Raw genomic sequence first — 230,686 nt, 5'->3', positions numbered from 1 at the left:
ATTTCCGGCCCGCAGAGACTCCAGTAGTCGTAGCCGGTCGTTTCCCGGAAGGTCTCGCGCTCGACGCCGCCGATCTTGCGCAGGCCCATGACCAGCAGCTCGCGGGCCCGGGCTTCGGGCCGGATCACATCGCTTTCGGCGACCGGCGCAGCCCCTTCCTCCAGCCTCCGGAGATAGGTTTCCAGGTCGCGCACGTTGGCGCGACGCTCGCCCTGCAGGAAGGAATGGGCCGCCGCTCCGCAGCCGGCATAGGCCTCCCCGTCCCAGTACAGGAGGTTGTGCCGGCTTTCGAACCCCGGGACGGCGAAGTTCGATATTTCGTAATGACGGTACCCGGTGCGGCGAAGCTTTCCGCGCACATAATCGAACCGCCGGACCTGTTCCTCCTCTTCGCATTCCGCGATCGCGCCCCGTTCCCGCAGCCGGTGAAACAGCGTGCCCTCCTCGAAGCTGAGCAGGTAGAAGGAGATATGCTCCGGCCGCAGGTCCAGCACCCTGTCGACCGTCTCGCGCAGGTCCCGCCTGCGGACGCCCGGCACGGCGCCGATGAGGTCGATGCTCATGTTGCCGAACCCCGCCGAGCGCGCCCGGCGGCAGGCTTCCCACGCCTGTTCCGCGCTGTGCACCCGCCCCAGTTTCTTGAGCGCGGCGTTGCAGAATGACTGCACTCCGACCGAGATCCGGTTGACCCCCGACTCGAGGAGCGCATCGAGCGTCTCGCGCTCCATCGTGCCGGGATTCGCCTCGCAGGTAACCTCCTCCGCATCGGCCGCCCCGGCGTGTTCGTGCAGCATCCGGAAGAGGCGGCGGAGCTGTTCGGGTTCGAGCGCGGTCGGCGTCCCTCCTCCGACGTAGACCGTCGCGGGCCTGAACTCCGCGGCCAGCAGGCGCAGTTCCCGCCCGAGCGCGTTGAGGTACCGATCCGCGATGCGTCCGTCCCGGAGCGGGATCGAATAGAAGTCGCAGTACGGGCACTTCCGCAGACAGAAGGGGATGTGAATGTAGAGTCCGGGCATGCTATGCTTCCGTCCGTTGCGTAATAGCGATTCAGTCTTTCGAACACGGCATGGTATGAAAAAACCGCGTCTTGATCAACTTCTCGTCGAACGGGGGCTGGCGCAGAGCCGGGAGCGGGCCCGGCGCCTCATCATCGCCGGCGAGGTCAGGGTCGGAGGCGTCCCGGTCACAAAACCGGGACGGCCCGTCATGCCGGACGCGGAGATCGAGGTCGCCGCGCGCGAGCGGTACGTCGGGCGCGGCGCCTACAAACTGGAACATGCGCTGCACGCGTTCGACCTCGAGGTCACGGACCGCACGGCGCTGGATGTCGGCGCCTCGACCGGCGGGTTCACCGACTGCCTGCTCCAGCACGGCGCACGGCGCGTGTACGCCGTGGATGTCGGCTACGGCCAGCTCGACTATCGGCTCCGGCAGGACCCGCGCGTGGTCGTCATGGAACGCGTCCACGCCCGCTACCTGCAACCGGACGCCCTCCCGGAACGGGTGGGGTTCATCTGCGTGGACGTCTCCTTTATCTCGCTGACCCTTATTCTGCCCGCGGTCATCCCCCTCGCCTCGCCCGGCACGTGGATGGTCACCCTGATCAAGCCGCAATTCGAGGCGCGTCGCGGTCAGGTCGCGCGCGGCGGCGTCGTGCGCGACGAGTCGGTCCGGAAGGATACCATTGAACGCGTCCGGCGTTTCGGTCAGGATCAGCCCGGTTGCCGCTGGATCGACTGCGTGCCTTCGCCGGTGCGCGGCCCCGCGGGGAATGTCGAATACCTGGCCCTGTGGACGCTGGAGGGCGACCACGCGCAGGACACGACCGCAAAGGGAGGGGGAGATGAAGCCTGAGAGCATCGGTATTGTAGCGAACCTGCAGCGCGCCGACGCGGAATCCGTGCTCGGCCGGCTCGAGACCCGTGCGGCAGAGCGCGGACTGGCCCTGCTGGCAGACCCCGATACGGCAGCATGCATGGCGGCGGCCGAATCCGTGCCGGCCGGGGACCTGGCCCGGCGCGCGGATGTCCTGTTCGCGATGGGCGGGGACGGCACGGTGCTCTACGCGGCACGCCTCCTGTGCGGTTCGGATACGCCGATCCTGGGACTCAACCTCGGCAGCCTCGGATTTCTGACCACGGTGGGCGAAGAGGCGGTGGAACAGGCCGTCGACGCCCTCTGCGAGGGGGCCTGCACAATCGAGGAACGCGCCGCCCTCGCCTGCGAACTTGAAGTGCCCGGCGACGACGAGCCCGCCCGCGCGCGCGCGCTGAACGACGTGGTGGTCGGCTGGGGCGCTTCGTCGAGCATCGTCTCGCTCGATCTCAGCGTGGACGGGGAACACATCGCCACGTTCATGTGCGACGGTCTGATCGTGTCGACGCCCACGGGAAGCACGGGGCATTCGCTCTCCGCGGGCGGACCGATCCTCTACCCCGGCTCGCCCGTGTTCGCGATCAACGTGATCTGCCCCCACACCCTGAGCAGCCGCCCGCTGGTCATCCCGGACCGGAGCACGATTTCAATCCGGGTGGGTGAGTCGGCCAAGCCCCTCGTGCTTTCAATCGACGGGCGCGATCACCCCGGAGACATCACCCCCGGCTGCACCCTGCATGTGCGCCGCGCGAAATGCGGCGTCCGTTTCGTCCACCTGGAAGAATACAGCTACTTCAAACTGCTCAGCCAGAAACTCCACTGGAGAGGATCGTCGATCTGAAACGCTGAGCGGAAACCCTGAGCAGCCCCAGAATTATTCGCGTGGATCTGCGTCCATTGGCGGTTCGCCCGTTAAATGTTTTCGGTGTGAAGCGAATAGACGCCCATGCCCGCGAATTCATCATGCTCATTCATAGTCATACTCGATCGCCTCAAGCCCCTCGAGCACGCGGAAACGGCCCTTGAACTCGTCGCTGATGTCGTCGAAGAACGCGGCCGTGCGCTGATCGCGCCGATCGAGGTCCTCGTCTTCGCCGCGGAAGAGAATGATATTCACGGACGGGATGCCCAGCCCCTCGCGCCGGAAGTTATAGATCACCGCCTCCTCGAGCGTCTCGAGCTGCTGCTCCTCGTCGTAGTGAGGCGGGATGGGGGGGCGCTCCATGTCCGGCCACCGCTCGCCTACAAACTCGTAGGTGTGCCGGATCACCTTGGGAGGAAGACCCTTTTTCTTCCTGTCTCGGTTGATCCGCTCCAGTTCATCCTGGACGCGCGGAACGATTACATCCTCCCAGTGCTGCTGCTCCTCCACCGACCAGCCGTGGTCCTCCCAGAAATCGACCAGTTCCTCCTCGGTGATCGGTTCACGCTTCGACCACCGGTCGGCGATGATCATGAAGACCGAGTCCGCCTGCTGCTCAAACGCCGCGAGCAGGGCTTTCGTCTGATGACAGATGTCCTCTCCTACGGGCTCGTAGGTGCGGCGCGGATAGAAGTTGTTTTCGCGCGCGCCTCGCTGACCGTATTCCGTATTGAACGGTTCGATCCAGTCCGAAACCCGGCGACGGTTGTCCTTTGTGGCCGGGACCATATCACGCGAGAACATATTGACCTTGTTGATGTCGAACATCGCCACGTTGAACACCGTGGCGGGGGACATACCGTTGATCAGGCGTACGATTTCCTCTTTGACCTTGGTGTAGGCCGGGATCCCGCCGCGATCGTCGACCATCATCCCGCTCCACGTGGAGACGAGGAACATCACCCGCTCGCCCTCGGATTTCACCCCGAAAAAATTGACCGACGAGATCCCGAAGCCGAGGCTCCCGCCTCCGGTGCCCAGTCCTTCGACGCCGCCGCCCCCGAGGTCGAGCCCGGAGAGCATGTCCCCCCCGAGTTCGCGCGCGGGCATGCTCACGTCCGGCATGGCCTGGTCCGCCATGGTCCGGGCCGCCAGGCGGGGATTGATCTGGACGGAGGGGCGCGCGCTGCGGCGCTGCATGTTCTTGACCGTGATGGGGATGCGGAGTTTGCGCAGCTCCAGCCGCGGACGCTCGCGGTCACCGCCCACAAAGGTGGTCTGCTGCTGCTTGTAGACCTTGACGGCGACGATCGATCCCGCGGCCAGCAGAAGCAGCGCGTGCACCGCCAAACTCACCAGCGCGGCATTGCGTGTCCAGTGAGGTCGGCCCTGGTTTTTAACGCCCTTTATGCGGTCCATCAAACCCATGTTCGTCTCCGGGGGGAACCTGTCCGTAACGCCTCAAAGATGTCGGCGAGTATGCCGGATGGAGGTGGGACCAGACCAGATAAAAGCGGCGGGCTACCCTCTTCAGACCCCTGTTCAGGAGCATCCCGGCCGCACGGCATAGCCGGCGGCTCAGTCGTCGGTCATCTCGTAATCGATCCCTTCCAGCCCTTCCAGGACGCGGAAGGTGCCGCGGTAATCCTGCGTGATCTCGTCGAAGAAATCCGCGTCGATCCGGGACTTACGGTCCATTTCCTCATCTTTCCCGCGGAAGAGGATAATATTGACGGAGGGCTTGTCGAGGCCTTCGCGCCGATAGTGACTGATCACGGCATTTTCGATCGTCTCTTCCTGATCGTCCTGGGAATAGTGAGGGAACGCAGGGGGCTGCTCTCTATTCGGCCAGCGTTCGTGGATAAAGTGGGGAAGATGACGGTAAACGGCGGGGGGAAGACCTTTCTTCTGCCGCTCTCTGTTGATCCGCTCCAGTTCCTTCCGGGCCCGCGGGATGAATACTTCACGCCACTGTTTCAGGCGCTCCTGGTCCCAGCCGCGGTCATCACGGTATTCAATGCGCTCCTCCTCGGTCATCTCCACGCGGAGGGACCAGCGCTCGGCCGCGATCATGAAGATCGAGTCCGCCTGCTGCTCGAAGGCCGACATCAGAGCGCGGGTCTGATGGACGATGTGTTCGCCGATCGGCTCGAAGGTGCGCGAGGGGCGGTAGTTATTTCCTCGGGTGCCGCGCTGGTCGTGGGACGTGTTGAACTGCGCAAACCAGGAGGCGACGCGGTCACGGTTGGGCTCGGTCGCCGGCACCATCTCCTGGGCGAACATGTTGACCCGGTGGCCTGAGAACACCGCGACGTTGAACACGGTCGCGGGCGACATGCCTCTGATCAGGCGCACGATCTCTTCCTTGACCTTCGTGTAGGCCGGGATCCCGCCGCGTTCATCGAGCATCATCGAATTGTGGGCCGAGATAAGGAACATCACTCGTTCCCCCTCGGATTTCACCCCGAAGAAATTGATCGATGAGATGCCGAATCCGAGGCTTCCGCCCGAGGTGCCGAGTCCTTCCACGCTCCCGCCCAGATCCATACCTCCGGCCAGGTCGCCGGATAGACCGCGGCTCGGGAGGCTGATATCGGGCATCTTCTGCTCCGCCACCGTGCGCGCCGCCAGGCGGGGCTGCACCTGAACCGCGGGGCGCCTGCTGCGCCGCTGCATATTTTTTACGGTGACCGGGATCTTGAGCTGGCGCAGCTCCATCTTCGGGCGTTCGCGATTCGAGCCCTCGAAGGTCGTCTCCGCCTGCTTGAACACCTTGACCGCCACGATCGATCCGGCGGTGAAGAGGAACAGCGCATGGATGATCATGCTGACGAGCGCGGCATTCCGGGTCCAGTGCGTCTTTTTATATTTTCTTCGGCGTATTTTGGCCATGGATTACTGAATACCGAATGTAAGGTTTTTGATCCCCGCCGCGGCGCAGGCGTTCATCACATCGACCACCCGCTGGTGGAGCGCCTCATCCGCCGCCTGGACCGTCACGAAAGCCTTGGTGTTGAGGGCCTCTGACGCCTGGCGGTAGCGGCCGAGCGTTGCCACCAGCTCGGGCATTTCGCGGGAGTCGACATTGCCGTATTCGCGATTGTTGAGCAGCACCTTGCCCGAGCCGTTGATCATGATCACCTGCTCGTCGGGCATCTCGACTTCTTCGGTCTGCTCGACCTTGCCGGGCAGGGTCACCCCGAGTTCGGCCTCCTGTTTGATGAGCGAGGCGCTGACCATGAAGTAGATGAGCAGCAGGAAGACCACATCGATCAGCGGCGCGATCTGCAGCTCCGGCTTCTCATCGAGCATTTCACGAATATCCATGCCGCGTTACTCCGATTGGTAGGTCGCGAAGATGAGGTCGGCCGCCCCGGCCTCGGCGCAGGTCTTCATCACTTTTTTCACTTCACCGTGGCGCACCTGTTCGTCGGCGCGGATGAAGAAGCGGACCTGCGGATTAATCTCCAGTTCCTGCTTCACGATTTCGGTAAGCCGTTCCAGCGACACCGGATTCAGTCCGGCGAAGACCTGTCCGGTCTCCTTGACCGAAATCAGCCGCCGCCCCGACTGGTCTTCCGGTATGGCCGAATCCTCGGCCACGGGCAGGTCGACGTCGATCTTGTTCATCTCGTTGAGCTGAGAGGCCACCATAAAGAAGATGAGCAGCAGAAACACCATATCGATCATCGGTGCCATCTGCACCTCGGCCTCTTCTCCTTTGGGCATCGTGAATTTCATAGCATCCTCTCCGCTGCTCCGGCCGGGGTTGTTCCGCCGTTACGCGGTCTCCGTTTCGCCCTCCGCGGCGGCTTCCTCGAGTCCCTCCTCTTCCGGAACGCGGCCGGTGCACAGCGCGTCGAGCATGCCGCCCACGGTGCGCCCCATCGTGGCCATATACTTGGTGAAGTTGTTGCGGAAAAAGAAATAGAACAGCATGGCGGGAATGGCGATGATCAGGCCCGTGGCCGTCGTGATGAGGGCCTCCCCGATATTGGCCGCCAGCATTTCGGGCCGGCCCATCCCCTGGGTGCCGATCGTCTGGAACGCCTTGACCATACCGATCACCGTACCGAGCAGTCCGAGCATCGGCGAGACCGCGCCGATGATCGAGAGGTAGTTGATCGGTTTCATGTAGGTGGCCATCTGTTCGGTTCCGGCCTCGTCAATAGCCTCTTTGACGTTTTCCATCTCGAGGTCGTCCGCTCCGCCGCACCGCTCAAGACCCGCCCCGAGCACATCGGTGAGCAGGGAACGTTCGCTGCTGCAGACTTCCTTCACGCCGGCGAGATCCTTGTCGGCCATTTTGCGCTTCAGGCCGGGCACGAGGTCCGGGCGCAGCATTTTCTTCTCGCTCAGCACGAGGGCGTTCTGGACGATGAACGTGACCGTGGCGAGCGAGCAGAGCAGCAGCGGGACCATCGCCCAGCCGCCGGCCTTGATCATGTCCCAGAGCGTCAGCATCTTTTCGGGATCTTCGGCCGCCGCGCCCTCCTCCTGCGCCCAGGCCGCTGCCGCCGCAAACAGGACCAGGGCCATCACGGCGAAGAACGCTTTCGTCATCCGTCGGGTATCTTTCGTCTTGTACATGGCACTCCTTCTCCGGGTTACTCCCTGAGACGTTGTCTCGTCACTCCGATTTCATGGCTTCACGTTCGAGTTCACGCAACCGGGTCTGGAGTGAATCCACCCGGTTGCTCCAGAATGTATGACCGAAGAACGTCCGCACTTCCGCGATGACGCGGTCGGCCGCGTTGAAGTCATCGGAAAGTCCGTACAACTCGGCCGAATGATGAAGGGCGGCCGGCATCCACTCGAAATCGCGCGGATGAAAGGCCACCACGTGCGCGACGGTTTCCTGAGAGGAAATCAGTTCGCCGCGCTGCTGCCTGTAGAGCGAGAGCAGATACCAGTCCATGGCACCCTGTCCCTCCGCATCCTCGCGGATGTCGAGCTTCTCGATAATGCGGCGGGCGTCGTTGGTCTCCTCGCGCTCCAGGTGCGTGAGGGCGCGGAATCCCTCCGCGGTCCTGCGCACGTCGTCGTCGAGCGACTCGCTCAACCGTTCCGCGGACTCCACGACTTCATCGTAATGCCCGTCCCAGTAGTTCGCCTTGAGCATGAGAATCGAGTACGGCGTAAGATTGTTGGGGATATCGAGATAGGGAAGTCGTTCCTCGATCAGACCGCCCACTTCCTGGCGAATGCGGTCGAATTCCCCTTTGCGATACCAGTCGCGGGCCTCTTCGAGGTCCACCTCGATGCGGAATTCCATTTCGCTGAAGGCGGAAGCGGGCATCTGGATCGCGTTCTGATCGCCTTTGCGGCGCATCTCGAGCACATCGCCCTTGCGCCCCTGGAGATAGACCACCCACTTCTTCCCGCTCTGCAGCGTCATGCGCGCCAGAGGCTCATCCTGCGCCGTCACCGCCGCAGCCGCCATCAGCACTCCACACCATACCATCCGCTTAAAACGCATAACTTACGATTCCTCCGACGCCTCTTCAGCCGTCGACTCCGGCAGCTCGGCCTGCAGCTCGTCCCGCAGCTCCAGCGCCTCCTCGTACTCAGGCAGTCCGGCGTAGACTTCACGCTTGTTCAGCATTTCCCTGTACGTGGCGAGGGCCTCGGATTGTTTGCCCATAATTTTGAGACAGCGCGCGCTCTTGAGGTAGGCCCGCGCCGCCCACTGGGGATAGGCTTCGTACAGCACGTACACGCGCTGGAAGAAGCCGAACGCCTTGCGCACGTCACCGTTTTCAAAGTGGCTGACACCCATCCAGTACAGGGCCTCGGGCTTCATCTCGCCACCCCAGGCCGGGACGGAGAAGATCTTCTTATAATTCTCGACGGCCTGTTCGTACTGGCCCTTCTCCCGGTAGACATCGGCCAGCATCTTCTGGGCCTCGCCGGTGTCGGCGACGTACCCGTAGCGGTCGAGGATGTCGTTCAGCAGCGGTTCCGCCTTGTCGAATTCCTCGTCCACCATGTGGACGCCCGCGCGGGCGAGCATGGCATCGAGGAAGAGATCCGAGGCCTCGTGCCGCTCCCTGAACTCGGTGTAGGCCTTCTGCACCAGGTCGTACTTCCCGCGCGCATAGGCGGCACGGCTCATGAGCGCGAGCGTGGACGGGGCGGCCTCGTCGATCAGCTCCGGCTGCAGGATCTGCTGCATATACTGTTCGCGTTTGTCGTCCGAGTCGGTGGTCTGAGCGAAAAGCGTCTGCAGCCGCAGTTTCAGCGTCCTCTTGTCCCCGCCCATGCGGCGGAGTTTGAATTCCAGTTCCCTGAGGAATTGCTCATAACCCTCGCTGCCCTCGAACTCGGATGTGCGGTTGACGATATCGTCGATGATCAGGTCCACGCCGTAATTGCTCTGATCGTCGCCGAAGCGCGTAATCGCGTCGAGATAGGCCTCCAGCGCCCCGGCCGGATTGCCCTGCTCACGGCGCGCCTTGCCGATCCAGTACGCCGCCTCGGCGACATCCGCTTCCTCGCCCCAGCGCTCCAGGTAGCCGTTCATGATCTCGATGATCTCTTCGTAGCGGCCTTCCATCTCGTACAGCTTCGCGCTGCGGAAGACGGCATAGCTGACCTGGTAGGCGTGTTTCGCGTTTTCGCGCGCCTTGACGTAATCCTCGTACGCGGCCTCGACCTCGCCGCGGGAGGCTTCGATATCGGCGCGCATGGCGTAGGCCTCGGAGAGCAGGTCGCTGAGCGGATACTTCTCGATGAACTGCGAGAAGGTTTCCTCCGCCTGTTCGATCTCGCCCTCGCCGTAATAACAGACGCCCAGGCGGTAGGTGGCGTCCTGCGCGAACCGGCTGTCGGGGTAGGTGTCGATGAACGAAGCGAATTGCGCACGCGCCTCCGGATATTTGCCGCGGTAGAGCAGACACATCCCGTGCCAGTACCCGGCGGGTTCGGCGAACGAGCTGCCGGGGTGATCTTCGCTGACCTCCGCGAACTGCCCGATCGCCTTCTCGTAATCGCCCTGCTTGAAATGGCTGAAGCCCGTCAGGTAGAGCAGCTCGTCGCGGTCGGAATGCCGCGGGCGTTCCTCCAGGGCGCGCCCCGCCATCGCCAAAGCCCGCTCGAAGTCGCCGTTCTTCATGTGCAGGCGCGTAAGATTGAGCGAAACCTGCTCCCAGTATTCGCCGCGCGGATGATCGTCCAGATAGGCGATGCCCTCCTCGACGGCGCGCTCTTCGAGCTTCAGGCCGAGCAGAGAGGAAAACGTCGCATAGCGCGCGGTCTCGGCGAGCTGGTGGTCGGGGTGGTTGCGGTAGATGGAACGGTAGAGCAGGTAGGCGGGCCAGTGACGCTTCATCCCGTCGTAGGTCTGGGCGATGCGCATGCGGATATCGATATCGTAATCGGGGATGTCCTGCAGCTCCCGGAGCTGCTCCTGCTGCGTTTCGAGTTCCCGTTCCGCGCGCCGCTTGCGCTCTTTGTACCGATCGTAATCCTTGCCCGCGCCGGCCCGGAACTTTTCCTCCACGATTTTTTTATTTGCGGCCATGTCGGCCTTGAGGCGATCGAGCAGTTCCGACTTGAGGAACACGAGCCGGTAGAGAAGCAGCGCCTCCATGTACTGCTCGGCGTCGTATTTGCGCGCCCCGCCTTCCATCAGGGCGATATTCAGCGCCACGTCGTAGCGGGCGTCGGACTGGTAAACCCTGGGCAGGAGGCGGCTGAGCTCGTCGAACCGGTCGAGACGCACGAGACAGGTGACCGCCATCACGGTGGCATTGCGCCGCACTTCATCGCGCTCGGCATGGTCCATCGCGTAGCGAAGCGCGGGATAGGCCTCGCCCCACTGCTCCAGCTTGAAATTCGCCTGGCCGATCAGCAGGCTCGCGAGTCGTCTGCGCTTTTCGGAAAGCTCCGCGGCTTCGGCCATGACGGGCTCGAGGGCATCGATAATCCCCTGCCAGTTCTGCCGCATGGCGTGGGCCTCGGCGGTGTAGATGCTGGCCGACTGCCGCCATTGACCCTTCGGCATCTCCTTGAGATACGTCTCAAAGGTGGTGACCGCCTTGTCGTACTGTTCGGTGAAGAAGTACGCCTCGCCGAGCCGGAAGCGTGCGAAGTCCAGCGTGCCGCGCGCATCCTCGCTCTCGATCTCGCTGAGACGGGTGATGATCTCATTCAGGTATTCGGGAAGCTGACCGTACCTTTTTTCCGCCAGCATCGACTCCGCCTGCGAGATGAGCTGGCTGGTCGACATGCTCGAAACCGACTGCGCTTCGGCGGAGACGGCGAGCGTGATGAACACCAGAGCGGCGGCAACGCCCCTCCATACGCGGCTTCCCTGACTGCCTGTTGCTGATTCCATGGGAACGGAGACCATATGTTAGCTTTTGATCAATGCCAAAGGAAAAAGTTCAAAAATGCTTATTCTGCCGCGGACTCGGCCTCCAGCGACCCCGGTACACGTAGACGGCGGGGCCGGTCAGCGTCACGCGCGGCCCGCATTCGTTTTCCTCACGGCGGTCCACCTCGAGGAGGTCGCCGCTTCCCGCGCGGACCGTGACGGGCAGGGACGTCAATCCGTGCCGCGCCGCGGTCAACCCGCAGGCCACGATGCCGGTGCCGCACGCGCCGGACTCGCCTTCGACGCCGCGCTCGTAGGTGCGTACGCACAGCGTGTTGCCGTCGCACCCCTGCATGAAGTTCACGTTGGTGCCCGCGGGGGCGAACTGCGGATGGTACCGTACGGCCGCCCCCGTGCCTTCCAGATCCACGTCGTCGAGATCCTCCACCGTCAGGACCACGTGCGGCACGCCGGTATTGACGAAATCATAGCGCAACTCCTCTCCCTCTACCTCGAGGCGCCCGTCGAGCACCCATCCGGAGGGTTCGGTCATGCGCAGCCGCACGCTCCCGTCTTCGAGCACTTCGGCGCCGAGCCGCCCGGCGACCGTTTCGAATTCCATCGCGCGCGGCGCCGCCCCCAGGTCGAAGGCAAGGCGCGCGAAACACCGCGCTCCATTGCCGCACATCTCCACCTCGCCCCCGTCGGGATTGAAAAAACGCATCCTGAGGTCGGCCTCACCGGAGCGCTGAATCAGGATCAGGCCCTCGCTGCCGATCCCCGTGCGGCGTCGGGCCATCTCCGCGATAAGCTGCGGATCGTCCGCAGGAAAACCTCCCTCCCGGTCGTCGATCAGGATGAAGTCATTACCCGCGCCGTGCATTTTCCAGAAGTCGATATTCATGCCTCACTCAGGTTTCAAGTCTCAGGTTTCTCACTCAACGCTCACTCTGTCTCTGTCTCTGTCTCTGATTCTGATTCTCACTCTTACTCTGATTCTGACTCTGATTCTGACTCTAATTCTGTCTCTGTCTCTCACTCTTACTCTGATTCTGTCTCAGATCCCGCTTCCAGCGCATGGTCTGCGATAAACGCCCGGACGGCCTGTTCGTCGGCGGGCATGCGTTCCGTCCGCGTCTCCGCGTTCAGGCAGCGGTCCAGAATCGCGTGCTGCGCCTCTTCGCCGGTCGCCTCCCGGATCGCGTCCGGAAATTTGGCCGGGTGCGCGGTCGCGAGGCATATCATGGGAGCCTCCGGATCGCAAAAATCTTCCGCCACGCCGATCCCCACCGCCGTGTGCGGGTCGGCCAGGTAGTCATAGTCTTCACGATAGCGGCGGATGACCGCCAGCGTAAGCTCCCGCGACCCGCGTCCCGCCGCGAAGACGGGATCGATCCGGCCCGAGGCGTCCGCGGCCACGCTGATCCCGCCCGTCCGGCGGAAGGTTTCCATCAGATGACGCACCTTGCGGGGGTCTTCGCCCGACCGGTAATAGAGATAGCGTTCGAAATTGCTCGCGACCTGGATATCCATCGAGGGGCTCAGTGTCGCGTGCACCTCGCCCCGGCGGTACACGCCGCGGGTGAAGAACTGCGCCAGGATGTCGTTCTCGTTGGTCGCCAGCACGAGGCGGTCCACCGGCAGCCCCATCTTCCACGCCAGATAGCCCGCAAGAATATCGCCGAAATTGCCCGTCGGCACCGAGAAACGGACGCGACCCGCGCCCGTGGAATCCATCACGCGGAAGGCCCCGTAAAAGTAGTAGACGATCTGCGCCATCACGCGGGCCCAGTTGACGGAATTGACCGCTCCCAGCGCATGCCGCTGCTTGAATTCCACGTCGCCGAAGATCGACTTCAGGATGTGCTGGCAGTCATCGAAACTGCCCTCCACGGCCAGATTGAAAACATTCCCGTCGAGGACGGAGGTCATCTGACGCTCCTGGACGGGGCTCACGCGGCCGCGCGGGTGCATGATAAAGATGCGGATGTCCTTCTTCCCGCGCACGCCGTAGATCGCCGCGCTTCCGGTGTCGCCGCTCGTGGCGCCGAGTATGTTGAGCCGTCCTCCGCGCTGCTCCAGCAGGTATTCGAAGAGGTGGCCGAGAAACTGGAGGGCGACGTCTTTGAAGGCGAGCGTCGGACCGTGGAAGAGTTCCATGATCCACAGCGGTCCGACCGGCTTCACCGGTGCCACTTCGGGATCCCGGAACACGGCATAGCTTCGATCCACCATCCGCCTGAGGTCGTCATCCGGCACGTCGGCGAACAGCCGCATCACTTCAAAGGCCAGCGAAGCGTAATCCAGCCCGCGCCACGCCTCGAGGCGGTCGCGTACCTCCGGGATCGCCTCGGGCAGCAGCAGCCCGCCGTCGGACGCCAGTCCCATCAGCACGGCGTCGCCGAACCCGACCGGTGCCATTCCCCCGCGTGTACTCAGGTAGTTCATATCGCGGCTCGCTGTTCTTCAGCCCGCCCCGTGGCATCCGCGGATGATGTATCCGCCCGATTTCTCGTCGTACTCCAGATCCAGGATGCCCTTCTGCTGGGCCTCTTCGAGGAGTTCATTGAACGAGCGAAAGCCGTAGAAGGATTCGTTGAACCCCGGCTTACGCCGCTTGAGGGTCTGCTTGATCATCGAACCCCAGATCTTGCTCCCTTCGCCGCGCTCCTCGACCATCGCCTCGTAGGTCTCCACGATCAAGTTCCACGCCTCCTCCTTGCGGTCGTCCGCGTCGCCTCCGGACTTCCCGCCTCTGGACTTCCCGGCCGAACGGGAGACGGCCGCCGCGCGCTTGCGGCCCGTTTCCTCCCGCCGGATGAGGTCGTCGTAGTAGATAAACTCGTCGCAGTTGGCGGTCAGCAGGTCCGACGTGGACTGTTTGACGCCGACGCCGATCACGGTCTTGTTGTTCTCGCGCAGCTTGCTGACCAGCGGTGAAAAGTCGGAATCGCCGGAGATGATCACGAACGTATCGACGTGCTCCTTGGTGTAGCAGAGGTCGAGCGCATCCACCACCATGCGGATATCCGCGGAATTCTTGCCCGACTGCCGCACATGGGGAATCTCGATCAGTTCGAAAGAGGCCTCGTGCATGGAGGGCTTGAATTCCTTGTAGCGCGCCCAGTCGCAGTACGCCTTGCGCACGACGATGTTTCCCTTGATCAGCAGGCGCTCCAGCACGCGCGCCATTTCAAAGCGGGCGTCCTTCGCCTCGCGCACCCCCAGCGCGATGTTCTCGAAATCGCAGAACACCGCCATGATCCTCGTCCCCGTATCCTGTACCGTCATAATCCCTCTCCTCTGTGAGCAGACGCGCCATCCTAGGGGACTCGCGCCGGGGATGAAACAGGTTTCTTTCCGATTTCGGGGCGGGATATGCTATACCGTCAGGTGCAACAGGAACGCGTCCATCGAGGAGGAGGAGAAGACATGAGCGGAGACATCCCCGTACTGCACGTGGAAGGCGAGACCCTGGCCGAGGGTTACGAGCGCGCGCTGCTGGCGCTGCATGAGAACGGGGCGCGCATGAGCACCCAGTACGACCGCGAAGGCGACCCGCCCAGCCTGGACGCGACGCTCAACCTGACCGTGCGCGAACCGCTGAAGGACCCGATGATCCACCGGGCGTTTCCGGGCGGAATCGAGGCGCTCCGCGAGTACGTCATGGAGCTTGCGGGGGCCAAGGATCACTGGGTCCGGAACCTCAACGATCCGGAAGATACGCGCTGGGAGTACACCTACCACCAGAGGCTCGCTTCCTACGGGACCTGGCGTGAATGCCGGGAGGGGCGCTCCGAGGAGGCGGGACCGTTCCGCGTCGACCAGATCGAACAGGTCGTCGCCAAGCTCGCGGCCGAGCCGCACACCCGCCAGGCACAGATGATTACATGGATGCCGCACATCGATGCGGACTGTTACGACCCCCCCTGCCTGCAGTCACTGTGGTACCGCCTGACCGGCGAAGGCGACCGGCGGCGCCTGAACTGCAACGTCCGGTTCAGGAGCAACGACGCGTGGGGCGCCAACTTCATGAACATGTTCGGATTCACCATGTTCAACCGCGATGTGATCGCCGCCGGCCTGACGGAACGCACCGGCTGGACGGTCGATCTCGGCCGGCTCAACTGGCAGGCGGACTCCTACCACATCTACGGCAAGGATGTCGCCGATGCGGAAGCGCGCCTTTTCCGGCGGATCGGGACGACCGAATTCGAGGACCGCGTGTACTCGCTGGCCGACGAAACGATCGCCGAACTCTACGACGAGGCCGAGACGGCTGTGCGGGAAAAGATCCGCCGGCACGATGAGGATCACTAATGCCCAGCGATTCTCATTATGGCTTCACCCTTTTCGGTCGGGGTGGCACCCGACCCTCCCAATGCCCGAAAATGCGTTCGAAATCGACTCGGGAGGGACGGCTGCCACGCCGTCCGCGGTCGGAATGCGGCCATAATGAGAACTGCTGACTGACGCCGGCTCATGGTTGCCGGAAGCGCCGGATTGTGATTAGATACAGGCGTGTGCGCCGGTGTATCGGACCGTGTGCCGTGTAAATCTTCGCTCGCAACCGGAACTGCCGACAAGGAGCCGTCTCCATGAGCAACCATATCGCGGGCCTGGTACATCGCCTGGTCGAAGACGAACGCGCCCGTTTCGAGGAACCGCCATCCGCGATCCCGCACGGCGATTCGGAATGGCACAAGCTGCAGGAGACCGGCACCCGTCTCTGGCTGGATACGGGGGACATCGATCAGGCCGCGGAACTCTGGACCTCGGAGTTCGAGGCCCTTACGACCAACAACACGCTGCTGAACCGGGAGGTTCAGAAAGGCGGATACGATGCGGCCATCCGGCGGATCGCCGGGGTTCTGAACCGGGAAGCGCCCGCGCTCTCCGGGGAGGAGCGGATTCGGGAGACGGGATTCGTCCTCAATGCCGTCCACGCGCTCAGACTCGTCGACCGCTTCGACGCGCATGTCAGCGTGGAGCTTCACACCGCGTTCGCCCGCAGGGTCGAGCTTACCGTGGAGTACGGCCGCCGCTATTACGCCCTCTGCCCCGAGCGGTTCTACGTCAAGGTGCCGCTGACGCCCGAGGGATTCCTCGCCGCACGCCGCCTCGGACGGGAAGGCATCCCGGTCAACTTCACCCTCGGCTTTTCCGCCCGCCAGAACTACCTGGCCGCGTGTCTGGCTCAACCCCTGTTCGCGAACGTCTTTATGGGCCGCCTGAACGCCTTTGTGGTCGACAGCGGACTCGGCAGCGGGGCCGGGATCGGAGAAAAGGCCACGCTCGCCTCACAGCGGGAACTGATCCAGCTGCGGGAAAACGGCGCGAGCCGTACGAAGCAGATCGGCGCCAGCATGCGCGACCCCGGGCAGGTGGCCGCCCTGGCCGGAGTCGATATCTTCACCCTTCCCGTCAAAGTGGCGCGCGCCTACCGCGAACAGCCGGCGAACGGAATCGGCTACCGGGTCGGCGAGGACCCGGCCGTGGACCTCGACGAAGACGCCTCGTTCGTCCACGAACTCTGGGACGTGCCGCGCGGATTCAAACAGGCCGTCGCGGCCCTGCTGGACCTAGACCCGGATTCGCTGCAGCCCCCCGACCTGCCCCGCCATTTCGCCGAAGCCGGGTTCCCGGGGTTCCTTCCGGAATGGAGCCCCGGCGACGAGGAGACCGTGCGCAGGGACGGCAAGATCCCCGTGCTGGAACACTGGCGGGACCGCCTTCGCGACGGCTCGGTCGGCCTCGACGCCCTGATGAATCTCAGCGGTCTGCACAGCTTCGCCACCGACCAGCAGGCGCTGGACGGGAGGATCCGGCGGTTCATCGACGCGGCCGAACGTTCGTAGTCGCGCCGCATGCGCCCGAAGGGCCAAGGCGCGTGAAAGATCACGGCCCTGGCCCTGCTTCGCAGGCCTGCGGGCCTACTACGAACTTTTTCCGCTGCGCGGATCTCTGCCTTTGCGAGAGTCATCCGACCGTTGACCACTTGACTTCCACCCTCCTGGGTTGCGGGCGAAGCCCGCGTCGGTCGGTTCGCCCCACTCGCCGGACCACACCTCGCGCAGCCGGTCACCATCGCGCAGCAGCAGCTGGCCGTCCGCGCCGAATCCCGCGAAGGTTCCCGTTTCCCCGGCCCCGGAATCGAGCCTGCAGAGACTCGCGCCGGGGGGCTGCCCCAGCCGCTCCCATGTCGCGCGTACGGCGTTGAAGCCTCTCTCACGCCAGCGATCAATCTCCGGACCCGCGGTCCGCAGCAGGTCGTCAAGCAGCGGCTCGACCGGAATTTCCCGGCCCAGTTCGATCCGCAGCGACGTGGCGGGCTGATCGATCGCCTCCGCCCCGGCGCGCGTCATGTTCACGTTGAGGCCCAGACCGATCACCGCCCCGCCGGCTGCGCCCCCGGCCGACACGGTCAGCAGTCCCGCCAGCTTGTGACCGCGCGCGAGGACATCGTTGGGCCACTTCAGTCCCGCCTCGACGCCGAGGTCTTCGACAAATCGCGCGACGCCGGCCGCGGCCGCCATGCCCAGCGAAGGCATCCGCGTTGGCGGGGCCTTCGTGCGCACGAACAGCGAGCAGGTCAGATCGCGGCCCGGCACCGCGTGCCACACGCGGTCATGACGCCCTCTCCCCGCCGTCTGTTCCCGGGCCGCCAGGACGGTGCGATCGCCCACGCCCCTGCCCCGCGCAACCCGCCGCCGCAGCTCGCGGTTGGTCGAATCCACCCGCGGAATCCACTCCACCGTCCACCCCATGATTAATTTTCTCCTTTTAAGCTGGTCAGCGCCGGGCACAGCCTTTATGAAGACCCTCATTTTATTCTGACGAGGCCGCGAAACCAAAGCACGGAATTCGAGCGGGGGTGGGTCGAATCATGGACGGAATCGCACAGGGATGGATGCTCTTACTGATCGGAATGGCCACGGTATTCGCCTTCCTCGCACTGCTCGTCGCGGCCATGAATCTCTCCGCCGCATTCTTCAGAAAATTCGGACACCTGTTCCCGGAACCGGAGAAGTCCGAAAGCCATCTCGAGGTGGCTAAAGAAGACCGTTCGGACATCGCCGTGGTTCTGGCCGCCGTCCGATCGCATACCGGAAATTAAGGCATCACCAAAACAAGAGGGTCGCGCTGTGGGCAAAAAGAAAATCGAGATCATGATCACCGCGTTCCGTGACGGCTTCCAGTCCATCTACGGGGCCCGGGTTTTCACCAAGGACTTCCTCCCCGCCGTGGAGGCTACGAGAGATGCGGGTATCCGGCACTTCGAGGCCGGGGGCGGCGCGCGTTTCCAGTCGCTGTTCTTCTACTGCAATGAAAACGCATTTGACATGATGGACGCCTTCCGCGAGACGGCGGGACCGGACGCGGACCTGCAGACCCTGGCTCGCGGCAACAACGTGGTGGGTCTCGAATCGCAGTCGAGCGACGTGATCGACCTGCACGCGCGCATGTTCAAGAAGCACGGGATCACGACGATCCGCAACTTCGACGCGCTCAACGATGTCAACAACCTTAAGTATTCCGGCCGCTGCATCCACGAGGCCGGTCTGAAACACGAGGTGGTCGTGAGCATGATGGAGCTGCCGCCGGGCTGCGAGGGCGCGCATACTCCCGATTTCTACATGCGCGTGCTGCGCGAGATCCTGGAAGCCGAAATCCCCTACGCCAGCGTGTGCTTCAAGGACGCCTCGGGCACGTCCACGCCCGCGAAGGTCTACGAGACGATCCGCCGCGCGCGGAAGGAACTGCCGGAGGGAACGAAGCTCGTCTTTCACACCCACGACACCGCCGGCACGGGCGTCATGTGCTACAAGGCCGCCCTCGACGGCGGGGCCGATCAGCTCGACCTCTCGATGGCGCCAGTCTCCGGCGGAACCGGACAGCCCGACGTGCTGAGCATGTGGCATGCGCTGCGGGGGTCCGAGTTCGAGTTCGATATCGATGTCGAGAAACTGCGCAAGGCCGAAGAGGTCTTCAAGGACTGCATGAAGGACTACTTCACGCCGCCCGAAGCCAAGTCGGTCGAGCCGACCATCCCCTTCTCGCCCATGCCGGGCGGGGCCCTGACCGCGAACACCCAGATGCTGCGCGACAACCATCTCATGGACCGCTATCCCGAGATCATCGCCGCCATGGGCGAGGTGGTCCGGCGCGGCGGCTTCGGTACCTCCGTAACCCCCGTCTCGCAGTTCTACTTCCAGCAGGCCTTCAACAACGTGATGATGGGGCCCTGGAAGAAGATCGCCGACGGCTACGGCAAGATGGTGCTCGGCTACTTCGGGCGCACGCCGGTCGACCCCGATCCCGAGATCGTGAAACTCGCCTCCGAACAGCTCGGGCTCGAGCCGACGGACAAGACCGTGATCGAGCTGAACGACGCGGATCCGGACAAGGGACTTGAGCCCGCCCGGGCGATGCTCAAGGCCGCCGGCCTGCCCGAGACGGAGGAGAATCTCTTTATCGCCGCCGCCTGCAAACAGAAAGGCATCGCCTACCTCAAGGGCGAAGCCAAAACCAACGTCCGCAAGCAGACCGCGCGCAGCGCGAAGAGCATGGACGATGCGGAGGGGTACACCGTGGACGTCGACGGCAGGACCTACTCGGTGGTGATCGAAGGTACGCAGGCCGTGGTCAACGGCAAGAGCTATAAATTCGACATCCGGGACGGAGTCCAGGTGGAAGGCACCGCGCCCGGCGGCAAAGAAAGCGCGGCGACCGGCGACGCGCAGCCCGTGAAGGCCCAGATGCCCGGGACCGTGAACAAGATCGCCGTACAGGTGGGCGACCCGGTCAGCGAGGGCGACCTGCTCGCCGTCCTGGAGGCCATGAAAATGGAGACCGAAGTCAAGTCTCCGGTCAAGGGCACCGTGTCCTCCATCGCCGTCAAAGCCGGCGATTCGGTGGCGGCGGGGAACGTGCTGCTCTGGGTAAACTGACCCGCGGCGCTGAACCCCCGGAGGACGACGGATACTTAAAGCACACGGGCAGGAGTCATCATGGACTGGGCATCTTCATTCAACGAACTCTGGCACTCGACCGGACTCTACGGCTTCCTCGACGGCGGCCTCGGCCGGGCGATCATGATCCTCGTCGGCCTCCTCCTGATCTGGCTGGCCGTCCGGAAGAAATTCGAACCGCTGCTCCTGCTCCCGATCGGGTTCGGCGGGATCCTGGCGAACATCCCCGTGGCCGGCATCGCGGAGCCGGGAGGCTTCCTCTACCACATCTACGAATTCGGCGTGGCTACCGGCGTGTTCCCGCTGCTGATCTTCATGGGCGTGGGGGCGATGACCGATTTCGGCCCGCTGCTGGCCAATCCGAAGACCGCCCTGCTGGGGGCCGCGGCGCAGTTCGGCATCTTCACGACGCTGATCGGCGCGCTGTGGATCTCGGACCTGCTGCCGGTGATTGATTTCAGTCTTCAGGACGCCGCGGCGATCGGGATCATCGGCGGCGCGGACGGACCGACGGCCATCTTCCTCTCCAGCAAGCTCGCCCCCGACCTGATGGGGTCGATCGCGGTGGCCGCCTATTCGTACATGGCGCTGGTGCCGATCATCCAGCCCCCGATCATGAAGGCGCTGGCTTCCGAGGACGAGATGCGCATCGAGATGAAGCAGCTGCGTCACGTCTCGAAGACCGAGAAGATCGTGTTTCCGCTGATGGTCCTGGGCATCTGTCTTCTGCTCATCCCGGACGCGACGCCGCTGATCGGCGCGCTCATGTTCGGCAATCTCGTCAAGGAATGCGGCGTGACGGACCGGCTCTCGAAGGCGGCCCAGAACGAACTGATCAACATCGTCACGATCCTGCTCGGCCTGACCGTCGGATCGAAACTCGCGGCGGACCAGTTTCTGACCTTCGAGACGCTGGGCATCCTCATTCTCGGCCTGGTGGCCTTCTCGATCGGCACGGCGACGGGCGTACTGCTCGCCCGGCTTATGAACCGGCTCTCGCGCGAAAAGATCAATCCGCTGATCGGCGCGGCGGGCGTCTCGGCCGTCCCGATGGCCGCGCGCGTGGTCAACAGGGTCGGGCTGGAGAAGAATCCGCACAACTTCCTGCTGATGCACGCGATGGGTCCGAACGTGGCGGGCGTGATCGGTTCCGCCGTCGCCGCCGGGGTGCTCCTCGCGATCTGCGGATGAGGCTATCTGAGCGGAAGACCTGAATAAGACGTACCGATAATCGCTATCGGGACCGCAATCGGGATCGAAACACATCCCCCCGCATCAGATCTACGGGCTGGTACGATTCCCCTCTCCCACATGCACAATTACGGGCTCAAAGCCGCGGGCGTCCTCCTCGTTGACGTGGGCGTAGGAGATGATGATGATCCGGTCGCCCACGGCGCCTTTGCGTGCGGCGGGACCGTTGAGTTCCACCTGGCCGGTCCCGCGCTCGCCCTCGATGATATAGGTGAACAGCCGTTCGCCGTTATTGAGATTGACGACCTGCACCTGCTCGCCGGCCAGCATGTCGGCGGCCTCCATCAGCTCGGGATCGAGCGTGATGCTGCCTTCGTAGTAAAGTTCCAGCCCCGTGATGGTCGGGGTGTGGAGCTTGGATTTCATCATAATCCGCTGCATCGGCTTATCCTTTTCTGCCGCTCGAGGCGGGTTTGCGGTAGAGCAGTACCGTACCCTCTTCGCGCCCGGTCGTCCGGGCGACGACCGGGCATTTCACCTTGAGCAGAAAGAATATCTCTTTCCGGTTTTCATTCAAGGTTTCGTAGTTCCCCTGCCCCTTGGAAATGATCAGGTCCGCCTCCTCGAAGCGCCGCCGGAACCCGGGCGCGCAGTCCTCCAGGATCGTTCCGGGAGCGTCGGACCCGTTTTCGACGATGTCCGCACATGCGTCGATCCCGGCCTCCACGGCCTCGCGCCGGGTCACGTCATTGATAATCGGGCTGCCGCGCACGGCGAAGGTCACCTTTCCCCGCGGGAGCCGTTCGATCAGCAGCCGGTCGAACACGACCTCGCCGCAGTTATCGCCCAGATACAGGATGCGCTCGGCGCCGCTCAACCGTTGCCTGAAGTACTCGAAACTCTCCATGCATATTTTCGTCTCCAGCGCATGTGCGATCACCGCGCGCAGATCGCCCGTCTTCGCCCAGTCCCCGGCGCCGAAATCGATGATGTTCCCCGCGATGGCGAGTCGGACGCCGTGTTCCAGCGGATCGGCCGCCTCGTCGAACGAAGCCTCCAGTTCCGGGATGAGTTCCAGCACCTGTTCGGTGGAGCGATGTTTTTCCTCCGCGTAGGGGTCCTGCACCCCGGTCTTTTCGCGCAGCATCCGGTACACGTCGCGTGCGATCGCCGGGGGCGACCTCCGGACATCACAGTGCGCGAGATACCCCAGCGCATCGGTCATCAGGCTGATCTGACGCGCCTCATCGCCCGGCGCGAAGGCGCGCGCCGCCGCCAGCGACTGGCGCGCGAAACAGGGTATGCATTCCACATATGTCTGCATGGTATACGGCTCCCGGCGCTGAAAAACCGCACATTATGAACGCACCCCGGCGCCCGCCGCAATAACGGACTGTATATTTCCCGGAAATTTAAACTTCCGGAAGCGGATTGTCTTCCCGGATCGCCGATGCATAATGGTGCGTTCAGCCAAACCGGCAAGGAGTGATGCATGACCTCGGTACTGATTGCGCTCGGGACGGCGATCCTCTACCTGATCGCCTATCACACCTACGGGAAGTTTCTCGCGCGAAGGATTTTCCGTCTGTCGGACATGAACGAGTGTCCGAGCCGGAGCCGGTATGACGGCGTGGATTTCGTGCCCACGGACAAGACCGTGCTGTTCGGGCACCATTTCACGTCGATCGCGGGGACCGGGCCGATCGTCGGACCCGCGATCGCGATTATCTGGGGCTGGCTCCCCGCGCTGCTCTGGATCCTGATCGGTTCCGTCTTCATGGGCGCGGTCCATGATTTCGGGGCGATGTGCCTGTCGCTGAAGAATCAGGGGCGGTCGATCGGCGATCTGGCGGGGAACGTCATCACGCCGCGGATCCGCGGACTTTTCCTCGTCATCATCTTCCTGACGCTTCTGATCGTGGTGGCCATCTTCGGGGTCGTGATCGCCTCCGTGTTCAGTACGTTTCCGGAAGCCGTGCTGCCCTGCTGGTTGCAGATCCCGATCGCGATGACCCTCGGATGGGTGGTCTACCGGCGAGGCCAACCGCATCTCGTCTGCGGCCTCGTCGCCACCGCCGCCATGTATCTGACCATCGTGCTCGGATCCTACCTGCCCGTGCACCTTCCCGGGGCGGGCGGGCTGAGCACGACCGGGACCTGGGTGGTGATCCTGCTGGCCTACGCCTACCTCGCCTCCACCCTGCCCGTTCAGGTACTGCTGCAGCCGCGCGACTACATCAACGCCTTCCAGCTCATGATCGCCATGGGTCTTCTCCTGCTCGGCATCCTGGTCAGCCGCCCCGAACTGGTCGCCCCGGCCGTCGACGCCTCGCCTGCAGGCGCACCGCCGCTGATCCCGATGCTTTTCATCAGCGTGGCCTGCGGCGCGGTCTCCGGCTTCCATTCGCTGGTCTCCTCCGGAACCTCCTCCAAGCAATGCGATCTCGAGAGCAGCGCCCTGCCGATCGCCTATGGCGGGATGCTCATGGAAGGGCTGCTCGCCGTGTTCGTGCTGATCGCCTGCGGCGCCGGACTCGGGCTCGGGCTGGAGATGGAGGGAGGACGGCTGACCGGCTCCGCCGCGTTCCAGCAGCATTATGCGAGCTGGACCGCGGCCCAGGGGCTGGGATCCAAGGTGCACGCCTTTATCAGCGGCGCGTCGAACATGGTGGCCTCGCTGGGCATCCCGCGAAGCGTGATCATTACCCTGATGGGCGTGTTCGTCGCCTCGTTCGCCGCCACCACGCTGGACACCGCCACGCGCATCCAGCGCTATATCGTCGGCGAGATGGCGCAGACCTGCCGGGTGCCCTTCCTGAGCCGCAAGCATCCCGCCACGGCCATCGCGGTGGGGACCGCCCTGCTGCTGGCCTTCGCCAACGGCGGCGGAGGCACCGGGGCCCTGATTCTCTGGCCGCTCTTCGGGGCGATGAACCAGCTGCTGGCGGGGCTGGCCCTGCTCGTCATGACCGTCTATCTCGCGCGCGAGCGGCGGACCATCTGGCTCACGGCGGTGCCGATGATCTTCATGCTGGTCATGACGGGCTGGTCGATGGGGATCAACCTGCAGCGATTTCTCGGCGACGCGAACTACCTGCTGTTCGCGATCAGCATCATCACCATGGCACTCGAGGCCTGGATGATCGTCGAGGCGCTGCGGGTGATCTTTGAGGTGCGGCGGGAAGAACGCCGGTAACGATGGACACGCTCGAGCGCACTTCGCGTGAATACATCGTACTCGTGCTCGAGTTTTTTGAATCGGGGAAATCGGGGGAATGGGATCGCGCCTTCGGCGCTTCGAGTACGCGTACGAGTAGGAGTACGAAAACGGTGGACGGCCTTCTGCTGTCCAGCAGAATCCCTACCTTCACGCACGGGCTCGGCTTGCCTCTCTTGGGTAGGGCGCGATCTTCGGGTTCTTTGTGGATTTTTGTGGAACCACTGAAATCGTAGCGGCTGGATTAGAAATCCGCTCGCGTCACAACGTACGCGTACTCGTACTCAGCGAAGCGGTACTCGTACTCGAATTCCTTGAACCGGGGGAATGGGATCGCGCCTTCGGCGCTTCGAGTACGCGTACGAGTAAGAGTACGAATACGGCGGACGGCCTTCTGCTGTCCAGCAGAATCCCTACCCTCACGCATTTGCGGACGGCCCGGGGATCGAGTGCGTTTTCGGGCAGTGTTGAAGTCAGGTGTGGTTCGATCCAGACAGCATCTTACTCAGGTCTCAAGTCTCAGGTTTCCCACTCCCTCTTACTCTCCCACTCCCCGCGCTAAATCCCCAGCCGCGGCGAGGTATCGCCGAATTCGAGCACCCAGAAGTAGGCGAAGATCTGGTGATCGTGCTGGCTCCTGCGGTATCCCATGCCCAGTCCGACGCAGTCGAACCGGCGGCGAACCGTGATCCCGTTCTCGTCCCACTCCTCTTCGTCGCGGTCGTAGCGTGTGACCAGTCCCAGCGACCACGTCTCGTTCGGGAACAGATTGAGTTCCGCCTCGAACAGGTCGTGCTCGTTCTCGCGGTAGCGGTATTCCATATCCAGCCGGCTGTCGTCGGTGGTCATCAATTCGGCGCGCGCATTAAAGGGCGAGTATTCGTGCGTGTACCAATCGTATTCGAAGTCCGATTCGAGGTGGATGCGTTCCACGGGGTCGAACTCGGCGTGGAAAAACAGGGTGTCGTAGTCCTCTTCGCCCGTCTCCGGTTCGATGCGGTACACCGTGCCGAAATCCACATCCAGCACGTCCTCGACCCGCCCGTTGCGCCGTGTCTGCAGCTTGTTGCGGATCCCGAATCGCAGGTCGTGCGCCTCATCGAGTTCGTCGATGTGGTCGAACTCGTAGATATCGGCGTCCTGCGGGAGGTCCAGGTCGCCCGGGCGCAGGTTCGGCGTGGGGCGCCAGACGTAGTCCGCATACGGCTCGGCGAGATGGCGCAGCCCGTCGCCGTAGAACCGCTCACGCTCCGAGAGCACCTTGTAGGCCTTGAACGAACTCAGCACACCCAGCTCGCCGAGGTGGCGGATATCGCCGTCGCCTCCCGCCGTATCCGAGTACACGGTCGCCCGGTAGCCCGCGCGGGGAATGACGTTGAGAAAGCCGTACAGTTTCTGCGGCGACTCCAGGAAGTGGGCGCTGTCGAGCCGCCACGAGTGGTAGTCGTCCGGAACCGGCGTCCGCAGCCCGCCCGGGTAGCGCCGGGCGAGGTAGGCCCCCTCGGTTTCCGAGCGGTACACGAGCGGGAGATCGGTCACCGGGCGGCGGTAGAGATCGAGGGCGATCTCCGGGAGCCGTTCCACGCGGTCCTCAAAATCGTTGAGCTGCGCATCGACCCGCGCGCCCAGCGTATGGGCGCGGCCGGACCAGGAGTACGCGAGATAATTCTCGGGGCGGGAATGCGACCGGAACTCGTCGTCGAAGAAATCATCGACCACATCCGGATCGCTCCAGTAATCGAGGCGCGCCGCCGCGTATTCGTAATCCGAGAGCCGCTCCAGGTGGCGCAGGTGGATCCGGTAGCGCTTCGATTCGTTGAGATATTCCTCGGTGGCGTGGTCGTCGTCCTGCGGCTCGGAGTCATTGATGTAGTACAGGCTCAGATTCCCCTCACCCCGTTCCCGCCCCCAGCGCAGGTCCTGGCCGAAGCCGAGGCCGCGCCGCGCGTAGGCGTCGGCGTGGGTCTTCGCGACCACGTTGCTGTGCGGGTTGTAGGTGAAGGTGTTCAGCGCGTAGGGCCCCCAGTCGCCGCTCTCCCCGGCGGAGAAGTTATAGACGCCGCCTTCCAGGTCGCGCTTAAGGTAAGGCAGGTACATCACGGGCATGTTGCGCACCCGGAAGGTTCCGTGACGGACCTTGATGAGGTGGCGGTCGATCAGTCTCGCCTCACGCGCGTGGACGGAGATCGTGGGCGGCGTCCCTTCGCAGGGCGTGAACATCACATCGCGCAGCAGCAGTTCCCGTTCGGAGACGCGTTCCGAGCCGCCGGCGGTGATGTGATACTTTCCCGCCTCCATCGAGAAACGGCCGAAATCGCCCGTTTTCTCCTTCAGGTTGTAGCGAATCTCCTCGCCCTGCCAGAGGAGATCGCCGCGCGTGAACTCCACGTTTCCACGGGCGTAAACCACCCCCGTTTCCGGGTGGAACGACGCGTAATCCGCCTTCAGCGTCATGGCGTCATGCCGGATCACGACATCGCCGCTGCCGATGAGCTGTTCTTTCACGTACTCGAGCCGGGCGGCTTCGATATCGATCGGGAGTTTCTCCCGCCCTTCCCCGTCGGCGTCCTGCGCGGCGGCGGCCGCACACCACCCCGTCGACACCCACATCAGAATGAACGCGGCACACATCCGGCGCTTCATGACTGTACGCCCTTTCCTTTCGCTGACCCCGCCCCCGGGCGGGAGACCGGAGACGGGCCGCCGGGGGGCGCCCGTCTCCCGTTTACGCAGCCGGCGGATCAGAACCGGCACATCCGTTCGAATCGCGCGAACCGCTCGTCGATCTCCGTCCGGCCGAGTGCGCTGAGGCGTTCCAGGCTGAACTCCTCCACCCCGAACGAGGCCGTCACGCTGCCGTAGGCCATCGCGCGGCGTATACTCAGCGGGCCGATCTCGCCCGATTCCGCGAGCGAGCCGATCAGCCCGCCGGCGAAGCTGTCGCCCGCCCCGGTGGGATCGCGGAACTGCTCCAGGGGATAGGCGTGCAGCAGGAACACCTCGTCGCCGTAGACCAGCAGACTGCCGCTCTCGCCGCGCTTGATCAGCACGTACTGCGGGCCCATCTGCAGCAGCCGCCGGGCCGCGCGCAGCAGCGAATGCTCATCGGTCCAGAGCCGCGCCTCGGATTCGTTGAGCGTGAGCATATGAACGCCGCCGACGACCTCTTCCAGTTCGTCGCGGGCGATATTGATCCACAGATCCATGGTATCGAGCAGCACGAACTTCGGCTGGTCGACCTGATCGAGCACGCTCTTCTGGAGCTGCGGCGAGATATTGCCGAGAAAGACGTACGGTGCGCGCCGGTACCGTTCCGGCAGGTCGGGCGCAAAGTCGGCGAATACGTTCAGATGCGTTTCCAGCGTCTCGCGGTCGTCCATGTTTTCGGCGTAGACGCCCGACCAGCGGAACGTTTCTCCCTCCGCCGTCTGCAGACCGTCCAGGTCGATGCCCATGCCGCGCCACTGTTCGCGATGTTTTTCGGGGAAATCCGTCCCCACCACGCCCACCATACCGGTCGGCGCAAAAAAAGAGGATGCGGCGCAGGCGTACGTGGCCGATCCTCCCAGCACATTTTCGCGTTTCTCCGCGGGGGTTTCGATCGTATCGATTCCGACCGAGCCCACAATAATCAGTTCGGGGTTATCTCCTTGATGTACCAAGATCGCTCCTTTCTTCGCTCATACGTTCTTCAATGATGCCCGCCAGGAGGTGGACGATCATCGCGTGCCCCTCCTGGATTCGGGCGGTCACGCGCGAACATTTCACAATCAGCGCCTGATCGCAATACTCCGCCAGGGTCCCGCCGTCCGCGCCGGTCAGCGCGATCGAAGTCAACCCCGCGCCGCGCGCCGCCTTTGCGGCGCGCACGACGGATTCGGAATGACCCCGGGTCGAGATCGCCAGCAACACGTCGCCCGGTCGTCCCAGGCCGCGGACCTGCTTCCCGAAGACCTCCGCGTAGTCGTAATCGTTCGCGATCGAGGTCAGTACCGAGCTGTCGGTGGTGAGGGCCAGCGCGGGCCACGGCTCATGATCGGTTTCGAACCGGTTCAGGATCTCGGCGGCGAAATGCTGGGCGTCCGCCGCGCTGCCGCCGTTGCCGCAGCACAGGATCTTGCCGCCGGCGCGCAGCGCGCACACCATCGTCTCCGCCGCCGTTTCGACGGCCGGACGCATCGGACCGAACACATGGTCCGCAACGCCGGCGTGGTCAGTCCTGATCGCGTTCCAGTTCATCGTTCATGTCCGGGGACCGTCCGGCTTCCGGACCCGGGGCCGGTTCGCCGACGATCTCCTGCACCGTCACTTTCATCTTATGGACGCGGTCCAGTCCGAGATCGCGGCTCAGGCTGCTGCGGACGCGGTCCTGAACCCTGCGGGACAGTTCGGGAATCTTCTCGCCGCTGCGCACCCGCATACGCAGATCGACCTCGATGCCGTGGCGATGTCCGCAGACCCACGGATCGAGTCTCAGGACCGCCGGGTATTCCGAGGCCACTTTGCGGATGAAGGACTGAACGGCATCGAGGCTTACCGAGACCGTACCCTCGCCCGTGTCGAACGACACGAACCGGCGGCTGCGCCGGCCCCGACCGCCCGCGTAGAGGTACCCGATCACCAGCAGGATCAGTACCGCCCCCAGCGCCCGCCAGCGAAACGGAGTCATCTCGATCCACTGCGCCGGCATGCAGGCGAGTTCCACGCCATAGCCGTGATAGAGGATCAGCCACACCCCGGTCGCCAGCAGGGCGGCGCACATCAGGAAGCTCGCCGCGGAACGACAGAAGGTTTTCATGGTTACTCCCCGGCTTCGCCGGACGACGGTTTTTCGCGGCCCGGAATCCGGATGCCCTGCACGATCACGTTCACGGCCTTGACCACTTTACCGGTCATCTCCTGCACCGCATCCCGTACGCTCTCCTGCAGTTCCCAGGACACCTGCGGAATTTTCACGCCGTGGGCCAGGATCACCGTGATATCGATCGTCACCGTTTCGCCTTCCACGGTCACCTGGATACCCCGGTCGGGGTTGCGGCGTCCGATCATGCCCGCGATCCCGTCGAGGATATCGCCGGGAAGTTCCTCCACGCCCTCGACGCGCGAGGCCGCCTCGCTCGCGATCACGGCGATGACGTCGTTATGGATACACACCGAGCCGAGCGAGGACGACTCATCGATGGTCTCCTCGCCGAGCATGGCGTATTCGTCGTTGTTCGGGCTTACCGCCCGCTGTTCTTCGTTCATCGTTACCTCCTCATTCCTCCGGTGGCAGACTGTCTTCGAGAAAACGTTCCAGAAACCCGGTGTGATATTCGCCGCGCTGGAATCTGGGATCGGCCATCAGGCGCAGACCGAGCGGCAGGGTCGTGGCCAGGCCGTCGACCGTGAATTCGTCCATCGCCCGGCGCATACGCGCGATCGCCTCCTCGCGGTCGCGGCCGTCCACGATCAGCTTGGCGATCATGCTGTCGTAGTACGGCGGAATATCCGCGCCGGCGTACGCCTGCGAATCGATGCGCACTCCGGGCCCTCCGGGGAAGTGGAGCCACTCGATTCTTCCGGGCGACGGGCTGAAGTTGCGCTGCGGATCTTCCGCGTTCACCCGGAACTCGATCGAATGGCCCTCGATGCGGACCTCCTCCTGTGAGAAGGAAAGCGGCTCGCCGGTGGCCACGCGGATCTGCTCCTTGATGATGTCCACGCCGGTCACCTGTTCGGTCACGGGATGTTCCACCTGGATGCGCGTGTTCATCTCCATAAAGTAGAATTCCTTCGCCGCCTCGTCGTAGAGGAATTCGAGCGTTCCCGCGCTGCTGTAGCCCGTGAACTGCGCGGCGCGCACCGCCGCCGCGCCCAGTTCGCGCCGCTGCTCGGGCGTCAGCGCGGGCGACGGCGCCTCCTCCACCAGTTTCTGGTGGCGGCGCTGGATGCTGCAGTCGCGCTCGCCGAGGTGCACCACGCCGCCGTGGCGGTCGCCGATCACCTGGACTTCGATATGGCGCGCGCGCTCGACGTACTTCTCCATGTACAGGTCGGGGTTGCCGAACGACCGCTCCGCCTCGCTGCCCGCCGTCAGGTATCCCTGGACGAGGCTCACGTCGTTGTGCGCCACCCGCATTCCTTTCCCGCCGCCGCCGGCGACCGCCTTGATCAGCACCGGGTAGCCCATCGCGCGCGCCAGCTCGAGTGCCTCGTCCTGATCGCGCAACACCCCGTCGCTGCCGGGCGTGACCGGCACGCCGGCCTCCTTCATGGTTTCACGCGCCGCGGCCTTGTCGCCCATACGCCGGATATTGTCCGCCGAGGGACCGATAAAACAGATGTTGCAGTTCTCGCAGATCTCCGCGAAGTGGGCATTTTCCGCGAGAAACCCGTAGCCGGGATGAATCGCGTCGACGTCCGCCACCTCGGCGGCACTGATCACATTGGCGATTTTCAGGTAGCTCTCCGACGCCGGCGGCGGCCCGATGCAGATCGCCTCGTCGGCCAGTTCGACATGCAGCGCATCCCGGTCGGCCTCGGAGAACACCGCCACCGAATGCATCCCCAGCTCGCGACAGGCGCGGATGATGCGGATCGCGATCTCGCCCCGGTTGGCCACCAGCACTTTCTCAAACATGCCCCGTTCCCTTTCGCTGAAGTCTTGCGGTTCCTCAGGCGCTCTCCACCAGGAACAGCGGCTGGCCGTACTGGACGGGACTGGCGTCGTCCACCAGCACCTTGCGAATCTTTCCGCGAACCTCGGCCTTGATCTCGTTCATGACCTTCATCGCTTCGACAATGCACACGACGCTGTCCTCCGCGACCTCGTCGCCGACCGTGACGTACGATTCGGCATCCGGCGACGGCGAGCGGTAGAAGGTCCCCACGATCGGAGACGTGATTTCCGCCAGACCCTCGTCCTGCCGGTCGCCGTCCGGCTCCCCGCCCTCCGCGGACGGCATCGGCGGCGGCGCAGGCGGCGGTGCGGACGCGACCGGTGCGTGCATCATCTGAGGCTGATATCCGGACCCGCGGCTGATCGAGAGCCGCTCGCCCTCCTGTTCGAGCTCGAACTCGGAGAGGTCGTGATCCTTCATCAGCTCCACGATCTTCTTGATCTCTCTGAATTGCATGGCCGCCCTTTCTGTTTCGCGTTGCGTATCGGAATGTTCGCGCACAACGGCACGACCTTATTCATTCTCGGGGCCGCGCGAAAGACTTTTCCTGCCCGACGCCCGCTCTGGATCGTAAAAAGGATCGCGCCCTCGACGCTTCGAGTACGAGCATGAATTATGTTCGCCTCCCTCAATCAAGCTTGATGCCCTTCATGTCCTTCATGGTTCATTCGATTCTCTCCCCGCGATCCCGATTTGCTGTCATGTTAATCATTTGCCGTGCAAGCGTTTACGCTTATTTCTAACGCTGTTTTAACCGGCTGCTCATGCGGATTTTACCTCTGAACTTCCTGATGGACGGCGACGCGCGGACGGGCGCTCTGCGTTTCTGAACCTTACCTTTCACTCAACCATGGAGGAACCCATGACTCATCGTATCATCGCGTTTATTCTGCCCGTGCTTGCGGCGGCCTCCGCCGCCCCGGGCGCCCTCATCGCCCGCACCGGATTCGAAGAACCCGTCGCCGTCGGCGGTTCGTACATCGACACCGGCGACCCCCTGACCGACCACGCCCTTGAGACTCACGCCGACGAGCCCGTCGTGAACAGTCCGGCGCTGGATCCCGAACTCGGCTTCACGTCCCGGTACCTGAATACGCGCGACAGCGTGGGGCTGACCGACGGCGACGAGGTCGGCGTGACGTCTTCGGGCCCCGGCGGCGGCTTCGCCGAGGGAGATCAGGGGTTTGTGATCAGCGACACCGACGGGACCATGGAGGTGACGCTCGACCCGGTCGACTTTTCGGGCTTTGTGACGGGCGGCGTGACCTGCCGCTTCTACGCGGCGTCCACCGGGTACGAGTCGGACGACCGCCTGCGGATCGACCTCACGGATGGTACCGCCAGCCTGGTGCTCGTGGACTGGGGCGAAGCGGAACTGGAGGCCAGAGGGGATGCGTGGCAGACGGCGACGACCGGGCTGAGCGCGGTCCGCGACGCCGGGCTCGATGATTCCGCGGTCTCGCTCCGGTTCGCCTTCGACTCGAACGCGGGCAGCGAACTCGCCTATTTCGACGACATACGCTTCACGGGCGCCGTGCCCGAACCGGCCTCGGCCGGCCTGTGCCTTACGGCAGCGACCGCGCTGCTGGCGCTGCGTCGATGTCGGCAACGACGCTGATTCCGCCCCCCCGCCCGTCCGCACGCCGCTTCTTCCGGAGCGGCGTTTTATTTTGGTTCTTCGTAGATTTTTGCGGGAAGTCGTTCGGGGAGCGGTGGGAGGCAAGAGTGGGATGCGGAAAGAGTTGTGGTAAGGGGTTTGTGGGGATCACCACAGAGAACATGATTCGTACGCGTACGCGTGCTTGGAGCGCCGAAGGCGCGATCCTTTTTCCCATTCAATAAATCGAGTACGTGTACCGCTTCGCTGAGTACGATTACGATATTTCTCTGGGTGTCCCAAGGTGGAACTCGGGGGCCTACGCACTTCCGCTCGCCGCTCCGAAAGCTATACCCGATTCCATGAGGATGCGGCCGGGTAGAGACCCACTTTGTGGATGACGGAGGGGATGAGTCCGAGCGTGACCAGCAGCAGGGTCATCATCACTCCGCTGGCGATGAGCATTGTGTCGTACGGACTCAGGCTTTGCCCCGCCAGCATCCAGCTTTCGCTCAGCACCTCCCAGTCCAAAAGCCGTGAGACCAGTATGCCCGGCAGGGCACAACCGGCGCTGATCAGGGTCATATTGAACGAACACGCCAGCGATTTGTTTTCGGAGGGGATCAGCGCAAGCAGTTCCGAGGAGGTCGCGATCCCCGCACTTCCTCCGACCACGCCATAACCGAGGGTTAGCGCCCCGATATACAACGTGAGCGGCAGTGCGAAAAATCCTCGTGCAGCGAACAGGAGGAAAAAAAGCGCATACGCGAAATGACAGAGCACAAAAACCGTGCGCGTGCCCAGGCGATCCACCATCCTTCCGCCGAGAAAGCAGCCGGCGGTTATGCCGATCATGAGCAGCGTACCCATCAGCGTGATCGTGGCCGGTTTAAACGCCAGCACGTCTTTTTCGAGAAGCGCGAAAATCAGAGGGCCGCCCGCGGTAAACAGCGCGACCAGAAAGGCATAACAGGTGAAGGGCAGGAACCCGGGAACGGCTATGACCTTGCGCAGCGCATCGAGAAAATGGCGCTCCCTGCGGCCCGCAGGCTCGACTTCGGGGATGCGGATATAGAAGAACAGTCGGCTCAGAACCGCGACCCAGGCGACGAGGATGATGCCGCAGAACATCCAGAGGTCGTCGTGGCGGTCCAGCAGCCAGGTCACGAGCATCGTGAACAGGATGGTGACCGTCTGAAACGTCACGCGCAGGCGTCCGAAGAAACGGCCGCGTATGTGTTCGGGGACCAGCGGACTGAGCAGCGCAAACCAGCTCGATCCGCCCAGTGCATTACCCAGGCTGAACACGACCACCCCGGAGAAAACGAGTCCTTTGGCATGGACTGCATCCCGTAGTCCCGGCACAAGCAGCGAGAGAAATCCGAACTGCATGAGAATGCCGCCGATGACGCCGAGGCGCTTTTTACCGTGCAGATCCGACATGTACGCGGACGGCAGCATCACGAGCATATTCACGAAAGGCGGGAGAGCGAGGACGAGCGCGATGTCTGCACTCGAAAGGCTTAGTTTGGAGAAGTAATTCAGCATGAAGCCGTTCTGGAAAAGCACCAGACCGAGCATGCCCATGCACTGTGCAATGATAATCGTCCGGTAAACCGCTTTACGTTCCGCGTCGTTCACTCCCGCCCCTCTTCCGCGGTCAGCCGCGACCGCAACAGAAGAGCGAGACGGTACAGCATTTCACAAAACGACCTCAAGACCGGAAGCTCACTCAGGGCCACCCAGCGGGCCCCCGTAGCCCGGCCCGCCTCGCGCACGGCGTCGAATCCGCGCCAGACTCGCCCCTGCGGCCCGACCGCATGAAGCACGGACTCCACATCGCGCTTCCGCAGCCCCCAGTCCGCCGCGTCGAAGACTTCGTCGCGTATGTTGATGTACGAGAGCGCCGCGTCATGGTCGCGGCGCTGCAGCCGCCGCACCGCGGCGCGGCAGATCGGGCATTGACCGTCGTACAGGATCGTCAGCATAAGTCCGAAACGCTCAGTTGCGCCGGCCGCCGTTGCGGTCGCGCCGCCGGCGCTGTTTTCCGGTAACCTCGGTGTATTCTTTCGCGATGCCCTGCAGTCCGGTCGGGTCGATCACGATGGCTTTGCCTTCCACGGGACATACGTTCTGGCAGGCCCCGCAGCCGCGGCACACGTCGGGGTCGACCACCGGCTTCGGCACGTCGTTCTTCCCTTTGCGGACGAGCACGGCGTTGTACGGACAGAACTCGTCGCACAGCATGCAGTGCTTCTGTTCCGCCCAGCCCAGGCACTGTTCCCGGATCACGCGGGCGGTTCCGATCTTGCGCATCCGTTTCTGTTCTTCCGTCAGCGGGCGCAGCGCGCCGGTGGGACAGACCTGCGTGCACTTGTTGCAGAACTCCTCGCAGTAGCTCGTATTGAAGTCCATCTCGGGCAGGTACCACTCCGCGATGCCCGCCGTCCGCTGCCGGATGCGGATCACGCGGGTCGGACAGATTTCCACGCAGGCATAACAGCGCTCACAGGTGGCGGCGAAATTATCCGTTCCCTTCGCGCCGGGGGGCATCACGGGCCGCTCGTTTCCGGTCGCCTTCGCGAAACGGCGCACGAGGAATGCCGCGGGAACGCCCAGCAGGAGCCCGCGCAGCACGTCGCGGCGTCCCTGCTGAAAGCGGCGGCGCGCGCCCCGCACACGAACGGTCTCCAGGAAATAACCGAGGGGACACAGGTGCGTGCACCACACCTGCGGCTGGATCAGTGCGAGCAGCATCACCGCCGGAATCAGCGCGCCGGCGATCCATCCCCACGGGTCCGTGTTACGCCCTGCAAGCACTCCCAGTCGGGTAAACGTCGAGAGCGGATCGAGGAAGAGCAGCAGCGGCAAACCGGCCGCGGAAGCGCCCACGATGAACCAGAAGAACGTGCCGTTGATCCTTTTTCTCAGCAGACGCCGGCGGAAGCTTACCTGCGAAGGGACCGAGATCACCGTGCCCAGCGGGCATATCCAGCGGCAGAACCAGCGTCCTTTCCACAGCGCCGACACCAGCACCAGCAGCGCAGGCGCCGTCCAGAGCAGGTTCGCGTACCAGCCGCGGTGGGCGATCGACGCCGAGAGCACGGCGAGCGGGCTGAGCGCAGGGACCGCCTTCGCCATCACGTCGGGAAGCGGGCCGCCCAGCACCAGCAACAGGGCCACGACCAGCAGCACGAGTCGAACCGCCCAACGGATCATACCGGACTTACTTATCGGCATCCTTCCCCCCGCCTGCACCTGTCACGTCGCGGATCACCGTCCTTGCACCTGTCGGCGCCGGCCTCAGGTCATGCCGCCCGGAGCGAGTGGACGTCGATCCGCTCCGGATCCATGACGCCCAGTCCGCGCTCCGCGGCCATCCGAAGATACCCGATCTCGCCGGGGTGTTTCACGAGAAAACGGGACGCCACGGCGTCCGCCGCCACCTGATCGCGGGATACGATCAACCGGCCGGGCCGTTTCATGTTCTGAGAAGGTCCCTGCGGGCCGTGCGCGAGCATGACCCGGGTGGCATCAATGATGGTCCAGTCCGCGCTCATCACGCCGGCGAAGTCGGCGATGCACTCGTGCAGGCCCTTGACGTGCCAGATGCGGCGCTGGCGGATCACACCCATCCAGTTTTTCAGCGCCGAAGACATGGTCGTCGCGCTGTGATTCTTCACCACCGGCATATTCACCACCATGTCGGCATCCAGGTATTCGCCGGCGATCTCCACGTCCTTGAGCACCTGCCCCCCGGGGACCTCGACCTGCCTGAAACTCTTCGTCCGCGTCTTGAGGTCGATCATCCGGAAATTGCGCTCCCGGACGGCGTCGCGGATCCCGCTGCGGTCGAAGGCCTGTTCCGCGCGGTTACAGGGGTGCTCGGGCACGGTCACCTCGCGCACACCGCGTTCGCGACAGCCGGCGAGAAAACGCGAGACCAGCGCGGGATGCGTGTTGGCGCCGACCTCGGGTTTACGGGCCCAGGCGGCGTTCACCTTCAGCGCCAGTGATCCGGTGCCCGGAGCAAAACCGTTCTGCTCGTCCATCACCTTCAGGCAGCGGGTCATCAGCGCATCGGGATCGCCCCCTTCGATCACCCAGACCTCGGCTTTCTGCGCCGCGCGCGCCCGGAGCGCGCCCAGAGTGACGGCGCCCATCGCTCCCGATCTCACAAAATCTCTGCGGTTGATTGAATTCATCAGGTGGCCCCTCCCCTCTTTTATAGAGACAGCTTCAAGCTAACTCTTTCACGCCGCGCATACAAGAGCTAAAGCCGAGCGATCCACTCACTATTTGCGAAGTACACGCGCCACCTCGTCGATCGGGCGATCGATCCGGTTCCGTTCCACGAAGAAACTGATCTTTACATACCCCGCTTCACGCAGGAGTTCCAGGGCACCGGGAAACCCGGAGCCCACCCGCGCCGGTTCATGCGCATCGGAACCGAGGAAGACGCGGATGCTCCGCTCGCGCATCATCCGAAGGATGAACGGCGAGGGGTTCATTTCAGGGTACGGTTTAAGCGTCCCGGAGGTGTTCAGCTCCAGCGCCACGTCCGTTGCCGCGATACGGTCGAGGGCGCGTCCGATCGTGTCGCGGATACGGTCCGGATTCCAGCGCTCCGGCCACATGAACTTGGGCACATCGGGGTGCGAAAGCGCATCGAACAGCCCCGTCTCCGCGGCCCGGGCGAGGTGATCGTAGTACAGGCGCGTGTAGGCTTCGGGGTCGAAGCGGTAGTAGAGCCGACGGTAACTGCGCATGTTGCAGTGGACGGAGCCGAGAATGAAGTCCCAGTCGCCCGAGCGGTTCAGCCGTTGCTGCCATCGCTCGAAGCCGGGGCGGTAATCGCACTCGAGCCCCGCGCGCACGTCCACCCGGCCCCGCCATGTCTCCTGCGCATGCGCGATCCACGCCCGGTAGAGCGGCAACTCCTCCGGTGTCATCCTGATCGCCGACTCGAATCCGCCCGGGACCGGGGCATGATCGGTGACCGTGATGCCGGGCACCCCGCGCCGCGCGGCTTCCGCGGCGTAGTCGTCGGGTTCGCCTTCGGCATGCCGGCAGAGACGGGTGTGCAGGTGGGCGTCGTAATAGAGCGCCGTCATGAATGCGGCGCCTTTGCCGGGCTCTTCAGGATGCGGATGGGAAAACGGATCATCATCGCCTCATCGAGCAGCACCTCCACCCAGTAGGTGCCGAATTCGCCGAACTCCAGGTCGGCGAACACCTCGACGTTGGTCGCGGTCGATTCGGGCGATTGCAGCCGCAGCGGTATGTTCCGTCCTTCGGCCAGCACCGCCTCCTGGTCCGGACACAGGATGCGCGAGCGCTGCTGAAAGCTCCCCTCGCCGCTGCACCAGCGGGTCACGATGCAGAGTCTCGAAAAGCGGAGCGGGAGCGACCGCGCGCGGACGGTGTCGAAGATCCCCAGCAGCATGAACTTCCCGTTCCGCTCCTGGCGAACCTCGTCGCACAACAGGCTGGATTGAAGGTCAGGATACAATTCCCTGCTCCCATACCGGGGTCCGCCGCCCGGCGTTTTCGCGGATATCGCGTTCCAGAAGCTCGCGAAGCCGGACGCTCAACGGACCGGGCACCCCGCCCCCGATCGCCCTGCCCTCGAACTCCACCACCGGCAGAATATCGGGGGTGGTACCCACAATCAACAGTTCCCGCGCGGTTTCGGCATCCCGGCGCGAAATCTCCGCATAGCCGGCTGTATTCAGCTCGCCGGCCTCCACCAGACGTCCGGCCAGCTCGAGCATCCTGCGCGCCGTCGTGCCCTCGAGAATCCGGTCCGGGGGCGGCACCCGAAGTTCCCCGTCGGCGGTGACGGCGGCGAGGTTCTCCGTGGGCCCCTCCGTCAGCATGCCGCGCGCATCCATCCCGACCACGAAATGCAGCCCGCGATCTCCGGCCTCTTTTTTCATGAGGACATTCGGCAGGTAATTGCAGGTCTTGACGGTGGCGAAGAACGGGTGTTTCACCGGCACCGCGCTGATGCCCACGCGGACGCCCCGGGCGGGATCGCCGGCCGAGGACGGGCCGAGCCGGTACGCGAGCACGTACAGTTCCGGGCGGCGGCAGCGGTGCGGATCGGCGCTCATCGTGCCGGTGCCACGCGACACGAGCAGACGGACCAGCGCGTCCCGCCGCCCCCCCGCGCGCAGCGTGGCGATAATGATCCGGGTCAAGGCTTCGCGGTCGAACGGCATCGCCAGCCCGATCCTCCCTGCGGAGCGCTCGAGGCGGTCGAGATGGGCGTCAAGGTTGTAGATCGCGCCGTCGACGCACTTGAACGATTCGAACACCCCGTCGCCGCGATGGACGAGGTGATCGTCGGCGGGTACGGCCATGCGGACGGGATCGGTGGTAATGCCGCCGGCCACGCTGGAGTAGAACGCGTATCGATCTCCGGCGGCCGCGCCGCAAAAGTCCCGCACCCGGCGGTCCCAAGCCTCCGCGGACAGGGTCTCGGGTCCGGGACTCACGAATCCTCCTCCGCGACCCTGCGGCTCATCCGCATCGAGCAGAACTGCTCGCCGCACATGGAGCAGTAGCGCACGTCGACCTCTTCTTCCTCCGCCGCGGAATCTCCGCCGTAACGGAATCTGCGGGCGCGTTCGGGGTCGAGGCACAGATTGATCACGTCGCGCCAGCGGAAATCATACCGCGCCGCGCTGATGGCGTTATCGCGCACCTGGGCGCCGGGGATGCCGCGTGCCAGGTCGGCGGCGTGCGCCGCCATGCGGTGCACGACCACCCCTTCGCGCACGTCGTCGCGGTCCGGCAGGCCGAGATGTTCTTTGGGCGTGACGTAGCAGAGCATCGCCGCCCCGTGCCAGGCCATGACCGATCCGCCGATCGCGCTGTTCACGTGGTCGTACCCCGCACCTATGTCGGTGACCAGCGGGCCGAGCGTGTAGAACGGGGCCTCGAAGCAGTCTTCAAGTTCGCGCTCCATATTCTCCGCGATCCTGTGGAGCGGGACGTGACCGGGCCCCTCGATCATCACCTGGCAGCCGCGATTCCACGCCGTGCGGGTCAGCTCCCCGAGCGTGCGCAGCTCCGCGAACTGCGCCTCGTCGTTGGCATCCGCCAGGCAGCCCGGACGCAGACCGTCGCCCAGCGAGAACGCGACGTCGTACTCGCGCATCAGCGCGCAGACCTCGTCGAAGTGCTCGTAGATGAAATTCTCTTTTCCGCGCAGTTGAATCCATCGGGCCAGGATCGAGCCGCCGCGGCTGACGATGCCCGTCCTGCGCCGCAGTGCGGACGGGAGGGTATCGCGCCGGACCCCGGCATGGAGCGTCATGTAGTCGACGCCCTGCTCCGCCTGTTCGCGCAGCACGTCGCGGAAGAGCGGCCAGTCGAGACCGGCGGGATCATCGCCGGCGCGCCGCAGCGCCTCATAGATCGGGACGGTGCCGACGGGCACGGGGCTGTTGCGCAGGATCGCCTCGCGGGTATCCGGTATGGCCTCGCCCGTGGAGAGGTCCATGACCGTGTCGGCGCCCCAGAGGGTCGACCAGCGCATTTTCTCGACCTCCTCCTCGAGCGAAGACCGGCCCGCGGAGTTGCCGAGGTTGGCGTTGATCTTGGTGCGGAACGCGCGTCCGATGACCATCGGCTCCGACTCGGGATGCCTCCGGCTGGCGGGGAGCACGGCGCGTCCGGCGGCGATTTCCCGGCGCACGAATTCCGCGCTCACGCGGGCCGGGATCCCGGCGCCGAAATCCTCGCCCGGATGCTGAACTTCCCGCCCTTCGGCGGCGCCCTCCCCGGCCTCGTTTTCGCGGATCGCGGCAAATTCCATTTCCGGGGTAATCACTCCGCGCAAGGCCCACTCACGCTGCGTGACCGCTCCCCCGGCCTCGCGCTCACGAATCCAGTCCGCCCGCAGTTCCGGGAGTCCTTCGCGCGGGTCCACCTCGACGGCCGGATCGCAGTGCGGTCCGCTCGTATCGTAGACCTCCACCGGCGGGTGGCGGCGGATCGTACCGTCCTGCCCGCGCATGTGACCGAGTTCAATACGCCGGAACGGCACACGCAGGTCCCGCCGTGCACCCTCCCGGTAGATCTTACGGGAGCCCGGGAAATAGGGACCGTAATCGCCGACACCTGGTGTTGCGCTCATGCTCACTCCCCGGCCGCTTGTCGGGATTTTGAACCGGGAGGGAGCCTGGCGCGCGTACGGGCCGTGAGCCCGGACGTCGCTTCCCTCCGCCGGCATAACCCGTACAGGTTCGAAGGGTCTCCCCGGAAGACTCCGGGGATCTCAGTCCCGACCGTCGGGACGCCCCCAGCGACCAAAACCCGCACATTATCCGGCCGCGACCCGGCTGTCAATTGATCCCAGCGATTCTCATTATGGCTTCACCCTTTTCGGTCGGGGTGGCACCCGACCCTCCCAGTGCCCGAAAATGTGTCGGATATCGACTCGGGAGGGACGGCTGCCACGCCGTCCGCGGTCGGAATGCGGCCATAATGAGAACTGCTGCAATTGATCCCCCCCCTTTTGGACTTACCCCAGTTTTCAGCCGAACCCCGGAAACCACGTTTGCGGGAAGCTTGAGACAGGAGGCGAACGGGGATGCGGGCTGCGCGATGCGCCGATGCGGGAGAGAAGAGCGGCGATGCCATCGGCGAGCGCGTAATAGTGGAACTCTGCGATACCGAAGAAGCGTTTTGAGGCCTTGATGGCATAGGCCGAGAGAACGGCCCGTTTTACCGAGCTGCCCAGCCAGACCGCCGAGAAGTAGATCGCGGCAAGCACGAGCGCCATCATGTTCTGGAGGCGCTGGTACGAGAGGACGCGGACGTCTTCGAGCTTGTAGCTCTGCTTGATAAAGCGGAGGGCGTCTTCTACGAGCCAGCGTGAAATATAGCCCTCAACGATGAACCATATCGACTTGCGGCTCTTCGTCACCTCTTCGGTGGTCAGCAGCATCATGGGCTTCCGGCCAAAGCCTTTGACCACGATCAGGTAAAGCCAGGGTTTCTTCCCCGGCATCCTGACTCGCCGGAAACCGTACTCGATCTGATAAGTCTTCTCGCCTTCGCGAGTCTCTTTGACGAGCTGATCGCGATAGAGCATGGGGCAACTCTCCGCCAGATCCAGGGCCCGGCTGTTCTTGCCGCGATAGCGCAGATGGCGGCTGCCCGTCAGCCTGATGATAAATCGCCAATGATTACGGAGAAGGTGGTTATAGATCTTGCAGCGGTCGCCGCCGCGGTCGATCACGTAGATGCCTCGTCTAGAGACCGCCCGGCTGATCATGTTGATGATCTCCCGCAACTGGTGGTTCTCACTGATAAAGTCCGGAGCTTCGGCCGACCACAGGCGATGATGCAGCGGCAGCATGCGGCGCTTGCCCACTTCACAGGCCACGGCCAGGCAGCTCCAGTACCCGTTGACGATCTGCCCCGTGCTGCCGTCACGCACCCGGCCAAGAAAGGGCATCGCTTCGGCGTAGTTCTTCCGGATATCACTCGGGTCCAGAATGATCAGCGTGTCTTTGTGTATCTTGCGCGAGGCGGAGGATGCGATCTCTTTGTTGATCGCCTGATCCATACCCGGGGCGTTCAGGTGGCGAGACAACCGCGCCTCGGTCTTCTTTAATTGGACCGGCTCATCAAGCTTACGCGATAGGGTGCTCAGCTTCACATCCTTGCCCGCCAGCAGCCCGAAGATCATTTGCTCTATGAACCGCTGTTTCGGTTTCGAAAAGTGGGGATAAAATATCCCCATAAATTTCCCGATCTGGTCTCGGATTTTCAGCGCGCTTCGGGTACGGTCCCTGACGGTCTCCTTGTGTTTGTTTTGTCACCTCCATCTTTTGATGGTGTCACTTGGAGACCACTCTATTCCACTTCTATTTTGCCTCTTTTGCCGTCCTGCAGGGGCGTTCCCTCAATTCCCTGCGAAAAACCGGGGATAGTCCTGGACATGCAAATTTATGTGACTACTCAGGTACCCCTCTCCCAGAGGACGGTTGACGATAACGGGCGACGAGAGCGGTCGACGATAGGCGCTTCCAACTCGTGAGCCGTTCTCGTCGCCCGTTATCGTTAGCCGATTCCAGATGGGCTATACGGGATCGAGACGATGGCGGCAAGTCGGGATGGCTCCGCCTGGATTTGCGAGGGGGCGAGTGCGAGTAGGATCGGCGAGGTCCGTTCATCCGCGGCAGAGGCTACGAGGTATTGAGCGCCGGAACGAAGGGGTTTCCGCTGAACAGGCGGGTCAGCGCATCCATAGCGCCGACGGCATTCTTGCGGGCGGTTGAGATGTAGCTTCGAATGCGGCAGAAGGCTTGGGCGCCATCCTCGGTTCGGAACATGCCCGAGATTTTCTGCTGCACCTTCATCATGCGTAGATCGCGCTCAGCCTGATTGTTGTCGAAGGGCACGTTGAAGTCGTACATGAACGCAAGCGCTTCATCGCGGTGCTCGTCGAGCCGTTCGAGCAGGTTACGGGCTTTGGTCTTCTTGCGGCGGCCCCGTCGTTTCTTCGCGTTGCGCGGCAACGGCGGCAGCGGATTCTGCGCGTAGCCTTCGTCGAGGACTTGCTGGTAGCGGGCTTCGAAGGTGTGTAGCTGCCGCCGGTCAAGATGATCGGTCGACTGTTTGGCGAGATCGACGGCCTCTTTGATGTCGAGCAGGCAGTCGATCATGTGGTCGGCCCAGTCCTGCTGGTGCTGCTCATGCGCAAAGATCAGTTCGCGCAAGTGATGGGCGTTGCAGAGGCCATGGAGGCAGTCGTAGCCGAAGTACGGTTTCCAGAAGTCGTGAACGGCGCGTCCGAGGAAGTCGGGCAGGATGCCGATCTCATCGATCGCTTCGCGGCCGCGTTTGCGATGGATGTCATAATAGGTTGCCTGTGCGGTCGAGGCCGAATGCAGCCACCACAGCTTGCCGTCTACCCGTGAGCCGGTCTCGTCGAAGTGTGCCACGGCGGCCTGCTCGATCAACTCCTTGATCTTCTCGACGGGGTCGGCGGCCAACGTGTGGGATTGGGCGATGATATTGCAGAGCGTGCCTTCGCTCATCGGGCAGCCGAAGAAGTCATTCAGCAGTTCGCAGGTTCGGTCATAGGGCAGGAACTGATAGTTCTTCAGGTACACGGCCGCAGCCTTGATCCCCTCGCCGTATTGCACGGGAGCGTTGACCCCTTCGGGGAACGCGGCTTTGTTCAGATGGCCGCAGGCGCAGGTTTTGGTTTCAGCCTGGTGCTCGGTGACGATCAGCCGCAGGGGTGGCAGGTCATGGACTTGACGCTTTTCGATGCCCTCGACGGATTGATCGGCTAGAGAGCGGCCGCAGTGTTCGCATTCCTTCACACGGTGCACTTCGGTGTGCTCGGGCTTGTCGGCCATCGCGAGCGTATGGCCGGTATGGCCGGGCTGGCCGCCGGACTTGCGCTTGCCCTTCTTGCGCAGGCTTTTGGGCGCAGGTTTCTTGAAGCCGTCGCTGGAGGGCGGTTTGCTGCTGTTGCGCGAGTTTTTGGCGAGTTGGTTCTCAAGAGACTGAACGCGTTCTTCCAGAGCACGGATGCGCGCATCCATCATCAACAGTACCCGCACGACGGTTTCCTTGCCGGCGTCGTAGATCGCTTCGGCCTCTTGGCGTGTCATCACCTGCCCGCCCTCCCTTCGGTTCGGGAGCAGGCGGGTGCGCACAACTCCCGCCGGAACTCCGGGATAAGCGGATACAGATACACGTCCTTGACCGGCGCCTGGATGCGGCGGTCTCGATCGTTGCGGGTCCGCCCCTGCGTTGCGCCCAGGCGCATCCAGTTCGCGGCCCGGTAGCAGGTGCCTTTGAATCGGGAACGGTCCACGAACGTTTCCAAGGCATGCACGGGATGAGCGTACTTGCCCTGCCAGTCATCCCGGATGCGCCGGGCAATGAGGCCGAGGACGTGGCTGGCCAGATGCGGGACTTCGACCCAGGGCAGGATCAGGAAACGCGTATTGTTGGTCAATGCCTGGAGATTGCGTTCACGGCAGGCCCGATCCCAGCCGAGGAAACGATCCCGATCCGCGCATTTCCATGCCGCCGAACCGAACAGCGCACAGGCCACGAGCCGACCGTGCCGGTCGCGGATCAGATAGCGCAGGTTCTCGCCCACCGTGTTGCGATGGCCCAAGTAGTGGTATCGGCCCAGCAGCCCTTTGAACAACTGCGAGTTATCCGAACGTGGGGCGACAAGGTCTGCCGACAGGGGCCGCAATGCGCTCAGGTCAGAGCGAATCGGTTCGGCGGCAGGTTCTACGGCAGGCACGCACCGGTTGCGGAAATGATTGGAAGACGGGCGTTGACGCGCCGGCAACTCGATGCATCCGCGTCGCTCCAGCTTCAACAGCAGGGAGCGCGCCGCCATGTCCTTGATACGGCCCTGCGCGTTGCGCCAGTTCCAGCAGCGGCACAGTTCTTCGCTCAGGCGGGTACGCCCCCAGTCCCGATGCTCTGCCATCAAATCCCGGATCAAGGCGATCTCGCCGTCCGTGATTCTCCGCCCCTGAATGACCATAGCCTGTGCCATGGTCAGCAGCGTAGAAGACCACGCGATCCGAGTCCAGCAGAAAATCGGGTTTTTTCTGTTGCGCTCGGGGGGGGTAGACTACGATTGTTTCAGTGGTAGCGCCATGGTGGGGCTACCTGAGTAGTTACATTCTGGTTTCTTATTCAGGTTTCAGGTCTCAGCCTTCCCACTCCCTCTTCTTACTCAGGTTTCAGGTCTCAGCCTTCCCACTCCCTCTTCTTACTCAGGTTTCAGGTCTCAGCCCTCCCACTCCCTCTTCTTACTCAGGTTTCAGGTCTCAGCCCTCCCACTCAATCCCTCCCCCTCCCCTTCCCGGAAGTCGCACACCTGGAGTTGCGGCGTGGTCCGGCCGCGAAAGGTGTTGTCGCGCAGGCGGCCGACGATATCGAAGCAGCCGCCGGGAATCTCGCGGTCGGCCATGCGGAAGGCGATCGCGTTCAGCCGGTTCCGGCCGTCGGTGATGCGAAACTTCCAGTGTCGATCGCCCACGACCCGGGGTTCGCCGTCGACCCGCACGCCGCGAATCATCCATACCGGTTCCGGATTGGCCTCGCCGAACGGTGCCAGACGCTGGAGTGCCCGCCGGAACTCGGGCGTGAAGTCCCCGAGCGACGCCTCCCGGTCGATTTCGAGCACGGGGCGCAGGTCGGCGTCCGCCAGGCATGTCGCCGCATGTTCGGCGAACGCGGCCCGGAACTCCTCGAGCCGGCCGGCCTTCACCGTGACCCCCGCCGCCAGGGCGTGACCGCCGAACCGCTCGAGCGGCCCGGCGCAGGCGGTCAGCGCCGCATGCAGGTCGAAGCCCTCGATGCTCCGTCCCGATCCGCGCCCCACGCCCTCTTCGTCGAGTCCGATCACCATGGCGGGACGGCGGTAGCGGGCGCAGAGGCGGGAGGCGACGATCCCCAGCACGCCGGGATGCCAGCCCTCCCCCGCGGCCAGCACTGCGTAGTCCCGGTCCGGGTCGAAGGCGGCATCGACCTGTTCGACGGCGCGTTCACGAATTCTTCGCTCCATATTCCGTCGCTCGGTATTGGCGCGCTCCAGCTCGCGCGCGCCCTCGGCACAGGCCTCGGGATCGCCGGAGAGCAACAGGTCCAGCGCCCGCGCGGCGGTGCCCACCCGTCCCGCCGCGTTGAGCCGCGGTCCCAGCACGAACCCGATGTGGTAACACGTCCACTCGCGCTCGCGGTGCAGGTCCGCCGCCTCGGCGAGCGCCCGTACGCCGGCCCACTTCGAGCGCGCGAGCCTCCGGAGCCCGGCGTGCACCAGTATCCTGTTCTCCCCGCGCAGCGGCACGAGATCCGCGACGGTGCCGAGGGCCACGTAGTCGAGCAGCTCGCGCAGATCGACCTCCGGCCGCCCGCCGTTGCGGTGTTTCAGCAGCGCATGACAGAGTTTGAAGGCCACGCCGACGCCGGCCGGCGGGGCATCGGAGGAGTCCGGTTCCCCGTGCTTCGGATTCACCACGGCCACCGCGGCGGCGATCCGCGTGTCCGGCTCGTGATGGTCGGTCACGATGACGTCGACACCCGCCGCCCGCGCGCGCTCGACGGCATCCACCGCGTTCGTCCCGCAGTCGACGGTGACGATCAATCCGGGGGCGTGTTCGGCGAGGCAGCGGTCGAGCGCCTCCGCGGTGAGTCCGTAGCCCTCCTCGATCCGGTGAGGAACGAAGGGCTCCACGCGACCGCCGAGTCTGCGCAGCACCCGCACCAGCAGTGCCGTGGCGGTCAGTCCGTCCACGTCGTAATCGCCGAACACCGCCACCTTCTCGCCGCTCCGCAGCGCCCGCTCGATACGCTCCACCGCGGAATGCATACCCTCATAGGCAAACGGGTCGGCGAGATCACGGAGGCGCGGGTGCAGAAACGACTGCGCCCACTCCGGCTCGCCACAGCCCCGCTGCGCCAGCACGGCGCCGAGCGGTTCAGGGATCCCGCAGGCCTGCGCCACGCGGCGCGCGGCCTCGGGATCGGGGTCTCGCATGACCCAGCGAGTGGAGTGCATATCCCTTCTTTACGCGCTCTTCTTGTCGTCGGGATGCCACAGCAGCACCGTGGGGGTGGCCACGAAGATCGACGAGTACGTACCCACGAGCACCCCGATCAGCAGCGTCAGCGCGAAGTCGTTGATCGCGCCGCCGCCGAAGAGCAGCAGCGCCAGCACGGCAATCAGGGTCGTGATCGACGTCAGCAACGTACGGCTCAGGGTCTGGTTGATACTCAGGTTCGCGATCTCGCTGTACGGCCTTCCCTTGATCAGGCCCAGATCCTCGCGGATGCGGTCGAACACCACGATCGTATCGTTGACCGAATAGCCCACGATCGTAAGCAGGGCCGCAATGACGGGCAGGCTGAGCTGACGGCCGAAGAGACAGTAGAGCCCGACGGTCATCAGCACATCGTGCGCCAGGGCGACGATCGCTCCGATCGCGAAGGCGAACTCGAAGCGGATCGAGATATAGATAATGATCCCGAGCAGGGCGGTCCCGATCGCGAGGACCCCTTTCCGCTGCAGCTCCGCTCCGATCTGCGGTCCGACCCGGTCGACCTTGATCGCCTCAAAGCCCGCCGATTCGAAACTGCCGGTGACCAGTTCGCGCACGTTTTCCCCTTTGCCATAGGGCACCTTCACCTGCAGGTACTCGGGCGTCTCGCCCGCGGCGTTGCGCGTCAGTTCCTGCTGATACTGGATCTGGGCGTCCTCGACCCCGGCCGCGTCGAGGGTCTCCCGCACATCCTGAACGGGCACGCGACGGTCGAAGCTGAACGTGATGGACGAACCGCCGGTGAAGTCCACGCCGAAATTGCCGGCGCCCTTCATGCCGAAGACCGCCCAGGTAATGATCAGCAGGACCAGCGAGGCAAAGCCGGCGATGCGGCGGCGGCCCAGGAAGTTGAAGTCGGCCTTCTTGACGATCGAGAGCATCCGCAAAGTCACGGCCTTCGTCCGCTGGGCCAGCACATTGAGGAACATACGGGTGGCGACCAGTGCGACGAACATACTGACGACGATCCCCGCGCTCAGGATGACGGCAAAGCCCCGGATCGGGCCGGAGCCCTGCCAGAACAGGATCAGGGCCGTGAGCAGGGTGGTGAGGTTGGCATCGAAGATCGTGCTGAACACCTTCTCGTACCCGGCCGAGATCGCGCCGCGTAGCGTCTTGCCTGCCTTGAGTTCCTCGCGTATGCGCTCGAAGATCAGCACGTTGGCGTCGACCGCCATCCCGATCGTCAGCACGATCGCGGCGATGCCGGGCAGGGTGAGCACGGGCAGGCCGGCGGCCCCTCCCCCCTCGAACGAACCGGCAAACATCCCGAGAAATCCGGAGACGAGCCACATGCCCAGCGGAAGCAGCAGCAGGTCGAGCACCAGCGCGGCGTCGGCGATCACGCCGGCCATGAAATAATAGGCGATGACGAAGATCAGCACGGCGATCCCGCCGAAGATGACGGCGCGCGTGCCGCTGCGGATCGAGTCGCGGCCCAGGGTCGGATCCACGCTGCGTTCTTCGATCAGCTCAACGGGTGCGGGGAGCGAGCCGGCGCGCAGGATGAGGGCGAGGTCCTGGGCCTCTTCGGGCTTGAAATTGCCGCGGATGACCGCGTTGCCGCCGTAGATCGGCTCATCGATTGTCGGCGCCGAGTAGAGCTTGTTATCCAGCACGATCGCGAGCTGACGCCTACCTTCCATCTCGGGGTTCTTCGAACCTCCCGGCGCGTAATCGGCCGTGACGCGGCCGAACCGCTTGGCACCGCGGGCGTCGAACGAGAGCGTGACGACCGCCTGCCCGAGCTGGCGGTAATCGACCGAGGCGTGCTTCAGATACTCCCCGGTCAGTTCGGGACGCACCTTCACATAGTACGGTTTATAGAGCGTCTCGTCGCGCCGGTCCACCTCCTCCAGCAGGAGTTCGTAGCCCGCCGGGGCGTGGAAGTCGCGGCGCGCGCGCCGGAGCGCCTCGATGCGGTCCTCGCCGAGTTCGGAAAACTTTTCGGTCCGGCGGAAGAGATACTCCTTCCAGCTCTGCCCCGAGGCGGCGTCGTAACGCTCCAGCTCGACCAGTTCGTGGCCGGGGGGCGTCCAGCCGTTCGCGAACAGCCGGTTGACGAGTTCGCGGTTTTCGTCGTGCACCATGCGGAATTCGAGGAAGGCTACGCTTTTGAGATTGTCGAGCGCGCGGTCACGGTCTTCAGGGGTCAATCCCGGGAGCTGGACGACGATCCGGTTCTGGCGGGGTTTGAGGTAGATATTGGGCTCCTCAATGCCCATGCTGTCCACACGGTTGCGGATCACCTCGAGGGCCCGCTGAGGGGCGTCCTTTTTCTCGTCCTCGCTCAGCTCCTCCATGTCGACCTGCAGCACGAAGCTCGTCCCGCCGCGCAGGTCGAGTCCCAGCTTGACCTTTTCCTCGAGAGGCGTAACCAGCACCAGCGACCACAGGGTCAGGCCGGCCAGCAGCACCCATTTCCAGATCGTATTCCGCTCCATCTCTTCCGCCTTTCCTTCGTGCGAAGGTCCGCAGCTCAGGGGATTGCCCTACATCACGCCGCGGGCGCCCGCCCGCGGCCGGGGATCAGCCGGGCGAACCTAGCCCGCATTCTCCGCGCCTTCAAGCGTATCGTCATCCGTCAGCACCCGGCTCACGGCGCTCTTCACGACATCGACTTTCACGTTTTCCGCGATCTTGACCGTGAAGATCCGGTCCTTGACGTTCGAGACCCTGCCGATCATCCCGCTGGTGAGCAGCACCTGGTCGCCGCTCTTCACCGAGGCGATGAGCTGCTGCCGCTGTTTCTCGCGTTTACGCTGGGGCCGGATCAGCAGAAAGTAGAAAATGGCGATCATGATGATCAGCCAGCCGAACATGAAGATCGGCGATTGTTCGCCCTGCTGCGGCTGCGCCGCCTGGGCCAGCATCGGTATCCATGGTTGCATCGGGGGTTCCTCCTGCGTTCAGGTTGCTCGTCCGTTCCGTCGAAACTCAGAGATCGTCGCGTACGCCGCGGTACTCCGCCGCAAACGAACGCGCGAACGACGCGTAGGTTCCGGCTTCGATATGCGTTCTCATTTCCTCCTGCAGCCGACCGTATACCTGCAGGTTATGCTCCGTCACCAGCCGCGGTCCCAGCATTTCGTTCGTATTGAACAGGTGCCGTATATACGCCCGGCTGAACCGCGCGCATACCTCGCATCCACATTCCTCCTCCAGCGGCGCCGGGTCGGTCCGGAAGCGTCCCGCCTTGACCGGGTAGCGCCCGCGCCGCGTCATCACCGTTCCGTTGCGCGCCAGCCGGGTCGGCATCACACAGTCGAACATATCGACTCCCCGGGCGACCGCGTCCACGATCTGCGCCGGATCGCCGACGCCCATCAGGTAGCGCGGCCGATGCGGCGGAAGGTGGCGGGCCGTATCCTCGACGCCCCGCGTAATCAATTCTTCGCCCTCCCCCACGCTCACGCCGCCGATCGCGTAGCCGTCGAACCCGAGGTCCGCCAGCCTGCCGGCGCACTCTTCCCGCAGATCGGAGAAAATCCCGCCCTGAACGATGCCGAAGACGATCTGTCCCTCCGCGCGCGGAGCGCGTGCGCAACGAACGGCCCAATCTAGGGTCCGCTGAACGGCTTTACAAGTGTAATCCCGATCGGAGGGATCGGGCGGGCACTCGTCGAACGCCATGGCGATATCCGATCCCAGCCGCCGCTGAATCTCCATGGCCTCGTCCGGGCCGAGAAACCGCTCTGCTCCGTCGACGTGCGAGCGGAACCGCACGCCGTCCTCCGTCACCTCCCGCAGGGAGGCGAGGCTGAACACCTGGTAGCCGCCGCTGTCGGTGAGGATCGCGCCGTTCCATCCCATGAAGGCATGCAGGCCGCCGAGCCGCTCGATCACTTCCGCACCGGGGCGCTCGGAGAGGTGGTAGGTGTTGCCGAGAATAATCTCGATCCGCAACTCCTCGAGTTCGCGGGGCGTCATCCCCTTGACGGTCGCCTGGGTGCCGACGGGCATGAACACCGGGGTGTGTACGGGGCCGTGCGCCGTCTGCAGCACGCCGCAGCGCGCGTCGGTTTCCGCGTCGCGCGCGCGCACCTCAAAACGCCCCGCCTGCGCCCTGCCCTCTCGCTGTTCCGCTTCCGCCGTCACTCAGACTCCCCGCCCGCACCTCGTCCCGCAGATTTCCACCCTGAACCCATCCGCCATTGTCCCCGCCCGCACTGCGAAATCAATTATGAAACGTCGGCGGTGAGGCGGCAGCCGGCGGGAACGCGGACACACGGTCCCGGACGGGGTGCCGGCTACTCCATGTAGATCTCGACTCTGTAGAAATAAGGTCCGCAGCCCGTCGCGCCCGTATCGGTGTAGCGGTTGGTTCGGGGGGTGGCGGGCAGATCGTCCGCCCGCACGCTGAAGGTGTGGGGAGGCTGCAGACCCTCCGTCCGCATCACGCGGTAGGTCCTGCCGGAGACCGACGCCCAGGTCAGCTCGGGCACGCCGGAATCCGCGGCACAGCGCCGTACCCTGAAATAACTGGACGACTCCTCAGGATCGGTGCCCGCGTAATATTCCTCGAGGTCCGTGTACCGGTCCTTATCCCCGTCGGCGGTCGCGACGCGGCCGGTGGCGGTGCCGGAATACGTAAGTTCCCAGCCGTTCGGCAACCCGTCCCCGTCCACATCGCCCGTCGCGCTCAAGGCCACCTCCACGCCCACCGGCGGGCTGCGCCGCTGCCAATTCGTCCCGTTATGAGCCTCCAGCGCATGGTAATACAGATCATCCTCCACGCAGGTGACCAACACATTGGTCTGCGACGACGGGATCGCATCGTCGAGCAGACGCCATTCCAGCCCCTCAAAGTCATTGATCTCGATTTGATCGAGCCATACTCCCCCGGACGTATAAAAGGAGTCGCCGCCCTCACGCACATACTGAAACCGCACCCATAGCTCCTTCCCGGCGTACATGCTCAGATCGAGGTCGCTGTGGAGCCAGTAGTCATCCCATCCCGTGCCGGAACGGTTCATGAGCGTATCCCATGACTGTCCGCGGTCGGAGGACACCTTCACGTAGAACGAGTCGTCGGACAGGATGGTTTTATAGTCGAACGACAGTTTCGTGGAGCCGGACGGGATGAGGGGGTCGGCGAGCGTGAGTGCGGCGCGGCCCGGGTCCGAAGGCCGGTGGAAACAGGACCCCGTTCCGTCAACGCCGGGTGTGTCGAGTTCCCATCCGCCCGACGTCTCCCAGCGCGAAAAATCGTCCGCCGCCTCAAACAGCGCGGAGGGAGCGTAGGCGGCCTGTTTCAGCCGGTATCCCGTCACGGCGGCGGCGGAACAGGCGGGAAACGACCACCGCAGTTCGACGTGACCCGTCGTATTCGTGCCTGCATCGGGAGAATCGAGCAGCGGCCGGAACTGGGGGCGCATTCCGTAATACGCGGTCTGAAAGCTGCTGCCGTTGATGTTGGAAGGCTCGTACCAGCCGTCGTTCGTTCCGCCCCATCCGTAGTTGATATGAAAATAATCGGCGCCGCTTTCCTCGCTGAGCCCGTCGACGACGAAAGCGTGGCCGGGGATGCTCGCGGGACAGGGACGGCCCGCGAGCATCTCGTCGCGCAACAAGCCGTCGAACCCCCCGGGGTCCTCATCGCGATCCATGGGGGTCGCCCGTTCGTAAAAGAAGTGGGATTCGGCGCGCCCGACCAGATCTCCCGAATAGGCGGCCGAGCCGTCATGTTCGTAATCCATTTCAACGGCCACGCCGAGTTCGTACATCAGCTCCGACACTGCTTCCACGGCCGCAGCGGCTTCAGAACTCCAGGGATCGTAGTCGTTCTGCATCGCGGACCACGCATAGACGTCCGAAAACACGGCGCTGAACACGCCGGTGATCGACCCCGCGCGGTCGGTATAGGTATGCGCTTCACGACCCCGGGACGGCCACTCGTAGAAGTTCATGATCTGGGCCCCGGCCACGGCCACGCACCCCGCGGGCGCTTTCCCGTCGTAATAGGCCGAGGCGGCCGGATCCTCGGGGCACCCTTCGTTGTAGTGGTTGCACTGGTCCCAGGTCGTGCTCAGCATGGCATCGACCAGAATTCCGGTCTGCTGGTACTCCGCGTCCAGGAGCATTCCATCATAGGCGGTTTCTTCGCTCAGCCATGCATCCCATCTCGCTCTGTTCTCCGACACGAAATCGGAGGCGCCTGCGATCCGGAGCTGATTCCCGCCGGCCCTGTCGAGTCCGTCCAGCGTCATGCGCGCCCTGGACAGATCGCGTTCAAGCATCGCGCGCAGGGCGTTGCGGGGGTCGTCCGCAAGATTCAGGTCGTTCTCCGCGCTGAAACAGAGAATCGGCGGCATGCGGTCATCCGCCCCCAGCACCAGGTATCCGCGGGGATCGAGGTCGGCGTGCCATGCGGTTGGTGTGCCCTGACCGCCCAGCGCGAGCGGTTCGACCGTCCGTATACTGAACAGTACGCCCGAAGGCATACGCGATTCCGCGCGGGCGAACACGAGGCTTTTCGCGAGCCACTGCGCCGCCGCCCGCGTCGCGTCCGTCCTGCTCACCGCGGCGGCCGGGGCCCGCGTGCCGCATGCCAGGAAGAGGGCCGCGGCGATGAGGCCGGGCACCATCGTGGCGGTGCGCATTCCGGAACCCCGTCGCGCCCTCCTCAGACTGTGTTCCCGAACCCTCTTCATCGTTCTTTCCCGGGGTCGATGACGAATCACCGAACACGGGACCCCCCTGCGGAACGCTGACACGCTCCGGGGCGCATGGCAAGGCGGGGCACTGAAATGGCGTACCCTACAGGAGTCGAACCTGTAACCTCCTGATCCGTAGTCAGGTGCTCTATCCAATTGAGCTAAGGGTACGCCGAAAGGCGGAGACCGTACCGCAGCCGTCGCTGCGGTACAACAGCAAAATATTATTTCGCCGCGGATTTCAGCGCGTCCACGCGATCCGTCTTCTCCCACGGGAACTGCGGCCGGCCGAAGTGTCCGTAGGCCGCGGTATCCCGGTACGACCAACCCTCGGGCTTCAGCAGTCCGAGTTCATCGACGATCGCCTTCGGGCGGAAGTCGAAGACCTTGCCGCTCTGGAGGATTTTTTCGAGTTCTTCGTCCTCCATCCGGCCGGTGCCGTAGGTATCCACATTGATACTGAGCGGTTCGGCCACCCCGATGGCATAGGCCACCTGGATCTCGCACTTGCCGGCCAGACCGGCCGCGACGATATTCTTCGCGGCGTAGCGCGAGTAGTACGCGGCCGAGCGGTCGACCTTGGAAGGGTCCTTGCCCGAGAACGCGCCGCCGCCGTGGCTGCCCACGCCGCCGTACGTATCGACGATGATCTTCCGGCCGGTCAGACCCGCGTCGCCGTGGGGGCCGCCGATCACGAACTTGCCGGTGGGGTTGATGAAGAAACGCGTGTCGTCGCGCAGCATCCCGGTCGGTTCGAGTACCCGCCGGCAGATCGGTACGATCTCTTCCTTGATCTGCTGCAGCGGGACGTCCGCAGTCTGCTGCGAGATCACCACCGAAGTGATATGTTCGGGATTGCCGTCCCGGTACTGGACGGAAACCTGCGACTTGGCGTCCGGGCGGAGATAGTCCAGCTCCTGCTCGTTGCGCGCCTTTTTGAGTTCCAGAAGCAGGCGGTGACTGAAGGCAATCGGCGCAGGCATCATTTCATCGGTCGCGTCCGTCGCGTAACCGAACATCATGCCCTGGTCGCCGGCCCCCTGCTCTTCCCCGGAGACGCCCTGACTGATGTCGGGCGACTGGCTGTGAATGCGGCACAGATATTCGAAGGTATCGGCGCAGAACATCAGTTCCTCGCGGTCGTAGCCAATGTCCCGGACGACCTCGCGGGCCAGCTTGTCGGGATCGATATCGTCCCATCCGGCGCAGGTGATCTCCCCGGCATTGACCACCAGATTCGTCGTCACCAGCGTCTCGCAGGCGACACGGCTCCGAGCGTCTTTTTTCAGGCATGCGTCGAGCACGGCGTCCGAAACCTGGTCGCAGACCTTGTCCGGATGACCTTCCGATACCGACTCCGACGTGAACACGTGATCCGTTCGAATTTTACTCATGGATAAATCCTTCCTCCACTTTACTTGGGTTCAACGGGGTCGCCGCCCCGCTATATCCGCATATTCGGATATAGTCATATACAGGACTTAATCGAGGAGTTCAAGCACTTCTCCCGCAATTTCGCGGGTCAGCTCGCGGCATCGGCGGCGGACGGTGACGGGGGAGCGGTACTGCATGCATTTCTGGGCCAGCTCGCGCGCGTCGCTGTATTTCAGTTTCCGGATGACGTCCTTGATCATCGGCGCGAGGATGGGGGTGACGCTGAGTTCATCGATGCCCAGGCCGATCAGCAGGGGGGCGAGCACGGGATCGCCGGCCATTTCCCCGCAGATGCTGACCCAGATATCGTTTTTATGGCCGGCTTCCACGACATACTGGAGGAGTTTCAGGATCGCCAGGTGGGTCGGTTCGTACAGATGGCTCACGTGGTCGTTTACGCGGTCGACGGCCAGGGTGTACTGGATCAGGTCGTTGGTGCCCAGGCTGAAGAAGTCGACATGGGGGGCGAACAGTTCGGCGCACAGGGCTGCCGAGGGGATCTCGATCATCACGCCGACCGGGATATTCTCGTCGAACTCCACGCCCTCGTCGCGCAGCTCGTCCTTGCATTTTTCGAGCATCCGGTTCGCGGCCTTGAGTTCCTTTGTGCAGCAGACCATGGGATACATGATCCGGACGTTGCCGTGGCGGCTCGCGCGCAGGATCGCCCGGAGCTGGGGCCTGAAAATATCGGGCCGGTCGAGGCAGAACCGGATGGCGCGCCAGCCGAGGAAGGGATTCAGCTCGTTCGAGGTCTGTTCGCTGGGGAGTATGCGGTCGCCGCCCACATCGAGCGTGCGGATCACGACCGGTTCCGGGGCCAGTTCCCGGGCGACGCTCCCGTAAACGTCCGCCTGGGAATCCTCCGAGGGCGGCTCGGCGCGGTTGAGAAACAGGTATTCGCTGCGGAAGAGCCCCACTCCGGAGGCGCCGTGCTTGCGCAGCAGGCGGAGTTCCTCCGCCCACTCGATATTGGCGCTGAGCCGCACCGCGTAGCCGTCGGCCGTCTTCGCCGGCTGTTCGCGGAGCTGCTCCAGTTCGTGCAGGATATGGCGTTGTTCTTCGGCCCGCTTCCCATACTCCTTCATCCGCTTGGCGGTGGGATTGATGATGAAGAGCCCTTTCCCGCCGTCGATCAGGACGCGGTCGCCGTGGGCCACGCGCCGGGTCACGTCGTGCAGGCCCACCACTGCGGGGATCTCCATGGTCTGGGCCATGATGGCCGTGTGCGAAGTGGAGCTTCCCAGGTTGGTGGCGAATCCCCGGACCACCTCGCGGTCGATGGTGGCCGTATCCGAGGGCGAGAGGTCGGGGGCTACCACGACACAGGGTTCTTTCAAATCCCGGAGCGAGGTCTCCGAAAGGTTCATGAGGTTGCGCAGGATGCGCTGGGTCACGTCTTTCACATCCGCCGCCCGCTCGCTCAGGTACTGGTCCTCGACCCCGGAGAGTACGTCCGCGTACTTGCCGGACACCTGAACGAGCACCGACTCCACGTTGCGCCGCTGCTCTTTGATCTCGCGGATCACTTCCTCGATGAACGACCGGTCGTCGGCGACCATCAGGTGCGCGTCGAAGATGCTGGCGTCCTCGCGTCCGAGCGCCTGGCTCAATTCGGACTGGATGCGGTGAAGCTGTTCGCGGGTCTGGCTGAGCGCCTCTTCGAAGCGTTCGATCTCCTTCGGGATCTCGGATTTGGCGAGGTTGCGCTCCGGCGGTTCGACTTTTTCCGGGCGGATCAGGCGCACTTCGCCGGACACCACGCCCGGCGCCACCCCGATGCCGCGCAGTACAGTTTCCCTGCGGCCCTGCTGTTTGCTCGATGTCATCTTTTAACGCGCTTCGTCCGCCTGGCTCAGTCCTCGTAGAAACCGTTTGCGAACAGCTCTTCGACGGCCGCCACCGCATCTTCCGCGTCCGGCCCCTCCACGACGAGCTGAAACCTTGCGCCCTGATATCCCTCCAGCGTGAGCACCCCCATGATACTCTTGGCCGAGACGCTGTTTTCGGCATGCGTGATCGTGATCTCGCTCTCATAGTTCGCGGCGGTCTTCACCAGCATCGCGGCGGGGCGCGCGTGGATGCCCAGCCGGTTGCGGACCTCAAGTTCCCTGGTGATTTTCCGGTTTCCGCCCATGGTCAGCGCACGCTCCTCCTCTGAAGCGCAGTGACCAGCTTCTCGTCCAGCTCCTTGGCGGCGTCATGCCCCATGAACTTGAGTTTCTGGTTCAGCGCGGTGGCCTCCACGATATTCGCCATGTCCCGTCCCGGCATCACCGGGAGTTCCACCCTGGGAACTCTTGCCTCGAGCAGTTCGATCTCGTCCGGGCCGTTCTCTTCGCCCCGGCCCGCTTTTTCGGAGCCGGGCTTGACGAGGTCGATGACGAGATCGAGCGGGCACTCGCCCCGGATCGAAGAGACGCCGTACAGGCTGGGGACATGAATGATGCCCAGCCCCCGGATTTCCATGTGATAGCGGGTGAGTTCGCTGGCGGAACCGACCAGGCGCCCCGAGGCGAGCCGGCGCAATTCCGTGACATCGTCCGAGACGAGACTGTATCCGCGCTCGATCAGCGTCAGGGCCGTCTCGCTCTTGCCGATGCCCGCCGCGCCGCGGATCATCACGCCGATGCCCATCATATCGAGCATCGTACCCTGCACCCGGCGGCGGGGTGCGGTCAGGTCCTCGATCAGCACCGTGCATTCATTGATGAAGAGGCTGGTGATCATCGGGGTGCGCATGACCGGGATCCTGAACTCGTCGGCGAGCGCCCGCAGCTCGTCGGGCGCGTGCCGGTTGCGGGCGAGCACAATGGCGGGTACGCGCCGCTGGCAGAACTGGCGCAGACGCCGGTTCCGCTCCGGCCCGCCGAGACTTTTCATGTAGGTGAACTCAGCCAGGCCGAACACCTGCAGGCGGCGGAACGCGAAGTACTGGAAGAAACCGGTGAGTGCGAGGCCGGGGCGGTTGATCGCGCGTTCGAGAATCTCGTTATCGAACCCCTCCCCGCCCGCTTCCAGCTCCAGCGAAAACGGCTCGCGGGCCTCTTCCCATAACTCTTTTACCTTCAGATTCATGGCGGCATTCTAGCAGTAACTCGGCGCGGGGAAAGGGAAAGCGTCCCTATTCGCCGTGCGCCTCCATCTCGCCCAGCCCTTCGGGATGCCGGCTTCTGCGCTTATCACGCAGCCGCCTGAGCTGTTTCTCCGCGCGCTCGATCGCCTCGTCGATCGACGTGTACATGTCGTCCGATTCCGCTTTGCCCTCGATCCGCGCATGCTGCGCGCCCTGAACCTGGATTTCAGCGAAATGGCGGTGTTTCTCCAGGTCGAGCACGACGTGGACGTTTTCCGTTTTCGGGAAATCGGCAAAGGCGTGCTGCACTTTCCCGTGGATATGATCACGAATCGCGTCCGTGATATCGACATGACGTCCGGTCACATTGATCTGCATCGGCGGTCCTCCTTCTGTTTGGATCTACATGCTGAAACGCGGGCCCAGGTAGAGCTCGCGGCTTTTTTCGTCGTTGATCAGAAATTCGCTGTCGCCCTCCCGGAGCACTTTCCCCTCGCACATCAGGTAGGCGCGATCCGTGATCGCCAGCGTCTCGCGCACGTTATGATCGGTGATGAGCACCCCGAGTCCGCGCTCCCGCAAGCCCTTCACGATCTCCTGCACGTCGTACACGGCCAGCGGATCGACGCCGCTGAAGGGCTCGTCGAGCAGAATGAGCGAGGGATTGGTCACCAGCGCGCGGGTGATTTCGAGCCGCCGCCGCTCACCGCCGCTCAGCGTGTAGGCCCGCTGTCCGGCGAGGTGCGTAAGGTTCAGTTCCTCCAGCAGGAAACGCAGGCGCTCCCTGCGGTCGCGCCTCGAGATGGGAAGCATCTCGAGCACGGCCATCAGGTTCTGGGCGACCGTGAGCCGCCGGAAGATCGAGGGTTCCTGGGCCAGGTACCCCATGCCCAGCCGCGCGCGGCGATACATCGGGGTTTTCGTGACCTTCGATCCGCGGAAGCGCACGTCCCCGCCGTTCGGATGAATCAGGCCCACGATCATGTAAAAGGTCGTCGTCTTGCCCGCGCCGTTCGGCCCCAAGAGTCCGACGATCTCACCCGGACGCACCGTCAGCGACACGTGATCGACCACGCGCTTTCGCCGGTAACTTTTTTCCAGATCATCCGTCTGGACGAGATAGTCGTTTCCGCTCATGACCTTCCGCAGTATAGCTTCCGCCGCCCTACCGGTCCAGATCGAACCCGGAATCGTCCCGGTCCAGGAACAGTTTCAGGCGGGCCCCCGACTCGCACACCATGCGGTTTTCGTCCCGCCAGAAACGAATCACTTCGCCCTCCAGCACGTCCTGATCCCGCATCACCTTCGGATCGTCACGCAGCACGAATTCGCCGCTTTCCGCATCATAGGTTACGCGTCCCGCCTCCGCCCTGCGGTTTTCCTGCACGATTTCGACCTCGCCCCGGGCCTCAATGGTCCTGACTCCGCCCCCGGGCGTGAAATGGACGGTAAGCGTGGAGCAGGTCATTTCCATTTCCGGGTCCACGACGCGGACGTTGTCCTGAAAGACGGCGCGGTGCTCCTCGTAATTGAAATCCAGCCGCTCGGCCGTGATCTCCGTCGAGGCCGCCCGCACTCCGCCCGCCAGCAGCGCCGCCAAAAACAATCCCGTGATCGTCTTTTTCATTCCGATGTCTTCCCTCCGTTCAATCCCAGGCGCTCCTGGTTCAGGGTCACGCGCGCGCCGTCCGTGATGCGGAAGCGGCGGGTCTCACGCTCAAACACGAACCGGGTGCCGCGGATCACCGCGTCCGGCAGTTCGATCCGCACCCGGCCGTCCGAAAAGGCGCGCTCGCGGTCGCGGTCATACCGGCAGTGGGGGGCCTCCACCACGGCGGCCGTGCCCCCGCCACGATAGAATTCGATGCGCAGACCCCGGATCTCGACCATGCCCTCGCCCAGCATCCTGGCGTGATCGCCAAAGATCTGAGAGAGCATCTCGCCGTCGTCACCATACTCCGGCGCGCGGAAGCCGCTGATCTCGAGCCCCGGCTCGACCGCGGGTTCGCCGTCCCCCTCCCCTTTCGCAGCCGAGCAGCACGCCGCGGGGATCAACAGCAGAGCTAAGAACCATGCGAGATTATCGTACCGCAGCGAGCGCATCGCGAATCACTTTCAGTTGTCGCCACAGCCTGCTCAACTCGTTCAGCGGAATACTGTTCGCCGCGTCCGAAAGCGCCTGTTCCGGCCTGCGGTGGGTCTCCATGAATACCGCATCGCAGAACCCGCCGGCCACGGCGCCGCGGGCCAGCACGGGGGCCCAGCGGCGGTCCCCGCCGGTCGCGCTCCCGGCTCCGCCCGGCGCCTGAACGCTGTGCGTGCAGTCGAACACCACCGGGCAGCCGGTCCGCCGCAGGATCGGCAGACTGCGCATGTCCGCGACCAGCGCATTGTAGCCGAAGCTGGCGCCGCGCTCGGTCAGCAGAATCCTGCGGTTGCCGCTCGAGCGCACTTTTTCGACCACATGCGCCATGTCCCACGGCGCCATGAACTGCCCCTTCTTGACGTTTACGGCGCATCCGCTCTCGCCCGCGGCCATCAGGAGGTCCGTCTGCCGGCAGAGAAATGCGGGGATCTGGATCATGTCGACCGCCCGCGCCGCCGCGGGGACCTCCTGCTCGCTGTGTACGTCCGTCACCACGGGCACGCCGACCCGCTCGCGGACCTCGGACAGAATCTCGAGCCCCTCCGCGAGCCCCGGCCCGCGATAGGACCGGAGGGACGTGCGATTGGCCTTGTCGTAAGAGGCCTTGAAGATGAAGGGGATATCCAGGCGCCGGGACAGACGCCGCAGCGCGCGGGCGAGATCGAGACACATCTCCCGGCTCTCGATCACGCAAGGCCCCGCCACCATGACCAGCGGATTCTTTCCGCCGATCCGGACCTCGCCGACCTTCACCGTCCGGCTCCGTCCTGCGTTCTGCTCCCTGTCATTCATAATTCGTGCGCGACATCCTGACGGCTCCGGCGCGGAATGAAAAGGGAAAAGGGGATGGGGTAAAGCGCGTGAGGGCAGGGATTCTGCTGTACAGCCGAAGGCCGTCCGGCGCGTCCGTACCCCTGTCTTACTCTGACTCTGACTCTGACTCTAACTCTGATTCTGATTCAGAACCCTCTCCACCCTCTCCACATCCTCCGGGGTGTCGACGCCGGTGCCGTAATCCTCCGTGCGCAGCACGCATATCGCGGCGCCCATGCGGAGCGCCCGGAGCTGCTCGAGTTTTTCGGCCCGCTCCAGTGCATCGGGCGCTTCCGCGACCATCCGGAGGAGAAACGGGCGGCGGTAGGCGTAAATGCCTATGTGCCGCCAGTAGAGAGGTTCCGGCAGGGACTCGTCGGCGTCCCTCACGTGAGGGATCGCCGCCCGGGAGAAATAGAGCGCCCGGCCGCGGGCGTCGCAGACGACTTTCACCACGGAAGGCTGCCGGATGCGTTCGTCCGCCGAGGACATCGGGGACGCCGCGGTCGCCATGTCCCAGCCCTGCTCTTCGGTGAGCACGGCGGCGAGACGATCGATCAGCGCCGGTTCGATCAGCGGTTCATCGCCCTGAATATTCACGATCACTTCGGCCTCTTCGGATCCGACGGCCTCCGCCACGCGGTCGGTGCCCGAGGGGTGGCCGGGACGGGTCATGACGGCCTGCACCGCCCCGTCCGCATAGGCCTCCACCGCCTCGCGCACCCGGTCGTCGTCCGTCGCCACCCGCACCCCCGCCAGCCGCCCGGCGGCGCGTACCCGGTCGAGCACGTGGTAGAGCAGCGGACGGCCCGCCACCGGAGCGAGCACCTTGCCGGGGAACCGGGTCGACGCCCAGCGGGCCGGGATGACTCCGATCGCCCGGGTCATGCCTGCTCCCTCTGCCACGAGCGCGCGTATTCGACCAGTTCTTCGGGTCCGCAGCGCGCGGTCCCGATTTTTCCGACCACCACCCCGGCCGCGAGGTTGGCGATTTCCGCGGTCTCTTCGGGCGTGGCGCCGGAGATCATCGCCAGCATGGCCGCCGCCATCACGGTGTCGCCGGCGCCGCTGACGTCGAACACCTCGCGCACCATCGTGGGAATGTGGCGCGGCGCCCCCTCGCGGGCGAACACCAGCATGCCGCCCGGCCCCAGCGTCACGAAGAGCTGATCGGTCCGCCATTGCTCACGCAGCTTTTCACCCGCCGCGCAGAGCGGCCCGTCCTCCAGCGGATTCTCCGCGGGGGGCGACCACGGGATCGCGGCGGCCGAAAAAGCCTCCGCGCGGTTCGGCGTGGCCAGGGCCAGACCCTCAACCCTCAGAGAATGCCCCTCCCTGGGATCGTACCCCGCGGGGAGTCCCCGCTCCGAAGCTTCCCGCAGCACAAAATCGACGACATCCTGCCCGAGCGTACCCTTGCCGTAGTCTTCGAGAATCACCGCCGAAACACGGTCCATCTCGAACCGCAGCCGTTCACAGAAGCGTTCGAAGCCCGCCCGGTCGAGTTCAAAAGGGCGCTCCCGGTCGACGCGGACCACCTGCTGCCGCTCGGCGACCACTCTCGATTTCACGGCGGTGCTCACCCCTTCCAGCCCCAGCAGTTCATCGGCGATATCCCACCGGCGGAACACCTCGCGCAGGTCGCGGGCCGCGGCGTCGCAGCCGACCAGACCGGCGACGACCGCGTCGCCGCCCAGCGAGGCGATATTGGCGCCGACGTTGCCGACCCCGCCCGGCATGTCGTGCTCTTCGCGGACGCGGACGACCGGCACCGGAGCTTCGGGCGATATGCGTTCCACGGACCCGTAGACAAAACGGTCGAGCATCGGGTCGCCCACGGCCAGCACACGCCGTCCGCGGAAGGCGGTTACCATTTCGCGCACACGATCAGGGGCCAGGTCCATGTTCGCTCCTCATTCTCAACCGAAGCCGCGGTTCAGGACGATGCGTAGACGTCCCGCCATCACGGCGTAGCGGGTGTGACAACGGCGGCACAGGTAGTGGCGGGTAAAGGGCAGCCATGTCCACGCACCGCGCCGTTTAAGCCGGGAACGCTCCGCGGCCGTACATTTCGGACATCCTTCCGACCGCGTCCCCGAGTACTTTCGGACTTGTCTCATCCCAGCCATCCCTCCGCAGCCGCGTTTATCGCACAGGAACACGGGCCGGACGAGGTGAAAAAAGTCAGGCTTTTGTTTGCGTCCTCCGGTATCGGCGGCACTGCACCCCCGCCTCCGCGAACAGTGAACGGGCCTGTTCGGTAAAATGATATTCCTCTTCGTACACCACCTCGACGATCCCCGCATTGATGATCATCTTGGTGCAGAGCAGGCAGGGATTGAGCATGGAGTACAGCGTTCCCCCCTTCACCGCGATACCGTGACAGGCCGCCTGAACGATGGCGTTCTCTTCGGCGTGCGCGCAGATGCACTCGCCCAGTCCACCGCCGGAGCCGACTTCGGAAGAACACCGCGGGCAGCCCCCCTCGAAACAGTTCCGGATCCCCCGCGGCGTGCCGTTATAGCCCGTCGATACGATGCGCCGGTCGCAGACGATAAGGGCGGCGACCTTGCGGCGCATGCAGTTCCCGCGGCTCGAAACCACGTGACAGATGTCCATGAAATACGTGTCCCAGTCCGGCCGCGCTGAGGATGAATGGCTCATGGCGGCGAGTGTAGGGACCCGCCGATGCGGGGTCAAGAGGGAGGGAGTAGAGTCGGAATCAGAATCAGAGTAAGAGAAAGAGAGAGTGTGAGACCTGAGACCTGAAACCTGAGTAAGAAACTCTTCTCTTACTCTGATTCTGACTCTGACCCGGACGGCGAAGAACGCTGGACATCGAGGCCGAAAGCCTGAAGGATGCCCGGCCTGTTTTCTGACGCAAGGCACCTCGATGAAGCGACCTGTACACGACATTCCGTTCCGCCCCGCGAAGTGCCCCGTATTTTACGGCTGGGTGGTGCTGGCCGCGGGCGCCCTGGGCGTACTGGCCAGCGTGCCCGGGCAGACCATCGGCGTTTCGGCGTTTACCGATCCGCTTCTGGACGCGCTGGAATTGAACCGCGTGGAGCTGAGCACGGCCTATTTTCTCGGCACGATGGGCAGCGCGCTGCTGATCGCCCGCGCCGGGAAGATCTACGACCGCTACGGGGCGCGTCCGGTCGGTTTCGCGACGGCAGTCGCCATGGGACTCGTGCTCTGGGCGCTGACCCTCGTCGACCAGGCCGCCGCCGCAGTCGGTGCGTTGTTCGGCGGACGGGGGCGCGTGCTGATTTCGATGACCCTGCTCACGCTTGGTTTCTTCGGTCTGCGATTCCTGGGCCAGGGCGTGCTGACGCTCGTATCGCGCAGCATGGTCATGAAATGGTTCGAGCGCCGGCGAGGTCTGGCGAACGGGCTGATCGGGGTCTGCGTCGCCCTCGGCTTTCCCGCCTCGCCGCCCGTCTTTAACGCCTGGATACAGCGGCTGGGCTGGCGCGGCGCGTGGGGCCTGCTGGGGGCCCTGATCGGGATCGGACTCTCGCTGCTCATCCTGCTGTTCTACCGCGACACACCGGAGCGGTGCGGACTGGAGCCGGACGGGGGATTGACCGGGCCGAAACGTTCGGACCTGCCCGATACGCATCCGGACCGCGACTGGACGCTGCCCGAGGCGCGGCGAACCTATGCCTTCTGGGTCTTCAACCTGACCATGGTCATGTTCGCCTTCTACATGACGGCCCTGTCGTTTCATATCGTCAATATCTTCGAACTCTCCGGCATGGACCGCGGGCGGGCGATGATGATTTTTCTCCCGGGGGCGGCCATCGGCCTGACCCTTGAACTCGTCGTCAACTGGCTGAGCGACTACACGAAACTGAAATACATCCTCTGGGCGGAGCTAGTCGGTCTGGGCCTCTCCACCGCGGCGCTGGCCATTCTCGAACCCGGGTGGCCCGTGATCATGCTGATCGTCGGCAACGGCATCATGGGCGGAGTCTTCGGGGTCCTGATCGGAGTCACCTGGCCGCGCCTCTTCGGCCGCACCCACCTCGGCGCCATCGCGGGCCTTAACATGGGCTGTGTCGTCGCCGGCAGCGCGCTGGGGCCGGTGCTGTTCAGCCTCTCCCAGCGCTGGAGCGGCAACTACACCATCGCCGCGCTCGTCTGCCTGTCCGTCTGCGTAACACTTTTCGCCGCCTCCCTCCGCGTCAAACCGCCGAAGCGGGAACCGAGCGAAGAAAGCTGATGCGCGAGGTGATCGTCCAAACCTCGGGCCTTCCCGGTCCTACCCGCCGGTCATCTCCTCGAGCGTCTTGCCTTTGGTCTCGCCGACAAACTTCCACGCGAAGAAGATCGACAGCAGGGCGAAGAAGGCATAGCAGCCGTAGGCCCCGCCCAGACCGATCCCCGCAAGCATCATCGGGAAGGTTATGGTCACGATAAAATTCGTCGCCCACTGCGAAAGACCGGCCAGCGAGAGCGCCGCGCCGCGCATCTGGTTGGGGAACATCTCGCCGAGCAGCACCCACATCACCGGCCCCCAGGTCACCGCGAAACATATGATGTAGCAATTCGCGGCCAGCAGCGCGAATACGCCGGAGGCGCCGGTCAGTTGAAGGTTGCCGGCGGAATCGACCTTCGCTCCGGCGAAAACCAGGGCCAGGAGCCCGAGAAAGACCGTCATGCCGACCGAACCCCAGAGCAGCATCGGTTTGCGGCCCACCTTATCGACCAGCAGGATGGCGACCACCGTGCTGCCGATGTTGATCGCGCCGCCGATGACATTGATCAGCAGGGCGTTTTCTTCGGTGAAGCCGGCCGCTTCCCAGAGCACCTCGCCATAGTAGAAAATGACATTGATGCCGACGAGCTGCTGGAAGGCGGCCAGCAGAATGCCGACCCAGACGACGGGATAGACGCGCTTCCCCGCCTGATTCCACACGTCGCGGAGACTCGGCCGGTGACCCCGATTCAGCGTCGCCCGGATCTGCCCGACCTTTTCGGGCGCGTCGTCCGGATGATCGACGCGCGCCAGGACCGACTCGGCCTTTTCATATTTTTCACGCGCCACCAGGAACCGCGGCGACTCCGGAATACACAGCAGCCCCAGAAAAAAGAGAGTCACCGGGATCAGTTCCATCCAGAACATCCACTGCCAGGTCTGAAAGCCCCACAAGGGGTCCGAGGCCCCCCCGCTGGCACTGGCCAGCAGGAAATTGCTCAGAAAAGCTACAAAAAGTCCCAGGACGATCGCCATCTGCTGAAGAGAAGCGAGGCGGCCGCGGTAAGCGGCCGGGGCGATCTCGCTGATGTAGGCCGGACTGATGATGCTCGCGCCTCCCACGGCCAGTCCGCCGATCAGACGGTACATCACGAACTCGAAAGATCCGTCCGCGACCCCGGAACCCCACGCACTGACGCCGAAGCAGACCGCGGCGGCGATCAGCGCAAAGCGGCGCCCGAGCCAGTCGGCGATCCGCCCGGCGAAAAACGCGCCCACCGCACAGCCGAGCAGCATCGAGGCCACATTGAAGCCCGAAGCGACTTCCGATGTTGCGAACGCCTCCTGCAGCGCCCCTACCGTTCCGTTGATCACGCCGCTGTCGAAACCGAACAGAAATCCCCCCAGGGCCGCCACACAGGAGAGAAGGATCACAAACGCATTCATCTGGACTCCCTTCGATTAACCGAACCTCAACAAAACGACACTATGCGCCGTTTGCCGCCTCCATTTCAAGGCCCTCCGTCCGTCAAACAGCAGTTCTCATTATGGCCGCATTCCGACCGCGGACGGCGTGGCAGCCGTCCCTCCCGAGTCGATATCCGACGCATTTTCGGGCATTGGGAGGGTCGGGTGCCACCCCGACCGAAAAGGGTGAAGCCATAATGAGAATCGCTGTCCGTCAAAACTCCACCTCGAATCCGTCCGGACGCGGGCCGGTCTCGATCACCGCCCGCCGGCGGGGTGCTTCGTAGCGTCGGTCGACCTTGAATGACTTACCCCCGGGTGTTCTCGCGGACACGGAGGAAAGGGGGTCTCCCAGGATTTCCAGTCGATAGCGCCGGCGTGCAGGCAGTTGATCGGAGTACGGGCCCTCGGGCGCGGAAACCGAAACGCGCGTGCGTCCCTCCCCTGCGGGTTCCACGCGTATGGGCGTCTTCGCGTACATTCCTTTCTGATGCGCGCGCGTTAGACCGTCGTCTTCGTACAGCTCGTACGTGCGTACGCCGGAACGGGGCGCGATGACCAGCGTCAACGGATCCAGCGCTTTCTCATCGACATAATCCATCTCGGGCTGCAGGGGCACGACCGCGCCTTCACGCACGAGCAGCACAAGCCGTTCGATCGGCACGGTCTCCGTCACGACGTCCGGTCCCTCGTACCGACGACCTGTAAACCAGTCCGTCCACCGTCCCGGCGGAACCCAGAAGGTGCGCTCCGCGGACAGGTCCCGGATCTTCTTATTGAACACACCGAGATTCATCCGAAACGGCGCGTCCGCCTCGCCGGCCATAAGCTGCTCCGCAGACACCTCTTCTCGGTCGTACTGCCAGATCGCATTGGCAAAGACTTTCTTCAGGCGCGCACTGCCGGCCAGTTTTTCCTCCCACTGCTCACCGCTCATGTCCTCGTGCGCGGGAGGACGTCCCGATGCGCACATGCGTATTTCGATCCAGCCGTCATCATCCCGGTCCCTTCCGGGAAAAGTGACGGCCACGGGGCGCCCCATGCCGGGATCGGCCACCGGTTCAACCGTCTTCACGGTCTCGCCCTCGACGATCACATCGGTCGGCGGCAGACCGCAGGCGCGATGAAGCCGCGGCTGGGCGCAGAAAGCCACCGTGAAGGTGCGACGGGGAATGTCGAGCGCGCGGACGCGATACACGAGCTCGTCTCCCACCTCCCACGTCTGCAGCGCTTCGTCGAACGGCTTCGTTTCCGGTTCGACGTAACTGGCAATGTACTTCCCCGGACCGGGTGTACGGTTTTCAAAATCTGGAGGCGACCAGTCCGAAGGCCGGATCACGGGCACGACGAGGAGGTCGTCGCCCAACAGGTACTGGGTGTGGATCAGCTGCGTCTTCCAGTCGCCCTTGACCTCTTCGGGCGCGTAGTGGTGGAAAAAGCCGAGCGACAGCGGACCGAGTTCGCGCCACATCGCTCCGGGGATCTCCGCATCCGGGAACGCCATATCCATCGGCATGACGATTGGAGAGCCGTCGGCGTAGTTCGCGGCCGCCAGCGTGTAAAGGTAGGGCATCAGCCGGTAGCGCAGCTTCGCGAAATCGCGGAACAGCTCCATGGCGTCCCGGCCGTAGAATCGCCACGGCTCATTCCCGTCGTGGGTCCATACCAGCGGCGAGAGCAGCGCCTGCTGGCTCCAGCGCACAAAGCCCTCGGGCGTCATGCGCGAATTGAATCCCCCGGCGTCGGCCATCACGTAGGGGACGTCGACCCGCGCCAGGGCGCCGAGGACTTCGATCTGCGAGGCGAATGTGCCCCAGGTGCCGGGGATATCGTCGGTCCAGATCGCGGGATAGGGGCGGCTCATCGTGCGCGCGGTAATGACCCCCCGCCCCTCGCCCCCATGGGTATACTGCTTCTGCGCCTCGAAGAACATCTTGTGATAGAGGTCCCACAGCCGGTCGTCGCGGTTTCTCCAGAGCGACCCCCATCCACAGGTTCCGTCGAGTTTGAAGGAACCGACCCCGTCCTCGTAGAGCGGTTTGAGATAGTGTTCCCTGTACCAGTCCCGGGCCTCCCGGTTGCGGAAGTCCAGCGCCACGCGGTCGCCGGGGCCGCGCTGCGAGGGATCGAGCCAGCCGCGCTCCTCAAGCAGGGCGGCGCGCGCGGGGTCGCTTTCGGCCGAAATGCCGTGGTGATCGATCAGACAGAGCCGGTAGCCTTTCTCTCCGATTTCGTCCATCAGCGCTTCCGCGTCCGCATAGCCCTCGCCCCACTTCATCGTGTCCCAGTGTCCGCCCCATGCGAAGTCGGGATGGATCCAGTCGCCGGGAATGCCGAGATCGCGCGTGATCCGCACGACCTCACGCACCTGCTCGCTGTTCTCGTAGTGATAGCGCGACCAGCCGATGCCGAAGATCCACTTCGGCGGCAGGCCGACACCCAGTTCAAATTTCTGTTCCGGCGACCACGCGCTCACGCGACCTTCGTCATCCCGAACCTGCACGGACCAGTAATACGGCTCGTACACCCGTGTGAGACGGCGGGCTTCGTCCGGCGGCCAGTACTCCCACGCCGCGCTCCCGGAAGAAACCCAGCCGCTGTCGAAAAAGACCTCCCGCTCTTCGAGCACCCCGGGCCGGGGGTCGAGGCGAATGCGGTACGCCTGCTGTGCGGTGTCCGCGGGAAGGTCCCAGGAAAACACCGGGGCCACATCGATCACGTGCGTCGGGTTTTCCCGCCGGTCGACACGCGGATTCCGCGGGCGCAGCGCATCGTGCAGTTTCAGATCCGGGGGCCGCACGGCCGGGGTTTCCCCGTGAATCTTCGTCGCGGCAAAATCAAACGGCTTGTTCAGCACCAGCACTTCGGCGATCCCCACATTGCGGTTGTCGGGGCCGGCTTCCGTCACCTCGATCGTGAGCGACCGCGTTGTGACCGGATCGAATCCGGCCCGCGCGGGGGTTGACGCGTCGTTGGCCGGTTCGATCAGTTCCACGTAGCGCCCGTCGTCGAACACCGCCTTGGCCCTCACGATGTGATCGATCGCCGTCGGCCGGTCGTACATCCGGATCTGGTTCAGGGTCACCGGTTCCGGCCACTCGAGCCTGAGCCAGGCTCCCTCTCCTTCGAAGCGGCTCGCCCACTCGTGTTCGGGGGCATCCGGGTAGCCGCCGACCCGTCCATCGATCGCCCGGTGCGGCCCCTGCCCTCGCGAGACCGAGCTGGCCGTCGCCTCCGCTTCCATGGCGATATTTTCGGGGACTGCAAAGGGGGCGCTGAAAACCTGGGCGGCACATAACAGCCCTCCCAGGATTACCGTGATAAGCCGTGTGTCCGAATGCATACGATCCCCCCTGTACGTGTGTGGCGTTTGCCGAATCCGCGTCATAATTGAATTACTCCGCACAGGAAAAGGGAAACACCTTCCGAAAAACCATACCGGGTTCAGATATCCGGCATTTCCGCAACGAGCGCGCCTCACCAAGTGAGGCGCGGATCCCCTTCATTGAGCGACGCGGCATTGCGGATGCCGGGACCGCGGTTCCTTCCGTCCCCCAGGTCCGCCCGGTACCGGTCGGCGGCCCGCGTCAAACGTTCAAAAATCTCCGGATAGCGGTCCTTCACATCGGTGGCCTCGCCGATATCATGATCGAGGTCGTACAGCGCGAGTTCGGCCCGCCCCTTCGCATAGGCCCGCGGCACCCCCCCGCGGCCGGCTTCGCGGCCTTCCATTAAGCTGTAGGTGTGCGGGAAGACCACCTTCCAGCGGTCTTCGCGAATCGCGTGAAGATGGCCGCGATAGTAGATCGGGAAAGCTTCGTGCGGCGACTCGGCGCCCGGCGTACCGAAAAGGAGCGGCGCGATGTCCTTCCCGTCGATCCGGTGTTCAGGAAGCTCCGCGCCGATCAGAGCGGCCACGGTCGGGAGCAGGTCGATCGTGGAAGCGAGTTCATCACACTCCGTGCCCGCCGGAATACGCCCCGGCCACCAGCACACCGTCGGTTCACGGATGCCGCCTTCGAAGGCGGTGAGCTTCCCTTCCCGCAGCGGCCCCGCGGACCCGGCGTGATCGCCGTAGGCGAGCCAGGGTCCGTTATCCGAGGTAAACACGACCAGCGTCTCCCGATCGAGTCCGTGCCGCTCAAGCGTATCCAGAATCCGCCCTACGGACCAGTCCAGCTCCATCACCACGTCACCGTAGAGCCCTGCGCCGCTGCGTCCCTCGAACGCCTCGCTCGCATAGAGCGGAACATGAACCATCGGGTGCGGAAGATAGATGAAAAACGGTTGCTCCCGATGCCGCTCGATAAAGGAAACCGCGCGTTGGGTGAACAGGCGCGTAAACTGCTGCTGGTCTTCGGGTCCGAGATCCGGGTCGACCACCTCGGTGCCTTCGATCAGCGGCAGCGGCGGGAAACGGCGGTGCTCGGGGAGTTTCTGATTCTTGGGATTAAGCGGCCACATGTCGTTCGAGTACGGGATGCCCAGGTATTCGTCGAACCCGTGGTTCGGAGGGAGGAATTTCGGATGATGACCGAGGTGCCATTTCCCATAGCAGGCGGTGGCGTATCCGCGCTGCCTGCAGATTTCCGCGAGGGTGGTCTCGGAGGGATTCAGCCCGTGGGTATGATTCGGGAACAGCGCGCCCTGAATCCCCACGCGGCGGTTGAAGCACCCGGTCATCAGCGCAGCGCGCGAGGCCGAGCAGACGGGGGAGCTGACGATGAAATCCGTAAAGACACGGCCTTCACGCGCCATCCGGTCCAGGTTCGGGGTGGAGTATTCTTCTACTCCGAATGGTCCAATGTCGGCATAGCCCATATCGTCGATGAAGAAGATGATGATATTCGGGAGAGGGCCGGATTCGGCGGGTCCGCGCAACCCCGCCGCGGAGGCGACGACGCCGGTGAACCAGGCCAGCACAAACATGGCTGCAGAACGGGCGTGCCTCCTCATTATTGGCCCCTTTCGCCCGGAGGCACCTCGCGGAAATCGATTTTGTTTTCCCAGAGTCGGCGCTGCTCGGCATATTCCGAGCGTTTCGGGATGTCCCAGGCGGGCGGGCTCATCGCCCCGCGCCAGGCCTGGAAGCGGGCCTCCATTTCCCGGGCGCGTTCGGGCCGGGAGTCCATGAGGTTCTGCGTCTCACCCATATCCTCTTCGAGATTGTAGAGCGCGACGGGCTTGTCGTCTTCCCGGATCAGCTTCCAGTTCCGGAAGCGCACACCGCCGCGGCCGAACCCGCCCCAGTAAAGCTGCTCGTGCGGCGCCTCATCCGTGGCTCCCGTCATGAAGGGCATAAGGTCGACGCCATCCGTCTTCTGCCGCAGCGGCACACCGGCGAGACGCGCAAAGGTGGGATAAAGATCGAACGTGCAGGCAGGGCCCTCGAGCGTGGAGCCCGCGGGAATGACGCCGGGCCACTGGGCGAGGAACGGAACGCGGACGCCGCCCTCCTCGACCCGCCCCTTGGCGCCGTTCAGCGGCGAGTCGGGACTCTTCAGGTTGCGGTGCGTTCCGTTGTCGCTGATGAAGAAAAGGAGCGTATTCCTCTCGATACCCAGCCGGCGGAGGGTATCGAGGATGCGCCCCACCCCCTCGTCGAGCCCGAACATCACTGCGGCGTATTCGCGGCGGGCGTCCTCGTCGAGTTTCGCGGCGCGGTCGAGATACTTCTGCGTCGCCTGGATGGGCCCGTGCGGCGCGTTGAACGCGAGGTAGAGGAAAAACGGTCCGTCGCGATGGCGCCGGATGAACTCGTCGCCCCGGCGGGCGAACTCGTCCGATAAATAATCCCAGGAATCGACCGGTTCCCCGTTCTCCTCGATTTCATTGCCCCAGTTATACCAGAAGTCGTGCTTCATGTAGTAGGAATGCATCCCGCCGGCGAAGCCGTAGAAGTAGTCGAAGCCGCGGTTGTTGGGGTGAAATCGCGGCCGGATTCCGAGGTGCCACTTGCCGACACAGCCCGTGGCGTACCCGGCCCGCTTGAGCATCTCCGGCATGATCTCGACATCGGTGGGCAGCCCGAGATCCTCGTCCCAGGCCACGTATCCCGGCGTCGGATTCGTCTCGAATCCGAAGCGCTGCTGGTAGCGCCCGGACATCAGAGCCGCCCGGCTTGGCCCGCAGATCGGGCAGGTGGAGTAGCCCTCGAAAAATTTCGCCCCGCGCCGCGCAATCGAGTCGATGTGCGGGGTCTGAAAGTCCCGGGCCGCATAGCAGCTCACATCACCCCAGCCGAGATCGTCGGCGTAGATCAGGACAATATTCGGTTTTGAGCCGGCACGCCGCTGCGCGGCCGCTTCGCTCCCCAGAGCCCAGAGCCCCGCCCCCGCGGCGCCGGTCCGTGTGATAAACTCCCGTCGGTTTATGGAATGCATGGTGTACCCCCCTGACTTTTCTAAGATAGCCGCACCCTTATTAGGGCACCTGATTTTCTTCATGAAACACAAGGCAAAACCGGGAAGCAATCTTTTATCCGTTTATTAGATCAGAGCCTTTCGTGCAACGACAAACAAACTTGACCCCTGCGGCGGGCCTTACTACGCTGGGTCGACCATGATTACTCGACATTTTCTTTTATCGCTGTGTTCGCTCGCCTGCCTTCTGTGCTTCTCCGGTGTCCCGGTTACCGCGGGCTCCCAGGGAGGTGGCGTGCTTGCATTCACCCTGCCGGGCATACCCTTCACCGGAGGGGGCCAAGAACCCGGCGAAGTCTGGGGACAGGCGCAGCAGGCCCGCGAGAACGGGCAGACCGGCCGGGCGCTGAAACTCTACTCCCTGATCGCGAAAAAATGGCCCGCGAGTCCTTATGCGGCCCGCGCGCAGCAGTTTCGCGCCGACCTTCTCCGCGAACAAGGCAAGAAACGCCGCGCCCGGGAGGAATACGTCGAACTGCTCAGGGAATATGGGAACCAGATTTCCACCGAGAACGCGCTCCAGTCGCTTTTCGAGCTGGCGACGGACGCCGGGAATCGCCGCCGATTCAACTGGGTCTTCGGCGGGTTCAAGACTCCGGAGGCGGCCCTCCCCGCACTGGAGGCGATTCTCAAGTACGGACCGAACTGGGACCGCGCGCCGGAGGCGCAGTTCATGATCGGAAAAATCCACGAGGGACAGAACAAGCCGGAAGAGGCGATCGCCGCCTACGCCAAAACGGAATACCGCTATCCCCGATCCGAGTACGCGGAGAAGGCGGCCTACCGACGGGTGCACACGCTCGTGAACCTGAGCCGTGAAACCCCTTACAGCAGCGGTCTGCGAGAAAAAGCGCTCACAGCCTGCCGGATGTTCGTCGAAACCTATCCGCAATCCGGTCACGCCGACGAAGTCCGCGAACTGCGCGCGGAATTGACGGAAGCCCGGGCCGAAGCACTGTATGAGCGGGCGGTGTTCTATGATAAGATCTCCCATCAGCCGGATTCCGCACTGATCTATTACCGCCGCCTGCTGGACGAGTTTCCCAACCTGGAACGGGCGGAAGACGCCCGGAAGCGGATCGCTGAACTGGAGGCCGATGATGACAAGCCCGAAACGCCCCAATAAGCACGTTATTGCAGGGATCGGCCTCGTCCTGCTGGCGGCCGCCTCCGCCCTGTTCAGCGGATGCGCGGGGTACCAGGTGGGAACCCGCCCCCCCGAAGGCGTCAAGACCGTCTACATAGCACCCCCGGTGAATCGCAGCGGGGAACCGATGATCGAGTCACGGATTATGCACGAAATCACCCGCGAACTGCAACAGGACGGGACCTTCGCGCTGGCCTCCGAGTCCGGCGCCGATGCTCGACTCGAAATCGTATTGCGGGACTACCGCCTGCAGCCTCTCGCCTACGAGGACGTCGAGGAGGCCCGGACGCGCGAGTACCGGATGAAGATCCGGGCGGATGTCACGCTGCGCCGTACGGAAAGCGGCGCCGTGATTGCCGAACGTGCCGGGGTGCTCGGCGAGAGCGATTTCTTTGTGAACGCCCCCCTAGGCGGGATCGATCTGCCCTCCTCCAAACGCATCGGACTGATACCGGCCGCGCAGGATCTTGCGGAGAACATCATCGACGCCGTCGTCGAACGGTGGTAATCCCACCGCGATCGGAACGATCGTCCGGGAGACTCTTCAAACGGGCCAAAGCCCGTATCGGATCCGCGGTTACGCGCCGACCCGCCGAATCCGTTCAGCCATGCGGCGCTTGCGCCTCGAAGCGGTGTTCTTCTTGATGACGCCCTTCTTGGCGGCCCGGTCGAGCGCGGAACAGTACGCGCGGTAAACCTCGTCACGCTTCTCATCCGTACCGGACTCAAGCGTCTCCATCGCCTCGCGGCGCAACGTCTTCACCTTGCTGCTCACGCCCTTGTTCTGCTCCCGCTTCCGCAGGGAAGAACGCATCCGCTTTTTGGCACCCTTCAAATTCGGCATAATGCAAATCGCTCCTGATTGCTTCGCGTCAAAAGCAGAGCATGGTGCGCAATCCGCGGCTTATGTCAACGGTTATTCGTGTATTTTTGGGGTGAGGGACCGGATGTTCTCTTTCCCGCAAATAGCTACAGACAACCTGACTGAGCCATTATTACCCTTTCCGGATATTTTGAACGCGCCCTTATGTCACTTTCATAAAAAAGATTTCGATTCGCATCTTATTCATTGTGAAACTTTTACGATATTATCACAACTGCTTTGAACATATGGCATGCCCGTTGCTTCTAAGGTGGGTACAACGGAACGATTTTATGGAGGAAGACGCGACATGGACATGAACAGGACCACGCAGAAGGTAAGGGAAGCGTTTCAGTTTGCGCAGGCGGAGGCGGCGCGCCGGGGACACACGGAACTCGACGGCGAGCATGTGCTGCATGCAATGCTCAAGCAGGAGGAAGGCCTGGCGCCGCGCATCATGGAGCGGATGGAGCTTTCCGTACCGACGCTGCTCGCGCGGCTCGAAGAAGATCTCGGCGGCAGGGCCTCCGCGTCGAACGCTTCGCAGGAGGCGGGCAAGGTCTACATCACGCAGCGGATGAACAGGCTGCTTGCCGCGGCTTCGGAGGAGGCGAAAAAGCTGAACGACGAGTATATCTCGGTGGAACACTTTCTTCTCGCGTTCGCGGACGAGGGTCGTGACACCGCGGCGGGGAAGCTGTTCGACGAACAGGGTATCACGCGCAACGGGCTGCTCGACGCGCTGCAGTCGATCCGCGGCCATCAGCGCGTGACCAGCGACAACCCCGAGGGCCAGTACGAGGCGCTGGAAAAGTACGGCACCGATCTCGTGGCCATGGCGCGTTCCGGGAAGCTCGATCCGGTCATCGGGCGCGATGCGGAGATCCGTTCGGTGATCCGCATCCTCTCGCGCAAGACGAAGAACAATCCCGTGCTGATCGGCGATCCCGGAGTCGGCAAGACGGCGATCGTCGAAGGGCTCGCGCACCGGATCGTGCGCGGCGACGTGCCCGAGGGGCTTCGCGAGAAGACGATCTTCGCGCTCGATCTCACCTCGCTCATGGCCGGGGCGAAGTACCGCGGCGAATTCGAGGAGCGGCTGAAAGCCGTACTGAACGAGATCAGGGAATCCGAGGGGAACATCATTCTCTTCATCGACGAGGTACACAACATCGTCGGAGCGGGCCGCACGGAGGGCTCCACCGACGCAGGCAACATCCTCAAGCCCATGCTCGCGCGCGGCGAACTGCACTGCATCGGCGCGACGACGCTCGACGAACACCGCCGCCATATCGAGAAGGACGCCGCGCTGGAGCGGCGGTTCCAGCCCGTGCTGGTCGACGCCCCTTCGGTCGACGATACACTGGCGATCCTGCGCGGTCTCCGCGAGCGGTTCGAGCTGCATCACGGCGTGCGCATTCAGGATGCCGCACTCGTCTCCGCCGCCACCCTGTCCGACCGCTATATCACCGACCGGTTTCTGCCGGACAAGGCGATTGACCTGATGGACGAGGCGTGCGCCTCGATACGTACCGAGATCGACTCGATGCCGGCCGAACTCGACGACATTACGCGGCAGGTAATGCGGCTGGAAATCGAGGAGACGGCGCTCAGGAAAGAGAGCGACCCGGCGTCGAAGGAACGCCTCGAAAAGCTGCAGCAGGAGCTGGCGGATCTGCGGGCAAAGGCCGACGAGATGCGGGCGCGCTGGGAGAACGAGAAACAGGAGCTCGACCGCGTCCGCGAGCTGCGCGAGGCGCTGGAAGCCGCACGCCACCGCGCCGAGGAGGCCGAGCGCGAGTACAACCTTGAGCGTGTCGCCGAGCTGCGCCACGGCACCCTTCCGGAACTCGAAAGACAGCTCGCCGAGTGTGAGGAGCGGATGAAAGACGGCCGGGATCAGCTCCCGCTGCTGCGCGAGGAGGTCACCGAGGAAGAGATCGCGGAGGTCGTCTCGCGCTGGAGCGGCATCCCGCTGACACGCCTGCTCGAAGGCGAGCGCGAGAAGCTGCTGAAGCTGGAGGACGTCCTTCACCACCGGGTCGTCGGGCAGGACGAGGCGGTCAAGGTCGTCTCCGACGCCGTCATCCGCGCCCGCGCGGGGGTCAAGGATCCCCGCCGTCCGATCGGCGCGTTCCTCTTCCTCGGTCCCACGGGCGTGGGCAAGACGGAACTCGCCCGCAGCCTCGCCGAGGCGCTCTTCGATTCCGAGGAGCAGATGGTGCGTCTCGACATGAGCGAGTACATGGAGCGGCACACCGTATCGAGACTGGTCGGCGCGCCGCCGGGCTACGTCGGATACGAGGAGGGAGGCCAGCTCACCGAGGCCGTCCGCCGCAAGCCCTACAGCGTGATCCTGCTCGACGAGATCGAGAAGGCACACCATGACGTCTTCAATATCCTGCTGCAGATCATGGATGAGGGCCGCCTGACCGACGCCCACGGACATACCGTCGACTTCAAGAACACGATCCTGATCATGACCAGCAACCTGGGATCGACGGCGATCCTCGAAGGACTCGAACGGGAAAGTGAAGGCGAAGCCGCACCGTCGCCCGTCACGGTACTCGACGAGAGCACCCGCGAGCAGGTGATGACGATGGTCCGGGGACACTTCAGGCCCGAATTCCTCAACCGTCTCGATGAGACCGTCCTGTTCACCCCGTTGAGCGAGCCGGAGATTGAGCGGATCGTGGATCTGCAGATCGACGAGCTTCTCGCTCGGCTCAGCGACCGCAAGATCGACCTGCAGGTGACCGGGGAGGCGCGTAAGCATCTGGCCCGCGAAGGCTATGATCCGGTATACGGGGCCCGGCCTCTCAAGCGGCTCATTCAGCGCGAATTCGAGACCAAACTCGCACGCAGCCTGATCGCCGGCGACATCCGGGAGGACTCGACTGTGTGCGCCGATATCGAACGGGATGTACTCACGTTCCGGAGCGGCGAAAGAGACGGTACTGAGAGAGACAGCTGAGACCTGAGTGTGAGACCTGAAAACTGACTGCGGGGACAGGCTTCATCTCCTGAGTTCAACATGGGGACACCCGGGGGAATATCGTACTCGTACTCAGCGAAGCGGTACTCGTACTCGAATTCCTTGAATCGATGGATGGGATCGCGCCTTCGGCGCTCCGAGTACGCGTACGAGTACGAGTATATGTCCCCCTCCTCAACCAACCTTCATGTTCTTCATGGTTCTCTCTCCCCTCCGATCTGCCGCATCCCACCTTTCCCGGGAACCCTTCCATAAAAATCCACGAATAACCCTTTTTCCGCCGGGACACCCTGATTCAAAACTCACTTCAATGTTCACAGGGGGATTCGAGCGCTTCTTCGGGCAATGTTGAAGTCAGGAAAACTGACTGCGGGGACAGGCTTCATCTCCTGCTCGGGTCTCTCACTCGATTTATTTACTTCCACTCCGCTTTTCGCCCGAGGCCCTTTTCGATCGCCTCACCGTAGGGGGTCACCTCGTACCGGTCTTCCCATGCCCGCTGTGCTCTGCGGAGCTGCTCAACGAGTTCGGGGCGCGAGGAAGCGAGGTTGCGCGTCTCGGCGGGATCCCGGTCGAGATCGTAGAGTTCGAGTACCGGCTCTTCGTTATCCTTGATGTGCACCCACCACCCGGGATTGATGAGCAGCTTCCAACGCCCCCGGTAGACCACGGCCTTCTGTCCGTAGAGGTCCCAGTGGAGGTATTCCGGCGCGTCCACGCTCCCGCCGCGGAACGCAGGCATGAGGCTGCGGCCCGGCGGCGTATCGAGCCGGTTCCCCCGGAAGGACGCCGGGTATGAAACCCCGGCCGCATCCAGAAAAGTGGGCATCAGGTCGAGCACCGACGCCGCGGTATGATTTGTCGTCCCCGCAGGAATGACCCCCGGCCAATGAGCGATCAGGGGGCTCCGTGATCCGCCCTCCCAGAGGAGGGCCTTCGAGCCCTGGAACGGCGTATTGCCCAAGTGCCCCATCTTGCCCGCGGCCCCGTTGTCCGAGCAGTAACAGATCAGGGTGTGTTCGAGTTCACCCATCTCGCGCAGGGTTTCGACCACCCTTCCGATCTCGCCATCCATCACTTCCTGCATCGCTGCATGAACGCATACCTGCTCGAGCCACTCCGTGCGCTTCTCTTCAGAAGGAAACCCGTTGCGGGGTCCCGCCAGCCGGGGCGTGTAGTCCGCATCCTCCGGCAGAATCCCCATGCGCTTCATCCGCTCCACGCGCCGTTCTTCAAGCTGATGCGGGTCGGTGTTGAAATAGAGAGCGCGGTACTTCTCCACCACCGCCTTCGGCGCTTCCAGGGGATGATGCGGCGCCTGGTAGGGAAGATAGAGGAAGAACGGCCGGTCATCCTGCCGCCTCGCCTCACGTAGATACTCGATAGCCTTGTCCGTACACCCGCGCGTCGAGTACCAGTGGGGCTCGTCGATGACGGCCAGCTCATTGCCCTCGTAATACTGTTTGTTGGGCGGGGGATTGACGAAGTAATGCCACTCGCCGCCCAGGAGCCCGAAGAAGCGATCGAAGCCGCGCTGTTTCGGCATCCCGTTGAAGTAGAACTCCCGAATTTCCGGCGTGAGTTCCCGGCCGGGATAGTACGCCTGCCAGCCGGCGCCCTGGGCTTTGATCTTCTGACCTCCGAGGTGCCATTTTCCGGCCATCATCGTGTGGTAGCCCGCGGGGCCGAGAATTTCAGGGATCATCGGCACGCTCTGATCGACGATCCCGCGGTAACACGATACACCCGCGTCAAACTTGAACCCCGCCAGATCGCCCATGCCGACCTCCTGCGGCCAGCGACCGGTCATAACGGCGGCGCGCGTCGGGCTGCAGCGCGCAGCGTTGTAGAACTGTGTCCACTTCATTCCGCCCCGCGCCAGCCGGTCGAGATTCGGCGTTTCGATCTCACCGCCGCAGAACCCCGGATCGGAATACCCCGAATCGTCGCTCATAATAAATACGATATTCGGGCGCTTTCTTCCGGCCGCCGCAGCACAACCCGGACTCGCCATCCATGCCGGAACACCGGCGGCGAGCCCCTGAATAAATACCCTGCGCGATCCTTCCATGCCGTCCTCCCGTGCCACACCTTTCTCTTTCTCTATACATTGCGAAACATCATGTCGAGTTTGAAATATGATTCGTCATCGCCGTGGCGGGATTCAACTACGGATTTCAAGGATGGCTCCGATGAGGAGGGTCCGTTCAGCGACGGCGCTTGACACCGGATCATTAGTTCGCTATACGAATTATTCGGATATGGGTTTATCAATCGACACCTTCGCGGAACGCATGATTGAGCTGATGCCGGAGATGCATCTGCTGATGATGCGGCGTACGCGCCACGCGGTCGCCCGCGGCGATCTCTCACTGCCGCAGTTCTGGGCCCTCTATCATCTCCACAAACAGGCCCCCTGCCCCGTGCACAGTCTGGCGGAGCATCTGAATCTCAGCTTCTCCTCGGCTTCCGAGCTGATCGACCGGCTCGTACACGCGAAGTATATCGTGCGCGAGCGCAGCCGCGAGGACCGGCGCGTAGTGCATCTGAAGCTCACGGCGAAGGGCCGTCGGACAGTGGAGAAGATCTTCGATGAGCAGCGCGAGAGCATCAAAGAGATCTTCCGTCCGCTCAATGCCGAGGAGCGCGAAACCTACACCCGGCTCATGGCCCGCACCCTGGAGGACCAGTGAAGCGCCTGGGGGTCATCGCGGTCCTCCTGGCCACAGCGTACACCGCCCGCGCGGCAGACACTCATGCGCCGGTCTACACGCTCGAGGAGTGCATCGACCTCGGGCTGGAACAGGCGATCCGGATGCGCAACGCACGGCGCGATGTCGAAATCGCCGAGGCGGGGATCACCGAGGCGCGGGCCGCCGCCCTGCCGCAGGCCTCGCTCTCCGCACAGTATGAACGCCTGGACGAGGCCACCCTCGCCGGCCGGGAAAACCGGACGGTCAGCGGCCGGCTGGAACAGCTCCTGTTCGCCGGCGGGCGGGTCCGCTCCGCCGTGCGCGCGGCCCGGGCCTACCGCGGACTGGTTTCCGACGGCGTCGACCTCTCCCGCGCCTCGCTGATCCGCGACATCCGGCTCGGGTTCCACGGCGTGCTGCTCGCCCGCGAACAGGTGGAGGTCCGGGAACAGTCCGTCGCCACGCTGCGCGATTTTGTCGAAGACGCCACCGCCGCCTATCGCGCGGGCGCCGCCTCGGAATTCGATCAGCTCAGCGCCGAAGTACGGCTGGCCAACGAACGCCCGGCGCTGATCGATGCGCGCAACCGGCTCGAGACGGCGAAGCGGCGGTTCCGCGATCTCGTGTATCTGGAACCCGAAACGTTCCGGCTCCGGGGCGAACTCGCCTACCGGCCGTTCCCCTACGAGTATCACGAACTGCTCTCCGGAATCGACGCTCGGCGGCCCGAGCTGCGGCGTCAGGAGGACACGATCCGCCTGCGCGAGGCCGATGTGGCCCACGCCCGCAGCGAGTACTTCCCGGAGATCACGGCCGGCGGAAACTACCTGTTCCAGAAGCCCGATCCCTATTCTTTCTTCCTGTCCGACCGCGGGGGATGGGAGGACAGCTGGACGCTGACGCTTTCGGCCGAGTGGCCGATCTTCACGGGGTTGAGCCGTCGCGCGCGGATCGCGCAGCGCAGACTCGAAGTCACCAAAGCCGAAGATACCCTGCGCGACCTGCGCCGGCAGGTCGAACTCGAGGTGCGGACCCAGTGGCTCGAACTCAAGCGCGCCGAGTCGCTCATCGACAGCACCGCAAAGAACGTCACCCGCGCCGAACGCGCCCTCGAGATCGCCCGTACGCGCTACCGCGCCGGCCGCGGCACCCAGCTCGAATACACGCAGGCGAATCTCGACCTCAGCACCGCCCGGCTCCAGCATGTCGAGGCGCTGCGCGATTACGCCGATGCCGAAGCGCGGCTCCGCTACGCCGCAGGACTTACCCGCAAGGAGCGTTCCGATGAATCCGAAGAATAAACAGCGGCTGCTCTGGGGCGTGCCCGTCGCGATTGCAGTGCTCATCGCCCTGCTTTCCATCTTCCAGCCCGAGGAAGCGGCCCCGCCGCCCGTGAAACCCGACCCGGCGAGCGTGGCCGTCATGCCGGTACGGCTGCAGGAGGCCCCCGACCGCGCCCCGCTCCCGGGCGTGGTCATGCCCGACGCCGACGCCGTGCTGGCGGCCGAGCAGGCGGGTACGATCACGAAACTCAGGGTCGATCGCGGGGACCGGGTGAAGCGCGGGGACCTGCTGCTGCAGATCGACGACCGTATTCAGCGCGCGGCGCTGATGCGCGCGGAAGCCGCGGAGCGCGAGACGGGCCGCACCCTGGAACGCACCCGCGAGCTGCGCACAACCGGCGCCGTCTCGGAAGAGCAGCTCGACCGCGCGGAACGCGCGCACGATGAAGCGGCCGCCGCGCTGCAGGAAGCGAAAACGCGCGTCGACCAGTGCCGGGTCGCCGCCCCCTTCGACGGCTTCGTCAATGACCGGATGGTGGAGAAAGGCGAATACGTCTCGCCGGGCACCCCGCTCTTCCGGGTGCTCGACAACCGGCCGATGAAGCTCGTGTTCGATGTCCCCGAACGCGATGTGCCCGCGGTGCGGAATGGCGAACCCGTGACCTTCCGCATCTCCTCTCTCGGAGACACGGTCTACACGGCGCGTGTGGATTTCGTCGCCGAACAGATGAGTGATGACCACCACGCGTATAGGGTGGAGTGCACCATCCGTGAACCGACCGAAACCCTGCGCGGCGGAATGATCGCCGAAATCGGCTTCGTGCGCGGAACGCTCCCGGACACCGCGCTCCTGCCGCTGACCGCGGTCATCCCCTCCCAGGGGGAACACATCGTCTATCTGATCGAAGATGAGATCGCGCGGCGGAGCCGCGTGCGGGTCGAGGCCACCTCGGACCGCTACGCACTGATCACCACCGGCATACCCGACGGCGCGCTCGTCGCCGTCGAGGGCCACCGCACCCTGTCCGACGGCCAGCCCGTCCGCGTCACCCGGACCAACGCACCGCCGTCCACGGAAAAGGTCCCATGATCCTCTCCAATTACGCCATCAAGTTCCGGACGGCGGTGTTCGTCTTCATCGTCGTGCTCGTCGCGCTCGGAGCGGTCAGTTACGTGACCCTCCCCCGCGAGGGCTATCCGGATATCACCATCTCGCAGGTCTTCGTCACCGCCGTCTACGAAGGTACGGCCCCGGCCGACATGGAGGACCTGATCACCATCCCGGTCGAAAAGAAGCTCGACGAGCTGGGCAACGTGAAGGAGATCCAGTCCGTCTCCGCCGACAGCGTCTCGACGATCGTGATCGAGTTCCTGCCCGACGTGGATATCGACACCGCGATCCAGCGGGTGAAGGACAAGATCGACCTCGCCCGGCCGGATCTTCCCGACGATCTGGACGAACCGGTCGTGGAGGGGTTCAATCTCAGTACGGATGTGCCGGTGATGCGTTTCGCGCTCTCGGGCGACGACGATCTCGCGCGTCTGAAGAGCGTGGCGGAACACCTGCAGGAGGAACTGGAGCGCATTCCCGCGCTGCACGAGGCGCGGATCACCGGCGCGCGGGAGCGCGAGATCCGCGTCGAGTTCGATCCGGCCCGGATGGCGGTTTTGGGGGTCGGCATCGGTACGGTCTTCGAGCGCATCGAAGGCGAGAACGTCACCATCTCCGCCGGCAACCTGGAGGTCGCCGGTCACAAGTTCCAGGTCCGCGTCCCGGGAGAGTTCGAGCTGCCTTCACGGATCGAAGAACTCATCTTGAAGACCGTGCGCGGGCGGCCCGTCTTTCTGCACGACATCGCGGAGGTCCGCGATACCTACAAGGACCGCACCTCCATCGCACGGCTCAACGGGAAGCCCGCGGTCTCGATCGAGATCACCAAGCGCGCCGGCGAGAATACCGTCGGGCTTATCGAAGAAGTCCAGCACGTACTGGAGACCTACACGCTGCCCCCCGACCTCGAGGTCACGGTGGTGCAGGACGACTCCGAGCACATCCACGACATGCTCAGCGAACTGGAGAACAATATCGGCTCCGGCTTTCTGCTGGTGATCATCGTGCTGTGCCTGTTCATGGGCGGGCGCAACAGCGTCTTCGTCGGCGCGGCCATCCCCATGTCGATGCTGCTCACGTTCATGATCATGGCGCTGCTCGGGCTGACGCTCAACATGGTGGTGCTCTTTGCGCTGATCCTCGCCGTGGGCATGCTGGTCGACAACGGCATCGTCATCGTCGAAAACATCTACCGCCTGCACTGCGAGGGCCTCTCGCGGCTCGAGGCCGCACGGCGGGGCGCGTCGGAGGTGGCCTGGCCGGTGGCGACGTCGACCCTGACCACGCTGGCGGCGTTCTCCCCCCTGCTCTTCTGGCCGGACATCATCGGCGAGTTCATGAAGTTCATGCCGCAGACGCTGATCATCACCCTGGCGTCCTCGCTGTTCGTGGCGCTGATCATCAATCCCGCCGTCTGCTCGGTGTTCATCAAGGCCGACGGGCGGCGCGACCCGCATCAGGAGGCCCGGCGACATCCGTTCGTGCTGGGCTACGAACATCTGCTCCGCAAGGCGCTGCGCTGCCGTGCGCCGGTGGTCGTGACGGGGCTGCTCTTCCTCGTGCTCAGCGTCCAGCTCTACGAACGCTACGGCCGCGGGATCATCCTCTTCCCGGATGTCGAGCCGCGCTTCGCGCAGGTGGAGGTCAAGTACCCCGAGGGGACGCAGATCGAGAAGACCGACGCCACCCTGCGCAGGATTGAAGGGCTGGTGAAGGATCTGCCCGACATCGAGTTCATTCTGTCCAATGCCGGCCAGGGCACGGGCGAGGTGATCGGCGGCGAGAGTGAGGGCACCCACCTCGGCTCGCTCTACATCGAGTTCGTGGACGAGGAGGAGCGGACGACGGACACGAACCTGCTCGTCGACCGCATTCGCGGACGGATCCCCAGGGCTCCCGGGATGGACCTCAAGGTCACGGGCGAGCAGGCCGGGCCGCCGCGCGAGCCGCCGGTCAGCATCGAACTCTCCGGGGAAGACCTCGACCTGCTATCCAGCCTGGCGCGCGACGTCCGGCGCCGTATCTCCAGCGTGCCCGGGCTGGTCGACCTGCGCATGGACTACGAGGACGCGCTGCCCGAATTCCGGTTTCGGGTGGACCGCCAGCGCGCCCGGCTGCTGGAGCTGGATACGCGCGGCGTGGGCACGTTCCTGCGTTCCTCGCTCTACGGGATCGAGCTGCGAAATGAATTCCGCGCGGACGAGGACGAATACGAAATCACCGTGCGCATGCCCGAGGACCAGCGCGATGCGTTCGACTACCTCGACCGGATCTACGTCCCGCGCCCCGATCGCCCTCCCGTGCCGCTCAGTTCGCTCGGGCGCTTCGAGTATACCGCGGGCCAGGGAATCATCCGGCGCAAGGACCTCGACCGCGTGATCACCATCACGGGCGAGAACGAGGGCCGCGAATCCGAGGCGATCCTGCAGGACATCATTCCGATCGTCGACGACATGAATTTCCCGTCGGGCTACTCCGTGCGGTACACCGGGGAGAAAGAGGATCAGCAGGAATCCGGCGCGTTTCTCAGCAAGGCTTTCGGCATGGCGCTCGCCGGTATCGTCGTTATCCTCGTCATTCAGTTCAACTCCGCCGTGCTCCCGTTCATCATCATGCTGACCGTGGCCCTCTCCACGATCGGCGTGTGCTGGGGGCTGCTGATCACCCGCGAGTACTTCAGCATTATCATGACCGGCGTGGGCATCATAAGCCTGGCCGGGATCGTGGTGAACAACGCGATCGTGCTGATCGACTGCATCAACCAGCAGCGCAGCGAAAAGCCGGTCACCGAAGCGATCGTGCGCGCGGGCACGCTCCGGCTGCGTCCGGTGCTGCTGACCGCGGCGACGACGATCCTCGGCCTGATCCCGATGGCGGTCGGCTACAGTTTCGAGGTACACCGCTTCCCGCCGATGCTCGTGGAGGGCGGAGCGACGTCGTCGTTCTGGGCGCCGATGGCGATCGCCGTCATCTTCGGTCTCGCGGTCTCGACCGTCCTGACGCTTGTCCTGGTTCCCGTGCTCTACTCGCTCGCCGACTCGCTCGCGGAGAGATTTCGGCGATAATCAGGGCTCAGCGGGTCATGGGCACGAACCGCACCTCCAGCAGTTCCCGCTCGTGCAGCGCACCGCGTTCATCGCGGCGAAGCAGTTTCAGCACCTGAATGCCCCCCGCCGGTCCCACGGGCAGGATCATCCGCCCGCCCCGCGCAAGCTGCTCCCTGAGTGCCGGGGGGATGCGTTCCGGCGCGGCGGTCGCGATGATCCCGTCGTACGGCGCCTCTTCGATCCACCCCTCGTTCCCGTCGCCCTCGTGCACGGTGACGTTGGTGATCCCGAGCTTCGCGAGAGTTTCCCGGGCCTGTTCGGCGAGCGAGGGTATGATCTCCACCGTAATCACCTCGCGCACGATGCGGGCCAGCACCGCCGCCTGGTAACCGGAACCCGCTCCGATTTCCAGTACCCGGTCACCGGGGTTCGGGTCGAGCTGCTCGGTCATGTACGCCACGATGTAGGGCTGCGAGATGGTCTGCCCGTTTCCGATCGGCAGGGGACGGTCGTCGTAGGCCCGGCCGTGCAGTTCGTCCGAGACAAACGCCTCCCGCGCAGTCTCCTCCATCGCCCGCAGCACGGCGGGATGACGTATCCCGCGGCCTTTGAGGTGACGCTCCATCATGATCTCGCGTGTGTGTTTCATCGCGGACGATCTCCCTCCTCCTTGCCTGGGCTGATTTTATCATCCGCGTTTCCGCGTGAAAAGCAGGCTGCACCCGGCATCGCGGCGGGACGGGACGGATCCGGAGCGAAATCTTTTTTGACACGTGCGCAGGGGCGGGCCATGACCGGCGGTGATCCGGCGAACGCCCTGCCCCGGGGCCCGGCGGTTTGCACAAGGGGGCCGCCGAATCACAGTATTCTCACCCGCCGCTCATCCCGCCTGAACCCTCCGGCGCAACAGGTCAGGGAATGTCCACGCGTTCCCGGTCATTCCGCGTTCTGGGGCCATCCCCGGGCGGAGGACGGGAAAGGCGGCCATCGCGTGCAGGCATCGCGCTGCTTCTCGTGCTCTCCTGTCTCGCGCTCGTGAGCGTGCTGGCCGTGTCATTCAGTTCCATCACGCGCACCGGGCGACTGGCCGGCCATGCCGCCCTCGAATACGAGCGGGCGTATCACCTGCTCGAAACCGCGCTGGCGGATGCGTGGACGGCGATCGACACACACATGACCGCGGGGGAGATCTATTTTCCGGATTTCGAACTCTGGGTTTCGGGAGGCGCGGGAGACGCCCGGCTCGGCATGGCGCCCGAGATGGATCACGTGCCGGAAATCCTCCCGTATCCCGGCCCCGCCGGATGGACTCCTCAATATGCCGGAGGAGAACTCGTCGGACAGACCGCGTGGGCGGCGTACGACTGCTCCGGATGCCTGGACCTGAACGCCGTGCACAGGCGGCCGCGTGCGTCGGGTCGGTTTGCGGGAGAAATCCGGCTGCCTTCGGGAAAAGCGCGCGACCGGCTGCTGGAGGCGCGCGCTTTTCCGTGGCGGCGATTCGAGAGTACCGCCGAAGTGCGGGCGGCGCTCGACGGCGCACGGGCGTGGGACTGGCCCGCCGCTCCTTATCTGGCGGCGTTTTCGCTTTTTCCCACCAACGGGTGTTATGCCTCGTGCGCCGCCGTGCTCGACCAGCGGCGCACGCCCCGGACCCGGACCCCGGAGCGATCACGCTGCGCGGCCTGGCTGGCCGCGGACGACGGCGAAGCGCAGGTCCGGCGCGCCTTCCGGGCGATGCTTGAACGCGGGCGCCCGCGCCCGGGCCTGGACCTCGACCTCGCCGCCGATCTGCTCGCGCGTCAGCTCGTACATTACCAGCTCGACGCCGTCCGCGCCCTGCCTCCCCAGCCGATGGACGAAGCTCTTTCCTCACCCGGCGAAAAGGCCTGGCTGTTTGCGCCCGTATTTCATCGTCCGATGCTCAACGAACTGGTATTCCGGAGCCGGTGCATCGCATCCAACGGACCGTCGGTGTGCCGGCTCACGATCGAGATCGAATTGCATTACCCCTTCGAGCGCGACTACACGGGGTGCTATGAGCCCGCGGGCGGCGATCCGCCGCCTTTGCGTGCGGAACTACAACTCTATACGGAGGGCGGGACGACGGACCCGTGTTCTGTGTCGACGCCTCTGCGCACCGCCGCCGGCGCATTCGAGGGATGGGGAAGCGGCCGACCCTGCGTGACCGCTTCCCTGCCTCTTGAACTGGGATCGACCGACGGGTTTTCCGGTGACCGGACCCTGGTCATCGACCGGCTGTTGCTTCTTCAGGGGGACGGAATTGTCGACGCGGCGTTCGGGGCCCTGGCAGGACGGCATGCGGCGCGGCTTGCCTGTCCTCTCCACTCCCTGGTCGCGACGGAACCCGGCACGGAAAAGACCGTCGCTTATCAGGCCCGCGACCCGCGGCTGAACTGGGACCTCTCCCGGCAGTGGAAGCGGACGGAGGGCCGTCACACCCTCGGTCGTGTCCATGAGACGCCGGGCACGCATGCCGACCGGTCCATGAGCTTCAAGCCTTCGTTCCGCTGCGGGCCGGGCGACGTGCGCGGGCCGGTGATGGAAAGCGCGGCGGAGATCGGAGGGTTCGTTTATGATCCCGAACGCCCATGGCATACGGTGCCGCTGATCGGCACCGGCGCCTTTCCGGTCTTCGAGTACTTCCGGGTCGTACCTCCTGAAGAAACCGGTACGACGGAACCCGCACGCGGCCGGGGTCGAGTGCACGCCTGCACACCCTATCCTGAGGTTTTCGCCGCCGCCCTGAGGGAGGCGACGTTCGGAGGCGTCGCCGGCTGTTCCTACCACCCCAGCCGCGACCGCTGGTCGTACGAATACCCGCTTCAAGTGGACGAGCAGACCGCTGGCCGGATCGCCGAAGCCTGGGTCGCGGCCGGGACCTCGGGGAGCGCCAGCAATCTATTCGGGCGCCTGCGCGCCTTTGAATACGAGGACCTGTACCGCGCGACCGGCGTGCATTCCAAACGCGCCGCCGACACCCTGACGGGTCGTTTCGCCCGGCTGATCTCCGTCCGCCAGAACCTCTTCACGATTCTCGCCGCCGCCCGCAGCGTTCGCGACATCGACCGCGACAACGAGGTCGACGAAGACGAGATTACCGCCGCGGAGCGGGGGGTATACGTGATCTGGCGGGACCCGAGACCGGACGCGAACGGTCGGCACCCGCTCAAGGTACTGCTCCGCCAGCGGCACTGATCCTCCGCTCCGGCCGGAATACGATCTGGTACCCCGGGTGCGATTCGAACGCACGACCTACGGATTAGAAGTCCGTTGCTCTATCCACTGAGCTACCGGGGTGATGAGTTATAAGTTGTTAGTTGTTAGTTGTTAAGTTGTTAGGTATATCGTTATTTCGATATAACCCTGTCACGTCCATCCCTGAACCGATCACCTCTGACGTGTCGGGCAGATAGTACGCCATCATCAAACGGGGTGGCAAACAAATCAAACGTTCACTGCGCACGGACGACCAGGGGCTGGCGAGCCGCAGGCTATGGACAACTCGCCGGAGATGTGGCAGAATACTCGCTGGAAGCGGGAGACCTGATGCTGACTTAAAGTTCGAAAAAACTGGCTCCGCTATCGGGACCACCGCTCTGCTGCGTAAGGATTACAGCCGCCGCAAAGCTTGATCGATCTCGCGAAGCTCGCGATGCTCTCGGTTCTTTCGCTGGCCTCGCTGCTCGTCCTGATCCCCTTTGACGAGTCAAGGGTGATGATCCCTGTTGATTCCAGGAAGAAGGCCTGTCTCGGCTTCCTTGGATTTCTGGGCTTTCTCGGGTTCCTGGGTAGCGCCCATCCCGCTCTGGCTGGGTTTGCCTGTGTCTCTGCCTTCTCGGCCCTCGCCGCAGGAGCAAAGCCGTCATCGTGACGAACGCTGAACATCGACGAGGGGTCTGGCCTCCGCAACACGCCGGCCGGCGGCCAGCCAGGCGCAATAATAGAGTTATGCAGTATTCAAAACGGTCTTACATTTATTTTTTATGTGGACAGTTCAGTCGATTTCTGGTTCCATGACTCGCATTGCGTCCCGCTGCTGTATGGGTTGCAGGGGATTCTCGCAGGTGGGGTTCACAGGCCAAGGAGAGGTTAGGATGAAAATGTTCCGTCGCATTATCGGGAAACGCGGTTTTACGCTTGTTGAGCTGCTGGTCGTCATCGCGATCATCGGTATTCTCGCTTCGATTCTCATGCCCGCCATTCAGGACGCGCTGCTTCGCGGTAAGGCGCTGAAAGTCGCCACCAACGGCCGCGGCCTGCACCAGGCACTCGTCGCCCAGCAGACCAAGAGCATTTACACGACCACCGCCGCGATCTGGCCCAATCCCGACGACTGGTCCTCGAGCACCGATTATTTCGCCGACATGGTCGAGAGCAATGTGCTGAATGTCTCGGTCTCCTATTTCGCCGCACCGGGCGTTCCGGTGGCGGAAGACCTGCAGGAATTCCGCAGCGGCGGCGGCCAGACCGACGACACGGGGAACTACAATGCCTGGAGCGCCGTGGAGAACTCGGCCAATAATATCAGCCTGCCCGAAACGGCCCCGCTGTTTTTCACGCGAAACCTCGGCATCGACACCCTCTCCGCGGCCAACGACGTGAATCCCCGCGAGCTTATGGGAGATAACGCGGACTTCAAGCAGCCGTTCGGCGCGGATGCGCTCTGTTTCGTGACCAAGGGCGGTCAGTCCTACGCGCTGTTGGATCAGGACCTGAAAGAGGAAGCGTTTACGCGTCTGTTCGACGTGCGCAATCCCACCAACAATGCGGCCCTGACGCATCAGGTCATGAACCCCTGAGCTGAATTTTTTGCTTTATCAGCCGCCTCCGCCGGATACATTCTCCGGCGGAGGTTTTTTATGTGTGGAATCATCGGTTGTACCGGAGTCGATCACGTCACCCCCGTCCTGCTCGAGGGACTGCGCAGGCTGGAATACCGCGGCTACGATTCGGCGGGCCTGGCGGTCCTTTCGGGCGGGCGCATCCAGACCCGCAAAACGCCCGGGCGTCTTGCGGGTCTGGAGGAAGCCTGCCGCGCCCGGCCCGTAGACGGCAGCCCCGGCATCGCCCACACCCGATGGGCGACGCACGGCGACCCCTCCGAACTCAATGCCCACCCCCACCTCAGCGGCGACGGCTCTATCGCGGTGGTGCATAACGGGATCATCGAGAACTACCTGCAACTGCGCCGGGAACTCGAGGCTGAGGGCCACGTTTTTCTCTCCGAAACCGACACGGAAGTCCTCCCCCATCTCATCGAAGATGAGCGCCCGCGGCACGAATCGTTCCGCGAAGCCCTGCGTGCAGCCCTGCAGCGAGCACGCGGCGCCTACGCGCTGGGGGTGGTCGCCGCCGAGGACCCCCAGACCGTGTACGCCGCGCGCCAGGGAAGTCCGCTGATCATCGGCATCGGCCGCGCAAAGGGCGAGTACTACCTCGCCAGCGATGTGCCCGCGATTCTCAACCGCATCGACGAGGTGATCTATCTCGACGAGGGCCAGATCGCCACCCTGCATCCGGAGCACGGCATCGCCATTGAAACACTCGACGGGGAGCCGGTGGAAGAGGACCGCAAAAAGGTCGAGCTGCGCTCTGAAGATGCGGAAAAGGCCGGGTTCGAAACCTTCATGCTCAAGGAGATCCACGAACAGCCGCGCGTGATCCGCGGTCTTCTCGACCGCCATCTCGACGCGGCCGGCCGGATCGAACTGGCCGACCTCCCCTGGGACCGCGAGTTTTTCCGCACCCTCGACCGGATCATGATCGTGGCCTGCGGCACGGCCTATCATGCCGGCATGTACGGCCGCCTGCTGCTCGAGAACCTGACCGGTCTCGCCGTGGAAACCGACCTCGCCAGCGAATTCCGCTACCGCAATCCCAAAATCTCCGGCGACACCCTCGTGATCGCCGTCTCCCAGTCCGGAGAAACCGCCGACACCCTCGCCTCGATCCGGATGGCGCGCGAAATCGGCTGCCCCGTGCTTTCGATCTGCAACGTGCCCGGCAGCAGCATCGTGCGTGAAAGCGACGGCGTCCTCTTCACCGACGCCGGCCTCGAGATCGGGGTCGCCTCGACCAAGGCCTACACCGCCCAGCAGACCGCCTTCATCCTGCTCGCCCTGTATGCCGCCCGGCTCCGGGATGAAGTCGAGCCCGAGCGCAGCGCGGAGCTGGTCGAGGCCCTCCGCCGCATTCCGGACGCGATCCACTACGTGCTCGAACGCCAGGATGCAATCAGGGCGATCGCCGAGAAACATCACGACGGCGCCAGCTCGCTGTATCTCGGGCGCAAATTCAATTACCCGACGGCGCTCGAGGGCGCGCTGAAAAACAAGGAGATCTCCTACCAGCATGCCGAGGGCTACGCCGCGGGCGAGATGAAGCACGGCCCGATCGCGCTGATTAACGAATATCTCCCCGTAATCTGCATATGCACGCAAACGCGCGACGAGGTGTACGACAAGGTCGTCTCCAACCTCAAGGAGGTCGAAGCCCGCAACGGGCGGATCATCGCGCTGGTCACCGAAGGGGACGAAAATGCGTCGCGCCTGGCGGAAGACCTGATCGCCGTACCGCCCACCCTCGACGAGCTTTCGCCCGTGATCAACGTCGTCGCCCTCCAGCTCCTCGCCTACTACGCCGCCCAGGCCCGCGGGACCGACATCGATAAGCCGCGCAACCTCGCGAAGAGCGTAACCGTCGAATAGAGCCGCAAGGGGGCTCAGAAGAGATCGGGAGAGAGGGCATGATTGAACTTCCATTTTTTTCGTGCATTCAGAGGCCCGTTTTAGGATAAACGCGGATTCCGGTTTTCAGTGTGCGCCCGTAGTTCAATGGATAGAACGCCGGCCTCCGGAGCCGAAGATCTGGGTTCGACTCCCGGCGGGCGTACCATTTTCCCGGGATGGCGGTTCGATTTCGATTCGCCCTTACACCGATTCCGCATCTCGGGCTTCCCGCTCTCCCTGACTCTGACAGTCCCCTCATCCACTCCCTCGCAGCGATTCTCATTATGGCTTCACCCTTTTCGGTCGGGGTGGCACCCGACCCTCCCAGTGCCCGAAAATGCGTCGGATATCGACTCGGGAGGGACGGCTGCCACGCCGTCCGCGGTCGGAATGCGGCCATAATGAGAACTGCTGACTCCCTCGACACGAACGACGCGAGTCGCTAACGTAGCGCTCACAGTTTCAGAAATCAGGATGGGGGAGGCGCATGAGCGGTTTTTTCGGGGTGACGTCGAAGCATGAATGCGTACGCGACGTCTTTTTCGGCACGGACTATCATTCTCATCTGGGCACGCTTCGCGGCGGCATGGCCGTAAGCAATCACGCCGGGCTGGTACACAGCATCCACGACATCACCAACAGCCCGTTCCGGTCGAAGTTCGACCATGAACTCGCGGAACTCGAAGGGCGCAGTGCGATCGGAGTGATCAGCGACTTCGAAGATCAGCCGCTGATCATCGGCTCCCATCTCGGCAATTACGCGATCGCCACCGTCGGCGCGGTGTGCAATATCGACGAACTCCGCCGGGAGGCGATGGACCGCGGGACGCATTTCAGCGAGATGAGCGGCCAGCACATCAATCCCACCGAAATCATTGCGATGCTCATCAACCGCGGCGCGACGTTTGCAGAGGGGCTGCGTCATGCCCAGGAGCGGGTGGAGGGATCGGCTTCCATCCTGCTGCTGACCCGCGACGCGCTGTATGCCGCACGCGACCGTCTCGGACGCACCCCCGTCATTCTCGGCGCCCGCAAGGACACGATGGCGGTAACGCTTGAGACCTGTGCCTTCCCCAACCTGGGATTCGAGACGGTACGCGACCTCGGCCCCGGTGAAGTCGTCCGCTGCACGCCCGAAGGCGCCGAGACGCTGATGCCGCCCGGCGACAGGGAGCAGATCTGCACTTTTCTCTGGGTCTATTACGGCTACCCCGCCTCGTCCTACGCGGGCATCAACGTCGAACAAACCCGCTATCGCTGCGGCCGCGCGCTGGCGCGGCGCGACGATGCGGACATCGATTCCGTCTGCGGGATTCCCGACTCGGGGACCGGGCATGCCGTCGGGTACAGCAATCAATCCGGGACCCCCTATTCGCGGCCGTTCGTCAAGTACACCCCGACCTGGCCGCGCAGCTTCATGCCCCAGGACCAGCAGGTGCGCGATCTGGTCGCGCGCATGAAGCTGATCCCGATACGTTCGCTGATCGAAAACCGGCGTCTGCTCTTCTGCGAGGATTCGATCGTACGGGGCACACAGCTGCAGGATACGCTGGCCCGGCTGTACAGCGATTACGGCGCGCGCGAACTTCACATGCGCGCGGCCTGCCCCCCGCTCCTCTTCGGCTGCCCTTATCTGAACTTCTCCCGTTCGAAGCCCGAACTCGACCTCGCCACGCGCAAGGCGATGATAGAACTCGAGGGCCGTGAGGACGGCGATCCGTCCGCTTACGTGGACCCGGACGGCGAGGCTCACCGGGCGATGATCGACACGATCCGCAGGCGCCTCAATCTCACCTCGCTGCGCTACCAGCGCCTTGAGGACCTGGTCGAGGCCGTCGGCCTGCCCCGCGAGCGCCTCTGCACGTACTGCTGGACGGGAGACTGATTCCGGAGCGGGCCGGGCTCGAAGCCCGAGGGATTCCTTTGCCTTAAGCGGGCTTTTGCGTACACTCTTCCGCTTTGCACGACAATGTACCGGAGGAGAGAGCTATGGCGCAAAACCTGAAACACCCCCGTGAAACCCTGACGCTCTCGACGGGACGCCAAGTGGACTACATGAGTCTGCCGGTCCTGGCCGAATCGGCCGGAATAGATCTGGACGGTCTCCCCTATTCCGTACGCATCCTGCTCGAATCCGTCGCCCGCCGTCAGGGCGAACCGGGGTTCGCGCCGGCACATCTCGACGCACTGTCCGCCTGGACCCCGGGCGGGACGCGCAGCGAACTCCCGTTTCTGCCCGGACGTATCCTGCTGCAGGATTTCACCGGCGTACCCTGCGTCGTCGACCTCGCGGCGCTGCGTTCCGCCTCCACCCGCGCCGGCGCCGACCCCGCCCGCATCGAACCCATGCTGCGCACCGATCTCGTCATCGACCACTCCGTGCAGCTCGACGAAACCGGCACCGCCTGCGCGCTGCAGCACAACATGGAGATCGAATTCCGCCGCAACGCGGAGCGGTATCGCTTTCTCAAGTGGGGACAGAACGCCTTTGACACGCTCAACGTGCTCCCGCCCGGCCTCGGCATCTGCCACCAGGTGAACATGGAACACCTCGCCGATGTCGTCTCGGTGCGCGAAGACGGGCTGGCCTGCCCGGACACGCTCGTCGGCACGGATTCACACACGACCACGATCAACTGCCTGGGCGTACTCGGCTGGGGCGTGGGCGGCATCGAGGCCGAGGCCGCACTGCTGGGCCAGCCGATGCCGATGCTCTCGCCCCGGGTGGTCGGTTTCCGGTTCACCGGCCGTCTGCGCGAGGGGGTCACGGCAACCGACCTGGCGCTGACCGTCGTGCGCATGCTGCGCGAAAAAGGGGTCGTCGGACACTTCGTCGAATTCTTCGGCGACGGGGTGGAGGCGCTGAGTCTCGCGGACCGCTGTCCGGTGGCGAACATGGCGCCTGAATACGGGGCGACGACGGGGTTCTTCCCGGTGGACGGCCGCACGATCGAATACCTGCGCGAGACCGGCCGTACGGAGGAACACTGCGAACTGGTCGAGCAATACTGCCGGGCGCAGGGACTGTGGCGCGAGCCCGGTGCCGCCGCACCCGGTTACGACGACACGCTGGAACTTGATCTCGGCGAGGTGGAATCCGCGATCGCGGGTCCGCGCAAGCCGCACGAACAGATGACCCTTTCCGGGCTGCCGGAAGAGTTCGGGGAAGACTTCGGCCGGGAGTCCGGACCCCGCGAAGCGGACGTGCCCGACTACGGAACGCTGCGGGACGGCGCGGTGATTATCGCCTCCGTAACGAGCTGCACCAACACCTCCAACCCGGACCTGATGATCGGCGCCGCACTCGTCGCCCGCAAGGCGGCGGAACGCGGTCTGCGCCCCCCGTACTATACGCGCACCTCGTTTGCGCCCGGCTCGCGCGTGGTCCGCGATTACCTCGAAAAGGCCGGCCTGATGGACGCCTTCGATGCGCTCGGCTTCCAGGTCGCCGCCTACGGCTGCGCGACGTGCATCGGCAACAGCGGCCCCTGCCCCGCCGCCGTCGACCAGGCCGTACGCGAGCACGGACTGAACGTGGCCGCCGTCCTCTCGGGCAACCGCAATTTCGAGGGACGCGTCTCGCCTCTCACGCGGGCCAATTATCTCTGCTCCCCCCCGCTGGTGATCGCCTATGCGCTCGCGGGACGGGTGGACATCGATCTGAGCGCAGAACCGGTCGGCCACGACCGCGACGGGCAGCCGGTCTACCTGCGCGACCTTTGGTTCACTGAAGAAGAACTCGCGCAATACCGTCCGATGACCGCCGATCCTGCGTCGTACCGCGCGCAATACGGCGATCAGGACCGGGTCAATCCGGAGTGGAATCGTCTCGCGGCGCCCGGGGGCGCGGTCTTCGAATGGGAAGCCGATTCCACCTACGTGCGCGAACCGCCGTTCTTTGAAGGCTGCGGGCAGCCTGCCGGAAAACTCGACGATGTACGCGAAGCGGCGATCCTCGCGCTGCTGGGGGATTTCATCACCACCGACCACATCTCGCCCGCGGGCGAAATCCCGAAAGACGGCCCTGCGGCGGCGTACCTGCGCGGGCACGGGGTCGACGACGCCGACTTCAACAGCTTCGGTTCGCGCCGCGGCAATCACGAAGTCATGATGCGCGGCACGTTCGCCAACATCCGTATTCGCAATCGACTGGTCGAGCGCGAGGGCGGGTGGACAAAATACCTGGGCGGGGACGGTTCGGAGCAGGAGTGCAGCATTTTTGAGGCCTCCGAGCGCTACCGCGCCGACGGGCGGCCGATGGTGGTCGTGGCCGGCAAGATGTACGGGGCGGGATCCTCCCGCGACTGGGCGGCCAAGGGCCCGGCGCTGCTCGGCGTGCGTGCCGTGATCGCCGAGAGCTTCGAGCGCATTCACCGCTCGAATCTCGTAGGCATGGGCGTCATACCGTTCCAGTTCCGCGAGGGCGAAACCGCGCAAACGCTCGGACTCAGCGGGCGGGAGCGGATCACGATCGAAGGGCTGGCGCGCCTGAAACCCGGCGGCGACGTCGAGGTGGTCGCCCGGCCGCCCGGCGGCGGGGAACTCCGCTTTACCGCGGTCTCGCGTGTCGACACCGACCTGGAGCGCGAATACATCCGCCACGGCGGCGTGCTTCGATACGTGTTGCGGAAGATGCTCAACACGGAAGACTAACCGCGGACTTATCCGGGCCGAACTTTTTTGTGTCCCGCTGTGCCGCGCGGGCATGAATGATTCCTTAATCCCTGCGCACGGCGGCTACCGCCGGCTCAAGACCTTCCGGCTCGCCGGGGTCATTTATGATGTCACCACGCTTTTCTGCGACCGTTTTCTGCGCCCGGAGCGCCGGATGCGCGAACAGATGATCCAGGCCGCGCGAAGCGGTCGGCAGAACATCGCCGAAGGGAGCGTGGACTCCGCGACGTCGAAAAAGAGCGAGCTGAAGCTGACGGGCGTGGCGCGCGGAAGTCTCGCGGAACTCAAGCTCGACTTCGAAGACTTCCTCCGTCAGCGGGACCTTCCGGCCTGGCCGCCCGACCACCCCGCCCTGCTGCGCTTCAGGGATCTCCGGTGCGCAAGTCTGCAGGAATTCCGCGACTGGATCGCGGACGAATGGCAAAGAGAAAAACGAGCGCGGAAGAAGGAAGCCACGCGCGAGACGGGGGACACGGACACACGGACAGACACGGGGGACACGGACACACGGACAGTCACGGACAGACACAGACCACCACGGACGGGACAGTCCGAAACTCTCCGTGAGGACCAGATGCGGTTTCCGAGCGCGGGCCACCAGCAACCATCACGGACGGGACAGTCCGAAACTCTCCGTGAGGACCAGATGCGGTTGCCGAGCGCGGGCCACCAGCAACCATCACGGACGGGACAGTCCGAAACTCTCCGTGAGGACCAGATGCGGTTTCCGAGCGCGGGCCACCAGCAACCATCACGGACGGGACAGTCCGAAACTCTCCGTGAGGACCAGATGCGGTTTCCGAGCGCGGGCCACCAGCAACCATCACGGACGGGACAGTCCGAAACTCTCCGTGAGGACCAGATGCGGTTTCCGAGCGCGGGCCACCAGCAACCATCACGGACGGGACAGTCCGAAACTCTCCGTGAGGACCAGATGCGGTTTCCGAGCGCGGGCCACCAGCAACCATCACGGACGGGACAGTCCGGAAGCGGAGATCCTCTCCGTGAGAGTCAGTGTGAGTCCGTGACCGTCCGTGTGTCCGTGTCCCCCCTGTCGCGCGAGAAGTTCGCCGCGGTCTACGCGGCGAACGGGGCGCTCTCGCTGCTGAATGTGTGCCTCTATCTGCTGGACCGGCAGCTCAGGGCACAGGCAGCCGCCTTTGAGCGGGAGGGCGGCTTCACGGAGCGTCTCTATCGCCGGAGGACACGCCGGAGGAAATCTTCTTGAACGGGATTCGCCGCTGTCTTACAAAGGTGGGCTTCATGCTTCCGGTCGGGGCGTAGCTCAGCCTGGCAGAGCGCTACAATGGGGTTGTAGAAGTCGCTGGTTCGAATCCAGTCGCCCCGACCATCTTCCAGTCCGCTTGACTTTGCCCCGCCGCGCTTTCACCATGGCTTCATGAATGATGATGCCATGCAGGAGATCGAACAATCCATCGCGCATGCCGCGGAGGATCTGGCGCCGCTGTACGCCCACGGCGTGGAGGACCGCCCGGACGGCGTCATGGCTTCGGCCCCCAACACCGACCAGGTGATCGCGGCGCAGGAACTTCTGATCACCGTGATGCTCCCGGGACGCAGTTTCGAAGCCGGCCGGCGCGGGCATGTGCTCTCCCCCTTCTTTGCCGAGAAGCTGCGAAGCGCTTCCGAACTGCTGCTGCCCGAGATCGAACTGGCGCTCCCGTTTCAATGGCTCGGCGCCGCCGCGCGCAGCGAGGGCGCCGAACGGCAAACCGCCGACCGCCGCCGGAGCGCGGGGATTTTCGAGCAGTTCCTGCAGCGCCTGCCGGACGTCCGGAAGCTGGTGGTCGACGACATCCGCGCGGCCTATAACGGCGATCCCGCCGCACTGAGCTACGCGGAGGTCAAGCTCTCGTATCCCGGCGTCCTGGCCATCACCTCGCACCGCCTCGCGCACGAGCTGTACAGGCTGGGCGTGCCCGTGATTCCCCGGATCATGAGCGAACATGTGCACGGCCACTCCGGGATCGACATCCATCCCGGCGCGCGGATCGGACGCGGCTTCTTCATCGACCACGGAACGGGGGTCGTGATCGGTGAGACCACGGAGATCGGCGAGCGCGTCAAGCTCTACCAGGGGGTCACCCTCGGCGCGAAGAGTTTCCCGCTGGATGCCGAGGGACACCCGGTCAAGCATATCAAGCGTCACCCCACCGTGGAGGACGAGGTCGTGATCTACGCCAACGCGACCATCCTGGGCGGAGAAACGGTAATCGGCGCGCGATCGATCGTCGGCGGTAACGTGTTCCTGGTGAAGAGCGTGCCTCCGGACAGTCTGGTCACCCGCCGGCCGGGCGATCTCTCGGTCCGCACCCGCGAAGGGGACGAGCGGGTCTGAGCTACCCCGCGGCCGTCGGCTCCTCGCTGCGCTCACCCCGTCATCGGAACCGATTTTTGCGCTTTTCAGCTTTTTTCCACTGCTCCATAAATATCGGATGCACATGGACACGCTAATCGGAATGGGCGTGCTGGCTGCGGCGATCACACTTCTGACGCTGCTGACGGTGTGGAGCCGGCGCCGCATCGACCGCATCGCCGGCAGCGGGCTCGCTTCCGCGCGCGAGATCGAGAAGGGAGACCGGGATGAGTGAGCGTCCGGGAGGCGTGACCTCCGAACTCTCGCGCGACCTGAAGCTCTTTCACGTCACCCTGATGGGGCTCGGCATGATGATCGGGGCCGGGGTCTTCCTGGGCGTGGGCAATACGATCCGAATGGCCGGCCCCGGCGCGGTGCTGCTGACCTTCGCGCTCAACGGCCTAGTGGCGCTGTTCAGCGCCATGTCCTATGCCGAACTCAGCTCCGCGATCCCCCGCGCAGGGGGCGCGTACAACTTCGCGCGCCTGGGCTTCGGGCGGCGCGCGAGCTTTATCGCCGGCTGGATGGAGTGGTTCGCGTCCAGTGTCGCGGGCAGCGTCTACGCCCTCACACTCGCCATCTACCTGCTCCGCTACCTGGAGACCCTCGGACTGCTCGGGGGCCTGTCGTCCGAACATCCGCTCCTAGTCAAAGGCGTGGCGGCGATCACGGTCCTCTTCTTCCTCTACATCAATTTCCGGGGCGCATCCGAAACCGGAAAGGTGGGCGCCTTTTTCACCCTCGGCCAGATGGCGATCCTCCTCTTTATCGGCGCCGCGGGGATCTGGGTGGCGCTCAAAGACCCTTCGCGGCTCCAGAACTTCGATCCGTTTCTCCCCGAGGGCTGGTCTAAAATCCTGCTCACCATGGGGTTCACCTACGTGGCCTTCGAGGGGTTTGAAGTGATTGCGCAGGCGGGTGACGAGTCCATCGACCCCAAACGTACGATCCCCAAGGCGATGCTCTACTCGGTCTTTTTCGTGACCCTCACCTACGTGCTCGTCGGGTTCGCGACCGTCGTGGCCGTCAAAGCCGGCTCGCCCGGGGTCGGCGAGACCCCCGTCTGGGCGTGGATCGCACAGTTCGGGGAGCGGGGATTCGGAGAGGCGGTCAGCCGGCTGATGCCGTTCGCCGACCTGCTGGTCACGGTGACGGTGATCTGCGCGGCGACGTCCGCGCTCAACGCCACGATTTACTCCGCCACGCGCGCCTCATACGCGCTCGGCCGCGACGGGATGCTCCCCCCCGCCCTCGCCCGCGTCTCGGCCCGCCGGCGCACGCCCTACCTCGCCCTGTGCGCCACCGGCGTCATCGTGCTGCTGGTGGCGCTGTTCCTGCCCACCATGGACGTCGCCTCCAGCGCCAGCATCATGTTCCTCTTTCTGTTTTTCCTCGTGAACCTGTGCGCGATCCGCATAAGGCAGGAGATGGGCGACGAGCTGTCCTACGGATACCTCATGCCGCTGTTTCCCTTTTTCCCCATCGCCGCCATCATTACGCAGGTCATTCTGGCGGCGGGCCTGCGCCATGTGAGTCACGCGGCCTGGATCGTGGCCCCCTCCTGGATTCTGCTCGGCTGGCTCTTCTACGAGTTCTACGGCCGGTCCCACGCGCGGGGGACGGAAGAGGAAATCACCGTGGTCGAGGAGGAAAAGGCGCCGCCCGGCAAGGGATACCGGATCATGCTCAGCGTCGCCAACCCCGACAATGTGCTGCCCCTGATGCGCAATACGTACCGCATCTGCCAGGCCAGGGAGGCGCGGGTGGAACTGATCCACATGATCCCCGTCTCCGATTACGTGCCGCTGCGGGACGTGCCGAATTTCGCCGACGAGGGCCGCGAGGGCATCGTGGAGGCGATGCTCTACCTGACGCAGATCTTCCCCGTAGGCACGACGATCCGCTACTGCCGCAACATCGCCCGCGGGCTGGTGAGCGCCGTGCGCCAGCACCGGGCGGATATGCTGATCATGGGCTGGCACGGACGCCCGCGCCGCCGGCTGTTCTCGTTCGGACGCACCATCGATCCCGTCATCGAGCGCTCCCCCTCCCGCGTGGTCGTCATGAAGAACTGCGGCGACCAGCGTTACCGCAACGTCCTGGTCCCCGTGGCCGGCGGAGGCAACAGCGCCTTCGCGCTCGAGATCGCCGCCATCCTGGCGGACCCCGAGGAGGGCCAAATCACGGCGATGACGGTCGATACGGGACGGCGCCCCTTTTCGCTGGAGAGCTTCGTAGGCGAACAGAACAAACGCCTCGGCCCGTTCGCCCGGCGCGTCCAATGCCTGACCCGCTCCGGGCAGGATGTCGTGGAGACCCTTCTCGAAGAGAGCCGGCAGTACGACCTGATCGTCATCGGCTGCACGCGCGAACCGCTGCTGCGCCGCATGACCGGCCCGTCGGTTCCCGAGCAGGTGGCGTTCCGCACCGAGACGCCCGCGGTGATCGTAAAGGCCCCCGGCGCGCTGCGCTCATGGGTGAAACGCATCTTTTAAGGGGGGAGACATGAACAGCTTCAGCAGGGCATTCAAATCCGTGCTGACGGGACGCCGGGACGAGGTGGTCACGGACGCCCCCTACGAGGACTCCGGGTACATCCGCTGGGCGCGCGTCCGCGACTGGTGCGGGCGGATCGAAGATCCGTCGGCGACGGCGACGGTGAAGGGGCCGTGCGGCGACGCGATGACGATCGACCTGGACATCGCGGAGGGAGTGCTCCGCCGGGCGCGCTTCGAGACGGACGGCTGCGCGGCGACCTACGCCTGCGGCTCGCTGGCCTGTTCGAAGGCCGAGGGCCTCGCCGTCCTCGAGGCCCTCCGCATCCATCCCCGTATGCTGCTCGGCGAACTGGACGGCATCCCGGGCGACCACCTCCACTGCGCGATCCTCACGTGCACCGCCCTGTATCGCGCCCTCGCGCTCTACCTCCTCGCACGGGACCCTCAGTCCTCGAGCTTCAGCGGGACATAACGCGTGCCGCGCGGACCGCGGACCAGCAGGAGCACGAGCCCGCTCTCCTCGGACTGACGCAGCGCCTTTTTGAAATCGCCCACGCCTTCCACTGGCTGACGGTTTACCTCGAGGATGAGGTGTCCGCGCCGGATTCCGTGGCGCCATGCCCGGCTTCCCTGGGCCACGCGTTCGACCACGACGCCGCGACCGAGATCCTCGTATCCGAGTTCCTCGGCCATTTCCGGGGTCAGTTCCGTCACGGCGATTCCGAGGTCTTCCACCATCTGCTCCGTATCCGCCGCGGCCATTTCCTCTTCTTCGAGCCGCTGCAGGGTCGCCTTGACCTTTTTCATCCTGCCGTCGCGGTTGATGCGCAGCTCGATCGTCGTGCCGGGGGGCGTGGTGGCGACCTCGTTCCGGAACGACCCCATATCCTCGACCGACCGGCCGTTGAATTCGAGGATGATGTCGCCCTGCTCGAGGCCCGCCTCATCGGCCGCGGACCCCTCTTCGACCTGCGAGATCAGGATGCCGCGGGCCTCGTCGAGTCCGAAGGATTCCGCGAGTGTCTCGTCGACCGGCTGAATGTAGACCCCGAGGTAGCTGCGGGTGACCTCGCCCTCCTCGATGAGCTGCTGTTTGACGATCTTGGCCATGTTGATCGGCACGGCGAACCCGATGCCCATGTAACCGCCGCTGCGGCTGTAGATCGCGGTATTGATGCCGACCACCTCGCCGTCGATGTTCAGCAGCGGACCGCCGGAATTGCCGGGATTGATCGCGGCATCGGTCTGAATGAAATACTCGTAATCGGTGATGCCCATGTTGCTCCGGCCTTTGGCACTGACGATACCCGCGGTCACGGTTTCGGTGAGGCCGAAGGGGCTGCCTACGGCGAGCACCCATTCACCGATCCTGATGGCATCGGAGTCGCCGAGTTCGAGTACCGGGAGGTCTTTTCCGTCGACCTTGATCAGCGCCACTTCGGTCTTGGTATCGGCGCCGATCAGTTCCGCTTCGAGCTCACTGCCGTCGCGCATGGTCACGGTTATGCTCTCGGCGTCCTTCACCACATGGGAATTCGTAAGGATATAGCCGTCCTCCGTGATAATGAATCCGCTGCCCTGTCCCCTCTGGCGGTACTCCCGGGAGCGGGGCTGCTGCTGCGGTCCGCCGCGTCCTTCAAACGGCGAACGGAAGAAAAATTCGAACGGCTCCGGGAACTGCGGCATATTCACTTCCACCGTCCGTTCCGCCTGCACGAAGACGACCGCGTCCACGGCGTCTTCGGCGATACGACTGAACGCGGCGCCGGTTTCCCTGAGCAGGTCCGGTGATTCGGCGGGCGCCGAAATGGCGGTCGGTGCGGCGAGACAGAGCGTCATCAGCCCGGCCAGCGTGCTCTTCCAGAACGTGAACTTCATCCGTGTCCCCCTTTCGCGGGTCTGTGTTCCGGCCGCGGATGACGGCCTGTTTCCGACTCTTCGAGTCCCGGAGTGCGGGACGCGTTCAATAATTCTGCAATCCGTATTCGTTCAGCTTGCGGTGCATGGTTCTCCGGCTGATGCCGAGCTGCTCGGCGGCTTTCGTACGGTTGCCCTGGGTTTCCTTCAGTGCGCGGAGGATCATGCGCATTTCCATGTCCCGCAGACTGCCGGCGCCGGCCTCCCCTCCGCCGGCCTGCGCGCGGGCCGGGTCGACCTGCGCGCGGATTTTCGGCGGGACATCGCGCACGCCCAGCTTTTCGCCGCGCGACATGACGACCATATTCTCGACGGCATTGCGAAGTTCGCGCACGTTACCCGGCCATTCATAGCGACTCAGCAGCTCCGCGGCGTCCTGGGTAAACCCTTCGATCCGCTTGCCGTTTTCCCCGCTGAACTGCTGAAGGAAGTGATTGAGGAGCAGGGGAATATCCGCCGCGCGTTCGCGGAGCGGAGGAACCGTGATGGAGACGACGTCGAGCCGGTAGAACAGATCTTCGCGGAAGGCCCCCTTCTCCACTTCTTCGGTGAGATCGCGGTTGGTGGCCGTCAGCAGCCGGGTATCGACTTCCACCGACTCGGTCCCGCCTACGCGTTCGAAGGCGCGCTGTTCGAGCACCCGCAGAATCTTGACCTGGATGGACGGGTCGATCTCGGCGATTTCATCGAGAAACAGCGTGCCGCCGTCGGCGCGCTCGAACCGCCCCCGGCGCCGTTCGACCGCGCCGGTGAAGGCCCCCTTCTCGTGGCCGAACAGTTCACTCTCCAGGAGGTTGCTCGACAGGGCGGCGCAGTGAACCGGAACGAACGGGCCCTGCGCGCGCGGGCTGAGGCGGTGCAGGGCGCGGGCCACCAGCTCCTTCCCCGTACCGCTCTCGCCCTGGATCAGAACGGTGGCGCGCGAAGGGGCCACCTGCCGTATTTTATCGAAAATGCGCTGCATGGGTTCGGACTGCCCGATGATGCTCTCGAGGCCGTACTTGGTGTCGAGCTGCTCGCGCAGTGCGCGGTTTTCGGTCTGCATGCGCCGCGATTCCAGCGCCCGGGAGAGCACGAGTTCCAGGCGGTCGAGATGGACCGGTTTCGTAAGGAAATCGTGCGCCCCGCGCTTCATCGCCTCGACCGCCTTTTCGATCGACCCGTACGCCGTGAGCAGGATGCAGGTCAGTCCGTCCTGTTTCGCCAGCGCACGCTGCATCAGCGTGATGCCGTCCATGCCCGGCATCCGGATGTCCGCCAGGAGCACGTCGATCGACTCCTCGTCCAGGATCTCCAGCGCGCTCTCGCCGCTGTCGGCGAGCAGAATGCGGTAATCGCCGCGCAGGGCGCGGGCGAGTCCGTCGCGCGTGTTCTTTTCATCATCCACGATCAGTACGACCGGTTTCATGCGCCCTCCTCTTCACACCCCTCCGCCGTGGCGGCCGTATCGTTCTCTCGCGCGTCCGCGGGCGCCTCGAGCAGCCGTACGCGATGCTCCTCGCGGGGAAAGTACAGGACGAAGCGCACGCCGCGTCCCGGTTCGCTGTGAATCTCCATTTCGCCGCCGTGATCGCGGACGATGCGCTGCACGATCATCAGCCCCAGCCCCGAACCCGAGGGCTTGTCCGATTTGAACGGTTCATAGATCCGGCTCATGGTCTCGGCGGATATGCCCGGACCGTTGTCCTGGAAGCATATGCGGGCAAATCGTTCATCCATCTCGATGGAGACGCGGATGATGCTCCTGGCGGGCAGGGACTGCAGGGCGTTTTTGAACAGGTTGAAGAAGACCTGCTTGAGCTGCGTCTCGTCGGCGGGCACCGGAGCGAGCTGCTCCTCCTTCCAGTCGAACTCCAGGATCAGCCCGCGGTCGTCGAGTTCGGACTGCATGAACCGAAACGACTCCTCGAGGACGCGCTCGATCCGCACCGGTCTGCGCTCCGGCTCGGAGGGGCGGATCGCGCGCAGAAACTGGTGGATTATCCGGTCGAGCCGCGTCACTTCGCCGCCGGCCACCTCAATCAGTTCCTCGATGTTTCCGCGGACCTCCTCCTCCTCGATCGAACGCGCCTCGCGTTTGAGAAGCTGGAGGTGGATGTTGAGCGAATTGAGCGGGTTGCCGATTTCGTGCGCGACGCCGGCGGCGAGGATGGTGATCGCCTGCATGCGCTCGGATTCGATCGAACGCGCCGTGGATTCCCGTGCGCGGGTGACGTCCCGGAGAATCACCACCGCCCCCTCCTCGTCGTCCGTCCCCGCGGAGAGCGGCATGACATAAAACTCCACGTAACGGTGTTCGGGGTAATTGATCTCGACCTCGCGGCGGACCATCCGCTCCCACTCGCCCTCGTCGAGATCCATCAGCAGATCCCAGTCGAGCCCCTCGATGTACCGGTTCAGCGGCTGTCCCTGCACGCCGTCCGCATTGAATCCGAGCATCCGCTCCGCAGCGCGGTTCGCGTACTGCAGCCGCCCCCGGCGGTCGAGCAGAATCAGCCCCTCCTGCAGCGCCTCGAAGATGGCCTCCCAGACCCCCTTCTCCTTCGCCAGCAGAAGGAACTGCCGCTGCAGACTCCCGCGGTCCAGTTTGTCCAGCCGCTCGATGAGGCGGTCCCAGTATCGCGTCTTCATAGCGCCCTTTTTACACGATCCCGCCGGGGTCTGCGCAAGGATAAACGGGACAATATGGCGCGGGCACGAATCGTGGGCTCCGTGCCCTGTGGTGAAGCTCGGTACCGATCGCGATTGTTCCTCTCCCCCCCTCCCGGACGGATAAAGTTTTGCGCTCGGCGGGGAAGATCGTTACGCTGCCACCCTTTACCGCGGTCGATCGCGATCGGCGCGGCCGATGGAAGCCCGACGGGACCCGAGACAGAACCACGGCGTGACGGAGCGATGGCGAAGAAGCAGACCCCCATGATGGAGCAGTACCGGGCGATCCGCCGCGGGCTGGGCGCGGACACGATCCTCTTCTTCCGTCTCGGCGATTTCTACGAGATGTTCTTCGACGACGCCCGGGAGGCGGCGGGCATACTGGACATCGCCCTCACCCGCCGCAACGGCATCCCCATGTGCGGCGTACCCTATCACGCCTGCGAAAACTATGTATCGAAGCTCATCCGTGCCGGAAAAAAGGTGGCGGTCTGCGACCAGGTCGAAGAGCCGTCGCAGGGCAGGAAGGTCGTCGCCCGGGAGATCACCGGAATCATCACGCCCGGAACGGTGCTTGAGGAGAGCGCGCTTGAATCGAAGCGCAACAACTACCTCGCGGCCCTGATCGGCGACAAGGGCCGCTTCGGCCTGGCGCTGCTCGACCTCTCCACGGGGGATTTCCGGGTCGAGGAATCGGAGGACGCGGCGGCGGTCCGTGAAAACCTGCTGCGCTACGACCCCGCGGAGTGCGTGATCCCCGAATCCGATCACGAAAAGGGGCGTTTCAGCGACTGGCTGAGCGGCGACGGGGCGCCGGCGCTGACGCCGCACGAGGACTGGACGTTTGAGGAGGACAGTGCGCAGGAGTTCCTGACCCGGCACTTCCGGACGCGCGGACTGGAGGGATTCGGCTGCGCCGACCAGCCGCTGGGGCTGAGGGCGGCGGGCGCGGTGCTGCACTATGTGGGCGATCAGCTTCAGCGCGATCTCTCCCACGTGACCCGCCTGCGCGCGCACCATCCGGGCGATTACCTGCTGCTCGACGAAACCACCGTCGCCAACCTGGAACTCGTCGCCGCGGCGGGGAGCGCGCGGTCCGGGACGGGGCCCACCCTGCTCAAGGTGCTCGACACGACCCGTACGGCCATGGGCGCGCGGCTGCTGCGGCACTGGATCCTCCGGCCGCTGCGGCGGGCGGACGCGATCGAGCGTCGTCTCGACGCGATCGAGGCGTTCCGCGCCGACCGCAACCGACTGGATGCCTTCCGCGAACACCTGCGCGAGGTGAAGGATGTGGAGCGTCTTGCGGCGCGTCTTCACTCGGGCACCGGCTCGCCGCGCGACGTGCGCGCCCTGGCCTGTTCGCTCGAACGTATCCCCGAACTGCGCGCCCTGCTGGACGACATCGGATGCGCGCCGCTCGAGCATCTTCGCGACGAGCTGTGCGACCTGCCTGAACTCCGTCGGCACATTCAACGCGCGATCGTCGACGAGCCTCCCGCCCTGCTGAAGGACGGCGGGGTCATACGTGAGGGGTACCACGCCGAGCTGGACGAACTGCGCGACGCCGCCGGCGAGGGGAAGCAGTGGCTGGCCGATTTCCAGGCGCGCGAACAGCAGCGCACGGGCATCCGCACCCTCAAGGTTCGTCACAACAAGGTCTTCGGCTATTACATCGAGGTCACCAAGAGCAATCTGGAGCACGTGCCGGACGAGTACGTCAGGAAGCAGACCCTCGTGAACGCCGAGCGGTACATCACGCCCGAACTCAAGGAGTACGAGAACCGCATCTTCGGTGCGCAGGAGCGCTCGCTGGCGCTGGAGCAGGAACTGTTCGCCGAACTCCGCCGGCAGGTGCTGGAACACACCGCGGAACTGCAGTCCACGGCCGCGGCGGTCGCCGGGCTCGACGCACTCGCGACGCTCGCCGAGCGTTCCCTTCTGCTGGGGTACGTGCGGCCCGAGATCAGCGAGACGGACGTGCTCCGCATCCACAACGGCCGTCATCCGGTCATCGAGCAGATGCCCGGCGCGGAACGGTTCGTGCCGAACGACACCGAACTCAACCAGTCCAGCGACCGTCTGCTGATCATCACCGGCCCGAACATGGCGGGAAAATCCACTTACATCCGGCAGGTGGCGCTGATCACCATCATGGCGCACCTGGGATCTTTCGTGCCCGCGGAACGCGCGGTGGTGGGCCTGACCGACCGCGTGTTCACCCGCATCGGCGCGAGCGACGACCTCGCGGGCGGGCGGAGCACCTTCATGGTAGAGATGCAGGAGACGGCCAACATCCTGAACAACGCCACGGAACGCAGTCTGATCGTACTCGACGAAATCGGCCGCGGCACGAGCACCTTCGACGGCATCAGCATCGCCTGGGCGGTGGCGGAGCACCTGTGCCGATCCGAACCAAGCGGAGCGCGCACGCTTTTCGCGACCCATTACCATGAATTGACCGACCTGGCGCGCACGGTCCCCGGGGTGCGGAACTACAACGTGCGCGTGCGCGAATCGGGCGAGCGCATCACGTTCCTGCGCAAGATCGCGCCCGGTCCGGCGGACAAAAGCTACGGCATCCAGGTCGCCCGTCTGGCGGGTCTTCCCCCGGAAGTCATCCGCCGCGCTTCCGAGATCCTCGAAAACCTCGAAGAAGGCGAGTTCGCCGAAAGCGGCCAGCCGCGCCTGGCGCGCCACCGGCCGAAATCCAAACGGGAACACGACCACCAGATACCGCTGTTTTGAGTGAGAAAGCTGCAGGCTCCCTGGGATCTCCCTCACCCAATCAGATTTCAGGTTTCAGCCCTCACACTCACCTACCCCCTACTCCTTGCTTGTCCCGAGACCCCGAGTGCCTATACTCTGCGACACGAACTAATCAGCGGAACGGAGGGACGCCCGGCATGAAAGAGCAGATACGGCACCGTGCAGGATGGTTTTTTCTTCTCGGCCTTATACTCATCACCCTGTTCGGCATCCGGACGCTATCCTCGCCTGATATATTTACGCATCTGTCGCTGGGACGGCATATCGCGGAGGAGGGTCTGCCCAAAACGGATCCGCTGACGTACAGCGCGGCGGAGATGGACTGGGTAGACACCACCCCTCTCTACGACACCCTCAGCTACCACCTCTGGAACGCGGGCGGCGCGCCGCTGGTTACGATCTTCCATGTCGTCTGCGCCGTGGCCGCTTTCGCCCTGATCGGGCGCGTCGCGCGGAAATGGGGCGGCGACGTGAGCATCGGGTTCGCGCTGCTGCTCTGCGCCTGGCTGATCTTCCCGGTCTTTGAACCCGACCCGATCTTTCCGGCCATGGTGTGCTTCGCCGTCTTCTTATTCGTGCTGGAGGGGACGGATCGGCCTCTGCTGCGCTGGATCGCGCTGCCGCTGGTTCAGATCCTGTGGACGCAGCTCCACCCCTCGTTCATCCTCGGCCCGATCCTGATCCTGTTGAACCTCATCCAGCAGGCGGTCGATGCACGGCTGGCCCACATCCCGCATTATCGCGGCGCGGCGGTCAAGGAGCGCACCTCGCTCATGCTGGTCGCCCTGCTGGTCACCCTGCTGAACCCCTACGGCTTCGGGCTGCACCTGCACCTTATCCGCCAGGGAGGCGCGATCCTCTTTCCCGCGGGGGCGGTCTTCATCTCTCCCTTCAGCCATCTCTTCGGCGAACTCGGGCTCAAGAAACTCATCACCTTCGTGCTGATCCTCGGCGCGGGCGGGTTGATCACGCTGAAGCGGCGGCTGCCCGTGATCATCACCACGCTCGCCGTCGCGGGAGCGTTCATGATCGTCCGCTCGCTGCTGCTGCTCGACGTCTTCGTGTTCCTCGCCTTCCCGTTTATCGTACTCAGCTTCGACGCCATAGGGTCGTTCATCCAGGACAGTATGAAACCGCTGTTCAACGACCGCCCGGTCTGGCTGGGCCGGGCCGCCTGCATCGCGCTGGCGCTCCTGATGGTCGGCTCGGCGCTGGGCGCCGCCACCAACGCCCTGTACATCAACACGGGCAGCCGGAGCGGGTTCGGGCTGGGGGTCGCGAAGGACGCCTATCCGCATCTGCCGGAAGAACTGGTCGGCGACCCCTCTTTCCCCGAAAAGATCGTTCATTTCGCGCCGGACGGCGGCTACCTGTCCTGGACGCTCGACCGGCCCGTACTGTTGGATCTGCGCAACGATCTTTTCTCCCCGTCGTTCTACGAGGAAACACTGGCCGGTCTCAGCGGCGCGTCCGAACCGCAGTGGAACGACATTCTGAAGCGCTGGCTCCCCCGGGGGGCCGTGCTGAATTGCGGCCATCCCGCGGCGGCGGGAACGATCCGCCACCTGCTGTCCCCGCCGCGAAACTGGCGTCTGGCCTACTTCGACGGCGCCACGGCCATTCTGCTCACGCCCTCGACGCGCCACCTCCCGCTCCTTCAGCGCTCCGACCTTCAGCAGAAGGGTCTCGACCGCCTTGAGGAAGTCCGCCGCACTTACCGCGAGGAGGCCGGAGGTTGGGTGCGTCCTCCGATCCCCACCGCGCTCGTCGGGGGCGGCGCGGTATTCCGTGCGCTGAACCGCTATCAGGCCGCCTCGAGCATCTACGCCGCGTTGCTGAGCGGCGCTCCGCAGATGGCGGGCGCCTGGTACGGCTACGGCCAGGCCCGCCTGAATCTCGAGGATTACGATGAGGCGATCGACGCCCTTGAGCGCGCGGTACACCTGCACCCGCGGAACGGCAGCTACTGGCTTCTGCTCCACCAGGCCTACCGGGTGGCGGGTCAACAGCAGCAGGCCGAAAAGGCCCTCGTCAAAGCCAGAAAATACTATCGCCCGTCGAAGTCCGTCACGGACACCACCAACGAGCCGCCGGCCCGGGAGACGGCTCCGGAATAAAGGGACCCGGCAGTCCGGGCACGGAACACACCGGGCCGGAAGCTGCGCCGCCATGGATCGCCGCAAGACCTTAACCGCCCTCGCCGCCCTCGCAGCCCCGCCGGTGCTGCGCGCCGCCGGCCGCCGTCCGCCTCCCGCCTCACCGGAGGAACCCCGCCGACCGGTGAACGCGCTCTGGTCCACCCGCTTCGACTACAAGGCCCCCTCCGACGTCCGCCGGATCGTAAATAATGCGGCGGACGTGGGCTATTCCGACCTCTTTTTCCAGGTCCGCGGCAACGGCACGGTGTTCTATCGCAGCGCGTACGAACCCTGGGCGTACGAACTCAGCGGATCCTCGCCGGCCTTCACCGGCCGCAATCCGGGCTGGGATCCTTTGATGACGGCGGTCAGGGAGGGGGCGAAGCGCGGGATCCGCATTCACGCCTATGCAAACGTGCTTCCCGGATGGCGCGGCCGCCGCGAGCCGCCGCGGGAGTCGGGCCAGCTCTGGGTCCGCCACCGCGACTGGTTCATGGTCGACCGCCTCGGCGACCGCATGAAGCCCACCAGCAAGTGGTACACGTTTCTCAACCCCGCCCACCCCGGCGTGCGCCGCCACCTGATCGGTGTTTTCGCCGAACTGGCCGCCTATCCCGTGGCCGGAATCCATCTCGATTACATCCGCTTCCCCGAGGACTACCACCTGGTCGCCCGCGAGATCTATCCCGATGCCCCGCAAACCGAGCTGCGGGCACGCTCGGACTTTTCCTACGACCCCGTCTCGCTGCGCCTGTTCGGCGACCGCCCCGCCGAAGCGCCCGGGGAGTGGGACCGCTTCCGGCGCGCCGCCGTCACCCGGGTCGTGCGCGATATCGCCGGTGCCGTGCGCGCCCGGCGCTCGGACTGCCTGCTGTCGGCGAGCCTCATCGGCGATCCCGTGCGGGGATACCGCGACGCCTTCCAGAACGGCATCGAATGGACCCGCCGCGGCTGGCTGGACTGGGCGGTTCCCATGCTCTACGGAACGGACGGCTTCGCGGAAAACCTGAACGGCTATACGGAGCGGCTGGGCCCCGGCCTCGCCGCCCGCAGCCTCGTGGGCGGGCTCAACGCCGCCAATCCGGCCCCCGACGTGCTCCGCCAGATCCGCTCGCTCCGGGCCGCCGGCTGCCGCGGCCAGGCCGTCTTCGCCTACTCACACCTGTTCAGCGGCACCCGCCTCACGGCGAAGGGACGCGCACTGTTCGGGGGATGAGGGAGAGGAGTCAGAGTCTGAGTCAGAATCAGAGTTAGAGTCAGAGTCAGAATCAGAGTCTGAGTCAGAGTCAGAGTCAGAGTCAGAATCAGAGTTTGAATTTGAGTTTGAAACCTGAGAGCTGAGACCTGAGTAAGAAAAAGCAGGAACACTCAAGTTTCAGGTTTCAAACTCTTCAAAGCCTCAACAAACCCTTTCCTCACGGCAACGATTTCCGTACACTCCTCCGAAACCACGCGGAGCAACATGAATACACCGGCACGTCCCAGGGTAAAACGGGTTCTTCTGAAGTTGAGCGGGGAGGCCTTTCAACCCCGCAACGGGGGACAGGGCATCGACCCCGATGTGCTCGCCTCGCTCGCGGCCCAGCTTCAGGAGTTGAGGGATCGCGGGGCCGAAATCGCGATCGTCGTCGGCGGCGGCAACATCTTCCGCGGCCTCAAGGGCGTCGACTCCGGCGTGGACCGCACCGCCGGCGATCACATGGGCATGCTCGCCACCGTCATCAACAGCCTCGCGCTCCAGGCCGCGCTCGAGAAGCGCGACATCCCGACCAGAACCATGACGGCCATCTCGATGCCCGCCGTGGCGGAGCCCTTCATCCGCCGCCGCGCGATGCGCCACCTGGAAAAAGGCCGGGTGGTCATCTTCGGCGCCGGCACCGGGAATCCCTATTTCACCACCGACAGCGCCGCGGCGCTGCGCGCGACCGAAATCCGCGCCGATCTGCTGATGAAGGGCACCAAGGTCGACGGCATCTATGACAAGGATCCGATGGAGAACTCCGACGCGGTTCGCTACGAGAGCGTGACCTACGACGAGGCGCTGAAAAAGCAGCTTCGCGTTATGGACGCCGCCGCTTTTTCGCTCTGTATGGACAACGAGATCCCCATCGTGGTGTTTAATTTTTTCAAGAAAAACGAGATGGTTCGCGTGTTCGAAAGCGAGCCCGTGGGAACCCTCGTCCATCAGTAGCCGGAAGGAGGAACGACTATGAACACCCTCGAGGACGTACTTAAAGACACCCGCGAGCGCATGGATAAGGCCGTGGAATACCTGCAGGATGAGCTTTCCGGACTCCGCACCGGAAAGGCGTCGCCGAGCCTGGTCGAGAATATCACCGTGGATTACTACGGCACCCCGACCCGGCTCCGCGATATCGCGAACATCGCCACGCCGGAGGCCCGGCTGATTACGATCTCGCCGTTCGATCCCTCGTCGCTGCAGGCGATCGAAAAAGCGATCACGGCCGCAAATCTCGGGATCACCCCGATGAACGACGGGCGCATCATCCGTATTCCGATCCCGGAGCTGACCGAGGAGAGGCGCGAGGAGCTGAGCAAGGTGGCGAAGCGGATGACGGAAGAGCAGCGCGTGGCGGTACGCAACGTCCGCCGCGAGGCGAACGATCAGATCAAACAGCTCCAGAAGAACGGCGATATCACGGAAGACGATCGTGACGACGCGCTGGAGGAGACCCAGAAGCTCACCGACCGGCACATCAAGAGCATGGACGAGATGCTCGAGGCCAAGACCACTGAAATGATGGAGGTCTGAGGCTCTCCCGTCCAGGGTGTCGGGAACGAGCGGGCTGCGGTGCATGAGTGAACCACGCGCACATACGAAGATCCTTCTCGGTATCGGCGGCGGCATCGCGGCCTGCAAGGCGGCGACCGTCGCCAGCCGGCTCACGCAGCGGGATTTCGAGGTGCATGTGTTGATGACCCCGGCCGCGGCGCGTTTTGTGCAGCCGCTTACCTTCGCGGCCCTGACGCAGCGTGAAGTGCAGACCACCATCTTTCCGGAGGACCCCGGCGGGGTCCCGGAGAGGCTCTACCCGCATCTCTTCCCCGCATGCGAGGCCTCGGTCTTCGCGGTGCTCCCGGCAACCGCTGATCTGATCGCCAAGCTCGCCGCCGGCTTCGCGGACGACGTCGTCTGCGGAGCCGCCCTCGCCCTGCCCGAAACCTGTGCGAGAATCTTCTGTCCCGCCATGCACCCCCTGATGTGGTCCAAGCAGGTCGTGGGCTCCAATGCCGCCACCCTGCGCGAACGCGGATGGGCACAGATCGGACCCGATCGCGGCCCTACGGCCTGCGGGGCGGAGGGTCCGGGCCGCATGAGCGAGCCGGAGGAAATCGTGCAGGCCATTCTTGATTCGGTCTCATGAGCCCGCGCGTGCTCATCTTTTCGGGCCCGACCCGCGAACACCTCGATCCCGTGCGATTCCTGAGCAACGCATCCTCCGGACGCATGGGCCGCGAACTGGCCCTCGAGTCGCTGCGCCGCGGCGCGAAGGTCGATTTCGTGACCGGTCCCGTCGATCCCGCCCGGCTCCCCGCCGGCGAAAGCCTCACTCTTCATAGGGTCACCTCGGCCCGGGAGATGCTGGAACGCGGTCGCGTGCTTTTCCGCTCCTGCGACGCGGCCCTGTTCGCCGCCGCGGTCGCCGACTACGAACCGGCGGAGTGCCGCGACCGCAAAATGCCGAAATCGGAATGCACCCTGACACTTGAGTTCCATCCCACGCCGGATGTCGCCGCCACACTCTGCCGCTCCAAACGGGCCGGCCAGTGGACGCTCGGGTTTGCGCTCCAGAGCGATTCCGGCCGTGAGCAGGCGCGGGACAAGATGCAACGCAAACACCTCGACGCCATCCTGCTGAACACGCCTGCGGCGATGGAGCGCGATACGCTGACGTGCGCCCTGCTCACGGCGGCGGACGGGACGTTCGACGACTGGGGCACGATTTCCAAGACGGAGTGCGCGCGCAGGATCGTCTCCGCGATACCGCACTTCAGCTGTGAAAAATGAAGAACTTGCGGCAGGTGAAATTGATCAGTACCGCCGCAACGACGGCGCCGATGTAAGAGTACGTGGTTTCAAATCCGACTTCGATCAGCAGTCCGCCCAGCCATGTCCCGATCAGGAAACTCAGAATCGCGGCACCGTAGAACATCATGAGTTCGTGATGGCGCTTATGCCGGCCGGAACGGAAGACGAAAAAGATGTTCATCAGGTAGGCGGTGAAATTGGAAAAGAGAAACGCGATCGTCTTGTCGATCCAGTAGTGACGCAACCGCACCGCCTCGCTGATCGGCTCGACCTCGAGCCCGAATATCTTCACAAAGGGGTCGGTAGGGCTTAAGGCGGGAATGAGGAGCCACGCGAGCAGATAAAACACGGTGGCGTCGACCCCCGAAGCGAGGCCGCCGGCGATACCGTACTTGATGAACTGGAGCACCGGGTGTTCCTTGTTCATCAGCAGACGCCGCCACAGCGGAAACGCCGCCGCTGCGCCATGATCTTCAGGGGTGCCTTCCTCGGCCATACGCTCCTGTCCCGGTTCCCGTGTCAGGGGGCGTAGTCTCTATATTCCTCCCCGGCCTGTCGAGACATTCTGGTTCTTCGCAGATTTTTGGTTGTTCGCGGCTTTTTGTGGTGGAGCCATTCGGGGAAGAGGCGGGATGGGAGACGACAAACGTTCGTAGTAGCGCCGTAAGCGCCCGAAGGGCCAAGGCGCGTGATATCGTTCGTAGTAGCGCCGCACGCCTGCCCCCCGGCAGGCCAGGCGCGTGAAGATAACGGCCCTGGCCCTGCTTCGCAGGCCTGCGGGCCTACTACGAACTTTTTCCGCTGCGCGGACCTGCGGGCCTACTACGAACATAAGAGAGAACGCTATCTCTTTGCCTGTGCTCTTCTCATTCATCTTTGCGATCTCTGCGCCTTGGCGAGAGACCTTTCTTGTGTTTTCGGCACCGGATTACACCGATGACACGGATGGGATCTCGAAATCCGAATCGAAGTCGAAATCGGGATTCAGAGAGAACATAATTCGTACTCGAGTTCCTTGAACATCGGGAGTGGGATCGCGCCTTCGGCGCTCCGAGTACTCGTACGAGTGCGAGTACGGGTTATGTTCACCCCTTCATGCTCCTCATGGCCTTCAACGTCAGCGGACCGCTTCCGCGCTCCCGGCGCGCATTTCGATCTCGCCCCGGTAGAGTTCGATCGTGCCCCGGACCCGGTACCAGCCGCCGGGACGCCAGCTCCCGGCCAGGGCCGGGTCCCAGAAGACCGCGCTCCAGTAGCCTGTCCGGTCGCGGAACAGGGCAAGTCCGGGGCGGTTGCGTCCCGTGGCCGGCGTCGCCAGGCGGCATAGACGCCCCGTGCGGGTCACGGTTGCGCCGACCCGCGCCGGCCCCCACTGCGCCGCGAACCGGCGCCGCCCCGCCTCGGCGTGCTCCAGGACCCGCAGGGCCTCCGGATCGGTCAGCCTCAGCGCGGGCTGCCCCTCCAGCCGATCCCGCAGGGCGCGGACCCGCACGCGGGCGCCCCGCCTCAACGCGGCCCGGTCCGGGATCGCCTCGTAAAGCGAGGCCCTGAAATACACGGGAACACGGACCCCTCGCTCCTCCAGCACCAGACACCAGGGCCGCCCCAGACCGCGGGCGGGTATACGGACGGATGTCACACGACCCGACGCCGTGACGGGCGCATAACGATCGAGTGCGGCGGGATCCGCGCCGGACCATTGAATGGCGCGAAGGGGCCGTATCTCCAGACAACGCACCGAAGGCACGCGCAGCACCGGCTCCCGGTTCCGCATGACCTTACGTCCCTGCGCGACGACTCGGTCGCCGGGACGGAACGACGGCAGGGCCTCGCGAGGCACTGGAATCCGGAGGTTCACGACGCGGCCTCCGCCGGAGACTTCGAGCAGAGCCCCCTCCGAGAGACCGGTCGCAGGAGCGCTCAGAGTTCCGCGCAGACGGAGCTTCGTTCCTGCTCCGCAGAGATGAAACAGGCCCGGAACGGCTTCGTGCACGCATCCGAAAGACACGCATAGATAGGCGGCGGCGAGGACCAGGGGAGCCGCGGACCGCAGGAATGCCGCGGACCGCAGGAATGCCGTGGAGCGCGCAGACCGCACCCGGCCGCAGCGGCTGCAGCGCCGCGCATGACCGGCCGGCCGGTGACAGTACGGACAGATCGACGGCATAAGAAGGAGGCGCCGGATGTCGGCCTCAGAGCGCGCCGAACACCACGGAACTGAAGGTCGTGACCGGGGTCGCCTCGCGAGCGTCGTCCACGGCGGCGCGAAGTTCTTCGATCAGCTGGTCCACTTCGTTGTACAGGCCCTCGTCCCGGATCAGCTTACCCAGCGTGCCTTCGCCCCGTTCCAGCCCCGCGGCGATACGCTTGAGCGAAGCGCTGGTCTCATCCAGGTTCCGGTACACCTCGCCGTCGTCGTGGATCAGACGGCCGAGGGTGCCCTCGCCGGATTCGAGGCGGGCGGCCACATTTTTCAGCGACGACGCCGCCTCGCTCAAATCGCGGTACAGCGTATCGTCCTCCGAGAGCAGCTTGCCGATCGTGCCCCGTCCGCTGCGGAGGCGCCCGCTCACCTCCCGCAGGTCGGCCAGGATCATCTCGAGGTCGCGATACAGCGTGTCCTCGCGGATCAGACGTCCCATGGTACCTTTGCCTTCGCGCAGGTCCCGCGTGATCGCGTTCACGTTCTCCATGGAGTCCTCGAGATTGGCCACGACCCCGCCCTCGCCGAAGGCTTCATTCAGTCGCCGGACCACCTCGGAAGCCTCATCGATCAGGTCGACCGGCACGCGACCCTCGGGAACGGCATCGTCGGGAATGCGCGGCGTGCGGGGGTCTCCCTCATGGATATTCATGAACTTCCCGCCCAGGACCGAGGTGGCCTGCACTTCGATCCGGTATCCGCGGTGCAGGTCCACCGGCTGCTCGAGTTTCGCCGTGACCGTCACGCCCCGGTCGCCGATGCGGATATCCTTCACGCTGCCGATGCGGACACCCCGCATGAACACATTATCGCCTTCGCGCAGTCCGCCGACGTCTTCGAAGGACACCTCCAGCGGATAGGACTTCTCGAAGACATTCTCCCTGCTGAGCACGATCGTGAAGATGCCGAGCGCCAGAAGCACGATAAAGACGAAGAATCCCACGAGCACTTCCGCCGGCGTATCGGGATTGTTTTTAAGTTTCACTGATCTTCTCCTTCAGCCATGGATCTTCCGCTCTTATATGCTGTGACTCCAAAAACCGCCGGACTTCCGGATGCTCGGACCGGATGAATCCGTCCGGGGCGGCATGTTCCACGATGCGGCCTTCGTGGAGCATAACGATTCGCGTCCCTATGGAAAGCGCGCTGTGCAGGTCGTGGGTCACCACCACATTGGTGACCCCGACTTTCGCGCGCATGTCGGCGATCAGTCCGTCGATGAGGCGGGAGGTGACCGGGTCCAGGCCCGAGGTCGGTTCATCGTAGAGCACGATCTCCGGTTTCCGGACGATCGCCCGCGCCAGCCCCACCCGCTTGCGCATGCCTCCGGACAGATCGGCGGGCATTTTTTCCGTATCGTCGCCCAGTCCCACCAGATCGAGCGCCTCGCGGACCCGGCCGTCGATCTCCGCTTCGCGCGCTCCCGTGCGCTCCCGCAGCGGCAGGGCGACGTTGTCGTAGACGCTCATCCACTGCAACAGGGCCGCCCCCTGAAAGAGCATTCCGAAGCGTTCACGGATACGTTCGAGTTCGCGGTCCGGGGCGGCGCTGATCTCGTCCTCGCCGATCCGCACCCGTCCTTCATCCGGGGTGAGCAGGCGAACCATATGCTTGAGCATGACGCTCTTCCCCGCGCCGGAGCGTCCGACGATAACGGCGGTTTCTCCGCGCTCGATGCGAAAGTCGACCGCGTCGAGGACCGGGCGCCCTCCGAGTGCTTTACTGACCTGTTCGAAGCGAATCATGAATAGAACAGCCGGGTTACGAAGTAGCCGAGCACCAGGATGAGCAGGAACGATACGATCACCGTCTTGCGCGTGCTGCGCCCCACCCCGACCGCCCCGCCCGTGGTCGCGAACCCCTGGTGGCACGCGACCGTGGCGATGATGATCCCAAACAGCAGCGCCTTGAACAGTCCCACGTAGAGATCCTTGTTCGCCGCATACATGGTGGCGTTATCGAAATACGCCGCAAACGAGACCCCGAGCTGGGTCGCGCCCACGACCGCGCCGCCGAGAATGCCGACCAGGTTTGAATAGACGGTAAGTACGGGCATCATCACGGCCAGGGCCACCAGCCGCGGCAGGACGAGAAAGCTGTGCGGGTCGATCGACATGACCTCGAGCGCGGCCACCTCCTCCGAGACGGTCATGGTCCCGAGCTGAGCGGCGATCGCGGACCCCACACTCGCGGCGATAATGAGCCCGGTCATAAACGGCCCCATTTCACGCAGCATCACCACCGTCACCGCCGTTCCGATATGGGCCTGCTGACCGAAGCGCCGCAGTTCGAGCCCGGTCTGCAGGGCCAGGATCATACCCGTGAAGAGCGCCACCACGGTGATGACGCCCAGGCTCCTGATCCCCGTAACGAAACACTGGCGCATGAACTCGGGCCGGCGGCGCGGCGAGAGCACGGCAGGCAGGATTCGGAACGAGCGCAGCGACATCAGCACGGCCCGCCCGGAATTGCGCAGGGTGAGCAGCACGAGCTGCCCCAGGCGCCCCATCGCGGTAGCCGGGACCGGAATATATTCGGGTTCGCGAGTGATCAAGCCCTCACTCCTTTCAGAAACGAAAGATATACAGGATTCGGCGGGGCCTTTCCACCCTGTCTGAATCGTACCCTATCAATCCCTTCAGGACCGACCATCTATAGGCGCGTTCCTCTTCTTCACGGTCGACCCCGAACTCGAACAGCGGAAAGACGGACGTACGCCAGGAACCTTCGCCGTCGCCACGCCGGCGGAACAGACCCCACAGCGCCGTACGGCGGACTTCGCCCGGCCGCGGCCCGCGCTCAGCTTCGTAAAGGGTCCAGAAGGGCGCGTAGTGGCGCTCAATGGGTTCGAGATCGGGAAACGGGGACAGCGCGGGGGCGCGGAAGCAACTTTTTCCGTTATAACTTGTGTGTCGGAAAAACGGCCAGATCCGCAGCCGCCGCTTCCGCCACGGTCCGGAATCACCGGTCACCGATGCGTCCCCCTCCGCGCGCCAGTAGAGGAACGGCAGCACGTGCACGTGGCGTACGCGCTCACCTGCATGCAGGATATCTTTCGAACGCACGACGGGCCAGAAGAAGAATTCGCTCCTGATGCCGGGTGTTTCCTTCCAGCCGTAGAGCGGCCACAGGTAAGCGCGTCGAGTGCGGCCGCCCTGCTGACGCTGCACAAACGGCCAGGGGGCGTGCAGGATGGTTTCTCCATCGCGTTCCGTGTAGCGGAAAAACGGGGGTAGGACATAACGGGTGCGCTCGTCGTTCACATGCCCGCCGCCCGCGAAAGGAAACAGCATCCAGGCTTCTCCGGAACGATGCTCGCGCTCATAGCGGGCATGCGTCCAGACGGGCCAGAGCAGGAAGGACTTCTCGTAGGCGCCCTCCTTGACGGCGCGCCCGCACAGCGGAAAAAGACGGTCGCGCCGCAGCCCGTCGCCGCGCGTGCGCGAGAACACGGGCCAGAGCACGGTACGGGCGGTGCCGTCCGGCCCCTCCCGCTCGAGGTAGAGCGGAAAGAGCAGCCACGAGAACCGTTCCTGTCCGAGGAAGTCATGGACGGACCCGCCGAGCGGGAACACACCGAGATAGGGCTCGCCGTCCTCGTCGATGCCGTCGAAATAAAACGGGATGAGCCAGCGTCGGCGGCGGCCGTCTTCATCCCGCCGGTCGAAATCTCTGGAAAACAGGAACACCAGTCCCCGCCCCGTCTCCTCCTCGCCTTGAATGCGTCGGACGTAGAGGGGCCAAACATATTCAGTACGCCGCGTCCCTTCTTTCGCGTTCTTGATCCGGATCCGGAACGGCCGCCACGCCGTCATGGAGCCCGCTCCCGGCTCAGCGCGGTGTTCGTAGAACGGGCCTGCGGCCGTCCGGTGTACCGCGCCCGAGGCCGTGCGGCACTCGTACCAGAACGGACCCCAGTCGTGGATCTCCATTTCGGAGGCCGACGCGGAAGCGGTCAGCCAGACGGACGCGCATCCCGCGATCCCCATGGCGATCCTATACTGTGCGCGGAGCTTCATGCGCCGAGATGCTCCCGGACCACGGCGGAGAGCGATTCGGCGAGGCGCGTAGTCGTGGCTTCGTCGGGCCCCTCCACCATGACGCGGCAGAGCGGCTGCGTGCCGGAGTAACGGATCAGGACACGCCCGCGGTCGCCGAGTTCGGTCTCCGCCGCAGACACCGCCTCCCGCAACGGGGGTACGTCGTCGATCGACTTCTTTTCGGCCACGTCAATATTGATCAGCCGCTGGGGAGCCAGTTTCATGACATCCGCCAGTTCGGAGAGGGGTTTCCCGCTCGTACGCATGATGGCCAGCACCTGCAGCGCGGACACGATGCCGTCGCCGGTGGTATGGATATCCGAGAAGATCAGGTGCCCGGAAGACTCCCCTCCCAGCACGGCGCCCCGCTGCTTCATTCTTTCCAGCACGTAGCGGTCGCCCACTTTGGCGCGTTCGACGTTCACACCCAGGTCCTGCATCGCGGTCATGAACCCGAAGTTCGTCATCTGCGTGCCGACCACGGTATCGTTCGCGAGCCGTCCCTCGCCTTTCCAGGCCTTCGCGCAGATAGCCAGCAGGTGATCCCCGGTCAGCACCCGCCCGTGCTCATCCACCGCGATCAGCCGGTCGCCGTCGCCGTCAAAGGCCAGTCCCGCGTCGGCTCCGCCGGCGCGCACTTTCTCGATCAGCGTTTCGGGATACTGCGAACCGCATGCCTCGTTGATATTCATGCCGTCCGGGCGGTTGAAGATGGTCTCCACTTCGGCACCCAGTTCGCTGAATATGACCGGCGCGCACTGGTAGGTGGCCCCGTTGGCGCAGTCCAGGACCAGTTTGATCCCGTCTAGGTCGCAGGCATCGGGAAAGCTCCGTTTACAGAATTCGATGTAGCGCCCCTTTGAATCCTCGATGCGCCGCGCCTTCCCGATCTCTTCGGGAGCTGCCCCCATCGCGCTCAGGTTATCCGCGCGCACCAGCTCCTCGATCTCGCGCTCTTCGTCGTCGGGCAGCTTGGTGCCGCTGCGGGAGAAAATCTTTATGCCGTTATCATGAAACGGATTATGGGACGCGGAAATCACGATCCCCGCATCGGCGCGCATGCTGTGGGTGATATAGGCGAGACCGGGGGTCGGGATGGGCCCCACCAGGAGCACATCGACCCCCATCGAACAGATACCCGCCGTCAGCGCGCTCTCAAGCATGTAGCCGCTGAGTCTCGTGTCCTTGCCGATCACGATTTTCGGGCGCATCTCCTCCTGGCGGTGGTGGCGCTTGCAGACATGCGCCGTCGCACGCGCGATGGCCATGATCATTTCCGCCGACATCGGGCCGCTGTTGGCGAGGCCGCGGACGCCGTCGGTGCCGAAGAGTTTATCCATGATTCCGATCCTCCGTTGTTCCGATATCCATGACGGACGCGACGATGCCGTCGAGCCATTCCGTGCCTGCTGATCTGGCCGCTTCGGGCCACCCGCGCACGGCTTCGATATAAGGGGTTTCCCGGTCCGCGGCATCGAGCACCTCACCCAACGCTCCGCCGGGTTCCGGCATCTGCTCGAGCCCGGAGCGAAAGGCACGCAGCGCGTCCTCACGGCTCGCCCATCCCTCGGCGAAGGCGCGTTGATGCCGGTCGCGCGGCGCGGCGCCGACCTTTGCGGCGAGCTGGCGCAGGCGCTTCACGCGTTCCTCGAACGCGCCGTCGAGCAGCTCCAGCGCTCCGACCCGGCAGGCCTCGGCGTACTCCGCGCCGGCGGTAAAGACGGCCCGCACCCGCGCGTACCACACACGCAACGCCAGCAGATTGCCGATAAAACCATAATTGGCCGCGATGCGCGGACCCAGTTCGCCGAAGCGCGCCGGATCGTAGGAGCGGCTGCGCGCCTGCGGCTGAGCCGGGACCACCAGCTGCCCGCACTCCGTGACATCCTCGCGGCAGATGCAGCCGGCGGCGATCACCGTACCGAAGGCGATCCGGCGCGGACCCACCAGCCCGCCCTGCCCTCCCAGGAAAATAGGCGGCTGATCGAGCATGACGCCGCGGGGCACGTCGCCGATAAGCGAAGGCGTGGCCTTGTCCTGGTGCGGGGTGAAGTTGAAATGGATATACGAGGACCCGACCTCACTGTGATGACGGCGGCTGGTACCGCCGGCCATGAGCACGTCGCAGAAATTGATCAGGCTTCCCAGCGTGACGAACGGAAGCAGCACGGTCTGTTTGAGACCCACCGCGTGGGCGCCGCCGGCCTGTTCCTCGATCAGGGTGCCCGCCCGGACCTGGGCCTGCGGCCCCATCGACGCGCCGTCGAGCATCACGGCGTCCGTCGCCGAGCCGGAGGCGATACGAACCCCGCGGCCGAGCCGGACATTGTGCAGGGCGACAGGACCCTCCGCCCCCAGTGTACAATCCGGACCGATCGAGGTCGACGGGCCCGTGACGCGGCAGCCGGGATGGAGCACCGTTCCGGGCGCGATGCGGCCGGGGTCGACGTCACGACCGATATGCACCGAGCCGGGGTCCTCCATGCGCACACCGCGCCGGGTCAGTTCATCGACGAGGGTGCCGCCGTTCGATTCCGCATTCATGACGTACCGGAGAACCTTTCTACCTCAGCAAAAAACCGATCACTACGCCCGCGGCGGTGAACCCCAGCAGCACCAGGGCGAGCTGCGCCTTCTTCACCGTGAAAAGGAGCAGGTTCAGATCGATGTGACCGCGGTTGAATATATAGAGCAGCACGCATACGCCGATCAGCACCAGTGCCCAGATCATCCTCATAACGTCCCCCTCGCCGTTTAATTCAGCGCGATAACGGATACGGGGTGACAGTGTTGCGTCTTGCCCGCCGCGTGTCTAGGAGAGAGTGAGGGGGATGGAGGGGGAATCGGAATCGGAGTGGGAGACCTGAGACCTGAAACCTGAGTAAGAGGCTCGGAATCGGAGTGGGAGACCTGAGACCTGAAACCTGAGTAAGAGGCTCGGAATCGGAGTGGGAGACCTGAGACCTGAAACCTGAGTAAGAGGCTCGGAATCGGAGTGGGAGGCCTGAGACCTGAGCAAGACATCGATTTTCGCCGCGAAGGAGATAAAGCTCTCTGACCCCGGCGGGGGCGATCGCTGAAGGCTTGCCGTAAAGCGCGGCGGGTGGGATAATCCGGTCATGAAAAGGAACGCGAGATTGCTGATGCTGTGCGTGCTGTTCGCTGCCGCGGAGTGGGTCTCCGGTGCGGAGCGAACATATGAGATGTATTCCTGCGGTGCACTTTCGCCGGAGCAGTGCCGCGAGATGGCGCAGGCGTGGATGAGCGAAGAAAGCAAACTCATCGTGCTCCCGAAGAGCGGCCGGCTCTTCGTGCACGCGACCGAAGAGGAGCACCGCCGGCTGAGGGATCTGGTCGATGCGGCGAGCAGACCGCGTAAAAACATCATGATCCGGGTCGAATTCGCCGGCGAAGGCTCCGGCAGGCGCCGCGGGGCGTACGTGCGCCCGGACCGGCAGATCGTGTTTGACGACGGCGGGGTGTCGGATTACCGGATCGAGGGCGGGCTGACCTTTCAGAACTCTTCACAGTCGCGCCGGACGGTGCAGACCCTGACCGTAATGAGCGGAGGCTCCGCGCGTCTCCGCGTCGGCGAGCAGGTTCCGTACCTCGACTGGTTTGTCCGCAGGGGCCGGTTCTGGGGGTACATCGGGACCGAACTCAAGTGGCGCGATGTGGGGTCCTTCCTGGTCGTGCAGCCCGAGATCGTCGGCGACGACCTGATCCGCGTCACACTGACGCCCGAGCTGAGCGGAGTGGTGGACGGCGATCCCTACCGCGTGAAATACGAGAAAGTCGAAACCGAGGTCACCGTCGCCGACGGCGCCACGATCCGCATCGGCGGCCTGGACCGCAACCGGGAGTTCTACGAGCGTTTCCTGGTCGGGGGCGAACGCGGTGAACAGATCCGGAACCTGGACATCCGGCTCACGCCCCGCATTCTGAGCGCGCGGGGGTTCAGCCGCTGAGGCCGGTTCCGGCCTCCGGCGGCGCTTTCCGCAGCTCTTTAAGCGGTCGGTCCTCGTCCAGCATATCGCCGCTGTCCGTCTTTTCGCGCAGCTCACGCGTGATCCGTTCGGCCTCCCCGGGACTGGTCAACACGTAGGGCGTAAGCAGAACCAGCAACTCTGAGCGGCGGTTCTCATCGCTGTCGCTCTTGAACAGACGGCCGAGCAGCGGGATGTCGCCGAGCACCGGAATCTTCGCTTCCGATCCGCGGTCCTCGCTGTTGACCAGCCCCCCGAGCACGACCGTCGCGCCGTCGTCCACCGCCACCGAGGCGCTGATCTCGCGTTTCAGCACCACCGGCACTTCGTTATCGTCGATCGTCACCGTATCCCCGACCTGGTCCGCCGTCTGGAGGATGTCCATAATGACGAAGTTCTCCGGGTTGATGTGCGGTGTCACCGTAAGCTGGATCCCGATATCCTTGTACTCGAAGCGCGAACTCGCCACCCCACCCTCGCTGAGGCTGGTGGAGGTCACAATCGGACGCTGTTCGCCGATGATGATCTTTGCCTCCGTGTTGTCGGTGGTCAGGACCACCGGCGTGGAGAGGATGCGCGCATCGGAGGCCGAGGCGGCGAGATTGACCACCGCCTTGAAATCGGCGTCGGCGAGCGTGGTGTAATACGTCAGTTTGCCGGGGGATATCAGGTTCGTCGCGGCGCTCAGGAACGGGGTCTTATCGGAGGCAAATCCGAATGCGTACTCCTCGTTCTCATGCGCCAGCTTCTGGAGCCAGTTGATGCCCGTCTCCAGCTTGTCGCTGAGCTGCACCTCGATAATGGCCGCTTCGATGAGGACCTGCGAAAGCATGACGTCGAGATCGCGGATAATGGTCTTGATGGCGGCGATATCGCCCTTGCGCCCCATCAGCAGGAGCGAGTTGGTTCTCATATCCGCCAGGATCTTGGTTTCGGCGGACAGCTTGCCGATATCGGCTTCAGCCGCCCCGGACTCGACCCGCGCGGCGAAACCCCGCCGTTCGAGGAACTCATTGATGCGCTGGCTCACGCGCTGGGATTCGCCGTCACCCGGCGTCGCCGCACCGCCCTCGGTCCGGTCTTCCGAGGCCGCGCCCACAAACTGATTCAGAATCCCTGAAATCTCCTCGGCATCGGCGTACTCGAGTTTGAGCACCTCGACGGTCACGGCCGGCTCGACCGGGACGTCGAGCACATTGATGATGTTGTCAAAGAAATCGAAGTTATCCGGCCGCGAAAAGACGATCAGGATATTGGTGCGCTCGTCCGACACGATCTGAACAAATCCGTCGAACATCTCGTCCCTGCCGCTTCCCGCGGGCCGAGCTCCCCCGCCCGCTCCGGGCGCGGAGTCCGAATCGCCGTTCCCTTTCCCGTCCGGCGGCCGCATCACACCCGGCGGGGCCTGTCGGCGTGCCTGAGGCGCCTTGCCTCCGCCGCGGTCCTCCTGGACCACGTCGATCAGCTCCTGAAGCTTTTTGGCTACATCGCCGGCTTTCGCGTGGGAGAGCTGGTAGATGCGCGGCTCGATCTTCTCCGGAGCGCGATCGATGAACTTCAAGACCTCAAGCAGCCGTTTCATATTGTCGGCCGCCGCGGTGATGATCAGGCTGTTGCTGCGCTCGAGCGACTGAATATTCCCGTACCCGTGCAGCATGGGCTTGAGAGTCTCCTGGGCTTCGAGGGCCGTCACGTGGTCCACGCTGACGATCCTCGTGACCGGCTGCGACGATTCGGGCAGCCCCCGGCTGTCTTCGATGATGCCGATGTCCACACCGTCCCTCTGCACCTCCGCGGCGGGCACCACTTTGAGGAACTTCTTTCCCGCCGGCACAAGCCCCACGTCATGCATGGCCAGGACGGTTTCGATCGCCTGCTTCGCCTCATCGCGGGTGAGATCACGGCCGCGCAGCGTGATCTTCGCATCGACCTTCGGATCGCGGATGATGGTGCGTTTCGTCCATTCCGCGTACAGGTTGAGCACCTGATCCAGGGGCGCGGACTCAAAACTCAACGAGATCGTGGCTTCCTGCTCCGCGCCCGGCGCCGGCGCGCACACCGCAGTCAGCGCCAGGATCCCCACCAGCCCGCTCTTCAACCACCGCCCTGCGTTACGTCTCATCGGTCTGCTTCTCCTCCCGGTCGTCCGCGCGCCGGTATGCACAGAAAATACTCATGGTCCCTTGTAATACGTCCCCCTCCTTCTGCGAAGGAGAAATATACAGCTGGCGGATATCGAAACGCCACTTCTGCTGCTGGAGATCGAAGAGAAAACGGGTGATCGCCTCGAGCGAACCCTGCCAGTGGCACGATACGGAGATTTCGCACAAGGCCCCCGCTTTTTCCTCCGGGGTCGGCTGAGTGCGTAATAGTTCGAGTTCGTGCCGGTCTGCGATCGACTTGATATCCTTCAAAAGCTTCGGCGTGACCGAAATGTTTTCTTTATAGACCGGAACCTTTTCCCGCACCTCGGCAAGCCGGTCGGACCAGGCGGCGCTGCGATCCAGGATCCCCCGGTACAGCGAGATGCGCGTCTCCAGTTCCTCACGCTCCCCGGCCATTTCGCTCCAGCGCCGCAGGGCAGGCACGCCGAACGCATAGGTCAGTCCGGCCAGCACCACGGCCAGCGTGATCCAGGCCAGCACCATCTCTCTCGGGCGGAACGTCATGCCTCGTCCTCCAGCACGGCGGTCACGGAAAACTGCGAGACCCGCTTTCCTTCGCGCCGCTCCGTCATGACGCGCTGGTCCCGCAACTCTGCGAAGAGTTCCGTCGTCGCCAGACGTTCGAAAAACTCGTAGACCGTCTGGTCGTCCGGCCCGCTGCCGCGCAACGCCAGCGCCCGGTTCTTGCGGTAGTGATAAGCGGAGAGTTCCACGCCCTCCGGAAGCAGCCCGCTGACTTCGCGCAGGCATTCCAGCGCCGAACGCGACCGATCCCCGAACTGCTCCATCGAACGGATCCGCCGCTGAATTTCGCGCGCCTCTTCGGCGGGCGCCGCCATCGACTCCGCCTTCGCGCGCAGTTCCTCGACCGCCGACTGCCGCAGCTCCCAGGCGACCCATCCCGAGAGAAGCAGCGCCGCCCAGATCCCGGCCAGCGCCGCCGTGGCCTTGTAGAACCTGCGGCGCCCTATCCGCTCCCGGCGCTGACGGCGCGGCGCCTCCGGAACGAGATTGACTCCCCGCCCCGCTTCGGCGCGACGGGCCACGGCGGCGGCGAGCGGCTCCAGCTCACCCGTGTCGCGGTAGACGGCTTCAGCGCCCGTCCGCTTCGCCAGGGCCGCAGCCAGCGATTCCTCCTCCGCCCCGCTCCATACTTCAATGCGGGCGGGGCCCGGCAGTTCACCCAGATCGGACTCGAGCGACGCAAGCGTGTATTCGAGTTCGCGCGCCAGTCGGGCCGCACGCGATTCGTCGTCCTCACCCTCCGGCCCATCGAGCACCCGCAACGCGACCGGAGAGCCTTCGGAACACAGGAGCATGTCCACGCCCCCGCCCTCGAACATCAACACCGTACTGACGCCCTCATCCGGCAATGAGACCCGCGGACGTATCATCGACCACCACGCCAGCACGGCCACGTCCATTCCGCAGAGCCATGATCCGCGCTCACGATACTCTTCCAGACACCGGTCGATACGGTCGCGCCGGACCGCGGCCACGGCCGCCCGGGTGCTTCGCTCCCGGCGCTCCAGCACCTCGTAGTCGTAATAGAGCTGGGCGGCGGGAAACGGGCAGGTGGCGTCCAGCTGCAGCTCCGCCATCCCGGCCAGCTCATCGTCTTCCGTGGAGGGGAGATCCACGATGCGGAGAAACACCTCGCGGCTCCCGAGCACGGCGACCCACTCGTCATTCGCCCGCGCCTCCGCCGCCAGCTCTTCCACGGCAGACGCATGCCCCACGTCCAGGCTCACCTCGCCGTCGCGAGTGCGACGAAGCACAGCGCCGTCCACTTCCGTCCCGCCGGAAGCCACCACGGATCTGATCGTTCGTGTGCGCAACTGCATGAGAACCTATCTTTATACGCCCCGGCGAAGCCGTTCAGCAAAATATTACGCGTTAGAATCGGGTTACGGGTCTTACTCTCACTCTCTTACTCAGGTCTCAGGTCTCAGGTTTCTCACTCCCTCTCAGGTCTCCCACTCCCTCTTACTCAGGTTTCAGGCCTCAGGTTTCTCACTCCCTCTCAGGTCTCTCACTCCCTCTTCCTCCCACTCTGACTCTGATTCTAACTCTGACTCAAATCCATCCCCCCCCTCCCCTTCTTCCCAGAGGACCGGCATCAGTTCGCCGCCGCTTCTGCGGAAGATCCCTTCCAGCGCGTAAACCGCATCGCCGACCCTGCCGCGGGACCGGATGCGGTAGTACCGGACCCGGGTGGTGAGCGCATCGCCTTCGAGCCCGGCCTCCTGCACGGTCTCGAATCCGTCGTCGAAGGTGCCGGCGATCCCGTCCGGTCCCAGGCGTCCTTCAAGGACCGTCGCGATCTGATTCTCGTCCAGGGCCATCACCGTCCACAGCGTATTTTCGTCGGCCGCGTTGATATGGAGTTTATCACCACCCCAGACCGTAAGGCTGTCGGCGATACCTTCGTAGCGCGTGCCGTCATCGGCCACCCCGCCGTATACGATCTCACGCGTGAAATGCTTGATCAGAAGCAGCTCGTCGACCGTGTCCAGCGGGGCGTCCTTCACCTCGTAGCCCCGCTCGCGGTAGTACGGGTCGTCCGATTCGGCGCCGTTGAGCCGGTGCAGGTCGTTCTCGTCGATCCAGTCGAGAAAACAGTCGATCAGCGAGTCCCACAGCGTCGAAGGCACCCCGCCGCGGGCGAGCAGCTCCTTCCATTCGTCGACGGAGAGCTGGTGGACATTGCGCCGGGCGTTCTCGGGTATGATATCGATCTCGAACCGGCCCGCGCCGAGTGGGTGGAGGTGACGACGGACCGGGACCCCGCGCGACACCAGCTGCGCCGCGACGGAGAATTCGTCGGCCGGATCGAACTGATCGGCGAAGGCGGTGCGGTCTCGGTCGAGCAGCGCGCGGGCGTAGGCGATCCCGGCCTCCGCCAGGGCGCGCGCCTTGAACCTCTTGCGCTGAAGCGAGGCAATCCGCGCCTCCACGTGCATCTCGAACGCGAACGTGCTGACGAGCGTCGAAAGCAGCAGGACCACCCACAGGGCCACGATCAGCGCGGACCCCCGGTCCTGCTCAACGCGCCTCTTCGGTTTTCTCTTCCTCCCGATCCTCATCGAAATGCACCTTGTTCTCGTCGAACCCGGCCACCGGAATCCGGACCAGACGGCGATACGACACGGGTTCGCTGTCCTCCTCCGGACCTTCGGCATATACCGTAAGCTCCACCAGCGCCGGGATGCGATTGGTATCCTCCCACTCCTCCAGCCACGTCTCGGTCTCGACATCATAGATCCGGCAGTTCAGTCCGCGGACCACCGCGGACACCGATTCGTATTCCAGTTCGCGGCGCGCGTCTTCATCGGCAAACGGTGAGCACATCTTCACCGCCAGACCCGCCTCCCCCGCAACGTCGTCCGCCACGGTCACGTACAGCCGGTGCGTCCCCACCGACCAGGGCGAATCGGGACCCGTAAAGGCGTCGGACGTCGTGACCCAGCTTATCTCGTCGTAGGGCAGCGCCCCGCCGCGGTTGTCGAGGTGAAACCCGTAGGCCTCGCTCTGGTCCCGGAACCAGGCGGCGGACCGCAGGGCGGTGACCAGACGCTCGGCGACGAAATCGCCGTGATGCAACGCCTCGAGGTGCTCCCTGCCCTTGCGCTGCGCGGTGAGCACGGCGGAGAAGGTGCTGAAGGCCATCATGAACGCGATCAGCATCACGGCCACCGCCAGCAGCACCTCGAGCAGGGTGAATCCCCCGCGCCGATCAGTCCTCTTCCGGACGGTACACATACGTCGTCACTTCCTCCGCCCGCTCTTCGCCGCGGTCGCTCCAGAGCACGCGGGTGCTCACCCGGTACAACCCCGGCCGGAACTCGGGGTCCACCGGCTCGATTTCCCGCGTCCACGAATATCCCGCCACCCCCTCGAACGATCCCGAGCGGTCCGAGGCTTCAATATCCTCGCGGTCGAGGGGATGCTCGAGTTCGACCCGATACAGGAACCGGCGCGCATTTTCGTAATGGCGCGCCTTGCGGATGACCGCGAGGCACCGCGAGACGCCGACGAGGATCGCGGAACTGCTGATCCCCAGAATCACCACGGCGAGCAGGACCTCGATCAGCGTCAATCCGCGCTTTGCCGCCCGCCGCCGTTTCATTCAATCACCGCCTTGCCGGCCACGCCGTCGACCGCCACCGTCATCTCATGTCCCTCCGAATCGCGAAGAATGACGCTAAAGCTGTCGCATCGCCCGCCGGGCGTATAGCGTATTCGCACAGGCCCGTCCTCGACGGCCGGATCGTCGCCGACGCGCACCTCCGCTATGTCGATCCCCTCTTCCACCGAACGCACGCGGCGGACCGCGGTCGAGCGCGGGTCGTCGTCTTCGGGTGCGGAGCGTCCGGTGAGAATCTGCATCCGCCCCGTTTCAGGGTCGATCTCCAGCCGCAGGGCCCGCTGCTCGAGCACGGCCCGGCTGCGCGCCCAGCGGTGCATACGCACGAGCGCGCGCGTCGACATCCGGAGCCGGCTCCCCTCGAACGAGCGCGCCATCATCGGAACCGTCACGACGCCCGCGATCATCACGATCGCGACCACGAGCAGCACCTCGATCAGCGAAAACGCCCGCCGCGGCCGGCGCCTACTCCCAGTTCGTGATCGGCTCGCCGCCCTGGGGGCCCAGGGAATGGAGGTCGTAGCCGTGCGGGTTGTGCGTGCCGGGATGTTTATAGACATATTCCTGTCCCCAGGGATCTTCGGGGATACCGCTTTTGAGATAGGGGCCGCGCCAGTTGTCCGCCCCCTCGGGCTGCTTCTCCAGCGCCTCCAGATCATCCGGATAGCGCCCCATATCCAGCTCGTACAGGTCGAGCGCGGTACTGATGCTCTTGAGCGTCGACTCCGCGGCCGCGACGCGCGACTGCTCCACGCGACCGGTAAACCGCGGCACGGCGATCCCGACCAGGATGCCGATGATCACGACCACCAGCAGGATCTCGATCAGCGTGAATCCCTCGCGGGCCGCCCGCCCCGCCGTCCGTCTTTCCTTGCGTTTCATGACGCCTCCTTGTTTCACATCTGCAGTCCGCTGGTGAGGTCGAATACCGCGGTAAGCATACTGATCGCGACAAACCCCACCATGATCGCCACGAAGAGGATCAGGACCGGCTCCAGAATGGTCGTCAGCAGGGCGATGGCATGCTCGAGCCGCCGCTCATACCGCCGCCCGATGTGCCGCAGGGCCCCGGCCAGGTCTCCGGACTGCTCGCCGATCGCCAGCATATCGGTCAGCGCAACCGGGAACACCCCGCCGGCGGCGAGCGGCGCGGCTATGCTCGATCCGTCCGTCACCCGCTCGCGCGCGGCGTGGATCTCGCGGGCGATCACGGCATTGCCGACGGTCTGCTCGACGATCGAGAGCGCCTGGAGGATGGGGACGCCGTTGCGGACCAGGGTCTCCAGTGTCCTCGCGAAATTTGCGTAGGCGTTGGAGGCCGTGATGCCCTTGAGCACCGGCCAGCGGAGCTGGCTGCGGTCCCACCACAGGATCCCGTTCGGCGTACGCAGCCAGCGGCGCGCCAGCCACACCAGCACGCCGAGCACGAGCACGACCGCCCAGCCGTAGTCGAGCAGAAAGCGGCTGCCGCCGATCAGCATCCGCGTCATCAGCGGCAGGGTGCCGCCGAGTTCCTCGAACACGGCGGAGAACCGCGGGATGATAAAGATCACCAGGCCGAGCAGCGTGAGGATCCCCAGGCTGAGCACGATCCCCGGATAGACCAGGGCCATGGCCACTTTCTCCCGCGCACCGTGCACACGCTCGAAGTGCGTACAGAGCGCCTCGAGCGTCTCGGGCAGTGCGCCCGCCGCCTCGCCGGCGCGGATCATGCTGATGTAGAGCGTCGAGAACGTCTTCGGGTAGCGGCTCATCGCCTCGGAAAGCGCGGCGCCCTGCATCACGTCGTCGCGCAGCGACGTCACCAGCTCATCCCGCCCCCGGCCGGTCTTTCTCAAAGCGAGCGTATGCAGGGCGTGGCCCAGTTTCATACCGGAAGAGAGCAGGTCGGCGAGTTCCCGCGAGAACAGGAGATTCTCGCGGGAGGACATGCGGGGGGCGCGGTTGAACCCGAATCCCGAGAAAAGCCGTTTCCGCTCAGCGCTACCCGACCGTCCATCCGCGGCGACCGCCCCCTCCTTCAGTTCGATCGGCACCAGTCCCTGACGCTGAAGCGCGCTCAGCGCGGCGGGGCGACCCGCCGCCTCAAGCCTTCCGCCGGTCTTTTCACCGTGGCGGTCGCGCGCAGTATAGCTGTAGACAGGCATCCGCTCAGAAGGGTTGGAGATCGAGTTTCGTGTCGAGCCGCGCCGTTACGGCCGTGAGCAGCGCTACGGCGCGGTCGAGATCTTTCAGGTCGATGATTTCACAGGGGCTGTGCATGTAGCGCAGCGGAATCCCCAGCAGCCCCGCGGCCACCCCGGCCCGGTTGAGCTGGATCGCGTTCGCGTCGGTCCCGGTCCCGCGCGACTCGGCGGCCACCTGCACGGGAATATCCTCGCGCCGGGCGGTGTCCATGAACAGGTCGAAGATCTTCGGGTGAATGTTCGGCCCCCGGGTCACCACCGGCCCGCCTCCCAAGGTTATTTTGCCATTGCGCTGGACCACCTCGCCCAGCCCGGGGTGGTCGGTGGCAAAGGTCACGTCGACGGCGATTCCGATCTGCGGCTCGATGCCGAAGGCCGCGGTGCGCGCTCCGCGCAGGCCGATTTCCTCCTGCACAGTCGCTACGGCGTGCACTTCGGCCTCGATCTTGCGGCGCGCGAGCCGCCGCGCCGTCTCCAGAATGACGAACGCGCCGGCGCGGTCGTCCAGCGCCTTGCCCGCCGCCCGCCCGCCGGGCCACTCGTCCAGCCCGCGGTCCACCACCACGGGATCGCCGACCTCCACGCGCCGCCTGGCCCCGGCTCTATTCGCGGCCCCGATATCGATCCACAGATCGCGGATGTCCGGCACCTTCTTCCGCTCTTCGCTCTTCTGGAGGTGGATCGGCGCCTTGCCGATCACGCCGTAGACGGTTTCCTTCTTACCCCGGATCTTCACCCGCTGACCCTGCGCGATCTGCGCGTCCCAACCACCGACCGGCGAGATGCGCAGAAAGCCCTGGTCATCGATATGCGTGATCAGAAAGCCGATTTCATCGTAGTGGCCGGCGAGCATGACCCGCACGCCGCCGCCGGGATTGATCACGGCGCGGCTGTTGCCGTGGACGTCGGTTTCCACCGTATCCGCAAACGTGCGCGCCTCTGTCCGCCACACGTCGGCCACATCCCCTTCATACCCTGACGGGCCGATGCTGTTTACCAGTTCGCTCAGAAACTTCTTTGCCGCCTTACGCATGGGTCCTCCCGATCTTCGCTTTGCATTTCTTCAAATCCCGAACCGCTCGCGATAGTAGGCCAGCTCGGCGGCCGAGGCCTTGATGTCATACAAGGCGTCGTGTTCGGCGGCGCGGTCCACGTCCGCCTCCGGAAAGTAGCGCGCCACCTGCTGCGGATCGCTCTTGTTCAGTTCCTCTCCCTCGCCGCGGTCTTTCCATTGAATCTTCAGCGCGCTAACATCCAGCAGCCGGTAGTGCATCCGGGTCAGAAACGCCGGGCAGAAGCGGCGGGCCAGAAACCAGTCGGCGTGGATACTGTTGCCGGCGAGCACCGGTCGCAGTTCGATCTCGTCCTTCGGAAGCCCCAGCCAGCGGTCGATATAATCGCAGAGCAGCCCGTCGATCTCATCCGCCGGGACGGCCTCCGGTCCGCGGCAGCGCTCGATCAACCCCGCCAGATTCCGTTTCACCCAGGAACTCAGCCCGGCATTGCGCGGCAGCCGCACACAGCGGTTGAAATCCTCCTCCGGGGGGTGCAGCCGCTCGAGGTCGCGGTCGGTGATCATCGCCGCGACCTGCAGCAGCCGCGCGTTTTCGAGTTCAAGCGTGGTGTACTCGGTGTCGAACCATACGTACGCGGGTGTAGGCTTCTCCTTTTTCATCATCCCGTCCTTTCGGGGGCTGCCGCTCCGGGACTTGCGCTGCCGGGCGAATACTCGTCTGTCAGACCGGTCACAGTCCGTTCGGTTCAAAGTCTATACCGTAGCGGGAGGAAGGCCGCGACTCAATAACCGCCGCGAAAATCGGCGACCCACCCTTCACAACCCCGGATCCACTCATGCCCGCCGCCAGCGATTCTATCTTACTCAGGTCTCCCCCTCCCTCTCACTCTGATTCTCTTACTCAGGTCTCAGGTCTCAGGTTTCCCACTCAGATTTCCCACTCCCTCTTACTCAGGTTTCAGGTCTCAGGTTTCTCACTCAGATTTCCCACTCCCTCTTACTCAGGTCTCAGGTCTCAGGTTTCTCACTCAGATTTCCCACTCCCTCTTACTCAGGTTTCAGGTCTCAGGTTTCTCACTCAGATTTCCCACTCCCTCTTACTCAGGTTTCAGGTCTCAGGTTTCCCACTCACTCTTACTCAGGTTTCAGGTCTCAGGTTTCCCACTCACTCTTACTCTGCTCCTTCTTCCTCCCCGGCCGCCTACACCAGCAGCATCAGGGCCGCGGCGGCGGCGAGGATGAGGACGACGGTCTCGAACATCTTCTGCGGAATGCGGTAGAGCACGGCGCGGCCGAGCAGCGCGCCTGCGGCGACGGCGGGGAGCAGGGAAAGACCGGACCAGACGATCCCTTTATCCACGATACCGATCCCGGCAAAGACCGGCAGCTTGATCCAGTTCACGACGGCGAAAAAAAGCGCGGCGGTCCCGAGGAACTTTTTTTTGGGGAACCCCATCATCACGAAATAGATCGCCATGATCGATCCCGCGGCGTTGCCCACCGCCGTCGCCCACCCCGCGGCGGCGCCCACGAGCGGCGCGGCCGCCGGGTGACGGCCCGGATTCATGCCCGACAGACGACGCTGAATATCGATCGCCAGCAGTACCAGCACGAGCGCGCCGAGCAGCAGGCGGAATCCGCGGTCGTCCAGCGCATCGAGCGAAAACGCGCCGAGCACGATGCCGGCCAGCACGCCGGGGAGCAGCTTCAACAGCGTACGGAACCGGGCGTGGCGGCAGTAGAAGGACACGGCGAACACGTCGCCGAGAATCAGGAGGATGAGCAGCCGTCCCACCGACTCCCGGGCCGGAAAGGCCAGTGCCATGAGCGGGACGATCACGATGCCCGCGCCGGGCAGGCCGGTCTTGGCGAAACCGACCAGCAAAGCGGCTACCGCGGCCGCCGCCCACTGCACCCAGGTCAGGTCGTCCCACATCTCAACCCATCTCGGTTTCCATATGCGTGACGACGCAGCGGGGTTCCGAGCGCACGAACGTCATCAGCTTCGAGAGGCGCTGCTGAACGGCCTTCGATTCGGAGGCGACGGTCACGAAGGCCAGCTCCGCGAACTTCCATTCGTTTTGGCGCCCCACTTCCGCGACGCTGATGTTCATCCTGTTGCGCGCGCGATCCTTCATGCTCCGGAGCACGGCACGTTTGTCCTTGAGCGACCGCGCTTCGGGGATACTGAGGTGCACACTCAGCGAGCCGATGATCATGATTCTCTCTCCTTACAGACCAGCAGTCAGTCTAGGACATTCGCGCCCATCCGGCAAACCGATCCCGATTGGCCCCAGCGATTCTCATTATGGCTTCACCCTTTTCGGTCGGGGTGGCACCCGACCCTCCCAGTGCCCGAAAATGCGTCGGATATCGACTCGGGAGGGACGGCTGCCACGCCGTCCGCGGTCGGAATGCGGCCATAATGAGAACTGCTGGATTGGCCCTTCCCTTCCGCGATCCAGACCATTAGCCTGTGCGTTTCGATCGAATTACGGTTCAGCATACACGAATCCGGGAGACCGCCATGAATATGCACCCGTCCGTTGCCGCCCTGATCGCCTGCTGCCTCTGTCTCGGCCTCGCACAGGGCTGCGGCAGGGACACCGCCGAATCATCCCCGCCGCCGCAGGAAGCGGAAAAGCAGACGTACACCTCCACCCAGCTTGCGGAAGCGGCCTTTCGAGGCGAGGCCGGAAAGGTGCGCACGATGCTGAAGAGCGGACTGGAGGCCGACGGACGCGACGAACAGAAACGCACCCCGCTGATGCTCGCGTCATTCAACGGCCACGTCGAAACCCTTCGCATACTTCTGAAGGCGGGCGCGGATCCGGACGCTAAAGATATCAACGACCGGACGCCCCTGATGTTCGCCTCCACGGGCGCCTTCCCGGAGGCGGTGCGCCTGCTGCTGCGCCACGGCGCGGACGTCAACGCGGTCGACGGCGGCGAACACTGGTCGCCGCTCATGTTCGCCGCAGGAGAAGGCCATGAGGCCGTCGTCGACGTGCTGCTCGAACACGGCGCGGACCCGTCCCTTAAAGATGCCGACGGCGACACCGCGGCCGACTTCGCACGCGACCGCGGCCATGTCCACCTCGCCCGGAAGATCGGCGCCGGGGACGCCGCGTCAGACTGACTCCCGCGGCGCGGGGTCGGGATTTACCATGAAGGATATGGAGGTCGACGCATGATCCGCATCCCCGTCAGCGCCCTGATCCTGGTCCTTTTCTCTGCGGGCTGCGTACTCAATCGTCCCGAGATTCCGGACGAACCCGCCCCCGCCCTTCCGGAACGCTATGCGGAAGGGCACGCGGTCCGGCACGCCCCGGATCGGTGGTGGACCGCGTTCGATTCGCCCGAACTCGACCGACTGATCGCGCGCACGCTCGAAGGCAACTACGACCTCGAACAGGCCCTCGCGCGCATCGACCAGGCTCGCGCGCTCGCGCGCCGCTCACGCTCCGGGCTGTTTCCCTCGCTGGATGTCGAGTCCGCCGCCTCCGTGTCGCGCACGAGGGTGGACGACGGCCGGACGGTCGCGCGCGACTCGAACAACGCCTACGGGCTCGATCTGGTCAGTCTGTGGGAACTCGACCTGTGGGGACGCGTCCGCGCGCAGACCCGTGCCCGCGAACTCGACCGGGACGCCGCGGTGGAGGCCGGCCATGATCTCGCGCTGAGCCTGACCGCCGAGACGGCGGTGCGCTGGCTGAACCTGATTCATCACAACCGTCGGATCGAACGGGTCCGCGCGCAGATCGAGGCCAACCGCCAGAGCCTTGAGCTGCTGGAACACCGTTTCGGACAGGGCACCGGCACCGCGCTCGACGTCCTGCAGCAGCGCGAACTGCTCGCCGCCACCCGCGCGCTGCTGCCCCCGCTCGAGTCGCGGCGGGACACGCTGCGCCACGAACTGGCCGTTCTGCTGGGACGGGCACCGGGCACCGCGGAGATCGAGATCAGCACCCCTTCCCTCCCCGAGCCCGGACCCGTTCCGGACGCGGGCATCCCCTGCACGCTGCTCGACCGCAGGCCCGACATCCGGCAGGCGCGGTACCGGCTCGAAGCCGCCGGATGGGACGTCGGCGCCGCGCGTGCCGACCGTCTGCCGCGGATCTCGCTCACCGCCGCGCAGCGGTACGGAGACCCGAACGGACTCGACCTGCTCCTCGACAACTGGTCGCAGTCGCTCGCCGCCGGACTGACCGCGCCGCTGTTTGATGCCGGTCGGCGGCGGGCCGAGGTCGAGCGCGCCCGCGCCGCGGCGCGGGAGGCCCTGGCGGCGTACCGCTCGACCGTCCTTACCGCCGTACGGGAGGTCAGCGACGCCCTCGTGCGCGAGACGAACCAGAGCGAGACCGTGCATCGTCTGAGCACCCAGCTCGAGCAGTCCCGCGCCACACTCGAGGAATCGCGCTTCCGCTACCGCAAGGGACAGGCCGATTACCTCACCGTACTTTCCGCGCTCACACGAACCCAGGAACTGGAACGCCGACTCATCCGGGCGCGCTTCGAGCGGCTCAGCTTCCGTATCGAGCTGTACCGCGCGCTGGGCGGCGACTGGATGAAAACCGCGACCCTCGGGAGGAACCGATCATGACCGATCCCCGCACGTTTCCCGGCGACCCGCAGCGTCCGCTGAGCCGGAGGCAGAAAACACTGCTCGCAGTGACGGGCACGCTGATCCTCGTGCTGGCCTTCGCCGCCGCGATGGGACTGATACGTAACCGCAAAAAGCCCGAACGCGGCGCGCGGCCCGCGCGGACGCCGTGGGTCGAGGTGACGCGACTCGAACGCGGCAGCCGCGCCGTGGTCGTCCCCGTGATGGGCACCGTGATTCCGCGCCGCGAGATCACCCTCACGCCGCGTGTGACCGGTCACGTCAGGGCGGTCCACGAGGACTGGACGCCGGGCGGGCGCGTGCGGGAGGACGAGGTACTCGTGCGCATCGACGACCGCGACTACCGTCATGCCCTTGAGAGAAAAGAGAGCGCGCTGGTCAGGGCGCGCGGCGAACTCGCGCTGGAGCGGGGGCGACGCGAGGTCGCGCGCCGGGACTGGGAGACGGTGGGGCTGGACACCAACTCGATGGACTCCACGGACCGGCGCCTCGCCCTGCGCCAGCCGCAGTTCGAGAGCAGCCGTGCCGCCGTCGCCGCCGCGGAGGCCGAACTGAAACAGGCCGAACTCGACCTCGCGCGTACGGAGGTCCGCGCCCCGTTCAACGCGGTCATCCGCGAGCGGATGGTGGAAGTCGGCGACCTGGCGTCCCCCCAGACCCCGCTCGCGCGGCTGGTGGGTACCGACGTCTGGTGGGTGCGCGTGCTCATCCCCGTGGATCAGCTCAAGTGGATCGTATTCCCCGAATCCGGCGGAGCCGCGTCGTCGGCTCGCATCCGCCTGCGCGCCGGAGGCGTACGCGACGGACGGGTCCTCAAGCGGCTCCCGGATCTCGAGCCGCAGGGACGGCTCGCGCGGGCAATCGTCGAAGTCCCCGATCCGCTGGCGCTCGACCGGTCGCCCGACGGGCGCGTCCCGATGCTCCTCGACAGCTTCGTCGATGTGGAACTCACCGGCCGCACGGCCTCCGGCGTCATTGCCATCCCGCGCGCCGCGCTGCGCGAAAACGACCGGGTCTGGATTGCCGACCCGGAGAACCGGCTCCGCATCCGCGACGTCGAACCCGTCTGGCGCGGCGACGACGTCGTGCTCGTCCGGGACGGACTCGAGGAAGGCGAGCGGCTGATCACCTCCAACCTCGCCGCCCCGGTCGAGGGGATGCGGATCGAGGTTGAAGGGGGAGGAGCGGAAGAAGGGGGCTGAGTGTGAAGGCTGAGACCTGAAACCTGAGTGAGAATCAGAGTCTGAGTCAGAGTTAGAATCAGAGTCAGAATAAGAGTCAGAGTCAGAATCAGAATCAGAGTTAGAGTTAGAATGAGTGTGAGACCTGAGAAAGTGAAATGCATCCCGGCCGCGGGTACCGGAAGTCATGACTGAACGAACCGGCAAAGCGGGCGGGCCGATCGCATGGATGGCGGGCAACCACGTCGCCGCCAATCTGATCATGTTCGTCTGTCTGATCGGCGGGCTGATCATGTTCTCGCAGATCAGACAGGAGGTCTTTCCCGATCTCGATCTGGACCAGGTACGCGTGACGGTCGCCTATCCCGGCGCGAGTCCCGAAGAGGTCGAGCGCGGGATCGTGCTCGCGGTCGAGGAGGCCATCCGCGGGCTGGACGGGATCGACGAAATCCGCTCCACGGCCGCGGAGGGCGTGGGCACGGTGACGGCCGAACTGATCCGCGGCGCGGATCTGCAGCAGCTCTACCAGGATATCCGGAGCGAGGTCGACCGGATCATCACCTTCCCCGAGGAGGCCGAGGAGCCCGAGGTACGGATCGTATCGCGCAAGCGCGAGGTGCTCACGATCGTGGTCCACGGGCAGACCCCGCGCACGGTGCTGCGCGAGCTGACCGAGGACCTGCGCGACGTCCTGCTGCAGGACCCCGGCATCACCCAGGTCGAACTGGGCGGCGCGCGGTCGCTCGAGATCGGCGTCTCGCTCGATCAGGCACAGCTGCGGCGGTACGGCCTGACGCTCGGCGACCTCGCCGCGCGACTGCGTTCGCGGTCGCTCGAGCTGCCCGGCGGCCAGCTGGAGACCCCGGGCGGCGACCTGATGATCCGGATGAAGGAGCGGCGCGACTACGGGCGCGAGTTCGCCCGGCTCCCGGTCATCTCGCCCCCGGGCGGCACCGATGTGGAGCTGGCCGACATCGCGGACGTGCAGGACGGATTCGCGGCCGACGAGGACCGGCATGCCATCTACGACGGCGAACCGGCGCTGATGCTGACGGTCTTCCGCGTCGGCGAACAAACGCCGATCACGGTCGCCGACGCCGTGCGCGCACAGCTCCAAACGATCCGCCCCACTCTGCCGCCGGGGATTGCGATCGACGAACTGCGCGACATGTCGGAGATCTACGCGCAGCGCGTCAATCTTCTCCTGCGCAACGGCGCGCTCGGGCTGGTCCTGGTGCTGATCCTGCTGGGCATCTTTCTCGAGGCCCGCCTCGCCTTCTGGGTGATGCTCGGCATCCCGATCTCGTTCCTCGGTTCGATGCTCGCGCTGCCGATGCTCGGGGTTTCGATCAACATGGTCTCGCTGTTCGCCTACATCATTGCGCTCGGGATCGTGGTCGACGACGCGATCGTCGTGGGCGAGAATATCTATTACCACCACCAGCAGGGGCTCCCCTTCATGCAGGCGGCGGTGCGGGGCGCGCGCGAGGTGGCGATGCCGGTGACGTTCAGCATCATGACGAACATTGTCGCCTTCCTGCCGCTCTACTTCATCCCCGGCACGATGGGCAAGATATTCAAGATGATCCCGCTGGTCGTCTCGACCGCGTTCCTCATCTCGCTGATCGAGTCGCTCTTCGTCCTTCCCGCCCACCTGGGCCACCAGCGGGACCGCCGCCGCCACGGACTGATGCGCTGGCTGCACGGGAAACAGCGCGCGTTCAGCGACGCCTTCGTGCGCTGGATCAACACGCGCTACAGCGCCTTTCTCGCGGGCGTGCTGCGTCGCCGCTACTTCGTGTTCGCCGTGGCCGTCGCCGTGCTGACGCTGACGCTCGGCTACGTGGGCAGCGGGCGGATGGGCATGGACCTCTTTCCGCGCGTCGAATCCGACTTCGCGAGGGTCACCGTCACGCTCCCCGTCGGCTCGCCGGTGGAGACGACCGAGGCGGTGGTGCGGCGTCTCAAGGACGCCGCGCACGACGTAATCCGCGAGAGCGGGCACGACGAGCTGCTGGAGGGGATCTTCGCCGACATCGGCGCCGGCGGCAACCACCGGGCCTCGATGCGGGCGTTCCTCGCCGACGCCGAGGTGCGGCGCCGGATCGGGATCAGCACGCAGGAGTTCGTGGAGCGGTGGCGGGAGGCGACCGGCCCGGTTCCAGGTGTGGAATCGATCCGGTTCCAGTCCGACTTCGGCGGGCCGGGCGGGGGTCCGGGCCTGACCGTCGAACTCAGCCACCGCAAGCTGGACGTGCTCGAGGCGGCGAGCGCGGAACTCGCGGAGGCGCTGGCGACCTATCCGCAGGTGTCGGACATCGACGACGGATTTCAGCCGGGCAAGGAGCAGATCGATTTCCGGATGACGGCGGCGGGCGAGAGCCTGGGGCTGACCGCGCGCGACGTGGCCAACCAGCTCCGCCATGCCTTCTACGGGGCGGAGGCCATTCGCCAGCAGCGGGGACGCAACGAAATCAAGATCATGGTGCGGCGGCCGGTGTCGGAGCGCGATTCGGAATACGACCTGGAATCCCTCCTGCTGCGCACGCCGGCGGGCGGGGAAATCCCGCTGGACGAAGCCGTGGAGCGAACGCGCGGGCGGGCGTACACGACCATCGACCGGCGCGACGGACGGCGGGTGGTGTCGGCGACGGCGAACGTCGAGCCGCGCAGCGAGGCGCCGGTGATTCTGGAAGATCTGCAGCGCAGCGTGCTGCCCGGGCTGGTTGCCCACTACCCGGGACTCAGCTACAGCTTCGAGGGGCGGCAGGCGGACATGCGCGAAAGTCTGGGAAGCCTCAAGACCAGTTTCCTGATGGCGATGCTGGCGATCTTCGCGATGCTGGCGGTCCCCTTCCGCTCCTATATCCAGCCGCTGATCGTGATGGTCAGCATTCCCTTCGGGATCATCGGCGCCGTGGCCGGACACCTGATCATGGGCTACTCGCTCAGCGTGATCAGCATGCTGGGGATCGTCGCCCTCTCCGGCGTGGTGGTGAACGACTCGCTGGTGCTGATCGAATACGCCAACCGGCGCCGCCGGCAGGAGGATCTCAGTCCGCACGACGCCGTACACATGGCGGGTCTGCAGCGCTTCCGGCCGATCATGCTGACCACGTTCACGACCTTCGGCGGGTTGTCACCGATGATCCTCGAGACCTCGCTGCAGGCACGGTTTCTGATCCCGATGGCGATCTCGCTCGGGTTCGGGATCCTCTTCGCGACGCTGATCACGCTGGTGCTGGTGCCGTCGCTGTACCTGATTCTCGACGACGCCTCCCGCCTCGGCGCCGAGTTCCGGGACGCGTTCGGTCAGCTCACGCGAAGGCGCGGAAATCAGGAATCGATCATCTCATCGTAGAACGAGAGGAACTGCTCCTTGCGGTCGCCGCTGCGCAGGGCGATCGCCGGCCGCGGGTGCTCGTTGAGCAGGCCGGTGATCATGTACGGCAGGCTGTACCCCCAGTCGTAGCGCTCGCGCAACGGCAGGATCTCCTTCTCGATCACATCCACGATCGGGCGCAGGTTGAACTTCGGGTTCTTGAGAAACCCGATCAGCAGCTCCAGCGGGCAGTTGCCCGCGCCGCGGCCGAGGCCTTCGATGGTGCCGTCGAGCATCGTCGCGCCGTGGATGGCGGCGTACGTGGTGTTTGCGTAGGCCATCTGCTGATTGTTGTGCGCATGGATTCCGATCTGCTTGTCCGGCGCCGCGGCGATATAGCGGCGCAGGAGGTCGTCGATCTGCTCGTAGTAGAGCGAACCGAAGCTGTCGACCAGGTAGAGGATATCGATCTCGCTGCGGCCGATCAGTTCGATCCCCCGGTCCAGCTCGTAGTCCGGCACGGTCGAGACCGCCATCAGGTTGACGGAAACCTCGTAGCCCTTGTCGTGCGCATCCTTGACCATCTCCAGTGCGGCCGGGATCTGGTGGATGTAGCAGGCCACGCGGACCAGGTCGATCACACTGTCCTTTTTCGGGAGAATGTCGTTGTGATAGTCCGTGCGGCCGGCGTCGGCCATCACGCTGATCTTCATTTCGGAGGGATTGTCGTCCAGCACACTGCGCAGGTCCTCCTCCGTGCAGAACTTCCAGCGGCCGTGCTCCTCCGGGCTGAAGATCTTTTGGTCGGCCTTGTACCCCAGCTCCATGTAGTCAACACCCGCCGCCACCAGCGCGTTGTAGACCGCCTTGACGAACTTGTCCTCGAACTCGCAGTTAGTGACCAGACCGCCGTCCCGGATCGAGCAGTCCAGCAGCTTCAGATCCGCCCGGTAATCGACCCATTCCTCGCTCAGGTTCCGTTTCTTTCTCGTCGTCATCCCGCTCTTCTCCCTGTTGTGATCCTTCCCCGCCCGAACCTCCGCCGCCCGCGCCTCCATGCGCCTGCGCGCCTCTTCCGGGTCGCGCGTCTCCAGCGATTCCGAGTACTGCACCCCGTCGATTCTCTGCCGCCAGTAGTACACGCCGCCGCGGACCTTCAGATTCCGCACCCCCGTACCTTCAAAACTTCCCGCCATTTCGCATCACCTTTTTGTGATCACTTTGTGATCATGTGATGCGTTTTATGATGAACGGCGAAGGGTGTCAAGACATGAAAGGGGTGAATAAAGCCGGCGGCCAGGCGCGTGAAGATCACGGCCCTGGCCCTGCTTCGCAGGTCTGCGGGCCTACTACGAGCGTTCCAAACATTGAACACCTCCGCCCCATGTGGTCTAATGGGGTCTAGAAAAGGAGGGGGCGACAGGCTTCGACGTGTAAGAATCGGAGCGTTTGTGGCGTGCCGAGGACACCGGTTGGCCTCGTAAATCATCCGGTAACCATACAAGTGCCAACGAAGAATTGGCCCTCGCTGCGTAAATAACGCAGTGGCGTCGCTACTCTGACACCTGCTAGGGGATAGCGGCGACGACAGCAGGTTAGCTCCAATCCCGGGTAACCGGGGGTGCGGAGCGAAGTTTTTTTCCGGTTACTGGCGACCGGGATTGCCCGTTCATCGGCGGCCCGCGAGCGACACTTAAAGATGGACTACGCACGTAGAAGCAGACGTAACGCTTGCACGGACGGGGGTTCGAATCCCCCCGCCTCCACCATTTTGAAAAAGACAACCCGTCTCTCCAGAGTGATTCTCTGGGTAGGCGGGTTTTCTTTTTCCCCTTGTATTCAAAGGGTTTCGGCCGTTTTAACATCTTTCCGGAACCTCTCTCCAGCCACCAGATTCTCTCCATTCTCACCACGTTCATTCTCTGTTTGGGGCGGTATTCTCTGTTTTCTTCGGACAGGGTCCGACACGCGTCCGGTTACAGATATCCTTTCAGATTAAGCAGTTAGCCGAATGACGGTATTTTGGGGTTGTGTTAAGACAGCGGTGGTCCCGATAGCGGAGCCAGTTTTTTCGAACTTTAAGTCAGCATCAGGGCTCCCGCTTCCTGCGAGTGTTCTGCCACAACTCCGGCGAGTTGTCCATAGCCTGCGGCCGTCGAGAATGGGTCATTGAACTCGTCGGAGACGGTCGCATGGCTGTGGGCAACTCGCCTCTTCATGCCGCTCTCCATTTCGACTCCGCCTCGATTCCGAAGTACGCCTCATCGGGCGTTCGATCCCCGATCGATGAATGCGGACGTTCGGTATTGTAGCGCTCCAGCCACGCCCCCACGCCGCGCCCGGTTTCCCGGGGCGTTTCATAGCTTTTCAGATAAACATCCTCATACTTCAGGCTCCACCACAGCCGCTCGATGAACACATTGTCCACCCAGCGGCCCGTCCCATCCATGCTGATTTTTAAGCCCTCGTGCTGTTTCATCTCCCTGATCCAATCCGTCGACGTGAACTGCGAGCCCTGATCGGTATTCATGATCTCCGGCGCCCGTCCGGCCGTGGCCACCGCCGATCGAAAGGCCCGCAGGCAGAACGCGGTATCCATCGTGGTGCTCAGTTCCCACCCGAGCACTTTCCGGCTGTACCAGTCCATGACGGCCACCAGGTAGCAATACCCTCGCGGCATCGGGATATAGGTGATATCGGCGCACCAGACCTGATTCGGCCGCGTAACATCCACTCCACGCAGCAAATACGGATAGATGCGATGCCCCTTGCCCGGTGCGCTGGTCCGCGGCCGCGGGCGGAGAGCCGAGATATGCGCGAGCCTCATCAGCCGGCGAAGCCGCTTTCGCCCCACGTTCAGCCCCTGTTCGCGCTTGAGTAATCGGCGCAGCCCCCGCGTCCCGAACGTCGGGAAACGCAGATGAAGTTCGTCGAGCATCCTCATAATCCGTAAGTCCGTGATCGTCGCCCTGGGCTCCGGCGGCGTCAACCGGTTCCGGTTGACGCCCAGCAGAGCACATTGGCGCCGCAGCGAGAGTTGAGCATCAGAAGGATCCACCAGAGCCTTCCTCACGGATCGATCCCCAACTCGACGCATTTTTTTTCCATCCACTCCTTCTCAATCACCAGCTGACCTACTTTTCGCTCCAGCCGCTCGCAGTTCTTTTCCAGCCCGCGCTTTTCTAGGTCCGGCGCGTTCTTGCGCTCAAAGAGATCGGCTGCGCCCTCTGTGAGCTCCGTCTTCCATCGAGTCACCATGGTCGGATGCACGTTGTTTTCCGCCGCGATCTCCGCCACGGTCTTGATGCCGCGCAACGCTTCCATCGCGATACGCGCCTTGAACTGCGCGCTGTGATTTCGTCTCGGCTTCTTCATCGGTTCTCCTTTCGGTCTCCTTTTTACCGGGAGAACCCGATGCGGTCTATCCGCCCCTCACTGGCTCCGTTTTCCGGGACCACCGCTCACCAACTGTCCTCGCCACGTGCGCAATGCGCTCGAAGTCGATACGCAACGAAAAGGCCGATGCCCCTGCAACAATCAGCTTGGGTTTGGTTTCGCGGGCCTTGACGTCCAAAGATTCATAGTCAATGTCCTCCTTGGCGTTCAGGCCGTAACTGACCGCATTGAACCACTTCCCACTCATGTTCAGCTTCATGCCATGGGTAAGATGGCCGCCTTCGGCGAGGCTCATGCCCATGATGGTGTCGCCTGGATTAAGCACGGCGAAGAAGACACCCTGGTTTGCTTGTGAGCCCGAATTGGGCTGCACATTTGCGGCTTCGGCTCCGAAGAGCTGCTTTACCCGGTCTATGGCTAACTGCTCCACAACATCGACGTTCCCGCATCCACCGTAATAACGCTTCCCGGGATAGCCTTCGGCGTACTTATTGGTGAGCTGCGAACCTTGGGCAGCCATCACAGCCGGAGATGCATAGTTTTCCGAAGCGATCAGCTCAATATGCTCCTCCTGTCGCTGATTTTCCTGCTCCATCGCGGCGAACAATTCCGGATCGATCCGGTCGATACTGTATTTTATCCGTTCAAACATGGTCATTCCTCGATAAGTGCAGCTCGGCACGCAATCTCTTCGCGGCGGCAACCATATTGGTCAGGGCCGGAATCACCTCTTTCCACTGCCGGGTCTTCAGGCCGCAGTCGGGATTGACCCACAACCGTTCGACCGGGATACGTTCGGCGGCTTTTTTCATCAGTGCGACAATGTGCTCTTCGCTGGGAATGTTGGGCGAGTGTATATCGTACACCCCCGGACCGATCTCGTTCGGATACTTGAAGTCGTCGAAAACATCGAGAAGCTCCATATCGGAACGCGAAGTTTCAATGGTGATGACGTCAGCATCCATATCAGCTATGGCCGAAATTATGTCATTGAACTCGGAGTAGCACATATGTGTATGGATCTGGGTTTCGTCGCTTACTCCGTTGGCGGTGATGCGGAAAGATTCCACGGCCCAGTCAAGGTACTCCTTCCACTGAGACTTGCGAAGGGGCAATCCTTCGCGAAGGGCGGCCTCGTCGATCTGGATCACGCGCACCCCAGCCTTCTCCAGATCCAGCACCTCCTCGCGGATGGCCAGCGCCAGCTGCTTGCAGGACACTGAGCGCGGCTGGTCGTCTCGGACGAAGGACCAGTTAAGGATGGTCACTGGACCGGTTAGCATGCCTTTCACAGGCTTGTCGGTCAGGGATTGAGCGTAGCTGATCCAGTCCACCGTCATGACTTTCGGACGTCGGATGTCTCCGAAGAGGATAGGCGGCTTGACGCAGCGCGAACCATAAGACTGCACCCACCCGAACTGGCTGAAGGCATAGCCTTCGAGCTGTTCGCCGAAATATTCAACCATGTCGTTACGCTCGGCCTCCCCATGCACGAACACATCCAGGTTCAGGGATTCCTGTTCACGCACACAGCGGGCGATCTCACCTTGAATGGCTTGCCTGTACTCGACCTGATCGATTTTCCCGGACTTGAACTGACTGCGTACCTGACGGATCTCCGCCGTCTGTGGGAAGGAGCCGATGGTGGTCGTCGGGAATTTTGGCAGATTCAACAGCGGTGCTTGCTTGGCTGCACGCACATCATAGGGGTTTTTACGGCATCCCAATTCTGGAGTAATTCCGGTCAGAGCGGCCCTAACCGCCGGATTGGTGACACGCGGCGAATTGCGGCGGGTTTCAATTGCTCTGCGGTTAACGTCCAGCTCGACCTTAACCGCAGCGCGGCCCCGGTTTAGCGCGGTGGCGAGCACAACTATTTCGCCTAGTTTCTGTTTGGCGAAGGCCATCCAGGATTTGATCTCGTTATCGAGCCGCTGTTCGCTGTCAAGATCGACCGGCACATGAAGCAGCGAACACGACGGAGCAATCCACAGGCGATCTCCCAGGCGGGCGTGCAGCGGTTCCAGCCAGTCGAGCACGGCATTAAGGTCGGTCTTCCAGATGTTGCGGCCGTTGATCACCCCAAGCGACAGAATTTTGTGCGAGGGCAATATGTTCAGCAGCGGCAGTACACCGTCGCGGTCGTTGAGCGCGTCGAGGTGCAGGCCCGCGACCGGGAGATTGGCCGCGAGATAGGCGTTCTCCTGCAACTGGCCGAAGTAGGTCGCGACCAGCAGATTGACTTTAGTGCTCTTGAGCTGGTGGTAAGCGGTGTTGAAGGCATGCTGCCATTCGGCATCGAGCTCGGTGACGAGGACGGGTTCATCAATCTGCACCCATTCCACGCCCTGAGAAGCCAGGTTATCCAGCAGTTCGCCATAGACCGGCAGCAGGCGCTCCAAGAGAGCCAGCTTGTTCGAGTCGTCCTTGGCCTTGCCGATGGCGAGATAGGTGAGTGGACCGATAATCACCGGCTTGGCCTTCACGCCCTGAGACTTGGCTTCATCCAGTTGCGCCAACAGCTGCGTGGCATCGAGATTGAACGTGGTCTTCGCGTTGAATTCTGGGACAATGTAATGGTAGTTGGTATCGAACCACTTGGTCATCTCGCCAGCCGCAACCCCGTCGCAGCACTGCGCATGATTTTCAGTCGATTGTGCTGACCGACCTCGTGCGACACGAAAGTAATTGTCCAGCTGGTCACCTTGAAAGCCCTGGACGCGCTCAGGCAGGTTACCTAGAGCAAAGCTCATGTCCAGCACTTGATCATAAAAGGAGAAATCGCCGACGGGCACAAGATCAAGTCCGGCCTGATCCTCCCAGTGGCGTTTACGTAAAACGGCCCCCAACTCTTTTAGTTCGTCACGGGATGATTCTCTCTTCCAGTAGGCTTCGAGGGCGAATTTCAGCTCGCGTTTGGCTCCGATGCGCGGGAAACCAAGATTATGCGTTTTTGCCATTGCAGATCCTTTCTTTTGATTTTGAACACATGCGCTAAATATACAGCTTGCATGTATGAAGTAAAATGATATATTTTCAGAGAACGATGAAATTTGCTCATAGTGAAAGGTGCCCCAATGGCCATTCTTGAACGTATCCACCTGGAAATTATCCGTGCCGTCGACCAAAATGGCTCACTCACGGCCGCCGCAGAAAAACTACACCTCACCCAGTCCGCACTCAGCCATAGCATTCGCAAGCTGGAGGATCAGTTGGGTGCTGCGATATGGCGTCGTGAGGGACGTAGTTTGTGCCCAACCCAGACAGGGGAATACCTGTTGGGTTTGGCCAATCGTCTAGTGCCACAATTTGTCCACGCTGAGGAACGCATTGAGCAGTTTGCGCGAGGTGAGCGCGGTACGTTGCGCATTGGCATGGAATGCCATCCTTGCTATCAGTGGCTGCTGAAGATCGCATCGCATTTTCTGGCTGCATGGCCCTCGGTCGATTTAGATGTTAAGCAAAAATTTCAATTCGGGGGCGTCGGTGCACTGTTTAGCTACGATATTGATTTGTTGGTAACACCTGATCCTTTTCACAAGAAAGGTCTACTTTTTGAGTCAGTTTTTGATTATGAACAGGTGTTGGTCGTCGGCCCGCAACATCCATTGCGTCAAGCAAGCCATGTGAGCCCGGAGCAATTATCCAAAGAAATCCTGATCACCTATCCGATCACCATTGACCGGCTCGACATTTATACACGGTTCCTCACGCCTGCGGGCATCAGCCCGAAACGACACAAACTGATCGAGACAACTGACATCATGCTGCAAATGATAGCCAGCGGCCGAGGCGTTGGAGCTTTGCCACGCTGGATCGTCGAAGAATACGCAGACCGGTTTGATGTCTTCCCGGTGCGGCTGGGAAAATCAGGTGTGGACAAGCAGTTATTCCTCGGTATTCGTGAGGCAGACGATAGCATCGACTATGTACGTGGATTTTTGGCTTTGGCGCGTGCTCAAAGGGATTCTACAGAAGCACCTCGTAGTGCATAGCGTGCTGCGGCAGGAGAAATAGACCCCTTCGATTGTCTAATGGAACTCTATTCCAAATTACGGAGTACGGTTACCACATTCCAAATGAAGTAAATTAAATCAGCATCAGGTGCCCGAACCCGTCCTCATCGTCCTGTGCCACCTCGCTTCCGGCGGATTTTCTCGAATACCACCGGCTGTCCCGCTCACCTTATGACGGGGTCTTTTCCGAGATCACCGAGAGCGACGAATACCCCTCCCTCGACGCCTGCGGCAAGGCCGTTCTGGCGCGGCTGAACCCCGCCCGCTGAAATTCGCAGTCACCCTCCGACACATCGCCGACGCTTCCGGTAAGTAATCGCTGAACGCTCCCCGCAGGTCGCGGAGAGCACAGCAAACTGACCGGAGACATTGATGGAACTGTTCGCCACAGACCTGGAAAGGCTGGCGTTTCTACTGGAGGCCGATGCGGCGCTGACTCTCGATCCCGATGCGCTTGGGACCGAGGCCGCCGAACAGTCCGCTCCTGAAGAGCTCCCTCCCGAGAAGCGCCCCAAGTACATCACCAACTACATCGGCAGCAAGCAGAAGCTCGTCGACTGGATCTGGAAGCATACCCCGGAAGGCGTTGGCACCGTGCTCGACGCCTTTTCGGGGTCTGCGGTCGTGGCCTACATGTACAAGACCAAGGGCCTCCAGGTCATCGCCAACGACCGGCTCCGCTACTGCCACCACGCCGCCAAGGCGATCATCGAGAACAACTCGGTTCGCCTGAGCGAGGACGAGATCGAAGCGCTTCTGGCCGACAACGCCAAGGCGGGCAGCTTCGTTCAGGACAACTTCAAGGGCATCTTCTTCGCCAAGGGCGTCCATGCGCTGATCGACACCATCCGCGCCAACTGCGACAAGCTCTCCGGCTTCAAGAAAGACATCGCCCTGTTCGGCCTCGGCAAAACCTGCATGAGCGGCAAGGGTGGCTTCGGCCACTTCTCGTCGTCCACCGATTATGGCCGCCGCCAGGACACCCCAGACGAGTTCAAGGATCGTCTGCGCAAGAACCTGCAGCGCATCAACGCCCTGGTCTTCGACAACGACAAGGAGAACAAGGCCCACCGGCAGGACATCAACGACCTGCTGCCGAAAGCCAAGGCGGATCTGGCCTACTTCGATCCGCCCTACGCCACCGAGTTTTCGACCACCAACTACGAGCGGGCCTACCACTTCGTGGAGGGGCTCATGACCTATTGGGAAGGGCTCGAAATCAAGGCCGACACCAAGGTCAAGTATTACGAGATCGACCACAAGACCGTCACCAAGGCCAACGCCAGCGAGTTCTTCCAGACCTTTCTCGGCAATGCCAAGCACATTCCGCACTGGCTGATTTCCTACCGCGATCACGCCTATCCCAACGAGCAGGAGATGAAGCGGATCATCGGCTCCTTCGGCAAACAGAGCCGGATGAAGTCCAAGGATCACCACTACGCCATCACCTCCAAGCACGGCGAGGCATCCAACGCCAAGGAGCGTCTGTTCGTCTGCGCCCCCGGGGCCAAGGCCAGCGCCGAGCGGGAGGAGAAACCCGTTCCGATGGCCGCCGCCGCGAACTTCCACACCAGCATCCCCGTGGACATCCGGCTGGGCGAAGGCGAACGTCTCGCGACCGAGGCCATGGATGTCGGCTCGGCGGGCGACCCCCAGTTCAGCTTCGTGCTCTGCCGCACCGGGACCAACAAGAACGGCGATCACTTCACCGCCGAGGAGTTGTCCGGTCGGCACATGACGGCCGTGAACAAGAAGGTCGATCTGCAGCATTCGCAGGAGTTCAACGACATCGTGGGTGGCGTTGTCGCCGCCGACTACCTGGAGGACGACAACGGCGGCCGGGTGGAATGCGTCGGCGAGCTGTACGTCCACGACACCCCGGCCGCCCGGTTGGCTTACAAGCTGATGAAGCGCGGGATCATCTCCCAGGTCTCCATGGAGTGCGACTACCAGGAGGGCGAATGCTCGGTCTGTCACAAGCGCTTCCAGAACAAGGCCGACTACTGCACCCACCTGCGCAAATTCAAGGGCCGTGATTTCAATGGCCAACCCGTTTTCGAGATTCTGCACGGCGTCACTTTCACCGGACTGGGACTGCTCGACCGCAAGGGCGCGGACGAGAACGCCAGGATTCTGCAGGTGGCGTCCCTTCAGAGCCAGCCCGACCAATCCCAACCCGAAGGAGATTCCACGATGGAAGACAAAACCAAACCCACCGATGACCAGGCCGCCAAGACCGAATCAGACGCGGCCAAGAAGAAACCGGCCCAGCAGGAAGGCGATCCCGCTCGCGTTACCGACCTGGAAAAGGAAAACCGGCAGCTCAAGGCCCAGGTGGCCGAGCTGCAGAAGCGCGTCCAGGAACTGGAAGCCGAACAAAAGGCGGCCGCCTGCCGCTCCCGCGCCAAGAAACTGCTCACCCGGCTGGAGAAGCAGGGGCTCTCCTTTGCGTCCGAGGAGGACCGGGAAGCCGAGCTGAAACGCCTGGCCGAACTGTCCGACGAAGCCTTCGCCGCCACCGAGGCCGCTTACGAGCGCCTGCCCAAGTCGGCCAAAGCGGACAAGGACAAGGAAGAGAAACCCGCCGACAGCGACCAGGGCGGCAAGCCCGCCGCCAAGGCATCGACGGAAACCCCGCTACGCAGCGACGCCGGTGTCCGGCCTCTCGATGTGGACGACCGCAAGGTGTCGCTCGAGGACCGTCTGCGCGACGGGTTCATGGCCGCTTACCGCAACCGTGTCGGCGAGGAATCTCCCGAACATTCGCAAATCAACGCATAAGGAGGAAACACCATGTCATTCATCAATCCGTGTCACCGGGGCCTCGCCTATGGCGATGGCCACATCCAGGGCGACGGCCAGCTCGGCCAGGTGGTCCGCGTGGTCGGCGACGACCTGTTCGCCGTCAACACCGATCCCGAACTTCGCTCGTTCGGCATTCTGATCAAGGACTACGCCGGAGGTGAAATGCCGGGCATTTACTGCGGCGGCGGGATCTACGAAACGGATGTTTTCGAGGGAACGATCAATCCCGGAGACAACCTCAAGGTTTCCGCCACCGGAAAACTCGAAGGCGGCAACATCGCCAACAGGCAGCTTGTTATCGCCCAGGCCATTTCCGTCCGGAGCGGCGTTCTCAAATTCCGCCTGCTTGTCTAACCCAAGGAGCCAACGCACATGAAAACCAATCAGTTGAAGATCCATTCCCAGGAGTACATGGAAACCATGGCGCGGCTCATGAGCGAGGCTCTCGAGTCGCCGGAAGGCATGCAGGCGCTTGCCGCCGCCATCGCCGCGCCCATCGAACAGGAGATCAAGCGCAAGGAGATCTCCTCGCTGCTGCTCACCAAGCATACGCTGCCCAAGGGCGAACGACCGGTCTATCAGAAGAAGCCTACGGTCAAGGCCCACTGGATCAGTAAAGAAGGTGAGGCTCAGGAACAGGAGGTGGGCAAGGACGAGGTCGAGTTTCCCACCAACCGCATCCACTCAAATCCGATGGTGGACGTTTCCGTCCTCAAGAACGGCAACATCGGCACGCTGATGGACATCCAGACCAGCGCCGCCGACGCCATCCGCAAGGAGATGGACCGCCGCACCATCTCGGTGCTCTCCTCGGCCATCCCGGCGACCAACACCATCGAGGTCACCGGCGACCTGCTCACCGAAGAGGCGCTGAACGAGGCCATCTCGATCATCGAGGACCTGGAGCTGTCGGTGAAGTACATCGTCATGCGCGGCCGCCGGTTCAACGACATGCGCGGCTGGAACCTCGATCCCCAGACCAAGCTCGAGCTGCGTCAGAAGGGTGTCATCAAGAACTACGGCACCGGCGGCATTCTGCTGACCGCCTCCATGCCGTTGGACGAGATCATCATCGTCCCGGATGAAGAGGTCGGAAAGATGCCGGTGCGCGAAAACCTGAAGACGGAGTCCATCGATCAGAAGACCCGCTTCAAGACCGGCTGGCTGGTGTGGTCCGAGATCGGTCAGGGCATTACCCGCCCCGACATCATGGCCAAGGTCAAACTGGTTCCGTAATCCTGGAGGTGATGTGACATGAATCGCATCAAGAACATCCGTCCCGGCGTTCTGGTGATCCCCGACGCCGGGTTGAAGCTCAAACCCGGTCAGGTGGTCGAGGTGGAACGCCTCACCAAGCAGATCCAGGCGGCGCTCAAGAACGGCCGCCTGGCCATGGCCGACAAACCGAAGCAGGAACCGCTCGCCCCTCCAGAGCCTGACCAGGACGCGGAACCGGTGGACCTGAGCAAACTCTCCGCCACCGACGCCATTTCCAAGGTTAACGAGGAAGCCAATCCGGAAACCCTCAAAGGCTACATGGACACCGAGAAACGCCGCACGGTGATCGACGCGCTCAAGAGCCGTCTGGAGGGTCTGCAAGGTGCTGCTGAGTGATCTGATCGCCGACCTGCGGCTCGACCTGTCCGATCCGGGCGCATCTCTCTTCGAGGATCAGACTCTGGAGAGATGCGTCCGGAAGGCCGTTTTCCGGGTCGGCCGTGACCTCGACCAATCGCTGACGATCACGGCCGGAGAGATCACCCCCGATCCCACCGGCGAGGTCCGCGAGCTCCTGGTTATCATGGCGCAGATCCACGCCTGCCAGGTCATGCGTTCGGCCACCGCCAACGCCTTCTCCTTTTCCAGCGGCGACAAGCGGGTGGACAAAACCGGTCAGCCCGGCCATTGGGCCAAGCTCGAAGCCGATCTGCTCGTCGACTACCGCCAGCGGCTCACCGAGCTGCGTCCGGCCACCCAGCTCGATCAGGAAGCCTACATCCTGACTCCGAGCGGCCTTACGCCGGTCATCTACGAACAAGGGATCGATCTCGATGTTGTTGAATGACCGGGAACGCGCCGAAGCCGTGGCCGACGTCGCCCGGCTGATCCTCTCCTCCGGCCAGACCGCACGCGTCCTGCGCGTCGTTCCCGGCGAGCGGCTCTACGGCACCGACGATGCCCAATACACGGAAATCTCCGTCATCCCCCTCGAACTGAACGAAACCCCGCCGGAGGAGCTGAGCGGCAAGATCGACGCGCTCGCCTGCGTTCTTCCGGATGCCGATGTCCGGGGGGAAGACCGTTTGGCCGCAGACCGGGAAACCTATCGCATACAGAGTGTGGAGGAAGAACACTTTTTCGGGGCCGTCACCCACAAGAACCTGCAACTGGTGAAGCTCAATGGGCGTTAGGCGGACCGGTGACTGGGACAAGGCCCGCGCCAAGCTGACCACCGGCATGGGGCCGCGCCTGGCCACGGCCCTGCGTCAGGCCACGATCCGCAACGCCCTTTTTCTGGTGCGCGAGATCCAGCGGGGGATTCGCTCCCAGGCCCCGGGCGGACAGGCCTTCGTGAAACTCGCCGAAAGCACCACCCTGCGCAAAGGCTCAAGCAAGGCGCTCATCGACACTGGCTTTCTCGTCAACGCCATCACCCAGAAGATCATGGCCGACAAGGCGTTCGTCGGCCTGCTGCGCGGCACCGTCAACAAGGACGGTGAAGACATGGTGAACATCGGTGCCGTCATGGAGTACGGAGCCACCATTAAACATCCGAACGGCGCGACCATCGTCATCCCCGCCAGACCCTTTCTGCATCCGGTGATGGAGAAGTACCGCGAACAGATCCTCCAGAACTATCGCGAGGCGATCCGCTCCGCGCTTTGAGCCTCCGACACATCGCCAGCGCTTCCGGTAAGTAACCAAGCAGAAAACGGAGGCGTCCCTTGAGCACGATACAGACCGTCACAGAAACACTGATCCGCCTGGCCAAGCAGATCATCCACCCGGACACCGTGCTGGTGTTCCCGGATGACCTGTTCGAGGTCCAGCGCACCCCCAGCGTCATCCTCCAGGGGCCGAAGCTGACGGAAGACCGTTTCCGCCGCAGCCAGAGCCGCCTGTTCGAGAAGAATGTTGCGGAGCTGAGTTTCGAGGAGTGCCGGTTTCCCAGGCTCTATCACCTCGATTTCGATCTGGTGGTGACCGTGGACCGGGAGGCCGAACTGCTCGGTTTTCACGAATCGGTGTCGCGGTTCCTCCAGCTTCACGCGGAGATCGCCATCGCCGACCAGGGCAGTTTGAACCTCACTGAACTGGTTCCTCTGGGCGGTCTGGCCCGGGTGAACCTCTCCAACCTCCGGCAAAGCTCCGGACGCATCCGTATCGAATCCTGCCCGGTGTACGACGGCGACCTGCGCGACGGTCGGCTGATCCGGGACCGGACCTTCCAGTTTCACGGCGACGTGACAGAGCAACGAACCATTCAACCGTAAAGGAGAACAACCGTGATCGAGATCAGAAACCTCCAGTTCCAACCCCTGACGTTCAACCTCTCCGGCCAGGGAACCCTTCACCTCGGGCCGCGAGAACGCAAGAGCATCGCCCGCATGGACCTCTCCGCCGAGATCAAGACCGCCGGAAAACGCGGCCTGGTGCGCATCACCGACCTGACCGGCGGCGCGGAACCGGAGCCGGAAAAACCCACGGCGACCGAGGACGCCGCAGCCGATGAGGCCAAGACCACCAGCAAGCGGAGGAAATAACCATGCCGACCTATCTATCCCCCGGGATTTACACCCGGGAAACGGACTTCAGTTTCTATGTGAAGCAGATCTCGACCTCGTCGGCCGCCATGGTCGGAGTGGCCGAGAAAGGCCCCATCAACAAGCCCGTGCTGGTGACGAGCTGGGAGCAGTTCATCAACCGTTTCGGCTCCTACATCAACGAGAGCTATCTGGCCTACGCCGCCCGGGCGTTTTTCGACAACGGCGGCTCGGTCCTCTATGTCATCCGTATCGCCCATCTCACCGACCCAACCGACCGGGACACTCTGACGGCGCTCAAGTCTTCCATCGTGCTGCAGAACCGGGAGGCGACGCCCGCCGACGCCCTGCGGATCGAGGCCGTGAACGAAGGCGTCTGGGGCGACCGGCTCTCCGTCTCCATCGAGGACGGCTCCCTTGACCCGGCCAACCATTTCAACCTGGTGGTCCGGCACAAAGGCGATGTGGTCGAGGTGTTCAAGGATCTGAGCATGGACGAGACGCTGCCCAACCATGTGGAGCTGACGATCAACGACCGTTCGGATTTCATCCTGGTCCAGGATCTGGCAGCAGCAATGGGAACGCCCGGCGACCGTCCGGCCTTGGGCGGGTTCACGCTCGGCGGCGGCGACAATGGACTGACCGATCTGGCCGATGCCGATTTCATCGGCGATCCCTCGCAGCATACCGGCCTCTATGGCTTTGACGAGATCGACGCCCTGAATCTGCTGATGGTTCCCGGCGTCACCACGGTGCCGGTCATCAACGCTGGAATCACCTATGCCGAAGGACGCAAGGATCTGCTGTTCATCGCCGACACGCCCATGCATCTGGAGCCGCTCGAAGCGGTCGACTTCCGCAAGGGACAAGGGATGTACAGCCACGCGGCCTTCAACTCCTCCTACGCGGCGCTCTATTTCCCCTGGCTGGAGATCAGCGATCCGGTCAACTCGCGCAAGAAACTGGTGCCGCCCTGCGGCGCGGTGGCTGGCTGCATCGCCCGCAGCGACCAGAAGACCAACGTCTGGAACGCGCCCGCCGGTATCGACCGTGGCCGCATCTTCAACACGCTCTCCCTGGCCTACAAGACCAGCCGTGGCGAGCGCGATGTGCTCTATCCGGAGGGGATCAACGTCATCGCCGTGTTCCCCGACACCGGCATCAACATCTGGGGGCAGAAGACACTGCAGAGCCAGCCCTCGGCCGTGGACCGCATCAACGTGCGCCGCCTGATGATGTACATGGAGGAAGCCATCTCGGAGTCCTCTCGCTTCGTGGTGTTCGAGCCGAACCATCCCCAGACCTGGCGTGCCCTCGGCCGCCTGATCAATCCCTTCCTGCAGGACATCAAGGACAAGGGTGGCCTCTACGACTTCGCCTTTCAGTGCGACGAGGAGACCAACACCCCGGCGGTCATCGACCGCAACGAAATGGTGGCCCGCGTGTTCGTCAAGCCGACCAAAACGGCGGAGTTCATCGAGCTGAACTTCATCCTGACCAGCACCGGCGCGGACTTCAAAGAAATCATCTAACGGGAGAATACGGCTATGAGAAGCGGAAACATGCCTAAGAGCCTTTATCAGAACTGGCAGTTTGCCATCGAGGTAAACGGCTTCGACGTGGCCCTGTTCCACAAGGGACAGGAGCCCAAAACCGAATTCGAGGAAGTGGCCTTCGCCCCGGCCGGTTCGATGTTCGACCAGAAGGTGGCGGGGCGGGTCAAGTTCGAGGACATCACCCTCGAGAAAGGCACCCTGCAGGATGGCTCCGACGAGGCGGCCCGCGAATGGATCAAGAAACAGGTAGACGTGAACGCTGTCACCGGCGGCCTTCCGGCCGACTACATGCGCGACATCGACGTTGTCCGCTACGACCGCACCGGCAACGAGACCCGCCGCTGGACCCTGCACGGGGCCTGGGTGAAGGCGCTCGAATATGACGAGCTCGAAGGCGGCAACACCGAGAACACCATCGAGAAGCTCACCATCTGCTTCCAATACTGGACCTAAACCGGAGGATTGACCATGTACAGCTTTGAACTGCCAAGCGGCCCTGAACTCGAGCTTCGGGAAATGACCGGGGCCGAGGAAGAACTGCTCACCAACCAGCGCCTGATCCGTTCCGGAGAGGCGATCAACCAGGTGCTCCGCAACTGTTTCGTCCGGCTGGGCGAGAAGACCGATCCCGATCTCGCCGAGGTGATGAACCTGCTCTCGGGTGACCGGCTGTTCGCCCTGGTCCGCCTGCGCCAGATTTCCCTCGGCGACGAGGTGGAGCTGGAGCTGAGCTGCCCGAACAGCGCCTGCCGCATGACCAACTTTGTGACCATCAATCTCGAGGATCTCAAGGTTACCCCCTACGGCGAGGAGCGGGAGTTCGTCTTCAAACTGCCCGGCTCGAAGAAAACCGTGCGCTTCGGATATCTTGACGGCCATAAGGAAAAACGCCTGGCCAGCCTGCGCGAGCCCAACATCACCTCGGCCATGCTCATCCGCGTCCTCGACATCGACGGCAAGGCTCCCTCCAAGAAGAGCCTGGCGGAAATGTCGATGCGCGACCGCAACGCCCTGCGGCAGGAGATGTTGCGGGTCGACGCGGGAATCGACACCTCGGTCGAGACCGAATGCGATGGCTGCGGCACTAAGATCCGCACCCGTCTGGAGGCCGAACCGGCTTTTTTGTTCCCTGGAGTTCGCTTGTAAGCGACGCATTCTTTCTCGCTTACGGCGGACTGCACTGGAGCTGGTCGGAAACCCGCTCGCTGCCGCTCAGGGTCCGGCGTCAGTTCGTCGAGGCCCTTGAGCGGCAACTTGATTTTGAACATGAGCAAACGGAACGGCGATAGATGAACGGCGATCTCGGACTGGGCATAGTGGTATCGATGAAGGATGCGTTCTCGCAGAACGCGCAGCGCATCCGTGGTTCCATGATGGACCTCGATTCCACCGTGGCGGATGCCAGCGAGCGGATGACCCGCAACCTGGACCGCATCCAGCAAGGCACCATGATGCTGGGGGCGGGACTGGCCCTGATGGCCATGCCCGCCGCCCTGGTCGCCTCCACCACCGCGACCCAGAAGGCCCTGGGAGATCTGGCGTCCTTGGGCGTGCAGGATCTCCGTGCCATCGAGGACGCCGCCGAATCCTTCACCAACCAATGGTCCGGTGCCGACAAGGCCGCCTTCATCACCGCCACCTATGACGTAAAATCGGCCCTGTCCAACCTCAGCGATGAGGCGGTGGGCGTCTTCACCTCCATGGCCGCCATGACCGCCAAGGCGACCAAAGCCACCACCCAGGAGATGGTCGGCACCTTCACCACCGCCTACGGGATCTTCAAGCCCATCATGGCCGACATGAACGACATGGAATGGGCGACCGCCTTTTCCGGAGCCATGGCGCAGACCGTGGCCTCGTTCAAGACCAATGGCACCCAGATGGCCGACGCCATCAAGAACATCGGCGCGGTGGCGGCGGCGAGCAACATTCCCCTGAACGAGCAGCTCGCCGTGCTTGGCCAGCTTCAGACCACCATGCCCGGCTCCGAGGCGGGCACGCTGTACAAGGCGTTCATCATGAAGGCGGCCGAGGCCGGGGACGAGCTGGGGCTGTCCTTCACCGACACCAGCGGCCGTCTCAAGGGCGTGGTTCCCATCCTGCAGGAGATCAAGCGCCAGTTCCCCGACCTCTCCAACGCCGCCGCCCAGGTGAAGCTGAAGAAGGCCTTCGGCTCCGACGAGGCGGTCAAGTTCCTGTTGCAGATGTCGGCGGGCATGGAGAGCCTCGAAGGCAATATCCAGTCGGTGGGCCGGGCCATGAAGACCGGCACGGCGGTCACCGAACAGATGGCTGACGCCATGAACCAGGACATCGGAGCCCGGTTTCTGCTCCTGCGCCAGCAGATGGCCAACCTCAGCGAAATCCTGGGCCGCACTCTGCTGCCGGTGGTCACGCCGGTGATCAACGGGGTCTCCCGCTTCATTCTGTTCCTGCAGCGCATGGCCAAATCGATGCCGGGCGTGACCCGGGTGATCCTGGGGCTGTCCATGGCCTTCGGCACCATTCTGGTCGTGGCCGGAGCCGTCACCGCCGCCGTGGGCATGGTGGGACTCATGCTTCCCGCCATCAAGGCCGGGTTCGTGGCCATCAGCGCCGCGCTGGCCGGGGTGGGTTCGGCGGTCGCGACCTATTTTCTGCCCGTCACCGCGATCATCGCGGGCGTGATCCTTTCGGTGTATCTGCTCAAACGCGCCTGGGAAACCAACTTCGGCGGCATCCAGGATGTCATCACCGGGGCATGGAACAAGGTCACGCTGCTCTTCCAGGGGATCAGAGAGCTGGTGGGTTCGCTCAGCGGCGGCGGCGGGCAGATGTCGGCCGAACTGGCCCAAAAGCTCGAATCCGCCGGACTGCTGGGTTTCGTGGTCACCGTCTTCAAGGCTTATTACCGTGTTCGCGAGGCTCTGGCCGGATTGTGGGGCGCGTTCTCCCATGCCTTTGGCCGCATCCGCGCCATCCTCGAACCAACCGTCCGCACCCTGATGAGCGCCTATGCGGCACTGGCCAGCGCGGTCCTTTCAGTGGTGGAAATCTTCGGCGTGGCGGCCAGCGCCACCGACGGGTCGTCCTGGCGTACCTTCGGCACGGTTATCGGCACCGTCGCCGGTGTGCTTCTGCGGGGGCTGGCATTCGCGTTGAAGATCGTGGCCTGGAACCTGTCGCTCATCGTCCGAGCCCTGGCGGTGGTGGTGCGCAGCGTGGTCTGGGTCGGCAAGATCCTCGTCGGGTCCCTGATCGGAGCGACCAAGTTCATCTACAAGTTCCTGCTGCCCGTGCGCATGATCGGCGAGGCATTCGTGGCCGCCGGGAAGATCGTCTATGCGGTCTGGCAGGTGCTGACCGGCGACATCTCCCTGCTGGACGGTCTAAAGGCCATTGGCGGCGCGGTCTACGATTTTCTTGCCACCCCGTTCCGCTGGGCGCGGGATGTGGTGGTCGGGGTCTGGAATTTCATGTCCGGCATCTTCACCTCCATCGGACGCCTGGTGGCCGACGCCGCCGGACAGATCGGCCAGGCGATTCTGAATCTGCCGATCATCAGCACCCTGCGGGAGATGTTTGCCACCGTGCGTTCCTTCTTCGCCGGGGACACCACCTTCTTCGAGGCGGGCAAGAAGCTGCTCGTCACCTTGGGCGAAGGGATCTGGTCGGCGGTGACCTATCCCTTCACCATGCTCAAAAACGCTCTGGGCAAGCTGCGCAATCTACTGCCGTTCTCCGATGCCCGCGAGGGACCACTCGCCAGCCTGACCGCCTCCGGTTCCGCGTTGCTCAAGACCCTCGCCGACGGCATGAGCCTTACCCAGTCGCTGCCCGCGAAAGTGTTCGGCTTCGCCGCTCGCGGGATTCTCTCGGCCGCTGCGGGGGCCTGGCAGCAGATCAAATCGGCGGGTGGCAACCTCATGAACGCCGCCTCGGCTCCCTTCCAGATGGCTGGCAAACTCTGGGACGGGTTGACCTCCGGGGCTCAAACCGTCGCGGCCAAGGCCGGTGCCATCTTCGGCGGTCTCAAACAATCTTTGTTTGGCGACACGCCTGAGCTGGCAATCACGTCGCCCCAGGTCAATGCCTGGGATGCGCTGGCCACGGGAGCCGTCAATGTCCGCGACCGAATCGTTTCCACTCTATCTGCCGTCCCCGGGGCTGTGGGCCGAATCTTTACCAGCGCCGGTGCCGAGGGGCAGTCCCTCTGGCAGCGGCTTTCCAGCGGCGCGAGCGCGGGCATTCAGGCGATCAAGGATAGCAGCGTCGGGATCACCAACAGTTTGCTCTCCTCCGCTCGCGCCATGCTGGGAGTTCTGGCCCCGATTCCGCAGGTGGCCGAGCGGAAGCAACCACTCGGGACCGCGCCGCCCGCCGAATCGATTGGGCAACGCATCATTGAAAGCGTGCTGAGTCTCGTGCCGCGTCTGGACGATCGCCTGGTGCCCAAGGCCCTGAGCGCCATGCTGATGCTCCAGCCGGTCATGGCCACGGCCGCGCCGCCTCCGCAACCGATGAACGGCACCGTGCAGACCGTCGTGGCGGCCGTCGAGCCGGTAAGTAAGAGCTATATCCATCCGTTCGCGGTGGAACCGTCATTGGAAAAGGGAGACGCCTCTCTGGCTCCGGCCGGGATCGAGCGGCCCATAATGGCCGCTCCGACTTCGATAGCGAAGCCCCTGCAATCCGGACTCGCCGAGACGGTGCCTTCCGAACGGTTGATCGCTCCGGCTCGCACCGCTCCATCGACACCCATGCGCGGAGAGGAAGCCGGTCCGGGTCTGCGTGAGCTGCTGGAATCGCTGCTCTCTCGCCTCGATGGCCAGGCCGACCGCCCGGTGGAACTGAGCGTGACCACCCACATCGATGGCCGGAAGGTGGCCGAGGCCGTCTACAAGGATCTTCGGGAACGAAAGATCAGAAACTACGAAACCCTTTGAGAGGACCGATGAAACGCATCTTTGTCTGCAGCCCGTTCGCGGGCGACATAGCCCGAAACGTCAGGGTCGCCGAAGCGCTTTGCCGTCGGGTCATGAGAAGCGGTCACGCGCCGTTCGCGCCGCATCTGCTGTATCCGACCTTCACCGACGACAGCGTTCCCGAGCAGCGGGAGACGGGCATCGCCTGCGGCCTGGCCTACATGGAATGTTGCGACGAGGTATGGGCGTTCACCGGCAACGGCATTTCCAGCGGTATGCGGCGGGAACTCGACCGGGCCGATCAACTGGGCAAGCCGATCCTCGAGATCGCCGAGGTGTAAGCAATGGCCTGGGATCAACAGCCCATCAAGGGATATCTGGTGGACGCCGACACGGGGGAGCGGCTCGAATTCCAGTACAACCCCAACTCCATCAGCGACGAGAAGTCGACCGACTACGCGACGATCAAGATCCCCGGCATGAGCCACCCGCGCTACCAGTACGTCGCCGGAGAACCGCGCCGGATCGCCTTCAAGGTCGAGCTGTTCAAGGGGCCGGTCAAACAGAAGGTCGACTGGCTCCGCTCGCTGCAATATCCGGAACACGCCGGAACCATGCTCAAGAACGCACCGCACCGTGTGCTGCTGATTTTCGGCGATCTCTACCCCGGCGTGACCTGCATCGTCCGGCAGGTGAAGGCGCGGTTCTTCGGCCTGTTCGACCGGGACAACCTGCTGCCGCAACGGGCCGAGGTGGACATCGTCCTCGAAGAATATGTGGACCGTTCCATCAACTGGTCGGAGGTACGCTCATGATCGGCCGCGATTCCCGCTACGCCCGCAGCATTCTCTACCGGGACAGCGACGGTACCTCCCTCGGCATGCGCCAGCGCATCGACACTACTCCGAGATATGACGACCGCCTGCACACCGTAGTCGAGGGCGACCGTCTGGATCTGCTCGCGCACCGCTATCTGGGTGACGCCAGGCTCTGGTGGATCATCTGCGACTACAACGACCTCTTTTTTCCATTGGCGCTCGATCCGGGCCTGGCGCTACGCATTCCCTCCCGCGAACACGTCCAGATGCGCCTGCTCGACTGAAGCGTTCAAAAATCCAACGGACTGCGAGGCTCTTTCTTTGTCGAACTTTTGACCGTATGCGTGTAGATCATTGTTGTCTGCACATCACTATGCCCCAGTAATTCCTGTATCGTCCGGATATCGTAATTTGCCTGAAGAAGATGACTGGCGAAGCTGTGGCGGAAAGTGTGCGCCGTCACGCGCTTTGTCAGCGTTGTGGAATCGGATGCCGCTTTGATGGCTTTGTTCACATGCGACACATGCAAATGATAGCGTCTGAACTCATTTGCGCCTGAAACTTTTGTCAGCAATATGGCCGGGAAAAACCACTGCCAGATAAATTCTGTCGGAGCTTTTGGATATTTGCGTTCCAGTGCGTGTGGCAGAAACGTCCCGGCGAAGCTTTCCGTAGACAAATCCTGATCAAGAATGGAGCGAACCACCTCCAGTTGAGAACGAATAGCCGGAACCAAGGTTTCGGGCAAAGGCACCGTTCTGTCCTTTCCGCCTTTGCCGTCATGAATTGTCAGCACACCTATCTCAAGGTTGAATGCGTTCACTCGAAGATCCAGACACTCCGATATCCGGAGGCCACAGCCATAAAGCAGTTTTACAACAAGGTCAAAAGGAGGCTCAAGTTTACTTAGAACTGTGTCGATCTCCTCCCGGGACAGCACTACCGGCACGTATTTACGCCGCTTGGCGCGTACAACGCCATCAACTTTGCCGAATTCTTTGCCCAGAACGTGTCGATAAAAAAACAACAGCGCATTGAATGCCTGATTCTGTGTTGAGGCCGCAACATCCCTTTCCACCGCCAGCCATGTCAAATACCGTTTGACATCGTCGGTATCAAGCAATGCGGGAGACTTGCTCCGGACAAAAGCCTGGAACTTTCTGGCCCAGCCATAATAACTCGACAGCGTTTTGGCAGAATAATGACGAACCCGGATTTCTTCTCTGAGCTTTGTCAGTTCACCCACCCAGGACGCACCTTCAGATTTCATGGTGGCCGGAGGCAGTTTTGAGATTCTTTCAGGTTCGCAGGCAGGTGTCGGCAGGGCATCTTTCGTTTCCCCGGCCATTCGGTAATACAAACGAACGGCACGTGACGCTTCCTCGATCTGGAAAGGGCGCTGACCTTTGTCTTGCAGCTTTTCGGCGAATAGACCAAGGCTCAGTTCGTCAAGGTATCCATTCCCGTATTTGTGGCAGAAATCCAGATAATAGCGTAGCCATTTCCGGTGCTCGCCATGACGGTTGGCATCAACCGCCTCCCGTTCCAGCCAATCGTCATATTTATCCAAAAGCGCCTTCGGCAACGTGATCATATGGGATATCCTCTTTCACATTTATGGTTCTTTCGCTAAAATTGTGGGTCACTGAGTTGCTCGAAGCTGGGTAGGGCTCCAGTTGCATTGAGTATTTTGAGGAAGAAGTAGTGCTCATCGTGGAAGCCATAGCTCCTGCGTTTGAGTACTTTGATTTTGTTGTTGATGCCCTCGGCCACGCCGTTGGTGATGCGATATTCGAAGTAGGAGAAGATGCCGTGCGACCACCGGACCAGGCGCTTGGCGAGCTTGATGAATGGCTCCAGCCGGCTCTGCTTACACCGCTTGATCCACCCCTTCAGGAAGGCTTCGGCCTCTTCGCGTGTCGAGCACGCGTAGAACGCCTCGAAGTCCTCCTTGAGCAGGTACGCTTTCTGTAATTGTCGGTTGATTGCCATGATCTGTTCGAGAGTCTGTTTGTGTTTGCGCTTCAGGTTGCGTGAGGCCCTGAGCCAGAGCCAGCGCGTGCCCTTGATCAGCTTGCCCTCTTCGTCAGAGCATATGGACTGCTCGTGGCGACGTACGGCCTCAATGGCATCACTGAGGTACTTGTAGACATGGAACTTATCGAAGACAACGACGGCGTTCTTGCAGTGCCGTCGGACGCTGTTCAGGAAGGGCTGCCAGAGGTCCATGCACACGGCCTCGACAGCCTTGCAGCGCTTGCGACCGAAGCAGCGGAAGAACCCGCCCACAGCGCGCTCCTTGCGTGTCTTTACCAAGCCGATCACCTCCTTGCGCTCCAAGTCATAGAAAACCGTGGCGTAGCGGTGCCCCTTGCGCAGCGAGATCTCATCGATCCCCAGATATCGCACCGTGCGCTCCTCTCGCTTGGCATCACGCCGTTGCAGCCACTTCTTGTCCATTCGGTAAACGGCATCTTTACTCAGGCCCTCCAGGGCGGCCACATCGCTGACTGGCAGCAGATCGCACAAGCCTGCCACGTACTTCTCATAACGGACGGTCTGGCGAGCATACCGTTCAACCCAGTCCAAGCCCTCGATGACCACGCCGCAACGAGGGCAATCCACACGGACGAACTCGACTTCCAAGTAGCACTGTCGGCCCCAGATCGGGAAGTCCCGGATCCGTCGCGGTGGCTGCGTGTCGTATGTGAACAACAGCCCCTCCCCGCACTGACCACAGCTGTAACCAACACTGCGTCGATCGATTCGAACCGTCACACTGCCATCTTCCTCGATACGAATTCCACCGGCGACTACGCCCCATCCTTGAATCCCGAGCAAATCTGTGAACAATGACTTCTGAGACATCGCTTCCTCCTGCTGTATATGATTGCGTTCACAACCATTTGCGCAGATCTGGGGCGATGTCTCACGCTTTCATCCACAAAATTCGAGAAAGAACCACATTTATTATGAAAACAATATGATATCCATAAAGAAAAATTTCAAGTTTTTTCTTGAAATTGCTAATTGTTATGTGTATATCCACGGGTGGAGTTGTCTGATCGGGCACTCATGATCGGCAACACCTAGGGCGAGATATAAAGAAACGAATTAATAATTTGTTCGCTTGCCAGATGACATGATCACACCGGAGGAAGATGATGGGGCTATTCGGAGGAAGCCAATCAAAGAGGGAACTCCAGGCTCGTGCCAACGAGCTAACTGAAGCGGTCGCTACGGCAATGCCTAGGTGGTTCGACAGGCTCGGCAAAGACTTCCCCGACATAGCCGAGCCGCACAAGGCAACGTGGGCCTACTTCACGGGTGTTGCCGCGACTTTCTTCGGCGTTCTCGTTCTTGAGAGCAAGCGATATACGCAACGCGAGACAGAGTCGGCGTTTCACGCCGTGTGGGGTACCTTGCCACGGCTTCTTCCCAAATCGATACCAGCAGGGGCAGAAACCGGTCAGTTCCTTGACAGGACATCAGCCGAGAATGCACTCATGGAAGCGTATCGTGACTGTCAGCAGTACTTCGCTGCGGAGTGTCCACGGCTTCAAGCTGAAGGCGTAGAGCACGACCTTATCGCACCTACAGTTCTCGGCTCTTGGGTGACAAGCAAGGTGCAGGATTCGGAAGACCAGTACGTTCCGTGCAGAGAGCTACCCAAGACGATAGGGCTGCTCATCTGCACCCAGTTCAGGCAATGGTGGGATTGATATAGGGAGGCAGCACACTTGGAGACGGCACTACTGTCCATTCTGGCGACGTTACTCGGCGTGCTCTTGGGGTACCGGTTGCATTCCGCCTTCCAAGAGAAGCTAACACGCCGTCTAATCCTCCGTGAGATCGCATTTGAATATCGACGCCTTGCCAGCACCCGTGAATCTGGCGGGGTCAGCGGCCTGATCCGTGCGGGGATTCTTCAGTGCGTGACGGAGCGAGAGACAAGGCAAGTTCTCTCTCTGGTTGACGACCTCGCACCAGTGATTGAAGCAGGTTCAGAGTGGCGCCCCAAGAGCGGGCGCATCCTTGAGTTTCTTCGCACGTTGCGAAAGGAGGGCATTGATCCAACGGACATTCAAGCCGTGAACGAGATCCGAAGAAGAATCGATGGAGAGGAGCGAACAACACCTTCGACACGTACGCAGTAAGGCCGCGCGGACGCGGCCTCACTGCGCCGGTCAAGGTGGGCGTTGGGCTCAGAAACAGCAACAAGAAAGGACATCATGCCATCGACGAAGCGACATAAGATACAGTTTCCGCGCAATTCTCAAGACCTGGATCAGGACGAAGCCCATTTCGACGTGTTTCAGAATGGCACGAGTCGCACTATCCGGTTCCATGACTACGATGAGATATACAAGGTTCCAGGTCTCTACGAGCAACTCTTCTACGACAGACTCAAGTGCTGCTCGCACAAGAAGGTTTGCGAGATACTGCGTACAACGGTCGAGCAGTCCCATTTCAATCTCACGGGGTTGAGGGTGCTGGACCTTGGTGCCGGCAACGGCATGGTGGGCGAAATACTCAAGGGCATCGGCATCTCTCGGATTATTGGTGCGGATATCATCCCCGAAGCAAAAGACGCAACCGAACGGGACCGTCCGGGAGTGTACGACGAGTACTACGTGACGGACTTCACGGCCCTTCCGCAAGAAGAGAAAGAGGATCTGAAGTCATGGTCGCTCGATTGCCTTACCTGTGTCGCCGCTCTCGGTTTCGGCGACATCCCAAAGGATGCCTTCATCCAGGCGTTCAATCTTCTCGGTGCGGAGGGATGGGTGGCCTTCAACATCAAGGAGACCTTTCTGGACAACAGCGATACGAGCGGGTTCTCGAAAGCCATACGAGAGCTGATTTTCTCGGAGTACCTCGATCTGTATCACCTGGAGCGATACAGACACCGCCTCTCTATCGAAGGAGAGCCTTTGTACTATTTCGCCGTGGCAGGAAGGAAGAACGCGGACATACCTCCCGGTATCATAGGGACAGAATAGGAGCAGCCCAACAAGCCGGATGCAGGCGACGGCTTGTAGCCGCGCCTGATCCGCGACGTTCGAGGAGAGACTATGAAGAAGATATGTCTAGCGATTGTCGCGGCACTACTGCTTACAAATCCCTCTTCCGGAGAGGACGCAGTCAAACCGTACGAACCCGAGATTTCGCTCTTCCAATCCGTGGACATCATCAAGGAATACCTGAAATCCGAGGCCAAGCAGGACTACTGTGACAAGTACCTTACATCGGTGAGACACCACTACTCGGAAGGCCACCCGCGGAAGGGGCCCTGCTGGCTGTATTCCTTCGCATTTAAGAAGCCAAGACTCGGAGGCAACATCAGCATCTACCATTTCATGGACGGAGAAATCATCGAGTTTCATCACGGACCATAAGGGCCCTCGAACAAACGGCCGGAGGCTACCGGCGAAACGCCGTCGCCTCAGCCGTGACGTTGGCTGAGAAACGAATGACAGCGACAGACAGAATCACATCACGCGACAGCGAAAACTGGCCGCCTGTGGATCAGCTATTTCGGCTCGCCCAAGCCTACTTGGATTGCAGTCATCATGCGTTCAGCGCGATTGTGAGATCCCGCCTCCCTCGCTCTTTCGAGCATGTTCGAGCCGCTGCACATCTCTTCGAGCAAGCTCTTGAGATCTTCTTCAAGGGCGCGATCATGTCCGCAACAGGCGAACCCGTGGCTGGCCACAATCTTCACACTCTCCACAACGATTTTCGGTCACACTACGGCGACCGCTTCACCTTTGTCAGCGACATAGACGCCTTCAGCAAATGGAATCCACCTTGGGCGCACGCCGAGTACACTCGGTACCCCTTTGATAAGAACGGACAGAAATGGCCTCAACCCCTGTTCATCAGCCTTGAGTACGCTCTAAGCCAAACAGCTTCGCTGAAGCACGACTTCAATATGATCGTGCCTGAGATCTGCAGTGTCACTCACGACCAGACAGCCAGCGAAGGATTAGACGATATCGCCGCTGGCGCGGAGGGTCTTGAACCATGACCTCCGTGGAAGGAAGAGGGCCGCAATCTCAGAGGATGCACATCGCGAAGTGGGGCTTCGGTATGGCACCCATCTCGACCCGAATGCGTCGGCGGTATGACGATGCAGTCCAGCATCTTTGCGATATACTCGCGGGCAATCTCAGTATCGGAGAGGTCGTCCCTGAGCTCCTCAGCGAAGCCAAGGGCATGGCCAACCGCTGCGTGCGGGAGGACCAGTGGGACTGGTTTACTGTATTCAGTGAGCTAGGCTCCCCTCCGCGCAAAGCCCTGAGACAGATGGCCAGTCACCTTGTCTCGCTCCGTCGAGCAGCTATCGCCGGTGACGAGGACGCCTATGCAGAATGTCTGCAAGCGTTGATTTCAACCAACGTGTTGCAGTACCTCCACGTCTACCAGAACGGCCTGGCATCGCAGACCTACTCTGAAGGGGCGGGATGGATCTACATCCTGTCGACTCGTGAGCAACCCGAGGTACTGAAGATCGGCAGGACGGACAGGTCCGTGGCCGATCGGGTTCGTGAGATCAACTCCGCAACGGGCGTTCTTGTACCTTGGGCTGCACGGCGCACCTATCGGGTCCTTGACGCCCAGAAGGCGGAGGCCGAGATTCACCGCCGCTTGGTTGATTACCGGTTACGGATGGATCGCGAGTTCTTCGCCCTGTCGCTCAGGAAAGCAGTCGAGGCTATCGATGCCTATCTTGAGGAGTCACAGCAAAGGGACAGGTGGACGGGTCGCGTCATCTGGTTCGATCGGAGTCGGGGTTTCGGGTTTGTCTCGTGTGACAAGCAACCAGACGTCTTCCTCCACCGTTCGCAGCTTTCCAGCAGCGATCAAGAACTGGCGACCCCAGGGGCCGAAGTTACCTTCCTTCTCGGCAGACGCCCCCAAGGCCCGTGCGCGATTGATGCCAAGATTTCGGGTTCTTTCGCTAAAATTGTGGGTCACTGAGTTGCTCGAAGCTGGGTAGGGCTCCAGTTGCATTGAGTATTTTGAGGAAGAAGTAGTGCTCATCGTGGAAGCCATAGCTCCTGCGTTTGAGTACTTTGATTTTGTTGTTGATGCCCTCGGCCACGCCGTTGGTGATGCGATATTCGAAGTAGGAGAAGATGCCGTGCGACCACCGGACCAGGCGCTTGGCGAGCTTGATGAATGGCTCCAGCCGGCTCTGCTTACACCGCTTGATCCACCCCTTCAGGAAGGCTTCGGCCTCTTCGCGTGTCGAGCACGCGTAGAACGCCTCGAAGTCCTCCTTGAGCAGGTACGCTTTCTGTAATTGTCGGTTGATTGCCATGATCTGTTCGAGAGTCTGTTTGTGTTTGCGCTTCAGGTTGCGTGAGGCCCTGAGCCAGAGCCAGCGCGTGCCCTTGATCAGCTTGCCCTCTTCGTCAGAGCATATGGACTGCTCGTGGCGACGTACGGCCTCAATGGCATCACTGAGGTACTTGTAGACATGGAACTTATCGAAGACAACGACGGCGTTCTTGCAGTGCCGTCGGACGCTGTTCAGGAAGGGCTGCCAGAGGTCCATGCACACGGCCTCGACAGCCTTGCAGCGCTTGCGACCGAAGCAGCGGAAGAACCCGCCCACAGCGCGCTCCTTGCGTGTCTTTACCAAGCCGATCACCTCCTTGCGCTCCAAGTCATAGAAAACCGTGGCGTAGCGGTGCCCCTTGCGCAGCGAGATCTCATCGATCCCCAGATATCGCACCGTGCGCTCCTCTCGCTTGGCATCACGCCGTTGCAGCCACTTCTTGTCCATTCGGTAAACGGCATCTTTACTCAGGCCCTCCAGGGCGGCCACATCGCTGACTGGCAGCAGATCGCACAAGCCTGCCACGTACTTCTCATAACGGACGGTCTGGCGAGCATACCGTTCAACCCAGTCCAAGCCCTCGATGACCACGCCGCAACGAGGGCAATCCACACGGACGAACTCGACTTCCAAGTAGCACTGTCGGCCCCAGATCGGGAAGTCCCGGATCCGTCGCGGTGGCTGCGTGTCGTATGTGAACAACAGCCCCTCCCCGCACTGACCACAGCTGTAACCAACACTGCGTCGATCGATTCGAACCGTCACACTGCCATCTTCCTCGATACGAATTCCACCGGCGACTACGCCCCATCCTTGAATCCCGAGCAAATCTGTGAACAATGACTTCTGAGACATCGCTTCCTCCTGCTGTATATGATTGCGTTCACAACCATTTACGCAGATCTGGGGCGATGTCTCACGCTTTCATCCACAAAATTCGAGAAAGAACCAGATTTCGAAGGCAATAGAGACCAGCCAACAAGACGAGTCCACCGTACCATCGAAAGCCGCGCCGAGCGCGTCTTCCGATGTCCGGTGACTCGCGACGTTATGTTTCTAGCCACTGTTTACGCGGCATCAGAACATCCCTAAGGACAGCAAATGCTGAAACTGACTGATCAGGAAAAACAGGAGATCGTCCGCTTCATTGAGGCGGGCAAGGAGTTGCCGGAGAAGTATCGCTTTCTGCTGTTCGAGGATAAGCGGGAGGTGGAGCTGGTCTGGAACGGGAAGACGAACGAGGTCTGCAATCTGGTGCTGCCGTTCCAGACCATCGAGCAGGTGGATGAGCCTCGGGCGGAATCGACATCGGATACAGCCGAATACACCCAAACCAGTTTGTTTGATGTTGATACGCGGGGGCGGCAGCTCAAGGGCTGGACGAACAAGCTGATCTGGGGCGACAACAAGCTGATCCTGTCGTCTTTGAAAAACGGGCCGCTGCGCGAGGAGATCGAGGCGCAGGGCGGGCTGAAGCTGATCTACATCGACCCGCCCTTCGACGTGGGCGCGGATTTCTCCATGGATATCGAGATCGGCGGCGACACCTTCACGAAAAAGCCCAACATCCTCGAAGAAATCGCCTACCGCGACACCTGGGGCAAAGGGGCGGATTCCTTCATCGCCATGATTTACGAACGCCTCATCCTCATGCGGGACCTGCTCGCCGAGGATGGGAGTATTTATGTGCATTGTGATTGGCGGGTGAATAGCTTTATTAGATTGGTGATGGATGACATTTTCGGCAGCGGTAACCAGAGAAACCAAATCCGCTGGTGTTATCGCGGGGGTGGTGTTCCAAAGAATGATTTTGCACCAAAGCACGATACGATATTCCGCTATTCAAAAGGTGACGCTTACACCTTTAATTTGGACGATGTTCGGATTCCATACTCCGAGGATGTTTTAAACTCTGACCCCAGTAGGTATGACAAGTCGTATCGAGATAATGCCGTCTATGAAGGCTATGTGCCGAATGAAAAGGGGAAACACCCTGAGGATTGGTGGACAATTCAGCCGATCATGCCTTCAGATAAAACTGAGCGAGTTGGATACCCGACACAGAAGCCAGTTGAGCTGATTCAGCGAATTATAGACGCAAGCACCAATCCCGACGACTTGATCGCGGATTTCTTTTGTGGATCAGGAACGACAATAGCTGTCGCCCAAGGGTTGAGGGTAAAGAGAGTCAAACAAGCAAATGGGAAGGAAAAACTTCACTATTATTTTGCGCCTCAGAGAAGGTGGATAGGAAGTGATCTGAGCAAGTTCGCCATCCACACCACCCGCAAGCGGATGATCGGGGTGCAGCGGCAGCGCAAGGCGGAGGGGCAGGACTACCGCGCCTTTGAAATCCTCAACCTCGGCAAATACGAGCGGCAGCATTTCGTGGGGGTCAACCCGAACCTGCGCGAGGAAGAGCAGGCGCAGCAGTTGGCGCAGAAAGAGGCGGCGTTTCTCGAATTGATCCTGCGGGCCTACCGGGCGGAGCCGGTGGCGCAGTTCGAGAGTTTCCATGGCAAGCGGGCCGGGCGGTTGGTGGCGATCGGGCCGGTGAACCTGCCGGTGACGCGGCTGTTCGTGGAGGAGATCATTCTGGAGTGCCGCAAGAAGCACATCACCAAGGTGGACATCCTCGGCTTCGAGTTCGAGATGGGGCTGTTCCCCAATGTGCTGGATGAGGCGCGGGCCAAGGGCATCGATATCGCCCCGAAATACATTCCGGCTGAGGTTTTCGACAAGCGGGCGGTGGAAAAGAACCAGGTGGTCTTCCACGACGTGAGCTTCATCGAGGTCAAGCCCCATGTGAAGGCCGGCAAGAAAGGCCAGCCCGCGACGGTGGCAGTGGAGCTGACGGATTTTTCGGTCTTCTACTCGCAGGACAGCATCGCCCAGGCGGAGGAGGCGCTGGGCAAGACCAAGCGAGCGGGCAGCAAGATCGTGGTGGAGAAAGGCCAGATCGTGAAGCTGAGCAAGGACAAGAAGGGCGTGATGCAGCGGGAGACCCTGACCGACCATTGGACCGACTGGATCGATTACTGGAGCGTGGATTTCGATTTCGAGAGCAAGCGGGAGATCATTCGCATCCAGGACCTGGAAAGCGGTGAGACCCGCGAGGAGTGGACCGGCGACTACATTTTCGAGAACGAGTGGCAGAGCTTCCGCACCAAGAAGGATCGCTCGCTGGAGTTGACCAGCGTGGCGCATGAGGTCACGCCGGGGCGGCGCAAGATCGCGGTGAAAGTGGTGGACATCTTCGGCAACGACACGATGACGATTGTGGAAATTAACGTGGGAGGGGGCAAGTAATGGCGCTGCATCCTGATTTTCCCGACTCCCCGCACGCGATCCTCGATCCCGAGGTGCGCTGGTTCCCGGCAGACGAGGCCTTGCGCGACACGACGATGGACAAGCTGATGCCGCCGCTGGTGGCGCAACTGCGCCGCAATGTGAAGGCGTTCCGTGACGGCGGCTACGTGGGCGCGAGCGACACGAGCAAGAGTCTGCTCACCTGGTGGTTCAAGGAGCCGCACCTGCTGCCGGGGAAGGACGCGATCATCGGTAGCTTCGAGTATTACTTCGCCCAGCGGGAGGCGATGGAGACGATCATCTACCTGCATGATGTGGTGGGCGCGAAGGACAAGTATGACCTGATGCGCTTTGACAGCAGCGGCGCAGTATCGGCGGGGATGTTTGACGAGACGTGGCGGCGCTTTGTCATCAAGATGGCGACGGGCTCGGGCAAGACCAAGGTGATGAGCCTTGCCCTGGCGTGGAGCTTTTACCACAGGCTCTATGAGCCGGATTCGGAGCTGGCGCGCAATTTTCTGGTGATCGCCCCGAACATCATCGTGCTGGACCGGATTTATCACGACTTTCAGGGGCTGCGGATTTTCTTCGAGGATCCGGTGCTGCCGGACAATGGCTACGACGGGCACAACTGGCGCGACGATTTCCAACTCACCCTGCACAAGCAGGACGAGGTGAACGTGACGCGGGCGACGGGGAACATTTTCCTGACCAATATTCACCGGGTTTATTCGGGCGAGGAGATCATGCCCTCGCCCGAGGATGAGAACACGATGGACTACTTCCTCGGCAAGCGACCGACGGGCGCAACGACGGACTCGAAAGTGGATCTGGGGATGATCGTGCGCGACATTGACGAGCTGATGGTGCTCAACGACGAGGCGCACCACATTCACGACTCGAAGCTGGCGTGGTTTCAGTCGATTGAGGACATCCACAACCGGCTGTTGCAGAAGGGTGGCGCGTTGAGCCTGCAAGTGGATGTGACGGCGACGCCCAAGCACAACAACGGGGCTATTTTTGTCCAGACGGTGTCGGATTATCCGCTGGTGGAGGCGATTTCGCAGAATGTAGTCAAGCACCCGGTGCTGCCGGATGCGCCGAGCCGGGCAAAGCTCTCGGAGAAGCAGAGCGCGAAGTTCACCGAGAAGTATGCGGATTATCTGGACCTGGGGGTGATCGAGTGGCGCAAGGCCTACGACGAGCACCAGAAGATGGGCAAGAAGGCGATTCTGTTCGTGATGACGGACGACACGCGTAACTGCGATGAAGTGGCGGAGTATCTGGAGAATCGTTATCCCGATCTGGCTGGCGGGGTGCTGACCATTCACACCAAGAACAACGGGGAAATCTCTGAGGCTGCTTCCGGGAAGAAGAAGGAAGAGTTGGAGCTGCTGCGCAAGCAGTCCAATGAGATCGATTCCAATGGGAGCCCCTACAAGGTAATCGTCTCGGTGCTGATGCTCAAGGAAGGCTGGGATGTGCGCAACGTGACGACGATTGTCGGGCTGCGGGCCTACTCGGCCAAGAGCAACATCCTGCCCGAGCAGACGCTGGGGCGCGGGCTGCGCAAGATGTATCCGGGCAACACGGAGGAATATGTCAGCGTGGTGGGCACGGATGCCTTCATGGATTTTGTGGAGTCGATTCAGGCCGAGGGTGTCGAACTGGAGCGCAAGGCGATGGGCGAAGGCACCAAGCCGAAGACTCCCCTTATCGTAGAGGTGGACAACGAGAACACCCACAAGGACATTGACGCACTGGACATCGAAATCCCGGTGCTGACGCCACGGGTTTACCGGGAATACAAGAACCTGGCGGACTTGGACGCGGGGCGTTTCACCTTTCAGACGGTGGCGTATCAGGAGTTCAGCGAGGAAGAGCAGCGCGAAATTGTTTTCAAAGACATCACCACGGGAGAGGTCACGCACACCACGGTGCTGGATAGTGCGGGGATCGCGGACTACCGAAGCGTGATCGGGTATTTCGCCCAAACAGTCATGAAGGAACTGCGGCTGGTGAGCGGTTACGATGTGCTCTATGGCAAGGTGAAGGGATTTGTCGGTGACGGCCTGTTCGGTAAGGCGGTCGATCTGGAGTCACCGAACACGCTGCGGAATCTCTCCGAGTTGGCCGCCACCAAGACGGTCATCGAGACCTTCAAGCAGGCGATCAACGAGCTGACGGTGCGGTACAAGGGTGATGCGGAGATTCGCGATACGATCAAGCTGCGCAAGACGCGGCCCTTCGTGGTGAAGGATCAGGGCTACATGATTCCCAAGAAGTCTGTCTTCAACCGGGTGATTGGCGACAGCCACTTTGAGCTGGAGTTTGCCAACTTTTTGGAGAACTGCCCCGATGTGGTTTCCTATGCCAAGAACTATCTGGCGGTTCACTTCAAGCTGGATTACGTGAATGCGGATGGCGACATCTCGAACTACTATCCTGACTTCATCGTCCGGGTTTCGGATGGCCGGGTGGTGATCGTCGAGACCAAAGGGCAGGAGGATCTGGACGTGCCGCCCAAAATGGAACGGCTGAGGCAGTGGTGCGACGATGTGAATCGAGCGCAGCAGGAAGTCGTGTATGACTTCATCTTTGTAGATGATGAAGGGTTCGAGAAGTATGCGCCGAAATCGTTCAGTGATGTTCTGACAGGCTTTACAAAATACAAAGAAACATAACAAGGCGCTGCACCGGACGGCAATTCCGCTGCGCTCCATTGCCGCCGGTGAGCTTAGTCGATCTGAGCCCGGCACAATTCGAGGAGCTTGTTGGTCAACTGCTGGCGGAGATGGGCTTTGAAAGCATCGAGGTGACCAAGTACGGCGGCGATGGCGGCATCGATGTCCGGGGCACGTTGCTGATCAGCGATGTGGTCCGCATAAAGATGGCTGTTCAGGCCAAACGCTGGAAAGGCAATATCCAGAGCCCGACCGTTCAACAGGTTCGCGGCAGCCTTGGTGCGCATGAACAGGGACTGATCATTACCACTAGCGACTTCAGCACCGGAACCATCAAGGAGGCCAATCAACCGGACAAAACGCCCGTGGGCCTCATGAATGGTGAACAGCTGGTCACACTTCTGATGGAATACAACATAGGTGTCCGCCGCATGTCACACGACCTTTTCGAGCTGGAGGAACTGCCGATTGCGCAGCGACAATTACACTTCCCCAGTGACGACAATTAGACTTCCCCACTAACCGGGGGTGCTGGAGGCTCTCTTTTTGGAAAGAAAGGAGGGCCGATGGTCACCCCGGACCGGAAAGTGAGGAAGCTGATGGAAGAATACGAAAGGACAGGGAACGTGTCCAAGGCTGCGTTGCGGGCCGATCTGGACCGTAAGACGGCGCAGAAGTACCTGAGGTGCGGGAAACTGCCCTCAGAGATGCCGGTTGAGCGCAGGTGGCGTACCCGGGAGGACCCGTTCGCGGAGGACTGGGAAGAGTGCCGACTGATGTTCGAGGGCTGCCCGGAGCTGGAGGCCAAGACGGTGTTCGAGTGGCTGTGCCGGGAGCGGGCGGGTAAGTATCAGGAGGGTCAACTGCGGACGTTTCAGCGGCGGGTACGTGAATGGCGAGCGCTTTCGGGGCCCGAGCAGGAGGTGTACTTCGCGCAGGAGCACCGGCCGGGCGTGCGGATGTCCACAGACTTCACGCACATGGACCGGCTGGGGATCACGATCGCCGGGGAACCGTTCGACCACCAGTTGTGTCACAACGTGCTGACCTACTCGAACTGGGAATGGGCCAGCATCTGCCATAGCGAAAGCCTGGTGGCGCTGCGTACGGGGATTCAGAACGCGCTGACGCGGCTGGGCCGTGTGCCGGCGGAGCACTGGATGGATCATTCGAGCGCAGCGACCCACCGGCCGGCGGAGGCCAGCGGAGAACCGCGGGCGTACAACCGCGCCTACCTGGAGCTGATGGATCACTTCGAGATGGTTCCCCGTCTGATCCAAGTGGACAGTCCCCATGAGAACGGGGATGTGGAGTCGCTGAACGGCGCCCTGAAGCGTCGGATCGAGCAACACCTGTTGTTGCGCGGGTCGCGGGACTTCGCCAGCCGGGCGGCGTATGAGCAGTTCCTTCATGGCGTGCTTCAGCGGGTGAACGAGACGCGGCGCGTCCGCCTGGCCGAAGAGTTCAAACACATGCGGGCGCTCGACGTGGACCGGCTGCCGGAATACACGGAGTATCGGTGCGTTGTACGCAGTTGGGGCACTATCAACGTGAAGCGCCGGATCTACTCGGTACCCAGCCGGCTGATCGGGTACACGGTGACGGTGCATCGCTACGCGGAACACATCGAGGTGTTCTACGGGGGCGTGCGCCAGCTCACTGCGCCATGGCTGCGGGATGAACACGCGCACCACATCAACTATCGCCATGTGATCGGTTCATTGGTGCGCAAGCCCGGGGCGTTCCGGAACTACCGGTTCCGTGCTGACCTGTTTCCGTCCTCCGCGTTCCAGTGGGCGTACGAGACACTGTGCGCGGCGGTCAACGATCGGACTGCGGAACGGGAATACCTGCAGATCCTCAAGCACGCGGCCACCACGATGGAATGTGAGGTGGAAGCGGCACTGTGCGGCTTGCGCGACCGCGGGGAGATCCCGCGCCTGGACGTGGTGCTTTCGGCGTGTCCGCGTCCGATGCCGACGTTGTCGGAGCATGCGCCGTTGCCGGTGGATCTGGCCGCCTATGACGAACTGCTGGCGCCGGAGGAGGTGTGCGCATGACCACGCCCGCCTCTCTGGCCATGACATTGCGTGCCCTCCGGTTGCCGGACGTGTTGAACGAATACGAGCGACTGGCTGCGGAGGCCACGCAGGAACAGTGGACGTACGAGCGCTACCTGGCCGCGGTGATGGAGAGCGAACTGCATGCGCGGGGCGAACGGCGCACGCAGCGGCTGCTGAAACGCTCCGGCCTGCCCGACGGCAAGTCGCTGGACACGCTGAACCTGAAGCTGCTTCCGACCAAGGTGCAGCGTCAGATCCCGGCGCTGGTGGACGGCGGTTTCGTCGAACGGGCCGAGAACGTCCTGGCGTTCGGCTTACCCGGACGCGGCAAGACGCATCTGCTGACCGCGATCGGGCGCGAACTGGTGCTGCGACACGGCACGACGGTGTTGTTTACCACGGCGTTCCACCTGGTGCAGAAGCTACTCACCGCCAAGCGCGACTTGGCGATCGAAGCGCTGCTGAAGAAGCTCGACCGCTTCGAGGTGGTCATCCTCGATGACATCGGTTACGTGCAGCAGAGCCGTGAGGAAATGGAGGTGTTGTTCACCTTCCTGTCCGAGAGATACGAGCGGCGCAGCCTGATGATCTCATCCAACTTGGTCTTCAGTGAGTGGGACAAGATCTTCAAGGACCCGATGACTACTGCGGCGGCCATTGATCGGGTGGTGCATCATTCCACTATCCTGGAACTCAACGGCGAAAGTTACCGCGCCCGGAAGGCGGGCGAACGGAATCGAAAACGATGAAAATCGCAATTGTGAGAATCGCGCACCCCCCATGGGGGGTGCCCCTGCGGGGTGGGAGGGGGAAGGCTCGGGCCTATCGGCCCATCGCCCTCAAACCCCGGAAACCCGGGGCCCACCAGCCCCGTCAACATGGGGAAGTGTAGTTGTCGCCGACGGGGCCATGTAGTTGTCGTTGACGAGCCGATCGCTGAACAAGAGAATAAAGAGATTTTTAATGCAGGAGATGATTTATGACCGATAAACCAGAAGGAGCCGGATCAAGAGCATGTTGGTTTGTTGGAGCTACTTACGGCTCTGATGATCAAACAAGCAGATTTCTCAATGACGGGATCTGGGAAAATGGATACCAAGACAAGTATCTTGACCAAGTGAAATCTATCCAGACCGGTGACCGAATTGCGATCATATCCTCTTATACTCGAAAGCGAGACCTTTCATTCGACAATCGTGGGCAAAGCGTTTCTGTCATGGGCATCAAGGCTATCGGAGTTGTAAAAAAGAATCATGGTGACGGTCGGACCTTGGATGTTGAATGGACCCCTTTCGACCCGCCAAGAGAATGGTACTTCTATACAAATCGAAGCACCGTATGGCGCGTTTTGCCCGGGGACTGGACTACGGATGCCTTAATCGGTTTTACATTCGAAGAAAAACCTCAGGATATCAGCCGGTTCAGGAATGCACCATATTGGCGTGAGCGTTTTGGAGACACCTCTGTAGATAAAAAACGCTTTCTCTGGACCCGTTTTTATGAAGCCATCGCAGACAAGCTTCTCTTATACAGGGATAAGCGAGACGAGCTCATAAAAGGCATACATTCAATTGCATCAAAAGTCGAAGGCTTATCCAATCTGCAGGACCAGTTTCAAGATGGCTCAACAGGCCCTCTGAAGGATATCTGTCCATTTACAGCTATGGGGATATTCAATCGGGGCATTACCGATGTGAACAGGAAAAATATTGCTACTGAATTGGCAACTTTTCTTGGTGTTGAAGAAGTTGTGCCGGACTCATTTGAAGGAATTCCCATACTCAACAACCAGAACTCTTGGTTCTTTGGATTTGATAACAAAAGAAAGTCCGACGACATCGATGCGCTATGGGAGATATTTGCCCGGGCAATCACCTTTTCAGATTCTGACGATTCTGATGTCAGAGCTGGTTTCATTTCAGCCTATGATAGTGCAACCGAGAGATTCGGTGTCGGCTGGAATTTGACAATGGGGTTGTACTGGATTCGTCCATGGAATTTCCCGACTCTTGATGGGCAGTCTCAAAGGTATATCAGCAAGATACTGAATATCATAATCGGGCTTAATGGCCCCATAGGTCGCTGTAATACAAACGATTATTTAGCGGTACTGGATACATTAAAAACACGGTTTCAGGAAGAGGCTTATCCGGTTCACTCCTTTCCAGAGCTTTCCCTTGCTGCTTGGCTTTTCAAGGATGGCGGAACATCGGCACACCCCAATGCCACTGATACAGATGTTCAAAGTGACGAGCCGGGTAGCGAGCCAGAAGAAGAAGTTACCATTGCTCCAATTGAACCGTATTCAGTCGATAATATTATTTCGGACGGTTGTTTTATCGAACGAGTGAAGCTTGAAAGGATTCTGGAGCGGCTCCGAACAAAGAAAAATCTCATTCTGCAAGGCCCTCCCGGGACAGGGAAAACTTGGCTTGCAAAGAGATTGGCGCTTGCTCTTATCGGGCAAAAGAATGATAGCAAGGTTCGAGCAGTTCAGTTTCATCCCAATCTTTCATACGAAGATTTTGTACGGGGTTGGCGTCCATCTGGTGATGGCAAATTGACTTTAGTCGATGGCCCATTTGTCGAAATGATCAGGGCCGCCGAAAATGAACCCAGTACAAGGCACGTCATTGTAATCGAAGAAATCAATCGAGGTAATCCTGCACAGATATTTGGTGAGATGCTGACTTTGTGGGAGGTCGACAAGCGAACTCCAAACGAGGCGTTAGAGCTTTCATACCGTCGTGAAGATGATGAGCGAGTGTTTATTCCAGATAACCTTTATGTGATTGGAACAATGAATATTGCTGACAGGTCGCTTGCTCTTGTCGACTTAGCACTGCGGAGAAGGTTTGCATTTATCGATTTGAAACCAGCACTTGGAAACACGTGGAAAGACTGGGTAGCAACTCAATGTGGAATAGCCACAGACATACTTGATGACATTGAAAGCAAATTATTGTCTCTAAATACAGAGATTACATCTGATTCCAGCTTGGGCGAACAGTTCAGCATTGGGCACAGTTATGTCACGCCTCCGTTGGTATTCCTATCAAGGATGCGCGGGAATGGTTCCGACAAGTAGTAGATACAGAAATTGGACCTCTCTTGGATGAGTACTGGTTCGATTCTCTTGATAAAGCCCAGAAGGCAAGAGAACGACTTTTTTGAGGGTTTCTAAAAAATGAGCACTGTTGCAGCCACATTGCCGAAGCCAAATACCGCTCTCAAAGAGTCTGGTTACATAGGAAGAATTCCTGTCCGGAATCTTTGGCTGCTTATGCTCTATGCATCTGACCTTTTTCGTCAGCTGGATGAAGTTTCACAGGTTGCTGTTGAAGATAATCCTGATGACATACCCGACTTGGTTGCAGAAATTTTATCCACACAGGTTGAACAGCGAATCAAGCGAAACTTAAGCTTTGGATACCAGACACGCGAGACAACTCTGAATCGTGTTCGTGGCCGAATAGATTTACTGAAGACTGAACACCATAGGCTTCTTGATAAAGGTAAGGTGTTTTGCCGCTTTGATGAGTTGACCGTTGATACGCCTCGCAATCGCTTCGTGCGGTCAGCATTAGAAGAAATTTCAAAGTTGGTGAAACGCCAATCTCTGGGGCACAGGTGTAGGTCTATTGCGAACAGTTTAAGACGTATGGGGGTGGTCGGAGAAAAACCGGGACACGCAGAGGTTTCGATAGACCGTTTTGGAAGGCACGATGCAATCGACCGGAAAATGGTTGCTGCAGCTCACCTTGCGTTTAACCTGGCATTACCAACCGAATCTGCCGGAACAAAATATTTATCGTTACCAGACCGTGAAATTACTTGGATTCGGAAACTCTATGAAAAAGGAATTGCCGGTTTTTATGATGTTACTTTATCCGGTCAGGGGTGGCGTATCGAAGCTGGAAAATCTATCGGATGGGCCGTAGAACAGAAAAGTTCTGGCATCGACAAGATTTTCCCCTCAATGCGTACTGACATTACCTTGAACCATGAAATTTCAGGTAGGCGGGTCATCATTGATACCAAATTTAATTCGATTGTAACCAAAGGGTGGTACAGGGATGAAACGTTGCGCAGTGGATATATATACCAGATTTATACTTATTTGAGGTCTCAGGAAGGGCTGGGAGATCCTCTCGCGGACAAAGCCACTGGAATTTTACTACACCCTTCGATTGGTAGCATGCTTAATGAATCAGTTTCGATCCAAGGACATGAAATTCGGTTTGCTACGGTAGATTTGAGTGCCGAAACAAAAATGATACGGCACCAATTGTGGCAGGTTTTGGAGGCCAGTCATGAAGATTGATCGAGCCCAAGGATGCCTGCTGGGCCAGCTTGCCGGTGATGCGCTGGGAAGTCTGGTTGAGTTTCAGTCCCCGGAGGAGATCCGGCGCAGCTACCCTGATGGTGTCCGAGAGCTGGCAGATGGCGGCACATGGAATACCATTGCTGGTCAACCGACGGATGATTCCGAGATGGCTCTGCTCCTTGCCCGGATGCTGGTGAAAACAGGCTCGTATGATTCAGGGGCAACTGTCAAAAAATATTTGACAGTTTGTCAGGTGGGGACCCGTGAATTCAAAAATTCTTTGGATTATTGCTGCTTGAATATGCTGGGAGGGCAGCCTAATGACTGATTCCCGCAAACAAAAACTGTTCAACCTTAGTGCAGAAACCCTCGCTGAGGCGCTCCTGAATCTTGCAGTACATTCCGACGAGGCCGACGACCTGATTGAACAGTTAATTGCCACGCCTAAGGAGAATGTGCAGAGATTCACGAAGAAACTTTCCAGCTTGAAACATTCGAGGCGTTTTATCGATTGGCGGGGTGCAGCCAGTTTCTCACGGGAACTGGAAATGCTACTGCAGGATTTAAAATCCGGCGTGGATGATCCGCTCACAGGCGTTGAGCTCGTTGCGGCGTTTTATGAAGCCGACAGCACCATTTTTGAGATGTGTGACGACTCCAGTGGGAACATCGGTGATGTGTTCCGTTATGACGCCAAAGAGCTGTTTGTGGACTATGCCTCCCGCTGCACCGAAAAAGAAAAGATTGCGGACATCATTCTGAAGGTGAATCAGAAGGATAATTACGGCATCCGTGATACCTTGATCGATTGTGCTGGTGAGTGCCTGCCTGAAGGGGCTATCCGCACTATGATCGCCACGCTTCAGAAGTGGGCCGACAAAGAAAAGGATGAATACGGCAAACGCCACCATTTGAGATCAATCGAATCATTAGCCCGACAGATCAAGGATGCACAGCTGTTTGAAAAGACCCGCATTGCTTCGTGGGGAAAGCTAAATTCTGCAGCAATTATCGATATTGCTCGTGTTTATCTGGAAAGCGGTGATGTTGAAACCGCCCATTTATGGCTGAAGAAAATCCCGGAAGGCGAAACCTTTCAGGCTTACGAACGGGATAAGCTGCTTGAGGATATCTACCATAAGCAGGGAGATTCTGAAAAACTGACGGAGCTCCTGTTTCAGAAATTCAAATCCTATCATTCCACGGACACCCTACAGACGCTTCTGGATGTCATTGGCCATGACAAGCGTGATGAAGTCGTTGCCGATGAGGTTGAACAGATTCTGAAAGCCGACAGACTTCGGGAGTCGGATGCGGAATTTCTGATAGCCGTTGGGAGAATAGATGAAGCCGAAGATTATCTCCTAAAACGTGCGGACCAGCTTGATGGCAATCATTACGGTAGTCTGCTTTCTCTTGCGGAGGCCATGGAATCGGAAAACCGGCATCTCGCTGCCAGCCTGATGTACCGCAGTTTGTTGGTCTCCATTCTGGATCGTGGCTACACCAAAGCCTATCCCCATGGAATCCGGTATCTGAAGAAGTTAGACAAGCTGGCGGCAGGCATTTCCGACTGGAAAGAATTTAACCCCCACGAAGCTTTCAAAAAGCAGATCATTGAGGGACATGGTCGCAAGCGAAGCTTCTGGTCAAAATACGAGGTAAAGAAATGAATGAACGATTTTATCTGCTGAAAATACAACTGCTTGATATCGAACCGGCCATCTGGCGTCGCTTTGTTGTGCCAGCCAGCATTACGCTGGACCGGCTTCACGATGTGATTCAGATTGTCATGGGCTGGACCGACAGCCATCTGCACGAATTTACCATTGGAAAAAAACGCTATACCGAATACCCGGAATCCAAAGAAGACGGACTGGTATGCGGGAAATACCGGCTCGGAGATCTGATCAAGCAGAACGGTCGCACATTCAGTTACCTGTACGACTTCGGTGACAGCTGGGAACACGAACTTGTTCTTGAGGAAAGCCGCTATTTTAATCCAGAGCTGAGAACGGAGCTGGCCTGCCTTGAAGGCGAACGAGCCTGCCCACCTGAAGATGTGGGTGGCGTGCCCGGCTACCTTGAGTTTTGCAAGGCTCTTGATAACCCAGATCATGAAGAGCATGAAAGTTACATGGAGTGGTCCGGTGGCGATTTTAACAGCGAGCGGTTTGATTCCGAATCTGTAAACTGGGAATTGTTGAAATACCTCCGCTGGTCCCGGGACAGGTATCAAAACTGGGGAGGTGTGGAATGAAAAAAGATAAAGACAAACAGCTTCAGAAGGCTGGAAAAAAAGAGACATCAATTGTCCGCTCTTCGGCGGCGGAATACCTGACCTTTGTTGCAGCAAGCGGCCAAGGCGGCGTTGAGGCGGTTTACGCTGATGAAAATATCTGGCTGACCCAGAAAATGATGGGCGTGCTTTATGACGTGGAAACGCATACGGTTAATTACCACCTTAAAAAGGTGTTTTCCGATAGCGAGCTCGAAGAAGATTCAGTTATTCGAAATTTTCGAATAACTGCCGCTGATGGCAAAAACTACAATACCAAGCACTATAACCTCTCTGCCATCATCGCGGTCGGTTACAAGGTCAACTCCGAGCGTGCCGTTCAGTTCCGCAAGTGGGCGACCACAATCATCAAGGAGTACACTATCAAAGCCTATGTGATGGATGATGAACGCATAAAAAGCGGCGGTTCCATCCTGACGGACCAATATTTTGAAGAGCAGCTGGAGCGGATTAGGGAAATACGCCTGAGTGAACGCAAGTTTTACCAGAAGATTACCGACATTTACGCGACATCCATCGACTATGATGTGACAGCGCAGGCAACCAAGCGCTTCTTTGCCACGGTTCAAAACAAGCTGCATTGTGCTATTCACGGCCAGACAACTGCCGAAGTGATCGTCGACCGAGCAGACCACCAAAAGCAAAACATGGGATTGACGACTTGGAAAGACGCCCCGAAGGGTAAAATCCAGAAGTTCGACGTCAGTGTTGCCAAGAATTACTTGACCGAAAATGAAATGGTACAACTGACCCGGCTGGTGAATGCCTATCTGGATGTGGCTGAAGATATGGCCATGCGCAAGATGCCGATGACTATGCAGGACTGGGAAACACGGTTGAACAAATTCATCGAAGCCACCGATCGGGAGATCCTTCAGGATGCAGGAAAAGTAACCGCAGAAATTGCCAAAGCTCACGCCGAAAGCGAATTTGAAAAATACCGGATTGTTCAGGATCGGCTCTTTGAAAGTGACTTCGATCGGCTGTTGAAGCAACTGGACCACAAGGGCAAGGAATGACGCGCTCAACTTTGCGGCAGGTTTACGATAAAACTTGTGACACAGATTCATTCAGACATGGTTTGCAAAACACACCGTCAGGTATTCAATCGGGAATCGAACCCACGTCCGTTCTCTGTTTCGGGAAAATGTAGAGAATTAAATTTCTCTCGGAGTCCGGCAGGCTGAAGGGATTTGATGTGTGGTAAGGTGTTGAATAGACAGGGTTTGAGGATGTGTTTTTATTTGGAGAACGAATTGGGGTAAGGCTCCGTGTCCTCCACTTTTTGCATGGTTCTGTCTCTGCGGGACAGCCCCCGGCCTATCATGGCCGGCGGATCGCTGTGCCGCATGAGTTGGACATCCCCCTATGCGGGCTTGCTCGGCGGCGTCGCGCTCTTTATAATCCGCCGCATCCCGGAGGTGGCGATGAATCGTTCTTGTGTGCTCGGCTGCTTCTTCCTGGTCCAGGCTCTGATTCCCGGTCCGGATCCGGCACGGGGCGCCGAGGAGTGCCGCCTGACAGAAGCCGCCGCCAGCGGAACCACGGCGCGGGTCACGCTGTGCGTCCCTTCCAATACCACTCGCGCGATCCTGGACGTGCGCACCTCGCTGACGAGCGACGACTGGCGGGGGGTCGCGGTGCAGCGTTTTCCCGACTGCGACCGGGCCACCGAGTTCGAGGCGGACCTCTCGGAGGCCCCGGTCCTCTGCACCCGCTGTCGTGTCAGCGACGACGACAGCTACCATACCCGCCGCGTGCGAATGCTTTACAACGGCTACCTGCTCACCGCCGATCCACGTCGCGCTGGCGGCGGCGTCCACCAACGACCGCGCCCGGCTCTACGTCCTGGAAGCCTGCCTGATCGACCCCGATCGGGGCCGGATTGCCGCCGTCTATCCGTTCCTGGACGAACCGGGACCTGACGATCCCTCTCCCCAGGCCCTCCCGCTCGGCGATACCCCCGCGCTGCAGGACCCCTGCCCCGACCCGCCGGGGACCGATCCCGCCACGGTCCTCGCCGCCTGGCGCGCGGAGGGGATCGATGAAGCCCTGCTCACGGATCTCGACTGCATCGACCTGCGCGGCGCGGTGGTCACGCCCGGCATCATCGACAGCCATTTTCACGTCACGAGCTGGTCGAAAAAGATCCCCGAGCAGGGTGAACAGTTCGGCTATTTCGCCGATGTCAGCGATCCGCACTACACCATCGACAAGGACACCCACACCCAGCGCGGGATCCGCGAGGGGCTGGAAATGATCGTGGACGATGCGAACACCTATCTGGACAGCCATCACAGCCGCACGGGGATGTTGCTGCACGGCTATGTACGGACGGAGGTGGACGAAGCGCCCGCCGACCCCGGCCACCCCGACACCTGTCTTTACCTCTGCTCGACGCAGGGCTGCGCCGCCGCGACGCTCAATCCCCGCTATCTGATCAACGGCATCGGTCGCGGGGCAGACCCCACCCACCATCCTGAAGCGGCCCTGCTGGTCCACACCAGCGGCCAGGTCTGCTGGTACAACGGCGAGCTGCACCGGCAGTACAACGACGGGATGCGCTCCAGCACGAACCGGTTCGGGCCGACCGATGTCGAGACGATCACCGCGCCCGGGGACGAGGATACCCTCTGGACCCTCGAGGTCGCGATGAACCCCGATTACGGCACCAACCTTTTTCTGGTCGAAACACCCTTCCTCGCCGATGTGGTGGTCACGCGCACCGGAGAGCCCGGGCCGGCGCACATCCCGCTGGAGGTCGTCGAGACCGCCGGATGGTCGCAGACGGTGCGGGCTTCCCTGTTGATGGAAGAGCTGGACGCGCTGCTGACCAACGGGTGGGTTTCGGCGCACCTGATCCCGCTCTACCGCGTCATCCCGGCCTGTATTTCCGAGACGGCATGGCAGGACGCGGCCGATTTCTGGGGCAGGACGCTGCTGCCGGCCTATACAGCCTATGGCTGCTGGGATCCGTACCGGCCGTACGAAAGCAACTGGTACAGCGGAGCCGAACGCGGACTGGTGGAATACTTCCACGACGTGACCGGCCGGGTCTGGCGCGCGAGCGGGTACGCCGAGCATTACGTCATGCGCGACGCGCTCGGGTCCGTGGTGCAGCGCCCGCCGGACGTCGGGGACGGGATGCGCTTCCGGCGCAACCTTGCGCGCTGGTGTCACCGTCACGGCATCACCGGCGTCCACGATATCATGTTCTATCGCCGCTCGACCAACCGCGAAGAATTCCAGGCCTACGAGGCGTTGTCGCACGAACGCAACCCGGCGGTTGAGGAGGAATTCTTCACCCGACGGGGGCTGGACACCACCACGCGCACCGGCGAATTCAATCTCCGCGTAGGGCTGTACTACTACGTGGAGAATATGGAGCAGATCGACGACGTCCTCACGCTGGCGACGGGCGGCGACGACGGACCCGACCCGGACCGGCTCGCGCCGAAGTCGGGTCACCGCGAGTATCCCGGCTGGGTGCGCTGGCTGGGGTGGAAGCTGCAGCTCGACGGCGGGACGGGGGCGCGAACGCTCTTCAGCAGCGCGCCAATGGCCAAGTCGTCCACCAGCCATGCGTTCGTCACCACCAACACCGCGGGCGAAGGGGTCGTTTTCCGGGACCATGCCTACGGGCTGCTGACGATGACCAGTGAGCAGGAGCAGGTATTCAACAGCCGGGAGTGCGCGGCGCTGTACTGGCTGGTGCGTGAGTGCGTGGACGGCGACCCCGGCTTCAGGAACACCGCGATCACGAACGACTGGACCTTTTTGAAGGAGGGGGTCGGCTACTGGCCCGAGATCGACTTCGACCCGGCCCTGCTGGCGCAGGACCTGCGGCTGCTGGATCACGTCGACATGACCGTATCGATTGCGGGGACCGAGGCCGCGGCCGGTCTGGCCGAGAAACTCCGGCGCGTCTTCGTGCAGGTGGACTCGGGCTATCTGCGCACGCTCGGGGCCCTGGCGCGAATCCGCCACGCTCACGACGCGGCGGTCACAAACGACTGGCCCATCCCGGGCCAGGTGGCCTGTCATAATCTCGGCGACGGCGGGGTCGATCTCTATACGCGCTGTCTGTGGACGCTGAAAGACGACCTGGAGACGCTGCCGACCAGTTACAAACTGCTGCCCGGCTACTGGAAAAACGCGTTGGGGCCGGACGACGATCTAACCGTGATCCGGCGCGGATTCACCAACGAGCGCTACCGGATTGAGCACCTGCTCAATGTCTCGCCCTATGCGATCAACCTCATCCGCAACCCGAGGTTCGGGATGGACCGGGAGAGTCTGCCGACGGAGCGCAACGTCGTCTTTTCGGTCCAACCCGCGCTGCTGGCGGTCGACGGACAATCGATCCGCGTGAACGGGTTCCCGGACGAACAGGAGTTGTGGGAGATCCCGACGGCGGGGATGCCCGACTTCTGGCGCGGCGTCCCGGCGCGGCCGCGGTCGGAGCATCACAAACCCTGTCCGCTGTATCTTGACTACGATATCCCGTTCGCGCTCAACACCGACCCGCCTTCGGTACGCGATCCGCGTCCGGCGATCACCATGATCGGCGCCGTGGCGCGCTGTCCGATCGAGGCCGATCCGGGGCGCTGGCTGGATCAGGGCGGGGAGGAACGGCCGGAGGTGTACCCGGCGGAGTACCTGGCCGGAAAAGTCTTCCCGCCGCTGGGGCACCGGGAGGACGAAGAGGACAACCCGATGCAGTTGAGCGTGGAACAGGCTCTGAGTGCGATGACCTTCTGGGCCGCGTACCACGGGGGGCTGGAAACCGAACTGGGGGCGATTGCGCCGACGAACAGCATGCCGGACGGGCCGGGGTGGTACGCGGACCTGGTGGTCTGGCGAACCAACCCGTTTGCGATCGAGGGACCGGACGGGCTGCACCTGGCCGATCTCGCGCATCCGGCGGCGGATCTCTCGCAGTCGAACCGGGTGGAGATGGTGAACACGTTCATCGAACGTTTCCGGCCGGCGCTGACGCTCGTCGGCGGCATGCCCGTGTATCGCGCAACGCGACCCGCCGTCCCGCTGCAGGGTGAATACTATTCCGGGGAGGAATAATTTGAAAAGCGGTGGCAGCGGCGTTATTTCCCTTTTCCGTCGGAGGGAATAAAGGCGTAAAGTGCGATGAGCGACAAAAGAGACAGCATCGCGAACCTGGCGAGATGCGCGGTCTCGTCGCTGCCGAGGAATCCGAGAAAGCCCAGAAAGCCGAGGAATCCCAGGGCTCCGAGATAGCGCGGGTTACAGACCTTATTCATGATTCCGTTCCTTTCCTTTTAATCATCTCCGAGCACCGTGCCAGACCGGTCCTTGCCCCCGGAACATACTCCTCCCCGGCACCCTCAAGGTCCCGCGGATGAACCATACTCCCTCGTAATCAACCGGTCGGGCTCGACGCCGGTTACGGTATCGAGCGTTCCGTCGGGCCAGGCGATCTCGATATCGACCGGCCCGTCCGCCTGTCCCAACCCGAAATGGAGCGCGGGGGCATTCTGGTTGCCCTGCCCCGTCCCGGCTTCGACCTGTCGCGCCATCGTGCGGGTTCCGGCGGTCAGCGTTACACGTGCACCGATCGCGGATCGGTTGACTGCGGAGCCGTCGCCCCGCAAACGGACCTTCAGCCAGTGGTTGGTCCCGAGGCCGTTATTCCGGAACACGCGGCCGGCGGTTACCAGGTCCGGTCGGCCGTCGTTGTTGTAATCACCCCACGCGGCCTGATAGGTGTCCGGCAGCTCGTCCAGGGAAGATCCGTCCACCGCTTCAAAGTCAAAATGACCTCCGTTGCGGAACAGGACCGGATAGTTCCGGATGCCGCCTGTGGCCACCTCGTACACGGTGGTGAAGAACAGGTCGAGCCGGCCGTCGTTGTCGTAATCCGCGGCGGCGGGCGAGGCGTACGATTCCTGGAAATAGATGCCGCAGGTGCCCATATCCTCGAAGGTGTGCCCGTGCGCCGCCCCGCGGTTGCGGAGGAAACGCGACTCCGGCTGACCCGGGTGAGCGAAATTGCCGGCAAACAGATCGAACAGACCGTCGTTGTCAAAATCGCCCCAGCAGGCGCCGATCGAATGACCGCCGCCGTACCCCGGCGACGTCGCAATCGCGTTGTATGCCGAGGCGACTTCCGTGAACGTTCCGCTTCCGTCGTTGCGCCAAAGCAGGTTCGGCTGCAGGCGGTAATTCGACACGTAAATATCCGGATCGCCATCGCCGTCGAAGTCGCAGGAGGTCACGCCGCGGGCGTTGTAACGGGTCTCCATGGTATACATCGCAAAGGACTCGCCGCCGTTGTTGATCAGCATGTAATCCGGGTAGGGTTCCATTGAGCCGTTTTCGTACCCGGTGACATACAGATCGAGCCAGCCGTCGCCGTTGAAATCGCCCCAACACGCCCCCTGGCACGAATACGGGTCGGGAAATGCCGGCAGCGGCACATCTTCGACCAGTGTCCCGCCGTCGTTCCGGAACAACCGCCTGTGGGAATGCGAAAACAGGTCCTCCCAGCCGTCGTTGTCGAAATCCCCCGCCACCACGTGGCCGACCCACGAGCCCCGGGTGAAGTTTGTGCCTCCGTGGTTCACCCAGACCCGTCCCCCTGCGGCCAGATCGATCCATGCATCCCCGTTGAAGTCGAACCAGCAGGCGCGCCCGTCGGTCAGTTCCCCCATGCCCAGCGCATCGGTCGCGTCCGTGAACGGGTCGGGCGGGGCGACGACCAGCTCAATCCGATCCCCCCCCTGTTCAATCCGCGGCGCGTACGCGCGACTGAACCCCGTCACCACCAGGTTTTCATCCGGGACCGGGGCGGTCAGTACCCCGGCATCGAAGAGCGTGAACCGGTCCGCCGCGCCGGTATACGCCGACCCGTCCACCACGATCTCCGCGGCGTCCAGCGCCGCGAACGAATCGACCCGCACGGGACTCACGCCTGTCTCGTCGAATTCGAACCGGAACACGCCGCCCTCCGCCGCTCCGGCGGTCCGGCGGAGGCTCTGCATCCTCACCTCCGGGGCACGGCCGACGACGCTGAACTCGGAGCCGCGGTGCTGTCCGAGATACACCTGCCCCAGTGCGAGGATCCCCCCGCCTGCGCGGCAGCGTGCGGTATCGAGAAAGACCCGGCCCGGGGATCCCCCTTTGAGGTTGAGTTCACCGGACGTCACGTCCAGGCGCCCGGCGCCCGCCCCCCGCCACGCCCCGCGATCCGGGGCCGCGTCCACGACATAGTGGTCCACGGCGGAGAGGCCGTGGGTGAAGAAGATCCCGCCCCACCCGTCCTCAAGCTGTACGTACGATCCGCCTACCGTGACGTTGCTGACGGAATACACAGGGGTGCGGTCCGCGGTGTCCGTGATCCGAAAATCGAAGACCCCCGGGTCCCGTGACTCGACCGTAACCGTGTAGGGCCGGTTCTGAACGGGGGCGAACACACCCGGCGCATTCATCACCGTGCCCGCCTGCTGGGTGTAATTCGAATAAACGAGAAACTGCGCGACGCCCGCGCCCGAGACCCGGAACAGGTAGCAGCTTCCGTCCTCGCGATAGTTGAACGCCACTCCCATGTACGCCGTCGAGGCGTCGGTATCCTGCCGCATCGTCGCGGACAGCGTGAAATTCGTGCCTGCTCCCGCGTTAAGGGTCTTCGCCGCCGTATTGATCAGCATCGCCTTCTGGTCGACGCCGCCGTTCACGGCGCTGATATCCAGCTTCTGGTCGCGGATACGGTACTGGGTCTGTTCGTCTGCAGGGTTGGCCCGTCTCCAGTACGGGCCGAGTTGCAGGGCAATCCCGGCATCGTTCGTGGCCCATGAAGTCTGATTCTCGCACGTGAATCCATCGGCGTGCAGCAGCCGGTTGCGCTCCGGCGCCGCGTCGAAGCGGAAGTCGTCGATGGCGCAAAGTCCGTGCGTGATGTAAACGCCGCAGACGCCCCCGTCGAGCGACGCGAATCCGCCCCCCACCGTGAGACCATCGACCGAGTAGACGGTGGTTCCGGCCACCGTGTCTTCAACCGCGATATCGTAGGTCTGGGGTGCGCGGCATTCCACCTTCAGGAGATACGGGCGGTCCGGAACCGGCGCGAATGCACCGGACTTGTTCAGGACCGTTCCGCCCTGCTTCGTGAAATTGGTATAGACGAGGAACTGCGCGGAGCCCTCCCCCGATACCCGGAAGAGGTAGTAACTCCCGTCCTCCTGCACGTTGAACGCCAGCCCCATGAATGCGCTGGGCGCCTCAGTATCCTGCTGCATGAGGGCGGAGAGGGAAAAGCCCGCCCCCGTTTCACCCGACGGCGCCTCCGCCCGGTCGTGCACCAGGGTGGCCTTCTGAATGTACGTGGTGCTCGTGTCCCCGATGTCGAGGTGGTTGCCGGAAATGCGGTACTGGGTCTCCTGATCGGCGGGGTTCGCCCTCCGCCAGTCCGGTCCCAGCTGCCGGGCGAGATCCGCGTCGTTGGTGGCCCAGACGTTCTGGTCTTCGTCTACGAAACGCTCGTAAATCAGCGTGGGGAAATCCGTGCCGGGGGACGTGCGCAGAATCCCGCCGTCCACCCTGACGGCGCCGTCGATCGAGAACGAATCCGTCTCCACCGTTCCGCCGCCGATACGAACCTCACCTTCCGGCTCCGTACGTATCTCCGGGGCGGTCAGGCTTCCGCCGTTCATATAGATCGCGCCGTTCGTTACGTACACCGCGTCGTTCAGCCGCAGTTCACGAGGGGCCTCGATCGTCAGCGTCCCGCCGTCCGAATCCCGGCCGACGGACAGAAAACCGGCGGTGTCATCCCGGTCCAGTATCACGGCGGCACCACTGTAGATCGAGACGATGTCGTAGTCGTTTACGTCCTGCGAAGACCACGGCGCGCTCTCGACGTAACGCACGTGATTCCGCACCGGTTGTCCGCGCAGCGAGAACGTAAACCCTTCCGCGCGCGTCGGCAGGAAAAACCCGACGCACGCCAGCATCCATGTCACCCATACGACTCGCAACGTTCACCTCCCGAAGCTGAACGGTCCATTCACGGGTTCCACATTGTACCTGTATCCACAGGGCTTGCGATCCTCGAATGGATGAGATTTCTATCCGGGGGAGATCTTCGCATTTATGGCCGCTCTTCCGGGTCTCCGTCGTCATCCGGGGCCTGTTCGCCACGCTCACCCCCGGATTCCCTTTCCACCTCTTCCGGGTAGAGCGATTTCATGCAGTCTTTACAGATCCCGTGCGAGAAACGGACATTGGTGCGCTGGCGGATGTATTCTTCGAGAGGGAGCCATTCGTCCTTCCATTCGAGGTTCTCCGAGCGCAGGCGGATACGCCGGCAGTTCGAGCACACGGAAAGCAGCCCTTCGAGCCGCTGCAGGTTTTCGAGCGTCCACTTCTGTTTTTCGATCAGCGCCTCTTTCTCGGCCTCCGCCTGCTTCCGGCGCTCGATCTCCTCCTGAGCCAGCGTGAGTTCCGCACGCACTTCGGCGACCTCCTTGATAATCGCCAGTACCGGCCGGCAGGACAGGTCCGCCCCCGTCCTGCGGTTCTCCCGGTTCAAATAGAAGTAGAGAAACGGGAAGGCGATCAGCGAGATGATGAAACGGCTGCTGAACGTGCCGGTCATAATGCTCAGGTATCCCGGAGTCCCGCCGAAGGCGCCGGTGGCGAACAGAATCACATCGATCCACATCACGCCCAGCAGCGTCAGATACGTCCGCAGCCAGAGCCGCATCTTCATTCCCGCCCGGCCGAACACCTCCCAGATCATCGCCAGGAAGAGCAGGTCCGCGATCGTGGTCAGCACGGAGGCCGAATTGATCCGCAGGCTGGGCACGGGCACGGCGGCGAGGGCGGACGGATCCGAGAACTGGAACTGAAAATGGATCACCGCCGCCACCAGCGGGGTCAGCGCGGAGACGCCGGCCACGGTGAGAATCGCCAGTCGCGTGGCCGGCGGGCCGTCGAAGGCGTACACGACGAATACGCCCAGGAGCAGCGAGGTATAGAAGACGGTCGAGCCCACCATGAACGTGAGGCCCATGAACTCCACCGAGACCCCGGCGTCCGTGAGCCAGGACATGATGGCCGTAAGGGCGCCCAGCAGCGCGTAAAACGGCCCCAGCCCGACGCGCGGAAGTGTCCCGTTGACTGTTGAAACTTGAAGGCGGTCTCCTGAGCGTCCATGTTGGACGCTCGGGGCAAACCAACCCGAAAGGAGACCGCCATGAGTGACAATAGCGTCCTTGAAGCCCTTGGACAAGTTGAACCGTCTGCAGCAGGAGATGTTTTCCGTGACTGGCTGCGTGGTGAAATGCGAACCCTGATCGCCGATATTCTGGCTGAAGAGGTCACAGAATTGTGTGGTCCGGCCTACAAGCCGGCAGGGGACAGAGGCTGCCGACGTGCCGGCGGAACCCGCGTAGGACTTCGAATTGACGGTATTGATGAGGAGATCCGCAAGCCGCGTGTACGTCGCCATGAGGCAGACACATCGAAGGAGGTCAGGCTTAAAAGTTGCGACGCGGTCAACAGGGCCGACGACCTTCGTGACCGTATCTTGCGTGCCACAGCTGCCGGAGTCAGTTCACGTGATCAGAAAACCTTGTATCCCGATTCAGCGCCCGGACGCAGCAGGGTTTCCCGCGCCTGGATTGTCGAGGGCCGACAGCGCATACAGAAGCTCCGTGACCGCGACCTGAAGTCCGAGAGGTTCTTCTGCATGCTGCTGGACGGCATTGTACTGTCCGAGGATCTCAGCGCCATTGTGGGGCTGGGCATTACGCTGGACGGCCGCAAAGTTATGCTGGATTTTGAAATAGGCGCACAGGAATCGACAGAAGTGTGTGACGCATTGCTCGACCGCAGCCGTTCTCATTATGGCCGCATTCCGACCGCGGACGGCGTGGCAGCCGTCCCTCCCGAGTCGATATCCGACGCATTTTCGGGCACTGGGAGGGTCGGGTGCCACCCCGACCGAAAAGGGTGAAGCCATAATGAGAATCGCTGGCTCGACCGGCTTGTCCACCGCGGTCTTGAGTTCGAGGGCGATCCGTTGGCGGTTCTCGACGGTTCTCGGGCACTTCATAACAGCGTCTTGAAGCATTTTCCGCGAGCGCGCATTCAACGATGCCTGGTGCATAAGGAACGAAATATTAAGCGTTGTCTCTCCAGGCGTCATCACGGCAGCGTGAGCGACGTTTTCAAGCGTCTCCGCTCCGTGGAAGGCGAAGAAGCCGGACGTGAAGCACTCGCCGATCCGGAACGCTTTCTGAGCCGGCACAGCCACAAGGCCCTGGAATCCCTGCACGAGGCCGGTGAGGAGCTCATTACGGTTCACAAGCTGAATGCGCCGTCCACTCTACACACCACGTTGACGAACACAAACTGCATCGAGAACCCGTTCCGAAACACACGCGCAAAAATCGGGCGGGTGAAGCGTTGGCGCGCAGAGACGGATCAGGCGGAACGCTGGCTGGCCTATTCGCTTCTGAGGGCCGAGAAAGGGTTCCGTCGAATCAAAGGCTATCGTCAGATCCCGGTGCTTTTGAAATCCCTGGGCTGGCCATCGGAAGCTGTTGAGGCGTCGCTCCGCTCCGCCCTTGGCCCTCCGGGCCATCCCGCCTCCGGCGGGAACGGGCTCCACTCCACGACGCCTCACCCCCAGGCAGAGAGCGAAGCGAACTGCCGAACAGGGACTGGACAAGTGAATGACAAGGAACTACATCGAAATGAAGACCGAGACCGCCAACGAGTTTCAACAGGATTCGGGACATCCCCCTTCGCCGGGCGCGACCGCGCCGGGATTCCAGAGGTGTCCGAGGTCGCTCGCCCCCGCGTATCCGTGGAGGCTCATATAGGTGTTCGTATCCTCCACCCATTCGCCGACCCAACTGGTGCCGATGGAGGTCGCGAACTCATTCATGCCGTAGGCATGTTCCGTCCCCAGCTCGGTGCGCGACCACGCGCCCAACAACCGCGTCATGGCGTACGAATGGTCGCCGGTCAAGTCGTTTGCAATCACGGCTCCGGAGGGGGCGATCGCCGTCGGTACGGTCACCGGGGAAGAATCGGACGTGGTATACGTGTGGGTGGTGCCGCCTTCGTCCGTCCAGCGGAGAAAACCGCTGTCCGCCTGCGTATGGCCTTTGTAGAGAGAGGAATACGGCGTGGCGTTCCAGACGAACTGACCGGCCATCCTGCCGTCGTCGTTGATATCCACGATACGCGTATCGTCACGATAGACCACTTCAGCGACATCCGGCGAGATCCAGCGCGTCGAAATCTCCGAACTCGACCCCTCCCAGTCGCCGGCGCCCGGGTCCCATACGTAGCCCTCCGCGCTCCCGACCACCACACCGTCGTTGTTGATCGCGAATGCGAGCGACTCGCCGCCCATGACGTAATGCTGGTCCGCGCCCTCTGCGCTAAGGGTCCCCTCCAGTTCGTGGAACGAATAGAAAGTCTGTTCCCGCGCATCCACTGTTCCGGATAACAGGAAGATCACGCCGGGAATGAGAAGCAAGGTCGGCCATGCGCGTCGCAGGCGTTTTCGCCCGCTGCGCTGCGGGTGATCAATCACGGGCGAATACAGCGATGTTTTCATGGTGCCCTCCTGCCTCCTGCGGGTGCATCATCGCCCGCCTGAAGGTGAAACTTGCTTTATTCAGGCGGATTGTCAATCCGTATCGGGACCTCGAATGGGACTTCGAAATCCAAATCGAACTCGAACTGTGTACCCACCATGAAGAGGGGAAGGCCATGAAGTTTGATCGGACGCCCCGCATCACCGGCAGCAAAAAGCAGAGCGAGGAACGAGTGGCGCTTTTTGCTGTCCGAGTGCATGCGATTGTTAGCAGCTATTTATAAATGTCGGTAATGACTAAGCTATTCGCCATGAGGTCAAATAGCTTTTCGTATTTTTTCAACCCGCCTCGCTCAGATGGCTCTCCATTTATAGATGTCATCACTTGGCCTTGGATTTGAATCATTTTATTTTTGTAAAAGATGGTGTACATAATTGTTTCCATGCCTACTGTGTTCCTCACCCTCGCCATGTCCATTTTGAAATGAACCCAAAAACCAGGAAGGTTCTCTAATGTTAATTTTCCGCTATTAAGATGGACTCCGCCGTCAGGTATAAAATCTTGAATGTCTTTCGGGTTTAAGATTTCCAATACATCTTTTTCTGTGATTTTCTCACCGGGCTGTAATGGTACTTCTTTGATGAGGATAAGCAGTATCTCAAGTCCTCTGCCATTCTCGCTAACAAATTTTTGTACGATATTTGGCCGATTGCCTTCCTTGGCAACCCAGGTTTTTGGGGATTCAATAGAAAACGCTACACCCTTTGCTTTTCCAACACCATTTGTTGTGTACTTGTATTTATAACCGTCAAGAAACTCACGCTCGGGATTCTTTTCATAACCAGACTTGAATAGCAGATATGTCTCAATTACTGGAGATTCTATGTTCCCATTAGCTCTTTCTCGTACTAACTCAACAAACTGGCGAGCTTGCGCTTCTGATATTTGATCAATTTGGATAGAGCTTGCGATTTGAGTTGTGAGTTGCTTTTTGATTTTATTCCATTCGCTTTTGGCGTGTTTCGCCATTAACGCATCCATGCCTTCAATAGATGATTTGAAGGTTGCAGAAAATTCCTTCTCTGCTATTAGCGACAAACCTGATAATGAAGGATATTTCTTGGAAATTTCGTTCAAGGAATAGTTTTGCCCCAAGTAAAAGCCATAAGCTTGGCCAATATCTTTAGCTAAAGCATTTGAAAGCTTGATTTCCGCAAAAACATTAGGAGCAGTTGCGATTAGCGCTATTAGAATTGCAAATATCCGCATTCGGTTATTCACGATTATATCCTTATATATTTATCCATATGAGTTACCCACTTGGTTAAGAATGCTCATAATTACCAACACTACGAGTGTTACAAAAACACTCGCAATAGCCCTGATGACACCCCATTTTTTATGTGTTACTACGGAACCTACGGATGTATCCCAAAGTGTAGTGCCTGTTTTTGTAAGACGACGATAAGCAAATAATCTAGTAACCAGGGTAACGAGTGGTATACCGAAGCCTTCACCCTGAACAAAAACAAGAAACACTCGTTGCAATGCTTGGCCATATGATAGATTTTCTCCTGTTGGGGTTGTGACACGAATGCCAAATACCCATTTTGCAGGAGTTGTACCTACGAGGAATAAGAACAAAGCCTCAAACGGAAGCCATAACACATATAAAACGATCGCCGCTCCGATCGGGTTTTCTATAAATTTAACAAACCCATCAATGTTTTGCGGGAATAGATAACCAATTGAAAACGAAAATAGCAAAAAAATTAGAATTCCAATGGACATCAAATCTACTGTGCGAGCAAAGAACCTTCGCCAAGGATGATGGACACCACCTAAAAAGCTTTTACTTCCATCTTTTTTTGGTGTTTCTATAAGCTGGTCTTTTTCCAATTTCTCAGATTGAATGGATGAAGCTTTAATTTGGTTACTTTCTGATTGGCCTGCATTGCTTAATTCAGAACCACAATATTGACAATATTTTGCATTTTGCGTTGCTTCTTTGCCGCAATTCTCACAAAACATAATTCTCTCTCCGTTTCTTGGCTGCTAACGTCTAGCGTAACCGGCCGGCTTGGGAGCGCCAGCGGAAAAGCCGGTCCGAGTTGACGCTATTGGTATGCGCAGCTCTTCAATAACGCCATTCTTCATGCGATAGCGGGGCGTCGTTTAACGCATCCCTGTGCAGGCGCCAATCCGGTATGCATTGATCCATCAATGCCCGAAAGCGGTCCGTGTGGTGGCGCTCCAGCAGATGCACCATCTCGTGAACGAGGATGTACTCCAGGCACAGGGGCGGTTTCTTGGCAAGCTCCAGGTTCAGCCAGATCCGCTTCGCCTCGATATTGCAGCTCCCCCAGCGTGTCTTCATGCGTTTGACACGACAATCGGCGACATCGACACCCACCACCGACTGCCAGTGCGCCAGCAGTCCCGGAATGCGCGCCTTGAGCTGACGCCGATACCAACGCTCCAGCACCCTTTGCCGGGCACTGCGATCCAGCCCCGGCGGCACGAGCAGCTCCAGCGTGGTGTTGCCGACCACACGCACACGCGGGTTGCCCGGCCGTTCCAACACATTCAGACGGTAGCGTTTGCCCTCGACGTAGTGGCTTTCGCCGCTCACCATCTCCCGCTGGGACTGGCGTTGCTGATCCGCAAATCCCTGCTGCTGGCGGCGAATCCAGCTCAGGCGCGAGACGATGGCCAGCCGCACGGCCTCGTCGTCCAGGTGCGGGGGCACGGCCACCCGCACTTTTCCGTCCGGCGGGTAGACGCCCACGTGGAGGTTCTTGATCGCCTTGCGGCGGATCTCCACCGGGATACCGCTCACCTCGATCCGGCTGCGCTCAGTAGTCATTCTGGTTCTTCACCAGTTCGAGGACAGCATCCACGTCAGGCATATCGGTCTCGCGCACCCGGGCCTCCAGCACCGAGGCGATGGCGTTGCGCACCTCGCGCTCCTTGAACGTATTGCCCCGCCAGTCAGCCTTCTTGATTGCCCGGATGGCATGGTCCAAGTCGAGCGCTAGTCGTACCCTCGCTGAGGCCGGTCGTGTACCACCATAGGGGGCAGTTGCCTCTGCCATTGCCGAAGACGCCGTATCACCCAAATTGTCGTACAGGGCCTGTTGCGCCGGGGTGTCGATGCCGGTGGGATAGCGGCTTGTGTCTTCCCGCTGGGCCGCCTGTCGCGTCAGCTCCACGATGCGGCGCAGGTACTCCTTGTAATCCAGCGCTTCCTTCCGGCGCTGCTCGATCAGGGCGTCGAGCAGCTCTGACATCCTCTCGTAGTACTTCGGGTTGACCGCCATCTCGTCGATGATCAGCCGGCGCACGTTGTTCTCGATGGTTTCGGCCATCGCTTCCTTGTCGCCGGCAATCGACGCCGGCAGGCTGTCGACCGCCGCCTCGCCGCGCTCCACCACCAGCTCCACCAGCGTCATGTCGTCAAACGCGGATAGCTTTTCGCTCTCTTCCGCGCGGATGTAGCTGTCCAGCAGGTGGCGCATGGCCGGCTCGTACATCTTCATGTCGATGTAGTCGCCGCTGGCCAGCTTGACCTCCTCGCGGACCTTTTCGTACTGTTCGACCTCCGCCTTGATCGCGGCCGCCTCGGCCTGGCTGTAACCGGCCCGCTGCATCTCGTTGCCCAGGTCAGCGTAGGCGCGCAGGAAGGCGCCGACGTGTTTGTACAGGGCCAGGCGTTTCGGCTCGTTGCCCTTCTGCACCTCGGGCGCGTTGCTCGGGCCGACAAAATAGCGCCGGTAAGCGGCGCTGTCCCTGGGCGGCTCCACCGCCTCGCACAGGGCCTTGACCGCTTCGCGGGTTTCTTCCAGCCGTTCGCGCGCCTTGTCCAGCCGGTCCTCCAGCAGCCCGTCCACATCCTCGGCGTCAAAGGCATCAAAGGCGCCGCCCGTGTAGTCCTGGATGGACTGCTCCAGGGACTTGAACAGGTCCTTGTAGTCGATGATGTAGCCGACGTCCTTGTCCTCGGTGTGCAGGCGATTCACGCGGCAAATGGCCTGGAACAGGCCGTGGTCGCGCATCTGCTTGTCGATGTAGAGGTAGGTCGCCGGCGGCGCATCGAAACCGGTGAGTAGCTTGTCGACCACGATCAGCAGCTTCATCTGGCCGGGTTCGTCGATGAAGCGCTTTTTCACCTCCTGCTCGAAGGTCTCCACCTTGTTGACGGCCGTCTCCTCCGGCTCGTTGAAATGCTCGGCCAGCGTGCGGCGGTAGATGGCGTACTGGTGCAGCTTCTCCGTCTCGCCCTCGCCGGTGGCCTCGCCCTTGATGTCGGCCGTGGACGGCACATAGGACGTAACGATGGCGCACTTGCCCTTCAGCTCGGTCTGCTCGAACATCTCGAACAGCCGGCAGGCCGAATAGATGCTGCCGGCCACCAGCATGGCGTTGCCGTGCCCGCTCATCAGCCGGTCGCGCGTGGCCATGTCCCAGAGGATGTCGGAGACGATCTTCTCCAGCCGGTCCCGGGAGCTGAGCACCTTCTGCAGCGTGCCCCAGCGTTTCTTGAGCTGGGCGCGGGCGTAGTCGTTCAGGCCCTGGGTCTTACGGTCGAACCACTGGTCGATCTTGTCCTGCGAGGTGACGTGCTGGTCGATGTCCCGCGCCTCGTAGCGCAGGTCCAGCACGACGCCGTCGCGCACCGCCTCGTCGAAGCGGTAGCTGTGGATGTAGGGGCCGAAGACTTCCAGGCTGGTGCGCTTGTCCTGCTTTAACAGCGGCGTGCCGGTAAAGCCGATCAGCATCGCCTCGGGCAGCAGGGCCTTCATCGCCTCGTGCAGCTTGCCGGACTGGGTGCGGTGGCACTCATCCACGAACACGAACAAATTACCCCTGGCCGCAAAGCCTTTCGGCAGGTGGCGGCGCAGGTCCTGGATAAAGGCCTCCACGTCGCCTTCCTCCGAGGCGCCGAACTTGTGGATCAGTGAGGCCATCAGCCACTCATCAGAGCGGTTGAGCACGTCGATCAGGTCCGCGCCGCTCTTGGTGCGGTGGATCTGCTCATCCACGCCCTTGAACACCTTCTCGATCTGCTCGTCCAGCTCGGTGCGGTCGGTGATGATCAGCACCCGGGCGTCGCTCACGTTCTCGCGAATCCATTTCGCCAGCCACACCATGATCAGCGACTTGCCGCTGCCCTGGGTGTGCCAGAGAATGCCGCCCTGGCACCGGCGCACATGGTCCTGCGCGGCGCGCACGCCGAAGAACTGGTTGTGCCGGCAGGTCTTCTTGGTGCCGGCATCAAAGACCATGAAGTCGTGGACGATCTCCAGCAGCCGTTCCTTGCGGCAGAGCTGGTGCAACCCACGCTCCAGTGGATCCTCAATCTCCGACGGCTCCTTCCACTCCATCCAGAACTTCTCGGGCGTTTCGATCACTCCGTAGCGCAGGCCCTCGCTGGGGTTGCCGGCCATGACAAGCTGCACGGTGGCGAAAAACGGCTGGATAAAATCCCGCTTCTGGTTGTCCAGGCTCTGGCGCATGCCCTCGGCCACCGCCACGGTGGAGCGCTTGAGCTCCAGCACCCCAAGAGCAATGCCGTTGACATAAAGCACCACATCCGGGCGCTTGGTGTTGGCGCCGACCACCGTGACCTCCTCGGCCACGGCGAAGTCATTGTTCTCGGGGTTCGCCCAGTCAATCAGCCAGACGGTGACCGTCTGCTCCTGCACCGACGGTTTGACGTGCACGCCGTAGCGCAGCTTTTCGTAGACGGCGCGGTTAGCGTCGTACAGGGTCTTGCTGCCGCCAATCGCCGCCGCCTGGTCCAGCTCGCGCAGCGCCTTGGTGATGACATTGTCGTCGTGGCCCTGCCGCGCCAGCCAGTCGCGTAGCGGGCCTTCCTCGACATTGCGGTTGCCGTCGCGATCCTTCCAGTCCCCCAGGTAGTGGTACCCCAGCTCGTCCTGGAAAAAGCGCAGCACCTGCTGCTGGGTTTGTCGTTCGCGTTGGCCGACCTGACTCATGTCATGACCTCCATATCACCCATCTGCTTCTCGAAGGCCTGGCGCACCAGCCCCATTACATAGGGCAAGTCATCCGGCGAGCTCAGCCCGACTTCCACATCCCCGTTACCCCAGCGCCCAAGGTTGGTTACGTCCTTCGCCAGTTGTTTCGGATCATGCAACTCATGGAAGGCCATGTTCAACGACAAGCGCAGACGGCTCTTTTGTGGCACCACATCGACGAAGTTGCTCTCAGCCTTGAAAGCGATATAGAGCTTTAGGACCTCCTCGGTGACGCCAGGGTCCAACGCCAGGACGTCCTTGCGTAACGCCTCAAACAGCGCCCGCATGGGCTTGCCTTCAATAAGCTGAGGGTGGTCGCTTAGGCTATAGGTCGCCTGGGGCGCTTTCTCTGTCCGATACGCTGCCAGCACGTCGTCGTCGACCCGGGGCGCGGGCCAGACCTTGATGGCCCATTCCGCCAATCGTTGCGCCCGCTCCTTTATAGCTTGCTCGTTCCAGGTCTCAAGTAACCCAAGTCCCTCGTTCACTCGCAAAGGGCTTTGTCTGAAGCCCCCTTTCATGTCGCGCTTGTCGGTAAAGGGTCGATCACTGTACTCGGCGTTGTAGCCGGTGAGGGTCAGGTTACCCAGGCTGTGCAGCCAGGTTTCCTGAATGCGTTGCCACTCCTCCCCAAGGGCCTGCCGCCACTGCGGGGACAAGTTGTCGTTCTGCGGCAGAATATGCTCGATGGTATATTCATCCACCGGCACCCTTTCCTTTCGGTCGTGATTCTCCAGCCGCCGCAACCAGTAGCTGCGACTCCGGAAGTTATACAGGTCACGGGTCGCCAGCTCTCGCCGGAATTCATCATCTCTCGGAAAGCGGCGATACGAGGGCAGATTCAAAAAGTGCACCTGAATGCTTTCCAGGTACCGATCCTTTTTCAGGCCGCGCCCAAGGTTGGCAAACGTCTTGTTCAGAGAGTTAGTGGGAATTGCACAGACGGCGCGGCGAAACACATAGGCCTCCACCAGCCGGACGGCCGCAGCAAAATCCTCCCGTGACAAGAGTCCGTTTTCATAATCCGTGTAAAGTTCCAGCAGGAACGGATACGCCACATCGACCTTCAGTTCGCGCAGGTCACGGAACGCTTCTGCGAGCAATTTGTCGTTTTCCTTACCCAGCGCCATGGCGCAGTAGAATCCGGCAAAGGCGTGGATATCCGCCACCAATGCATCTACGCCCTGTTCTGCCTGTTTCGGCGCGCGGGCGTAGGCCTTGAAGGCTTCATACACATCACCGATTTTCGGAATATCGCCGGTTCGCACTGTCAGATAATGGCGCATGAACCAGTCGAAATGGGCGCCGTAGCCCTCTTGGCCAAAGTTCAGCTCCATCGGGCGCCAGAGGTCCTCATAGAGTCGGCGCTGGTGCTCCGGCTCAAGCCCCATCAGCACAAAGTTGCGGATCAGGTCGGCCTGGCTCAGCTCCCGGCCGGTGGAGTTCATGCTTTCGAAGATGAGCTGGGGGTTATCCTGGTCGCGGCTCAGGGCAATATCCACGATCACCAGCTTGGCCAGCCCACGACACAAGGGGACCAAATCCTCAAGTCGATTCACCTGCTGCTCGAACCATTCAAAGTTCTCCTGGATCCGCAGAGAACCATCTGCCGGGAGTGGCTTCTGCCGAAAGAGCGCCAGCAGGCTGTCCTTGTCCGTTTCTGTCAGCAGCAGCTTGAACCCACGCTCCCCCTCCTCGAGCGGATTCAGCAGGTAGTAATTACGCAACTTCTTCGCCGAAAAGCCGTCAATCGGCTCCTCATCGCCCAGATGGCGGCATAGCGCCTCAATCATCAACATGGCCGTGGTCAGCCGTTGCTGGCCGTCAATAACGAGCAGCGGCGACTGGCTGGACACCTGATACAAGCCCTGTTCGATGTAAACAATAGAGCCGATGAAGTGTGCGCTGATGGCATCGTTCGATCCGGCCCGAAGCACATCGTCCCAGAGTTGCCGGCACTGCGGCTCCGTCCAGGAATAGGTGCGCTGGTAGATCGGAATAATGAACTGCGGCGACTTCTTGAGGAAATCGAGCAACTTGGCTTCCGTGGCCTTCATGCCTTTGCCTCCGTGGGTGATTCCGGTTCCACCAACCGCACCCGGCCGGTGAGGAGCTGCTGCATCATGCCCTGCTTGATCTGTCGGGCTTTGTCGCGGCGGCGCTCCAGGGCTTCGATTTCGGTGTCCATATCGGAGAGGACGGTGGCGATGGCGGTTTGTTCTTCGGTGCCTGGTAGCGCGACCTCCAGGGCCTTAATGTCGGCAGAGTTCACTGAATCAAAAGTTGATCCTTTTGAGTGCTTTCCCCATGAGGGCTCCAGGTAAACCAAGTAGTGAAATAAGAAATCGGTCGGAAATCGCAGGGCGCAGACACCGCGGCCTAAGCAAACATCGAAGGTTGCGCGCGAGACTTCGCCGACTGGCGCGCGCACTGACAAAAGAATATCCCCTCGCCTGCCTTTCTTGGTGATCTGGGTAGTGCTTATCCGTCGAATCGTCTGACGGTTCTCAATATCAGCATTGCCTTGTATTAACGGTAGCCCTTCCCCTTTCGCGTTGTAGAAGGCAGAACCTGGGGATTGCCCCATGACAATCTCAGCAATCTCCCCCAACCGCGTCGTCTCCCATTCGCCGGTGAAGCCCGGCAAGCGGGTCTGGCCGGTGAGGAGTTGTTGCATGGCGGCCTGTTTGATGGCGCGCTTTTTGGCGATCAGGCGGTCGAGGGATTCGATCAGCGCGTCCGCGTCCGACAGGGCGGTGGCGATGGCGCGTTGTTCACGGATGGCAGGTAGAGCAAAGGCCAAACTGCTGAATAGACTTTTGGAAATGATACTTGTAGCAGTAGTCCCCGCGCTTCCGATCAAGTAGTTTTTGGAGAACTCAAAGAGGTAGTACAGAAAGTCAGAGTCATAGTCTCGGTCAGGGATCACAGCGTTGATTTGTTGGTTACAGGATCCTGGCGTTCTCAGAACTGCATTCTTTCCAATGCTAGCAATGCATGTAACTAGCACCGTATTCGCCGGGAGCCCCCGCATTACTCTGAACCCAGCCTCACTCAAGTGCCGCTCAGTAGAGCAAATATCTTTGTTTGTAGATATATCTGTTGGCGTTACCCACGGATAAGCATCTCCCCAGTAAGCCCGCACTTTCGTGGAAGGGGTTCCTCCTGTGATCACTTGACCGAATTCACTTACCGTCTTGACGCTCCAATCCTCCGGAATCACCCCCACTTCAGTCCGCTTGTACCCAGGCGGCACATCCTCTGCGATAGCCGTCCTGGCCTCTACCGAGTAAGCGAGCGACGCATCCCGCATGGCCTCCTGTTCCATCATCTCGCTCCGCTCAACCATCGACCCGCACCCCCATTTTCTCCAGGTGGCCGGTGACCCGCGCGGCCAGGTCCTCGACCTCTCGCTCGATGGCCGGCAAGGGCTCGGCGTAGCGTTCTTCCAGCTCGCGGACGCGGCCGGCGAGTTGGTTGGTGATGCGCTCGACTTCGGATTCGATGGCGGCGCGGATGTCGGCCAGCCATTTGTCGTCCACCGTGAGCTGCCTGATCTCGTCCTCGGTGAGGGATTCGTAGCGGGCGAGCACGGCCTGATCGAGCTCGGCCTGGGCGTTCTTGACGGCCGTCTTGGCGCTGGCCTCGGCCTCCATGAGCGTTTTGCACTGCTTGAGGGCGGCGATCTCGTCGGCGCTGTCCGGCTCGCCCTTGAGGGCCTTGAGGCGTTTGGGGATCTCGGTTTTGGTGACCTTGCCCTTGTCGTTTTTGACCTCGCTCAAGGGGTCTTCCTCGCCCCCATCCATCGACGCCTGTTCCTCGATGAATTCCTCCAGCTCGCGGGTGGCGGTTTCCTGCTCGGCCTGTAGTGTTTCGAGCCTGGCCTGCTGGTCGGCGAAGTAGCGGGTGATGACCAGCGCGGGCGGGATCAGGTCCAGCTTGTATTTCCTGGCCTTTTTGCCGCTGCCGATGGTGAGGTCGGGGGCTTCCTTGATCTTGCGTTCCTTGTTGTCGATGACGCCGCGGGGGCGGGCGGCGTCCTGCCAGCCCTCGGCGGCGATGAGGTGGGCGTCGTCGGCCATGACGTCGGCCCAGTAGTCCATCAGGCGCTGGTAGACGGCGTAGCGGTCCAGCAGTGGTATCTCAGCAAAGCGCTGGAGCAGGTCATCGGACAGGGCGTGGATCACATCCCGGGGCTTGTCGCCGGCTTGCAGGGCGTGCAGTGCCGAGCGATGGGCCGCCTGCCAGGCGTTGATGACGCCGCTGACGGTGCCCGCGAAGGCCTGGAAGTCGGGGTGCGCCAGCACGGTGGGCTTGACTTGCCGGGTCTCGACCTTCGCTTCCAGGTAGCCGGGCTGGCCGTTGTCTTTGAACAAGGCCTCGCGCAGGCCGGGCAGTACGGACCAGTAGGGTGCCAGCGCGTCCACGTCGCGCTGGGGGATGCCGCCGTTGAGATGCGCGCCGAGGTCGTGGCGGTCCTCGGCCTCGCCCGTGTCGATGTAGCGCGGGATGTTGAGGTTGGAGTCGTTGGCCTCGGAGGCGATTTCGGCCAGCGGCACTTGGCGGGCGTAGCCGGGCAGATCGCGCTGGTGGTTGAATACGTCCACGATCTTGTGGATGTCGCGCGAGCGCAGGCGGTTCTTGTTGCCGTCCTTGATGAACTCGCGGCTGGCGTCGACCATAAAGATGTGCTCGCGGCCGGCGGCCTGTTGCTTGTCGATGACCAGGATGCAGGCGGGGATGCCGGTACCGTAGAAGAGGTTGGCCGGGAGACCGATAATGCCCTTGATCAGCCCGCGGCTTATCAGCTTGCGGCGGATGTCGGCCTCCTTGTTGCCGCGAAACAGCACGCCGTGGGGCAGGATGATGGCGCCCTTGCCGGTGGACCTGAGCGACTTGATCAGGTGCAGCAAAAAGGCGTAGTCGCCGTTCTTGGCCGGCGGGATGCCGTATTCGAAGCGGTCGAACTCGTCGTTGGCCGGGTCCAGGCCGTTGGTCCAGGACTTGGCGGAGAACGGCGGATTGGCGACGGCGTAGTCGAAGGTCTTGAGGCGGCCGTCGGCGCTCTTGAAATAGGGGCGCGAGAGGGTGTTGTCCCGCCACAGTTCGGCGGTGGGGTAGTCGTGCAGGATCATGTTCATCTTCGCCAGCGCCCAGGTGGCGTTGTCGTTTTCCTGGCCGTAGATGCTCAGACCCTGCGGGGCCTCGTAAGCGGCGCGCAGCAGCAGCGAGCCCGAGCCGCAGGTGGGGTCATACAGCGTCTCGTCCTGGCGCGTATCCGGGCCGATACCCACCACCTGGGCGATCACACGCGAGACCTCGCCGGGGGTGTAGAACTGGCCCTTGCTCTTGCCGGACTCGGTGGCGAAGTGGCGCATCAGGTACTCGTAGGTGTCGCCCAGCAGGTCGTCGCCGTCGGCGCGGTTGGCGCCCAGATCCAGCTGGTCAAAAATACTCACGAGCTTGGAGAGCCGGTCCTGCATGTCCTTGCCGGAACCGAGTTTGGTCTCGTCGTTGAAGTCCGCCTGGTCGATGACGCCTTTGAGATCGTTGGCCTCGGCCAAGCGCCCGATGATCTTGTTGATCTTGTCGCCGATCTCCTTGTCGCCCTTCAGCGCTACCATGTCCTGGAAGCTGCCGCCCTCGGGAACCTCGATCAGCGAATCCTGCTTGTCGCTGACGTACTTCATGAACAGCAGCGTCAGGACGTAGTCCTTGTACTGGGAGGCGTCCATGCCGCCGCGCAACTCGTCGCAGGACTGCCAGAGGGAGGTGTAGAGTTGGGATTTTTTCAGTGCCATTTAATGTCCGTTCCCTATCTGCATATTTTCCGCTATTACTATTGTGCATAACGGTTGAACTCAGCGGCGGGACTCCGTCCGCTGAAGTGACTGGTTCGAACCTGTTTTTCTCCCGCCAGGCCGCCAAGGTGGCCAGGGAATTTCTTCATTCGGAAAACACGATTCCCTTGCCTATGCGATTCTCATTTCTCTTTGCGATCTTTGCGAGAGTCATGTCTTGCGTTTTCGAACAGGCGGGAACGACCACGGATGACAGGTTTCAAAAAAGCTCAGCCCTGCGCCGCCTCCATTCGCTCCAGTTCACTTTGGGCCTCACGCTTGCCCAGAGCCACAATCGCCTTCATCCGGGCCAGGGTCTCGGCACTTCTGAATTCGATCTTTTTACGGCCGCGGTTTTCCCAGTTAAGGATGCTCTGATCGCTTACCCCGGCCAGGGTCCCCATCTGCGCCCGGCTGAATCCGAACCGTTCCCGGGCCGCCTTTACACCGTTGCCCGTGAGCCAGCCGCCGACCTCTTCACCCGGGACCTCAAGACCGGCCGGTTCTTCCGGCACCCGTTTCTCAAGCGCCTTCATCCTTTTTTCGAGGGCATCGATTTGACGCCGCAGATTGGCGATATGCTTCTTCTGCCGATTGTTCATGCTCTTTACGGACTGAAGCTCGCTGCGGATTTCCCGACGGGCTTCGGTGATGATCAATTTTTTAAGCTCGTCCTTCAGGGCCATATTGTATCTCTCCCGGGGTTAAGAGGCGCAACCTGAACCACCCGCGCCAAACCCGAATCTAACTCATTGCGAGTAATACACAAAGACGAATATCTCAGCCGACTTCGTCAATCCGGATACGGCGCTACCTGTTCCGTTTTGCAATGATCATCCCCCCTTTATGGAAACCCCTTTCTCTCCCGGCATTGCTCGGGTAGGCTCGACTCCGGTCATCGCGACGCGGGGGTTGAAAGAGACCCCGCGGGAGAGCACGCAAACGAAAGGGTTCGCCCCATAGTTCGCGAGCAGACAAAAGGAGGGCCGCTCCATCATGACACCAGAGATTCATGCGATGGGAACGAGGATACGGATAGGGCTGATCGCCTTACTGTGTCTGGCGGGTCCGGGTGGGTTGCGAAGTGAGGGTGCACGGACTTCCGAAAACCACGCCGGTCTCCGCAAACTGCTTGAGCGCAGGCCGGGGCTCGATCGAAACCGCGATGGGATGCTTACGGAGAACGAGGTTCGGGCCTCGCGCCGCGAGAGGGGCCGGAAGAAACGGCCATATCGTGTGCCCCCCACGCACCGCGACGTTTGCTACGGCGAGCACGAGAGCATGGTGCTCGACTTCTGGGAAGCGGCGTCGGACCGGCCCGCGCCGCTGTTCGTCTGGTTTCACGGGGGAGGATTCCGGGGCGGCGACAAGTCCGGGATTCCCCGGGAACTGATGGAGAGGCTTCTGGAGTCCGGCGTTTCCGTAGCGTCGGTCAATTATCGTCTCACGCACCTCGGACCGTACCCGCAACCGATGGAGGACAGCGCGCGCGCCATCCAGTTTCTGCGTTCCAGGGCGGAGGAATGGGCTATCGACCCGCGGCGTGTGGCCGCGGGCGGGGGCTCGGCCGGGTCGGGAATCGCGCAGTGGCTGGGGTTCCATGATGATCTCGCCGATCCGGCGAGCAGCGATCCGATCGAGCGCCAGTCGACCCGCCTCTCCTGCGTCCTCGCGTACAATATGCAGTCGACGTACGACCCGCGTGTGATTCGTGAGATCATCCCGGGAATGACCGGTCGGCACGACGCGCTGCCGGCCTTCTACGGCCTTCCGGAGAACTGGTCGCTCGACACCGCCCGGATTACGCCGGAACAGGATGCGCTGTTTAAAGACGCTTCGCCCGTAACCCATCTGGACGCCGGCGACCCGCCGGTATTCTCTTTTCATTTCGAAAAACAAAGCGTCCCGGGCAATATCCATCATTCGAACTTCGGCCGATACCTGGAGAAGAAGGCGGAAAAAGTCGGTGTCGAATGCGTGCGCCGGATGGACCGCGACTATAAAAACCATGAAGCTGCATTTGACGCTATCGCCGCATTTATCAAACAACACCTGGATGTATGAGGCGGATGCGGGTGTTTCGTTTGAGGAAAAACAGGGTTCTTCATGGATTCTTGCGGAACGGCCGGAATCGTAGCGGCTGGATTAAAAATCCGCTCGCGTCACATCGTACTCATACTCCGCGAAGCAATGCTTGTACTCGAGTTCCCTGAACAGGGGGGAGTGGGATCGCGCCTTCGGCGCTCCGAGTACGCGTACGAGTACGAGTAAGAGTAAGAGTACGAATTATGTTCACCCCTCTCAACCCACCTTCATGCTCTTCATGGTGAATCCCTTTTTCCCTCCTTCTCAGTTCTCCCGCATCCCACCTTTCCCGGGAACCCGTAACGTACCGCCCCGATCTTGACTTATCGCGGCGGGCGCGACAATCCTTTATGCGGCGGGCCGTTAAGTGGGCCCGTTCAAATGATCGGCGTGGTATGCGTCAGACCTATTCCATCGAAGACGTGCTGGAGTTCCTGGACGAAGGACGGGTCATTCCCGTTCTCGGGCCGCGCATTATGGATGTCGAAATCGACGGCACCGTGCGGCTGTTCCAGGACTACCTCGCCGAGACGCTGGCACAATCGCTCGACGTGTCGCCTGAAAACGAAAACGGGACATCTCCGAATGTGGATGCGGTCGTTCGCGCCCATCTCGACGGGGGCGGCAACATCAAGTCGGTCTACCCGAAGGCCAAGGCGATTCTCCGCGCTCCGCTCAAGCCGGGCCCCAACCTCCGGGCGCTCGCCGAGATCACCTCGTTCCGCCTTTTCGTGAACCTGACCATCTGCCCCCTGCTCGACGAAGCTCTAGGGGATGCGAGCGAACTGGTCTATTCGCCTGATGCCCCCGTCGACCTGCCCTCTACGATCCAGCTCGACACGCTGGAACAGCCGATCGTCTACCACCTGATGGGCGCGCCGAGCGCCCGGCCGAATTACGCCCTCAGCGAGATCGACACACTGGAATTTGTAACCGCGCTGCAGAATCCCGAACGCCAGCCGAACGTACTCTTCGACGAACTGAAGACCAGCAATCTGTTGTTGATCGGTTTCGGGTATCCCGACTGGCTCGGTCGCTTCCTCCTGCGCCTGATCAAGAATGCGCCGATCAACAGTCATGAGACCCAGGGACTTTTCCTCGGCGGCCGGGAGGCGCACGACACCTCCTTCTGCCACTTCGTCACGCGCTACTGCGCCGATGCGGGACTCTACGAGGGTTCGGCCGGAGAATTCGTGCGCGAATTGCGCGACCGCTGGCGCGAGACCTCACGCAAGGGGGCCGCGGGCCCGGGCGGACCCCGGCGCGCGCCCATGACCGAGGGAGCGATCTTTCTCAGCTACGCGCGCGAGGACCTTGAGGCGGCGCGTGCCATGCGCGATGCGCTCGATGAGTGGGGGCTCGAGGTGTGGCTGGATGAAGCCAAGCTCGCCCCCGGCTGCGCCTGGGTGCCCGAGATCGTCCGCAACATTCACAAGGCCGCCGCGTTTGTGCCGCTGATATCCGCGAATACCGAGGCCGCTTCGCAGGACCGTTTCTTCTACCGCGAGTGGAAGGAGGCTCGCGATTTCGTCGAGCGCAACGCCGAACGCCGGCCGGGCTTTATCTTCCCCGCCGTGATCGACGACACGGAGCCCTACGAGGCGAAAAATCTCCCGCTTGCCTTCCGCAGCCTCCAAATGACCTCCTGCCCCGCCGGCCTGCCTGCCCAGGCCCTGGTCCGCGAACTGCACAAGGCCGACCGGAACAAGCAGAAAGAACTGATGGGGGTTCCGGCATGACGCGTCCCGCCGTCCCGTCCCCGGAACTCACACGCGACCAGCCGTGGCCGGGCCTGGTCGCCTTTTCCGAATCGTCCCGGGACTTCTTCCACGGACGCGCGGAGGAGACCGCCGAACTGCTGCGACGCGTCAAGCGCAGTCGGCTCTCCGTGCTCTACAGCATCTCCGGCGTCGGCAAGACCTCGCTGCTCAGGGCCGGTGTGTTCCCGCAACTCCGTGAAGAGCGCTTTATCCCCGTCTACCTCAGGCTCAGCTTCGATGAGAACTGTACCGTGGAGGTCCTGCGCGACCAGGTGCTGAGCGCCGTCCGCGCCGCGCTGAAGGATGCGGGGATCACCGTCGAAAGTTCCGAAGAACGTCCGCTGGAACGTACCGACCGCACGCTCTGGGAGACCTTTAACCGCGCCGGCCTCTTTTTCTGGACGCCGCGCAACCGCCCCGCCGTGCCGGTGCTCGTTTTCGACCAGTTCGAAGAAGCCTTTACTCTCGGCCGCCGCTGCCCCCGGGCTGTGGACGCGCTGCTCGAAGATCTTTCCTGTCTCGCGGAACATCGCGTCCCGCGGGCTGCGGCGGCGATGATTGAAGCGGCCGCCGAGCGCGGAGAAGATCCTCCGTTCGAATATCAGCTCGATCGCGTCCGCCTGCTGCTGAGCCTGCGTGAGGATTTCCTCTGCGAGCTGCTGGCGCTCCGCGATCGCTGTCCTTCGATCATGTCCAACGAGATGCGGCTGGAGCCCTTCAGCGGCGAGGCCGCCTTCGGCGCGCTGCGCGCTTCGGGGCAACACCTGATGGACGAGCCCACGGCGGAGACGATCGTGCGCATGGCTGCGGGTGCTTCCCCCAACGCCGCGCTCGACGACATTCTGGTTGAACCCGCCCTGCTCTCGCTGATGTGTTTCGAACTCAATCGCCGCCGGATCGAACAGGGTCGCACGGACATCGGGGCCGACCTGCTCTCCGGGGTCGGACGACGCGTGTTCGAGGAGTTTTACGACGCGACCATGGCGGCGGTGGCCGACCCGGTAGCGCGCGCCGTTGAAGATGCCCTGCTCACGGGCGACGGCCGGAGGATGTTCGCGCCGGTCGAGGACTTCATCCGCGGCACGGGACTGGAAACCGCCCCGGCGCGCCGGGCGGTGGATCTGCTGGTGGAGCGACGCCTGCTGCACATCGAAAATGTGCGCGGCGTAGCGATGATCGAACTGACCCACGACGTCCTGACGCCGATCGTCCGGGCGCGGCGCGAATCAGCGGAGCGCGCGCGAAGAGAGGCTCCGCCTTCGTCGCGAGCGCAGGCGCTTCAGGGTCGCCGCCGGCAGTGCGGCGCTGCTCGTCCTCCTGCTCGCGGGACTGATCGGCTCGAGCTGGTGGTTCTTCGTCCGGACCCATGTCCGCTACTACGAGACATTCACCAAGCGCCACGGTATCCCGGCAGGCCTCAGCCCCCTGACCCCGGACGAGGCGGGTCACCGCAGCACTTCGTTCAAGTTTGTATACCACGGTCTGCACCGTCCGAAATTCAATTGGACGGAGATGCAGTTTCCAAAGCGGCCGGTCGACCGGGTTATTGCCGTGAACGGCCATGACCGGCCCACGATCGATCACTGGTGCGACACCTATCTCTGGGGAAGAGAGGAATGGGGATCAGACTCCGGCGATGCGACGGGGGTGGTACCCGACTGGCTCCTGCGCGAAGTGTGTCAGTGGCGTTTCGTCACCGACGAACAGGGTCGCGTGATGCATGAGATCGGCGAAAACGCCGAGGGCAAGGTCGTCTGGATCCTGCAGTACAACGCCCTGAACCTCGACGAGGGACAGCCGCGCTCCCGCTTCGCACACTTCGTCGGCGCCGGGGGATACGCGCAGCGTCAGCGCCAGGCGATCCAGGCGGCCGGAACGACCACCAACGCCGTGACGGCGGCGGCCGAATACGTGCGCATCTCCTACGGAGCGGGGGGGATGGAAACGCTGGTCGAGTACTGCGGCGCTCACGGCGAGCCCCTGCCCGGCCTGGAAGGGGCTCACGCCAGCGCCTTCCGGTATAATGAGGAGGGTCGCCTCGTCGAACATCGTTACCTGCGGCTGAAAAGGGAAGATCGCGATGCACGCCGCCGGACCCTTGAGAGCTACGAACCCCTGCGCTCCCACGCCGGTGCAGCCGGTCATCTTTACTTCTACTCCGGGGGGAGACACGTGCGGTCCATCTCCTACGGTGCGGAGGGCACGAACGATCTCTGCTGCGTGCGCAGCGGCTGGTGCGAGGCACGCTACCGTCACGACAAGTGGGGCAATATCGTATCCGTCACGTTGTTCGACGATCAGGGTCGCCCGGCGGTGGACGACCGCTGGAACTTCCACTCATGGAGCAACGAATACAACCCATGCGGCGATACGATACAGAGCCGCCACTACGGCCCGGAGGGCGATCCCTGCCTCCATTCCTCCACAGAAACACACGGTACACGCTATGCCTTTGACGATCAGGGCAGAATCATCTCAGAGGTTTACCTGGGGCTGGACGGCGAGCCGGAATCCCGGGACGGAGTGACCGAAAAGCGCTATACGTGGATCGACGCCGTGAACGTCGGCCGTGAGCGCTACTTTGACCGCCACGGGCACCCCTGCCTCCACGAGAACGGGTTTCACGGACGAAACTTCTCCTTCGACCGCAACGGATATCTCGATGAACAGGTCTGGGTCGATCTGAACGACCATCCGGTCTGTCCTGAGGGTCAAGCATACGCCATCAATCGTCTGGTCAATGACGACCGGGGCAACTGCCTCGACTGGCGCTGTTTCGGCGCCGATGGTCGGCCCGTTCTTGATCATGACGGGACACACCGGATCAGCTATCGCCGCGATTCCATGGGCAATATCCTGGAAACCCGCTACTTCGGGTGTTCGAACCAGCCCGTCGCGCACCGGGACGGCAATCACGCCGTCGTCTGCCGCTACGATGCCCGCGGTAATGAAATCGAAAAGACGTGGCTGAACATCGAAAACCACCCCACGGCCATCTCAGGGTGCGAGTATGCCACGGTTCGACGAATCTACGACGGCTTCGACCGATTAATCGAGGAGCGGTACTACGACGAACGCGGGCAACCCATGCTTTGTGAAGAGGGGTGCCACGGCTACCGTCTTTCCTGGAACGAGCGGGGCCATCCCGTCGAACGCGTCCATTTCGGCTGTGACCGCCTGCCATGCGCCAATGCCCGGGGTATCGCCATCCTGCGCTTCCGTTATGACGAGCGGGGTCGGCGCAAGGTGGAGCGCTACTTCGATGCTTCCGGAACACCGCTGCGCATGCCCGGCGGGTACTGCGGTCTTCGATTCGAGCACGACGACCGGGATCGCCAGATCGCGGAAACCTTTCTCGGACCCGACGGCGAGCCGACCTTTTCCACCAATGGCTATGTGACGCTTCGATGGACGCTCGATGATGAGGGGCGACGGACATCCGAGTCCTTTTATGATGAAGACGGACGACCCGCACTTCACCCGAAAGGATATCACCGCTGCCAGATCATTTATGAGGGGACGGGCGATACGTATCGCTATTTCGATGCCCTCGGCGACCCGACCCGTCACAGCACCTACGACTACGGATTCCGACAGGTTCTGAACGAACAGGGTAAACTCGTCGAGTTCTGCGTCATTGATGCCCACGGCCGGCCCGCCTCCCACACGGAGGAAGGCTTTACCTTTCTCCATATCAAGTATGACGAGTCGGGGCGCGAGATCGAACGCCGCTATCATGATGCCGGGAATGCCCCCACAACCCATCGCGACGGGAACCATGGGTACCGATCGAAGCTCGACGAAGCGGGCCGCGAACTTGAGCGGCTGTTTTTCGACACCCGGGGCCGTCCCGTCAACACTACCGGGGGATACGCCGTCGTCCGTAAAAAATACGACGAGACGGGAAACGCCACAATGGTCAGCTATTTCGATCAGCACGAGCAGCCCGTTGCGGATGATAAGGGCATCCACCGCTATGAATGCACATTCGAAGGCGACCTGCTGATAGAACAACGCCACTTCGGCCCGGACGGCGAACCCTGCTGCCGCACCGACGGGCATTATTCCATCGCTCGACGCGAGCTGGATGAGAACGGGAATCCCGGTTTGTGGAAGCTCTTCGATGAACACGGCCATCCGCTCGAATCCGCAAAATAGCGATGATTCGTGGATTTTGTGGGGGGGAGTCGTTTTGGGGAAGAGGCGGGATGGGGATTCACCACAGCGGCCACAGAGGATGCCGGGGTCGGGATGGGAGACGACAAACGTTCGTAGTAGCGCCGCAAGCGCCCGAAGGGCCAAGGCGCGTTATACCGTTCGTAGTAGCGCCTGGCCTGCCCCCGGCAGGCCAGGCGCGTGAAGATAACGGCCCTGGCCCTGCTTCGCAGGCCTGCGGGCCTACTACGGACGTAAGAGAGAGCGCACGATTCCTTCGCCTGGGCTCTTCTCATTCACCTTTGCGGTCCCGGCGCCTTTGCGAGAGACCCTTCTTGTGTTTTCGACTCGGATTACAGCGGATGGGATCTCGAAATCCGGATCGAAGTCGAAATCGGGTTTCAGAGAGAACATAATTCGTACTCGTACTCGAGTTCCCTGAACAGGGGGAATGGGATCGCGCCTTCGGCGCTCCGAGTACGCATACGAGTACGAGTAAGAGTACGAATTATGTTCACCGCCCCTCAACCCACCTTCATGCTCTTCATGTCCTTCATGGTTAATCCATGTCACGTCCTTACCACTTAATCTTCACTTCCCGCCTTCCGAATTCGAGCGCGCGCTGTTTATCGTGGCCCATATAGATGTCGATCGCGCGTCGCTGGTCCGCAGCCATTTTATCGATGACCGTATACGTGCCCAGGCCTTCGATTCTGACTTGCACTCCATTGGTCAAGCCGTGATCGAGAAGGTCGCGCGAGACGGCAATCACGTCCATGCCGGGCTCGATGCGGTCGCCCCAGGCGGCGGTGTGCGGGGTCGCGTCCGTCTGGGCCCGCTCCGAAGTGTAGGCCGTCGCCGTCACGCGCAAGGATCGATCACCCAGTTCACGCACGGCGAACAGAAATACAAAAAATGCGAGGGCCGTGATGGTCCATGTCATCCGCATATCACGCTTTGCCTCCCGCTTAATGGGCCCGGCTTCGGCAGAGGTCTTCCTGCGCGACCATGATCGTTCTGCCATAAACCGGCTTCTATTTTCTGAAATTAACCCCACAGTAAACCATAGAGGACACCACCGACAGCCCCAGCAGCGGAAGTATCAGGCTGGAGGCTGCGTCCCTTGCCCCTGCTCCAGTATCCGTTGTTGCCAGGCAATACACATAAGCAAGCGCGGCCAATACGAAGGCGAGGGTGCTGAGCGAAGCGAGCACTCTCGCCTTATGCTTCGAGAAGTCCGTCCGAACCCTTCCGCGGGGAAAAGCGATTCTCCCGGAGAGACCGAGCACGAACATAACACCGAGGAAAACCCAGAAAGCGGAATAACCCATACTTTCGATGATATCCACTGCACCCTTCTTTCTTTTTTGTTCCGGCGGTTCAGGCACCTCTGCTCATGCCCCCGTGGTAAGCATCCTTCAAGACGGCCCGCCCGCGTGTTCCTCCAGTTCCGACCAGCGGTCGAAGGCGGCGTCCAGCTCCCGCGGGATGGCCTCCGCGCGTTCGGTTGCGGTTCTGATCTCCTCCTGCGGACGACGATAGAACTCCGGATCGTTGAGCGTGGACTGCAGCGCGTCAAGTTCGCGCTCAAGCGCCTCGATCCGCGCGGGCAGTTTCTCCAGCTCTTCGCGCTGTTTGTTATTCAGTTTGCGCGGACGCGCCTTCTGCGTGCTCTGCGCGGGTTTGTGCGTCTTCGGCGGGGGCCTTTCCTTCTTCAGCCCGCCGCTCTGGCGCACCCAGTCGTCGTATCCACCGACGTACTCGCCGACACGACCGTTCCCCTCGAAGGCGAGGATGCGGTCGACCACGTTATTCAGGAACGCGCGATCGTGGCTGACGAGCAGAATCGTTCCCTCGAAGTCCATGAGCTGCTCTTCGAGCACCTCCATGGTGTCGCTGTCGAGATCGTTGGTCGGCTCGTCGAGCACCAGTACGTTGGCGGTGCGCGCAAAGAGCTTGGCGAGCAACAGCCGGTTGCGTTCACCGCCGGACAGGCCGCAGACCGGCCGCGCGGCATCCTCGCGCGTGAAGAGGAAATTGCGCAGGTATCCGAGCACGTGCATCTTGCGCCCGCCGATGAAGACGTACTGATTGTCGTCGCACAGGTTCTGTTTCACGCTGCGGTTCTCGTCGAGTTCCTGCCGGTGCTGGTCGAAGTAGGCCGGTTCGAGATTGGTGCCGTGTTTCACGGTCCCCGACTGCGGTTCGAGGTCGCCGAGCAGCAGGCGCAGGAGGGTCGACTTCCCGCAGCCGTTGGGCCCGATGATCCCGATCCGGTCGCCGCGCTGGATCTTGAGATTCAAGCCGTTTACGGCCGGTTCGCCGTCCCACGCGTAGGTGGCGTTCTTCGCGGTGATGACCTTGCGGCCGGTCGACTCGGCCTCCTGGATCGAAAAGCGCGCGCCGCGGCCCTGCCTGCGGCGCTTTCCGCGCTCGCTGCGCATCGCGTAGAGGTTGCGCACGCGGCCGATGTTGCGCGTACGCCGCGCGGAAATCCCCTCGCGGATCCACTGCTCTTCCTCCGCCAGCCTCTTATCGAACTCCTTCCAGTGCGACCGCTCCACCCTCAGGCGCTCGGCGCGCCGTTCGATGTAGGTGTCGTAATCCAGATCCCAGCTGTAGAGCGCGCCGCGGTCCAGCTCTATGATCCTCGTCGACAGATTGCGCACGAACGCGCGGTCGTGCGTCACGAACAGCAGTGCGCCGTCGCGCCGTTTAAGGAAGGTCTCCAGCCACTCGATCGCCTCGATATCGAGATGGTTCGTCGGCTCGTCGAGGATCAGAATGTCGGGCTCGTTCACCAGCGCCCGCGCCAGCAGTACGCGGCGGCGCGTGCCGCCCGAGAGCGTCGAGAACTCCGCCCGCGGATCGAGTTTCAGCAGCGAGATCGCGCGCTCGACGGGATGGCTCAGCTCGTGCTCGTGGTCCCACTCCTCGGAGACGATATCGAAGACCGAACCCGTACGGTCCATCGGCACTTCCTGTTCGAGCTGGGCGACGACGAGATCCTGCCGGCGGACGATCTCGCCGTCGTGGGGAATCAACTCGCCCGCGATGATCTTCAGGAGCGTCGATTTACCCGCGCCGTTGCGGCCCATCAGGCAGACCCGCTCACCCGGCTCGATCGTCATATCCACGCCGTCCAGGATCGGCGGACCGCCGAAGGCCATGTGAACATCTTTGAGCGTCATTAAGGCCATGGTAAAAAGCGCACTTCGCCGGCTGCAAAAAAGGGACGGCTTACATCCGGACCCGTCATCCGTCAAGCGGATGACGCCATTTCAGCCCCTGGAACCGGGCGAAATCGCGGTCGGTTGTGATCCATTCGCATCCGTACTCGACGGCAAGGGCCGCGTGGTATGCATCGCTGATCAGATTGCCCTTTGCGCCACTGTCCCGACATAGCCGCTGGAAGATTTCCCAGTGTCTGTGACCGGGGCTCAACACCATCACATTGGCGTGGCTGCGCAGCTCGCCTGTAAAATCCAGCGCTCCGTCAAGCGGCGCGGGAGGATCAAAGACCTTCGGATGCGTGCACACCCTCAGGAACCCGCTCAGCACCAGTTCCGAAACCGCACACGCCTCCTGGCCATCCAGCGTCGACTTCAGCCAGCGACGGTACTCTTTGTGCCGGTCCGCATCCTCCCGATAGGCATAGACCAGCACGTTAACGTCAAAAAGAATCATCGCCCCTCCATCAGATCCTCAAGGGCGGTCGAAGAATCCAGATCAACACCCGGCTGGAGTCCGCGTCCTTTGTACACCGGAAGCTTCGTTTTACCACGATCGGGAGTTCGACTGCGGTCCGAGTATGCCCGGGCAAGGGCTTCATTAACCACCGTGCCAAGCGAACAGTGCCGGTTCGCGGCCTCCCGCCTCACCCGCTCAAGCAGCGAATCCTGAATCTGAAGGGTCGTTCTCATGCATCAGAGCATCATTGCTATGCATCATGATGTCAAGATTATTCTTCATGCCCTTCCGCTCTTCATGGTTCATATCTTTATCTTTCCCCCATCCTCTCCCTCAACTTCCTTCCCTCTTTCTCCCCCGAAGAAGTAATCCCGCGCGTTATGGAAACAGACATCCTCGATCATCCCGCCCAGCAAATCGAAATCGGCGGGAATCTCGCCGTGTTCCACCTCGTTCCCCACGAGGTTGCAGAGGATGCGCCGGAAGTACTCGTGGCGCGGGTAGGACAGAAAACTGCGCGAGTCGGTGAGCATGCCCACAAAGCGGCTCAACAGGCCGTCGGCGGAGAGGGTGTTGAGATGCTCTTCCATACCCTGTTTGTGGTCGAGGAACCACCAGGCCGAACCCCACTGCATCTTGCCGGGGCGGGAGGCGTCCTGGAAGCTGCCGATGACCGTCGCCATCAGGGCGTGGTCCGCCGGGTTGATGTTGTAGAGCACCGTGCGCGCGAGATGGTGCGAGGCGTCGAGCCGGTCGAGCAGTCGTACGAGGCCGGGGCCCTGACGGAAATCGCCGATCGAATCGAAGCCGGTATCGGGTCCCAGTTCGCGGAGCCGCCGGGAGTTGTTGCTCCGCGCGACTCCGACATGAAACTGCTGCGCCCATCCACGGACATGGTTCATGCGGGCGACGGCGTACAGAAAGGCCGCCTGAAAGGCGTCGCGTTCGGCGCGCGAGACCACCTCCCCCTGCAGGGCCTTGGCGAAAATCGCCTCCAGTTCCGCGGAGCACGCCTCGGCGTCCGGGACGTATTCCACGCCGTGATCCGAAAGTCGGCAGCCCATGGAATGAAAAAAGGCATGGCGCTCATCCACGGCCTCGAGCAGCGAGGCGAAATCACGGATCTCCACCTTCGCGGCGGAGCCCAGGGTCTCGAGATATTCACGCCAGGCGGCGGGATCTTCGAGCTTCATGGCCCGGTCGGGCCGGAAGGCGGGGCGGACTTCGATCTCGAACCCCTCGCGGCAGAGCCGCGCGTGATGCTGCAGCGAATCGACGGGATCGTCGGTGGTGCAGACCGCCTTCACGTTCATCCGCCGCATCAGGTTGCGCGCGGAGAACTCGGGGGTCCGCAGCATCTCCGAGGCGCGTTCATAGATGGACCCCGCCGTGTCGGGGTTGAGCAGATCGGAGATCCCGAAATAGCGCTGCAGCTCCAGGTGCGTCCAGTGGTAGAGGGGATTCCGAAGCGTATGCGGCACCGTCGCCGCCCAGGCGTCGAATTTCTCCCTCCAGTCCGCCCCGCCTGTAATTCGGTCTTCGGGTATGCCGTTGGAGCGCATCGCGCGCCACTTGTAGTGATCGCCCGCCAGCCAGGCCTCGCCGAGGTTGTCGTACGCGCGGTCCGCGGCGATGTCCTCCGGCGGCAGATGACAGTGGTAATCGATGATCGGCATCCGCGCGGCGTGGTCGTGGTAGAGCCTCCGGGCGCTCGGGGTCTGCAGGAGAAAATCTTCGTCCATAAACGCCTTCATCGGCCGCCTCCAACTTTCTCCTTCACGGACCACAACCCCGCGGAGGGCGTGCTGATGAAAAAGACCTCTTCGCCGTCCGGCATCGTGTTCCAGCCCTCCTGCATGGTCTCCGGATTGTAGCGCGCCAGGGCCTCCCGGGGGTCGGCGTATTCGTAATGAACGCCTTCGACCTCTTCGCGACTCAGGCCGCCCGGGGCGTAGCGGATGGTAAACCGTCCTTCGGACGACCCGTGCATCAGGTGCGCCGCGCCGTGAGCCAGGTCCTGGAGGTCCCGTTTCTTTTTGTAGAGATCCAGCACCTGAGGCGACCCGCAGTAGCCGTAGGTGCGAATGAGGGCGTCGACCTCCTTCTGCTCGCCGAAGCGCTCGACCCCGGGCGCGATAATCAGCAGCTCCCCTCCGTCGGCCATCGCCATGCGGGTACGGTATACGGCTTTATTCGCCACCCAGGTGGCGCGGAATTCATCGGCCTGCATGACCGCCACGATCTTTTTCACCGGTCGTTCAAAAACGGTGATGTTCTGCTCGAGGCTGGTTTCGGCCGCCGCCAGGTAGGTGTCGACGTCGTCCCCGACATAGACGCCGCTGTGCACCAGCCGATTCTGTTCGTCACGCTTCATGGTCACCATCATGTAGACGTGCGGCCAATGCCCCAGAAACTGTTCTTCCGCCCAGTTGTAGCAGGCCCGCAGCGGCGTGATGAGCCGGCCGAGGTTGTTCTCGATTCCGTACACGCCCGCGGCGAGGTGAGACGCACAAATGGTTTCCTTGCCGCCGAGCCCGATGAAATAGTTTTTGTTGTGGTTCGCAAACCCGAGCACTTCATGCGGGACGACGTGGCCGATGTTGATGATCAGGTCCCACCCGCCCTCGACCGTCATGGTGTTGAGATCGACCGGGATCTCCCAGTCGGCCTTTCCGTCGGTGCTCTCCGCCACGCGCGCGGCGGGGATGGTCCCCATCCGGGTGACCCCGTTGCGCCAGTCGTGGGCATGAATCCGCTCCTCCGGGAAATCCCCGAACATCCACCGGTTGTCGGCCTTCGTATGCGGCACATGCTGTCCCAGGGTGGGAATCATGTGAACCTCACAGCTATCCGGCAGCAGCCGGTCGAAGGTTTCAGCGATCCAGCCCGCGCCGCAGTGGGCGCGGGTGATATCCGGCGGCAGCAGCAGCACCCGTCTGAACGAACACCCCAGACGGTCGCGCGCCTCGTCGAGCGTGCGCTGACACAACTGCTCGATCTCCGTGCGGGCGATCGACTCATCTTTACGAATAAACCACGGCATACCCGATGTCCTTATACGCTGTAGGTGGAGGCCGCCGTATCGCCGCCGCGGCCGGTCCAGTTGGTGTGGAAAAACTCGCCGCGCGGCCGGTCGACCCGTTCGTAGGTGTGCGCCCCGAAGTAATCGCGCTGAGCCTGCAGCAGGTTCGCCGGAAGCCGCGCACTGCGGTATCCGTCGTAGAACGCGAGCGCGGAACTGATGGCCGGCATCGGGATCCCCAGCTCGACCGCCCGGCTCACCACCCGCCGCCAGCCCGCCTGGGCCTGGTCCACGGCCGACTGGAAGAACGGGTCGAGCAGCAGGTTCACCAGCTCGGGGTCGTGGTCGAAGGCCTCCTTGATCTTTCCGAGGAAGACGGAGCGGATGATGCACCCCCCGCGCCACATCAGCGCGATGCCGCCGTAGTTCAGATTCCAGCCGTACTCCGCCGCCGCAGCGCGCATCAGCTGGTAGCCCTGGGCGTAGGAGGCGATCTTCGACGCGTACAGCGCCTGGCGCAGATCCTCGATCATCGCCTCGCGATCGCCCTCGAAGTTCCCGTCCGGTCCGGACAGCTCCTTCGACGCGGCCACGCGTTCGTCCTTGAGCGCCGACAGGCAGCGGGCGAACACGGCCTCGCCGATCAGCGTGAGCGGCTGGCCGAGGTCGAGGGCCGCCTGCGCCGTCCACTTGCCGGTCCCCTTCTGCCCGGCCGTGTCGAGGATCGAGTCGATGACGGCCTCGCCGTCTTCGGTCTTATAGCCGAGGATGTCGCGGGTGATCTCGATGAGATAGCTGTCGAGTTCGCCCTGGTTCCACTGGCCGAAGACCTCGTGCATCTCTTCGTTCGACATCCCGAGGCCCGCCTTCATCATCTGGTACGTCTCGCAGATCATCTGCATGTCGCCGTACTCGATCCCGTTGTGGACCATCTTGACGAAATGCCCCGCGCCGCCTTCGCCGACCCAGTCGCAGCACGGCTCGCCGTCGGCGGTCTGCGCGGCGATCTTCTGAAAGATCGGCCTGACGTGTTCCCACGCCGCCGGCGATCCGCCGGGCATGATGGACGGCCCTTTCAGGGCGCCCTCCTCGCCGCCGGAGACGCCGGTACCGATGTAGAGCAGACCGCGGCTCTCGACGGTTTCCGTGCGGCGGATGGTGTCGGGAAAGTGCGAGTTGCCGCCGTCGATGATGATGTCGCCCTCTTCAAGGTGCGGCATCAGCTTTTCGATGAGAGCGTCGACGGCCCCGCCCGCCTTGACGAGCATCATCACTTTGCGCGGGCGCTCCAGCGCGGCGCACAGTTCCTCGATCGAATGGCAGCCGGTGATGTTTTTGCCCGCGCCGCGTCCGCCGACAAAGCGGTCGACCTTCTCGGTCGTACGATTGTAGACCGCCACGCTGAACCCTTTGCTCTCCATGTTGAGCACCAGGTTCTCTCCCATCACCGCCAGACCGATCAGTCCGATATCCGCGTTCATCGTCGTTCCTCCGTTTATGATAAAAACCTAGCGCCTGACCCGCGCATTGCCTTCCCAGATGCCCCAGACCTGCTCCTCGCTGACCGGCTGGGCGTAGTCGGTTCGCAGCGTCGCCGCCAGCGCGCCGCAGGCCCATCCGAACTGCGCGCAGCGGTGGATATCCCACTCTTTGAGTGTACCGTACAGCAGCCCGCCGACAAAGCCGTCGCCGCCGCCGATCCGGTCCAGCACTCCGATCTCACGCGGGCGGATGACCTCCCACTCGCCGTCCTGTACGGCCAGGGCGCCCCACAGGTGGCGGTTGGCGGAGTGTACTTCCCGCAGCGTGGTCGCGAACCGCGAGGCGCCGGGATACGCGGACTGCACGCGGCCGATCATCTCCTTGAAGTCGTCGATCTTCGCCTCCAGCCCCTTTCCGCCGGACTCCGGACCCTCGATCCCGAGACAGAGCTGGAAGTCCTCTTCGTTGCCGACCAGGATATCGCTGTTCGCGGCGATTCCGGCAAACACCTCCGCGAGTTCGCGCTCGCGTCCCTTCCAGAAGCTCGCGCGGTGATTCAGATCAAACGAGATCAGCGATCCGTGTTCCCGCGCCACCCGGGCGATCTCCAGACACAGCCGGCCGGTCTCCGGAGAGAGCGCCGCGATCAGGCCCGAGAGATGGACGATCCGCGCGCCCTCCTGACCGAAAATCCGGTTCAGGTCGAAGTCCTCCGGCCGCAATCCGCGCGCGACCTCGCCGGCGCGGTCGTTGTGCACCCGCGGTCCCCGCGAGCCCCACCCGCGGTCGGCCATGTTGATCTGGTGGCGCAGCCCCCACGGTCCGCCCTGCTCGAACCCGGGGCCTTCGATCGCCATCCCCCGGCTGCGCAGGTTGGTTTGTATAAAGTGCGAGACGGGGCTCCCGCTGACGAACGCGGTCAGCACCTTGACCGGGAGCCCGAGATAGGAAACCACGCTGGCCACATTGCTCTCCGCGCTGGTCGCGTGCATGTGGAACCGATCGCTGCTGTGGAACGGCTGCGCGTCGTCCGGGGTCAGTCGCAGCCCCATGCTGGTCGGCACGACCAGCGCGTATGTCTTCTGTGCCTTCTCGGTCATGGTTCGGCCTCTCCCTTTCGCGTCTGCATTCCTTCTTTGGGTTCCGGCAGGGCGCGATCCCCGAGTGCGCCGCTGTTCCGGACGGTCCTGACGTACGTTGGAATCCCTACCCTTCCTGTCTGCACCCTTCCACGAACGCGCGCAGCTGTTCGCTGCGGACGTCGGGCGGCATGCCGCCGCCGCACGAAAACAGCACGCGGCGGGGATCGGTACAGCCGCGCACCATGTCGGCCGCTGCGGCGCGCACTTCGTCCGGGGACTGCGCGGCCAGGGTATCGCG

At 62.6% G+C, this 230,686-nt stretch carries 187 protein-coding genes, 4 tRNA genes, 1 other RNA gene, 4 pseudogenes and 1 riboswitch (2 of these 197 only partly in view); of the genes and pseudogenes, 85 read left to right on the top strand and 111 right to left on the bottom strand.

Annotated elements, in window-relative coordinates:
- On the bottom strand, window positions 1-1,016 hold the 5' portion of the coding sequence (gene hemW / locus L21SP4_RS04115) for a radical SAM family heme chaperone HemW (protein WP_052881472.1). Its footprint begins 106 nt before the window's first position; the window shows 1,016 of its 1,122 coding nt (coding positions 1-1,016); its start codon is at window positions 1,014-1,016; its stop codon lies off the left edge, out of view.
- A 55-nt stretch (window positions 1,017-1,071) separates the two neighbouring features.
- Here hemW and L21SP4_RS04110 point away from each other — a divergent pair, with 55 nt between their 5' ends.
- Both L21SP4_RS04110 and L21SP4_RS04105 read left to right on the top strand, forming a co-directional pair.
- Window positions 1,072-1,854, top strand: coding sequence for a TlyA family RNA methyltransferase (locus L21SP4_RS04110; RefSeq protein ID WP_052881471.1), 783 nt, complete (start codon window positions 1,072-1,074; stop codon window positions 1,852-1,854).
- Window positions 1,844-2,716, top strand: a complete 873-nt coding sequence (locus tag L21SP4_RS04105; RefSeq protein WP_052881470.1) for an NAD(+)/NADH kinase — start codon at window positions 1,844-1,846, stop codon at window positions 2,714-2,716. The genes L21SP4_RS04110 and L21SP4_RS04105 overlap by 11 nt, the downstream gene beginning before the upstream one ends.
- Before the next feature lie 126 nt (window positions 2,717-2,842).
- On the opposite strand, the gene L21SP4_RS04100 is transcribed toward L21SP4_RS04105, so the two are convergent.
- The 10 genes from L21SP4_RS04100 to L21SP4_RS04055 all read right to left on the bottom strand — a co-directional run bounded on the left by L21SP4_RS04100 (window position 2,843) and on the right by L21SP4_RS04055 (window position 14,345).
- Window positions 2,843-4,165, bottom strand: coding sequence for a vWA domain-containing protein (locus L21SP4_RS04100; protein ID WP_052881469.1), 1,323 nt, complete (start codon window positions 4,163-4,165; stop codon window positions 2,843-2,845).
- A gap of 150 nt (window positions 4,166-4,315) precedes the next feature.
- Window positions 4,316-5,629 carry a hypothetical protein gene (locus L21SP4_RS04095; protein ID WP_144413744.1) on the bottom strand — a complete coding sequence of 438 codons (1,314 nt, stop codon included), beginning with the start codon at window positions 5,627-5,629 and terminating at the stop codon, window positions 4,316-4,318.
- Between the two features lie 3 nt (window positions 5,630-5,632).
- Window positions 5,633-6,064 (bottom strand): ExbD/TolR family protein, encoded by a 432-nt coding sequence (locus tag L21SP4_RS04090; protein ID WP_082116515.1) that lies wholly within the window; start codon window positions 6,062-6,064, stop codon window positions 5,633-5,635.
- 6 nt (window positions 6,065-6,070) lie between these two features.
- A complete protein-coding gene (locus L21SP4_RS04085) occupies window positions 6,071-6,478 on the bottom strand; it encodes an ExbD/TolR family protein (protein WP_052881466.1) in 408 nt (135 codons plus the stop codon).
- A 39-nt stretch (window positions 6,479-6,517) separates the two neighbouring features.
- Entirely contained in the window at window positions 6,518-7,327 is an 810-nt protein-coding gene (locus L21SP4_RS04080; RefSeq protein ID WP_052881465.1) for a MotA/TolQ/ExbB proton channel family protein, read from the bottom strand.
- 40 nt (window positions 7,328-7,367) lie between these two features.
- A complete protein-coding gene (locus L21SP4_RS04075; RefSeq protein ID WP_052881464.1) occupies window positions 7,368-8,216 on the bottom strand; it encodes a hypothetical protein in 849 nt (282 codons plus the stop codon).
- A 3-nt stretch (window positions 8,217-8,219) separates the two neighbouring features.
- On the bottom strand, window positions 8,220-11,075 hold the full coding sequence (locus L21SP4_RS04070; protein ID WP_160300660.1) for a tetratricopeptide repeat protein: 2,856 nt from the start codon (window positions 11,073-11,075) through the stop codon (window positions 8,220-8,222).
- A 49-nt stretch (window positions 11,076-11,124) separates the two neighbouring features.
- A complete protein-coding gene (gene dapF, locus L21SP4_RS04065) occupies window positions 11,125-11,958 on the bottom strand; it encodes a diaminopimelate epimerase (protein WP_052881462.1) in 834 nt (277 codons plus the stop codon).
- 137 nt (window positions 11,959-12,095) lie between these two features.
- Window positions 12,096-13,502, bottom strand: a complete 1,407-nt coding sequence (thrC, locus tag L21SP4_RS04060) for a threonine synthase (RefSeq protein ID WP_052881461.1) — start codon at window positions 13,500-13,502, stop codon at window positions 12,096-12,098.
- An 18-nt stretch (window positions 13,503-13,520) separates the two neighbouring features.
- The gene (locus tag L21SP4_RS04055) at window positions 13,521-14,345 is read right to left on the bottom strand and encodes an NYN domain-containing protein (RefSeq protein ID WP_052881460.1); all 825 of its coding nucleotides are present in this window, start codon (window positions 14,343-14,345) and stop codon (window positions 13,521-13,523) included.
- A 141-nt stretch (window positions 14,346-14,486) separates the two neighbouring features.
- Between L21SP4_RS04055 and L21SP4_RS04050 the strand changes: the two genes are divergently transcribed.
- Window positions 14,487-15,374: a thymidylate synthase gene (locus L21SP4_RS04050; protein WP_052881459.1), complete on the top strand. Its 888-nt coding sequence runs from the start codon at window positions 14,487-14,489 to the stop codon at window positions 15,372-15,374.
- A 278-nt stretch (window positions 15,375-15,652) separates the two neighbouring features.
- Window positions 15,653-16,912: a transaldolase family protein gene (locus tag L21SP4_RS04045; protein WP_052881458.1), complete on the top strand. Its 1,260-nt coding sequence runs from the start codon at window positions 15,653-15,655 to the stop codon at window positions 16,910-16,912.
- Between the two features lie 78 nt (window positions 16,913-16,990).
- Here the strand turns inward: L21SP4_RS04045 and L21SP4_RS04040 are convergent, their stop codons facing one another.
- Window positions 16,991-17,821 (bottom strand): biotin--[acetyl-CoA-carboxylase] ligase, encoded by an 831-nt coding sequence (locus L21SP4_RS04040; RefSeq protein WP_052881457.1) that lies wholly within the window; start codon window positions 17,819-17,821, stop codon window positions 16,991-16,993.
- A gap of 119 nt (window positions 17,822-17,940) precedes the next feature.
- On the opposite strand from L21SP4_RS04040, the gene L21SP4_RS04035 reads away from it, so the two are divergent.
- From L21SP4_RS04035 to L21SP4_RS13210, 3 genes are read left to right on the top strand one after another with little or no spacing between them, the layout of a single operon-like run.
- The gene (locus L21SP4_RS04035; RefSeq protein ID WP_052881456.1) at window positions 17,941-18,171 is read left to right on the top strand and encodes an OadG family protein; all 231 of its coding nucleotides are present in this window, start codon (window positions 17,941-17,943) and stop codon (window positions 18,169-18,171) included.
- A 28-nt stretch (window positions 18,172-18,199) separates the two neighbouring features.
- Window positions 18,200-20,005 (top strand): biotin/lipoyl-containing protein, encoded by a 1,806-nt coding sequence (locus tag L21SP4_RS13215; protein WP_052881455.1) that lies wholly within the window; start codon window positions 18,200-18,202, stop codon window positions 20,003-20,005.
- Between the two features lie 60 nt (window positions 20,006-20,065).
- The gene (locus L21SP4_RS13210) at window positions 20,066-21,217 is read left to right on the top strand and encodes a sodium ion-translocating decarboxylase subunit beta (protein ID WP_052881454.1); all 1,152 of its coding nucleotides are present in this window, start codon (window positions 20,066-20,068) and stop codon (window positions 21,215-21,217) included.
- A gap of 90 nt (window positions 21,218-21,307) precedes the next feature.
- Here L21SP4_RS13210 and panD read toward each other — a convergent pair whose 3' ends face one another.
- Window positions 21,308-21,658 (bottom strand): aspartate 1-decarboxylase, encoded by a 351-nt coding sequence (panD, locus tag L21SP4_RS04020; protein ID WP_052881453.1) that lies wholly within the window; start codon window positions 21,656-21,658, stop codon window positions 21,308-21,310.
- A gap of 4 nt (window positions 21,659-21,662) precedes the next feature.
- Entirely contained in the window at window positions 21,663-22,541 is an 879-nt protein-coding gene (locus L21SP4_RS04015) for a damage-control phosphatase ARMT1 family protein (RefSeq protein ID WP_052881452.1), read from the bottom strand.
- Between the two features lie 168 nt (window positions 22,542-22,709).
- Between L21SP4_RS04015 and L21SP4_RS04010 the strand changes: the two genes are divergently transcribed.
- Window positions 22,710-24,413, top strand: a complete 1,704-nt coding sequence (locus tag L21SP4_RS04010; protein WP_052881451.1) for a carbon starvation CstA family protein — start codon at window positions 22,710-22,712, stop codon at window positions 24,411-24,413.
- 579 nt (window positions 24,414-24,992) lie between these two features.
- On the opposite strand, the gene L21SP4_RS03995 is transcribed toward L21SP4_RS04010, so the two are convergent.
- The 7 genes from L21SP4_RS03995 to accB all read right to left on the bottom strand — a co-directional run bounded on the left by L21SP4_RS03995 (window position 24,993) and on the right by accB (window position 31,552).
- The gene (locus L21SP4_RS03995; protein ID WP_052881448.1) at window positions 24,993-27,077 is read right to left on the bottom strand and encodes an LPS-assembly protein LptD; all 2,085 of its coding nucleotides are present in this window, start codon (window positions 27,075-27,077) and stop codon (window positions 24,993-24,995) included.
- Between the two features lie 98 nt (window positions 27,078-27,175).
- Window positions 27,176-28,096, bottom strand: coding sequence for a PfkB family carbohydrate kinase (locus tag L21SP4_RS03990; protein ID WP_201774680.1), 921 nt, complete (start codon window positions 28,094-28,096; stop codon window positions 27,176-27,178).
- Entirely contained in the window at window positions 28,077-28,673 is a 597-nt protein-coding gene (locus tag L21SP4_RS03985; RefSeq protein WP_052881447.1) for a D-sedoheptulose-7-phosphate isomerase, read from the bottom strand. The genes L21SP4_RS03990 and L21SP4_RS03985 overlap by 20 nt, the downstream gene beginning before the upstream one ends.
- Window positions 28,648-29,232: an alkaline shock response membrane anchor protein AmaP gene (gene amaP / locus L21SP4_RS03980; RefSeq protein ID WP_052881446.1), complete on the bottom strand. Its 585-nt coding sequence runs from the start codon at window positions 29,230-29,232 to the stop codon at window positions 28,648-28,650. The genes L21SP4_RS03985 and amaP overlap by 26 nt, the downstream gene beginning before the upstream one ends.
- A 2-nt stretch (window positions 29,233-29,234) precedes the next feature.
- Window positions 29,235-29,681: an Asp23/Gls24 family envelope stress response protein gene (locus L21SP4_RS03975; RefSeq protein WP_052881445.1), complete on the bottom strand. Its 447-nt coding sequence runs from the start codon at window positions 29,679-29,681 to the stop codon at window positions 29,235-29,237.
- A gap of 10 nt (window positions 29,682-29,691) precedes the next feature.
- A complete protein-coding gene (gene accC / locus L21SP4_RS03970) occupies window positions 29,692-31,056 on the bottom strand; it encodes an acetyl-CoA carboxylase biotin carboxylase subunit (protein ID WP_052881444.1) in 1,365 nt (454 codons plus the stop codon).
- Between the two features lie 34 nt (window positions 31,057-31,090).
- Window positions 31,091-31,552 (bottom strand): acetyl-CoA carboxylase biotin carboxyl carrier protein, encoded by a 462-nt coding sequence (gene accB, locus L21SP4_RS03965; protein ID WP_052882954.1) that lies wholly within the window; start codon window positions 31,550-31,552, stop codon window positions 31,091-31,093.
- Between the two features lie 406 nt (window positions 31,553-31,958).
- Between accB and L21SP4_RS03960 the strand changes: the two genes are divergently transcribed.
- Window positions 31,959-32,714, top strand: coding sequence for a hypothetical protein (locus tag L21SP4_RS03960; protein WP_052881443.1), 756 nt, complete (start codon window positions 31,959-31,961; stop codon window positions 32,712-32,714).
- A gap of 327 nt (window positions 32,715-33,041) precedes the next feature.
- Here L21SP4_RS03960 and L21SP4_RS03955 read toward each other — a convergent pair whose 3' ends face one another.
- The 30 genes from L21SP4_RS03955 to L21SP4_RS03815 all read right to left on the bottom strand — a co-directional run bounded on the left by L21SP4_RS03955 (window position 33,042) and on the right by L21SP4_RS03815 (window position 64,088).
- Entirely contained in the window at window positions 33,042-34,334 is a 1,293-nt protein-coding gene (locus L21SP4_RS03955; protein WP_052881442.1) for an MFS transporter, read from the bottom strand.
- Window positions 34,331-34,681, bottom strand: coding sequence for a thiol-disulfide oxidoreductase DCC family protein (locus L21SP4_RS03950; RefSeq protein WP_052881441.1), 351 nt, complete (start codon window positions 34,679-34,681; stop codon window positions 34,331-34,333). Before L21SP4_RS03950 ends, L21SP4_RS03955 begins: the two co-directional genes overlap by 4 nt.
- 13 nt (window positions 34,682-34,694) lie before the next feature.
- Window positions 34,695-35,912: a 4Fe-4S binding protein gene (locus L21SP4_RS03945; protein ID WP_052881440.1), complete on the bottom strand. Its 1,218-nt coding sequence runs from the start codon at window positions 35,910-35,912 to the stop codon at window positions 34,695-34,697.
- Window positions 35,913-36,001: 89 nt separating this feature from the next.
- The gene (locus L21SP4_RS03940) at window positions 36,002-36,856 is read right to left on the bottom strand and encodes a DUF362 domain-containing protein (RefSeq protein WP_052881439.1); all 855 of its coding nucleotides are present in this window, start codon (window positions 36,854-36,856) and stop codon (window positions 36,002-36,004) included.
- A 132-nt stretch (window positions 36,857-36,988) separates the two neighbouring features.
- On the bottom strand, window positions 36,989-37,807 hold the full coding sequence (locus L21SP4_RS03935) for a histidinol-phosphatase (protein ID WP_052881438.1): 819 nt from the start codon (window positions 37,805-37,807) through the stop codon (window positions 36,989-36,991).
- Entirely contained in the window at window positions 37,804-38,205 is a 402-nt protein-coding gene (locus tag L21SP4_RS03930; RefSeq protein WP_144413743.1) for a DUF6941 family protein, read from the bottom strand. The genes L21SP4_RS03935 and L21SP4_RS03930 overlap by 4 nt, the downstream gene beginning before the upstream one ends.
- Window positions 38,195-39,193, bottom strand: coding sequence for an aminotransferase class IV (locus L21SP4_RS03925; protein WP_052881436.1), 999 nt, complete (start codon window positions 39,191-39,193; stop codon window positions 38,195-38,197). Before L21SP4_RS03925 ends, L21SP4_RS03930 begins: the two co-directional genes overlap by 11 nt.
- Window positions 39,190-40,839, bottom strand: a complete 1,650-nt coding sequence (gene thiC, locus L21SP4_RS03920) for a phosphomethylpyrimidine synthase ThiC (RefSeq protein ID WP_074041380.1) — start codon at window positions 40,837-40,839, stop codon at window positions 39,190-39,192. Before thiC ends, L21SP4_RS03925 begins: the two co-directional genes overlap by 4 nt.
- A gap of 64 nt (window positions 40,840-40,903) precedes the next feature.
- Window positions 40,904-41,016: riboswitch (TPP riboswitch) on the bottom strand.
- 222 nt (window positions 41,017-41,238) lie between these two features.
- Window positions 41,239-42,453 carry a transposase gene (locus L21SP4_RS03915; protein ID WP_052881434.1) on the bottom strand — a complete coding sequence of 405 codons (1,215 nt, stop codon included), beginning with the start codon at window positions 42,451-42,453 and terminating at the stop codon, window positions 41,239-41,241.
- Between the two features lie 445 nt (window positions 42,454-42,898).
- Complete coding sequence (gene tnpC / locus L21SP4_RS03910) at window positions 42,899-44,338, bottom strand: IS66 family transposase (RefSeq protein WP_074041530.1); 1,440 nt, start codon at window positions 44,336-44,338, stop codon at window positions 42,899-42,901.
- Window positions 44,338-45,249 (bottom strand): Druantia anti-phage system protein DruA, encoded by a 912-nt coding sequence (locus L21SP4_RS03905; RefSeq protein ID WP_201774599.1) that lies wholly within the window; start codon window positions 45,247-45,249, stop codon window positions 44,338-44,340. The genes tnpC and L21SP4_RS03905 overlap by 1 nt, the downstream gene beginning before the upstream one ends.
- Before the next feature lie 270 nt (window positions 45,250-45,519).
- Window positions 45,520-47,259, bottom strand: coding sequence for a single-stranded-DNA-specific exonuclease RecJ (recJ, locus tag L21SP4_RS03900; RefSeq protein WP_074041379.1), 1,740 nt, complete (start codon window positions 47,257-47,259; stop codon window positions 45,520-45,522).
- A gap of 9 nt (window positions 47,260-47,268) precedes the next feature.
- Window positions 47,269-49,743 carry a protein translocase subunit SecDF gene (locus L21SP4_RS03895; RefSeq protein WP_052881431.1) on the bottom strand — a complete coding sequence of 825 codons (2,475 nt, stop codon included), beginning with the start codon at window positions 49,741-49,743 and terminating at the stop codon, window positions 47,269-47,271.
- 99 nt (window positions 49,744-49,842) lie between these two features.
- On the bottom strand, window positions 49,843-50,190 hold the full coding sequence (gene yajC, locus L21SP4_RS03890) for a preprotein translocase subunit YajC (protein ID WP_082116509.1): 348 nt from the start codon (window positions 50,188-50,190) through the stop codon (window positions 49,843-49,845).
- A 46-nt stretch (window positions 50,191-50,236) separates the two neighbouring features.
- Complete coding sequence (gene tgt / locus L21SP4_RS03885; protein ID WP_052881429.1) at window positions 50,237-51,397, bottom strand: tRNA guanosine(34) transglycosylase Tgt; 1,161 nt, start codon at window positions 51,395-51,397, stop codon at window positions 50,237-50,239.
- Between the two features lie 152 nt (window positions 51,398-51,549).
- Window positions 51,550-53,952 carry a C10 family peptidase gene (locus tag L21SP4_RS03880; protein WP_082116508.1) on the bottom strand — a complete coding sequence of 801 codons (2,403 nt, stop codon included), beginning with the start codon at window positions 53,950-53,952 and terminating at the stop codon, window positions 51,550-51,552.
- A 97-nt stretch (window positions 53,953-54,049) separates the two neighbouring features.
- A tRNA-Arg gene (locus L21SP4_RS03875) sits at window positions 54,050-54,126 on the bottom strand.
- A gap of 53 nt (window positions 54,127-54,179) precedes the next feature.
- The gene (gene metK / locus L21SP4_RS03870; protein ID WP_052881427.1) at window positions 54,180-55,349 is read right to left on the bottom strand and encodes a methionine adenosyltransferase; all 1,170 of its coding nucleotides are present in this window, start codon (window positions 55,347-55,349) and stop codon (window positions 54,180-54,182) included.
- An 87-nt stretch (window positions 55,350-55,436) separates the two neighbouring features.
- Window positions 55,437-57,218: a phosphoenolpyruvate--protein phosphotransferase gene (gene ptsP / locus L21SP4_RS03865; RefSeq protein WP_052881426.1), complete on the bottom strand. Its 1,782-nt coding sequence runs from the start codon at window positions 57,216-57,218 to the stop codon at window positions 55,437-55,439.
- Between the two features lie 26 nt (window positions 57,219-57,244).
- Window positions 57,245-57,526: an HPr family phosphocarrier protein gene (locus L21SP4_RS03860; protein ID WP_052881425.1), complete on the bottom strand. Its 282-nt coding sequence runs from the start codon at window positions 57,524-57,526 to the stop codon at window positions 57,245-57,247.
- Between the two features lie 2 nt (window positions 57,527-57,528).
- Entirely contained in the window at window positions 57,529-58,467 is a 939-nt protein-coding gene (gene hprK, locus L21SP4_RS03855; protein WP_052881424.1) for an HPr(Ser) kinase/phosphatase, read from the bottom strand.
- 46 nt (window positions 58,468-58,513) lie between these two features.
- Complete coding sequence (hpf, locus tag L21SP4_RS03850; RefSeq protein WP_052881423.1) at window positions 58,514-58,843, bottom strand: ribosome hibernation-promoting factor, HPF/YfiA family; 330 nt, start codon at window positions 58,841-58,843, stop codon at window positions 58,514-58,516.
- Window positions 58,844-58,867: 24 nt separating this feature from the next.
- The gene (gene lptB / locus L21SP4_RS03845) at window positions 58,868-59,602 is read right to left on the bottom strand and encodes an LPS export ABC transporter ATP-binding protein (RefSeq protein ID WP_052881422.1); all 735 of its coding nucleotides are present in this window, start codon (window positions 59,600-59,602) and stop codon (window positions 58,868-58,870) included.
- A 28-nt stretch (window positions 59,603-59,630) separates the two neighbouring features.
- The gene (locus tag L21SP4_RS03840; protein ID WP_052881421.1) at window positions 59,631-60,092 is read right to left on the bottom strand and encodes an LptA/OstA family protein; all 462 of its coding nucleotides are present in this window, start codon (window positions 60,090-60,092) and stop codon (window positions 59,631-59,633) included.
- Window positions 60,089-60,568, bottom strand: coding sequence for an LptA/OstA family protein (locus L21SP4_RS03835; RefSeq protein ID WP_052881420.1), 480 nt, complete (start codon window positions 60,566-60,568; stop codon window positions 60,089-60,091). Before L21SP4_RS03835 ends, L21SP4_RS03840 begins: the two co-directional genes overlap by 4 nt.
- Window positions 60,546-61,403: a 3-deoxy-8-phosphooctulonate synthase gene (kdsA, locus tag L21SP4_RS03830; RefSeq protein ID WP_052881419.1), complete on the bottom strand. Its 858-nt coding sequence runs from the start codon at window positions 61,401-61,403 to the stop codon at window positions 60,546-60,548. The genes L21SP4_RS03835 and kdsA overlap by 23 nt, the downstream gene beginning before the upstream one ends.
- A gap of 150 nt (window positions 61,404-61,553) precedes the next feature.
- Complete coding sequence (kdsB, locus tag L21SP4_RS03825) at window positions 61,554-62,312, bottom strand: 3-deoxy-manno-octulosonate cytidylyltransferase (RefSeq protein WP_052881418.1); 759 nt, start codon at window positions 62,310-62,312, stop codon at window positions 61,554-61,556.
- Entirely contained in the window at window positions 62,309-63,328 is a 1,020-nt protein-coding gene (locus tag L21SP4_RS03820) for a bifunctional heptose 7-phosphate kinase/heptose 1-phosphate adenyltransferase (protein WP_052881417.1), read from the bottom strand. Before L21SP4_RS03820 ends, kdsB begins: the two co-directional genes overlap by 4 nt.
- A 15-nt stretch (window positions 63,329-63,343) precedes the next feature.
- On the bottom strand, window positions 63,344-63,544 hold the full coding sequence (locus L21SP4_RS12890; RefSeq protein WP_144413741.1) for a hypothetical protein: 201 nt from the start codon (window positions 63,542-63,544) through the stop codon (window positions 63,344-63,346).
- A gap of 64 nt (window positions 63,545-63,608) precedes the next feature.
- The gene (locus L21SP4_RS03815) at window positions 63,609-64,088 is read right to left on the bottom strand and encodes a deoxycytidylate deaminase (protein WP_052881416.1); all 480 of its coding nucleotides are present in this window, start codon (window positions 64,086-64,088) and stop codon (window positions 63,609-63,611) included.
- Window positions 64,089-64,317: 229 nt separating this feature from the next.
- On the opposite strand from L21SP4_RS03815, the gene L21SP4_RS03810 reads away from it, so the two are divergent.
- Complete coding sequence (locus L21SP4_RS03810; protein ID WP_052881415.1) at window positions 64,318-65,652, top strand: MFS transporter; 1,335 nt, start codon at window positions 64,318-64,320, stop codon at window positions 65,650-65,652.
- Window positions 65,653-65,691: 39 nt separating this feature from the next.
- On the opposite strand, the gene L21SP4_RS03805 is transcribed toward L21SP4_RS03810, so the two are convergent.
- From L21SP4_RS03805 to L21SP4_RS03790, 4 genes are all read right to left on the bottom strand, one after another.
- Entirely contained in the window at window positions 65,692-67,074 is a 1,383-nt protein-coding gene (locus L21SP4_RS03805; protein WP_052881414.1) for a sugar porter family MFS transporter, read from the bottom strand.
- A gap of 235 nt (window positions 67,075-67,309) precedes the next feature.
- Window positions 67,310-70,438 carry a TIM-barrel domain-containing protein gene (locus L21SP4_RS03800; RefSeq protein WP_052881413.1) on the bottom strand — a complete coding sequence of 1,043 codons (3,129 nt, stop codon included), beginning with the start codon at window positions 70,436-70,438 and terminating at the stop codon, window positions 67,310-67,312.
- 134 nt (window positions 70,439-70,572) lie between these two features.
- Window positions 70,573-72,051, bottom strand: coding sequence for a sulfatase family protein (locus L21SP4_RS03795; protein ID WP_052881412.1), 1,479 nt, complete (start codon window positions 72,049-72,051; stop codon window positions 70,573-70,575).
- Window positions 72,051-73,478, bottom strand: coding sequence for a sulfatase-like hydrolase/transferase (locus tag L21SP4_RS03790; RefSeq protein WP_052881411.1), 1,428 nt, complete (start codon window positions 73,476-73,478; stop codon window positions 72,051-72,053). The genes L21SP4_RS03795 and L21SP4_RS03790 overlap by 1 nt, the downstream gene beginning before the upstream one ends.
- A 274-nt stretch (window positions 73,479-73,752) precedes the next feature.
- Between L21SP4_RS03790 and L21SP4_RS03785 the strand changes: the two genes are divergently transcribed.
- Window positions 73,753-74,643, top strand: coding sequence for a tetratricopeptide repeat protein (locus L21SP4_RS03785; RefSeq protein ID WP_052881410.1), 891 nt, complete (start codon window positions 73,753-73,755; stop codon window positions 74,641-74,643).
- Window positions 74,615-75,172, top strand: coding sequence for an LPS assembly lipoprotein LptE (lptE, locus tag L21SP4_RS03780; RefSeq protein WP_052881409.1), 558 nt, complete (start codon window positions 74,615-74,617; stop codon window positions 75,170-75,172). The genes L21SP4_RS03785 and lptE overlap by 29 nt, the downstream gene beginning before the upstream one ends.
- Window positions 75,173-75,241: 69 nt before the next feature.
- Here the strand turns inward: lptE and rpsT are convergent, their stop codons facing one another.
- A complete protein-coding gene (rpsT, locus tag L21SP4_RS03775) occupies window positions 75,242-75,508 on the bottom strand; it encodes a 30S ribosomal protein S20 (protein ID WP_052881408.1) in 267 nt (88 codons plus the stop codon).
- A 328-nt stretch (window positions 75,509-75,836) separates the two neighbouring features.
- On the opposite strand from rpsT, the gene clpB reads away from it, so the two are divergent.
- Window positions 75,837-78,500, top strand: a complete 2,664-nt coding sequence (clpB, locus tag L21SP4_RS03770; RefSeq protein ID WP_052881407.1) for an ATP-dependent chaperone ClpB — start codon at window positions 75,837-75,839, stop codon at window positions 78,498-78,500.
- A 436-nt stretch (window positions 78,501-78,936) separates the two neighbouring features.
- Here the strand turns inward: clpB and L21SP4_RS03765 are convergent, their stop codons facing one another.
- Complete coding sequence (locus L21SP4_RS03765) at window positions 78,937-80,592, bottom strand: sulfatase-like hydrolase/transferase (protein ID WP_082116503.1); 1,656 nt, start codon at window positions 80,590-80,592, stop codon at window positions 78,937-78,939.
- A gap of 190 nt (window positions 80,593-80,782) precedes the next feature.
- Between L21SP4_RS03765 and L21SP4_RS03760 the strand changes: the two genes are divergently transcribed.
- From L21SP4_RS03760 to L21SP4_RS03745, 4 genes are read left to right on the top strand one after another with little or no spacing between them, the layout of a single operon-like run.
- On the top strand, window positions 80,783-81,214 hold the full coding sequence (locus tag L21SP4_RS03760; protein WP_052881405.1) for a MarR family winged helix-turn-helix transcriptional regulator: 432 nt from the start codon (window positions 80,783-80,785) through the stop codon (window positions 81,212-81,214).
- A complete protein-coding gene (locus L21SP4_RS03755; protein ID WP_052881404.1) occupies window positions 81,211-82,515 on the top strand; it encodes a TolC family protein in 1,305 nt (434 codons plus the stop codon). The genes L21SP4_RS03760 and L21SP4_RS03755 overlap by 4 nt, the downstream gene beginning before the upstream one ends.
- The gene (locus L21SP4_RS03750; RefSeq protein WP_052881403.1) at window positions 82,499-83,587 is read left to right on the top strand and encodes an efflux RND transporter periplasmic adaptor subunit; all 1,089 of its coding nucleotides are present in this window, start codon (window positions 82,499-82,501) and stop codon (window positions 83,585-83,587) included. The genes L21SP4_RS03755 and L21SP4_RS03750 overlap by 17 nt, the downstream gene beginning before the upstream one ends.
- Window positions 83,584-86,673, top strand: coding sequence for an efflux RND transporter permease subunit (locus tag L21SP4_RS03745; RefSeq protein ID WP_052881402.1), 3,090 nt, complete (start codon window positions 83,584-83,586; stop codon window positions 86,671-86,673). The genes L21SP4_RS03750 and L21SP4_RS03745 overlap by 4 nt, the downstream gene beginning before the upstream one ends.
- Window positions 86,674-86,680: 7 nt before the next feature.
- On the opposite strand, the gene L21SP4_RS03740 is transcribed toward L21SP4_RS03745, so the two are convergent.
- Entirely contained in the window at window positions 86,681-87,304 is a 624-nt protein-coding gene (locus L21SP4_RS03740) for a protein-L-isoaspartate(D-aspartate) O-methyltransferase (RefSeq protein ID WP_052881401.1), read from the bottom strand.
- 365 nt (window positions 87,305-87,669) lie between these two features.
- Between L21SP4_RS03740 and L21SP4_RS03735 the strand changes: the two genes are divergently transcribed.
- Entirely contained in the window at window positions 87,670-89,874 is a 2,205-nt protein-coding gene (locus L21SP4_RS03735) for a hypothetical protein (protein ID WP_052881400.1), read from the top strand.
- A gap of 26 nt (window positions 89,875-89,900) precedes the next feature.
- On the opposite strand, the gene L21SP4_RS03730 is transcribed toward L21SP4_RS03735, so the two are convergent.
- Window positions 89,901-89,976, bottom strand: a tRNA-Arg gene (locus L21SP4_RS03730).
- A gap of 331 nt (window positions 89,977-90,307) precedes the next feature.
- On the opposite strand from L21SP4_RS03730, the gene L21SP4_RS03725 reads away from it, so the two are divergent.
- From L21SP4_RS03725 to L21SP4_RS03675, 13 genes and pseudogenes are all read left to right on the top strand, one after another.
- Window positions 90,308-90,550 carry a hypothetical protein gene (locus L21SP4_RS03725; protein ID WP_052881399.1) on the top strand — a complete coding sequence of 81 codons (243 nt, stop codon included), beginning with the start codon at window positions 90,308-90,310 and terminating at the stop codon, window positions 90,548-90,550.
- Between the two features lie 223 nt (window positions 90,551-90,773).
- Window positions 90,774-91,478 carry a type II secretion system protein gene (locus L21SP4_RS03720; protein ID WP_052881398.1) on the top strand — a complete coding sequence of 235 codons (705 nt, stop codon included), beginning with the start codon at window positions 90,774-90,776 and terminating at the stop codon, window positions 91,476-91,478.
- Window positions 91,479-91,538: 60 nt separating this feature from the next.
- Window positions 91,539-93,386, top strand: coding sequence for a glutamine--fructose-6-phosphate transaminase (isomerizing) (gene glmS / locus L21SP4_RS03715; RefSeq protein ID WP_052881397.1), 1,848 nt, complete (start codon window positions 91,539-91,541; stop codon window positions 93,384-93,386).
- 112 nt (window positions 93,387-93,498) lie between these two features.
- Window positions 93,499-93,573: transfer RNA gene (locus L21SP4_RS03710), tRNA-Arg, on the top strand.
- 321 nt (window positions 93,574-93,894) lie between these two features.
- Window positions 93,895-95,292: an amidophosphoribosyltransferase gene (locus tag L21SP4_RS03705; RefSeq protein ID WP_052881396.1), complete on the top strand. Its 1,398-nt coding sequence runs from the start codon at window positions 93,895-93,897 to the stop codon at window positions 95,290-95,292.
- A 104-nt stretch (window positions 95,293-95,396) separates the two neighbouring features.
- Window positions 95,397-98,060 (top strand): aconitate hydratase AcnA, encoded by a 2,664-nt coding sequence (gene acnA / locus L21SP4_RS03700; RefSeq protein ID WP_052881395.1) that lies wholly within the window; start codon window positions 95,397-95,399, stop codon window positions 98,058-98,060.
- A gap of 52 nt (window positions 98,061-98,112) precedes the next feature.
- Window positions 98,113-98,310 (top strand): annotated as a pseudogene (locus tag L21SP4_RS13460) (four helix bundle suffix domain-containing protein); the annotation flags it as partial.
- A 795-nt stretch (window positions 98,311-99,105) separates the two neighbouring features.
- Window positions 99,106-99,309: a four helix bundle suffix domain-containing protein gene (locus L21SP4_RS13265; protein WP_236682497.1), complete on the top strand. Its 204-nt coding sequence runs from the start codon at window positions 99,106-99,108 to the stop codon at window positions 99,307-99,309.
- Between the two features lie 46 nt (window positions 99,310-99,355).
- Window positions 99,356-99,432, top strand: a tRNA-Pro gene (locus tag L21SP4_RS03690).
- Between the two features lie 63 nt (window positions 99,433-99,495).
- Window positions 99,496-100,440 carry a serine O-acetyltransferase EpsC gene (gene epsC / locus L21SP4_RS03685; protein WP_052881393.1) on the top strand — a complete coding sequence of 315 codons (945 nt, stop codon included), beginning with the start codon at window positions 99,496-99,498 and terminating at the stop codon, window positions 100,438-100,440.
- 103 nt (window positions 100,441-100,543) lie between these two features.
- Complete coding sequence (locus tag L21SP4_RS13065) at window positions 100,544-100,693, top strand: hypothetical protein (RefSeq protein ID WP_160300657.1); 150 nt, start codon at window positions 100,544-100,546, stop codon at window positions 100,691-100,693.
- Complete coding sequence (locus L21SP4_RS03680; protein WP_052881392.1) at window positions 100,686-102,953, top strand: amino acid permease; 2,268 nt, start codon at window positions 100,686-100,688, stop codon at window positions 102,951-102,953. Before L21SP4_RS13065 ends, L21SP4_RS03680 begins: the two co-directional genes overlap by 8 nt.
- Before the next feature lie 10 nt (window positions 102,954-102,963).
- Window positions 102,964-103,428 carry an iron-sulfur cluster assembly scaffold protein gene (locus L21SP4_RS03675; protein ID WP_052881391.1) on the top strand — a complete coding sequence of 155 codons (465 nt, stop codon included), beginning with the start codon at window positions 102,964-102,966 and terminating at the stop codon, window positions 103,426-103,428.
- Here L21SP4_RS03675 and L21SP4_RS03670 read toward each other — a convergent pair.
- The 3 genes from L21SP4_RS03670 to L21SP4_RS03660 form a co-directional block, all read right to left on the bottom strand.
- Window positions 103,401-104,834, bottom strand: a complete 1,434-nt coding sequence (locus L21SP4_RS03670; protein ID WP_052881390.1) for a DegQ family serine endoprotease — start codon at window positions 104,832-104,834, stop codon at window positions 103,401-103,403. The two genes, L21SP4_RS03675 and L21SP4_RS03670, sit on opposite strands and share 28 nt — an antisense overlap.
- Window positions 104,835-104,919: 85 nt before the next feature.
- Entirely contained in the window at window positions 104,920-106,281 is a 1,362-nt protein-coding gene (locus tag L21SP4_RS03665) for a sigma-54-dependent transcriptional regulator (protein ID WP_052881389.1), read from the bottom strand.
- Window positions 106,278-107,504 (bottom strand): two-component system sensor histidine kinase NtrB, encoded by a 1,227-nt coding sequence (locus L21SP4_RS03660; RefSeq protein WP_052881388.1) that lies wholly within the window; start codon window positions 107,502-107,504, stop codon window positions 106,278-106,280. Before L21SP4_RS03660 ends, L21SP4_RS03665 begins: the two co-directional genes overlap by 4 nt.
- A gap of 264 nt (window positions 107,505-107,768) precedes the next feature.
- Here L21SP4_RS03660 and mutS point away from each other — a divergent pair, with 264 nt between their 5' ends.
- The 7 genes from mutS (at window position 107,769) to L21SP4_RS03625 (ending at window position 116,462) form a co-directional block, all read left to right on the top strand.
- Entirely contained in the window at window positions 107,769-110,273 is a 2,505-nt protein-coding gene (gene mutS, locus L21SP4_RS03655; RefSeq protein WP_052881387.1) for a DNA mismatch repair protein MutS, read from the top strand.
- A 158-nt stretch (window positions 110,274-110,431) separates the two neighbouring features.
- Window positions 110,432-112,411: a tetratricopeptide repeat protein gene (locus tag L21SP4_RS03650; protein ID WP_052881386.1), complete on the top strand. Its 1,980-nt coding sequence runs from the start codon at window positions 110,432-110,434 to the stop codon at window positions 112,409-112,411.
- A 52-nt stretch (window positions 112,412-112,463) separates the two neighbouring features.
- On the top strand, window positions 112,464-113,648 hold the full coding sequence (locus tag L21SP4_RS03645) for a glycoside hydrolase family 10-like protein (RefSeq protein ID WP_052881385.1): 1,185 nt from the start codon (window positions 112,464-112,466) through the stop codon (window positions 113,646-113,648).
- A gap of 246 nt (window positions 113,649-113,894) precedes the next feature.
- Entirely contained in the window at window positions 113,895-114,623 is a 729-nt protein-coding gene (pyrH, locus tag L21SP4_RS03640; protein ID WP_052881384.1) for a UMP kinase, read from the top strand.
- An 18-nt stretch (window positions 114,624-114,641) separates the two neighbouring features.
- Complete coding sequence (gene frr / locus L21SP4_RS03635) at window positions 114,642-115,205, top strand: ribosome recycling factor (RefSeq protein WP_052881383.1); 564 nt, start codon at window positions 114,642-114,644, stop codon at window positions 115,203-115,205.
- 43 nt (window positions 115,206-115,248) lie between these two features.
- Window positions 115,249-115,818, top strand: coding sequence for a flavoprotein (locus L21SP4_RS03630; protein WP_052881382.1), 570 nt, complete (start codon window positions 115,249-115,251; stop codon window positions 115,816-115,818).
- Complete coding sequence (locus tag L21SP4_RS03625) at window positions 115,815-116,462, top strand: phosphopantothenoylcysteine decarboxylase domain-containing protein (RefSeq protein WP_052881381.1); 648 nt, start codon at window positions 115,815-115,817, stop codon at window positions 116,460-116,462. The genes L21SP4_RS03630 and L21SP4_RS03625 overlap by 4 nt, the downstream gene beginning before the upstream one ends.
- On the opposite strand, the gene L21SP4_RS03620 is transcribed toward L21SP4_RS03625, so the two are convergent.
- The 9 genes from L21SP4_RS03620 to L21SP4_RS12885 all read right to left on the bottom strand — a co-directional run bounded on the left by L21SP4_RS03620 (window position 116,446) and on the right by L21SP4_RS12885 (window position 125,463).
- Window positions 116,446-116,979, bottom strand: coding sequence for a GtrA family protein (locus L21SP4_RS03620; RefSeq protein ID WP_052881380.1), 534 nt, complete (start codon window positions 116,977-116,979; stop codon window positions 116,446-116,448). The genes L21SP4_RS03625 and L21SP4_RS03620 overlap by 17 nt on opposite strands.
- A gap of 621 nt (window positions 116,980-117,600) precedes the next feature.
- Window positions 117,601-118,650 (bottom strand): hypothetical protein, encoded by a 1,050-nt coding sequence (locus L21SP4_RS03615; protein ID WP_052881379.1) that lies wholly within the window; start codon window positions 118,648-118,650, stop codon window positions 117,601-117,603.
- Window positions 118,651-118,675: 25 nt separating this feature from the next.
- Window positions 118,676-119,671, bottom strand: a complete 996-nt coding sequence (locus L21SP4_RS03610) for an MlaD family protein (protein WP_052881378.1) — start codon at window positions 119,669-119,671, stop codon at window positions 118,676-118,678.
- Window positions 119,661-120,431: an ABC transporter ATP-binding protein gene (locus L21SP4_RS03605; protein WP_052881377.1), complete on the bottom strand. Its 771-nt coding sequence runs from the start codon at window positions 120,429-120,431 to the stop codon at window positions 119,661-119,663. Before L21SP4_RS03605 ends, L21SP4_RS03610 begins: the two co-directional genes overlap by 11 nt.
- Entirely contained in the window at window positions 120,428-121,195 is a 768-nt protein-coding gene (locus L21SP4_RS03600; protein ID WP_052882952.1) for an MlaE family ABC transporter permease, read from the bottom strand. Before L21SP4_RS03600 ends, L21SP4_RS03605 begins: the two co-directional genes overlap by 4 nt.
- Window positions 121,196-121,253: 58 nt before the next feature.
- Window positions 121,254-122,705, bottom strand: a complete 1,452-nt coding sequence (locus L21SP4_RS03595) for a hypothetical protein (protein ID WP_144413740.1) — start codon at window positions 122,703-122,705, stop codon at window positions 121,254-121,256.
- Window positions 122,702-124,066 (bottom strand): phosphoglucosamine mutase, encoded by a 1,365-nt coding sequence (gene glmM, locus L21SP4_RS03590; RefSeq protein WP_052881375.1) that lies wholly within the window; start codon window positions 124,064-124,066, stop codon window positions 122,702-122,704. Before glmM ends, L21SP4_RS03595 begins: the two co-directional genes overlap by 4 nt.
- Window positions 124,059-125,270, bottom strand: coding sequence for a hypothetical protein (locus L21SP4_RS03585; RefSeq protein ID WP_052881374.1), 1,212 nt, complete (start codon window positions 125,268-125,270; stop codon window positions 124,059-124,061). Before L21SP4_RS03585 ends, glmM begins: the two co-directional genes overlap by 8 nt.
- Window positions 125,271-125,289: 19 nt before the next feature.
- Window positions 125,290-125,463, bottom strand: a complete 174-nt coding sequence (locus L21SP4_RS12885; protein ID WP_144413739.1) for a lipopolysaccharide assembly protein LapA domain-containing protein — start codon at window positions 125,461-125,463, stop codon at window positions 125,290-125,292.
- A 382-nt stretch (window positions 125,464-125,845) separates the two neighbouring features.
- Between L21SP4_RS12885 and L21SP4_RS03580 the strand changes: the two genes are divergently transcribed.
- Window positions 125,846-126,694, top strand: coding sequence for a hypothetical protein (locus L21SP4_RS03580; RefSeq protein ID WP_082116499.1), 849 nt, complete (start codon window positions 125,846-125,848; stop codon window positions 126,692-126,694).
- On the opposite strand, the gene gspD is transcribed toward L21SP4_RS03580, so the two are convergent.
- The 13 genes from gspD to L21SP4_RS03515 form a co-directional block, all read right to left on the bottom strand.
- Window positions 126,684-128,834, bottom strand: coding sequence for a type II secretion system secretin GspD (gene gspD / locus L21SP4_RS03575; protein WP_082116498.1), 2,151 nt, complete (start codon window positions 128,832-128,834; stop codon window positions 126,684-126,686). The genes L21SP4_RS03580 and gspD overlap by 11 nt on opposite strands.
- Window positions 128,824-129,381: a type II secretion system protein GspM gene (gspM, locus tag L21SP4_RS03570; protein ID WP_052881371.1), complete on the bottom strand. Its 558-nt coding sequence runs from the start codon at window positions 129,379-129,381 to the stop codon at window positions 128,824-128,826. Before gspM ends, gspD begins: the two co-directional genes overlap by 11 nt.
- On the bottom strand, window positions 129,378-130,721 hold the full coding sequence (locus L21SP4_RS03565) for a PilN domain-containing protein (protein WP_052881370.1): 1,344 nt from the start codon (window positions 130,719-130,721) through the stop codon (window positions 129,378-129,380). Before L21SP4_RS03565 ends, gspM begins: the two co-directional genes overlap by 4 nt.
- A gap of 153 nt (window positions 130,722-130,874) precedes the next feature.
- Window positions 130,875-131,963, bottom strand: coding sequence for a type II secretion system minor pseudopilin (locus tag L21SP4_RS03560; protein ID WP_052881369.1), 1,089 nt, complete (start codon window positions 131,961-131,963; stop codon window positions 130,875-130,877).
- A complete protein-coding gene (locus L21SP4_RS03555) occupies window positions 131,923-132,639 on the bottom strand; it encodes a PulJ/GspJ family protein (RefSeq protein WP_052881368.1) in 717 nt (238 codons plus the stop codon). Before L21SP4_RS03555 ends, L21SP4_RS03560 begins: the two co-directional genes overlap by 41 nt.
- Window positions 132,614-133,006, bottom strand: a complete 393-nt coding sequence (locus L21SP4_RS03550; protein ID WP_052881367.1) for a type II secretion system protein — start codon at window positions 133,004-133,006, stop codon at window positions 132,614-132,616. Before L21SP4_RS03550 ends, L21SP4_RS03555 begins: the two co-directional genes overlap by 26 nt.
- On the bottom strand, window positions 133,003-133,584 hold the full coding sequence (locus L21SP4_RS03545; protein ID WP_082116496.1) for a pilus assembly FimT family protein: 582 nt from the start codon (window positions 133,582-133,584) through the stop codon (window positions 133,003-133,005). The genes L21SP4_RS03550 and L21SP4_RS03545 overlap by 4 nt, the downstream gene beginning before the upstream one ends.
- Complete coding sequence (gspG, locus tag L21SP4_RS03540) at window positions 133,490-133,906, bottom strand: type II secretion system major pseudopilin GspG (RefSeq protein ID WP_052881365.1); 417 nt, start codon at window positions 133,904-133,906, stop codon at window positions 133,490-133,492. The genes L21SP4_RS03545 and gspG overlap by 95 nt, the downstream gene beginning before the upstream one ends.
- 14 nt (window positions 133,907-133,920) lie before the next feature.
- Complete coding sequence (locus tag L21SP4_RS03535; protein ID WP_052881364.1) at window positions 133,921-135,171, bottom strand: type II secretion system F family protein; 1,251 nt, start codon at window positions 135,169-135,171, stop codon at window positions 133,921-133,923.
- A gap of 4 nt (window positions 135,172-135,175) precedes the next feature.
- Window positions 135,176-136,243, bottom strand: a complete 1,068-nt coding sequence (locus L21SP4_RS03530) for a M42 family metallopeptidase (RefSeq protein ID WP_052881363.1) — start codon at window positions 136,241-136,243, stop codon at window positions 135,176-135,178.
- A gap of 30 nt (window positions 136,244-136,273) precedes the next feature.
- A complete protein-coding gene (locus L21SP4_RS03525) occupies window positions 136,274-136,888 on the bottom strand; it encodes an exonuclease domain-containing protein (RefSeq protein ID WP_052881362.1) in 615 nt (204 codons plus the stop codon).
- A 538-nt stretch (window positions 136,889-137,426) separates the two neighbouring features.
- Window positions 137,427-138,161: a sulfite exporter TauE/SafE family protein gene (locus L21SP4_RS03520; RefSeq protein WP_052881361.1), complete on the bottom strand. Its 735-nt coding sequence runs from the start codon at window positions 138,159-138,161 to the stop codon at window positions 137,427-137,429.
- A gap of 1 nt (window position 138,162) precedes the next feature.
- The gene (locus tag L21SP4_RS03515) at window positions 138,163-138,444 is read right to left on the bottom strand and encodes a DUF503 domain-containing protein (protein ID WP_052881360.1); all 282 of its coding nucleotides are present in this window, start codon (window positions 138,442-138,444) and stop codon (window positions 138,163-138,165) included.
- Between the two features lie 308 nt (window positions 138,445-138,752).
- Between L21SP4_RS03515 and L21SP4_RS03510 the strand changes: the two genes are divergently transcribed.
- The 4 genes from L21SP4_RS03510 to L21SP4_RS03495 all read left to right on the top strand — a co-directional run bounded on the left by L21SP4_RS03510 (window position 138,753) and on the right by L21SP4_RS03495 (window position 145,391).
- On the top strand, window positions 138,753-139,364 hold the full coding sequence (locus L21SP4_RS03510) for an ankyrin repeat domain-containing protein (RefSeq protein WP_052881359.1): 612 nt from the start codon (window positions 138,753-138,755) through the stop codon (window positions 139,362-139,364).
- Window positions 139,365-139,415: 51 nt separating this feature from the next.
- Entirely contained in the window at window positions 139,416-140,828 is a 1,413-nt protein-coding gene (locus L21SP4_RS03505; protein WP_052881358.1) for an efflux transporter outer membrane subunit, read from the top strand.
- Window positions 140,825-142,051 (top strand): efflux RND transporter periplasmic adaptor subunit, encoded by a 1,227-nt coding sequence (locus tag L21SP4_RS03500; RefSeq protein ID WP_052881357.1) that lies wholly within the window; start codon window positions 140,825-140,827, stop codon window positions 142,049-142,051. Before L21SP4_RS03505 ends, L21SP4_RS03500 begins: the two co-directional genes overlap by 4 nt.
- Window positions 142,052-142,217: 166 nt before the next feature.
- On the top strand, window positions 142,218-145,391 hold the full coding sequence (locus L21SP4_RS03495) for an efflux RND transporter permease subunit (RefSeq protein WP_052881356.1): 3,174 nt from the start codon (window positions 142,218-142,220) through the stop codon (window positions 145,389-145,391).
- Here L21SP4_RS03495 and L21SP4_RS03490 read toward each other — a convergent pair.
- Window positions 145,367-146,548 (bottom strand): aldolase catalytic domain-containing protein, encoded by a 1,182-nt coding sequence (locus L21SP4_RS03490; RefSeq protein ID WP_201774678.1) that lies wholly within the window; start codon window positions 146,546-146,548, stop codon window positions 145,367-145,369. The genes L21SP4_RS03495 and L21SP4_RS03490 overlap by 25 nt on opposite strands.
- Window positions 146,549-146,764: 216 nt before the next feature.
- Between L21SP4_RS03490 and ssrA the strand changes: the two genes are divergently transcribed.
- Window positions 146,765-147,121, top strand: a transfer-messenger RNA (tmRNA) gene (gene ssrA, locus L21SP4_RS12310).
- A 446-nt stretch (window positions 147,122-147,567) separates the two neighbouring features.
- Here ssrA and L21SP4_RS03485 read toward each other — a convergent pair.
- The 3 genes and pseudogenes from L21SP4_RS03485 to metE all read right to left on the bottom strand — a co-directional run bounded on the left by L21SP4_RS03485 (window position 147,568) and on the right by metE (window position 151,708).
- Window positions 147,568-148,727, bottom strand: a protein-coding gene (locus L21SP4_RS03485) for an IS3 family transposase (protein ID WP_096335053.1) whose coding sequence is annotated in 2 segments (ribosomal slippage) — window positions 147,568-148,443 and window positions 148,446-148,727 — 1,158 coding nt in all. Because the reading frame shifts where the segments join, the coding sequence is not laid out codon by codon here.
- Between the two features lie 88 nt (window positions 148,728-148,815).
- Window positions 148,816-149,400: pseudogene (locus L21SP4_RS03475) on the bottom strand (PLP-dependent aminotransferase family protein); the annotation flags it as partial.
- Entirely contained in the window at window positions 149,393-151,708 is a 2,316-nt protein-coding gene (gene metE, locus L21SP4_RS03470) for a 5-methyltetrahydropteroyltriglutamate--homocysteine S-methyltransferase (RefSeq protein ID WP_052881353.1), read from the bottom strand. The pseudogene L21SP4_RS03475 and the gene metE, both read right to left, overlap by 8 nt.
- Window positions 151,709-151,825: 117 nt before the next feature.
- Here metE and L21SP4_RS03465 point away from each other — a divergent pair, with 117 nt between their 5' ends.
- The 17 genes from L21SP4_RS03465 to L21SP4_RS03385 all read left to right on the top strand — a co-directional run bounded on the left by L21SP4_RS03465 (window position 151,826) and on the right by L21SP4_RS03385 (window position 166,895).
- Window positions 151,826-152,743, top strand: a complete 918-nt coding sequence (locus L21SP4_RS03465; RefSeq protein WP_029895055.1) for a LysR family transcriptional regulator — start codon at window positions 151,826-151,828, stop codon at window positions 152,741-152,743.
- Window positions 152,744-153,136: 393 nt separating this feature from the next.
- Window positions 153,137-155,545, top strand: coding sequence for a DNA adenine methylase (locus tag L21SP4_RS03460; RefSeq protein WP_052881352.1), 2,409 nt, complete (start codon window positions 153,137-153,139; stop codon window positions 155,543-155,545).
- A gap of 12 nt (window positions 155,546-155,557) precedes the next feature.
- Window positions 155,558-155,923, top strand: coding sequence for a hypothetical protein (locus L21SP4_RS03455; RefSeq protein WP_052881351.1), 366 nt, complete (start codon window positions 155,558-155,560; stop codon window positions 155,921-155,923).
- Window positions 155,924-155,941: 18 nt separating this feature from the next.
- Window positions 155,942-156,805: an HK97-fold major capsid protein gene (locus tag L21SP4_RS03450; RefSeq protein WP_052881350.1), complete on the top strand. Its 864-nt coding sequence runs from the start codon at window positions 155,942-155,944 to the stop codon at window positions 156,803-156,805.
- A gap of 18 nt (window positions 156,806-156,823) precedes the next feature.
- Complete coding sequence (locus L21SP4_RS03445; protein WP_052881349.1) at window positions 156,824-157,183, top strand: hypothetical protein; 360 nt, start codon at window positions 156,824-156,826, stop codon at window positions 157,181-157,183.
- On the top strand, window positions 157,170-157,634 hold the full coding sequence (locus L21SP4_RS03440; RefSeq protein ID WP_052881348.1) for a hypothetical protein: 465 nt from the start codon (window positions 157,170-157,172) through the stop codon (window positions 157,632-157,634). The genes L21SP4_RS03445 and L21SP4_RS03440 overlap by 14 nt, the downstream gene beginning before the upstream one ends.
- Window positions 157,621-157,980 carry a hypothetical protein gene (locus tag L21SP4_RS03435; RefSeq protein WP_052881347.1) on the top strand — a complete coding sequence of 120 codons (360 nt, stop codon included), beginning with the start codon at window positions 157,621-157,623 and terminating at the stop codon, window positions 157,978-157,980. Before L21SP4_RS03440 ends, L21SP4_RS03435 begins: the two co-directional genes overlap by 14 nt.
- Entirely contained in the window at window positions 157,970-158,455 is a 486-nt protein-coding gene (locus L21SP4_RS03430) for a phage virion morphogenesis protein (protein ID WP_052881346.1), read from the top strand. Before L21SP4_RS03435 ends, L21SP4_RS03430 begins: the two co-directional genes overlap by 11 nt.
- Before the next feature lie 59 nt (window positions 158,456-158,514).
- The gene (locus L21SP4_RS03425) at window positions 158,515-159,063 is read left to right on the top strand and encodes a hypothetical protein (protein WP_052881345.1); all 549 of its coding nucleotides are present in this window, start codon (window positions 158,515-158,517) and stop codon (window positions 159,061-159,063) included.
- A 12-nt stretch (window positions 159,064-159,075) separates the two neighbouring features.
- A complete protein-coding gene (locus L21SP4_RS03420) occupies window positions 159,076-159,333 on the top strand; it encodes a hypothetical protein (protein ID WP_052881344.1) in 258 nt (85 codons plus the stop codon).
- Between the two features lie 2 nt (window positions 159,334-159,335).
- Window positions 159,336-160,865, top strand: a complete 1,530-nt coding sequence (locus tag L21SP4_RS03415) for a phage tail sheath C-terminal domain-containing protein (RefSeq protein ID WP_052881343.1) — start codon at window positions 159,336-159,338, stop codon at window positions 160,863-160,865.
- 30 nt (window positions 160,866-160,895) lie between these two features.
- Window positions 160,896-161,342: a phage tail protein gene (locus tag L21SP4_RS03410; RefSeq protein WP_227501130.1), complete on the top strand. Its 447-nt coding sequence runs from the start codon at window positions 160,896-160,898 to the stop codon at window positions 161,340-161,342.
- 15 nt (window positions 161,343-161,357) lie between these two features.
- Window positions 161,358-162,035, top strand: a complete 678-nt coding sequence (locus tag L21SP4_RS03405; RefSeq protein ID WP_052881342.1) for a T4 family baseplate hub assembly chaperone — start codon at window positions 161,358-161,360, stop codon at window positions 162,033-162,035.
- A 143-nt stretch (window positions 162,036-162,178) separates the two neighbouring features.
- Entirely contained in the window at window positions 162,179-165,814 is a 3,636-nt protein-coding gene (locus tag L21SP4_RS03400) for a phage tail tape measure protein (protein WP_052881341.1), read from the top strand.
- An 8-nt stretch (window positions 165,815-165,822) separates the two neighbouring features.
- Complete coding sequence (locus L21SP4_RS03395; protein ID WP_052881340.1) at window positions 165,823-166,134, top strand: DUF7768 domain-containing protein; 312 nt, start codon at window positions 165,823-165,825, stop codon at window positions 166,132-166,134.
- Window positions 166,135-166,137: 3 nt separating this feature from the next.
- On the top strand, window positions 166,138-166,608 hold the full coding sequence (locus L21SP4_RS03390; protein ID WP_011366981.1) for a CIS tube protein: 471 nt from the start codon (window positions 166,138-166,140) through the stop codon (window positions 166,606-166,608).
- Complete coding sequence (locus L21SP4_RS03385; RefSeq protein ID WP_052881339.1) at window positions 166,605-166,895, top strand: LysM peptidoglycan-binding domain-containing protein; 291 nt, start codon at window positions 166,605-166,607, stop codon at window positions 166,893-166,895. Before L21SP4_RS03390 ends, L21SP4_RS03385 begins: the two co-directional genes overlap by 4 nt.
- A gap of 5 nt (window positions 166,896-166,900) precedes the next feature.
- On the opposite strand, the gene L21SP4_RS03380 is transcribed toward L21SP4_RS03385, so the two are convergent.
- Entirely contained in the window at window positions 166,901-168,205 is a 1,305-nt protein-coding gene (locus tag L21SP4_RS03380) for an integron integrase (protein ID WP_052881338.1), read from the bottom strand.
- Window positions 168,206-168,240: 35 nt separating this feature from the next.
- A complete protein-coding gene (locus tag L21SP4_RS03375) occupies window positions 168,241-169,479 on the bottom strand; it encodes an ISL3 family transposase (protein WP_052881331.1) in 1,239 nt (412 codons plus the stop codon).
- A gap of 293 nt (window positions 169,480-169,772) precedes the next feature.
- Between L21SP4_RS03375 and L21SP4_RS03370 the strand changes: the two genes are divergently transcribed.
- The 6 genes from L21SP4_RS03370 to L21SP4_RS03345 all read left to right on the top strand — a co-directional run bounded on the left by L21SP4_RS03370 (window position 169,773) and on the right by L21SP4_RS03345 (window position 173,595).
- Window positions 169,773-170,333, top strand: coding sequence for a hypothetical protein (locus L21SP4_RS03370; RefSeq protein WP_144413737.1), 561 nt, complete (start codon window positions 169,773-169,775; stop codon window positions 170,331-170,333).
- A gap of 18 nt (window positions 170,334-170,351) precedes the next feature.
- A complete protein-coding gene (locus L21SP4_RS03365; RefSeq protein ID WP_052881336.1) occupies window positions 170,352-170,768 on the top strand; it encodes a hypothetical protein in 417 nt (138 codons plus the stop codon).
- A gap of 75 nt (window positions 170,769-170,843) precedes the next feature.
- Window positions 170,844-171,614 (top strand): class I SAM-dependent DNA methyltransferase, encoded by a 771-nt coding sequence (locus L21SP4_RS03360; protein ID WP_052881335.1) that lies wholly within the window; start codon window positions 170,844-170,846, stop codon window positions 171,612-171,614.
- Between the two features lie 72 nt (window positions 171,615-171,686).
- Complete coding sequence (locus L21SP4_RS03355; RefSeq protein WP_052881334.1) at window positions 171,687-172,010, top strand: hypothetical protein; 324 nt, start codon at window positions 171,687-171,689, stop codon at window positions 172,008-172,010.
- 74 nt (window positions 172,011-172,084) lie between these two features.
- Entirely contained in the window at window positions 172,085-172,642 is a 558-nt protein-coding gene (locus tag L21SP4_RS03350; protein WP_052881333.1) for a hypothetical protein, read from the top strand.
- A complete protein-coding gene (locus L21SP4_RS03345; protein WP_082116495.1) occupies window positions 172,639-173,595 on the top strand; it encodes a GIY-YIG nuclease family protein in 957 nt (318 codons plus the stop codon). Before L21SP4_RS03350 ends, L21SP4_RS03345 begins: the two co-directional genes overlap by 4 nt.
- Here L21SP4_RS03345 and L21SP4_RS03340 read toward each other — a convergent pair.
- A complete protein-coding gene (locus tag L21SP4_RS03340) occupies window positions 173,576-174,814 on the bottom strand; it encodes an ISL3 family transposase (protein WP_052881331.1) in 1,239 nt (412 codons plus the stop codon). The two genes, L21SP4_RS03345 and L21SP4_RS03340, sit on opposite strands and share 20 nt — an antisense overlap.
- A 246-nt stretch (window positions 174,815-175,060) precedes the next feature.
- On the opposite strand from L21SP4_RS03340, the gene L21SP4_RS03335 reads away from it, so the two are divergent.
- From L21SP4_RS03335 to L21SP4_RS03290, 12 genes and pseudogenes are all read left to right on the top strand, one after another.
- Window positions 175,061-177,268 (top strand): DNA methyltransferase, encoded by a 2,208-nt coding sequence (locus tag L21SP4_RS03335; protein WP_052881330.1) that lies wholly within the window; start codon window positions 175,061-175,063, stop codon window positions 177,266-177,268.
- Window positions 177,268-179,952, top strand: a complete 2,685-nt coding sequence (locus L21SP4_RS03330) for a DEAD/DEAH box helicase family protein (RefSeq protein ID WP_052881329.1) — start codon at window positions 177,268-177,270, stop codon at window positions 179,950-179,952. The genes L21SP4_RS03335 and L21SP4_RS03330 overlap by 1 nt, the downstream gene beginning before the upstream one ends.
- Window positions 179,953-179,999: 47 nt before the next feature.
- A complete protein-coding gene (locus L21SP4_RS03325; RefSeq protein WP_236682503.1) occupies window positions 180,000-180,461 on the top strand; it encodes a restriction endonuclease in 462 nt (153 codons plus the stop codon).
- 90 nt (window positions 180,462-180,551) lie between these two features.
- On the top strand, window positions 180,552-182,012 hold the full coding sequence (istA, locus tag L21SP4_RS03320; protein ID WP_160300627.1) for an IS21 family transposase: 1,461 nt from the start codon (window positions 180,552-180,554) through the stop codon (window positions 182,010-182,012).
- Window positions 182,009-182,764: an IS21-like element helper ATPase IstB gene (gene istB, locus L21SP4_RS03315; protein WP_052881065.1), complete on the top strand. Its 756-nt coding sequence runs from the start codon at window positions 182,009-182,011 to the stop codon at window positions 182,762-182,764. The genes istA and istB overlap by 4 nt, the downstream gene beginning before the upstream one ends.
- 230 nt (window positions 182,765-182,994) lie before the next feature.
- Window positions 182,995-185,103 carry an McrB family protein gene (locus tag L21SP4_RS12305; RefSeq protein WP_082116493.1) on the top strand — a complete coding sequence of 703 codons (2,109 nt, stop codon included), beginning with the start codon at window positions 182,995-182,997 and terminating at the stop codon, window positions 185,101-185,103.
- A gap of 99 nt (window positions 185,104-185,202) precedes the next feature.
- A complete protein-coding gene (gene mcrC, locus L21SP4_RS12300; RefSeq protein WP_074041377.1) occupies window positions 185,203-186,339 on the top strand; it encodes a 5-methylcytosine-specific restriction endonuclease system specificity protein McrC in 1,137 nt (378 codons plus the stop codon).
- Window positions 186,329-186,580 (top strand): annotated as a pseudogene (locus tag L21SP4_RS03310) (ADP-ribosylglycohydrolase family protein); the annotation flags it as partial. The gene mcrC and the pseudogene L21SP4_RS03310, both read left to right, overlap by 11 nt.
- Before the next feature lie 82 nt (window positions 186,581-186,662).
- Window positions 186,663-188,015 (top strand): tetratricopeptide repeat protein, encoded by a 1,353-nt coding sequence (locus tag L21SP4_RS03305; protein ID WP_052881327.1) that lies wholly within the window; start codon window positions 186,663-186,665, stop codon window positions 188,013-188,015.
- Entirely contained in the window at window positions 188,012-188,602 is a 591-nt protein-coding gene (locus tag L21SP4_RS03300; protein ID WP_052881326.1) for a plasmid pRiA4b ORF-3 family protein, read from the top strand. The genes L21SP4_RS03305 and L21SP4_RS03300 overlap by 4 nt, the downstream gene beginning before the upstream one ends.
- On the top strand, window positions 188,599-189,660 hold the full coding sequence (locus L21SP4_RS03295; protein WP_052881325.1) for a virulence RhuM family protein: 1,062 nt from the start codon (window positions 188,599-188,601) through the stop codon (window positions 189,658-189,660). The genes L21SP4_RS03300 and L21SP4_RS03295 overlap by 4 nt, the downstream gene beginning before the upstream one ends.
- A 703-nt stretch (window positions 189,661-190,363) precedes the next feature.
- Window positions 190,364-193,720, top strand: coding sequence for an amidohydrolase family protein (locus L21SP4_RS03290; protein ID WP_052881324.1), 3,357 nt, complete (start codon window positions 190,364-190,366; stop codon window positions 193,718-193,720).
- Between the two features lie 23 nt (window positions 193,721-193,743).
- On the opposite strand, the gene L21SP4_RS13060 is transcribed toward L21SP4_RS03290, so the two are convergent.
- The 3 genes from L21SP4_RS13060 to L21SP4_RS03280 form a co-directional block, all read right to left on the bottom strand.
- Entirely contained in the window at window positions 193,744-193,920 is a 177-nt protein-coding gene (locus L21SP4_RS13060) for a hypothetical protein (protein WP_160300654.1), read from the bottom strand.
- 84 nt (window positions 193,921-194,004) lie between these two features.
- A complete protein-coding gene (locus L21SP4_RS03285; RefSeq protein ID WP_144413736.1) occupies window positions 194,005-197,652 on the bottom strand; it encodes a CRTAC1 family protein in 3,648 nt (1,215 codons plus the stop codon).
- Window positions 197,653-197,765: 113 nt separating this feature from the next.
- Window positions 197,766-198,908 (bottom strand): hypothetical protein, encoded by a 1,143-nt coding sequence (locus tag L21SP4_RS03280; protein WP_335334113.1) that lies wholly within the window; start codon window positions 198,906-198,908, stop codon window positions 197,766-197,768.
- Here L21SP4_RS03280 and L21SP4_RS12295 point away from each other — a divergent pair.
- Both L21SP4_RS12295 and L21SP4_RS13455 read left to right on the top strand, forming a co-directional pair.
- Window positions 198,873-199,634 carry a transposase gene (locus L21SP4_RS12295; RefSeq protein ID WP_074041376.1) on the top strand — a complete coding sequence of 254 codons (762 nt, stop codon included), beginning with the start codon at window positions 198,873-198,875 and terminating at the stop codon, window positions 199,632-199,634. The genes L21SP4_RS03280 and L21SP4_RS12295 overlap by 36 nt on opposite strands.
- A gap of 42 nt (window positions 199,635-199,676) precedes the next feature.
- Window positions 199,677-200,045: pseudogene (locus tag L21SP4_RS13455) on the top strand (transposase); the annotation flags it as partial.
- A gap of 357 nt (window positions 200,046-200,402) precedes the next feature.
- Here the strand turns inward: L21SP4_RS13455 and L21SP4_RS13260 are convergent.
- From L21SP4_RS13260 to L21SP4_RS03230, 9 genes are all read right to left on the bottom strand, one after another.
- Window positions 200,403-201,251: a hypothetical protein gene (locus tag L21SP4_RS13260; RefSeq protein ID WP_052881320.1), complete on the bottom strand. Its 849-nt coding sequence runs from the start codon at window positions 201,249-201,251 to the stop codon at window positions 200,403-200,405.
- A 253-nt stretch (window positions 201,252-201,504) separates the two neighbouring features.
- Entirely contained in the window at window positions 201,505-202,512 is a 1,008-nt protein-coding gene (locus L21SP4_RS03260) for a hypothetical protein (RefSeq protein WP_144413735.1), read from the bottom strand.
- An 18-nt stretch (window positions 202,513-202,530) separates the two neighbouring features.
- Window positions 202,531-203,262, bottom strand: a complete 732-nt coding sequence (locus L21SP4_RS12280) for an RDD family protein (protein ID WP_074041373.1) — start codon at window positions 203,260-203,262, stop codon at window positions 202,531-202,533.
- 106 nt (window positions 203,263-203,368) lie between these two features.
- Window positions 203,369-204,097, bottom strand: a complete 729-nt coding sequence (locus tag L21SP4_RS03255; RefSeq protein ID WP_082116491.1) for a M48 family metallopeptidase — start codon at window positions 204,095-204,097, stop codon at window positions 203,369-203,371.
- Entirely contained in the window at window positions 204,087-207,230 is a 3,144-nt protein-coding gene (locus L21SP4_RS03250; protein ID WP_052881317.1) for a type I restriction endonuclease subunit R, read from the bottom strand. Before L21SP4_RS03250 ends, L21SP4_RS03255 begins: the two co-directional genes overlap by 11 nt.
- Window positions 207,227-209,329, bottom strand: coding sequence for a GmrSD restriction endonuclease domain-containing protein (locus tag L21SP4_RS03245; RefSeq protein WP_052881316.1), 2,103 nt, complete (start codon window positions 209,327-209,329; stop codon window positions 207,227-207,229). The genes L21SP4_RS03250 and L21SP4_RS03245 overlap by 4 nt, the downstream gene beginning before the upstream one ends.
- Window positions 209,326-210,603 (bottom strand): restriction endonuclease subunit S, encoded by a 1,278-nt coding sequence (locus L21SP4_RS03240; RefSeq protein WP_160300651.1) that lies wholly within the window; start codon window positions 210,601-210,603, stop codon window positions 209,326-209,328. The genes L21SP4_RS03245 and L21SP4_RS03240 overlap by 4 nt, the downstream gene beginning before the upstream one ends.
- A 10-nt stretch (window positions 210,604-210,613) precedes the next feature.
- The gene (locus tag L21SP4_RS03235) at window positions 210,614-213,073 is read right to left on the bottom strand and encodes a type I restriction-modification system subunit M (protein ID WP_052881314.1); all 2,460 of its coding nucleotides are present in this window, start codon (window positions 213,071-213,073) and stop codon (window positions 210,614-210,616) included.
- Between the two features lie 269 nt (window positions 213,074-213,342).
- Complete coding sequence (locus L21SP4_RS03230; RefSeq protein WP_052881313.1) at window positions 213,343-213,798, bottom strand: hypothetical protein; 456 nt, start codon at window positions 213,796-213,798, stop codon at window positions 213,343-213,345.
- Between the two features lie 310 nt (window positions 213,799-214,108).
- Here L21SP4_RS03230 and L21SP4_RS03225 point away from each other — a divergent pair, with 310 nt between their 5' ends.
- From L21SP4_RS03225 to L21SP4_RS03210, 4 genes are all read left to right on the top strand, one after another.
- On the top strand, window positions 214,109-215,176 hold the full coding sequence (locus L21SP4_RS03225; protein ID WP_082116490.1) for an alpha/beta hydrolase: 1,068 nt from the start codon (window positions 214,109-214,111) through the stop codon (window positions 215,174-215,176).
- A 416-nt stretch (window positions 215,177-215,592) separates the two neighbouring features.
- Window positions 215,593-216,936, top strand: a complete 1,344-nt coding sequence (locus tag L21SP4_RS03220; protein ID WP_052881311.1) for a toll/interleukin-1 receptor domain-containing protein — start codon at window positions 215,593-215,595, stop codon at window positions 216,934-216,936.
- Window positions 216,933-218,522 carry an nSTAND1 domain-containing NTPase gene (locus L21SP4_RS03215; RefSeq protein WP_052881310.1) on the top strand — a complete coding sequence of 530 codons (1,590 nt, stop codon included), beginning with the start codon at window positions 216,933-216,935 and terminating at the stop codon, window positions 218,520-218,522. Before L21SP4_RS03220 ends, L21SP4_RS03215 begins: the two co-directional genes overlap by 4 nt.
- The gene (locus L21SP4_RS03210; RefSeq protein ID WP_052881309.1) at window positions 218,470-221,115 is read left to right on the top strand and encodes an RHS repeat protein; all 2,646 of its coding nucleotides are present in this window, start codon (window positions 218,470-218,472) and stop codon (window positions 221,113-221,115) included. Before L21SP4_RS03215 ends, L21SP4_RS03210 begins: the two co-directional genes overlap by 53 nt.
- A 574-nt stretch (window positions 221,116-221,689) precedes the next feature.
- Here the strand turns inward: L21SP4_RS03210 and L21SP4_RS03205 are convergent.
- The 8 genes from L21SP4_RS03205 to L21SP4_RS03165 form a co-directional block, all read right to left on the bottom strand.
- Complete coding sequence (locus L21SP4_RS03205; RefSeq protein ID WP_052881308.1) at window positions 221,690-222,061, bottom strand: 3D domain-containing protein; 372 nt, start codon at window positions 222,059-222,061, stop codon at window positions 221,690-221,692.
- Between the two features lie 469 nt (window positions 222,062-222,530).
- The gene (locus L21SP4_RS03195; RefSeq protein WP_052881306.1) at window positions 222,531-224,312 is read right to left on the bottom strand and encodes an ATP-binding cassette domain-containing protein; all 1,782 of its coding nucleotides are present in this window, start codon (window positions 224,310-224,312) and stop codon (window positions 222,531-222,533) included.
- 55 nt (window positions 224,313-224,367) lie between these two features.
- A complete protein-coding gene (locus L21SP4_RS03190; RefSeq protein WP_052881305.1) occupies window positions 224,368-224,799 on the bottom strand; it encodes a type II toxin-antitoxin system VapC family toxin in 432 nt (143 codons plus the stop codon).
- A gap of 305 nt (window positions 224,800-225,104) precedes the next feature.
- Entirely contained in the window at window positions 225,105-226,556 is a 1,452-nt protein-coding gene (uxaC, locus tag L21SP4_RS03185; RefSeq protein WP_052881304.1) for a glucuronate isomerase, read from the bottom strand.
- The gene (locus tag L21SP4_RS03180) at window positions 226,553-227,845 is read right to left on the bottom strand and encodes a nickel-dependent putative hexonate epimerase (RefSeq protein ID WP_052881303.1); all 1,293 of its coding nucleotides are present in this window, start codon (window positions 227,843-227,845) and stop codon (window positions 226,553-226,555) included. The genes uxaC and L21SP4_RS03180 overlap by 4 nt, the downstream gene beginning before the upstream one ends.
- 11 nt (window positions 227,846-227,856) lie before the next feature.
- Entirely contained in the window at window positions 227,857-229,305 is a 1,449-nt protein-coding gene (gnd, locus tag L21SP4_RS03175; protein WP_052881302.1) for a decarboxylating NADP(+)-dependent phosphogluconate dehydrogenase, read from the bottom strand.
- A gap of 27 nt (window positions 229,306-229,332) precedes the next feature.
- Window positions 229,333-230,406 carry a sugar kinase gene (locus L21SP4_RS03170; protein WP_052881301.1) on the bottom strand — a complete coding sequence of 358 codons (1,074 nt, stop codon included), beginning with the start codon at window positions 230,404-230,406 and terminating at the stop codon, window positions 229,333-229,335.
- A gap of 106 nt (window positions 230,407-230,512) precedes the next feature.
- Window positions 230,513-230,686, bottom strand: the 3' end of a protein-coding gene (locus L21SP4_RS03165; protein WP_052881300.1) for a uroporphyrinogen decarboxylase family protein. 861 nt of this gene lie beyond the right edge of the window; the window shows 174 of its 1,035 coding nt (coding positions 862-1,035); the start codon falls outside the window, past its right edge; it ends in the stop codon at window positions 230,513-230,515.

It is taken from the genome of Kiritimatiella glycovorans (assembly GCF_001017655.1).
GTDB classification, from domain to species: Bacteria; Verrucomicrobiota; Kiritimatiellia; order Kiritimatiellales; family Kiritimatiellaceae; genus Kiritimatiella; species Kiritimatiella glycovorans.
The sequence above is the reverse complement of the archived record's forward strand: the minus strand, read 5'-3'. Positions and strand labels throughout refer to the sequence as shown.

What these genes read in the sequence shown, in the direction of transcription:
- L21SP4_RS04110 (WP_052881471.1), top strand. Translation starts at nt 1,072, where the DNA reads ATGAAAAAACCGCGTCTTGATCAACTTCTCGTCGAACGGGGGCTGGCG.
- L21SP4_RS04105 (WP_052881470.1), top strand. Translation starts at nt 1,844, where the DNA reads ATGAAGCCTGAGAGCATCGGTATTGTAGCGAACCTGCAGCGCGCCGAC.
- L21SP4_RS04100 (WP_052881469.1), bottom strand. Translation starts at nt 4,165, where the DNA reads ATGGGTTTGATGGACCGCATAAAGGGCGTTAAAAACCAGGGCCGACCT.
- L21SP4_RS04095 (WP_144413744.1), bottom strand. Translation starts at nt 5,629, where the DNA reads ATGGCCAAAATACGCCGAAGAAAATATAAAAAGACGCACTGGACCCGG.
- L21SP4_RS04090 (WP_082116515.1), bottom strand. Translation starts at nt 6,064, where the DNA reads ATGGATATTCGTGAAATGCTCGATGAGAAGCCGGAGCTGCAGATCGCG.
- L21SP4_RS04085 (WP_052881466.1), bottom strand. Translation starts at nt 6,478, where the DNA reads ATGAAATTCACGATGCCCAAAGGAGAAGAGGCCGAGGTGCAGATGGCA.
- L21SP4_RS04080 (WP_052881465.1), bottom strand. Translation starts at nt 7,327, where the DNA reads ATGTACAAGACGAAAGATACCCGACGGATGACGAAAGCGTTCTTCGCC.
- L21SP4_RS04075 (WP_052881464.1), bottom strand. Translation starts at nt 8,216, where the DNA reads ATGCGTTTTAAGCGGATGGTATGGTGTGGAGTGCTGATGGCGGCTGCG.
- L21SP4_RS04070 (WP_160300660.1), bottom strand. Translation starts at nt 11,075, where the DNA reads ATGGAATCAGCAACAGGCAGTCAGGGAAGCCGCGTATGGAGGGGCGTT.
- dapF (WP_052881462.1), bottom strand. Translation starts at nt 11,958, where the DNA reads ATGAATATCGACTTCTGGAAAATGCACGGCGCGGGTAATGACTTCATC.
- thrC (WP_052881461.1), bottom strand. Translation starts at nt 13,502, where the DNA reads ATGAACTACCTGAGTACACGCGGGGGAATGGCACCGGTCGGGTTCGGC.
- L21SP4_RS04055 (WP_052881460.1), bottom strand. Translation starts at nt 14,345, where the DNA reads ATGACGGTACAGGATACGGGGACGAGGATCATGGCGGTGTTCTGCGAT.
- L21SP4_RS04050 (WP_052881459.1), top strand. Translation starts at nt 14,487, where the DNA reads ATGAGCGGAGACATCCCCGTACTGCACGTGGAAGGCGAGACCCTGGCC.
- L21SP4_RS04045 (WP_052881458.1), top strand. Translation starts at nt 15,653, where the DNA reads ATGAGCAACCATATCGCGGGCCTGGTACATCGCCTGGTCGAAGACGAA.
- L21SP4_RS04040 (WP_052881457.1), bottom strand. Translation starts at nt 17,821, where the DNA reads ATGGGGTGGACGGTGGAGTGGATTCCGCGGGTGGATTCGACCAACCGC.
- L21SP4_RS04035 (WP_052881456.1), top strand. Translation starts at nt 17,941, where the DNA reads ATGGACGGAATCGCACAGGGATGGATGCTCTTACTGATCGGAATGGCC.
- L21SP4_RS13210 (WP_052881454.1), top strand. Translation starts at nt 20,066, where the DNA reads ATGGACTGGGCATCTTCATTCAACGAACTCTGGCACTCGACCGGACTC.
- panD (WP_052881453.1), bottom strand. Translation starts at nt 21,658, where the DNA reads ATGCAGCGGATTATGATGAAATCCAAGCTCCACACCCCGACCATCACG.
- L21SP4_RS04015 (WP_052881452.1), bottom strand. Translation starts at nt 22,541, where the DNA reads ATGCAGACATATGTGGAATGCATACCCTGTTTCGCGCGCCAGTCGCTG.
- L21SP4_RS04010 (WP_052881451.1), top strand. Translation starts at nt 22,710, where the DNA reads ATGACCTCGGTACTGATTGCGCTCGGGACGGCGATCCTCTACCTGATC.
- L21SP4_RS03995 (WP_052881448.1), bottom strand. Translation starts at nt 27,077, where the DNA reads ATGAAGCGCCGGATGTGTGCCGCGTTCATTCTGATGTGGGTGTCGACG.
- L21SP4_RS03985 (WP_052881447.1), bottom strand. Translation starts at nt 28,673, where the DNA reads ATGAACTGGAACGCGATCAGGACTGACCACGCCGGCGTTGCGGACCAT.
- amaP (WP_052881446.1), bottom strand. Translation starts at nt 29,232, where the DNA reads ATGAAAACCTTCTGTCGTTCCGCGGCGAGCTTCCTGATGTGCGCCGCC.
- L21SP4_RS03975 (WP_052881445.1), bottom strand. Translation starts at nt 29,681, where the DNA reads ATGAACGAAGAACAGCGGGCGGTAAGCCCGAACAACGACGAATACGCC.
- accC (WP_052881444.1), bottom strand. Translation starts at nt 31,056, where the DNA reads ATGTTTGAGAAAGTGCTGGTGGCCAACCGGGGCGAGATCGCGATCCGC.
- accB (WP_052882954.1), bottom strand. Translation starts at nt 31,552, where the DNA reads ATGCAATTCAGAGAGATCAAGAAGATCGTGGAGCTGATGAAGGATCAC.
- L21SP4_RS03960 (WP_052881443.1), top strand. Translation starts at nt 31,959, where the DNA reads ATGACTCATCGTATCATCGCGTTTATTCTGCCCGTGCTTGCGGCGGCC.
- L21SP4_RS03950 (WP_052881441.1), bottom strand. Translation starts at nt 34,681, where the DNA reads ATGCTGACGATCCTGTACGACGGTCAATGCCCGATCTGCCGCGCCGCG.
- L21SP4_RS03945 (WP_052881440.1), bottom strand. Translation starts at nt 35,912, where the DNA reads ATGATCCGTTGGGCGGTTCGACTCGTGCTGCTGGTCGTGGCCCTGTTG.
- L21SP4_RS03940 (WP_052881439.1), bottom strand. Translation starts at nt 36,856, where the DNA reads ATGGGCGCCGTCACTCTGGGCGCGCTCCGGGCGCGCGCGGCGCAGAAA.
- L21SP4_RS03935 (WP_052881438.1), bottom strand. Translation starts at nt 37,807, where the DNA reads ATGACGGCGCTCTATTACGACGCCCACCTGCACACCCGTCTCTGCCGG.
- thiC (WP_074041380.1), bottom strand. Translation starts at nt 40,839, where the DNA reads ATGAGCGCAACACCAGGTGTCGGCGATTACGGTCCCTATTTCCCGGGC.
- L21SP4_RS03915 (WP_052881434.1), bottom strand. Translation starts at nt 42,453, where the DNA reads ATGGGGATATTTTATCCCCACTTTTCGAAACCGAAACAGCGGTTCATA.
- tnpC (WP_074041530.1), bottom strand. Translation starts at nt 44,338, where the DNA reads ATGACACGCCAAGAGGCCGAAGCGATCTACGACGCCGGCAAGGAAACC.
- L21SP4_RS03905 (WP_201774599.1), bottom strand. Translation starts at nt 45,249, where the DNA reads ATGGCACAGGCTATGGTCATTCAGGGGCGGAGAATCACGGACGGCGAG.
- recJ (WP_074041379.1), bottom strand. Translation starts at nt 47,259, where the DNA reads ATGCACTCCACTCGCTGGGTCATGCGAGACCCCGATCCCGAGGCCGCG.
- L21SP4_RS03895 (WP_052881431.1), bottom strand. Translation starts at nt 49,743, where the DNA reads ATGGAGCGGAATACGATCTGGAAATGGGTGCTGCTGGCCGGCCTGACC.
- yajC (WP_082116509.1), bottom strand. Translation starts at nt 50,190, where the DNA reads ATGCAACCATGGATACCGATGCTGGCCCAGGCGGCGCAGCCGCAGCAG.
- L21SP4_RS03880 (WP_082116508.1), bottom strand. Translation starts at nt 53,952, where the DNA reads ATGAAGAGGGTTCGGGAACACAGTCTGAGGAGGGCGCGACGGGGTTCC.
- metK (WP_052881427.1), bottom strand. Translation starts at nt 55,349, where the DNA reads ATGAGTAAAATTCGAACGGATCACGTGTTCACGTCGGAGTCGGTATCG.
- ptsP (WP_052881426.1), bottom strand. Translation starts at nt 57,218, where the DNA reads ATGACATCGAGCAAACAGCAGGGCCGCAGGGAAACTGTACTGCGCGGC.
- L21SP4_RS03860 (WP_052881425.1), bottom strand. Translation starts at nt 57,526, where the DNA reads ATGGGCGGAAACCGGAAAATCACCAGGGAACTTGAGGTCCGCAACCGG.
- hprK (WP_052881424.1), bottom strand. Translation starts at nt 58,467, where the DNA reads ATGAATCTGAAGGTAAAAGAGTTATGGGAAGAGGCCCGCGAGCCGTTT.
- hpf (WP_052881423.1), bottom strand. Translation starts at nt 58,843, where the DNA reads ATGCAGATCAATGTGACCGGACGTCATGTCGATATCACGGACGCGATT.
- lptB (WP_052881422.1), bottom strand. Translation starts at nt 59,602, where the DNA reads ATGAGCGGAAACGACTATCTCGTCCAGACGGATGATCTGGAAAAAAGT.
- L21SP4_RS03840 (WP_052881421.1), bottom strand. Translation starts at nt 60,092, where the DNA reads ATGAAAAAGACGATCACGGGATTGTTTTTGGCGGCGCTGCTGGCGGGC.
- L21SP4_RS03835 (WP_052881420.1), bottom strand. Translation starts at nt 60,568, where the DNA reads ATGCGCTCGCTGCGGTACGATAATCTCGCATGGTTCTTAGCTCTGCTG.
- kdsA (WP_052881419.1), bottom strand. Translation starts at nt 61,403, where the DNA reads ATGAATGACAGGGAGCAGAACGCAGGACGGAGCCGGACGGTGAAGGTC.
- kdsB (WP_052881418.1), bottom strand. Translation starts at nt 62,312, where the DNA reads ATGACCCGGGCGATCGGAGTCATCCCGGCCCGCTGGGCGTCGACCCGG.
- L21SP4_RS03820 (WP_052881417.1), bottom strand. Translation starts at nt 63,328, where the DNA reads ATGGACCTGGCCCCTGATCGTGTGCGCGAAATGGTAACCGCCTTCCGC.
- L21SP4_RS12890 (WP_144413741.1), bottom strand. Translation starts at nt 63,544, where the DNA reads ATGAGACAAGTCCGAAAGTACTCGGGGACGCGGTCGGAAGGATGTCCG.
- L21SP4_RS03815 (WP_052881416.1), bottom strand. Translation starts at nt 64,088, where the DNA reads ATGAGCCATTCATCCTCAGCGCGGCCGGACTGGGACACGTATTTCATG.
- L21SP4_RS03810 (WP_052881415.1), top strand. Translation starts at nt 64,318, where the DNA reads ATGAAGCGACCTGTACACGACATTCCGTTCCGCCCCGCGAAGTGCCCC.
- L21SP4_RS03805 (WP_052881414.1), bottom strand. Translation starts at nt 67,074, where the DNA reads ATGAATGCGTTTGTGATCCTTCTCTCCTGTGTGGCGGCCCTGGGGGGA.
- L21SP4_RS03800 (WP_052881413.1), bottom strand. Translation starts at nt 70,438, where the DNA reads ATGCATTCGGACACACGGCTTATCACGGTAATCCTGGGAGGGCTGTTA.
- L21SP4_RS03795 (WP_052881412.1), bottom strand. Translation starts at nt 72,051, where the DNA reads ATGAGGAGGCACGCCCGTTCTGCAGCCATGTTTGTGCTGGCCTGGTTC.
- L21SP4_RS03790 (WP_052881411.1), bottom strand. Translation starts at nt 73,478, where the DNA reads ATGCATTCCATAAACCGACGGGAGTTTATCACACGGACCGGCGCCGCG.
- lptE (WP_052881409.1), top strand. Translation starts at nt 74,615, where the DNA reads ATGATGACAAGCCCGAAACGCCCCAATAAGCACGTTATTGCAGGGATC.
- rpsT (WP_052881408.1), bottom strand. Translation starts at nt 75,508, where the DNA reads ATGCCGAATTTGAAGGGTGCCAAAAAGCGGATGCGTTCTTCCCTGCGG.
- clpB (WP_052881407.1), top strand. Translation starts at nt 75,837, where the DNA reads ATGGACATGAACAGGACCACGCAGAAGGTAAGGGAAGCGTTTCAGTTT.
- L21SP4_RS03765 (WP_082116503.1), bottom strand. Translation starts at nt 80,592, where the DNA reads ATGGAAGGATCGCGCAGGGTATTTATTCAGGGGCTCGCCGCCGGTGTT.
- L21SP4_RS03760 (WP_052881405.1), top strand. Translation starts at nt 80,783, where the DNA reads ATGGGTTTATCAATCGACACCTTCGCGGAACGCATGATTGAGCTGATG.
- L21SP4_RS03750 (WP_052881403.1), top strand. Translation starts at nt 82,499, where the DNA reads ATGAATCCGAAGAATAAACAGCGGCTGCTCTGGGGCGTGCCCGTCGCG.
- L21SP4_RS03745 (WP_052881402.1), top strand. Translation starts at nt 83,584, where the DNA reads ATGATCCTCTCCAATTACGCCATCAAGTTCCGGACGGCGGTGTTCGTC.
- L21SP4_RS03740 (WP_052881401.1), bottom strand. Translation starts at nt 87,304, where the DNA reads ATGAAACACACACGCGAGATCATGATGGAGCGTCACCTCAAAGGCCGC.
- L21SP4_RS03720 (WP_052881398.1), top strand. Translation starts at nt 90,774, where the DNA reads ATGAAAATGTTCCGTCGCATTATCGGGAAACGCGGTTTTACGCTTGTT.
- glmS (WP_052881397.1), top strand. Translation starts at nt 91,539, where the DNA reads ATGTGTGGAATCATCGGTTGTACCGGAGTCGATCACGTCACCCCCGTC.
- L21SP4_RS03705 (WP_052881396.1), top strand. Translation starts at nt 93,895, where the DNA reads ATGAGCGGTTTTTTCGGGGTGACGTCGAAGCATGAATGCGTACGCGAC.
- acnA (WP_052881395.1), top strand. Translation starts at nt 95,397, where the DNA reads ATGGCGCAAAACCTGAAACACCCCCGTGAAACCCTGACGCTCTCGACG.
- epsC (WP_052881393.1), top strand. Translation starts at nt 99,496, where the DNA reads ATGCAGGAGATCGAACAATCCATCGCGCATGCCGCGGAGGATCTGGCG.
- L21SP4_RS13065 (WP_160300657.1), top strand. Translation starts at nt 100,544, where the DNA reads ATGGACACGCTAATCGGAATGGGCGTGCTGGCTGCGGCGATCACACTT.
- L21SP4_RS03680 (WP_052881392.1), top strand. Translation starts at nt 100,686, where the DNA reads ATGAGTGAGCGTCCGGGAGGCGTGACCTCCGAACTCTCGCGCGACCTG.
- L21SP4_RS03675 (WP_052881391.1), top strand. Translation starts at nt 102,964, where the DNA reads ATGAACAGCTTCAGCAGGGCATTCAAATCCGTGCTGACGGGACGCCGG.
- L21SP4_RS03670 (WP_052881390.1), bottom strand. Translation starts at nt 104,834, where the DNA reads ATGAAGTTCACGTTCTGGAAGAGCACGCTGGCCGGGCTGATGACGCTC.
- L21SP4_RS03665 (WP_052881389.1), bottom strand. Translation starts at nt 106,281, where the DNA reads ATGAAACCGGTCGTACTGATCGTGGATGATGAAAAGAACACGCGCGAC.
- L21SP4_RS03660 (WP_052881388.1), bottom strand. Translation starts at nt 107,504, where the DNA reads ATGAAGACGCGATACTGGGACCGCCTCATCGAGCGGCTGGACAAACTG.
- mutS (WP_052881387.1), top strand. Translation starts at nt 107,769, where the DNA reads ATGGCGAAGAAGCAGACCCCCATGATGGAGCAGTACCGGGCGATCCGC.
- L21SP4_RS03650 (WP_052881386.1), top strand. Translation starts at nt 110,432, where the DNA reads ATGAAAGAGCAGATACGGCACCGTGCAGGATGGTTTTTTCTTCTCGGC.
- L21SP4_RS03645 (WP_052881385.1), top strand. Translation starts at nt 112,464, where the DNA reads ATGGATCGCCGCAAGACCTTAACCGCCCTCGCCGCCCTCGCAGCCCCG.
- pyrH (WP_052881384.1), top strand. Translation starts at nt 113,895, where the DNA reads ATGAATACACCGGCACGTCCCAGGGTAAAACGGGTTCTTCTGAAGTTG.
- frr (WP_052881383.1), top strand. Translation starts at nt 114,642, where the DNA reads ATGAACACCCTCGAGGACGTACTTAAAGACACCCGCGAGCGCATGGAT.
- L21SP4_RS03630 (WP_052881382.1), top strand. Translation starts at nt 115,249, where the DNA reads ATGAGTGAACCACGCGCACATACGAAGATCCTTCTCGGTATCGGCGGC.
- L21SP4_RS03625 (WP_052881381.1), top strand. Translation starts at nt 115,815, where the DNA reads ATGAGCCCGCGCGTGCTCATCTTTTCGGGCCCGACCCGCGAACACCTC.
- L21SP4_RS03620 (WP_052881380.1), bottom strand. Translation starts at nt 116,979, where the DNA reads ATGGCCGAGGAAGGCACCCCTGAAGATCATGGCGCAGCGGCGGCGTTT.
- L21SP4_RS03615 (WP_052881379.1), bottom strand. Translation starts at nt 118,650, where the DNA reads ATGCCGTCGATCTGTCCGTACTGTCACCGGCCGGCCGGTCATGCGCGG.
- L21SP4_RS03605 (WP_052881377.1), bottom strand. Translation starts at nt 120,431, where the DNA reads ATGATTCGCTTCGAACAGGTCAGTAAAGCACTCGGAGGGCGCCCGGTC.
- L21SP4_RS03600 (WP_052882952.1), bottom strand. Translation starts at nt 121,195, where the DNA reads ATGGGGCGCCTGGGGCAGCTCGTGCTGCTCACCCTGCGCAATTCCGGG.
- L21SP4_RS03595 (WP_144413740.1), bottom strand. Translation starts at nt 122,705, where the DNA reads ATGAAGCTCCGCGCACAGTATAGGATCGCCATGGGGATCGCGGGATGC.
- glmM (WP_052881375.1), bottom strand. Translation starts at nt 124,066, where the DNA reads ATGGATAAACTCTTCGGCACCGACGGCGTCCGCGGCCTCGCCAACAGC.
- L21SP4_RS03585 (WP_052881374.1), bottom strand. Translation starts at nt 125,270, where the DNA reads ATGAATGCGGAATCGAACGGCGGCACCCTCGTCGATGAACTGACCCGG.
- L21SP4_RS12885 (WP_144413739.1), bottom strand. Translation starts at nt 125,463, where the DNA reads ATGAGGATGATCTGGGCACTGGTGCTGATCGGCGTATGCGTGCTGCTC.
- L21SP4_RS03580 (WP_082116499.1), top strand. Translation starts at nt 125,846, where the DNA reads ATGAAAAGGAACGCGAGATTGCTGATGCTGTGCGTGCTGTTCGCTGCC.
- gspD (WP_082116498.1), bottom strand. Translation starts at nt 128,834, where the DNA reads ATGAGACGTAACGCAGGGCGGTGGTTGAAGAGCGGGCTGGTGGGGATC.
- gspM (WP_052881371.1), bottom strand. Translation starts at nt 129,381, where the DNA reads ATGACGTTCCGCCCGAGAGAGATGGTGCTGGCCTGGATCACGCTGGCC.
- L21SP4_RS03565 (WP_052881370.1), bottom strand. Translation starts at nt 130,721, where the DNA reads ATGCAGTTGCGCACACGAACGATCAGATCCGTGGTGGCTTCCGGCGGG.
- L21SP4_RS03560 (WP_052881369.1), bottom strand. Translation starts at nt 131,963, where the DNA reads ATGAGGATCGGGAGGAAGAGAAAACCGAAGAGGCGCGTTGAGCAGGAC.
- L21SP4_RS03555 (WP_052881368.1), bottom strand. Translation starts at nt 132,639, where the DNA reads ATGTGTACCGTCCGGAAGAGGACTGATCGGCGCGGGGGATTCACCCTG.
- L21SP4_RS03550 (WP_052881367.1), bottom strand. Translation starts at nt 133,006, where the DNA reads ATGAAACGGCGGCGGGCGGCAAAGCGCGGATTGACGCTGATCGAGGTC.
- L21SP4_RS03545 (WP_082116496.1), bottom strand. Translation starts at nt 133,584, where the DNA reads ATGTCTATAAACATCCCGGCACGCACAACCCGCACGGCTACGACCTCC.
- gspG (WP_052881365.1), bottom strand. Translation starts at nt 133,906, where the DNA reads ATGAAACGCAAGGAAAGACGGACGGCGGGGCGGGCGGCCCGCGAGGGA.
- L21SP4_RS03535 (WP_052881364.1), bottom strand. Translation starts at nt 135,171, where the DNA reads ATGCCTGTCTACAGCTATACTGCGCGCGACCGCCACGGTGAAAAGACC.
- L21SP4_RS03530 (WP_052881363.1), bottom strand. Translation starts at nt 136,243, where the DNA reads ATGCGTAAGGCGGCAAAGAAGTTTCTGAGCGAACTGGTAAACAGCATC.
- L21SP4_RS03525 (WP_052881362.1), bottom strand. Translation starts at nt 136,888, where the DNA reads ATGATGAAAAAGGAGAAGCCTACACCCGCGTACGTATGGTTCGACACC.
- L21SP4_RS03520 (WP_052881361.1), bottom strand. Translation starts at nt 138,161, where the DNA reads ATGTGGGACGACCTGACCTGGGTGCAGTGGGCGGCGGCCGCGGTAGCC.
- L21SP4_RS03515 (WP_052881360.1), bottom strand. Translation starts at nt 138,444, where the DNA reads ATGATCATCGGCTCGCTGAGTGTGCACCTCAGTATCCCCGAAGCGCGG.
- L21SP4_RS03510 (WP_052881359.1), top strand. Translation starts at nt 138,753, where the DNA reads ATGAATATGCACCCGTCCGTTGCCGCCCTGATCGCCTGCTGCCTCTGT.
- L21SP4_RS03505 (WP_052881358.1), top strand. Translation starts at nt 139,416, where the DNA reads ATGATCCGCATCCCCGTCAGCGCCCTGATCCTGGTCCTTTTCTCTGCG.
- L21SP4_RS03500 (WP_052881357.1), top strand. Translation starts at nt 140,825, where the DNA reads ATGACCGATCCCCGCACGTTTCCCGGCGACCCGCAGCGTCCGCTGAGC.
- L21SP4_RS03495 (WP_052881356.1), top strand. Translation starts at nt 142,218, where the DNA reads ATGACTGAACGAACCGGCAAAGCGGGCGGGCCGATCGCATGGATGGCG.
- L21SP4_RS03490 (WP_201774678.1), bottom strand. Translation starts at nt 146,548, where the DNA reads ATGGCGGGAAGTTTTGAAGGTACGGGGGTGCGGAATCTGAAGGTCCGC.
- metE (WP_052881353.1), bottom strand. Translation starts at nt 151,708, where the DNA reads ATGGCAAAAACGCATAATCTTGGTTTCCCGCGCATCGGAGCCAAACGC.
- L21SP4_RS03465 (WP_029895055.1), top strand. Translation starts at nt 151,826, where the DNA reads ATGGCCATTCTTGAACGTATCCACCTGGAAATTATCCGTGCCGTCGAC.
- L21SP4_RS03460 (WP_052881352.1), top strand. Translation starts at nt 153,137, where the DNA reads ATGGAACTGTTCGCCACAGACCTGGAAAGGCTGGCGTTTCTACTGGAG.
- L21SP4_RS03455 (WP_052881351.1), top strand. Translation starts at nt 155,558, where the DNA reads ATGTCATTCATCAATCCGTGTCACCGGGGCCTCGCCTATGGCGATGGC.
- L21SP4_RS03450 (WP_052881350.1), top strand. Translation starts at nt 155,942, where the DNA reads ATGAAAACCAATCAGTTGAAGATCCATTCCCAGGAGTACATGGAAACC.
- L21SP4_RS03445 (WP_052881349.1), top strand. Translation starts at nt 156,824, where the DNA reads ATGAATCGCATCAAGAACATCCGTCCCGGCGTTCTGGTGATCCCCGAC.
- L21SP4_RS03435 (WP_052881347.1), top strand. Translation starts at nt 157,621, where the DNA reads ATGTTGTTGAATGACCGGGAACGCGCCGAAGCCGTGGCCGACGTCGCC.
- L21SP4_RS03430 (WP_052881346.1), top strand. Translation starts at nt 157,970, where the DNA reads ATGGGCGTTAGGCGGACCGGTGACTGGGACAAGGCCCGCGCCAAGCTG.
- L21SP4_RS03415 (WP_052881343.1), top strand. Translation starts at nt 159,336, where the DNA reads ATGCCGACCTATCTATCCCCCGGGATTTACACCCGGGAAACGGACTTC.
- L21SP4_RS03410 (WP_227501130.1), top strand. Translation starts at nt 160,896, where the DNA reads ATGCCTAAGAGCCTTTATCAGAACTGGCAGTTTGCCATCGAGGTAAAC.
- L21SP4_RS03405 (WP_052881342.1), top strand. Translation starts at nt 161,358, where the DNA reads ATGTACAGCTTTGAACTGCCAAGCGGCCCTGAACTCGAGCTTCGGGAA.
- L21SP4_RS03400 (WP_052881341.1), top strand. Translation starts at nt 162,179, where the DNA reads ATGAACGGCGATCTCGGACTGGGCATAGTGGTATCGATGAAGGATGCG.
- L21SP4_RS03395 (WP_052881340.1), top strand. Translation starts at nt 165,823, where the DNA reads ATGAAACGCATCTTTGTCTGCAGCCCGTTCGCGGGCGACATAGCCCGA.
- L21SP4_RS03390 (WP_011366981.1), top strand. Translation starts at nt 166,138, where the DNA reads ATGGCCTGGGATCAACAGCCCATCAAGGGATATCTGGTGGACGCCGAC.
- L21SP4_RS03385 (WP_052881339.1), top strand. Translation starts at nt 166,605, where the DNA reads ATGATCGGCCGCGATTCCCGCTACGCCCGCAGCATTCTCTACCGGGAC.
- L21SP4_RS03380 (WP_052881338.1), bottom strand. Translation starts at nt 168,205, where the DNA reads ATGATCACGTTGCCGAAGGCGCTTTTGGATAAATATGACGATTGGCTG.
- L21SP4_RS03375 (WP_052881331.1), bottom strand. Translation starts at nt 169,479, where the DNA reads ATGTCTCAGAAGTCATTGTTCACAGATTTGCTCGGGATTCAAGGATGG.
- L21SP4_RS03370 (WP_144413737.1), top strand. Translation starts at nt 169,773, where the DNA reads ATGATGGGGCTATTCGGAGGAAGCCAATCAAAGAGGGAACTCCAGGCT.
- L21SP4_RS03360 (WP_052881335.1), top strand. Translation starts at nt 170,844, where the DNA reads ATGCCATCGACGAAGCGACATAAGATACAGTTTCCGCGCAATTCTCAA.
- L21SP4_RS03355 (WP_052881334.1), top strand. Translation starts at nt 171,687, where the DNA reads ATGAAGAAGATATGTCTAGCGATTGTCGCGGCACTACTGCTTACAAAT.
- L21SP4_RS03350 (WP_052881333.1), top strand. Translation starts at nt 172,085, where the DNA reads ATGACAGCGACAGACAGAATCACATCACGCGACAGCGAAAACTGGCCG.
- L21SP4_RS03345 (WP_082116495.1), top strand. Translation starts at nt 172,639, where the DNA reads ATGACCTCCGTGGAAGGAAGAGGGCCGCAATCTCAGAGGATGCACATC.
- L21SP4_RS03340 (WP_052881331.1), bottom strand. Translation starts at nt 174,814, where the DNA reads ATGTCTCAGAAGTCATTGTTCACAGATTTGCTCGGGATTCAAGGATGG.
- L21SP4_RS03335 (WP_052881330.1), top strand. Translation starts at nt 175,061, where the DNA reads ATGCTGAAACTGACTGATCAGGAAAAACAGGAGATCGTCCGCTTCATT.
- L21SP4_RS03330 (WP_052881329.1), top strand. Translation starts at nt 177,268, where the DNA reads ATGGCGCTGCATCCTGATTTTCCCGACTCCCCGCACGCGATCCTCGAT.
- istA (WP_160300627.1), top strand. Translation starts at nt 180,552, where the DNA reads ATGGAAGAATACGAAAGGACAGGGAACGTGTCCAAGGCTGCGTTGCGG.
- istB (WP_052881065.1), top strand. Translation starts at nt 182,009, where the DNA reads ATGACCACGCCCGCCTCTCTGGCCATGACATTGCGTGCCCTCCGGTTG.
- L21SP4_RS12305 (WP_082116493.1), top strand. Translation starts at nt 182,995, where the DNA reads ATGACCGATAAACCAGAAGGAGCCGGATCAAGAGCATGTTGGTTTGTT.
- mcrC (WP_074041377.1), top strand. Translation starts at nt 185,203, where the DNA reads ATGAGCACTGTTGCAGCCACATTGCCGAAGCCAAATACCGCTCTCAAA.
- L21SP4_RS03305 (WP_052881327.1), top strand. Translation starts at nt 186,663, where the DNA reads ATGACTGATTCCCGCAAACAAAAACTGTTCAACCTTAGTGCAGAAACC.
- L21SP4_RS03300 (WP_052881326.1), top strand. Translation starts at nt 188,012, where the DNA reads ATGAATGAACGATTTTATCTGCTGAAAATACAACTGCTTGATATCGAA.
- L21SP4_RS03295 (WP_052881325.1), top strand. Translation starts at nt 188,599, where the DNA reads ATGAAAAAAGATAAAGACAAACAGCTTCAGAAGGCTGGAAAAAAAGAG.
- L21SP4_RS13060 (WP_160300654.1), bottom strand. Translation starts at nt 193,920, where the DNA reads ATGAATAAGGTCTGTAACCCGCGCTATCTCGGAGCCCTGGGATTCCTC.
- L21SP4_RS12295 (WP_074041376.1), top strand. Translation starts at nt 198,873, where the DNA reads ATGAGTGACAATAGCGTCCTTGAAGCCCTTGGACAAGTTGAACCGTCT.
- L21SP4_RS13260 (WP_052881320.1), bottom strand. Translation starts at nt 201,251, where the DNA reads ATGAAAACATCGCTGTATTCGCCCGTGATTGATCACCCGCAGCGCAGC.
- L21SP4_RS12280 (WP_074041373.1), bottom strand. Translation starts at nt 203,262, where the DNA reads ATGTTTTGTGAGAATTGCGGCAAAGAAGCAACGCAAAATGCAAAATAT.
- L21SP4_RS03255 (WP_082116491.1), bottom strand. Translation starts at nt 204,097, where the DNA reads ATGACTACTGAGCGCAGCCGGATCGAGGTGAGCGGTATCCCGGTGGAG.
- L21SP4_RS03250 (WP_052881317.1), bottom strand. Translation starts at nt 207,230, where the DNA reads ATGAGTCAGGTCGGCCAACGCGAACGACAAACCCAGCAGCAGGTGCTG.
- L21SP4_RS03245 (WP_052881316.1), bottom strand. Translation starts at nt 209,329, where the DNA reads ATGAAGGCCACGGAAGCCAAGTTGCTCGATTTCCTCAAGAAGTCGCCG.
- L21SP4_RS03240 (WP_160300651.1), bottom strand. Translation starts at nt 210,603, where the DNA reads ATGATGGAACAGGAGGCCATGCGGGATGCGTCGCTCGCTTACTCGGTA.
- L21SP4_RS03235 (WP_052881314.1), bottom strand. Translation starts at nt 213,073, where the DNA reads ATGGCACTGAAAAAATCCCAACTCTACACCTCCCTCTGGCAGTCCTGC.
- L21SP4_RS03230 (WP_052881313.1), bottom strand. Translation starts at nt 213,798, where the DNA reads ATGGCCCTGAAGGACGAGCTTAAAAAATTGATCATCACCGAAGCCCGT.
- L21SP4_RS03225 (WP_082116490.1), top strand. Translation starts at nt 214,109, where the DNA reads ATGACACCAGAGATTCATGCGATGGGAACGAGGATACGGATAGGGCTG.
- L21SP4_RS03220 (WP_052881311.1), top strand. Translation starts at nt 215,593, where the DNA reads ATGCGTCAGACCTATTCCATCGAAGACGTGCTGGAGTTCCTGGACGAA.
- L21SP4_RS03215 (WP_052881310.1), top strand. Translation starts at nt 216,933, where the DNA reads ATGACGCGTCCCGCCGTCCCGTCCCCGGAACTCACACGCGACCAGCCG.
- L21SP4_RS03210 (WP_052881309.1), top strand. Translation starts at nt 218,470, where the DNA reads ATGCAGTTTCCAAAGCGGCCGGTCGACCGGGTTATTGCCGTGAACGGC.
- L21SP4_RS03205 (WP_052881308.1), bottom strand. Translation starts at nt 222,061, where the DNA reads ATGCGGATGACATGGACCATCACGGCCCTCGCATTTTTTGTATTTCTG.
- L21SP4_RS03195 (WP_052881306.1), bottom strand. Translation starts at nt 224,312, where the DNA reads ATGGCCTTAATGACGCTCAAAGATGTTCACATGGCCTTCGGCGGTCCG.
- L21SP4_RS03190 (WP_052881305.1), bottom strand. Translation starts at nt 224,799, where the DNA reads ATGATTCTTTTTGACGTTAACGTGCTGGTCTATGCCTATCGGGAGGAT.
- uxaC (WP_052881304.1), bottom strand. Translation starts at nt 226,556, where the DNA reads ATGAAGGCGTTTATGGACGAAGATTTTCTCCTGCAGACCCCGAGCGCC.
- L21SP4_RS03180 (WP_052881303.1), bottom strand. Translation starts at nt 227,845, where the DNA reads ATGCCGTGGTTTATTCGTAAAGATGAGTCGATCGCCCGCACGGAGATC.
- gnd (WP_052881302.1), bottom strand. Translation starts at nt 229,305, where the DNA reads ATGAACGCGGATATCGGACTGATCGGTCTGGCGGTGATGGGAGAGAAC.
- L21SP4_RS03170 (WP_052881301.1), bottom strand. Translation starts at nt 230,406, where the DNA reads ATGACCGAGAAGGCACAGAAGACATACGCGCTGGTCGTGCCGACCAGC.